Genomic DNA, 180,799 nt, shown 5'->3' with positions numbered 1-180,799 from the left:
CGCACTATACGAATCCAGCCGCACCCGTGCAAGCCTTTTTTAGGATTGGGGCGTTTTAATTTTGGAGGCGATTAATTGGCAATCAATAGCAACAAAAATCACACAACATCAAACAGGTGATATTTCTTTTTTCCCACTTTGACAAGATAAAAGCGACCAAAAAATGCATTAGCTTCCGCAAAACAATTTGCAGCCTGCATATTGTCATTAATAGATTTAGCAGCCCCATTAATGAATACAGCATTTCTTGCCAGGGCATCTTTAATTTGTTTCCCAGACGCAGCCAATTCCGCATCCGCCAATAACTGGGTAAGCGGGGCATCGACGATCTCAGTGCGAACCAGTTTCGATGATGGCAAGCCATCTTGCTGTAATTGCAAAAAGTCAGCCTCACTTAACCCGGACAATTCATCACTAAACAATGCTTGCGTGATTCGCTGGGCAGCCGAAAGCCCGGCATCCCCATGAACAAGTCTGGTAACCTCCTCCGCCAGAATTCGCTGAGCCTCCGGCTTGCCTTGACGTGCAGCATCGCCCGCTTCTATAACAGCAATTTGCGCAACCGTTAAAAAGGTGAAGTAGCGCAGAAACTTGTAAGCATCGGCATCTGCAGTATTGAGCCAAAATTGATAGAAAGCATAGGGAGATGTCTTTGTCGCATCCAGCCAGACGGTTCCGGATTCTGTTTTCCCGAATTTTGTGCCGTCCGATTTGGTGACCAACGGCATCGTCAAACCAAACACCTGGACGCCATACATACGGCGCGACAGGTCAATACCACCTGTGATATTACCCCATTGGTCGCTACCACCAATTTGCAAGGTGCAATTTTTGCGCGCGTAAAGCTCGGAAAAGTCATAGGATTGCAGCAACATGTAAGTGAACTCTGTAAAGGAGATCCCTTCACCTTCACGCTCAATACGCTGCTTTACCGACTCCTTATTGATCATGTTGTTAACGGAGAAGTGCTTACCCACATCGCGCAGGAAACTCAGCACGTCAACCTTCCCCACCCAATCAAGGTTATTCACAACTTCGGCGGATTGGGAACCGCAATCAAAATCGATAAATTGGCTGACTTGCTTCTTTAATTTATCAACCCAATCAGCAACTATGTCAGTTGTATTAAGTTTGCGCTCCTGCGCCTTGAAACTTGGATCCCCAATCAAACCCGTAGCACCACCCACCAAGGCAATGGGCTTATGACCAGCGAGCTGGAAACGCTTGAGCATTAATAAGGGAACCAAACTACCTATATGCAGGCTATCCGCAGTCGGATCAAAGCCACAATAAAGCGTACGACTTCCCGAATTAAGATGCTCTGCAATTGCATCGCCCCCTGTCATTTGGGCAATTAGCCCACGATCTTGCAATTCCTGCAGGAAATTAGTGTCAATAGCTGTCATAACGCACCAACCAAGCGTGAAAAAAAGTGTTTCGATTAGGAACAAAAAGGTCGCAAAGATACCTTATCTTGCTTCAATTACAAGACAAAACCTGGGGCTTGTTTCAGCCAGATGAAATTTTGGGGTGTTAAGGGTGTTTTTTTCTGCTATAAATGCTTTTTGTTGGATCACTTGTCTATAAAAGAATTGCGACTTTTTCTCATGCATCAAATTAAAACCTATTACAAGATTGCTCGATCGACCTTGCTTCAATACGTGCCACGCGGGCATCTCGCGGCGGCAGCGACGCTGTCTATTGGATTAGTAGTAGTGTTAGGAAGTGAACATCAAACCGATTCTGTAATTGCCAGTATTCCCAGCCAGAACATTCCCGGCTTAGAAATTCAGGGTATTGATACACAGGCAACCCCTATCGCAGTTCCCGCAGTAGAAAATATTATCCAGGCAATTGCCGCAACACCAAACCTGGAAAAACCTCGGCAGGCCCCACAAGAACTAACTCCGCAATGGAAAGAGTTCACTGTACAAAATGGCGACAATTTATCGATTTTATTTAAACGTGCCGGCCTGAACGACCGCACTATTTATGAATTATTCAGCGATGCCAAGGATGCCAAAAACCTGCGCAACATCCGCCCCGGTCAAAAGATGGAGTTTTTGGTAGAGAATGGCCAGTTGCAGGGTTTGAATTACATTGTCGACGACCTGAACAGCCTAAAGTTTACCCGTGGAGCAAAAGGCTTCACCAGCAAAGAAACTGCACTTAAACCTGATGTTAAATATGCGTTCCGTCAGGCTTCAATTGATAGCTCACTCTACATGGCAGGAAAGCGTGCAGGAATGCCCAGCACGCTGACGATGGAATTAGCAAACATTTTCGGCTGGGATATCGACTTTGCACTCGACATCCAAAAAGGTGATAGCTTCAAAGTGATGTATGAAGAGCAGCACCTCAATGGGAAGAAAATCGGCACCGGTAAAATCATGGCGGCCGAATTCACCAACGCTGGCAAAATCTTTAAAGCGGTTCGCTATACCGATAAAGATGGCTCCAGCAATTACTACACACCTGATGGTCGCGGCATGCATAAAGCGTTCTTGCGCACCCCTATCGAATTTGCCCGTATCAGCTCACACTTCAGTTTGAACCGTAAACATCCTGTACTCCATATCATTCGCGCGCATAAAGGTACCGATTATGCTGCGGTGCGTGGTACACCAATTCGTGCAACCGGTAATGGCAAAGTTGCTTTTGCCGGGCGCAAAGGTGGTTATGGAAACTGCATTGTAATTCAGCATGGCCAAGGCATTGAAACCCTTTACGGTCATATGAATGGATTTGCCAAAGGTATGAAGGTGGGTTCGCGTATTACGCAGGGTGATGTTATCGGCTACGTTGGTTCGACCGGTTTAGCGTCTGGCCCTCACTTGCATTACGAATTCCATGTTAATGGACAAGTACGCAATCCAGTGACAGTGCCGCTACCAAAATCTATCGGTATCGAGAAAACCGAGCTGGCGCGCTTCAACGAAACTACTCGCCCATTGATTGCACAGTTAGATCAATACAAGTCTTCCAGCCGTCTAGCTGTAGTTAAAAACGGCAGCACCAACAATTAATCAGTTTCTCTCATGCATAAACGCCAGCTCTACATTGGCTTGATGTCTGGCACCAGCGCTGACGCAATCGACGCAGCGCTGATTGATTTGACTTTATCCCCCAGACTTATTGCTCAACATTCACTCCCTCTTCCACTAAAAATCCGCCAACAAATCCACGCCCTATCCCTTCCTGATGATAATGAAATAGACCGGATGGGAGTGTTGGATAATGAGTTAGGGTGTCTGTTTGCACAAGTGAGTTTGGAGTTGATCGACAAGTCCGGATTTGAAGCTTCGCACATCATTGCCATCGGCAGTCATGGGCAAACCATTCGCCATCGCCCGCCAGGATCACCCCAAGGTACTTTTACCCTGCAAATTGGCGACCCCAATCTTATTGCCGAATTGACCGGAATCACTACTGTCGCTGATTTTCGCCGTCGCGATATGGCAGCTGGTGGCCAAGGCGCGCCCCTGGTACCGGCTTTTCATCGCGCCATTTTTTATGTGCAAGATCAAGATAGAGTCGTTGTGAATATTGGTGGTATGGCCAATATTACCTGGCTATCGGGACAAGGAGAGGTACTGGGTTTTGATACTGGTCCCGGCAATGTATTAATGGATGGATGGATAAACACTCACTCCGGGGCCCCCTATGATAAAGATGGCGCATGGGCTGCAGCCGGCACGGTGAATCAGGAGTTGTTAGCGAGCCTGCTGCAAGAGAATTACTTTAGTTTGCCCGCCCCGAAAAGCACGGGAAGAGAGAGCTTTAACCGCATTTGGCTCGATAAAAACATCGCTATGCTCACATCAACCCCCGCCCCTGTCGACGTACAGGCAACCTTGCTCGAGCTGACCGCGATCTCCATTGCAGGCAGTATTTGCAAGCTTGGTGATGCAGCGAAGGAAATCTATGTTTGCGGCGGCGGCGCATACAATCCAGTGCTTATGCAGCGATTACAGCATCTTTTGCGCGAGGATAAAGTAGCAAGTACGGCAGCATTAGGCATAGATCCGCAATGGATAGAAGCCATGGCGTTTGCGTGGTTAGCACAACAAACTATTAACCAGCGGCCTGGAAATGTGCGCGAGGTGACAGGAGCAAATCGGGAAGTTATTCTGGGCGGCGTTTACTACGCCTGACGCTTCCCGCAGAAGAAAAAGATCAGACAGTAAAAGATGATCCACAACCACATGTGCTGGAAGCATTGGGATTTTGGATCACAAACTTGGAACCTTGCAGCCCCTCTTCGTAATTCACCACAGCGCCAACCAGATAGGGATAGCTCATCGCATCCACTACCACTTTGACACCATCGCGCTCAACAATTGAATCGTCATCAGCAGTGGCCTCATCAAAAGTAAAGCCATATTGGAAGCCCGAACAACCGCCGCCGGTTACATAAACCCGCAATTTAAGATCAGGATTATCCTCTTCCTCAATCAGGCTTCTAACCTTGGCGACGGCACTGTCCGTGACAGTAACAACCTGGGGAATGTAGATTTCAGCGGTAGACATAAATACTCCGGATAACAGCAGACCCCGTCGGGGGCGATAGATATTATCCCTTTACCCTAGTAAAACAGTCAACTATTAACCCTTGGCGATCGCAATATCCAACACATTCGCCGATTCTTTCTGTTTGTTGACCATATTGCCGTTCACTTGCGCACCTTTGACCATCTCAATTGAATGGTAGTGAATCGTGCCGGTAACATTGCCTTTGGCAGCCAACTCAAGATGCTTGCTGGAATAGATATTTCCAATCACTTTGCCATTTACCACCACTACAGGCGACCTGACTTCACCCTCTACCACACCAGTCTCGGCGATCACTAACTTCGCGTCTTTTTCATCTTCAGCAATGATATTGCCGGTCACCTTACCCTCCAACTGTAATTCGCCAGTGAAGTGAAGGTCACCGACCACTTTGGTCGCACGGGAAATCAGGGTATGGTTATTGGAAAATGCCATCAGGAACTCCTCAACAAACTGCTATTTAATTATCTGGCCACTCAATTTCTGTTTTTACGGTTACCGGATTGCGACGGGCACTGGACTTCACTTCCAGCTCAATCCTTACTGGGACAAAGCCTTCCGGCAACACAATTTCAGCATCGATATTCTGGAAAAATTTAAAGCTGAGCGGAATATTTTCGGTCAAAGGCTCAATCCCTACCTTGCTTACCGCCAGTTCATGCAGCGATATTTTTGTCTCGCTACCCTCTTTTTGGCCAACAACCAACGCGCGTAACTGGCCGACGAAATCTTCATCGTCCTCCGCCAGTTTCTGCACCGCCAATTTAAATTGTTGTTTGTTATCCGTTAGAGGCGTGACTGAAAAAATACCAAAACTGATCCCCTTGGGATTGCTACTGGTCTTGGAAGTCATAAGGCGATAAACCTCCAGATCGCGCTGCAAGCCTGCCTTTTCGTCGCGCAGCAGCAATTCCCGCTTACGCATTTCCTCACCCGCTTGACGATCTACTTCGGCATTCAACTGATACTTCGCCAATTCGCGCTTCGATTCTTCGACATCCTGCTGCAGCTTGCCAAGTTGCGCGCGCAACGCCTGCGCTTCCGATAGCGATAAACGCTCGCTGCCGGCTTTATGTTGAGCATAGAAATAAGTAGCGACGATTGCGGCAATCACCAGCGCTATCAGCGTGGCAATAACTAGCATGTCCCGCATCGGCCGATGGGGAACTACTTTCATAAGGTAGACGGGAGAACCTTTAACTTTGGCCTTGGCGGAATTCATAGTTATCAATTTTATTATTCACGGGATGGCATTAGACCATCCCGCGTAGTTGAGATCAGGTTGATGGGGCAAAGGAGCAAACATATAAACCGTATTTACGGCATTAAAGCCACAACATCCAACCCGGCTTTTTCATCAAACCCGAACATAATGTTCATGTTTTGGATCGCTTGGCCAGAAGCACCCTTAGTAAGGTTATCGATTACCGACAACACCACCACAGTATCGCGCTGTTGCGGACGCAAAACCGAGATGCGGCAGACGTTTGAACCTTTCACACTTCTCGTTTGTGGCAATTCGCCTGCGGGCAATACATCCACAAAGGGTTCATTGGCATAACGCTGTTCATACAGCGCCTGCAGGTCCGGCACCCTGCTCGCATCCAACAGGGTTGCGTAGAGGGTCGCGTGTATGCCGCGGATAATCGGCAGCAGATGCGGTACAAATGTGAGCGCTACTGGTGCTACGCCAGCAGGTTGAACATCGCGCAAGCCCTGTTCGATTTCCGGCAAATGACGATGGCCAGCAGCGCCGTAAGCTTTAAAACTATCGCTGATTTCCATCAACAGGTTGTCGATTTTAGCTTGGCGCCCAGCACCGCTGGCACCGCTGGCGGCGTTGGCGATAAGACGGGTTGGATCGACCAGATTGTTTTCAATCAACGGCAAGTAACCCAATTGGGTCGCCGTTGGATAACAGCCCGGACACGCCACCAACTTCGCGGTGCGAATTGCCGCGCGGTTAACTTCAGGCAAGCCGTAGACAGCCTGCGCAACCAACCCGGGCGCGCCATGAGTTTGGTTGTACCACTTCTCCCACAGCGGGACATCGCGAATACGGAAGTCAGCGGACAAATCGATAATACGCGCTTTGGTGTTCATCAATGCGCCCATCATATTCTGCGCTACACCGTGCGGCGTAGCGAAAAAGATCACATCACACTGCCCCAGCACCGCCACATCAGGTTCAGTGAAAACCAGATCAATATGGCCGCGCAGGCTCGGATACATATCGGCCACTTTGGTGCCCGCCTCGGCACGCGAGGTAATCACAGTCACTTCTACCTGTGGATGTTTGGCCAATAAGCGGAGTAATTCAACGCCCGTATAACCAGTCCCGCCAACAATGGCTGCTTTAATCACCTCAACCTCCTCGACTCTCGTTCAATGTCATCGCTGATATTTAATGCCGGCAAAAAATAAAGACGGCTATCATAAGAGCCTTATCCATAAATCGAAAGCAAAAGCTGCCCACGGATGAGGAAAACACGTACTGGCACCCACAGTTCTCTCTTCCATTGGACCGGAGAGCACCCGGCAACCGCAGGCAGCCGAGCTTTGGCGAGAATCATTTAAGGATTCCACGCAGCCACTGGGTATAATTAGCATCAATGCACACTACTTTTTGTTCGGCTGGAAAAACCTATGCTCTGGATAAAAGCCTTCCATATTATTTCGGTCATCTCATGGATGGCGGCGCTATTTTATTTGCCGCGCCTGTTCGTGTACCACAGCATGAGCGGAGATGAGATAAGCCGTGAGCGCTTTAAAATTATGGAGCGCAAGCTGCTGCGCGGTATTGCCAATCCGGCGATGGTGGCGACTTTTACATTTGGTATTTGGATGAGTTGGCTCGGTTGGGATTATTACTCCACCCAAACCTGGTACTGGTGCAAGATCGTTTTGGTAGTATTGCTCACCGGTTATCACCACGCGTGTATCGCCTACGTCAAACAATTTCGCGATGACCGCTGCACCAAAAGCCATACATTTTTTCGTGTGTTTAACGAGCTGCCGGTGTTTCTACTTATCGGCATAGTCATTCTTGTCGTGGTAAAGCCCTTTGTAAAATGATGAACAAACTCTACGCGATTACCGATTCACAACTCACACCAGACGATACGCTGTTTACCAGTGTTGCAGCCGCGCTTAAAGGCGGTTGCAAGTTGGTGCAGTATCGGGATAAATCTTCCGACACCGAACGCCGCCAGCATGAGGCAAAAACCCTGCTTGGCCTGTGCAACCAATATCAAGCGCAGCTCATCATTAATGATGACGTTTCGCTCGCGAAAAATGTAGGTGCCCATGGAATTCATCTCGGACAGGACGATGTCAGCCCGGTTGCTGCGCGCATTATTCTTGGCAACAACGCTATCATTGGTGTCACCTGCCATAACTCAATTGAACTCGCACGCAAAGCGATAAAAGACAGTGCCAACTACATTGCCTTCGGCCGTTTTTTTCCATCGAGCACCAAACCTGATGCCCCTCCTGCACCAATCGCCTTAATCAGTGAAGCGCGCGCGCAATTTAGCAACACGCCCATTGCTGTTATCGGCGGAATTACTTTGGATAACGGTAAACAATTATTGGATGCAGGTGCCGATTCACTTGCGGTGTGTCACAGTTTATTTTCTGCAGATGACATTACCGCACAAGCTAGAAAATTTATTGAATTGTAGGTTGGTGTGGACTGCGTAGGGTGAGAAACAAACGCCAACACAGGATCCGAGTGGTTATGTTGGGGGTTCGTTCCTCACCGCCAACCTACGAAATTATTTTTAACAGTCAGGATTAATTATGAGCCGCTCCGAAGAATTATTTTTACAAGCCCAAAAGACCATCCCCGGTGGAGTGAACTCACCCGTACGTGCTTTTAAAGCCGTTGGCGGCACACCGGTATTTTTCGAAAAAGCGCTCGGTGCCTACGTGTGGGATGCCGATGGCAAACGCTATATCGACTACGTACAAAGCTGGGGGCCAATGGTGCTCGGCCATGCGCATCCTGAAGTCATTGATACTGTTATCGAAACTGCAAAATTTGGCTTGAGTTTTGGCGCTCCCACCGAACGTGAAACCACACTCGCCGAGAAACTGTGTAACCTTATTCCCAATATGGATATGGTGCGATTTGTCAGCTCGGGCACTGAAGCAACCATGAGTGCAATTCGTTTAGCGCGCGCCTTCACCAAACGCGACAAAATTATAAAATTCGAAGGCTGCTACCACGGTCACTCGGATTCATTGCTGATCAAAGCCGGCTCAGGTGCGCTTACTCTCGGTGTGCCCAGTTCACCGGGCGTTCCCGCAGTACTCGCTGACCATACACTCACGCTTGATTACAACAACGCCGAACAAGTGCGCGAATGTTTTGCCAAACTTGGCGATCAAATTGCCTGCATTATTGTTGAGCCCGTTGTCGGCAATATGAATTGTGTTCCACCTGTACCAGGATTTTTGGAATGCTTGCGCGAAGTCTGCGATCAATATGGCAGCCTGTTGATATTCGATGAAGTCATGACCGGCTTCCGTGTTTCACACAAAGGTGCGCAAGGTCACTACGGAGTCAATGCCGACATCATTACCCTCGGGAAAGTTATCGGTGGTGGCATGCCAGTAGGCGCTTTCGGTGGTCGTCGCGACATCATGCAAATGATTGCTCCATCAGGCCCGGTTTATCAGGCAGGTACTCTCTCCGGTAATCCGGTGGCTATGGCGGCGGGTTTAAAAACGCTTGAGCTGCTGGAGCAAGATGGTTTTTACGAAAACCTGTGTGCACGCACAAGCGAATTGGTAGAAGGCCTGCAAAAATCAGCAGATGAAGCGGGCATACCCTTTACCACCAATCACATCGGCAGTATGTTCGGTTTCTTTTTTACCAGCGAGAAAAAAATAACCAATTTCAAGCAAGTCATGGCATGCGACATCCCACGCTTCAATAAGTTTTTCCACGGCATGCTGGAGCGTGGGGTTTATCTGGCGCCCGCCTCTTATGAGGCAGGGTTTATGTCGGGTGCGCACACAGAAGAAGATATCAGCAATACATTGAAGATTGCGGCGGAAGTTTTTGCGCTTTTAAAATAATCCACAATTAAAAAACCATAAAAAACCGGAGCAATTTAATATTGTTCCGGCTTTTTTATATATCTCTAAAACATTAGAAATTAATGCGTATAAGCAGGCCCAAAACCAAAACTCCAAATCAATACTGTAATTGCCATTAACGCAACGAACATCACAAGGCCGATAGTCAGGATTGAACTCGCGTATACAAATCCTTCATCTTCAGGAATTTTCATAAAGATAGGAATGCCGGTATAGAGCAAGAATACGGTATAAAACACTGCGCCTATACCCACCAACATCACCAAAACCATATTTGGATAAAGCGCGCAAAGCCCGGCCACAAATAATGGTGTCGCCGTATAGGCAGCAAATACAATGCAACGCCCCAAACCCGGGGTCGAGTCATAAGTGCGCGACATCCAATCGATAAATGCACCAATAATCCCCACTCCAACAAGCAGCGCCAGATACATAAGGACGCTCATTACCATAGCGCTGGATTCAGTCAGCTTTACCACCGCACCATTACCAATGGCCCAGCCAATTTTAGTAGTGCCGATAAACATCGAAACAGGGGGGATGAGGGCGAGGAAAAGCACGTGGGCAAAGTACAGATGGGAAACGCTTTCTTCCGTATCGCGAATTTCCTTCCACTCTTGCTGTGGATGGGTGAACAGGCCGGCAACATGGGAAATCATATTCTGTCTCCAACAATGTTATTAGGTTATTCAATCGTATTTTGTGGTATCTACACTCAATGTACATTCGCATTAAAAAGTTGGCAGGCGACAAACTATTATCGTCTTGATCTAAGTATACAGATCAGCCCAACTACCGTGCTGAATGTGGTTAGATCAAATGAAATTCAAAAAATAATTGACAATAACTACAACCTCTATCTGCTGCGCATAGCAGCCGGAACTTATTAAATTACCAACCCATTAACTGTTGCATATCGGCAAGTAGCTTTTGCGCCTCATAAGGCGGCGCAAAGGTTCCTACATATTCTGCGGCCGGATTTACCAAAAAGATCCGCATGGAATGATTGACCAGATACTGGTCACCTGCATTCGTTGGCATATTAATACCGGCAGGCACGGTCAATAATTTACCCTCGATAATCACCGAGCGATCATATGCCGCACCAAAAAATTGTGCGAATTTTGCCAACTCATCATTATTCCCCCTCACGCCCAGAATCTCCGGATTAAAAAAGCCGACATATTCCGCCAATTTACTGGTGGCATCCCGTTCAGGATCGACACTGACAAAGATAACCTGCAATGGATGCCGGTTTTCATTCAGAACCAATACTTTTGCAAGCTTCTGCAATTCTAACGGGCAAAAGTCCGGACACGAGGTAAAGCCAAAAAAAACCAGGCTCCAATGATCGCGAAATGTATTTACATCCACGGCTTCGCCGCGATGATTTTCCAACTTCAATGCCGGAAGCGATTGCGGTGCAGGTAACAGTTGGACGATAGCCAATTGGGGCGGAGGGGCAAAATATTGTGTTCCCAGTACAACGCCCAAGCCAAGGCAGGCCATAATCGCAACGGTAGAAAATAGGATCAGGATTTTTTTATCGGCCATATCTGATGATCAATTTGTTTAATCGCCAATTTTTAATATTCACTTTTTCAATATCCAACATCTTAATGTTCATCCCTTTTAACAATCACATCTATGTCTTGCTCGGAGCCATCACTAAACGTAAGGGTAATGCGCACCGGTGTATCCAATGCTAATTCATAGCGCGGCTTCATCAACATAATGTGCAAATCACCCGGCTGTAAATGAATGCTGGACTGCGCAGGAATACTAAGCTGATCAAGATGTTCCATCGCCACTTTGTCACCTTGGATTTGAGTATGGTGCAACATCGCAGTAGCGCAGCAGTCCGCACTCACATGGGTGATAACTTGTGCATCCTGCTGCTGATTGGAAAGTTTCATATAGGCTGCACTCATCTGGATTGATGGCGGCGCCAACTTAACCCAAGCATGCTCGACAAGTAATTCAGCTCTGGCATTAAACGCAAGCAACAACACAAAAATTAATACGCAGGATTGCATTGGTAACTTACTGAAAAAATGTATCGAAATTCCACTTAGCATAATGATCCACCAACAAAACCAGAAATAACACCATCAAATGCACAATGGAAAAACGGAAGGTCTCCATCGCAGTATTGGCATCTGCCTTAAATTTCAAACGCCATGCATAATGAATAAATTTGGCGTTAAGGTAGAGACTGGCAAACAGGTACAAAATTCCCGTCATCCCCACTAAATAAGGCAACAGGCACACAACCAATAATAATAATGTATAAAGCAAAATGGCTGTTTTGGTAAATTCGATTCCGTGAGTCACTGGTAACATCGGAATGTTAGCTTTGGCGTAATCCTTACACCGATGAATTGCCAATGCCCAAAAATGGGGTGGAGTCCAGGTAAATACAATCATCATTAACAATAAAGCCTCACCACTCAGGTTCCCGGTAATTGCGGTCCACCCCAATACCGGTGGCAATGCTCCCGCAAGGCCACCGATAACGATGTTTTGCGGCGTAGCACGCTTCAATAACAATGTATAAACCACCGCGTAACCAAACAAACCAAACAAAGTAAGTACTGCAGTCAGTGTATTCACCGCAAATAATAAAAGGGCAAAACCGGAAATCGCCAAAGCACAGGCAAACCCCGCTGCCTGCATTGTTGTCAAGCGACCCTTTGGTAAGGGGCGCATATGGGTCCGCGCCATTTGCGCATCAATTTTTTGATCCAGCACATGATTAAAAGCTGCTGCCGCAGCAGACACAAGTGCTATGCCCAGACTCGCCGATAACATCAGTAAAAAATCAGGTGGTGACGGCGTTGCCAGCATCATTCCTACCCATGCAGTGAGCACCAGCAGTGCAACCACTTTGGGTTTGGTAAGCTGATAATAATCGCGGCAGTAACCGATAACATCCGCACGGGATAAAACAGGGACCAGGGTATTTTTTATTGTTGCCATAACAAACTCCCACTGTGATTATCACCGGGTATTTTTAATGATGTACAACGACAGGATTTTGCGCTCTGATAAGGTGACGATTATCCATGGGAAATGTTCGTCGCAAATATATCTGCCGCATAAAGACCACTACCATCATAAGTAAATTCGCTGCAATCACATTGTGTGCGACCGCATTCAATAACGGTAATTGGGCAACCACATTCACCAACCCCAAGATCAGTTGCAGCAATAATAATCCGGCAATAATTGCAGCGAAGCGACGCATGGATTTTGCGGTAGCGCGACGCCAGGATAAGAACGCAAAACTACCAAGCACCAACAGTGTTACTATCGCACCCATGCGATGTAATACATGGATACTCATGCGTGCCTCATAAGGCAAAACCCCGTATTCATAGGTTTCATGCCCCATAGGTAAACTCAACGCGGATACCACAGAAAAGCGCTCAGTCCATCCGCTTTCACAAAATGGCAATTGATAACAAACAGCCGCGGCATAATTAGTTGAAGTCCATCCCCCCAGCATTATTTGCGCAATTAATACCAGCATCGCCACATAACCGAACGGCAATAAACGAGCAAGCTGAGGTTCAGCTGTTGAAGACTGCGTATGCTTTTCCAGCCGTTGGTTTCGTCTATACCAACTGATATTCACACGTAACAGCGCCAGCAAACTCAGCAATGCAAAACCACCTGACAAATGCGCCAATACCACGAGCGGCAACAAATTCATGGTTACCGTCCACATTCCTAATGCGGCCTGGAAAATAACTAATAACAAAATAGCCGAACTCAATAAACGAAAGCGTTTTAACCACACACTAACCAGGGCAATCATCAATACACATACCCCCAACAATCCTGCGATATAACGATGCAACATTTCATTATGGGCTTTATGCGGCTCTATCTGTGCCTCAGGAAATTTCGCTTGCGCTTCGGCAATATGGCCGTCGTGTAAAGGCGCCGTCAGTCTTCCATAACAACCGGGCCAATCAGGGCAGCCCAAACCGGCATCGGTCAAGCGGGTATATGCACCCAGCGCGATAACCATCAAAGTCAACAGTAAAGTGATATTTACCAAGGCAGCAAAACGATTCATGCACCGCTCCTGTCATAATTAATCAACCGCAATAAATCCGTACGAATATTTTTTGCAAGGTCGCGCATATGATCAGGATTCCCATCAACCGGGTAACGCAACAACACCAAACCGCGTTGGTTCACGATGACAATCTGGTTTTGCAATTCATTGGCAATTTCATTTTCCAGCTGCCAACCAATCGCAGGGAATTTATTTAATTGCTCAGGTTGATGCTGCGCCATAATCAACGGTTTTATTTTTAGTTGTTTCCTTCCCATACCCGCGTAAAGCTGCTGCAAAGTAAATAACGCTTGTTCACATTGTTGCCCGCAATAGGCAGGTTGCACATAGACCAAATACCAATGCACATTATTGTCGACGCTATTCTCTTGTACTCTATTCTCGTTATTCGGTAATAACAGTATTTCATCCTGCAACCACTCACCTTTATTAGTGCTTGCCTGACTAAACCAACCTAACGACAAACTCGCTTGCGCTGCCAACAAGGGCACTGCCGCGCAAATAAAAAACCAGCCAAAGAATTTCCTGCCACTCATGAATGAACTCCCTGTTGATGTTTGCGAGAACTTGCAGCTAATGCAATTACCACAACAGCCACCGCTAATAAAAACCACTGCAATGCATAAGCTTTGTGGCGCTCAGGTGGCAATATGACTGGCCGATAGTGGATCTTGTAGGGAGAATTTTTTTCCTGGTAGGCGAGACCATTCATTAACGGCCGCTGCAAATATTTGGCCAAGGATTCAGTATCAACCTGTTGGATACGCATTGGCCAAACCCCTTTATTTTCAATATTCGTTCCCAGCAATACACCTTTAATCCGCGTGCGGAAAATTCCTTGTACCTGTAACTCTTCCGGCACATTAATTGACGGTAAAACATTCCGTTCCAGCGGCGCCGCGATCCAACCCAAATTTAATAACAATGCCGGAGAATTAACTGATGTTGCGTCCTCTACTGCGATAAGCACATCGTAACCAATGCGGCCATCCACCATTTGGTTATCGACCAGCCACACCATGGGCACCAACCAGCGCGCGTTAAAATCCAGATGCACACTATCCTGCCCAGCTGCATTAATGGATGACAAACCTGTTAGATTTATCGCGCCCTGTTGCTGCCAATTTGCAATTCGCGCCAAAGTATTGGATTTTTCAGCCGCACGTTGCCATTGCCACCATGACAAGCCCAATAGCATCGCCACCACTACCAGATTAACCACTACCCATGGCCAGCAAACTACCCAATAGCGATTGAACGCTATAATAGTCATACACTCACTCCTACAGAGGTGCTTCCATGTTTATCAAAATAATTCTGGTTACACTGTTAGCAGTTGTTGTTTTCAGTTTGTTTCAAGCACTGATTGTGATGCTCAAAAATGATGAGACAGCACCCAAGATGTCAAAATATTTAGGGCGTCGACTCATCTTTTCTGCACTGGTCATTTTATTGTTGTTAATACTATTGTTGACCGGTGTTATCACACCTAACCATCCCCCTTATTAGCCAATCGTTACAGCACATAGACAAATACAAACAGGTTTAACCAGACAACATCTACAAAATGCCAATACCAAGCCGCCGCTTGAAAACCAAAATGGCGCTCGGCGGTAAAGTGGCCTTTTATCAATATGCGTAAAAAAATGACCAATAAAAAAATTGCCCCCAAGGTGACATGCAAACCATGAAAACCGGTCAATAGGAAAAAGGTATTGCCATAGACACCAGAGTCCAATCGCAGGCCTAATTCATGGTAAGAATGCGCATACTCATATCCTTGCAGAAATAAAAATAAGACACCGAGAATAATGGTTAATAGTAGAAAGAAACCTAATTGAGTATACTTTTTTTGTTCTATGCCCATATGGGCAAACTGCAGGGTCACCGAAGATGCTAACAAAATGATCGTGTTATAAAGCGGAATACCGTCCCAGGGCATTGCTTGTGTTTCCAACCCAGCGGGTGTTTTGGTTAGTGGCCAAATTGCTTCAAAATTGGGCCAGAGTATCTCCGCGGTCATCGCATTATTATCGGCACCATCCAGCCAAGGGACAGCGATGATGCGCGCGTAAAACAGTGCGCCGAAAAATGCCATAAAAAACATGACTTCCGAAAAAATAAACCAACTCATGCCCTGCCGGAACGATCGATCCATTTGCGAGCTGTAAAGTCCATCCATCGACTCGTCAATAATGTTGCTGAACCAGCCGAACAACATGTAAAACAACAATGCAAAACCGGCGATGATTAAAAAGATACCAATGCCATGCTGGTCTTTGGCCAGTGCATTGATCCAGAGTGCTGCACCGTAGCCTAATAAAAACAGTGCTATAGCACCGACAATTGGCCAACTGCTCTGATGGGGTACGTAATATTTTTGCTGGGCAATAGCCATAATCATTTCTCCACTCGCACAGATTTAACGCTCTGGACGCAACAACTATCGGCTCGCGGTCTGATGTGTGCTCCTATACAAACGATAGGAGAGCGTGATAGTCGTAAACTGTTTTGGTAAATCAGGATCTATATAAAATTGCACCGGCATGGATTTCCTTTCGCGCGCATCTAACGGTTGCTCTACAAAACAAAAACACTCTATTTTTTTAAAGTAACGCGCTGCCTCACCGGGAGATACCGAAGGCACTGCGCGACCAACCATGGCTTCATCGGTTAAATTCTCTACATCAAAATTCACTACCATCACTGCACCCGGGTGCAAACTGGCTTGCTCCACTTCCGGAGCAAAGCTCCACGGGATTCCACCATCGCGATTGGCAATAAATTCCACACTGATCTCGCGGCTTTCATCAATGCGTTTTGATGCAGGTGCAGCCGTGCTTTCCGTTTTCCCGTTGATTCCGGTGTAGCGGCAAAATACGTCATACAAGGGCACTAACGCAAAACCAAAACCAAACATGGCGATGCATATCAACACTAATTTGCGAATCAGTACTCTGTGTGCTTTCATGCTCGCTCCTCACATCCACAGATTTATTTAACCAGTGGTGGTGTTTGAAAAGTATGGTAAGGCGCAGGTGATGGGATTTCCCATTCCAGCCCATGGGCGCCCTCCCACACTTGCGTCGTTGCTTTTTTTCCTTTGCCGCGCATGCAGCGCACTACGCCCCATACAAATAACAATTGCGACAAACCAAACAAGGCGCCACCAATACTGATAAATGCATTCATATCGGCAAACTGCAATGCGTAGTCAGGAATGCGGCGCGGCATTCCTGCAAGACCCACAAAATGCATGGGGAAAAACAACATGTTGACTGATATCAACGAGCACCAAAAATGCCACTGTCCCAAACGTTCGCTGTACATGACGCCACTCCATTTGGGAATCCAAAAATAAACGCCCGAAATAATGCCAAACAATGCGCCGGTCACCAGCACGTAGTGAAAATGCGCTACCACAAAATAGGTATCCTGATATTGGAAATCGGCAGGAATAATAGCCAACATCAATCCTGAAAGGCCACCGATGGTAAAGAGCACAATAAAAGCCACCGCAAACATCATTGGAGTTTCAAACGTCATGGCTCCGCGCCACATAGTTGCCACCCAATTAAATACTTTCACTCCGGTGGGTACCGCGATCAACATAGTGGAATACATAAAAAATAATTCCGCCGCGACCGGCATACCGGTAGTAAACATATGGTGCGCCCACACAATAAAAGACAGGAATGCAATACTGGCCGTAGCAATAACCATGGATTCATAGCCAAACAATGGTTTGCGTGAGAAGGTCGGAATAATGCTGGAGACAATACCGAAGGCGGGCAAAATCATAATGTAAACTTCCGGGTGCCCGAAGAACCAAAAAATATGCTGGAACATCACCGGATCGCCGCCGCCAGCAGCATTAAAAAAGCTGGTGCCAAAATATTTATCGGTGAGCACCATTGTCACTGTGCCTGCAAGTACCGGCATTACCGCAATCAATAAAAATGCTGTGATCAACCAGGTCCAGACGAATAACGGCATTTTCATCCAGGTCATGCCGGGTGCACGCAAATTAAAAATTGTGACTATGACATTCATCGCACCCATGATGGATGAAATACCCAACAAATGAACTGAGAACACAAAAAACGCAGTACTGTCATTACTGTAGGTCGTAGAAAGCGGAGCATAAAAAGTCCATCCGGCAGCTGGGCCGCCGCCTTCCATAAATAACGTTGATAACAAAATAAAAAACGAAAATGGCAGTATCCAAAAGCTCCAGTTATTCATACGCGGCAACGCCATATCAGGAGCGCCGATCATTAACGGCACCATCCAGTTAGCAAGTCCTACGAACGCTGGCATAATTGCGCCGAATACCATCACCAATCCGTGCACCGTAGTCATCTGGTTAAAGAAATGCGGATCGACAAACTGCAAACCTGGCTGGAATAATTCAGCGCGAATAACCATCGCCAGGCTGCCGCCAATAAACAGCATCAGCAATGAAAATAATAAATAAAGCGTGCCTATATCTTTATGGTTAGTAGTAAATAACCAGCGTGTTATACCGCTGGGCTTGTGGTCGTGCTCGCCTGCATGCGCATGCTCATCACTGACATCAAGGGTATTGGAATTATCTGTGCTCATTATTTACTCCCCTGCACTTATTGCGTCAGCAATATCGGATACTTGCACCAATTCACCGGTATTATTACCCCAGGCATTGCGCTCATAGGTAATTACCGCCGCGAGTTCGCTTGTTGTAAGTTGTTTGCCAAATGCTTGCATTGCTGTGGCGGGTTTACCGAATACCACCATGTGAATATGTGCGGGAATATCTTTAGTAGCGATCAAGCTTCCTTTAAGCGCAGGGATAGCACCAGCCAAACCTTCGCCTGAGACCTGATGGCAAACTGCACAATGGGCTTCGTAGACTTTTTTACCGAGAACCATTAGCTCATCCATATTTTGCGTCGCTAACGCAGCAGCTTTTTCTGCTTCCTTCGCTTGAGCTTGCAATTCAACCTGTTCAGCTACCCAGCGATCAAACTCTTCCAGTGTTTTTACCTCGACCACAATTGGCATAAAGCCATGATCCTTACCGCACAGTTCCGCACACTGCCCGCGATAAATTCCCGGCGTGTCTACTTTGGTCCATGTCTCATTAATAAAGCCGGGGTTCGCATCTTTCTTAATTGCAAATGCAGGTACCCACCAAGAGTGGATGACATCGTCAGCGGTAACCAGGAAACGTATTTTTTTACCGGTAGGAATAACCAGAGGTTTATCGACATCCCGTAAATACAATTCAGTTTTTTCGGAAAGGTTATTAATTTGTTCACGGGGAGTCGCAAGCAAGGAATAAAATTCGATTGGATATTCCAAATATTTGTAATGCCACTTCCATTGCGAACCGGTAACAAGAATGGTGAGGTCTGCTTTGGATGCATCTTCCATCGCAATTAATGTTTTACTGGCAGGAATAGCCATCACTATCAATATAGCTACAGGTATAGCAGTCCAAAGTAATTCAATTTTCAAGCTGCCATGAAATTGTGCCGGCGTTGCGCCTTTGGATTTCCGGTGCCGGACAATCGACCAAAACATCAAGCTAAATACAATCAATGCAATTGCGCAGCAAATATAGAAAATTGCCATGTGCAGGTTATAAACCTGATGGCTGATGTCCGTTGCGCCGCGCGTCATATTGTATTTTTCTTGCTGCGCTTGTGCTGGCCAGCTCATCAGAAGCACCACAATCAGGGCCAGATAATGCACCGCACCTATCATGCTGAGCAAATAGCGTTTCACTGCACGGCTCCTTTTTTATGGTCCGGGCATTGATGGCCTCGGAGTTCTTTTTATACTTCGGTTTCTATACTTCAGCCTTATGCTTTTTTGAAATGCTAAATAGACAGATGAGCGAAACCGCCCCGCAGATTACGCAGGATTTCAATTAGCCCAATAGACTATTCCCAACAACAGCTCACAAAAAAACAACTGGCAACACGATTGGCAATAATGAAATAAATAGCCATATAAATGACCAGTGTTATTTACACATGCTTTTTAGCAATACATAGACGCTGGAAAATCCAGCGAAGGAATCAGGTGAACATATCCAGTCATTCAACCGGAGCACAGGCGCGACCTGACAACAGAAACAGCCAACTGGCTAAACAGCGGAGGGATAAACAGGAAAGTCTCCTCAAAAAGGAAAGCTTTCAATTCCCACGTCTTTAAACCACAAGACACCCAGCCAGAACACAGGACGTACCAGAAAAACCGGACACCTCAATTCCAACAATCGGCGGGAGCATTTTTTACAGCAGATGATTAAGTTAAAAAACTACTGAGAAATAAAAGCTACCCGACGGATTAACTATAAACCCATCGGGTTAAAACGCAAGAAACAACAATGGAACAAACAATGAAACAACAATAGAATAACATTTAAAAAAATATCAGCGCTAATGGAATATTTTAATATAACGAAACGCACTGATGGGGGAATTAAGACTTTCACGGCAGATGTCCTTCAATAAAACGCCAAGCTGAAATAATCTTGGCGTTTTATTGAGGCACTTAACATAAGTGCAAGATATCAGTAGTCACTTTTAGGAGCGATAATACCTAAAAGAGGATAATTCCTGGAAACGTATAGTTTCTAGAAACGTATCGTCCCGCCTAACATTAAACTACTCTCATAATCACCATCAGTATAAGTCAGCTCTGCACTAATATTGTCGGTAAAGAAATTACGTGCGCGGACAAAATAATCCGTGGTGCTATCTTCATTACTGTTGTAAGAGGCATTCACAAAACCGGCACCAATACTTAAATTCCGATCCAGATAATAATCTACCGCCCCAGTAATGGTGTCTTTGGCATAGCTAATATCTGATTTCTCATAACTGGCTTCAATATTCAATGCCTGCTCACCAGACAAGGGGATAACGTATTTACCGTTGATATTCCATTGGTCTGATACATCAACATCTTCGGTAAATTCAGTCCAGACCAGCAACCCAGTAACGGGTGCTATACCGGCTTTTACAAACCAGGTGGAATCCCATTTGGATGAATCACTACCACCTTCGAAGTTACCTTCTGCAGGCCAGGAATATTTGGATTTGAACTCATTAACACCAGCACCCAAATAGAACATGGTATTGGGAATATAAAAATCTACACCGATTGAACGTTGGTAGATATCAAGGCGGTCACCCGCCTCTTTAAATTCAAAGTTACCCAGACCGATATAGAGATTGCTCGCCTTTTCAATAAAGGCAGCTTCGGCCAATGGATGGTTTTTAGTATCCACTGGAGAGAAATAATATTTTCCTTCAAGGCCAACAAAATAACCTTCTTCGGGATCATCGTTAATATCAATATCGGCGTAAGCAGCAGATATCTCACTTTGGTAAGTGGCAGCAAGTGCAAAAGGTGCAGTTAAAAAACCAGCAGTCGTAATAATAGTTGGCAATAATTTGATTTTCATAATCTATCCTCTGATATAAACAACAGCATCAGTAGCGATGCTTGAAGCCATACTAGAGGGGGATAATTGAATTTAACCTGAACGATACAGAGTGTTACAAATTACGCTTATTTATCAGCCAACATGAGCAAATTTACAGCTAAAGGAATTTTTTACGTCAACAATCGCAAAAGAACCAGCGTTCGTCTTCCAAACGCAATGCAGTGAGCGCCCCCCCCCATACACAACCGGTATCCAATGCGTAAACATTTTCAACATTAGTGCGGCCTTCAAGCGCAGCCCAGTGACCAAATAGAATTTTTTGTGCGCAGGTTTTTCGATCGGTAAATGAAAACCAGGGTGCAAAACCACTAGGAGCAGCGTCGGCATTTTCTTTGGTTTGTAACTCCAATTCGCCTTCAGCACTGCAGAAACGCATGCGCGTAAAGTAATTGGTAATAAGTCGCCAGCGATCAACTCCATCAAGGTTATCGTCCCAGCGCCCTGGCAAATTACCGTACATACCGGCAAGGAAACTTTCGATTTTATCTGTTTGCAAAACCGTTTCCACTTCACGCGAATGTATCAGTGCATCCTGCAAATCCCATTGCGGTGGGATACCGGCATGCACCATAGTGAAATTCAAAATGGGATCGTGATGTACCAGTTTTTGATGTCGCAACCAATAGACTAAATCAGCGCAATCGGGTGCGCGCAGTAATTCATCGAGCGTATCGTTTTTACCGCGTTTGCGCAGTCCGTAATACACGGCGATGAAATGCAAATCGTGATTGCCCAATACAATCGTAATTGAGTCGCGCAGGCGATATAAAAAACGCAGGGTTGCCAATGTATCCGGCCCACGATTAATTAAATCGCCCGCGAGCCATAGTTTATCTTTGAGGGGATTAAATTCGATTTCTTTTAACAGGCATTGCAGGGGTTCAAGACAGCCTTGTATATCACCAATTGCGTAGGTTGCCATATTAATACCTGTAAAAACGGTTGGGCTGGATTAATGAATCGCGTGCGGTGGTACTAGCGCAAAAGTGGGGATGGGGGCATCGAAAATAGCGCCATCATCGGCACGCATATGATATGTACCTTCCATAATACCCGTTTCTGTTTCAAGAATAACACCACTAGTGTAAGTGTAACTCTCACCGGGTTTTATATGCGGCTGCTCACCAACCACCCCCATACCTTGTACTTCTTGCAGTTTTTCATTGGCATCGGTGATGCGCCAATGGCGACTGATCAATTGTGCAGGCTCCGCACTTTTATTTGCGATGGTGATGGTATAGCTGTACACGTAGCGATGTTCAAGCGGTACAGATTGCGCCTCGATGTAATGGGTGCGCACCAGAACCTGGATATCAGACATATTAATCTGCCTCTTTCAACGATTGGCCATTCAACGACAGCTCACCGAGCAAATTACTCATTGCTACATATTCGGACAAACTGATTTCTTCGGGACGCAATTGCAAATCCACGGACAAGGTTTCCATTTGCTCAGGGGTCAATAATTGCTTGAGTGAATTGCGCAGGGTTTTGCGGCGCTGCTGGAACGCCACGTTCACTAAAGTCTCCAAGCTTTTAACATTGTTCGCAATATGCGGCAAAGTTTCATAAGGAGTCAAACGCACAATGGCAGAATCAACTTTGGGCGCAGGATCAAATGAGGTCGGTGGTACATCAAACAAATCTTCTACTGCACAATAATATTGCACCATGATGCCCAAGCGACCATAGGCGCTATCACCCGGTTGCGCCGCCATGCGTTTCACCACTTCTTTTTGCAGCATGAAATGCATGTCTTGTACGCGGTTAGCATAAGTCAGCAGATGAAATATTAATGGTGTTGATATGTTGTATGGCAGATTGCCAACAATGCGCAAAGGTTGGTCGTTGTTAATTAACTGCGCAAAATCAAATTTCAGCGCATCGGCCTGGAATAATTGAAAATTGGGATGATGCTCAAATTTTACTTTCAACCAGGGCACCAGGTCGCGATCCAATTCGATCACATTTAAATTATCGCAACTGTCGGCAAGCAATTGGGTAATCGCGCCTTTTCCCGGCCCAATCTCTACGATCAAATCATTTTTTTGTGGATGCACCGAGCGGACTATATCGCGGATAATGCCGTGATCGATCAAAAAGTTTTGCCCAAAACGTTTGCGTGCTTTGTGTTGTGATTCCGGCTGTGAATGAGAACCAAGCATTTTTTTCATGAAACAAATTCCACTTAATAGCGCACGTGTTTTGCTTGCACCATCGCCAGTGCATAGCTTAATGCAGTTCGCAAACTGCCCAAATCGGCTTTGCCGGTTGCCGCCAGATCCAGCGCCGTACCGTGATCAACCGAGGTACGGATAATCGGTAAACCAAGCGTAATATTCACTGCCTGACCAAAACCTTTGTATTTCAACACTGGCAATCCCTGATCGTGATACATCGCAAGCACTGCATCGGCATGATCGAGATATTTTGGCGTGAATAAAGTATCGGCTGGCAAAGGGCCGATTAAATTCATTCCGCGTGCACGCAGTTTCGCAAGTACCGGCTCAATCACGTCAATTTCTTCGCGTCCGAGATGACCGCCCTCACCCGCGTGGGGATTTAATCCACAGACCAAAATGCGCGGTGTCGCAATACCAAATTGCACTTGCATATCGCGATGCAAAATTTCTGTCACTAATGTGAGTTCGTCTTCGGTGATGGCGGCCGCTACATCTTTTAATGGTAGATGAGTAGTGGCAAGCGCAACACGCAGGCCTTCAGTAGCAAGCATCATCACTACTTTTTCAGTATTGGTTTTTTCGGCGAGATATTCAGTGTGGCCGCTAAAGGCAATGCCTGCATCATTGATTATACTTTTTTGTACCGGGCCGGTAACCAGAGCCGCAAATTGTCCATTTACACAGCCAGCGATTGCAGCATCAAGCGTACGCAAAATATAGGGCGCATTCTTAACATTTAATTTTCCCGACTCAGCGACTTCGGCAAGTGCGACCGGCAGCACCGCAAGCTCACCGGCAGCAGTAGGGCGCGGTACGTCCTGCAGATTAATTTCGCGCAGCTTTAGCGGATAGCCAAGTTGCTGCGCGCGCGCTTGCAATAAATCCGGATCGGCAATGGCGACAATTTCATGCTGCTGCGCTTGTTGTGCGAGGATGATAACCAAATCCGGGCCTATACCGGCTGGCTCACCGGGTGTAAGCGCTATTCGATAACAGGAAGTCATAGGAGTCTGAGCCTGAAACAATACACAATAAAAAAGACATAATAAAAATGCAGCTTCAAAATGCACAGCGGCTAAAAACAAATTACGCCGGGTCTTAGCGCAATCCATTTTTAGCCGCCACGGGCAAGAAAACTAACTTAAAGTTTAATTTCGACGTATGCCTCTTCGCGGATTTGCGTCAACCAAAGTTGGAATTCTTCATCAAAGCGACGTGAGCGCAAAACATTCGCGGCTTGGTTGCGCTTCATTTTATCGCTCATATCTTCTTTGCGACGCTCAATCACTTGCAAAATATGCCAGCCAAATTGGCTTTTGAAGGGACGACTAATACTGCCGATGGAGGTATTTTTCATCGCCTCTTCAAACTCGGCAACAAACATCCCGGGCGTTGACCAACCCAAATCGCCACCGCTCAACATAGAGCCGGTATCTTCCGAGTTTTCACGGGCGAGCTTGGCAAAATCTTCCCCCTTCTCGATGCGGGTTTTTAACGCGAGTAATTTTTCACGCGCTTGCGCATCGTCCATAATTTCTGAGGTTTTTACCAGAATATGGCGCGCGTGGGTTTGATCAATCAATTGCTCTCCACCACCGCGCTGCTCAATGTTTTTCAGGATGTGAAAACCGGCACCGCTGCGAAAAGGTTTGGATACTTGTCCAACTACCAGATTGGCCATTTGGTTGCCAAATAATTCCGGCAATTGCGCCAGCTTACGCCAGCCGATATCACCGCCTTGCAATGCAGCCTGATCGTTGGAGTAGCTGATCGCCATTTGCGAAAAGTCGCTGCCGGATTGCAGTTTTTGGTAAATATCGTTGGCTTGTTTTTCCGCTGCAGCAACGGCGTCAGCATCGGCGCTGCTTGATACAGCAATCAATATATGACCGATATGGAAGTCAGGTGAAGTCGCATATTTGCCGTCGCTGGAGGCGAGGAAATTATTGACATCCTGATCAGTCACTTTGATACGGCTGTTCACCACACCTTGCTGCAAATGACTGATAGTTAATTCGTTACGCATTTGTTTGCGCAAACCATCAAGCGTTAGCCCCTGGCGTTTCAAATCCGCGTCCAATTGCGCCAGCGTAATCTGGTTTTTCTGCAAAACACGGCCAATTGCCTGATCAATTTCTGCTTCATCTACTTTGATCTCGTAACGCTCCGCCATCGCCAATTCAATGCGCTCGATAATCAATTGTTCGAGGATTTGTTTGTTGAGTACATCTTCCGGCGGCAGTTGCTGATACTGTCCACTCAAACGATCCAGTACGGACGCCTTGCGATCGTTCAATTCACTTTCTAACACCACATCTTTATCCACAATCGCAACCACGCGATCCAGTGACACCGCATTACCTTGGGCCAAGCTGAGTTGGCTGGCGGTTAATACCAAACCGCTCAATAATAATGTCCAGCCCATGTGCAATGAACATGGCTTGTTTTGGTTCTTACTCATAATTCGATCACTGTTTTATTGTAGAGATTTTTCACGCTCACCGTAGCCATACATAGCCTTGTTGAGCAGGTTACTAATACGTTGACTCAAATTGCCAAAACCGCGTAATTGCACTTCGATAAAAATACCGCGGTCATAATCATCACTGTCGAGATTCGCCAGGAAGTCAGGACTGAAGTCAAAATCCACCCACTGCCGTGCTAGCAGGCGGACGCGGTAGCAGCAATCGGTGTATTCGAGCCCGGCAAAGGTATCGAGTTCCGCATTGTACGTAAAATCGTAGTTGGCACGGGCAATTAATGCCCATTGGTTAGAAACCGGCCAGATAGTAGTCACATCCACTTGATTCAAGGTTTGGCCAATATTCGGATTGGTTTCCAGCGGACTGAGCGATACCGGATCGCGGCTGTAGCGATAACCCACATTTAAAATCCGGTATTGTTCATCCATGTAATGCAGGCTGGTGCTGACGGAGTACACTTTATCCTGCTGATGATCGTAGAGCAGGTCATTACTCATTCGCAAATGATCGCCAATTTGTGCACTTACCTGGGTCGCGATTGCTGAGCTGGAGCGGGTGTTGGCGTAGGCGTCATCATTATTGAGAATGCTGATTTCCCGATCCTCGAAATAATTGATCTGGCCAATGCTCATGCGCAGACGCTCAATCCCGGAGCCAGATTCGACATAGCGACTAGTAAGGCCAAGTGCCAAGTGGTTAGTATCATCAATACGATCACCTCCAGAAAAGCGGGAGTCGCGAAACAGTTGATCGTAAGTGAAGATCAGGTCCGAGGTATCGAAATTGACATAGCTCGCAGCGGAAGTCAGGCCGTAAAGCGCATCCTGGTTTTCGTAATCGCGATAGAGATAAAAAGCCCGCGGCTCCAGGGTTTGGATAAATGCATCGCCAAACCAAGAGGTATCGCGCTCAAAAAACAGCCCCATATCGAGTGAGCCCTGCGGTGCAGAATACTGCTGGCTGTCATCGACATCCGCGCGCATGTTGGTTGCTTCCAATTCATAGCCGAGCGTTTTCAACCCTACCCCCGGCTTGATGTAACCTGCAGTGAACTCTTTGTCCCACGTCAACTTGTAATTGGTGCGTACACGTTCGCCGGTGATCAGGTCGGCCTTGTAAAGTGCATTGGCAGGATCCTCTTCAAAATAACGATTCATGCCGAAATGGGTGTACTCGTTATCCAGTTCAAGCAGCCAATCACTGAAACGATATTGGCCATCTGCATGCAAACGGGGCAATTCGCGATAAGGCAGCTGGGTGCTGGTCAGCAGCCGAAATTCTTCTGCTTTTGCACCAAATTGCCAGTTCTCGCTATGGTAGCCAGCTGCAACACGCTGGCGAATATAGGCCTCCCGGTTCAAGTCGACCGAACTGCTATCTACATCGCGTAGATAGTCGGTATCACTCACATCAGTGTAATCAATCTCGGTCGACCACTGTTGGTTGCGACCACCAATCTGGGCGATATTGTATTGCCAGCGGTCTTTGCCGAGATAACGTTGGTCAATCACACCATCGTCGCGGCCGGTATCGCCACTGCGATCATTATTGAGCACACTGCCGCTCAACTCAGTATCAAAATACCGCGACATATGCCGAAACTCGGTCGCCAATATATAGCCGTGTTCGGACACATAACGAGGAGTGAAAGTCGCATCGTAATTGGGTGCGATATTCCAGTAAAAAGGCACCTCAAATTCGCCGATACCATCGCTGCTATCAAGGCCGACCGATGGAAATAAAAAGCCGGTCAGGCGATCAGGGCCGATGGGAAAACGGAAATAGGGCGCGTAGACAACCGGAATGTCCTTAATATGCAGACGCATATGTTTGGCCGTGCCATAATGCTTGTCGTTGTACAGGGTGATATTGGAGCCTTCAATCGACCAGGTGTTATCACCCGGCTCACAACTGGTAAAGGTTCCCTGATCAAGGCGAATAATGGTATCGCCAAACTTTTCCAGACTTTCAGCACGGCCACGGACACGGGTTTCATAGAGCACAAAACGCGCATTATCCAGACGGGCATTGCCTGTATTGGTATCAACATAGGCTTTATCGGCACGCAACAATAAGCCTGGCTCGCGCACCTGGATATTGCCTTCCAGCTCGGCTTCGCGGGTGGTTTTATCGAAAGTGAAGGTATCTGCACTGAACGAACGACGCCCCTGGGTCAGGCGCACGTCATCGCGCATGATAAATTTGGTCTGTTTTTCCGCCTCGGAATAATCCGCCGTACCAAAAATATTGGCCTTCTCCGGATCCATCTCTGATTCAGCATCATTGCGTGGTGGTGCGATATAAGCACCGCAACAAGCTGTCGGGACGGTCGCTTTTTGCTCTTCAGTCAACTCTTCAAGCGGGATCCAATCCAATTCTCGCAATTGCTCGTTGGGATCTTTTTTAGTCGCGCCTGATGTGTCGTCAGCCCAGGATAACGGGGCAGTCAGCAGCAGCACCCCCGCGCATTGGGCTGCTACACACAAGGCAAGGCGGGAGCGAAGGAATTTACTGCGCAGGTTCTGTTTGGAATGATATTGGTGTGGAGCCATTAACCGCGGTCTCAAATAGGCGCGCCATGCGTATGCCGCCGAAAAAATTGCAGCGATTCTACTGTAAACCGCCTGTACTGGGAATGAATTGGGGGAAATCACCTGCCTGGGTTAGAATTCAGGCATTAAGGCAACCAGGCGCCAAGCCCGGCCGATAACTAACCTGATCCCGGAATCTGCATGACCAATCCCCAATCCCCTCCCGATCCTGGCTCGACCAATGTTGTGGTCGACACCAGAAAGTTAGCACTTGCAAACTGGGTAACCCGGAATACATCTGAACGCGAACATCCTATAGAGTTGCATAGTTTGGGAAGTGATGCGGGTTTTCGCCGCTACTTCCGCTATCAACAACCCTCGCAATGGCTGGCAGTCGATGCACCGCCTGCCACTGAAGATACTCACCAGTTCCTGGCTATCGCCCGCTTTATGGCACATCAGGGTGTGCGCAGTCCGGTGATAGCTGCAGCCGATGTCGACCAGGGTTTTCTGTTAGTGGAAGATTTTGGTGATCGCCTGCTGTTTCGGGAGGCAAACCAGCAAAATGCGGACGACCTCTACCAACAAGCACTGAATAGTCTCCTGCAATTACATCGCAGTCAGGACGATAGCGCACTTATACCGCGTTACGACCGTACCCTGCTGCGCCGCGAACTGGAGATTTTCAGCGAATGGTTTGTCGGTAATTTGCTTGGGCATTCCCTCGGCGATGCTGAGCGGTACATGCTTGATACGCTTTTTATCCAGCTTGAAGACAATGCCCTCACCCAGCCACAGACCTTTGTGCATCGCGACTATCACTCACGCAACCTGTTATTGCTCGCGGATAACGCGCTCGGTGTAATCGACTTCCAGGGCGCGCTCTGGGGCGGTGTTACCTACGATCTGGCTTCACTACTGCGCGATTGTTATCTGCGCTGGCCAGCGGAACAGGTAAAACGCTGGGCACTGGACTATCGCACCAAAGCCATTAGCGCCGGCATTATTCCCGCCGTCAGCGAAATGGAATTTTTGCGCTGGTTTGATTGGCTCGGCCTGCAACGGCATATCAAAGTGCTCGGCATTTTTGCGCGCTTGTGTTTACGCGATAACAAACCCGGCTATCTCAACGACTTGCCGTTAGCAATTCGCTACATACTGGAAGTTGCTGAACAATATCCTGAATTACAAGCCTTCGCCGATTGGTTCAAGCAAACCTTATTGCCACTCGCCCGACAACAATCCTGGTATCAGGATTACCACACGGCGGGCGAGCAATGAAAACAATGATTCTCGCCGCCGGCCTCGGCAACCGCATGCGCCCGCTCACCGATCACACACCCAAACCATTGCTGCGCGCGGGAGGTAAATCGTTAATTGCATATCATCTGGAAAATTTGCAGCGCGCTGGCGTCCGCGAAGTAATTATCAACCTCGCTTATCTCGGTGAAAAAATTCGCGCGCAATTGGGCGATGGAAAACAATTCGGACTGGAGATTACTTATTCCACCGAACCTGAACCACTGGAAACCGGCGGCGCAATTTTGCATGCGCTGGACTTACTCGGCACAGAACCTTTTTTATTAGTTAACGGTGATGTCTGGTGCGATCTGGATTTCGCACAATTTATCCAGCAACCTTTTTTTGAAAAGAAATTTACAGAAAATCAATTCGGACATTTATTGCTGATACCCAATCCCGATTTTCATCCGCTCGGCGATTTTGCCCTGGATAATCACGGCCGTTTAATTAATGATCCTGATAAAACTCACCCACAGCGATTTACCTTCGGCGGAATCAGTTTATTGAACCCGGAATTGATTGCCGGCTATCCTGACAAGCGTCGGAAATTCCCGCTCGTGGAGGTATTGCGCCGCGCGATTAATAACGGGCAGTTAACTGGACAAGTACATCAAGGCCATTGGAGCGATGTGGGCACACCTGCACGCTTGCAGGAGCTGGAAGATTATTTATCCCACTGAAGAATAGAAGTATTAACCCAATACCCAACAAAAAATAGTTAGACATACTAAAGGACACGCCATGTTAAAAACCAATTTCAGCTCACCTAAGCCCATCAGTGCAGTGAAAATTATCCCTGGGTTGATTATCATTTTTATCCTTACCGTGCTCTACGGCAGTTGGTATACCGTTGATCAGGGTGAGCGCGGTGTCCATTAATGCGTCAGTGACCTTAAGTGTTCCTGCCGACAAAGTGGAAGAAGTTTATGAAAACTTTAACAGTGTCGATGCAATGATTGCACGCGTGGTTGATCGTCAAGTTCCCACCCAAGTGGAAAACATCTTCGGCAAATACACAGCGATTTCTGTTGTACAAGAACGGATAAAGTTCGGCCTTGATGTCACCGATGCGATCACCAAATCCATTAATGGACCTGCTGTGATTAACTCGGTGCAAATTGAAAATATTGATTTCAGTGCAGCTTACCAAAAATCCGTAGAGGACCGTATGCGCGCTGGGGTTGAGGTACAGACCCAAAAACAAAACCTTGAAAAAGAACGCGTAACAGCGCAGATCGCGGTAACCCAAGCGCAAGCCGATTCACAACTGGCGCGCGCCAAGGCAGAAGCGGAAAGTATCCGCATTAAAGGCGATGCAGAAGCCTCTGCAATTAAAAGCCGTGCTGAGGCCCTTGCACAAAACCAGAATTTGATTGAACTGACCAAAGCTGAAAAATGGAACGGGCAACTACCGACCACTATGTTGCCAAATGGCACCTTGCCGTTTTTTAACACCGACAAATAACCATTAACGCAAATAAAAAAATTTCAACCACTAACAAATCATCTCATCGCAACCAGCTGCATCACGCCACCTGGATTAACCTGCAATACCAGCTGGATATCGTTATTCGCACTATTCACTACTTTACCATTCAGAAGCAGCTCGGTTTTGATCGGGTAAACACCTTGTGGCAATCCCTCTGGCAGAGTAAATGAAAACGCATTTTGATAGCGTCCACCACGCTTGGTCTTTTCATTGACCGGTTTGGTAAAGTTTTTTAATTCCCTGGTGTTATCTTCATTGTCATAGATGGCAATACGCTCTTCTATCAATGCCGTTTTTTGTTTGGTGCCCGGCACCACCACTATATCCGACTGGATAATCACCTCCTGCCCGGGAGCTACCACATTTCCCGGTAGAGTTTTGGTTTGATACTCAGTTGCAGTAGGTTCAGCCGGTAAATTCCGGTTTTTGATTTTGTACTCTTCAGCCACTTGCTCTTCTTTAGCAATGCGCTCTGAGCGGTGGTTGATAATCATTTTGGTAATCAATGTTACCGCTACAGCCACCGCAGCGACGCGTGCTGCCGCTTTTAAACGCTCGCGATTTTTGCATCCTTGATCATTACTCTTACATTTGTGCGAGCGATCTATATTATCCTTTAGATCTTTAAGACTAAATGCAGCAACCGGATTTACCAACGCACACACAATGATCGCAACTAATAATCTGGATTTCATAAGCCCCCCAAGACGGTTATTGATGTCGCTATTTATTTCACTACTTATTCACTATTTAATAGTAAAGCCCGTTTCTTTCAGTTTGCGCTGGGTTTCCAGCGCGCGATTTTTTAATACAGCTGCCAATTGATAGCCTGCATCCAAATCTAAAACCGATTCGGCTTTAGCAATTGCACAGGAATAATTTTTCTTCTCCATGCAGTTATTGGCATCCACCATCAACTTGTTAATTTTTTCTGTCAGTCCACGTACCTGACCTTGTGCAAGCGTTGCCGCTTGCTTGACTTCAACAGCGGCTGCGTTTGCAGCATCCTGTTCCAGCACCGAATTGGCATTACTCACTGCGCAGGCATAATCCTTATTTAATAGACAGCGTTGCGCGCGCGCGAGTGCAGCTGTAATAATTTGCTGTTTTTGTGCGGTGGATTGCGCTTGCTGCGCACGCGCCACACTCAGGGCTTCGTGAAAACTAACCACATGTGAGTTGTGAACACCAATTGCCTCGGCTTTCTGCAGAAATAAGGCAGCACACTCCAGATCCTGTTGCTGCAAACAATGTTGCGCTTCTGCTATTAGCTCTCGCGCCCGCTCATCATTTACACGCTGCTCTTTTGCTTTCTGGGCAGATTCCAGCAATTGCATAGCAACACTGTTAAGCGGGTCGAGATTGGCGGCAACCAAACTGTGTTCGATAGTGCAATCAAAATCCTGCAATGCAAAACAGGATTGCGCTGCAGTAATTTTTTCTGCAATGGTTTTTTGCAAGTGCTGGGTAGCCTGATATTGGCTATACCCAAACCAAGCGGCGCCAGCTAATGACACTACCGCGAACCCGAGTGCTGCCGTTAATAAAACAGGATTACGCCTGGGAAATAACTCTTCAGCAAATTGCGCAATGCTTTGATAGCGCACAGCTTTCACTGGTGCCAGAGCACGGCTCAATACTTTCCATTCGCGCGAGCCTAAACAATCCAATCGCTTGAGTTGCATTTTTTGCTCAAACGCTTGCAGAGCCGAGCGATTATTATAAGGATGGCGCCCCGCCAGCATTTCATACACTACACAAGCGAGCGCATAGACATCGTCACTGAAAGCGAGCGGCTCATCCTTTACCATTTCAATAGTGGCATAAGCTGGCGTCAGCGCTCCCAACTGCCCCGCATCAAATTTATGCTTTTGTACTTCTTTAGAAGCGGCGCGGGCGATACCAAAATCCAACACTTTGGCATTACCGTCAGTGTTAACAAAAATATTGCCCGGTTTGAAATCGGCATGGATTAAATGGCGCTGGTGTGCGTAGGAGAGTGCTGCACACAGATCTTTAGTAATTTTCCAGACTCGCTCTTTCGCTAAACCTTTTCCGCGTTGCGCTTTTATCAACTGATCCAGCGGTTGCCCTTCGAGCAACTCCATGGTCATAAATAGCGTATCACCATCGCGATCAAAATCGTGCACCGTTACTATGTTGGGATGGGCAAGCGTTTGCGATTTTGCGGTTTCCTGCTGCAGGGTGACAAAAGCATCGGGGTGATCTTTAAAATCCTGGTTAAGGACTTTGGTGGCGATATAGGGATTGGGATCTTCTGCTTCGACTTTGCGCAGATCTTTGGTTTTGTAGACGGTACCCATACCGCCATGCCCCAAAACGTCCTCCAATAAAAAGCGCTTTTTCAGCAGCGTGCCTTTGCCGCTTTGGGATTGCTTGACCAGTTCACGCGCCTGTGCAAAACCGGCAGAGTGGTTGTGGGGAGCACTGTATTGCGTGAATTGGGTGAAGTTGCGCAGGTCGGTAGCGGGCAATTGGCGATCCTGTGCAATCTGTGTTTCGCTGTCCTCAGCCACAATCCTTACCCTGGTTTTATTGGAATCATCGTTGTCGGCCACGCAAAAATCCCCTGAGTTTTTGGCGTATTTATAACCATGAATACTAACACGGCAACAGATTTTGCGGCATGTGACGCGAAGCAGGCACTCCCGATGTCAAGCTAACGGGGTAAATGTAAGCCGGCACTTTCCCAATGTGCCGGGTCCAGTAAAAGATAGCCCTTTCTGCGGTTGACAAACCAATCGAACACGGCATAATGTCGCGTCCTTGAATCCCGACCCCTTTTTTCGACAGTTTTGTCCAGAATTTATCTATAGGAGCACTAAGGTGGCAAATACACCCCAAGCCAAAAAACGCGCGCGTCAAAATGAAAAAGCTCGCAAGCACAACGCAAGCATGCGCTCTATGGGGCGTACTTACCTCAAGAAAGTGCTTGCCGCTATCGCTACTGGCGATAAAGCAGCTGCCCAAACCGCTTATGTTTCAGCTGTTTCAGTGATCGATCGCATCGCTGATAAAGGCCTGATCCACAAGAACAAGGCTGCTCGTCATAAGAGCCGTTTGAACTCCAAGATCAAGGCATTGGCAGCAGCCTGATTACCCACCTGGTTTCAAGCGTGAAAAAAACCGGCTCAAGCCGGTTTTTTTATGTCCGCAATTTGCCCAACCTGTTCCCATAGATACCATAAAGCACAACTTTGGCTCTATACACTGTCACAAAAACAGATTATCTTCGGCAGCAACTTTTGCCCGGAACGCTTTTCCGGCATCACAAAAAGAGAGCTGGGCTTGGGGCGGTATCAACCAAAGAGCAACCCACAACAAGGATGCGGTTGTTTGCAGTTAGCGCCAGTCCCCGAAGCACATACTAATAATGGAGATACTTTATGCTGCCGCGTGATCACTACCTGAAACAAACTTTTCAGGATGCTATTAACTTCCCCGACGGTTTTGAAAAAGGCGGTCTTTCCGATATCCAGGCACGCCTTATTCGCAAACAGGGAGTTCTTGTTAATGCCTTGATGATGGAGGAAGTCTCTGACCCAACGGCTGACGACCAGCATATCCTCAAGGTCATCGCCAACCAAAGCGCCCCCAAGAGCCCGATTGAGCAAGCCTGGGTTAAATATCTTTCCATCGTAAAAGCACGCCAGGCTTCAGCACCGGCAAAAACCAGCAAGGCAAAAGCAACCAAAGCGAAAGCTGCCGAACCGGTTGCCGAAGAGCCCAAAGCCACCGCACCGACAGCAAAGCCGGCAAAGGCCAAAGCCGCGGCCGAACCTGCAGCAAAAACCAAAGCGTCCAAGAAAACCGCAAAAACGGACTGAGGCAGAACATTAAACTGCAGGCAAAAAAAGCGCTTCCAGTCGAAGCGCTTTTTTATTGTCCGATAGTTTTTCTAAAATCTATTACGGTATTACTACGCTCACCGAGTATTCATGCCCCACCTGGATATTCTGAATGCAATTCCCCTCAAGTAATTCACCATCGCAATGAACTTTAATCGCATCGACATCACCGCGCGTGATGTCGACATGGAATACCGCCCCACGGAACTGTCGGGTGGCTTTAGCGGTTTGCCAATCGGATGGTAATTGCGGCGCAATACGCAAACCGTTTTCATCACCCTGCAAACCAAATACACCTTCAACCAAACAACGATACACCCAGGACACAGTGCCAGTATTAAACAACTGTGATGAACGCCCTGCCGTACGCGGATATTGATGGTATGCACCGCGATAATAATTAGGAATGTAGACAGGTAATTGACCGCGCTGCAAATAATCCGCCTCAGTTGGACCGGGAATCATTTGCCGCAATAGTTTATATGCACGATCTTTTTCGGCGATAGTGAACAAACTGTAAATATAAAACACCGCAGCGTGATTATAAACGGAGCCATTTTCTGCCGAACCCGGATGTTTTTGCGTTACGCGACCGACATCATCGCGCATTGCGGTAAACGCAGGCGCCAACATAGCAACGCCGTAAGGTGTTTCCAATTGCGTTTCCACTGCTGCGATCATTTTTTTGCGCTGTTCTTCGTTTGCCGCACCACCAAGGATCGCCCAGCTTTGTGGATTTAAAAAGATACGCCCTTCTTTATCCTTACTGATACCGAAAACCACATCATCATCGGTAATGCCACGACCAAACCATTCGCCATCCCACAAATATTTATTCACTGCTGCATTTACGTCTTTTGCACCCGAGATAAATTCTTGCTGCAAATCAACACGAGACACTTTTGCGCAAACGTCTGCCCATAAATTTAACGCGTAAGCGGTTGCGACCGACAACCAACCGGAGACACCTTTGCCTTTGTATCCGACCATATTCATCGGATCACACCAATCGCCTTGCGCGATAAAACTCAAGCCGCGATAATCCCGTGCTTGCAACAACCAACGCATGGCGTTGCTGATGCGCTCAAATACGCTCAGCGTCCTACCATCATGACCCGCAACCGGTTCATTCAAAATGGCGTAATCGTTGGTTTCATCCAGATAGGTTTTTAAACACACCGGCAACCATACACAGTGATCTGTATGCGGAATCTGGTTGATGTATTTCAGCTCAGCGCCTTCGATCAATAAAATCCCATCGGGCATAGCGCCCGACTCTTCCTGCTGGCTTAGCGCATGCAAAAACGCGGCGCGGGTGACATCGGGTTTGATAAACGTCATCCCCATATTGTCTTGCAGATAATTGCGCGTTTGTGGATCGGTGGTGAGGCGATTTACATTGCCATGGTAAAACACCTGGCGGGGCAACCAGTTGTTTACAAAATTATCCAGCCCGGCATCCGGTGTTTCAATTTTTAAGCAACCACTTCCGCTTGCCACATAAGCAGAATATTCAGCGCGCGACCTGGCAAAACCCTGTTCACTTAAATAGGTATCGCGCATCTTTTTGATTTCCGCATCATCGAATGCGGGACCAAAAATAAAACGATAAACCTGCCCATCGTTTTCCGACAATGTAAGACGATACTGCAAAATAGCAGCGGGAGTTTCGTAACGGGCATCACCACCGGATAAAGTTTCTTCTTGCAAGGCTGATGGATTGTGCAGTCCACCCTCGCCTTCAAAAGTTTCCTGTTTTGCTTCCCAGGCTGTCGGCGCTTGTTCGTGCAAGAAAAATGTTTTGTCTTTAAAGAGTTTATTTTTAAAGTAATCGGCAACTTTTTGATAAGGCGTTACGCAAGTTGCAACCATGCCGCCAAGATCGGTGCGATACTCCGCCGACTGGTTCATCCAGGACATATAACCTACAGGAAAGTAGGGATAAACACTGATGCGGCGCACACGACCGGAGCGATTGGTTACTTTTACATCCCACAACTCAACTATATCTGCCACAGGTAATGACAAGGTAATTGCTATTTCAATACCGAGCGATTGCAGCGTCCAACGCAAATCACTTTTACCAATCGAAAATACATAATTCTCATAATCTGCACGCACAGGCTCATAGGGCGCAGAAAAAATCTCCCCGGTTTCCTCATCCTTCACATAAAAAAATCGGCCGGGATGATGCGCATAGTAAGGTTGCTCTGGCTGCATAAATGTTTTTGCTTCCAGATTGGGGGCATAGGCATATTTAGCTGGTTCAGGCTGCATAAATTGTGCAACCGCATAACCGCGGCAAGTGGATTGGATCATCATGCGCTGGTTCCATAAAAAGCCGGCAGCGCGTGGCATAGCGGTGGGCGTTAGCAGATCGTAACGCTCACCGTTGTGAGAAGGTCTTAACATGGTAATTACCTGAGCATGAACTTTTAAAATGACATAAAACTTATGACTGCGCTTTACGAGCGGCCAAATCAAATTGGATTTGCTTGAGGATTTTGTTATCCAGCGAATAGAAAAACATGACAACCACGGCAATTATGGCAAAGAGTGCAGGAATAAATGACATCAGCATGACAATGCCGGTTTGCGATGACTCGGTTTGCGTTGCATTGGCAACATAACCCAGCGAGGCAAAAATAATACCCATCATCAGCGCCGCCAAAGCGTTACCTAATTTTTGCGAGAAGGTCGCTGCAGCAAACGTCATTGCGGTAGCACGACGACCGGTTTTCCATTCGTTATAATCCGCCGTATCAGCATACATTGAAAATGCCAACGGCGATTTTGGTCCCAACACAAAACCAATTGCGATTTGCAACGCATACATCAATTCAACCTGATCTTTAGGAATAAAATAAAACGCAAAAGATAAAGCGGCAGTGATGCCCATCAAAATCATCATCAGGACTTTTTTATCGATGTAGCGAGTCATTAACGGCGTAAGCGATGCACCAACCGCTGCGGCGGCCATATACGCGGGAACAAAAGTTTTAATAAGGTCAGCATCACCTACATAGTATTTGAAATAATAAGCCGCCGAGCTAGTGCGCAAGGTGATAGTGATCATGATGATTAGCGCGAGGAAAAAGAGCACAACCCAGGGACCATTGCGAGTGAGGTCTTTAATATCCTGAATGACCGAACTCGGTTCCTGCGCGATGGGTTGTACACGTTCTTTAGTATTAAAAAATGTCCAAATGAACAAAATACTGGCCGCGATTCCCCACACCACCATGGTTAATTGCCAGCCCAGCCGCTCATCCCCCTGACCTAAATATTTCACCAGATCCGGCGTTAGATAAGTCACCACCGTGCTGCCGGTAAACGCAAAAATAAAACGCAACCCATTAATCGTCGAGCGCTCCTGGGTATCGCTCGACATTACACCCGACAAGGCGTTGTAGGGAATATTGATGCAGGTGTAACACACCATCATCAATAAATAAGTGCCGTATGCCCACACCAGTTTTCCATCTTCATCCAAATTGGGCGTGGTATAAGTGAGCACTCCCGCACAAGCCAGTGGTAATGCCATCCAAATTAAATACGGACGAAATTTTCCGAAACGGGTGCGAGTCCTATCCGAAAGTGCACCGATCATTGGATCAGTAAATGCATTAATCAGCTTGATGGTAAACATCATGCTGCCTGCAGCAAGTGCAGAAATACCGAATACATCGGTATAAAAAATCATTAGAAAGGTAGCGATGTTTGCCCAATAAAAATTGAATCCAAGATCAGCAATACCGTAACTGATTTTTTCTCGCCAGGTAATGCGCGAACCCAATGTTGATATAGGTCTTTGGTCAATAGTCACAGCGCACCTCAAAAATAATTTTTATTAACACGAAACACCAGACGCGACAGTTAAAGGCGACTGGTTGACGCACGCTTTTTAATTTCGTAACCCATATCCACTTTTTTAGATTCAACAGGCTTGTCATTGAGCACGCGGATAATCATCTCCGATGCTTTCACTCCCATCTCATAGCGACCAACTGACACACTCGTTAGCGATGGATTTGTATAGGCGCCCACTTCGATATCGTTAAAGCCGCAAATTGCCAGATCTTGCGGCACGCGGATATTCATGCGTTGCGCCTCAAACAATGCGCCTAAAGCCAAGTCATCGTTCACGCAGAAAACCGCATCGATAACACCGTTAGTAGAGGCCATCAAACTCTTGAATAGCTCACCACCCACGCCGGTAGACGAAGGCTCAGGCGTAGTGACGATAAAATTTTTATCGAACTTTCCGGCTTGCTCCAATGCAAGTTTGTAACCCTGCATACGCTGCTGCACCCGCGGGTCCATGCGCGCACCGATAAACCCAATGCGTTGATAACCCTGTCCAAGTAAATGCTGCACCACATCGAAACCGGCGCGACCGTGGGCAAAACCCACATTCATATCAATGGGCTCGGCCAACAACTCCATGATTTGCACGATAGGAATTCGCGCTTTTTGCAGGAAATTCTGACAGGCCTTGGTCTGGTCGCCGCCGGTGATGATCAACCCTTCCGGGGATTGGCTCAGCAACGTGCGCACCATTTTTTCCTCTTCCAGCGGCGAGTAGTGGGTATCCACTAAAAGTACTTTATAACCTGCAGCTCCCATCACCTCATATATACCGCGCAGTACTTCGGTAAAAACGATGTTACTCAATGATGGAATGGCAACGCCTATCACTTTGGATTTGGATGATGCGAGGGAACTGGCGTGCTGGTTGGGTATGTATCCAAGCGAATCAATGGCTTTTTGGACCTGGATTCGCAGGGATTCCGATACTTTTTCTGGTTGGTTGATAACCCGCGAGACGGTGATTGCACTAACACCAGAGGCATCGGCTACATCAACGAGGGTAATTTTCTTATCGGAACTTCTTTTTTTTGTTGTTTTCATAGGCAATATCTGCACTTGGCTATTATTTTTTGCTAACATACCACAAGCACAATGATTGCGCTATCATTAGCATGCGCGATGCTTCTGATCATTAGATGTACAAGAGAAAACTTTCAGATGCCCCAACCAACCGCCATCACTAATCCCGATACCAGCACCAATCTTGTTATCCTGATGGGTGTCTCCGGTAGCGGTAAATCCTCACTAGCCAAAGCCCTCGCGGATCATTACGGTTATGAGTATCTGGATGGCGATGATTTTCACAGCCAGGAAGCGCGTAACCGGATGGCTCAAGGCCTGCCGTTAACTGACGACATGCGCTTACCCTGGGTCATCCGCATGCGCGATTATTTTCGCGATGCTGCACGCAAACATCAGCATTCAACGTTGGCCTTCTCCGGGCTAAAACGTGTTCATCGCGACGAGTTACGCAAAGCCGGACTCAAAACTATTTTCCTCTTTTTACACAGCGATAAAAGTACCATCCAAAGCCGCGTCAATATGCGTGCCGGTCATTTTATGGCGCCCAGTCTGGTCGAAAGCCAATTTGCTAGCCTGGAAGATCCAAGCCATGAGACTGATGTTTTTGAGATTGATGTGAATGTATCCCTTGATCAGGTACTGAACCAAGCCATACGGATTATCGACCGTGAGTTACATTGCCAGACAGATGCACTGCTCGCCTGAAACATCGCACTTGGCAATCGCCTCCACACCAGCGAGAATGTGAACTCTTAAGCCAGATATTGATCCAATGATCAACGTCATCCATGGAGAATCACATATGACATCCGCAAAAATCCTGTGTGCTAGCAGCTTGTTGGTCCTTGCCACAATGCTTTCAGCCTGCGCCGCAAAAACCCAATACCGCGGTGCTTGCGCTCAGGAAATCGAAGCCGCCTGGAGTGAATTGTCCATTGCCAAAGCAGAAGGTTTTAGCGGTACTGTCAGCTATACCAAAGCCCTCGGATTAATTACCTCGGCGCGTACAATGCAAGCCGTAGAAAATTTTGACAATTGCTACAACCACGCCAAAGACGCTCGCTTTTATATTCGCGAATCGCGCAAAGGCCAGTAATGCCACTCACTGCAAAAAAATAAAAAGGCTCGTTATTTAGCGAGCCTTTTTTATTTGTGACTGATGAGTTCAATCAGGTTCCGATCACACCACCGTCATTTTTAGTTACCAACACAGTCGTGGAGCGTGGGCGGGTTTTACCATCGCTGGCAGGATAACTGATGCCCGGATGCTGGATGTTCAACCACAATGTTTTGCCATCGGGTGTCCCCGTCAAGCCGGTGATTTCACAACCGCGCGGCCCTACCAAAAATCGCTTTACGTCGCGTGTTACCGGATCAGCACAAAGCAGTTGATTGCAACCCATAAGCTGATACACATCTACATCATCATCAAAATCTGTTTCAATCCACAGACGGCCATCTGCATCAAACCAAAGTCCATCGGGACATGAGAATAAATCGCCGCGAATATTGCCTTTTTGGTTTTCAGGCACAGGTGCTTGCGCATGATTACCGGCGAGTAAAAAAATCTCCCAGCTGAACTCTATCGCAGTCGGATCTGAATTCTTTTCAGTCCAGCGCACAATTTGCCCGTGATGATTTTCCACCCGGGGGTTAGCGCTATTAACCGGTTGATCAGCCTTCACACCGCGTTCAATATTATTGGTGAGCGTGACATAAACATCGCGGGTGTGCGGGTCAACTGCAATCCACTCGGGGCGATCCATGGGTGTAGCGCCGAGAATATCGGCAGCCACGCGCGCGTTGATCACTACATCAGCTTGACTATAAAAACCATTGCGCTCAGTAAGGCCACCCTGCCCCCAGATTAAGGGCAACCATGCACCGCGGCCATCGGCATAAAACGCAGCGACATATAATGTGCCTTCATCCAACAAATCGCGATTTGCCACATTATCGCCGTCTTTATAGCGATTCTTCGGTATAAATTTATAGACATATTCACCACGAGTATCATCGCCAGAATAGATAGCAATTTTGCCATGATCACCCGTTGATACGGTTGCACACTCGCGCGAATAACGCCCCATGGCCGTGCGCTTTTTGGGAACTGATGCAGGATCAAATGGATCGAACTCCACTACCCAACCAAAACGATTAGGCTCATTTACAAAACCACCGTGATACTGTTTTTGCGTTGGTGTTGCATTAAAACGCGGATCAACCGATTCCCAATAATATTTGCTGCTATTTAAGCCATTGGAAATTCCATAGCGGGAATGGGATTTGCGCACCTGCCAATCAGCCGTATCGCGGTTCACAAAATAGTTGTGCCAATTTTCTTCGCACACCAAATAAGTTCCCCAAGGCGTTTTTCCCATCGAGCAATTATTTAATGTTCCCAGTACGCGGGTGCCGGTAGGATCTTGTGCTGTTTTTAAATGCGCAGAGCCCGCCGCCGGACCAGTGATTTCCATCGGCGTGTTTGCCGTTAACCGGCGATTAATTGGCGACTGTTTTACTCGCTGCCATATACCTTGTTGATCGCGTTTTATTTCGATCACACTGACACCGTGCGCCGCTTGCTCTTTTAATACTTCCTGTTCGGGTCGATGAATCATACCCTGTGCATCGCGAGTTTCGGTCGGCCCATTGGTATGCAAATTTGGATTGGTATACTCGTGATTAATCACCAGCAAACCGTGATCGTTGGGCGCATCGGCAAAGGGAAAATACGCCATACCATCGTGATTTTGTCCGGCTTGTAATGTCTGTTCCTGCCAGGTATTAGTTGCATCTGCTTTCCAGGGAGCTACACCGGCAACCACTTCATCGCCCCAGGAAAAAAAGGCGCGGGCGTTGTAACCTTCCGCAATCAGTACACGGTCAAAATCAACTGCGTGTTGTAATGGAACGGAAGAAAAACCAATGACTGGCGATTTTTTCTTTGCCAAAAAACCTGTTACATCTTTCGAAAAATTACTGCAACCAGGCAAGGCGCCGCCAAGAAACCCACCCAATGCCAAACCTAAACCACCTTTTAATAAATTGCGGCGATTTGCAATAACATCCGTTAACCAGGGATTGCCGGTTGGATTTAGCGGGATATCATCTACATCAATTTCATGTTTGCTTGATTTATCAATCAACATTTTTCGACTACTCCAAATCCAGCGCAGTGCGAATTTTTTCCCAGCTGACATATTTAAAATTTTGCGGTGCTTCAGGCATTACTTTGTGGCCATCCTGCACCACCAACATGCCCTCGGTAAAATCGCCACCTAAATTGAAATGGGTAACTTCGAGTCCGTCAGTTTCAGAAACACCATCAATACCCAACTCTGCATCCATATCGACACGGATAATACCGCGGGTTTTATAAGGCGGTAACGCATCAAGAATAACGTAGGTATTGTTGCCCTGGCTTGATACGACAAGATAATTGCGCGTCTTACCTTGATAAATCCCCATGCCCTCAATATCAGCAACCAGCACATCACCGGCTTGCATGACTAATTCAACTTGCGTGCCCGCATTTGGCTCGGCACCAATTGTCCATACCGCTACATCCTCCTCCCCGACAAACAAGCGTTGATTTTTATCATCAGCAACACAACCTTCTGGTTGGCTTTTCACAAAAAAGCGGCGTACTTTTTTTCCTTTCCAATTAATGTTTTTGTTTCCGGAAGTATTAGTAGCCGTTAACTGGATCTGTTGGAATTCACCGCTTTTTGCATTGGGGAGTGCATACAAAATTCCGTTGGGATTTTTTGCATTGGCAGGCGATTGATACAGGCAGAAGCCATAAATTTCTTCGAGATTGGTGGCTACCCTACCAGAGAAGGCAAGCTCTCCCGTGGCAGGGTCGATTGTGTAGATCGCAAGGCTGTTATCATCGCGATTGGTTGCTACAGCGACATCAACCAGTTTTTTACCGAAGGGAACTGCGTAGCGAACATCCACGTTATTAAGCTTGCCTGTATTAAAGTGTTGAACTTCACGGCCTTGCATATCGTAGACAAATAAGCCTTGTTGCTTATTCGTACCTATCACGCGGCTCTTGGCTGAGTCCTTTTTATTGACCCAAATAGCCGGATCATCAGCAGCATCGCCAAAACGCGCCATCACTTGTGTCTGTACCGATGCAGTTACCGGTACTATAGGAAATGCTGTTTTTATAGCGGGCGCAGAATAGTTCCAGTCGAATTGCACATGCTGTTGCAGACGCTTTTCTTCATCATAAATAAAGACTTCTACTTTTTTAGTAGTCGCATTGTAGTGCGCACTCAAAGCTTCAGGCTCACCTAACCCAACCAAAGGAATTGTTTGTTGCAACACAAATTGGTTATTAGTTGTGCTGTAGACCATTAAGCTTTTTTGTTCCGGTTCGACAGCTAATAATCCCTGCGGCACGGTTGCTATTAATTCGGCACCGCCGATCAATTTTCCGAAAGGTGCTGCCATATCGACGGCACGGCGACCTGGTGCTGTTTCCATATCGGCGCCGTAGGCCCATATACCAATAGATTCTTCGGCGATAAACAATAGATTTTGTTGGTCATCCACCGCGCAGGATTTGCTATTCGGTGAAATCGGTAAATTGCGTAAATGGCGGATACGCTGATTGCCATTTGCATCCAGCAGTAACCAATGCTCGGCAGTGCCGCGCTCATCCAATAAGTACACAGAAAGATTATTGGCGATATCGCGGCTTAAACACAGGTTTTCAATTTTAAAGGACGGTATAGGCAAGCGTAATAATTCGCGCACTTTTTTAGTTGACGAATCCAATACCACTAAAGCGGGTTGTTGTTCCGGCAGAAAAACAGTTGCACCCACAGTAAGTGATTTACTCTCACCTTTTTTATTCACGATAACGATGGAACGGGAATCCAGCAGTTCGGCCGGTTGATTTAAGTAAGCCAGGGTTTTGCCGTTGGCATCAAGCCAGCGCACACCGGCAGATTCATCAACTGTGAGATAGGAGGTGGTTTCCCCTTCGCTTAGCGGAGCAATCGCCGCTGCGGAAAAACTTTTACCCATTGTTGTAACAGGATTTTGTGCTGCTTGCACTGCGCATGTTGACAGAACGACCGTGGTGAGCACGGCAAAAATAATCTTGGTTTTATTCATGGATAAAGCCTCTGGTGAGTAAAAACTCCATGGCTATGCATTGACAGCCATGGAGTGATTTCACAAGTTTACAAATGCATGCTTAATTAATGCTTAAAATTAACTTCCCGAAATCAATACGCTTAAAATTGTAGGAAGGTAATACCCAATTTATAAGTAGGGCCATAACTTTCATACTGGGTATTGTATTTTTTATCTTTCACATAAGTGTAATAAACTTCGTCGGTCAGGTTCAGCGCTTCAAAATGCAGCTTGATGGATTTGGTCAAGTAGTAGCGCAAGGAGAAATCCAGTTGCACTTGGTCATCGACATATGCATCGTAATCCGCATCAAGCGGGTCAAGCACTTCCAATATGTATTTGGATTTGTAGTTAGCCGATAAACGCATACTGATAATGTCGGATTCATAACCGATCATAAAGTTTGCCGAGGTATCAGATTGGCTCGGCATAGTGATATCGCGCGCGATAAATTCGCCGTCGCTATAACCACCAATCTCGGCAGTGGAGTCAACAAAAGTAGCGTTACCGCCGATCAATAATCCATCCCAAGGTGCGGGTAAGCTTGAGAATTGTTTCGAGGCTGCCAATTCGATACCAAAAATATCAGCGCTATTACCATTCACATAGGTAACTGCTTTATCAAACTCTTTGTAACCCTCAGTACCGCCCAAATCGGTTTGATAAACAAAATTATCAATCGATTTATAAAAAGCGAATGCAGAAATGACACTCGCTACGCCGGGATAATGCTCAATACCCAAATCGAAATTACTGGATTCCAGTGATTTCAAAGCAGGATTGCCAAACTCGGCTTCAATATCACCATCGTCTTCCTCAATTAAACGGCCGGGCGATAGCTGTGCGAAACCAGGACGCACAACGGAGTTAGTCCAAGCGGCACGCAGCTGGGTTTTATCGTTGATGCTATAACGTGCATGCAATGCCGGTAAAAAATAATCGTTGGAATTTTCAAATGATTGTTGGTTCAGTAAATCCGCATCTGAATCATAGGAATAACCTTGCGCAGTGAAATCTGTATTTTCATAACGCACACCGGTTAACAGACGCAAATCACCGATATCGACTCGCCCCATAATATAGGCTGCACTGGTATCTTCGGTTACTTCGTAATCACCAATACTGCTTTCTATTTCATCCACTTCGATGCCATCAAGCGCAGCTTTAACACGGGCGGCACTGATAGTGGAACCAAATTGACCGAAGTGATAATCCACCTTGCCACCAGAAAATGCAGTGAGCGAGGTTTCGCCGATAAAATCTTCGCTGAGCCAGATATCCACATTATTATCTTTAGTACGCTCAACATATTTCACGCCAAACTTTATTTGTGCTGCGTTACTGCCCAACTCCAAATCGCGGGTGAAGTCCACATTTACACCGGTGCTTTTATCCTTGGTATTGGTGCTGCCCAACTCCACCTCATCCAATTTATAAGAAGCGGACTGATAGAATTCAGCGGGTGCAGTAATACTTATTTTTTGGGTGCCGGTGTAGGCGATATCAAATACCTCGTCGGCAATGACATCGTCGTCGATTTTAAAGATCGCGCCTGCGACATTTTGCGGTTCATCTTCACTGGATTTGCTATAGGCAAGACGGTAATCCAGAGTCCATTTATCCAGACGGGTTTGTCCGCCAAATGAAGTAGACAATATTTTCTGCGTTTCTTTACGATCTTTTAATTCGCGTTGCACTTCTGCAGTGCCGGTTTCACCCTCCGCCAGTGCATCTTCAAATTCAATCACATTCGCCAAACGAATTTCTGAATCGGAATATTCGCTGTAGAGGTTGCGCCAATATAAATCCGTACTGTCTGAAGGCCTGTAATCAAAGTTCAAGGTCAAGCCAGAGCGTTCCCGGATGATGCGATAATCGCGCTGCTCCATTTCTTCCAAACGCGCACCGTCTTCAAAATCCCATGCACCGCCGGTTTCAACATTATCGGAGCCAAATTCGCGCTTGAATGAACTTATACCAAAAGCGACACCCAAGTTGTTTTCATTGCCACCGATGCTGAATTGATTACTGGCAGTCGCCGCGACTTTAGGACTGACTTCTTCAGTATTATCGTCGTAACTTCCTTCAGCAGTTAATTGATAAAATAAACCATCGCGATCAAACGCAGAAAGGCTTTGCACATCAATACTGCCACCTAGAGAGTTAGCGTCCATATCCGGGGTCAAACTTTTGGTCACCACCAATCCCTCCAATAAATCGGAAGGAATTACATCTAACGCAACAGCACGACGATCAGCATCCGGTCCCGGAACACCGACACCATTAATAGTAACGGCGTTAAAATCTGGCCCCATACCGCGCACGCGCACGTAGCGACCTTCGCCCTGATCACGCTCGATTGAAAGCCCCGGCAAACGCTGCAACGATTCAGAAACGTTAGTATCGGGGAATTGACCGATTGCATCAGAGGAAACTGCAGTAATAATATTGTCGGCACTGCGTTGATTGTTCAATGCTTTGTTTATTCCGGCCGCTTGGCCGATGATGATAATGTTTTCCACCGCACCGGATACACCACTCAATTCAAAATTCGATTTGGTGGTTTTATTATCTTGCACAACTATCGAGCGACGAACATCGTCCGCACCGATATAACTGGTTACCAGAGTATAAGTACCCGGTTTTACATTCAGGAAAGTGTAACGGCCATCGCGCTGGCTTACAGTGAGGCGATTTAATTCTTCAATACGGACGTTCACACCTTGCAAGGCAATGCCCTGCTCTGTCGCACTCACTACACCTTCTACCTGGCCATCAGCAAATGCCTGGCTCGCCAGACCGGCGAACGCCAATGCAAACGTTGTTTTTACAAAATGTTTTTTTCGAGCAGACATAATTCGCGCAGGATTTTTCACGGCAGGTCCCCAATAATAAGTGCGTCGGTGTTAGTTTGATAAATGCCATAAGGCTTTAGACGCCGCCACGCTAATAGGGATAAATGACATTTCCGTGACGCAATTATTTCGCCCTGCTCAAGAGGGGTTATTTCCACTGAAATCGATAAAAATTTTGCTCAATTTGAGCTGATATGACTCTTGTTATTTTCTGAAAGCACTCCAAACACTCACAGACATCACTAACTTGCCCATGCTCTTTCTTTCTCTCCTTACTAAATCAGCCACTTATCGCTAATACCTTAAAAATAAAGATAGTGATAGAAAATTTTCGCTTGATCTGATTTGCCTCCTACGAATGCTTCAAAGAATTTTTCACCATCAAATTTGCAGTCACAAAAACGTCACACAAACCTGTTAACAGTGCGCGAACTTACTTTTGAGCGCTCAATAACATGTTGAAACTCCACAAATGGAAAATCGCCCTGCTGGGAATCGCAACCAATATCGCCCTGATTGCCAACCTGGGGGCGGGTGATTTAAAGACTTGGGTGGAAATAAACTGGTTGGATGTTTTCAGTGAAGGCGGATTGACAATGCTGGCGATAGTCTGGTTGCTTCTGATTTTGCATAGCCGCCCCTCTGGCCGTGTAACGCAATTGCTGAGCCTTGGTTTAACTTGTATTGCGCTGGCAGGGTTTCAGGATGTGCTCGATGAATTTATTGCATTACCGGAAACAGTAATGTGGGATCACTGGATAGAGTCCGGTTTTATGCCAATTGGTTTGGGGTTATTGACGATCGGGATTTATCATTGGCACCGGGAGCAATTGATCATCAGCGAGCAATTGCGCAAACGCGAGCGTTTGTTCCGCGAACATCGCGATTTGAATTTCACCACCAATTTAAGTGGTGCAAATTACTTACGCAAACAACTGCACCATGAATTAGCCAGACATCAACGTGAATCGGCACCACTGGCGTTGCTATTAATTGATATCGATAATTTTTCCCACATCAATCGCCGCTACGGTAATAACGAAGGCGACCGATTATTACAATCGCTCGGTGAACTGTTACTGCTCAATATCCGTCGCAACGATTTACTTTGCCACTACGCAGGTGACCGCTTTGCCGTAGTAATGCCCGCAACCGGAAAATTAATGGCAGAAACACTCGCGCAAGAAATTGCCAATGCGGTGCACCATTTTGCATTTAAAACCTTCACCCAAGGCGAAAGTGTTTTCCATACCGTGAGCATCGGTGTTGCTCTGTCGGGTTCGGATAATCTGATAATTGACACCCCGGAAGCATTGATTACACGCGCAAATAAAGCGTTATTACATGCGAAGGCGAAATCCCATTGTGCAATCCATCTCGCCGCCTGATATGAATACGCCATCATCCCTCAACAACTATATACCCGATGCCTATTACGAAATAGACACGCCTTTTATCGCTGCGCACCAGTGGCCGGCGGCATTAATTGATTTGGCGTTGGGGCGCGGGCAGGAAGAACATAAATTGCTGCGCGGAACAGGAATTTTTTATGCCGATATCCTCAGCGGTGATTTAACTATATCGTCACAACAATGTTTCCAATTAATAGAAAATGCGCGCAAGCACCACAACACGGATGAATTAGCCTTTTTGCTCGGGCATCGTTTATTTCCGGGAAATTATGCTGCCGCAGGTAATGCCCTGGTGAATGCAGCTAATTTGCAAGATGCACTGGATTCATTAACAGCTTATAAAATCCTGCTGATACCGTTGCTTAACCCACGCATTATTTATGAGCAGGAACGGCTGGTGATTTATTGGCAAGGGACAGGGGCAAGCGCAGCAACACAATTATTTTTGCTGGAGATGATAGCGACAGCCATGGGGGCATTCACGCGTTGGCTGGGTGGTGAAGCGCTACCCTGGCAATTTTATTTTACTTGCGCCCAACCTGCACACACCGAACAATATGAAGTGCATCTCGATGGCGAAGTACATTTTAATGCACCGGCAAATGCAATGGCGATTGCACGCGAATATCTGCATCGTCCGTGGCGAAATACTTCACCCAGTGCGCGGGTGATTGCCCAGCGAATGGCCGAGCAACAATTAGCGCAGCTGCCATTCCGGCAGGGATTTTTAGCAGAAACCTATACCTATCTGCACAACAATATTCATTGCAACCCCAACCTGGAACAAACTGCTACCGATTTCGGGATGAGCAGTGCCAGCTTTAAACGCAAACTGAAAAAACATCATAGCCACTTTCAAGAGCAATACGATTTAGTGCGCAAGGATCTAGCGATTTATTGGTTGAGTCAGGAAGGTTGGACTAACGAGCAAGTTGCACAGAAACTTCACTTTTACGATGCCGCCAATCTGCGCCGCGCCTTCAAAAAATGGACCGGTGCCCTTCCAAGTAAGATCAACAAACCTTGTTGATCTTTGTTCATTCACTTCAGCTATCGTTTTTATTTTGAAAATATTGATTCGGTGTAACGCCAAAATTGCGCTTGAACATCGCGGAAAATGCACTGGGGCTGGAGTAGCCGAGGAAGTTGGAAATACGGGCGATATTTTCACCGCGACCAAGACGGCAGAGCGCTTCGGCGAGTTGGACTTGTTGCACCCATTGGTGATATTTCAAACCGGTTTCTTTGGGGAATAAACGGATAAGCGTGCGCGCGCTTGCGCCGGCCATAGCAGCGAGATCATCAATCGTGTGACTGACGCCGGGTGAGTTCATCACAAATTGGCAAACGGTTTGTAAGCGTCGATCGTGTGGCCAGGGAATTTCTACCGATTGTGTTGCCGCGCGATCAATCTCGGTCAGGATCAGCGCGACTAAATGTTCGCCGCGCCCTGGAATCGGATACTCCGCCGGTTCTTGCAGCAGACCCAAAATCAATTCACGCAGCAATCCCGAGACGGAAATCGCGCGACACTCTTTGCCCAGCGCGAGCGGGATATCGTCGCTGACGTAGAGTGTGCGCATTTCCAGGTCGCTCATCATAAATGAGTGATGCTCGACATTCGGCGGCACCCAGAGCGCGCGGTGCGACGGGATTGTCCACACACTGTTGGGTGTTATTACCCGCATCACCCCTTCAACAGCGTAGAGCAATTGCGCGCGTCTATGGGTGTGACTGGGAATTTCGTCGCCATTGGCATAATGCCCGCCCCAAGCGACTATGGGGCGCGGCACATATTGCAATTCTTCCGGGCTGCGCTGCTCGGCAATACTCATCACGGCTCCCATTAACATCAATCAGCTATTACTGGCCAATTGGCACTAGCCATGGTCAATTTGTCACTTATTCGACAGTTTATGTCATTTCTGCTTTTTCTGACATTTTATACTGACGGCCCCGGCCATTACTTGCGTGATGGCTGCATATTCCCTTTTAAAGTAGCGTTTATGAGCCAGATAGAAACCCTTACTCCCGCAGGTGCGGTACTTGGCGAGATACCGCCGGTTGCGCCTGCCACCAATACCTTTGATCCTGCCAAAACGATTTTGCCGGTTATCGGGGCGGTCAGTTTTGTCCACCTGATCAACGATTTGATCCAGTCGATTTTGCCGTCGATTTACCCGATGTTGAAAACGGATTATGCACTGAGCTTTACCCAAATCGGCATGATTACCCTCGCGTTCCAGATGACTGCGTCGCTGCTGCAACCAGGCATCGGGCTTTATACCGACAAACATCCCAAGCCCTATTTACTGCCCACCGGCATGCTGTTTACCTTGTCCGGTTTGGTGCTGCTGGCACTGGCGAAAGATTTCACCTGGTTACTGATTGCCTCGGCCATGATTGGTTTGGGTTCGTCGACTTTCCACCCGGAAGCATCGCGGGTTGCGCGTATGGCATCGGGTGGACGCTTTGGTTTTGCACAATCCTTTTTCCAGGTTGGCGGCAACGCCGGTTCTGCATTTGGCCCGCTGTTGGCAGCGGCGATAATTATTCCGCAAGGGCAAGGTGCAATCGGTTGGTTTACGCTATTTGCGATTGTCGGTTTTGCTGTTTTATTCAGTGTAGCGCGCTGGACAATTCGCACGCATGTATCGATTAAAAGTGTGAAAAAACACGCGCACTTTGCACACTTGTCGCGCACGCAAATAATCGGTGCATTAACGGTGTTAGCGCTGCTGGTATTTTCCAAATACATTTACATGGCGGCGTTTACTAACTACTACACCTTTTATTTGATCGAGAAATTTTCCACCTCGGTTGCCGATGCACAATTGTTGTTATTTTTGTTTTTAGCGGCGGTTGCGCTGGGTACATTTGCCGGCGGCCCGATTGGCGATAAGGTTGGCCGCAAAGCGGTGATCTGGATTTCCATTCTCGGCGCCACGCCGTTCACATTGCTTTTCCCTTACTGTAATTTGTTTTGGACAGCGGTGTTATCAGTGGTGATCGGTTTGGTTTTATCATCGGCGTTTTCGGCGATTGTGGTGCTCGCACAGGAATTGGTACCGACTAAAATCGGCATGATTTCCGGGGTATTTTTTGGTTTGATGTTTGGTATCAGCGGAATAGCAGCAGCTGGTTTGGGCGCATTGGCTGACGCAACAACGATCGAACATGTATTTGATTATTGTGCGTATTTACCACTGCTCGGCATAGTGACTGTTTTGTTGCCGCGCATAAAGCGTGATTAATTTTCCCACTCAACTATCATGACACTGCTCGTCGCTAGCATCACACTGCTCGCCATTCGGCGGGCAGTGCTTCTACCAAATAATCCATAAGTGCGCGCACTTTCGGTGTTAATTGATGGCGGTCGCGCACGCAGGCATAAATATCCAGCGGTTCAATCTCTGCGTTAAAACCGGTGCATTCGTCGCAGGTAAATAATTCCTTCAACTCGCCCCGGCGCAAATAATCATTGGCGACAAATGCAGCCAAGCGTGTAATACCACCACCCGCAACGGCGAGGCGTGCGAGCACATCGATATCGTCACTGACAATTGCTGCGCGCACTTCCGCATCAAATCGCAAACCATTTTCGACAAAGCCCCAACGCAAGAATCGCCCGTCTGCTGCGAGGCGAAATACCAGGCAATCGTGCTCGCGTAAATCAGCAGGTATCAATGGCCGACCTGCACGTGCGAGGTAATCCGGCGATGCACAAAAAATTGTCGGCACAGTGGCGATTTTACGCGCAACCATACCCTCGTCCAATTGTTGTTTGATACGGATGCTGACATCCACCGATTCCTGCACGTGATCGACGCGCCGGTCAGTGGAAGTCAGCTCAATATTCAAACGTGGATAACGCTGGTTAAATGCCGGGATCAACGGTGCCAATACATGACGACTGAACGCGGCCGTGGAGGCGATACACAATCGCCCCTGTAATTCCTCCTGCGTAGCAGTCACCGCCGAGCGCGCCAGCTCCAACTCATGGATCAATAGTGCCACCTTGTCGTAATAGATTTTGCCGGCATCGGTCATCGCCAGGCTGCGAGTGGTGCGGGTGAGCAAGCGCACGCCCAAATAGGATTCAAGGCGGGCGATATTCTGGCTGGTTGCTGCCGCGCTGATACCCAAACGACGTGCGGCGGCAGCAATACTTCCACCCTCCACTGCTCTTACAAAACTCTCAATACCACGCAATGTATCCATTGACTTAACTTCCGAATAAGAAAATCAATTGCCAAGTTTTACTTAATACAGCAAATGTCCCTGCGTATCTACTGTGCCCCTCCAGAGATCCGTAGAGTCTCCCCATCAGATCGGATTACCGGCCCGATCATTGGCCCAAACCAAAGAGATATCGAGTATGCAAAAAGTGACCATCCAGACAAGCAACAGAAAACTACACGCAAAATACACCCCATTTGTGTTCGCGTTTTATATGTCGGCGATCATGGCGTTTTTAATGTCGCTGATCATCGTGGCTGCCAATAGCGGCATTACAGACCACTATTTAAACCAGGTGCTACACGCTTATTGCATCGCTATGCCGGCTGCATTTTTCTGTATTTTGATCGTACGCCCGCTGGTGATGCTGTTGGTAAAATACACGGTAAAAAATTAACCCCCAAAGCGTCTCATATCGGCTACTCTCTTGCCCGGTTACCCTTTTGTGCAACAGGAGATATGAAGATGAAAACTGCACTTGTTACCGGCGCGAATCGCGGCATTGGCCTGGCCCTGACGAAAACCTATCTCGCCCAGGGCTGGAGTGTGATCGGACTGTGCCGCACCGCATCGCCCGAATTAACGGAATCAGGCGCCCGGGTAATTGCCGGTGTCGATGTGACCGACGCCAATGCGCTAACCCATTTGGCCAGCACCCTGGGTGGTAAATCCATCGATCTATTGATCAATAATGCCGGCATATTTCAGCACGAAAATTTGGGCAGTATTGATTACCACTCCATCCAGCAACAATTCCTGGTCAACGCCGAAGCGCCGTTGCGGGTGACCGAAGCGCTGCTCGGCAATCTTGCTGCCGGAGCCAAAATTGCGTTTATCACCAGCCGCATGGGGTCTATTGCCGATAATACCTCCGGTAGCTATTACGGTTACCGCATGTCCAAAGCGGCGCTCAATGCTGCCGCTATGTCACTCTCACGGGATTTGAAACCGCGCGGTATTGCGGTGGCGATCCTGCATCCCGGTTATGTACAAACGGCGATGGTCAATTTTGGTGGCGATATTTCCGCCGATGAATCCGCCCAGCGCCTGAGCCAGCGCATCGCCGGATTAACTTTGGAAAACAGTGGCAGCTTCTGGCATTCCAATGGCGATAACCTGCCCTGGTAAAAATCCCGATCAACCCTGTGTTAATCCCGCGTTTTTTGCACAACTTTTGCGCAATAAAGATCCCGCGCGGCTCACTCCAAGAGCCGCGCTTGAGCTACACTGGCTGCCACTATAATCAGCTCTAGTTCGGGACATCCTATGAGAAAAATTCGTTGGGGCGTGCTCAGCACTGCCAAGATCGGTCGTACCAAAGTTATCCCCGCCTTGCAAACCTCTGCACATAATGAAGTAGTCGCCATCTGTTCAAGGGACGTACAAAGCGCACGCACAGTGGCCGATGAGTTGGGTATCGAGCGCGCCTACGGCAGTTACAACGAACTGCTTGCCGATCCGGAAATCGATGCAATCTATAACCCGCTGCCCAACCATTTGCATGTGGAGTGGTCGATCAAAGCCCTTGAAGCAGGCAAGCATGTACTGTGTGAAAAGCCGTTGGGATTAACAACTGAAGATGCACAACGCCTGGTCGATGCGAGTCACGCTCATCCGCAACTGAAAGTGATGGAAGCATTTATGTATCGCTTTCATCCGCAATGGCAATTGGCAAAAAAATTAATAGATGAAGGACGTATAGGTAAATTACACACACTCCACTCGCACTTTTCCTACAACAATCGCGAGCCCGGCAATATTCGCAACAAAATCGACATGGGCGGCGGTGCGCTGCTGGATATCGGTTGTTACTCCGTATCCCTTTCGCGCTGGCTATTTAATGAAGAACCTCTGCAAGTGCTCGGTCATATCACTCCGATGCCTGATGAAGAAGTGGATTGCCTGACTTCTGGCCTGCTGGAGTTTACCGAGGGCACGGCCAGTTTCACCGCCGCCACCAAAATTGAACCGCGCCAGTATGTCGAGGCTATCGGTGACGAAGGCACTCTTTATATTGACCGCCCCTTCTACGACGATAGTGGTGATGCGGTACAGCGCCTTCGCTTAACCCGCAACCGTATACCGGAAGAAATTGAAGTTCCTGCGAAAAACCATTACAGCGAAATGGGTGATGCGTTTGCGCTGAGTATTTTTAATGACCAGCCGGTGCCAACACCCTTGGCAGATGCCATCGCCAATATGCGTGTGATCGATGCAATTTTTGAAAGTGCTGCCGAAGGCCAATGGATTGAACTTTAAGCGTTTCGCTTGAGTGCCCAATCAGAAATTGCATTAAATAGAAATAAATAAAACTACAGCTCAATAGCAATAAGAAAAATCATTAGTAATAAAAGAACTGCTATTTATTTTTTTGGAGAGAGTGCGTGTCAGATTTTTTAACGAAGATGTTTTGCCTGCGTGTGTTGCTGGCAATGAGCCTTATTGCCAGTGGCGGGCAAGTATGGGCGGCAGATACAAAAAAAGCCGAGCGCATCGCCCCTGCGTTAAAAATCCTGGCGCGCAGTATCGACAGCGAAAGCACCAGTGAAGCGCAAGTTTTGTTGCGCAAAACCCAGGTGCATATAGATGAGCAATTGATGAGTCACGCTACATCTTATGTAGCGGTTTACATTAATAGTGATGAAGCAGTGCGCGACTACAGCCAGATCAGCGTGACCTTCAATAGTTTTTATGAAGATATCGCGCTCGAGTTTGCCAATGTGCGTACCCCCGATGGCAAGATGGATAGCATCAAAGCCGATGCCACCCAAATCCAAAGCCCGACCGACGAAAATTTTTATCACGATCGCAAGGAATTATTATTTTCGCTGCCTAATGTGCGCAAAGGTTCGATTATCGAATTCCAATATCGCTACACCGATACCAAAAAAATGGTACCCAACCAATGGTTCGATAGTTTTAGTTTTCACTGGTGGGAAAACCGTGCCGCCGGTCAGGGCACCCGTGCCGATAGCATTATTACCAGTGAATTGCATATCACTGCGCCTAAACGCATCACGCTGGTAAGCAGTGATACTACCAAATTCCAGATCAGCGAAAAGCGCAATCAAAAAGGCGATCAACAACAAATCACCTGGGTGGGACAAAATTTACCCAAAATTGAATTGCAAAATGCCATGCAGCGCGAACACGACTACGCACCTTATTTACGTGTAGCCACTACCGCGCAGTGGAATGACGTTGCACTTTGGGCCAACGAACTCATTACCCCGCATCTGGTGACAGATGCCAAACTCAACCAATTAATTGCGGAGATTAAAAAAACTGCACTCACACCTGATGCAAAAGTAAAAGCGGTATACCGCGCGATTCAGGATCGGGTTCGTTATGTATTTGCCCATGTGGGACGCGGTGGATATGAACCGCACGATGCAGCCGAAGTGCTAAAAAATGGTTACGGCGATTGCAAAGATCAAACAGTGTTAGCAGTGATGATTTTGCGCGAACTGGGTATCGCCGCTGATCCGGCATTGATCGTGACGCGCGGTCGCGGCATTCCGGATATGACCGTGCCGGGCATCAGTTTTGATCACATGATTGTGCACATACCCGCGCAAAATGGTGTGCCGGAAATATGGATGGATACCACCGGCGAAACCAGTTTGTATCCCGGTTTTTCGGTAGGCATCGAAGGACAACCGGCACTGGTGGTGAATGCCAGTACTAAAAATATCAGCATGCTGCCCAAGCTCGCAGCAAGCGAGCATTTTGCTGATCTGGAATTAGTGTTTGATAAATTCGAAGGCCGTAATGCACAAGCGAGTTTCAAACTTCATTTTGGCGGGCTCTACGAACAACGCCTGCGCAGTATGTGGCAATACTCCCACGAGCGCGACAAATATTTTCGCGAACTGATCGGTCAAATTTACAACTCAGCCGATGTTATCGAATTAACCGCCAGCAATGCCGATAATATGTGGCAGCCTTTTACCATTAGCGGGCGGTTTGCGTTTACCAATGTGTGGGGCGGCGGTAAAGAGCCAATCAATTATGCATTCAGCATCACGCAGTTAACTAATTTGTTTGCCGATTTACGCAACCTGCATAAACCGCAAGATCGCAAACAAACTTATGTGAATGATCCGGGTTACACCTTGCGCTCGCGTATTGTTTTTACCAGCCCCGATGATAATCACCAATTGCATTTGAAGACTCAGGGCGAAAAAATCGATAACGCTTACTACTCCCTTATCCAAGCCGGTAAGCAGGAAAAGAATCGCTATGTTGTTACCCAGTCGCTCACGGTAAAAACAGCCAAAGTTCCCACCAAAGACTATGCCGATTTTTATCAGAAAACGAATGAGCTAATCGAATCCAATGATTGGACGCTGAGTTACGAATACAACAAAACAGCAGCGGAATTAATGGCGCTGGAAAAAAATGGCAAATCCGACGCGGCCAGTTTAATTACATTGACGTTGCTGCATATCAAAAATGGCGCTTACGAAAAATCATTGCAAACAGCACAACAAGCCGTAAAAGCTGCACCTAAAAATGCAGAGGCTCATTACGCATTAGGCCTGGCACAAGGCTATAACCAGTTGCTGAATGAATCCGATGCATCCTTTAAAAAAGCTGAAGCCTTAGGCTACAAACTCTGAGGTCGCTATGCATTTGCATCACACTTTACTACAGAGTTTTTCAAAATGTACCCCGCGTTTGATATTGACGGCGGTGCTATCACTATTGCTAGTGGCAACCGCAGGCTGTAGCCAACAGCCGCGCACTAACACTCAGGGCACTCAATCATCAGCAGTTAATAAATCCAATTCAGTTGCTGCAACAGAAATTGCCGAACTGGAAGCGCAAAGCCAGCAAGATCCTAACAATGCCGAGCTATTATATAAATTGAGCCTCGCTTATATTGTCGACGCGGAAAAAACCAAATCGGCCACCAGCCGCGAAGCGGGGATTAAAAACTTACGCAAAGTATTAAAGTTGGTGCCCGGCAATAACGCTACATTAAAGCTGCTTTACAACCTGTATTACGAAGATATTGTTGCAGGCAAAGACAAAGCTTTTACCAAAGCGATTGATATTTTTAATCAATTACCGGCAGCTACCCGACGCGATGTCAATGCTCCCTCGCTGGGGATATTTTTACATCGTTATCTCGCGCAGCAAAAATCGGGCAACAAAAATCTTCCCGAACTCTATCGACCTTTGCTTGATGCCATTAATGAGCAACCTGAAAGCGATAAAGCTTATATCCAACTCGCCAAAATGTATCGCGAAGAAAGTTATTATCCGCTTGCATTGGCGACATTGAAACTCGGCGAAGAGCAAATCACTACCTCAAAAGGTCTGTACGAAGCTATCGCCAATACTTATGAAGCGAGAGCGGAAGCCAGCGGTTGCAGTTATGAAAAATCGTCTTACTTAAAAGATGCGATCCGCTACTACCAGCAAGCCGTACCACTCGCCCCCAAGGACGCCAGTATTCACTTTGCACTTTCGCGTTTGTATCTGGATCAAAACCTGTATCAATTAGCACTGCATGAATCCAGTATCCTGATGGAACTTGAGCCTTCAGCGGAAAATATCGCCTTTAATGCGCAAAATTATTCGGTGCTGGGTGACGAACAAAAAGCCCACCAACTATTGGCGCAGGCAAAAGAAAAAGGCCTCAACAATGGCGATTCTGCTTACCATGAAATTTATATGAACTCGGGTGATTGGATGAAAGCGGCCTTGAGTTTTACTGAATATTTGCAAGCGCAAAAAAATATCAGCGTCTATGACCTGATCAAGGCCGATATTATTAGCCAGCAGGCTGATATAGATTTTTCCAAATTGACGCCACAAAAAAAATTAGTCTTTAACAGCAAGTGGGAAGCAGCAGTCTATGCCTACTGGACTGACAAGATATCACGCACACAACTTGGGCAGGCCGCCAAAAATCGCTGCGAACGCACCGAATACTTTTTTTATTCCGGCTACCGCGATTATCGCTCCGGCAAAACCTCTGCCGCCAAAGCCAATTTTTCTGCCGTTCTCGAACAAAACACCTACCGTTTTATCGAACGGCCCTTAGCGCGTCATTTCTTACATAGCCTTGATCGCCAATGATCACGCTATTTGCATACCGATTTATCAACTTACCATGCAGGTATATCAATGCAAAACCCAAGTAGTAAACCCCGGATAGTTGTTGTTGGCGGTGGTGCAGGAGGACTAGAGCTTGCTACCAAACTGGGCGAAAAACTCGGCCGCAAAAAGCAAGCAGAAATAACCCTGATTGACCGTAACACCACACATTTATGGAAACCGCTGTTACATGAAATCGCGGTAGGCACTATGGATGAAGACGTGGATGCAGTCAGTTATCGCGGCCACGCCAATGCGCACCACTTTTTCTTTCGCGTCGGCAGCATGGTTGATATCGACCGCGACAAACACGAAGTTGTACTTGCGCCCATGCACGACGATGAAGGCATTGAATTTTTACCGTCGACACGCATTCCTTACGACTATCTGGTTATCGCACTTGGCTCCATCTCCAATGATTTCAACACCGAAGGCGTAAAAGATAATTGTCTGTTCCTCGATAGTCCCACGCAAGCGCACAAATTCCACAACAAATTATTAAATAAATTTTTGCGTATCCAACGCTTGCCCGGTGCCGATGACCGCGTGCGCATTGCGATTGTCGGTGCCGGTGCGACCGGCGTGGAACTCTCGGCCGAATTGCATCACGCCGTGCATGAAATCCATAACTACGGTTTCAATGAAGTTTCCAAAGAGCACTTGAGTGTCACCCTGGTCGAAGCTGGCCCGCGTATTTTACCCGCACTGCCGGAGCGAATTTCCGGCGCAGCACACGGTGAGCTGGTAAAAATTGGCGTCGATGTAAAACTCAATACCATGATCACGTCTGCCACCAAAGAAGGCTTGCACACCAAAGACGGTCAATTAATTGAAGCGGATTTAATGGTGTGGGCAGCAGGAATTAAAGTGCCGGAATTTATGGCCAATATCGCCGGGCTGGAAACCAATCGCATCAACCAATTACACGTAAATGAATTTCTGCAAACCACGTGCGACGCCAATATTTTCGCGATCGGCGACTGCGCACAATTTACCAATCCCGACGGCTCACGCGTTCCACCGCGCGCGCAATCCGCGCATCAAATGGCGAGCACTTGCTACACCAATTTAATCGCGCTACTGAACAACAAACCATTACACACCTACAAATACACCGACCACGGCTCGCTGATCTCATTGGCAAGCTATTCAACTGTCGGCAATTTGATGGGCAACCTAAGTAAAGGCAGCATGTTTATCGAGGGCCGCTTGGCACGTATCGTTTACGTATCGCTCTACCGCATGCACCAGTTAGCCATCCACGGATTAATCCGCACCGGCTTGATTATGCTCGGCGGAAAATTAAATAAGTGGTTACGTCCACGTCTGAAGTTGCATTGATTTTAGGAAATTTAGCCCCTGCTCCCAAGCTCCGCTTGGGAGCTTCTGCAAAAAGTTATCCCTCACAAATTCAATATTGCAATTATCCGGCATCGCCGTATAATTCAGGTAATGATATTTATTGAGACATCCCTATTTACCAAGCTCTTGGCTGAACATCTCTCGGATGAGGATTATCGCGGCCTGCAAACCTATTTGCTCCAAAAACCGGATATTGGCGACTTAATCCAAGGCTCCGGTGGTGTTCGCAAAGTTCGCTGGGCGCCAGCAGGTAAAGGGAAAAGCGGTGGAGTTAGAATCATTTATTATTGGAAAAAGTCTGAGCATGAAATTTGGATGTTGACCTTATATAGCAAATCGGAACGCGCAACTATTGCAGGACATATCTTGAAACAAATTGCAGAGGCTATTGATCATGAAAAATCGTGATATTGGTGCAGAAATTTTGGCAGGCATTAAAGAAATTAATGAGTTTAAGAAAGGTAACTTACGACTTAAAGTAACTGAATTATCAGAACCATCAGCACCACAAGTAATACGCACCAAATTAAATTTATCCCAGTCCTCATTTGCTGGACTACTTGGTGTAAGCATCCGCACACTGCAAGATTGGGAACAAGGCAGACGCAGCCCGCAGGGACCCGCAATTGCATTACTTCGTATTGCGGAACAACATCCCGAGGTGTTTGCAAAGTTGCATTGATTTTTTGAATTTTTAGGGCAAAGTCACAACCGGTTAAATCGCCAATATTTCACAAACCCACCCGCATCACATTAACCTGTCTGCCACCTAATTTTGTACGACGCACAATTTCCCAGCCGCGTTTTTGGTAATAGTCAGTGTAATCAGTGGCGGAAAGCCAAAGCTCCTCCAAACCCAAATCCTGCGCGTAATTTTTTGCGGCATCGATGAGTGAATTGCCGATGCCTTGATAGCGAAATTCTTCCAGCACAAATAAATTACTTAGCCATACCGGGCTGGGGCTGGCGACTTTGGGCATGCGTTCGCTGCTGCGATAGGTATAGTTGACGAGGCTGGCGCAGCCGACTAATTGGTTGTCGCGCAAGACGATAAGTGTTTTGGGAATGGCGTTTTCTTGTACGTGCAATACCAACCGCTGTTGGCGCAGCGCGATAGAGGATTTTAAACCTTGACGCTCACATTCCTGATGATGCCATTGCGCAACCTGCGCAAAAAATTCCGGCTTCTTTTCCAATACAAAAATATCAGGGGCAAGCATGAGCGTGGAGCTGGGTAGATTCACAATAATTAAACGCAACAAAGGGGTGAATTAACTATAGCCGCAATTTTATAAGATACAGAATGACGCGCCAGTTAAATAAGTGACATCGGTAAAGACAAAAAACTCCCGACTTGCGGGAGTTTTGACTAAACAATACAGAAAATATTTAGGCTTTTTTTGTTTCGCCAAACCATTTCACATCTTCACCATGCGCTTGTTTATCCGCGTGATAAGACGAACGTACCAGCGGACCACAGGCGGCGTGTTTGAAACCCATTTCTTCTGCGAGTCTGGTGTATTCCGCAAATTCATCGGGATGCACGTAACGCGCAACGGGAATGTGATCTTTGGATGGCTGCAAATATTGGCCGATAGTGAGCATGTCGATATCGTGATCGCGCATGTGCTGCATTACTTCAATAATTTCTTCTTTAGTTTCACCAAGGCCAACCATTAAGCCGGATTTGGTCAACACATCAGGGCGACGCGCTTTGTATTGCTTGAGCAATTCCAGCGACCAATTGTAGTTGGCACCGGGGCGCGCCTGGCGATATAAACGCGAGACGGTTTCCATATTGTGGTTGAACACATCGGGCGCCTCTTTTTCGAGGATATCCAATGCGATATCCATACGGCCGCGGAAATCCGGCACCAACACTTCGACTTGTAATTTCGGGCTCAGCGCGCGCGCTTCGCGGATGCAGTCAGCAAAATGCTGGGCGCCGCCATCGCGCAGGTCATCGCGGTCTACCGAGGTAATTACCACGTATTTCAAGCGCATCTCGGCAATCGCTTCGGCGAGCTTGCGCGGCTCGTGTTCGTCGAGTGGATTGGGCTTGCCGTGGCCAACATCGCAGAAGGGGCAACGACGGGTGCAGATATCGCCCATGATCATAAAGGTGGCAGTGCCGCCGCTGAAACATTCACCCAGGTTCGGACAGTTGGCTTCTTCGCATACCGAGGACAATTTATTTTTGCGCAGAATGGTTTTGATGCGCTCAACTTCCGGCGATGCAGGAATGCGCACGCGAATCCAGTCGGGTTTGCGCGGGATGTCATCGCGGTCGGTGGCGATTACTTTTACCGGAATGCGCTCAACTTTGTCGGCATCGCGCAGTTTCTCGCCCTGCTTGTGGCGCTCGGTGCGTTTGACCGGTTGCAGCTCGGGAATAAAAGTGGAGACGGGTGACATATCAGACATAAAAAACTCTTTGCTTTTTTTGGCCTTACTTGAGGCATAGAGGGAATCGGGCGGGGGATGCTGCGGGAGTGCCGCACTAGCCCTCGCCCGGCTCCCGACCAATATCTATGGCGCGCATTGTACAGGTTTCATAGCCCAATTTCCGCGCGAATTCCGTAACAAGTTGGTCTTGAACCTGTGCTAACGACGGTGATTCGGGAATAAGCTCGCGCATTTGGGTCATAGCAAGGCCTTGGTAGCCACAGGGATTGATGCGCAGGAAGGGCGCCAGATCCATATCCACATTCAGCGCCAGCCCATGAAAGCTGCAGCCGCGCCGCACGCGCAAACCGAGTGAGGCAATCTTGTCACCATTCACGTAAACCCCTGGCGCATCAGGCTTTGCAGCTGAATCTATCCCATAATGGACAAGGGTCGCGACTATGGTTTGCTCAATAGAGGTCACCAGCTCACGCACACCTATTTTCAAGCGGCGCAAGTCGAGCAGCGGGTAGGCCACCAACTGGCCGGGGCCATGATAAGTCACCTGCCCGCCGCGATCACTTTGCACTACCGGAATATCGCCGGGGAACAACACATGCTCCACCTTGCCCGCCTGCCCTTGGGTAAATACGGGCGGATGCTCAACCAGCCACAACTGGTCGAGAGTCTCCGGCGTACGCTGGTTGGTGAACCCGGTCATCGCCTGCCAGCAGCTCTGGTAATCCTGTCGCCCGAGCTTGACGACCTCTAAAATGCGGGGTGACGACAACTTACATCACCATTTTGATATTGCGATTGGTGCGCAGGTCTTCGTGGATCGCGGTCAACTGCTCAACACCGGTCGCGGTAATCCATACAGTCACCGAGTGATAGCGGCCTTTGCTGCTCTCCCGTACCGTGATACGCGCCTGGTCAAAACCCGGCGCATGGCGCTCCATGATCTCCACTACATAGCTGTGCAGCTCAGGCCCTGCCTCGCCCAACACTTTGATCGGGTAGTTTTCACAGGGGAATTCAATTCTTGGGGGTTCTTGCTGGGACATAAAGGTAAACCTGTAAGCGAGGCGCGAATTATAACGCCTAGATGGGGACAAAAGCCCGTATCGCAAGGTATAAAGAGAGCGGTTTTGCTTGTTCAGCGGCCTATTCAGCAGCCTGAGGATCAGCTATTCTCGCCCACTGCATTTGTGTGCAAACAATAATTAAGGCGACACACTGGAACAGCATCAGCCCGTATAGCGTAAGGACAATTGGATTTGTTACTCGATACCCGCCAATCACTTGAAACCCCGGAAGGCGCCCTGCTTCCGCTGACGCCAGCCGGCTTCGGCGTGCGCATACTGGCGCAGCTGCTCGATATCATGATCCGTTTCGGTATCACCGCGGTGATCTTTATCGTACTCTCTCTGCTGGGTGGGATGGGCGTTGGCATAGCGCTGATCCTGACCTTTTTACTCGAATGGTTTTATCCCGTCTTTTTTGAGGTCACCCGTCAAGGCCGCACCCCCGGCAAAAAATGGATGGGCATCCGCGTGGTCAACGATGACGGCACACCCATTACCTTTGGCCCTTCGCTGCTGCGCAACCTGCTGCGGGTAGTGGATTTCCTGCCGCTGCTCTACCTCACCGGGATTATCGCCAGCCTGTGCAACCGCCAGTTCAAACGCCTCGGCGATTTAGCTGCCGGCAGCATGGTGATTTACGAAGCGCCGCACGCACGCGAACCCAATTTTGAAGTGCGCGGCCAATTGCCTGTACCGGCCGATTTCTCCACCGATGAACAACGCGCGCTGCTCGCCTTTGCCGAGCGCAGCAAATATTTATCGGCCGAACGCCAAAGCGAATTGGCGACCATCCTCCAACCGCTGCTCGCCAGCAAAGACCCGGTGATCGCCATCAAACAAATGGCTAATACCATGGTTGGCAAACACTAGGAGCGGCAGCGATGAAACAAGGACAATTCGAGCAACTTTACCAACCGCTCTGGCACGTCATAGAACTGCAGATCATCGAACTGGAAAAGCCCGACGGCAAACTTAAAGGTGATGAATTGGCGAGTTTCGCCAGCCGCTATCGCCGCCTCTGCCACTTCCACGCGCTGGCAAAAGATCGCCACTACTCCAGCCACCTGGTCGATAAACTGGGCGATCTGGTGGTGCGCGGCCATCAACAACTCTATCGCCGCAAGCAGCCGTTTATGCAGCAATTCACCAGTTTTATTGTGGCGGGGTTTCCACGGCTGGTGCGCGAGCAGCAATCCTATATCTGGTGGGCGACGGCACTGCTTTATGTTCCCGGACTGCTGATGTTTTTAGCGATCCTCTGGCAACCGGATCTGGTCTACACCATCAGCCCACCCGAACAAGTCAGCCAATACGAGAGCATGTACGATCCACAAAATCGCACACTCGGCAGCGCGCGTGATTCCGAAACCAATGTGCAAATGTTCGGTTTTTATATCAGCAACAATATCGGCGTTTCCTTTCGTACCTTTGCATCGGGAATTTTATTTGGCGTCGGCTCGATTTTTTTCCTTGTATTTAACGGCTTGCTGATGGGCACCGTTGCCGGTCATTTGACCAACGCTGGATTTACCGAAACATTTTTTACCTTCGTGGTAGGGCACGGCAGTTTTGAATTGACCGCGATTGCTATATCTGGCGCAGCTGGATTAAAACTCGGCTACAGCTTGCTCGCACCGGGAAACCTCACCCGCAAAGAATCGCTCAAGCGCGCCAGCAAAATTGCGGTCCAACTGGTGTACGGTGTAATCATCATGTTGGTGATTGCCGCATTTATTGAAGCCTTCTGGTCATCCAACAATATCCTTATGCCCTGGCAAAAATATTTGGTCGGCGGATTCTTGTGGACAATCGTCATCAGTTATTTGGTCTTCAGCGGACGCGGCCTGCGCGGTGAAACCGCATCAGCAACCACGAGTGAAAAAAGTGGGGGCGCACGCCAATGAATCTGGATCAAGTCACGCTGGAAATTCGCCCGCGCAGTGCATGGGAGGCTGTTGACCTCGGCATATTGATGGCCAAGCGCTGGTGGTTACCGATGATGAAAGTATGGTTGCTCGCCAGCTTTCCTATTTTTGTATTGGCATTCATCATCCCATGGAAATGGTATTGGCTCGGCGGTGCTTTGATATGGTGGCTCAAACCCATTTATGAGCGACCGCTGCTGCATATTCTCAGCCACGCAGTGTTTAATGATTTGCCCGATACGCGCAGCACATTCAAATTACTCCCGTCGCTCGCGCTCAAACAAATTATCGCCAGCTTGACCTGGCGCCGTTTCAGCCCGAGCCGCTCAATGGATTTACCGGTGTTGCAGCTCGAAGGTTTATCCGGCACGCGGCGACAAGAGCGTCTGGGTGTATTGCATCGCGAAGATTCATCGCCCGCTGGCTGGATCAGCTTTATGGGATTGGGAATGGAATTTTTCTTGTGGATTGGCATCCTCAGTTTTATCTGGGCTTTGCTGCCACAGGAATTGAATATCGAATGGGCCGGATTATTTTTCACTCAGGATTCCATCGAGCTACACAACCTGCAACTTTTACTCTGGTATGTTGCGCTCGGCCTCACTGCACCGTTTTATGTCGCTTGCGGTTTTGCACTTTATTTAAATCGCCGCATTAAATTGGAAGCCTGGGATATCGACATTGCCTTCCGCCGTATTGCCAATAAACGTCGCAACAGCAATACCACCCTCGCTTCATGGTTGTTTGCATTTGCGCTCGGCTTTAGCGTTTTTTCTATCGATACACAACGCAATGTCTATGCTGACGATCAATTACCGGAAGTAGAATCCTCTACAGAAATGTCACCCGATACAGAATATAAAGCCGAGCCGGTCATTGATAAACCCGTCGGCACATTTGCCGAGATTGATCGCATCCAGGCACAGGCTTCTATTAAAGAAGTGATGCAGCAAACCGAATTCAGTCGCAAGGAAATTACCCGCACCATCAAATTTGATGAGCCGGATGAAGATGAAGGTTCCACTAAGTTCTGGAAAAAATTCTTCGACTTTTTGCGCAACGTTGAAGGATTTCTTGCCGCGGCCAGTTTATTGGAAATACTTTTATGGTTGGGCGTTGCCGCGCTGATCGTTTTTGTCACCTATCGCTATCGCAACTGGCTGGCTGCACAATTTGTACGCATCAGCCCGACACCGGCATCCAAGGCAAAACCCATTACCCTTTTTGGTATGGACCTTACACGTGAATCACTGCCGGAAGACATCAACGCCAACGCTCTCAGTTTATTGCAAGCGGGCAATACCCGTGCAGCACTCGCCCTGCTCTACCGCGCCAGTCTGTTTCATTTAATTCACAGCGGCGTCGATATTCACGATGGCCACACCGAATTGGAGTGTGTGGAATTAATGCGCGAATATTTTATAAAAAATACTAACGCGCAAACCCGTATCGATTACTTCGCTCGCCTGACTCGTGTGTGGCAACATTTAGCCTACGGTCACCTGATGCCCACCGCCGCAACCGCGCAAGATTTGTGCGCAACCTGGAACCAATGCTGGCTGCAATCCTCCGCTACTCCTGCGCAAGGAACGGCACGATGAGCAGTACAAATAACAACACCCAAAATAGAAACAGCAAGAATTTAAGCGTGCGGCAACGCTGGTTGCTGCTCGGCGCTATCGCGTTGATATTGATTGGTGCGGGCTACCGGTGGTACACAACATTAGTCTGGGAAGAAACAGAAATCGATCTGGGTTATTCCAAAGAAGCCAACCAGAATGATTTCCTCGCGGCAGAAATTTTCCTGCGCAAACACGGCGTGCAAGCCACTACCGTTAAAAACCTGAGCCTGTTGGATAATCATTCCTGGCGCAACATCAAACTCGGCGCGCAGGACACCATCGTGATTATCAACGGTTACAAAACCCTGAGCGAAGAACGCTACAAAACACTTTACGAATGGGTAGAAAATGGCGGAACTTTAATTACCTCGACGCAAAACCCTTTTGTCGGCACTCACACCAGCGAAGAAGATGCACTGCTCAGTGACTTTAATATTGAACTGGCTCCGGAAGAAAGAAACAATGACAATCGCGGTGCACTCGATAAAATTGCCGATAAATTCGAGCGAGCGGTCGAAGGTGATTCAGCGCGAGACAACTCTGATGATGAAGAATTGGAGTATGAAGAAACCGATGAAACGAAAAGCACCGACAATGCAAAAGGAATATCTGCGGAAACATCGGGCAAGGACATTGCTGATAAGGTAGAAAAAACAACAGAAACTGCAAAAATCGACAAAAAGAAGAAAAATAAAAAAACCACAAAAGAAAAGCCAAAAGATTACTATCGCTGCTCGCTGGATGAAACACCAGTCAACATCACCTTTGGTGGCGAAGAAAAGCCGCTTGCATTCGATTTCAGTAATTCGCGTCCGTTTATTTATTACTCTTACGTTGCCCACGCCGAAAAGCAAAGTGGCAATACACCTGAGAGCAAAGAAACAGATGAACAGGTTGAAACCCCGGACATAGAAACTCTGAAAGAAAATGGCTTATTCAGAAGTAATTTGGAAGCAGCAATTGCCGCAGGCGAAGATAGCGAGGAAGAAGATCATCACTACGATGAAAAACATGAGCACCTGCTTTATTTTGATGTAGGTTCCGGCTCTGTCACTATCACCAGCGACAACTATATTTGGGCGAACCAACGCATCGACTGCCACGATCATGCCTATGCATTGTGGCGATTAACGAACCCCAAAGGGCGCGTATGGTTTTTAGTAAATCAGGATGCCCCCTCTCTCGCCACCATCCTGTGGCGCAATGCAAGTTATGGTGTGCTCGCCGCACTGATTGCGCTGGTATTGTGGCTGTGGGCAAAAAGCTTGCGCTTTGGTCCAGTATTGGTTGTTGAGCAAACTGGTCGCCGCAGTTTGGCCGAACACATTTATGCCAGCGCCATGTTGCTGTGGCGCAAGCAGGAGCATCCGCAGTTACTGGAATTATTACGCAAGGAAATCCTGGATAGAATGGATGAACAACATCCAAATCCGAGCCAAGCCACACCAACACAGCGCGTGGAATTTTTACAGGAATTAACCGGTATTAACCATGCTGATATCCAACAAGCTCTCTTCGCTACCAGCTTGCATCACCCGCAGGAATTTGCCGCAGCGATTGCACATTTGCAAACAATCCGTAAACAGCTGCATGGCAGCAATCTGTAGCCGGAAAACTTTCAGGAAAAAACTATGACTGATTCAAACATCAACAACGACAGCATTGAAAATAACAAAGCGGCGGATTCCAGCGAGAGTTTGCAAAATCGACTGCAGCAGGCGAGCACCGCTGCCAATAATTTACTTAACGAAATTAAAAAGGTGTTGATCGGCCAGGACACCGTGATCGAGCAAGTGCTGATTGCCCTGATCGCACGTGGCCATGTCTTGATTGAAGGTGTACCCGGTTTAGGTAAAACCCTATTGGTGCGCAGCCTCGCCAAATGTTTTGGCGGGCAATTTTCGCGCGTGCAATTCACACCGGATTTAATGCCGAGTGATGTGACCGGCCATGCGATGTTTAATATGGCAAAGCAGGAATTTGAAATTCGTCGCGGCCCGGCATTTACCAATTTACTGCTCGCCGACGAAATCAATCGCGCACCCGCCAAAACCCAGGCGGCATTGCTGGAAGTCATGCAGGAAGGACAAATCACCATTGAAGGTGAATCCTTCAAAACCGGCGAGCCGTTCATGGTGTTGGCGACGCAAAATCCGATTGAGCAGGAGGGCACTTATCCACTACCGGAAGCAGAACTTGATCGCTTTATGTTGAAGGTAATTATCGATTACCCAAGCGAGAGCGACGAGCAATTTATGTTGCGCCAGGTGACTTCACAATCGCAAGGCGGTTTTGGTCTGGAGCATATCCGCACATTGTTAAAACCCGCTCACGTATTAAGCCTGCAAAAAATGGCCGAGCAAATAACCGTAGACGAACAAATCCTGCAATACGTGGTGAAACTGGTGCGCGCCACACGCAGTTGGTCTGGCATTTCCCGTGGCGCTGGCCCGCGCGCCTGTATTGCGTTGCTCTCTGCAGCACGCGCTTATGCATTGCTCAACAACAGCGCATTTGTAACGCCTGACGATGTGAAAAAAATGTTTATCCCCGCGCTACGCCACCGGATTTTGTTATCGCCTGAATTGGCGATTGAAGGCATCGCTGCTGAGCGGATTCTGCACAATATTTTATTGCAGGTTGAAGCTCCGAGGCATTGATTCCCTTATTGAAATAATATTATGCGCAGAACATGGATTCCCAGCCTACGATTGATACTTGCCTTTGCGCTCTTGGGTGCGCTGGTTTTTATTAATGCATTTAGCGCCCATTATTTTAACTGGAATTCTGCGGCTTATTTACCGCAGGCGATATTTTTCGGCATTACCCTTATCGCACTGCTCGACTGGTTGCTATCGCGCCGTTTACCGCCAGTAGAAATCACCCGCGAATTGCCCGGTAATCTCGCTGTCGATAAATGGACTGAAGTAAAACTGCGTATCCGCCATCAATTCATTGAAGCTACCGATATCCAGATTTTTGACGGCGTACCTGCGAATGCCAACCACGATAATTTGCCGCTGCAAATCGCGCTGCAACCCAATAGCATCAGCACCAGCCAATACCAATTGCGCCCACTGGTGCGCGGTTCGCTGGAATTAAATAAAACTCACGTGCAATTTAAAAGTCCACTGGGTTTTTGGCACATCCGTTACTGGGTCGGTGAAACCACTAGCGCAAAGGTGTATCCGGATTTTGTTACCATCGCTAACTATGCGATTCTCGCCACTGAAAATCACACCAGCCAAATCGGTATTAAAAAGAAACAACGCCGTGGTGCAGGCATGGAGTTTCACCAGTTGCGCGAATATCGCCAGGGCGACAGCTTGCGTCAATTGGATTGGAAAGCGACATCGCGTCGGCAGAAATTAATCGCACGCGATTATCAAGATGAGCGCGATCAACAAATCGTCCTGATGATTGACAGCGGCCGCCGCATGCGCGCGAAAGACGATGAACTCAGCCATTTCGATCACGCGCTCAACTCGATGCTGCTAGTGAGTTATATCGCATTACGACAAGGCGATAACGTCAGCTTGATGAGTTTTGGCAATCAACACCGCTGGATTCCGCCACAAAAAGGAGTTGAACGAGTAAAAGTATTGCTCAACGGCATTTACGACCTGCACGCAAACCAATCCACCGCCGACTATATTACCGCCGCAGAAAAACTGGCCATTCTCCAGCCAAAACGCTCGCTGGTCATTTTAGTCACTAACTCGCGTGATGAAGACAACAGCGAATTATTGCTTGCCGTAAACCTACTAAAGAAACGCCATTTGGTAATGGTCGCCAACATCCGCGAACAAGTCCTCGACCAACTCTACGAAATCCCCGTCCGCACCTTCGACGACTCCCTAAACTACGCTGGCGTCCGCCGCTTCCTCCACGAACGCCGCGAATCCCACCGCAAACTTACCGCCGCCGGCGTCTACGCAATCGACTGCACCGCCAATGAATTAGCGGTGCGCGTTGCGAATGCGTATTTGGAAATTAAGAGCGCGGGGGTGTTGTAAGAATGGATACAGAACATACATCGAAGCTTGATGTTTTCACATACGAAGGATAAATTTCTTATCTACAAAGAAATAACCTCGGCAATAACAACGATATTATAATCTTTTATCGTAACTTCCCTAATAAACCATAACCCTTACAGGAAAAATACAAATGCGTAATTTTATTGTTGCTACAATTTTAATGCTTAGCCCACAAATTGCTTTTTCCGCGCAATGGCTTGTATTAACCTCATCTAACATTGAAAGCATACAAATTGTCCAGCCAAATAACTCCAATAGCTCCCCCGAAGGATTATATATAGTTTTAAAAGCTGATATTATTGGTGAAGCATCCTCGTATTGCATCAAAAAAAATGCAGTTATTATTAGTGACCCCAAATTAATTGACAGAGCATATTCCGGTCTTTTATTTGCAATAAGCACACAAAAAACCTTTCAGCTGTATGTTGATGGAACCGGGAAATGTTTAGCAAATATCCCACTTGCCACAATGTTTGTTTTAAAACCCTAATCATCGCCTAAAAAGCAACATAAAACGTAATTAACATCAACTCGTATCGTCTAATAAGGCAACCAAGCAGGGTATTTTTGCATCTGCAAAATATTCGCAAAATTACCCTTTAAAACCCATTAGTAAACGCAGTAGCAACCTGGATAAAACCAGGTTAATCAGGCATTTTTTACTTAAAAAAATGAGGCATTTAAAATGAAAAGACTTTTCCTATTTTGTTTTTTTTCGTTAATCTCCATTACCACTAATGCAGCAGGATTTTCAGGGAAAATTCAGTCAATAGCCTCAGGACCCAACTTGGGCAATACAATTCTTGTCAGAGTCGAAAACCATTCGACCACTGCACCTTGGTCAACAGGATGTTCTACTAGTAGCTTTTGGAGTTTTAAATTTGATTCTTCTTCACCTGGAGGAAAAGAAACTTACAGCCTACTGCTAGCGGCATACGCATCACAATCAGTGGTTGTAATTGAGGGAACAGAATCATGTGCGGCAAACTCCGCTACCGATATTCAAAATCTTTCCTATGTCAGATTTTACATCTAATTATTTTAACTCGATTTTTTAAATTTAAAATAAACCGACCAAATAGCATTCCATTTTCTTCAGCAACCATCATTAGGTGAAGACGAGTTTAAAAAAATAAAACCACCCGGCAATACCTGCCGGGTGGTTTCCAGTTACCTAAAAACGATTTTGAATTATCTCAAAAAGCCAGTCACCCCACCCGAACTATTCCCATACCTTCCCCAATTCAATCCAAAGGCTTTGGAAATATCCAGATACAAATTCGATATACCTGCGTTATTTGCATCTATACCTGTGCCTGAGCGGATTGCATTACCTGCGCCGCCTGCAACATAAATGCCGGGATTTTCTTGTTGGTGGTTGCCGCCGCCGACTTCGGACATTACCAGGATTAATGTGTTATCCAGTAGTGTCCCACCGTAGGTTACATCGGGGCGGCCAGCAAGTTCGTCCATCAAATACGCGACCATGATGTTGTACCAGCGGGTTTGTGCATCAAACAATGATGATTCATTGTGTGAGCTGACGTGGCTGCGGGTTTCGTTGTAGGTTAATTTTATGCCCGAACCGTAATCACCCATATAGGGTCGGATATCGGGAGAAATTATCCTTAAAGATTCATCTTGTGCGCCCATAAATTGGAATGTTGCGGTGCGCGTAACATTCGCCTGGAATGCCATGGCGATATTGCGCATTTGCGCTTTGGCGATTGCATCCGCATCATCATCAATTCCGGTCATGCCGATGGTGGGACGAGAAAAACCAGTACCGCCAATATCCAAAGTACCGCTGAGGGTATTTTGATAATAATTCAATGCCTCTTCATGGGTTAACAATTTACCCTGTTGTTTTACATTGAGCGTATTGGCCTGCAATAAATCCAGATTTTCATGCAATGTTTCCAATACTTTTTTGCGGCGCGCGGCGTCGGGATCAGGTGTGCCGCTACTGCTGCCAACCACATCGGCAAGTAGCGCGTCATACACTTGTTGTGGATTGTCGGATACCTGGATTTTATTGCGATTTTTGTCGGTAAAGGGCATATATTCGGTGCCCTTTGCTTTGCTTGACCAAACACCTACGTGCATATTTTTGGTTAAGCGCCCACCAAGCGCTTCACCGATGGCGACATCAAATGTCGTTGCGTATTCCTGCCCGCCGGAAAATACCGCGCGACACGCTTCCGGGTGGCCAGAGCTACCGCCGTGGCCGTTATAGGTCAGGTTTTTTATCGGCACAATTTTTGTGAGGTGCGCGTTTAAATGTTGCAGTGGGCTGGTAGCAAAACTGTTGCTACCCAATGCACCCGCGTTATAGGAATGCCATTTGTCGCGCACGCATCCATTCGGGTAATACACCATGATAAAACGCTTGGCGCCCGCCGTTTGTGCAAACACATTGGCCGACAACATAAATTGGCTGGTGAATGCGGTAGTCAAACCCAACTTGGCAATACTGCGCAGGAAATCGCGACGCTGCATTTTATTTTTTAATACATTCATCTTAATGCCCTCCTCAGTTATTTACGCAAGATGTAGTTTTTGGTTTGGGTAAATTGGATCATCAGATCCAACATACTTGCGTTAGACGATTCTTTAAAGGTTTTACCAAACACTTGCAGCGTGCAACTGTCAGTCACTTCTTCCAGTTGACCGCGTGTGTAGCGATACCACTGTCGCACATAACAGGCTTTGGCATTGGAGCTGCCGGCAATCAAGCCAGCCAATTCGTCCATACCTTGATAGGCAACTACGGGTTCCGATTCTGACAAATAAGTTTCCGCCGAATTTAAACTGCCAATATAACCGAGTGAGTTAATCGCCTTAATTAACCCGTTATCCGTTTTTTCGGTGGTGACATACAAACCGAGTGCGTTGTAATTTTCCAAACCAAAGCCGATGCCGTCGATATATTGATGGCACGCCTCGCAACCTTCCTTCAAGTGCGCATGTTCAAAACGTTCACGCACGGTGAGACTCGGATCCTCCTGCGGCTTTAATTCCGCGCCTACCGGTGGCGGTGGAAAATCCTGGCAGAGCAAATTGCGCCGCACAAACAATCCGCGTTTTACCGGATGGGTTTTTTCCGATGCAGATTGGATCGCGAGAATTCCAGCGTGCCCCAATATGCCACGACGTTCGGCGTTATCTGCGTTGTAATCCACACGCTGTACACCACTGCCGCCCGGCCAAGCCAAACCATAATGGGTAGCGAGCTGTTGCGTCATGTAACTGTAATTTGCATTAAGCAATTCGTTGTAACTACCGCCGCCGAATACAGTGCGTTTTACCAGTTCAATCGTTTCGGATTTCATGTCCACTTTAAGGCTTGCACTTAGCGCCGTTGTTTTAATTTCCTTATCAAGATCCAACCAACCGGTAATAAAACGCTCAAACGCAATTTGTGCTTTCGGATCTTGCAGCATCTGTGCAACCTTGGCAGAAATTTGCGCGGATGTACTTAATTGCCCTGCATCTGCTGCTGCCATTAATGCTGCGTCTGGTGTTGTTGCCCAATAGGTATAGGACAACATAGCGGCGACTTCGTAATCGGTGAGTTCGTAATAAGTACCTTTTAATTCCCCCACTTCCGAGCGATACAACATGGATGGCGACGAGAGAATCGCCGTCAACAATGCAAGATTGCCTTGCGCCGATTGCAGTGCAACTAATTTCGTCACTTCTGTCGTACTAAGCGGACGACGATAAGCGCGCTTGCCAAAGTTCTGCACAAAACAGGTCGCATTACTACAGCCAGGAGTAAGGCTGTAAATATTACTCACCATCGCCGCAGCAGCTTCCGCTGCTAATACATAACCTTTAGCGTAATCGTTGGTGAAGATTGCATTGGCGTTGGTTTTAAATCCATTCACCGGCAAGTCCGCTGGAATACGCCCGCTGGTGACATCGATATTATTTGTCAGCCCCAATAAATCGCGCACTGAATTGTTGTATTCGAGTGTGGATAACAAACGGAAACTGCGATCTTGTGGAATCAAATCGTCAAGGCTGTCTGCGCTGCACACTCCCGCAGGCGTAATAAATGCTTCGGCAAAAATCATCGCGGCAATGCTGGTCGCACAAGTCCCCGTACAACTGCCGACATTACCTTTGGGCATATTGGCGGCGATGTAATTTGCGAGACTGGTTTGGGTGTAGCGTGTTTGCAAATCGAGCAGCGATGGCGTGCCATTGCCATCGCTGCCGTGACAACCGATGCAACCCTGGCTTTGATAATGGCTGCGCGCAACTTGATGTTGATCTGTAATGCTATCGAACACCGCAAGCAGCGTGAGCGAGACTGCACTGCCCACCACCATTTTTGTATTCGCGCTATTCGCATCCAACAAATACGCAGCACCCGTTCCTTCCCAGTGAACGAATTTCATGCCAGGGCCAGCGGCATTGGCTTTGATATCGGCCAGTGTGCCGGGCACAAATAATTTTCCACTCAGATTTGCACTGCTCGCGATAGTCGCAGTGCCATTACCTACCTGAATTTGTGTACCCGCTTCTACAACGGCGAGTGCGGGTTCAGCGGTTAACCATGCCGCGTCATACCAACCCGGATTGGTTTGGCTCACGGTTAAATCTGCGGTTTGGTTAGCCATGTTGTTGCTGAAAATAATATTGGTATTGCCCGATGTATTTGCCCATGCCGCAGGAATAAACACACGCAACCAACCGGCACCGTATTTGGGTGCAGTTTCCGTTACCGCTGGCCCTGGCCAATTGCCGGTGCGCACCGTCAAGGTGCCGCTCTGGTTTGTCCAGATATGTGTATTGACCATCGCCCATGTCGCCGGTTTTTTCACGTAAACGTACTGACCTGCGCCCAAACCCGTCACGGTATAAGTGGTGGAAAACGCACCGTAAGTTGCCGTAATTGTTGCAGTGCCCGCGGTAGCACCAGCGGTAACCAATCCGGCAGCAGAGACATTTGCTACCGATGTATTACTGCTTGTCCAGGTGACTTGCGAAGTCATTCCCAACAACCCATCACCCGTCGTAGCGACAGCCGCTAATTGCTGCGTCTCGCCAGTTTTAATCCGCAGATTCGCAGTGCCGGCAATCGCTAAAGCAGTAACAGGATTTGCTGCGGGAATAATGTCCAGCGTAATGCTATCGCTATAACCATCGCTGCTCGCCGTAATAGTCACAGTGCCAATTGATAATGTAGTGACATTAATCGCTGCACCAGTTTTACCTTGGGTGGAAATCACCGCAGGATTGCTGGATGTCCAAGTCACTGTGCCTGCTGCTGGCAGTCTGGTGCCGTTGCTGTAAACCGCCTCCAAACTTAAACCAACCACTTCATTAACTTCAGGCGATGATTTGGTTGCAGTTACATCAATTCCGGTTTGGCTAACATCAACACCCAATTCGTTAATCCAATTGCGGAACAAGGTTTCTGCTTCGGGATTGGTCGCAACTGAGCCGTAAGGCATGCGCATGCCCGCACCGGTTTGATATTTGTAAACGTTACTGTTCGCAGGAATACCGGGCACGATGCGGTTGTGATCATTCACTAATTTCATCGCTTCCAGTGCTGTACCGAAACGCAAATCCATACCACCCGAAATACCTGAGTGACAGTGCGCGCAATTGGTGTGCAAATAAGATTTTGCGCGCGCAGTCAAATCCACACTCGCGTCAGTGGGTGCAGCAAATTTTTCGTAACTGCTACCGTTACCACTGTTGTAAACATCTATGGCAGCCGTAAATAAACCAATCGCATTAAATACTTCCAATTGGTTTTTAGTTATACCTTGATAATTAAAATTGCCATTTAGTTGGTGTGTGTCCACCGCAAGCGGCGTTAACTTTCCGTCAGTATCTTTATGGCAACCGGCACAGGTGCTGCCCGTTTCAACTTTGCGCACTACGCTCACCAAACCACCATCGGGTTCGACGGAAGATTCAGTCACTAAATCCGCATCGGTACCGGCGGTATTCCAGCGATAATTCGCCGCTTGCCAACCGGTTTCCTGACGGAACAATACTGAAGTGGTAAATGGTTTATTGGCATTCACCGATGTCGCCACCGCAAGATGTTTCACCACCACCGAACCAACTGGTAAATTCCATATTGCTATCGGATCAAAGGTAATTTTGCTCGCGTTAGGAATCGCTACAAAATGCCGCATCTTGCCACTATCAAACCAGCCGGTGGTATTTAATGTGTATTCAATAACGCCGTGCGCAGGAATTACATTGGGCAAATCGGCAAACAAACCGGTTGCCGATAACGTCGGCGGAATTTGTGCGGATGCGACATCATCATCAACCGCTTTGAAAATACTGGATGGCCCACCGAGTTCACGACCGTGACTGGAAATCAGTAAATTCTTTTTAAGGTCTTTACCAATTGATGAAATGTAATGCGGGAAAGCCTCGCTAATTAATTTTTTCGCTTGCCCATCATTAGCGACCGACCAGAGACGCTTGCTGACGTAATCACCAAAAATAAAACTGCCGTTGAGATTAGGCAAATCGCTGCCGCGATAAACGAATCCACCGATAATCGAAACACCCGAGGTGCGGCCATAACCTTCGCGCGGCGGAACAAAATCAGTCAGGCAATTTTTTGCAGCATCGCCGCCAAGCACGCCACGGTTGCGCGTGCCCTCACACACCGGCCAACCGTAATTCTGGCCTTTGGTAATGATGTTAACTTCTTCGTAGGCGAGATCAGTGTCTTGTCCGATCTCAGTTTCCCACAACGTATAAGGAGCATCCGTATCAAACGCCCAGCGCCAGGGATTGCGATGCCCCATGGACCAGATTTCCGGCAAATAACCGGCGCGGCCGACAAACGGATTATCCGCTGGCACGCGATAATATTTTCCATCCACCGCCTGCGCTAATGGTTCGATGCGAATAAATTTTCCACGCAAGGTTGTTGGATCTTGCGCGCTGTTATTGGTGCGCCGATTGTAAGGATCGCTCGGCAATGGATTTTGTGCAAACGCACTGTGACCGTAACCGCCCTCGCCTATACCCACATATAAATATTGTTCGGTGGGATGAAATTGCATCATGCCGCCTTTGTGGTCTTCACCAATTTGCGGAATGCGCAAGACTTCGACTTTGGAACCGGCAGAGGTTGGATTCACAGGATTATCGACTGTCCAGCGCTCGATAATGGCGTCGCCGGTTTTACCGCCGACCATGCTATCGGTGCGCGGATAAAAGTTATCAGTCTCACCAAAAATGTAATATACATAAATAAAACCATTGGTGGCGAAATGTGGATCAAACACCATGCTCAACATACCGCTTTCATTGTTATTGAGTACGGTGGATTTTATATCCAACAGCTTGCGCACTTCTGTTGCAATAACATTTTCTTTATTCGGGAATACGTAAATCGCCCCTTCTTTGTCGACGACATACACCAGATCGTTAATGCCATCGTTAGTAACCATTACCGGCGAAAAGAAAAACTCATTTAAATTCGGGTAGGCATTTACGAAACGATATTTTCCAGTACTTACGGTACCGGTAATGGGAAAACCCAAAGGTGCCGCCAGTTGCGGGCGCTCGGGTAATGCTTGTGTAGCTGTGACAACATTGATCACCATTGTATCGGTTGCTGTGCTGTTATCAGCAGCAGTGAGTGTGAGCGTTACTGTGATGCTGCCCGTTGTCGTCAGCAATGGAGTTACCACTTGTTTGCCAGTCAACACACCTGTCCACGCAGTGCTTGTCCAATTCGCCGTAACATAATTCCCCGTAGATGCGGCAGCTGATAATACCTGACGGGTATTGATGTTAGCTTTACGATCTACTCCGGCGTTGGCAACCAGATCTGTCGGCACACCGCATGCACTTGCCGTTTTCCAACTCGCAGTACCAAAGTCATAACAATTATTGGGCGCAACAAAATTTAAATCTGCCGTTTTAGGATTACTATTGGAATTAAATACTATGCCAGCGGAATTAACCGCACCGATAAATTCATAACTGAAAAAAGTGGGCGCAGCGGCATTTTTTACCATCGCTACACCAGGCCAGGTAGAAGCAGTCAGTGCAGGCAGAACATTAAAATAATGGATATTCACCGATGTCCAGTTGGCGGTATTTTTAAAATAAATTTTTGTTTTTGCGGTAGCAGCTGAACTACTGGAAGAAAAACTGGAAACCGAAGAACTGATCACAATTGATGCCTGACTTGAGGATGTTGCAGCAAGGCCCGATGAAGATGCAGGCGATGAGCCGGATTTACTTGACGCAATTACCGAAGAAGACAACGAAGGAATCAACGATGATGATATCGAAGAAGACGAAGAAACTACTGCAGAAGAAATACTTGCGGCAGATGAACTGGTCAAAACATTAAACCCGCATTGCGACAATGCTTTCCAGGTATTATTTTCATAGCAAGCGGCGCCAGTAAATTTCAGGTTAGCCGTTTGGTTTGCACCATTATTGCTAAAAATAACATCCAGTGAGGTCGGCATCTGCATTCCGGCAGGTATCGACGCGGTGAAATCATAACAATAAAAAGTGCCACGCCTGGTCATACTCTTACCGGGCCAAGCGGGCAAAGGGGTCACTGCGCCAACGGGCAGCGGATTCCAAAAATAAATATAAGGCACTGCAACATTATTGGGATTACTGAAACAAATATTATTTGCAGGAATGGAAATAGGTAGCTTGGTCGCAACAACAGCTTTAGTAGTGTCGTTAAAGGTAATTTTATAGTCGCCATCACCACCGGTAATTAAATAATCCTGCGCTGGATAAGCTTCATTCCAGTTATCGATATAGCGGCTGATTTTAAAGCGCGGGTTAGTGCCAGAAAATGTTTGTTGCGTTTCCCATAAACCACTGCTTGTATTTTTAGTCAGCGGAGTAGCGGCCCAATTGTTCGGAGTACCGCGAAAATAACTGTTGCTCCAGTTTTGGGCTTGTGCCGACTGAGCATAAAAAAATGCGAGCACAATAAAACAACTGGATAGGAAACAACGCTGCCACTGTCTGGTGAAATCGGCAGCAGTGAAACAGGAACCCTTAAAACGGGAGTCAGTGAAACGAGCTGATGGCATATACATAGCGTCTCTCTATGATGGGGTAAGCAGGCAAGGCTTTAAGCACCGCGCGCCTGGAAATATTATTGTTATGTAAATTGATATTATTTAAGGCAGAACGAAGCCAGAGGCGGCGATGCACCTGTTATTTGGCGGTTAGTAAGTTTGCAATCCGGCTTCAAAATAAAAAACAAATTGCATAGCCTTCCGGGTCGCGGAAAATGAGCGACTATTGGCTGTTGATCAAGATCTACTATGTAAGAGTATTTGCAAGGCGTTGGATCAACGCAGGGTGGAATTGCCCGATATCGTCTTTATTATGAAAATAATTGGTTGTTTATCGCTAACAGGATTTTTACAAAATGACTACAACTACAGAATAGTTTTTCAGGAGGTGCCGGGCAAGATGAATACGTATGCAGGACAAAGAGAATATATGCGTAGTAAGCAAAAAATATAAGGCACTAAATGCTTATATGACACGATATAAAAATAAATTACCAAGATGTACCCTATAAAAAAACATAAGGCAGCCTAAGCTGCCTTATGTTTTAGCAAAAGCACGATAACTATTGCGGCGTGTCCGATTCGGTTTCTTCAATTATCTCAGCTTCAGTTTCATCAAGCGGTTGATCAGGCAGTGTATCAACATCTTGCTCAAGCGCTTCTTCGTTAAAGGTATTATCTTCAACTGCGCCGTCTTCAGTGTACTCAGATGGATAAGCATCTGAATTCTGTGAGTCATAGGAGGAATCAAAACCTTGAGCGGCTTCCATATAACTTTGATAGGCTGGAAGCGCAATAGCAGCAAGAATACCCAAAACAACTCCAAATACAGGAATCGCAAACGCGGCGATCCAATGCCAGGTTTTATTAGGTGGCGTCTGCAAACCAAAATCGTTGCGACCTTCAGTGCCTTTGAAAAATACAAGCAACACAATCAAATAGATATTGGCGAGTGGGATAATTGCCAACAGAGACATCCACCCGGTTTTATTCAAGTCGTGCAGTCGCTGGATGATCAAAATAAAACTGAACACAATTATTCCAATATACGCCAGCACACCCAAAATTATGCCAATCGTAGCGGAAACATAGATTGAGAGTAAGCCAATAATGGCAAGCACGACCAGCGCGCCCAAACTAAACAGGGCGGAGTGCGCCCAATAACGCAGACGATTAATGCGTGACGATGGCGAAAAAAATCTGATCTCGCCAACGGCTTGATCATCGGGGGTCAATTGACCTTCGGGGGTTTGGTAGGGATTGGTTTGGCTGGGATTAGTAGACACAAAAGCTCCTTGAATTGTTTTATCTGAGTAGGTCGGTTATTGAACCGCTGCCCGCCCCACCGGATGCATATCGGCAAAACAACGCAGGAAATCAAAGCAACAATAACACCTGCGCAGACGGAATTGCTGAAGCCGGAAGTTCTTGTTGAACTAAAGGGAAAAGGTTCAGAGGTTCCGGATAGTTGCCGGTATGGCAACCATCAGCGGATTGATTCTAGCGATCAGCTAAATAAATTGCGAAAAAATAATTTCAAATTGTCGATCAGGCGGTCAAAAAATCCGGCTTCCTCGACTGGCTGCAAGGCAACAATCGGAGTATTCACCAACAATTGGCCATCCAGCTCTACCGTGAGATTTCCCAATTCCTGGCCAGCGGCAATCGGCGCTTTAATAATTTCATTGATATGCATTTTTGCTTGCAGCGCTTGCTCGCGACCTTTCGGTAACGTCAGGACAATATTGTTGGGAATGCCCAAGGCTACTTCTTGCGTTTTACCGGCCCATACGCGCGATATACTCACTTGCTGCCCTGCCTGATAAAGCGAGGTAGTTTGGAAATAGCGGAAACCATATGCCAATAATTTTTCAGTTTCTGCTGCGCGTGCCTTTTCACTTGCGGTACCCATCACCACTGCAATAAAGCGGGTGTTTTCGCGCTTGGAGGATGCGACCAGGCAATAACCCGCTTCTTCGGTGTGACCGGTTTTTAAACCATCGACAGATTCATCGCGGAACAACAACAAATTGCGGTTAGGTTGGCGAATGTTGTTATAGAAAAAATATTTTTCCGCGTAGATAGGATAATGCGTCGGGTGATCATTTATGATTGCACGTGCCAGCACTGCCAAATCTTTCGCAGTGGTCAAATGCCCCTCTGCTGGCCAACCGGTAGAGTTTTCAAAATGGGTATTGTTCATACCCAACTGCGCCGCCTTTTGATTCATCACATCAACGAATGCATCTTCATTGCCCGACACATATTCAGCGAGCGCTACTGTCGAATCATTGCCCGACTGGATAATGACACCGCGCAGCAAATCGATTACCGAAACCTGGGTGCCCTCTTTCACGTACATACGTGAGCCGCCCATTTTCCAGGCTTTAACGCTGATGTTTACCATAGCGTCTTCGGCGATACGGCCTTTTTCGATTTCATCGACGACCAGATAACTGGACATCATTTTAGTCAGACTCGCTGGTGGCAAGCGCTGCTCTGAATTATTTTCGGCAACAATGCTGCCGGTGGTGGCATCAACCAGAATAAAACCGCTAGCCGCCAATTGCGGCGCCGCTGGAATCACCGTTGGTTTCTGCTCTATCGTTGGGGCAGCGCCCGGTGTCGGCAGGGAATTTGTCGGGATAGGAGCAGCCGGTTGTTGTGCATAAGCCGTAACCGCGCTCGCCAGAATAAGGGTAGTAAAAATATTTTTAATCATGGTTGATTAACACTCTGTAAAACGAAATGAAAAATAAAAGCTGAATGAATTGTAACAGTAAAATAACAGTGCGAATCAAACCTGAATCCCAGGCTTATCGCTCAAGCAATTACTGATACACCACATGCGCTTGAAATACTTTAATTTTGGCTAATTGATCGCGTGCATCCTGCAAACTTTTTGCATCTTTGAACGGACCGACGCGCACGCGATGAACTTGCCTGGGTTGTGTTGCTGAACTGATTGCAACCGGATAGGTCAATTTGGTACCGATACTGGCGGCAAATTGTTGTGCGGAATCTTTGTTGCCAAATGCGCCCACTTGTAAAAAAGTGCCGGCAGGTAACGCAGATTCAATTTGTTTGGGAATGCTGGTATCGACGCGACGCGGGATAGGTGTTGCATCACCCGGTACTGCAATTTCTACTTCAACCCTGCCAGTACCGGTTTTATGGATACCGATACGCTGGGCAGCGGCGTAACTCAAATCAATAATACGCCCCTGATGGAATGGGCCGCGATCATTAATGCGTACCACCACACTCTTGCCGTTATCCAGATTGGTCACGCGCACATAAGAGGGAATTGGCAGGGTTTTGTGCGCACCGGTCATGGCATACATATCGTAGCGTTCGCCATTTGAAGTGTTATAACCGTTGAATTTTTTACCGTACCAAGAGGCATTGCCGCGCTCGCGATAGGCACTTTCATCTTCAATCAGGTGATAGGTTTTACCGAGCACCGTGTAAGGATTTTTATTGCCGGCGCGTGTGCGCGTTTCATAACGCGGTACAGCATCGGGAATATGCGAGAGATCAATATCTTCATCCGGACCAAAATCCTTATCGTGCGCATAGCGACCGTCATTGGGATTGTAGGGGCCTGCTGCAGGTTTGGCCGGTTTTGATTTATTGCCAGAACAGGCGGCGACCAGCATGCATAAGATCAACAACGCGAGGAAGCTGGTTTTTTGCGTTAAGGCTGCACCACCGTATCCGGACAACATTCGCATTATGGTTTTGCTCCTGCCAGTTTTTTATCGGATGCTATCTTGGCTTTTTTAATTTCCAGACTCAAATCGTAAACTGCCATCGCATACATAGGACTGCGGTTATAGCGGGTGATGGTATAAAAATTTTGCAATCCGAACCAATATTCCAAACCATTAACACCCTCGAACTCAAGCGCTATCGCGGGAAAATCGCTGGCAAGCCGGGTACGCGGCGCAATGCCCGCTTTTTTCCAATTGCTGACATTGAGATGCGGTGGCACTACTTTATTGAATTCATCATTAGTCAAAAGCTGGTCGCGTGAGCGCGTCAACTTTGCCGGAACTACAACGGACTTGCCTGATTGCCAACCGTGCTTTTTAAAATAATTGGCAACGCTTCCAATAGCATCAGTCGGGCTTTTCCAGATATCGGTAAAACCATCGCCATTAAAATCGACGGCAAAATTGCGGTAGCTGGATGGCATAAATTGACCGTAACCCATTGCACCCGCGTAAGAGCCTTTGAATTCGAGCGGATCGTGCTTTTGCTCGCGCGTCAGGATGAAATAATTAACCAGCTCGGAACGAAAAAACGGCGCGCGCGGCGGATAATCAAATGCAAGCGTAGTGAGCGCATCGATAACATACCAACTGCCGGTATTTTTACCGTAATTGGTTTCCACACCGATGATCGATACAATAATTTCAGCCGGCACACCGTATTCTTTTTCGGCACGCGCGAGGGCTACGCTATGCTCATGCCAAAAGCTAACACCATTGGTGACGCGCATAGGGACAATAAAAATCGGGCGATATTCTTTCCAGGTTTTGGATTTTTCCGCCGGACGCGCAATTGAATCCAGAATCGGTTGGCGCTTTTGCGCCTTGCTCAGCCAATGGTTAATTTCTTTTGCGGTAAAACCGTGCTGTTGCACCATTTCATCAACAAACGCCGGCGCCAGTGGATGCTTGCTGTAATCTGCACCAGCGCCGAGACTAAGACTTACACCCGCCAATAAACCTAAACAATTTTTGCAAACACGATGACCAAAAGACAACATACAACCTCTTTACGACTGGGGAGTCATGACTCGTTTTTTCTCGGTGGAGATGGCCATTAAAATGCCAAAACCGGCGAAGAGCGCGACAATCGCGGTACCGCCCTGACTGATCAGCGGCAAGGGTACTCCCACCACGGGTAACATGCCCGATACCATACCCATATTTACAAATACATAAACAAAAAATGTGGCGCTGATACTGGCCGCGAGCAAGCGGCCAAAACTGTTTTGCGAATTCATTGCGATCATCAAACCGCGCACGATAACCATCGCGTAAATGGCCAACAACATCATTACACCGAGCAGACCGAATTCTTCAGACATTACCGCGATAATAAAATCCGTGTGCCCTTCCGGCAAAAAATCCAGGCGCGATTGGGTGCCTTCCATCCAACCTTTGCCCGACAAACCGCCCGAGCCGATGGCAGTTTTGGACTGGATAATATTCCAGCCGGTGCCGAGTGGATCTTGCGTTGGATCGAGCATGGTCAACACGCGCTGGCGCTGGTAATCGTGCAACATAAAATGCCAGATAGGCCAAAGGCTTGCCCCGAACAACACCGCAGCAACAGCGATGTAACGCCACAACAAACCGGAAAAAAACAGCACCATGATGCCCGAAGTCGCCACCAGGATGGAGGTACCCAAATCCGGTTGTTCGATAATTAATGCTGTGGGCAAACCGATCAACCCCAGGACAACCATCACCTGCTTAAAGCGCGGTGGTAAGAAGCCTCGCCCCAAGTAGGCGGCAATAGTAATCGGCATCGCCAGTTTCATAATCTCGGAGGGTTGGAAGCGAAAGCTGCCGAGTTGCAGCCAGCGCTGGGCACCCATGGAGATATCGCCAAAAATCGTTACTGCCAGCAGCAGGAAAATACCACCCACGTAAGCGAAGGGCGCCATGCGCCGCATCAAATCCACCGGAATCTGCGCGACTATTGCCATAGTGACGTAGGCGATCATAAAAAACGTGCCCTGCTTTTCCACGCTTGGCAGATTATGGCCGCTGGCGCTGTAGAGTACGGTAAGGCCGATCACCGTTAACAACAGCAGTGGCAACAGCAAGTAAAAATCGATATGCAGCCGCTCGGCGAGGCGCGCGCGGCGGCTAAAAGCACTGGACGCTTCCGGCATGCGTCGTAAGAAATCTTGTCTACTCATTGGTTGGGAACCTGCGGCGCAAAAGAAGTAGTGGCCGGTATTGCGCCACTGGCAGCTTTGGCTTCCCGCGCTGCGTTACGTTCAGTGATATAGGCGTTGGCGCGTTTGATAATAGCGGCGTGGTGGAAGCCAAGCGGCGGTACGAATTCATCTGCCTTGAGGTAGTAACCCAGTAGATGGGCATCCATCATCCAACGCGCAACCGGCGCGGCCTGGCTGGAACCACCTTCGGCATTCTCCAACATCACGGCCACCGCGATCTGCGGATTTTCAAGCGGTGCAAATGCGACAAAAAGCGCGTGGTCGCGGTGCCGCTCTTTGAGTGCGGCAGAATCATATTTGGCATTTTGTGCAATCGCGACTACTTGGGCGGTACCCGATTTACCCGCCATCTGATATTCGGAGCGCTCGGCGGCACGACGCGCAGTTCCGCGCGTACCGTGCATCACTTCCGCCATGCCCTCGAAAATAGCCTTCCAGTATTCGGGTTTGGTTTCAATCGTCTCTTCAATAATAGGCTCGTGTACCTGATCGCCGATTTTCTGGATAAATTGCGGTCGGTAGCGCACACCACGATTGGCGATAGTCGACGCCATAACTGCCAACTGCAACGGAGTCGTCAATACAAACCCTTGGCCAATGGACATATTGACCGTATCACCCGGATACCAGGCCTGACCCTTGGTGGCACGTTTCCATTCACGCGATGGCCAGATGCCTTTGCGCTCACTGGGAATATCAATCCCGGTCAGTTGGCCCAAGCCGAATTGCTTGCCAAATTCGCTCATATTGTCGATGCCCATGCGCACCCCCAAATCCCAAAAATAGGTGTCACAGGATTGCGAAATGGCCGCTTTGAGGTCTACTTGTCCATGACCACCACCGGTGGTCTTTAAAATCCAGTCACGCCAGATGCGCGAGCTGCCGGGAAGGGTGAACACCCCGCGATCTGCAATGGTGCGATGAACATCGGTAAAACCACTGGCTAAACCGGCCAGGCCAATCACCGGTTTTATGGTGGATCCAGGCGGATATTGTGCCTGCAAGAAGCGGTTAAACAGCGGGGTATCTATATCTTCATTCAGCGCTTTGTAATCGGTATAGCTGATGCCGGTCACAAATAAATTGGGGTCAAAGCCCGGATAACTCACTGCGGCGAGCACACCGCCGGTTTTGATATCAATTGCCACTACTGCACCGCGACGGCCGCGCATCACCGCTACTGCCGTTTCCTGCAAGCGCGCATCCAGATGCAGGCGCAGATCATTACCCTGCTTGGGATCGATGCGATCCAATACCCGCATGACCCGACCGCGCGCATTGGTCTCGACGTTTTGGCTTCCCACCGTACCTAGCAAGACGCTCTCATAGCTCGCTTCTATTCCGCTTTTACCGATCGCATGGGTACCGGAATAACGTTGTGTTTGCTCGGGCGTAAATGTATCCACATCTCTTTCACTAATGCGCCCCGTGTAGCCGATCACATGGGCAAAAATATCCGCATGAGGATAATTGCGCACCAACTCCGCATTAACTTCCACGCCTTCGAGTAAATGCTGGTTTACCGCGAGGCGGGCAATTTCATCTTCCGTCAGGCGATAACGCAGGGGAACCGGATCGAGCTTATGGCGGCGCTGCTTTTGCGCCCGGTAAAATTTATCCAAATCAGATGGAGTGATTTCAATCAAGGTCCTGAGCATATCGACCGTAGTATTCAGCTCTTCTGCACTTGAGCTAACTACCGAGAGCGTAAAGCTGGGTTTGTTATCCGCCAGCAGTTCATTATTGCGGTCGAAAATCAAACCGCGCGTGGGCGGAATGGGCTGTACGTGTACACGGTTGCGGTCCGATTGGGTCGCATACTCCTGGTAATTCACTATTTGCAAATCGTAATAGCGGAAGAGCAGCGTGGACACCAACCCGAGCATGAATATCGCCATCACCACCACGCGATTGCGAAATAATTTTGCTTCGCGCTGGTGATCCTTGAACTGTTGGGTTTCTTGCATGCTCGGGCCGGAAATTCTTAGTCAATCAGGGTTGATGTTGTTGTGTGTTTTTATGGTGATAAATTATTTGTGGTAAGGATGGTTTTGCAAAATCGTACAGGCACGATACAACTGTTCAATCACCAAAATCCGCACCAATGGATGCGGTAATGTGAGTGGCGAGAGCGACCATTTTACCGATGCCAGCGCAAGACACGCCGGTGCCAAACCATCGGGACCACCAATCAATAATGAGTAATTCGAACCGCTCATTTTCCAGCCCGCGAGATTTTCGGCGAGCTGCCCTGTGCTCCAGGGTTTGCCTTTGACCTCAAGGGCGATAACTTGTTCGTCTTTACCGCCCTTTTCAATCATCGCGAGCATGGCCTCGCCTTCTTTTTCCATCGCCTTGGCGATATCACTATTTTTGCTGCGCTGGGCGAGCGGCAACTCCACCATTTCCACAATGACATCGCGCGGCATACGCTTGGCATATTCAGCGTAACCCTGCTCAACCCAATCGGGCATTTTGGTGCCCACAGCAATAATGCGAATACGCATAACAATTATTTATCCACGACTGTTGGTTATCCGCGGCTGGCAGGTTTCATCGACCAGAGTTTTTCCAACTCGTAATAATCGCGGGTTTCCTGTTGCATCACGTGTACAACGGTATCGCCGTAGTCGACCAGCACCCAATCACCGGCATCCAGGCCTTCAACACCCAAGGCACGGAAGCCGGCTTTTTTGGTTTCTTCGACCAGGTTTTCAGCGAGTGAGCGCGAATGACGGCTGGAGGTACCGCTGGCGATAATCAGGGTATCCATTACATCGGTTAGCTCATGCACATCGAGCGTCACTATGTTTTTACCTTTGAGGTTTTCAAGGGCGTTAATGATCGCTTGGTTTAAATCAGACATTCAGTTACCTATTAATAAATCAAAAAATTAAACATTATTTATCGCGTTAGCGATACAAACCCTGTGCGCGGATGTAACTCCACACCGCATCAGGCAGTAAAAATTGCGGTGATTCATCCGCGCGGATTTGCGCACGGATTTCGGTGGCAGAAATCGGCAACAGACGCTGCTCCAGTATCACCAGTTTACCGGCGGCTGATGTGTGGATTGCATCCGCATTAGCGCAATGCTGTGCAACCACATCCGCAATCGGCCCAGTCACCGGCTGCTCCCAACCAGGGCGCGCGACTACCACCAAATGCGCAAGCCCGATTAATTCCTGCCAGCGATGCCAGCTATCCAGCCCGGCAAAACTGTCCATTCCCATACACCAACTCACGCTCACATCCGCACCGAGTTCCGCGCGCAACTCGCTCAGGGTGTCATAAGTGTAGGAAAGTTTTTTCCGCTGCAGTTCGCGTGCATCCCAGTGCAACTCGGTGCTATCAGCGAGCGCCAACTGCAACATCGTTAACCGCTGCTGCGCATCCACACTGGGCGACGCGCGATGTGGCGGTATGTAGCAGGGCAAAAGATGCATTTCATCCAATGCCAGTTGCTGTTTTAACTCAAGCGCAAGGCGCAAATGCCCAAAATGAATCGGATCAAAGGTACCGCCGAAAAACCCTATGCATTTGCGCATGAGCAGTAACCCCCACCCTGGCCGGGCGCCCTACTCCCCTGTTGCAATGGGGAGGAGCAAATACTGCTGTCCCATAGGGAGGCAAAGCCAACATACCTCCCCTTCAAGAAGGAGGCGGGGAGGAAGCTAGGCACGAATATGCCCATCGCCAAACACAACCCATTTTTGCGAGGTCAGGCCTTCAAGGCCAACCGGGCCGCGCGCGTGGATTTTGTCGGTGGAGATACCGATCTCGGCACCCAAACCGTATTCAAAGCCATCGGCAAAACGGGTGGAGGCATTGACCATCACCGAAGCGGAATCCACTTCAGTGATAAAACGACGCGCGCGGGTATAGTCTTCGCTTACGATGGCATCGGTGTGCTGCGAACTGTATTGGTTGATATGCGCGATGGCTTCATCCAAACCAGAGACAATTTTGATCGATAAAATCGGCGCGAGATATTCGGTCGCCCAGTCTTCTTCGGTTGCTACATTGGCACTGATCAGGTCGCGGGTTTTTTCATCGCCACGCAGCTCGACACCTTTTTCAGCGTAAGCAGCAGCGAGACGCGGCAGGATTTGCGTAGCCACTTGTTCATGCACCAGCAAGGTTTCCATTGCATTGCACACACCGTAGCGATGGGTTTTGGCGTTCATCGATATGGTGAATGCTTTGTCAAGATCGGCTTTATCGTCGATATACACGTGGCAAATACCATCGAGGTGTTTGATCACCGGTACTTTGGCATCGTTGCTGATGCGCTCGATCAACCCCTTGCCGCCGCGCGGTACGATCACATCTACAAATTGCGGCATGGTAATCAATTCGCCCACGGCAACACGGTCAGTTGTCTCCACCACCTGCACCACTTCAGCAGGCAAACCGGCCGCTTTTAATCCCGCTTGCAAACAGGCAGCGATGGCGCGATTGGAGTGAATCGCTTCACTGCCGCCACGCAAAATCGCCGCGTTGCCGGATTTCAAACACAAGCTCGCCGCATCGATAGTCACATTGGGACGGGATTCATAAATAATACCCACCACCCCCAAAGGCACGCGCATTTTGCCTACCTGGATTCCGCTCGGGCGATAGCTCATACCGGTAATTTCTCCGCAAGGATCTGCCAGCGCTGCAACCTGGCGCAAACCTTCAATCATGCCGTCAATGGTCGATGGCTTTACTGCCAGGCGGTCGAGCATAGCGGCATCAAGGCCATTGGCTTTACCGGCCGCCAAATCTTTTTGGTTCTCGGCCACCAGTGTAATACGCGATTTATCCAACTCGTCGGCAATCGCCGACAATGCCTTGTTTTTCAATGCGGTGGGTGCGGCAGCAATCACCCGGGAAGCCGTGCGCGCTTTGCGGCCAAGCTCGGCCATGTACTCTTTGACATTCAATTCAGACATGAAACAACCTGTTGCAGACAATTCAGAAAAAATGGCCGCGATTATAACCCGAATTGCGCCCATTTTTGGGGCCGCCGGCAGCTTTATTCAACGAATCGGGGGCTTTATTTCGGCGATTTCACTACTTCAATGGTTTGTCTGCTTTGCGCTTTCACTAACTCGCTTTGCTCTTTCGTTAAGTCACATTGCTTTTTTTCATTAAGGTCGCTTTGCGAAGGGACGCATAAGATTGCCTGCGGCAATTTCAGTTTTTGTTCAGATTAAAAGGCTTAGTCTGGATTCACTCCTGAGCATTCCGGAGCCAACGTCAACTACGCGAGAATCTCATCATGAAAAGCCTGTTATTAATCAGCACCCTGGCCAGCAGCCTGTTGCTGGCTAACAACGCCCTGGCTGATCGCGACCATCGCCATAGACACTATGAACAGCGCAGCTATCAGGTGGTCGAGTACACCGAATATGCGCGCGTGGTATCGAGCAGACCGATTTACCGGACGGTCGCGGTAGAGGTTCCGATAAATTCCTGTCGCGTTGAAACCGTGGCTTACAGTGAACGTCAGCGCGGCGGCGATTCATTTAAAGGCACTGTCGTTGGCGGTTTGATTGGCGCTGCTATCGGCCATGAAGTTGGACGCAATGGCCACGCGACTGCAGCAGGTGGTTTAATTGGTGCGGCTATTGGTAATGATGTAGGTGGCAGCAATCGCCGTGTCACCCGCTATGAAGACCGCGAAGTGTGCCACACGCGCTATCGCACCGAATACGAACGCCAGTTGGTGGGTTACGATGTGACCTATCGTTACGACGACCGTATTTACCACACTGAAACCCGCCATCACCCTGGCGACCGCATTGTACACGTGAGAAGTCGCCGTTAATTTCCCGAAACTGTGATTTCCTGAACCTATGCGTAAGGGTCAAATTGACCTTTGCGCAAACACGGGCGATAGTGAAGACCTAGTCTTTACGCGAACGCCTCTTGTTGGAATTTGTCATGCTGTATTCAAAAACCTTCGATACCCGTCCGGGTTTCCCGCACTTGCCAGCACTGGTGTTGGCAATATTGATCTTGCTATCCCCGCCTGGATTTGCCGAACCGGAGTTACTAGGCGGCGATTTGGGTTTGTCCTCCAGCAACTCCGACCGTTCACACGATAAGTCGCTTATCAATCCTGATAACATCAAACCCGCACCAGCCGAGCCCAGGTTTACTCCCGCCGAAGCTGCTGAATTGGTGCGCAATAAAGTCGGCGGACAAGTCATGAGCGTCAATACCCTGCATAATGACGATGGCGTGGTGTACGGCGTAAAAGTCCTTAATGCCGGACGCATGCGGGTAATCAAAGTGGATGGGCAAACCGGTCAACTGCTCAACAATTAAGCCATCGTAAATTCAGTAAACCCAGCAACAGTCAATACCAACTAACCGTAAAACCAGGAAAGCTTTATGCGTATTTTGATCGTTGAAGATGAAAAACCCCTGCGCGAACAAATCCTCAGCCTGATGGCGACCGAGAAGTATGCATGCGATGCCGCCGCCGATGGCCGCGAAGGTTTATTCCTCGGCAGTGAATACGATTACGATCTGGCGATTATCGATTTGGGCTTGCCGCTGCTGGACGGTACCGAGCTAATCCGCGAACTGCGCAGCAAAGAGCGCAACTTCCCCATCCTGATTTTGACCGCACGGGGCAACTGGCAAGACAAAGTGAGTGGTTTGGAAGCGGGCGCGGACGACTATCTCACCAAGCCATTCCACCCGGAAGAATTGCGTGCGCGCATCCATGCCCTGCTCCGCCGCGCCAGCGGCCATGCCTCACCGGTATTGCGTTACGGCCCTATCACCATTGATACCAACGCCAAGCGTGTACATCGCGGTGAAACCGAGGTCGAACTCACCAGTTTTGAGTACAACACCCTCACTTATCTTGCTCTGCATGCGGGCAAAAACATCTCCAAAAGCGAGTTGACCGAACACCTGTATGCCCAGGACTACGACCGCGATAGCAATGTGATCGAAGTATTTGTCGGCCGTTTGCGCAAAAAACTCGATCCGGACGGCAACCTGAATTTAATCAGCACCCAGCGTGGCCTTGGTTACAGGTTCAACCTTGATAAGCAGTAAAACGCTCGGCTTCCGCTTTGCGCGGATGGGCACCCGTTTTTCGTCTATCGCATCGCGCCTGTTGTTAGCGTCAGCATTGTTGTTGCCGTTGTTTTTGGGCTTGACCGGATTTTTCCTCGATCGTGCATTCGTCAATAGTTTACAGGTCGCCGAGCGCTCGCGTTTACGTGGCCATGTCAATCTGTTGATGAGCGTTGCCGAGCCGATCAGTAAAGACTCGCTGATCGTCGGGTTACGCCTGCCGGTCACCCTCAGCGAAGCCGATTTTGAACACCCCAATTCCGGCCTCTACGGCTATGTGTTCGACGATTATAAAAAGGTCGTCTGGCATTCAAACTCTGCTGCATTAAGTGATCCGCCCAATTACAAAAGCATCGCCAAAAGTAATACTCCCGGAAAAATGCTGTTCAGCGAAAAAGAGCTGGCGAATAAAATGCACTTTATCGCGCGCTACACCGTCAATTGGGAGGACGCCAACGGCAATCCAACCCCCTTCCATTTTGTGGTCATCCACAGCACTGATGAATTAGAAGCTGAACTTAAGGCCTATCGCAATCAACTCTGGCGCTGGCTGGGTGCGGCGGGGATATTCCTGTTGATCGCCCAAACATTGATCTTGCGCTGGGGATTGCGCCCGCTGGGTAAACTCGCGCAAGCGCTTAAGGCGATGCAGAGCGGTGACACCAGCAACATCGCCGGTGAGCATCCAAAGGAATTGCAGAAAATCGTCGACAACCTCAATCAGGTATTGGCGCGCGAGCAGGCGTTGCGCCAGCGCTATCGCAACAGCTTGTCCGACCTCGCCCACAGCTTGAAAACGCCGCTCGCAGTATTGCAGAGCAAGTTGGTGGAGAGCGTGGAATCCGATAACGAATTACAGCAGATCGCCAGCGAGCAGGTTGCGCGTATGAACCAGGTGGTGACCTACCAACTGCAGCGCGCTGTGTCCAGCCAGCAAAAAGGTACCTTCCGCCGCACCCGCCTTGAACCCATCGCCCAGCGGTTATTTGCCGCGCTGCAAAAAGTGTATGCGCATAAACAGATGGAACAGGAATTGGATCTCATCCCCAATTCGACCGTCGCAGGTGACGAACAGGATGTCATGGAGTTGCTGGGCAATATGCTGGAAAACGCCTTTAAATACGGCCATAAACATGTACGCATGCGCTCGGCCATCGAAGAAAACCAGCTGCGTATTGATATTGAAGATGACGGCCCCGGCGTTCCGGCAGATCAAACCGAGAGGATTCTGGAACGCGGTCAACGGCTGGATACCACCATTCCCGGCCAAGGTATCGGCCTCGCCGTCGCCGCTGAAATTGTGCGCAGTTATGATGGCAACATCAGTATCCATCGCTCCGAATTGGGTGGTGCGCGTTTTAGTGTCTGCCTTCCGCTCCTCCCCGCCACCGATTAAATCGCGCCGTTTATTAACTATTTTTTATAACCGTTTTGCCGATTTTCGCCTCCTCTTGTAAGCCAAAGCTCACACGCCTGCCGTCTACGCCTCACAACAACTTCCGCAACGCCTCACAACTCACAGCGATTTATGCGACTACTGCTTTATCGACCCAAGCCTGATACTGGCGCCATCAAATCAACTGCTGCGATCAAAAAGCAGCGGGAGCGACAGGAACAACTCGCCAGGGATGGCATCACCAACAATGCTTTAATCCAGTGGAGAAAGATGATGTCATCCAGGACGTGTATTGCCGTAGATTCAACCTGCGATTTGCCCGCAAAATTTATCCAACAACACAACATTGAAGTGCTGCCCATCTATATCAATCACGCGAAAGGGCAGGAAATGGATTATCGCGACCCGCAAACCATGTTGAAGTTTTACAAGAACCATTCACGCGATGTGTATGGGTTGGCGCAATCCGATCCGCTGTCGGTCAACGACATGACTGAAATCCTCAGGGAACGTTTGCTGCCGAAATATGATTTGGTGCAAGTCGTTACCATCAACAGCAAAAAGAGCGATGTGTTCAAACGCGTCTCTGAAGCAGCATTGGTAAACGAACCAAAATTCCGCGAGATGGAACGCAGCGAAGGCCGCGCGCCCTTCCGCATTCGCCTCTATGATTCAATGTCGATGTTTACCGGTCATGCATTGCTGGTGTATGAATTGGTAAAACGCATCCATGTGGATAAATTGCCGCTGAATAAATCCATTCGCGAAATCGACAATATGCGCGACCAGGTTTACGGCTATTTGATTCCGAATGATTTGTCCTACATGCGCGAGCGCCGCCATTTGCGTAAGGGCGATAACAATATTTCCTGGATCAACTTTAAATTAGCCAGCGCCTTGAACCTGCGCCCGATTGTGCAATTGCATCGCGGTGCGACCGATAAAATTGATACGGGCAAAGGCTTTTTAGGGGCGCTGGAAAAATTATTTGTACACGTGAAAAAACAAATCAAGCAGGGTTTGACCAGCGAAGTGATCGCGATGAGTTACGGTGGTTTACTGGAAGAAATCAAAGACGAACCGGTTCTGGTTGAGTTCCGCGAATTCTGCAAACAACACAATGTCAAAACCATGTTGTCGATGATGAGCATGACCGGTGCGATTAATGTGGGGCCAAAATCCTTTGCACTGTCGTTTGCGACCGATAAAGAGTTAGTGTGATTGTGGTGTGTCCATAAAAAACCTGTACCAATCAGGGAAATTGGTACAGGTTCAAACAGAAAACAGGTTTTATCCAAAAGCCGTATTCATGTTGAAAACGGCTTTTTTATTAACCGCCTATTTGTTAACCGCCTATAACGCGGACTTCCCAGATGGAATAACCCCACTGGTTACCCGCACTGCGGGTCTGTCCATAAATACGGACATAGCGGCAGCTATTGTTGGACAGGGCGATGGTATCGGTACGATTACCGAAGGTCCCGCCGGTCCGCGTAGCAATAGTGGTCCAATTGGTGTTGTCGCTGGAACATTGGACTAAATAGTTAGCCGCATTCGCCGCCTCCCAATCAATCGCAATACTGCTCAGTGTGCGCACACTGCCAAGATCCAGTGTCAACCAGCCCGGATCAATACCATGGGCAGATTCCCAACGGGTGCCGGCGTTTTTATCAATCGCATTGGCCGCCGGGGTCAATTGGGTGCTGGCAGTTGCGGCAGCAATATTCAATTGGCTGTGGGCAACACTGGATGAGCTGGAAGCCACATTGGCACCGTAGACTTTCAATTCAAAAATAGAATAGCCCCAGTTGTTGCCCACACTGCGCTGGGTGCAATAAATGCGGACATAGCGATAGTTACCCGCTACAGCCTGGGTATCGGTGCGGTTTCCGAAAGCGCCACCGGTTACGGTTTTCAAGGTAGTCCAATTGGTGTTGTCGTTTGAACCCTGGATGGTGTAATTCGCCGCATTGGCTGCCTCCCAATCAATCACCACTTGCGACAATGCCTTCACCGTGCCCAGATCTACCGTTAACCAGCTTGGGCTCACACCATGGGCTGATTCCCAACGGGTAGCCGCATTGCCATCAACAGCACTGCCTGCCGGTTGTAAATTGCTGCTGGCCGTGACCGGGCGTCCTGTGGATAACAGGGTATTTGCCGCTGTGGAGCTGGACGCAACACTGCTTGCACTTGAGCGCGAACTGCTAACTGCAGAGGAGCTGGCAGGTTGGCAAGCCGGGCTCGGACCGCATTCCCATATGATGTCATCAATCGCCATATCAAACGGGGCTGTCGGCAACTGGCCATCCACGTTCACAAACTGGAACAGGCTGCCCATGGATTGCAGTGCAACCAGTGATCCGCGCAAGTCAGCAACAGGAATAGTGGCCTGTGCCCAGTTGCCATTGCGCACTAAACCATAAGTCGTTTGGTTAGCCGGGAAGGTGATCCAATTGGCATTGGTGTAGGTATCGCTGACGCCAATACGGAAGGCGACATTAGCAGGAATGCGAATGCGGAACTTCACTACGCCATTCACAAATTTGCTCATATCATGCGCCTGGCGCGATGCAATACCGCCACCGAACCATTGGCCCGGTGTTGTGTAACGCAGCCCCAGTACATTACTCCCCTCATAAGGTGGTGTAGTGATTGCCGCCATGGATGCGGTGTTCCAGATCCAGAAATCAGCAGTGGTTCCAATGATTTCCTTATTGCTGGTGGGAGTGTTGTCGGTAAATACCCCGTAGTTACCCGCTTCTGTCCTCACCTGGTTACCCAGCTTCACTTCGCCTTTACCGTCCAGTTGATAGACGCGGATGTAATCCACATACATCTTTCCGGGCAATGGCGCAGTCACTTGTGCATCGGTCGCTGCATCGGTGAAGTTACCGCCCACGGCGAGGTTCAGCAGGAAATAGAAAGGGGCGCGGAACTCCGAAGAGTCATCGGTGATGGGAATGGGGTTGCGGTACATATCGCGCTCTACCCCGTTATCCACTATGGTGAAACGGATTTGCGATTCGGTCCAATACATCCGGTAAAGCACAAAGCGATTGACTAAAGGCGTCTGCGCCAGATAGGCATTGGCAGTCTGCCAGGCAGTAGAGGCGGCACAGGTCGGATTTTCAGGAACACAGGCGGAAGGAGAGTAAAAAATGGCATTGGAACCGACAAAGCTGTTGATGTCAGCGCCGCCATAACCGGCTTCTGCCCGACCCAAAGCACGGTGCCCCATTTCCATGATGTCCAGCTCACCTTTTGATGGCCAACTGGCGAGGCTGGTACCCAACATCCAGGCTGCCGGCCACAAGCCGACGCCGACGCGCGGGGTGCTGATACGGAGTTCGATCATCCCGTATTGGACTTGCACTTTATTGGCGCTATCCAGTTTTCCCGAGGTAAACCCCCTACCGCCAAAGGCTTCGCGCCTTGCTTCTATCGCCAACGCGCGGGTACCCGGTTCAAAAGGGACGTTCTCAACCGTTACGTTGTTCGCGCGATAATATTCCAGCTCCTGGTTGCCCCAACCGCACAAACCAATCGCACAACCATCGCCTTCAATTACATTCCATGCAGCACTGTTGAGGCTGTTAAATTGCTCTTCATACAATAAGTTGCCTATTGTCGGGTTCAGGACATCAGCCACTGCGCCTGTGCCCACAAAGGCTAAACCACAGATAAGGGATGAAAGCCGGGCTTTCATGCCCGGCCGGATAAATTGATTAAGACGCATAAAATCCTCTCATTTCGCTATTGTTATAGTTAAAGGGAAATCACACCAAACGGCCGTGATTAGAATCTTGCCGATGACGATCTACACAACACAGATTGGACCACCACCTTAATAGCAGTGATCCAATCAACAAACGTTACAGGGATTTAAGGAACCTGATTAATGCATCCTTATCCGCCTGGGATCTTGCAACATAGGCTTTGCGCGCATTAGCCGCTTCACCGTCATGCCACAGGATGGCCTCGTTCAGGGTTTTGGCGCGACCATCATGCAGATACGCTTCACGATAACCGCTCACATCCGCCGTCAAACCAATTCCCCACAGCGGAGCAGTACGCCATTCGCTGCCGGATGCGACACCCTCACCCAAATTGTCCGCCAAACCTGGCCCCATATCGTGCAGGAGTAAGTCGGTGTAAGGACGGATAGTTTGGTTGCGAACCTCGGCCAATGGTGAATAGGGGCTGGTTTTTAGCGTCTCTTTATGGCACGCATTACAGCCGGTTTCACCAAAGACCACTTCACCGCGCAGAGCTTGGGCATTTTCCAGATCACGGCGGGCAGGAACCCCCAGGGTAGCCATGTAAGTCACCATGCGGTCGAGGTCAGTGTTGTTTAACTCATTGCCGGTTTGGCAATCCGATTGGTTGGTACCGCAGTCCAGACGCGGGAATATTGACGTGGTAATACCCATTTCAATATTCAATGCCGAGGCGATCTGGTGCTTCAATGAAGGCGATGATGCCTTCCATCCGAAACGCCCCAAACGGGTCTGGCCAGTTACCGGATCAATAACGGTTTGCACGCGGCCACTAATACCGGGGCCATTGTTAGCATTGGCGATAGCAATAATGTCTGCCTCGGGCACGGCATCCAGCAAGCCCATACCGACAAATGCAGGGCTGTTACGTACAGAGAAGAACTCAGGTGCAGTGCCGTTGACGAAGTTATAGCGAGGTTTAGTCAACGGGTTTGGAGTGCCGTCGGCATAGTTAGGTGCCGGCACAAATCCAGCTAGTTGAGCCTGGGCTTCACCAACACCTGAACCACCAGTCGTGCTGAAGGGCTGTAATGAGCTGCCGTAAAGTGCATGAGGTGCGCCAGCAGCGTTACTGCCGATCTTGATTGCCTGGTTATTGATTGTTACACCTACGCCTCTTGGTATGGAGCGACCATTATTGAAATGGCAACCCACACAACTGGCGTTGTAGAAACGCGGACCAACTTTACCAATTTGCTCAGTAAAAATGGCGTTCTCATTGGTTTTTTCAGTGTGCTGCCCGGTGGTGAAATTGGTGTGGACCAAACGACGCCCCAGCATAAACACTTGGGCATTACCGGCCCCGACAATCGAATTACCCCCACCGGTATGGCCGGCCAATTGTTTGAAGTGATCCATTGGCTCATTGGAATACTGGTAAGGCAGGGTTACCCGACCGCCCAACCAAGCCTTTTGGGGCAATGGGAATGAGTCATTAATGGTTGGGCAAGGTACCTCGACGTTATTCGGGGCACATCTCAATACAACACCATTGTTATCGACATCCTGGGTTGGCCTGCCTTCCCAAGGAACGATTCCGTAGGGTTGGTCGCCTTTACCGCCACCGACCATATACAGGATGGTGGTGCCGTAATAGTTGGTGCGGCTGCCCGCAGGTAGTGGATTCTCAAGGAACTGGGATACCTCAATTTCCATGCGGTCACCGATGCGAATCGGACGGCCCATTTTGCCGTTGGAAGTCGCGGCACCACCACCCAGAGAACGGCGGTAATGATTAACTTCACCCGGGACCAAACCTACGTAACCATTGTCGTAATACTCGGCAACGGTATTAACGCCCCTGAACCATACACGTAAATCTTTTGGTCCCAACGGCGTCAAGGTATACATATCGAAATCGACTCTATCACCGCCCTTGGCAACATAATCTTTGATAACGATGGTTGCAGTACGCTGTATCCAATAGTGCGCCAGATAGTGGTCATAGCCAGCACCCTCCTCCAATTCCTTTAACATAGCTTCTTCAGAAAGCCCCGGAGTCGGTTTTTTAAGCTTGGGTTCGCGCGCATGGCGGTCACGGCCGCGATCTGACCAGATAGTTTCTATACGATCGGGATACTCAATAACCAGTTCCGGTTCACGCACCGTGCTCGCGTTATAGAGCGGCGTTATATTGCCTAACGCCACTGAGCTGTTTGCTGCAGAACTGGCCGGCACACTGCTGGATGAAATTGCAGTTGGTCTTGATGAAGCAGGAACACTGCTGGGAGCAACGCTGCTCGGCGAACTGCTCGCCGGAGTACCGTTGGAGCCATAGACTTTCAATTCAAAAATCGAATAGCCCCATTGGTTAGTAACACTGCGCTGGGTGGCGTAAACGCGCAGGTAGCGATAGCTACCGCTAACTGTGAGCGTATCAGTACGCGCACCAAATGGGCCGCCGGTGCGAGTCGCCAAATCCACCCAAGTGGAGTTGTTGTTAGAACCCTGCACTTGATAGCTCGCAGCGTTGGCTGCTTCCCAATCGATCACCACTGAACTCAGGGTTTTAGCCGAGCCGAAATCCAAAGTGATCCAGCTTGGATCTATACCATGGGCAGATTCCCAGCGACTGCCGGCGTTGTTATCAATCGCCAGTGCAGCGGGCTGCAACTGGGTGCTCGCGGTCGCAGTCGCACCCGGGGCGATGTTGGTATTGGCCGCTACGCTTGATGAACTACTCACCGGCACACTGCCATAGACTTTTAACTCCCACAGTGAATAGCCCCAACCATTGCCGGTGCTGCGCTGGGTGCAGTAAATACGCACGTAGCGATAGGTGCCGGTCACAGCAACCGTGTCAGTACGCGTACCGAAAGTGCCGCCAGTACGGGTGGCGATATTATTCCAGGTAGTCCCGTTAGCTGACCCCTGGATCTCATAATTGGCCGCGTTTGCTGCCTCCCAATCGATAACTACAGAGGACAGGTTATAGCTGGCACCAAGATCGACACTCAGCCAACTTGGGCTAACACCATGCGTTGATTCCCAGCGGGTTCCGCCATTGCCATCGACTGCATTCAACGCCGGGGTAAGGGCCGAACTGGCAGTAGCAGTTTTGTTCAACGCGAGGTTTGTTTGAGCAAAGAGATTGTGACTGATAAACAGCGAACAGAGCAGGAATAGCATCCGGCCCAAGGTGATGGTTTGCATAATTGTCTCCACTAGTTTCCCTTCTGGCGCCCCATTCTTGTCTCTACGAGATCTTATTTTTATTGCGAATGAAGTAACCGGGTAAAAGGAATTGGCTGGTTGTAATGACTTATCGTTCGACACCGACTCCACCACCCTTCCCAAGCGGCAATTGCGTGCGAATTGTCGAGCCACATTTTTATTGGAATTATTGTTATGTGTTGATGGACTAACACACTGGTTAGCATCACTGATTTGCCGGATTTTCTCTTCTCACTTTTGAAACCGGAAAAAGATGGGGCATCTCACTTGTAGCAGTAAAAAGTGAGATGGATTTATGCCTAACCGATCACAGCCTCACCGTGCAAGAAAACCATTACATCGACAATCATCAAGGAAATGAAACGAGACACGCCGAGGAGAGAATTACCAAAAAACACCTTCCGGAAAACAAAAAAACAGCCGATAGAGTCGCTCCCATCGGCTGTTTGGTAAAGCAGCTAAAGCGAACGATCAGTCACTATAGCCATTGGGGTTTTGCGACTGCCAGCGCCAGGCATCTTGCATCATACGCGCGAGGTCGTACTTTGCCGTCCAATCCAGCTCGGCTTTGGCTTTAATCGGATCGGCATAACAACTGGCGATATCACCCGCACGGCGCGGCACAATTTTGTAAGGCACCGCACGGCCGCTTGCCGCTTCGAATGCCTTGATCATCTGCAACACCGAGTAACCGCTGCCGGTACCGAGATTGTATGCGCGACAACCGATACCGGATTTATCCAACCCTTTAAGCGCGGCAACATGGCCCTGGGCCAAATCCACCACATGGATGTAATCGCGCACGCCGGTGCCATCGACGGTTGGATAATCATCGCCAAATACACTCAACTCTTTGAGCTTGCCGATCGCCACCTGCGCTATATAAGGCAATAGATTATTGGGGATACCCGCCGGATCTTCGCCGATCAAACCACTTTCGTGCGCACCAACGGGATTAAAGTAGCGCAGTAATGAGAAATTCCACTGACTGCCGGGCGCCTTGGCGATATCAGTCAAAATCTCTTCCACGATCAACTTGCTGCGTCCGTAAGGATTGGTTGCGGAGGTGGCAAAGCTTTCATCGATAGGGACAGAAACCGGGTCACCATAAACAGTGGCCGACGAACTGAAAATCAGCCGCCACACCTTGAACTCCTCCATCACTTCGGTAAGCGACAAGGTGCCCGCAACGTTGTAGCGGTAGTATTTCATCGGAATCTGGTTAGATTCGCCAACCGCCTTCAAGCCCGCAAAATGCATCACTGCCTTAAATTGATGGACCGCAAACACCTTGCGCAGGGCGTCTTTATCATTGATATCCACTTCATAAAGCACCGGCTCAACACCGGTAATCTTAGCTACTCGCTTGAGAGCCTCAGGTTTGCTATTGCAGAGATTGTCGACCACTACCGGTAAATAGCCGCTATTGATCAATTCAACACAGACATGGCTGCCGATAAAACCGGCACCGCCAGTAACAAGGATGGAAGAGCGGGACATGCAAGATTCCTTATAAAGATGTGAGCCATTTTGCGCGCATTGAACCAGAGTTCGGGCGACAGTATAAGGGCTGAAGAAGAATCTTTTATTAAATAATATAATTATTATTTAAATAATACACAGAAAGCAAAAAGGCAAGCCGAAGCTTGCCTTTTTGCTTTATATCCAATTGAACGCGACAGGATTACTCAATTGGCAAAGACAGGGATACAACAAACTTGGCTTCATCGTTATAAGCACCATCTGCATCATCAACAACCTTACCCACCATAAAGCTCAATTTATCATTGTACTTATAGGTTAAATCCAGGTGCGCCAAATCATCTTCATGCAGACCGTATTTGATGCCGAATTTTTCAAAGCTCAGTTCAGCAGTAACATAGTTGTAATCATCATAGCCAACGCCGATCTCTTCTTTGTTTGCCACATTATCGTAATAAGTCACTGTAAAAGGACCAATACCGGCACTCGCATAAACTTCCGCAAAATCACCGGGAGAAACTTCCATATCCGCATAGTTGTAGCTTACATAACCGACCCCTAAGGCCACCGGCCCTACATCAACTGAGTAGCCCACATAAAGATCATATTCAGTACCCCAACCAGCATCTCCAGAAGAAGTCCACGCACCCACGGTAAAACCAGAGGCGCTGTAATTAATGTCTGCCGACAAGGCCGCGCCATCACCCAAGTCCAAACCGCGCCAGTAGTACATATTAGCAACACCAACTGATGCAGACAGCTCAGCATGTGCTGCCGGTACAGAAAAACCGGCCATAGCAGACAGAGCGATAGCACCAGCGACTAATTTTTGTTTCATCTTCATGAGTTCTTCCTCTTAATGGTCTTTACTAGTTAGTTTTTAAGGCAGCTATTGATGACTCACTCTAGCTTGATGGCAATATTGCAGTTACCAAGCCAGTTTTATTTTTGTCTTTTAAATCATTGTGTTATCTATTGAATACAAGATTGCATACCCGAAATAAAACTGGCATAAGCACAAGCATGGTGCATAAAAACCAAGCGCGCCATTTAGGCGCGCACCAAAACAACTCATTTGAAGCGAATAACGTATTCCTTAATTTTTTGCAGCTCCTGTTGTGCACTTGTGCCGTCCTCTGGCACAGGCTGCTCAGCTAATTTACGCAGCAGCCAGGCATCTATTGCAGTTATGACTGCACGTATCGACCAAGGCAAATAAAGCAGAAGTGCAAACAATACTATGGCAACACCAATCAGCGTTTGCGCCGATAAATCCTCATCAGCTAATTGCTTACCAATAATGATTGCAAGCACCGGTGTCATTAAGGTAATTAAGGATACTGACGTTGCTGACAGGCGCTGCAAGATGAAATAAAACAACGCACCGCCTACCAATGATCCCATGATCGCCAAATAAATAATTGATGAGGCTGATTTAACCGAAACCTGTTGCGGCAATGCACCGTCCATTAGCAACCAGCTCAAAACCAATCCCGGTAATGCAAACAGCAACGCACCACTGGCCTGATGAAAAGGATCAAGATTTACCGTTTCCTGCTGGATCAATTTTTTCACCCACACACTACTAAAACTAAACAGTACGCAGGAAAGCAAAATACTGGCGATGCCATACACTGAGTGGGTATTGAATTGGAATTGGTGATAAAAAATAACAACCAGACCGACCAGCGCTAATATCAGCCCCATTACTTTTTTAAACGTGAATGGATTTTGTTTTAGCAACAACAATGTCATCAAACCGGTCACAAAAGGCGACATCGCAAAAATTACCGCCACCAAACCCGACGGAATAAATTGCACACCCCAATACACAACCGGCATGTTGGGAAAAATACTGATGGATGCCGCAAAATAAATGCGCGCATGTTGCCAATAAGTAGAAAGGGATTTTCGCAGTAGCCCATGCATTAGCAGCGCAATAGCTAACGCAATCGTCATACGCGCCACAACGGCAGCCATAAAACTGAGGCTATCGCTACTCCATTGAATAGCGAGCGGGGTCGTAGCCCAAATCAGCACGACGGAAAAATACGCAAATAACACAGCCACGGCATAGCTCCTTATTGCCCAATGAGCAACCTACGAGAGAATGACCGCAGCAAAAATCAGCGAGACTGAAATTAAAAAAACTGAACCCGGAAAACAAAAAGGCCGCAGTTTTTATGCTGCGGCCTTTGTTTATAACGATTATTCAACTAATCAACAAGTTCCGCCAGGCAACGCGCCATGACTGCGCACCAAAAAATTGGTCGCAGTGCGGCGGCGTGCTTAATGGAATTCATTTGATACATAATTAATTGATCTAAGGTTATAAGGAATTTTTTAACTGCAGAGAGGTTAATTTAATTTCTGTTAAGCCACAAGTCATTTTTGCATTTTTTTTATCCAGCCAATTCACCTATACTCAACGGCTGATTGTTAATGATTTTTTGCAATGAAAACATATCTCGTTGGCGGTGCTGTCCGCGATAAATTATTGGGTCGCCCCGTCATCGAACATGATTGGGTGGTAGTGGGCAGTAGCCCTGAACAAATGCAAGCCCGGGGATTTGTCCCTGTTGGCAAAGACTTTCCAGTATTTCTCCACCCGCAAACCAAAGAGGAATATGCCCTCGCCCGTACTGAACGCAAAACCGGAAAAGGTTATGGTGGTTTCAGTTTTTATTGCGGCGAAGAAGTCACCTTGGAAGATGACCTGATCCGCCGCGACCTCACTATCAATGCGCTGGCTGAAGATGAACACGGTGTGATTATCGACCCCTACAACGGTCAACAGGATCTCGCCGATAAGCTGTTGCGGCATGTCTCGCCCGCGTTTGCCGAAGACCCGGTGCGGGTTTTACGCATCGCCCGCTTTGCCGCACGCTATCACGCACTCGGTTTTCGCGTAGCCGATGAAACAGTCGCATTGATGAAAACCATGGTGGCCGCTGGTGAAGTTGATCACCTTGTAGCAGAGCGCGTATGGAAAGAAACCGAGCGCGCACTGGGTGAGCCGAATCCGGAAATATTTATTGAAGTCCTGCGCTCATGCGATGCACTCGCGCGTTTATTTCCAGAGATTGATGCTCTTTTTGGCGTGCCCCAAACCGCGACCCATCATCCGGAAATTGATACCGGCACCCATACATTACTGAGCTTGCAGCAAGCGGTAGCATTATCGCCCAGCACCTGTGTTCGCTTTGCGACGCTGTTACATGATCTGGGCAAAGCCACCACACCGCGCGATGAATGGCCACGCCACATCGCCCATGAAGATCGCAGCTTGCCGCTCGTTAAACAACTGTGCGGCCGTATAGCTGCGCCCAAAGATTATAAAGATCTGGCATTGATGGTCGCACAGTGGCATACCCATTGTCATCGCGCATTGGAATTAAAACCGGCGACAATATTAAAAGTATTGCAATCTAACGATGCATTTCGCCGCCCTGAACGATTCGAACAATTTTTGTTATGTTGCGAAGCGGATGCGCGCGGACGCACGGGTTTTGAAAATCGCGAATATCCACAGGCAGATTTTTTTCGCGCTGCACTTAAAGCAGCCCAGACAGTTGATATAGCCGCAATCCAACAAAGCGGTCATACTGGCCAGGTGTTTGGTGATGAAGTAAATCGCCAGCGGTTGCAAAACCTGCTTAAATTAAAAAGTAACACCCCCACCCCTCCAAACGCGTGATTATAATTTACAAATAACTAACGCAGAGGTAAGCCTATGTCTACACCGACTCTAAACGATTGCCACACGCCTAAAAAAGTTGCGCTGGTTACCGGTGCCGCCAAGCGTATAGGTGCTGAAATTGTTCGGCACTTGCATCAAGCCGGTTTTAATCTGGTTATCCATTATCACTGCTCAGAAAAAGCTGCGCAGGAATTAGTGGAGGAACTGAATGAGGAGCGGGAAAATTCGGCCATCTGCATTCAGGCCGACCTTAACAACATCACCCAAATAAACGATTTAGCAACACAGGCGCTACAGCGTTGGCAGCGAATCGATTTGCTAGTCAATAATGCATCCAGTTTTTACCCGACGCCGATTGGCAGCGCCAGCGGAGAGGATTGGGATAATTTAATTAACTCCAATCTCAAAGCACCTTTTTTTCTTGCGCAAGCACTCGCACACAATTTGAGCGAGCATCATGGTTGCATTATTAATATCGCCGATATTTATGCTGACAAACCACTCAAAAAACACAGCATTTACTCAATAGCAAAAGCGGGCAATGTAATGTTGACCAAAACATTAGCGCAGGAATTGGCGCCCTTGGTGCGTGTAAATGGCATTGCCCCCGGGGCAATCCTCTGGCCGGACGATGCCCATAAAAATCCTGAGGACAAATTATCGGATGACAATAAGGAAAAAATGCTCGCGCGCATTCCGCTACAACAGCGCGGCCAAGCGCAAGATATCGCCAGGACCATTTTATTCCTTGCGCAAAGTGCCCCCTACATTACCGGACAAATATTGACTGTCGATGGCGGTCGTTCGATTACAATTTAATTTTTAGCGATGGTAAAAATGATAAGAACACAACTCTTGACCGCACATGGTGAACGGCTTGAAGGCGGTATCGAGTTAATTGAACGCTGGCGCAGCGACAACAACAGTTACATTTGGATTGATTTACTCAATGAAGATCCACCCGCAGAAAAACAATTTCTGTTATCCATGGGCTGTCACCCGCTGGCGGTAGAAGACGTACAACGTTTTCGCCATCCACCCAAAACGGAAACCTTTGAAAACTACACCTTAATTTTATACCGCGGCATTACCGAATTTAATAAAGACCTCACCATCCAGCAAATGACAATCGCCCTCTTCGCGGGAGATCGTTGCCTGATCAGCTGTCACCCGCGCAATTCACTAGGCATCGCCCACTACTGGGAAAACGCGCATAAAGAAAATTTATTAGCCAGCCCCGGGCTACTCGCTTCACGTATCATGCGTTTTTCGGTTGGCCGTTATCTCGAGGCAATCCTCGCCTTTGAGCCATCGCTCAATGAGCTGGAAGATGCCATGCAGGAACGGCCAAACGATGAGGTGATGCGCGAATTAATCAGCTACCAATCGCGCCTGCGCAAACTCAAACGTATTTTTAGTTACCATGAAAAATTGGTGACCAATTTACTCAAAGATATTCCACAGCGACTAATTGACGAAGATGGCGATATAGAACACGGCCTACAGGATTTATTTGAACGCTGCGAGCGCCTGCATGGCTTATGTACTATGTACTACGATATTTGTGGCGATTTGATCAACGGCTACTTATCGATTAGTTCGCACCAACTAAACAGCACCATGCGCGTGCTCACGGTTATTACCGCGATTTTTGTACCACTAACTTTTATCGCCGGCATCTATGGAATGAACTTTGACAACATGCCGGAGCTACATGCACCTTACGGTTATTTTTATACACTCGGTGCGATGCTGGTGATTGCAACGGGGTTTGGTATTGTTGCGTTTAAGAAGTGGCTTTAAAATAAAGAAAAATTAAGCAGGAGAGATTTTTTTACCGCGCCATTCAAAATCTATCGACCACAAGGATTGTGAATCTTGATCGTAGCTAGCCCATAACTCGCGATAGCTTTTTTGTAATTGCGGATGCAATACCTCTGCAGCAATTTCCGCCAATGGCAACAGCACAAACGCATTTTGGGTAATTTCAGCGCGGGGTAATTCGATCCCGCTTTCATTGCCGACAACATCGCCGTAGGTCAGGATATCGATATCCAGCGTACGCGGACTGAATTTTGGTCCGTTGCGCTTGCGGCCATTATCATCTTCAATACGCTTCAAGGTTTCTGATAATTCTGCAATCGATAATTCCGTGCTAGCGCCGACCACCAAATTAAAAAAATTACTGCCATCAAAACCGACGGATTTACTTTCGTAGACTGACGATATTTGCAAAACACCAAACAATGCAGCCAAGGCATCCAGCGCCGCCGTAATATTTTTATGGCGATCAACATTACTACCCAGGCTTAAATAAATTGCGGTCATTCAGCTAGTGCTCCCGGTTTCTCGCCACGCTCAATCAGCAGACCCACATCGCGCGCGCCGCGCACCGCGCCCGGCTTACTCAAGCGCAAGCGCAACCAGGGCACATTAAATTCGCTCTGTATAATCTGCGCAATTTCCTCGGCCAGGGTTTCCACCAAAAGCGCATTGCGATTTTCAACATAGGCAATCAAACGCTTGGAAACCGCCTTGTAATTCAATGCGTATTGGATATCGTCGGTTTCGGCAGCCTTGCGAATATCGCTTGCCATTTCCAGGTCGATACTCACTGTTTGCCGCACTTCGCGCTCCCAGTCGTAAATACCGATAATCGTATCGATACGCAAATCGCGGATGTAAACAATATCCATAAAAAATTCTTTAAAGTGAGGAGAGTGTATTGAGTGGCCAGCGCGCTTTTACAGTGATAGCGAGACCTTCATGTTGCCCCGCAAGCAAGCGCTGGCAACCGGCATAGGCGATCATTGCGCCGTTGTCGGTACAGAATTCGTGGCGTGCGTAAAATACCTTTGCTCCGATTTTCGCAAGGCTCGCATCCAAATCGGCACGCAGCTTTTTGTTGGCAGAAACACCGCCAGCAATCACCAGCGTTTTCATTCCTGTTTGCTCAAGCGCGCGTTTGCATTTGATAACTAACGTATCAACAACGGCAGCTTGAAATGCGTTGGCGATATCGGCACAGGTTTGATCATCTGGCAAACCATTGGGTTGTTTGTTCGCATTGACGGTAGTGAGCGTCGCTGTTTTCAAACCGCTAAAACTAAAATCCAATCCGGGGCGATCCACCATCGGGCGCGGAAATTTAAATCGCCCCTCAACGCCCTGCTCGGCAAGCTTGGCGATTTGTGGGCCGCCGGGATAATCCAGATCGAGCATTTTGGCCGCTTTATCAAACGCCTCGCCCGCCGCATCATCAATAGATTCGCCCAACAATTCGTACTCACCCAGCGCATCGACTTTTACCAACTGCGTGTGGCCGCCGGAAACCAGCAACGCAACAAACGGATAAGCCGGTGGATTAGCCTCCAACATCGGGGCCAGCAAGTGTCCTTCCATATGATGGACACCAATCGCAGGAACTCCCCAGGAATAGGCCAGTGAGCGGCCAAGCGAAGCACCCACCATCAGGGCGCCAATCAAACCCGGACCGGAGGTGTAGGCGATGCCATCGATATCGGCCGGGGTAGAGCCACTCGCCGCCATGACTTCATTAATAAGCGGAAGCAATTTGCGCACGTGGTCACGCGAGGCCAGCTCCGGTACCACGCCGCCATACTCCGCATGAAGTGCGATCTGGGTATAAAGCGTGTGTGCCAGCAAGCCGCGCTCACTGTCATAAATCGCCACACCTGTTTCATCACAGGATGTCTCCAACCCCAATACACGCATAAACCAACCTCTGGCCACCTGCATCGCAGGAGGTAATGACTAATCCGGACACCCATCATAGGGGACATCCCAGGGGCGCTATGATAAAGGCTGGCATCGCGAAAACCCAGTGCTCTCACGCGCCCAAGGTTGCGGCTGCAATAAGAAGCGTATAGAATCCGCACCCCTCGGATACTTCACTGTGTTTAAGCACTGGCGCTATCCACAAGACATCATTTATTAGCTCTCTTTTTAAAGGTAACAGCATGCCTTCAGTAAAACTTAAAGAAAACGAACCTTTTGACGTAGCCCTGCGTCGTTTCAAGCGCGCTTGTGAAAAGGCCGGCATTTTGGCTGACGTTCGCGCTCGTGAATGCTACGAGAAGCCAACTACCGTTCGTAAGCGTGATGCCGCTGCCGCTGTTAAGCGCCATGCTAAAAAGGTACAACGCGAATCTAAAAAGTTTACCCGTCTGTACTAATTAACCGCGCCGACCTGGTCGGTAATTGTTATTAGTTTTGACCGGTTCCGCTCGTTAAGCTGTTTGCATCTGTCAATTAACGAGTTGTGCGTTCCACTCCTGTGCCCAAATTGTTCACTCAATCTCCGGTGATTCATGAGTCAATCAACGCTAAAAGACCGCATAAATGATGCCTTAAAGACCGCGATGCGCGCTAAAGAAAAAGAGCGCGTCGCGGTTTTGCGTCTTGTGATGTCTGAATTCAAACGCATCGAAGTAGATGAGCGCATCACCGTTGATGACGCCCGCGCTTTAGCTGTGCTCGACAAAATGGTTAAGCAACGTCGCGATTCCGAACAACAATATCGCAACGCCAATCGCCCGGAACTCGCTGAGCAAGAAGCTTACGAAATCACTGAAATTCAAGCCTATCTTCCTGCCCAGCTGACCGCTGCCGAGCTCGATGCCATAGTTGCCAAAGCCTTGGCCGATGCCGCCGTCACTGAAGCGCGCGACATGGGCAAAGCCATGGCGCTGATCAAGCCACAAGTGCAAGGCCGCGCCGATATGGGCGATGTGAGTAAGCTGCTTAAAGCCAAGTTGAGCAATTAGTCGTCAACTGCTAGCTTCTAGCTATCTTTTCCAGGCGACGACTTCATGGCCGGTCTTATCCCCCAAAGCTTTATCGATGACATGCTCGACCGCCTCGATATAGTCGATGTGGTCGATAGTCGCGTCAAACTGCGCAAAACCGGCAAAAACTACAGCGCCTGCTGCCCCTTCCACGACGAAAAGACTCCCTCCTTCACTGTAAGCCCCGAAAAACAGTTTTATTACTGTTTTGGCTGCGGTGCGAGCGGCAATGCGCTCGGCTTTGTGATGGATTACGAACGCCTCAGCTTCCCTGAAGCCGTCGAGTCGCTTGCACGCTTAACCGGTCTGGAAGTTCCCCGCGAAGTACAGACCGAAGCGCAGGAAAAACGTGAGCAGGAAAAGCGCAGCATCTATACCTTGCTGGAAAAAGCCGATGGTTTTTACCAGCAACAGCTACGGCATCACCCAAGCAAGCACCTCGCGGTAAATTATTTAAAAAATCGCGGACTGGATGGCAAAACCGCCAAGCTTTATGGTGTCGGCTTCGCACCACCCGGCTGGGACAATCTGCTTAAAAACCTGGCGCACAATGATGAAGACAAGCACCTGCTGATCGAAGGTGGCATGTTGATCCATCAGGAACAGGAAAAGAAACTTTACGACCGCTTTCGTCATCGCATTATGTTTCCCATTCGCGACACCCGCGGACGGGTAATTGGTTTTGGCGGGCGAGTGCTGGGCGATGACAAACCCAAATACCTCAATTCACCGGAAACCCCGGTATTCCATAAAGGCCAGGAACTCTATGGCCTTTACGAAGCGCGCCTCGCCTACCGCGAATTGCCGCGCCTGCTGGTGGTTGAAGGCTATATGGATGTGGTCAGCCTGGCACAATTTGGTATCGGCTACGGCGTCGCCACCTTAGGAACTGCATGTGGTCCCGATCATCTCGACCGCGCCTTTAAATACACCAACGAAGTGGTGTTCTGCTTCGATGGTGATAAAGCTGGCCGCAGCGCTGCCCATCGCGCACTGGAAGCATCGCTCGATACCATGACCGACGGCCGCACGGTGAAATTCCTGTTCCTGCCCGAAGGGGAAGATCCGGATACGCTGGTGCGCCAGATCGGTCCCGATAAGTTCGAGCGGATGATCGAACTGGCCGTACCCTTTGAGGATTATTTATTTGATGCGGTCGCCGACGGATTAAACATTCGCACCATGGAAGGCCGCGCCACGTTTAGCAAGCGCGCCGCACCGCTATTGGATCGCCTGCCCAAAGGTGTATTCCGCGAGTTGATGTTCGAAAGCCTTGCCACTCGAACCGGGCTGAATCGCACTATCCTGCAAGAGTTGATTCTGGAGCAGCAAAACAAAGGCGAGATGCAGCCACTCTTCGTTGCGCCGCAAACCCCAATCAAAACAGAAGAAACTGTACCCAAGGTTGCGCTACCGAAAAAAACCGAACTGCAATGGGACCACCCTCCGCTAGCAGCCTATGAGGAATACGGTGATTTCCCGCAGGAGCTGCCACCTGCGGACTACCATGAGTTTTACGAAGAGCCACGTACGCACCGCAAAGCCATCAATACTACCTATCAGCCGGAATTACAGGCGCGCGCTGCCAGCAAATACTTGATGCCACCGGTGCGCAAGGCCTTGGCACTCTTGCTGACCTATCCAACACTGGCAAGCCTTGAGCCAAACCATGAAGAATGGCTGATCGATGAAGCAGATAGCGACTGCCTGATGCTGGGGCGCCTGCTGAAAGTGTTACACGAACGTCCACACTACAACCTCTCGCATTTGATTGGTTACTGGAGGGGCATTTACGGCGCGGATAATACCGAGCGACTTGCTGCTGTCGCCGGCCATGATTTGTTACAAGCGGCAAACGCCTTAACCCAAAGCCGACAAGATAAACCTGCAAAAGCAGATTACGACACCCAAGCGGCATTCAACGACGCCATGGAGAAACTGCGTCAACAGCAAAATCAGAAAAAAACGGCAGAATCCTTGGCAAAACTGAAAAATGCCGACTTAACTCAACTCACCAAAGAAGAGCGCGACCAGCTGGTACGCGCTGCGCTATCAACAAAATTGCAGCAATAAGCCCTTGTGCTGATCAAAAACAACCCAATTTAGGCATAACCAGCCGAAGAATAGGGCATCACCAACCATTCGCCTAGAATCCACCCAAGCAAGTGGAGTATAATTTCGGGCTTTGCATTTCACTCATCAGGTTTTAAATAGGGTTTCGAATGTCTGAAGACGTCCAACAGCAACAGTCCCGTATTAAAGAACTGATCGCCCGCGGTAAAGAGCAAGGTTATCTGACCTATGCCGAGGTAAACGATCACCTGCCGGAAGACATTTCTGATCCGGATCAGGTCGAAGACATCATCCAGATGATCAACGACATGGGTATCCGCGTCTACGAAACAGCGCCCGACGCCGACACCCTGTTAATGACCGACGGTGACTCTGCTGCGGATGAAATCGCCGCCGCCGAAGCCGCTGCCGCACTCGTCGCCGTAGAAACAGAAACCGGTCGCACCACCGACCCGGTGCGCATGTACATGCGCGAAATGGGCACAGTTGAGCTGTTGACCCGCGAAGGCGAAATCGTTATTGCCAAGCGCATCGAAGAAGGTGTGCGCGAGCTTATGCATGCCGTTGCCTACTGGCCTGGTGCAGTGCAACAAGTTCTCGACGAGTACGCACTGGTCGCCAAAGAAGAGCGTCGCCTTGCCGACGTCATCATTGGTTGGCTTGACCCGGTAGAAGATATTCCCGCCACCCTCGCTGAAGTTGAGGAAATTCCTGTTGCTGTTGCCGGTGCGAAACCTGCAGCTGATGACGAAGAGGAAGAAGCGGCAACAGAAGATGAAGAAGAAGCCATTTCGGGCGTAGACCCGGAAGAGGCGCGCATTCGTTTTGAAGAGCTGCAAAAACAGCAAGACAAAACCACCAAGACGCTCGCCAAATACGGTTACGGCAGCAAGCAAGCCGAAAAAGAATTGTCTGCGCTTGGCGACTTGTTCAAATTCTTCAAACTGCCGACCCGTCAGTTCGATCCAATTTACACCAAAGCGCGCGTTATGCTCGACACTGTACGCAGACAAGAGCGCCTCATCATGGATCTGTGTACCCGCAGAGCCCAGATGCAACGCAAAACGTTTATTAAAGAATTCCCTGGCAACGAGACCAACGAAGCCTGGTTGCCAGATTATCTTAAAGGCAAGGTTGAACACGCCGATAAACTCGAGCGTGTACTGCCCGATGTACAAGCTGCCCAACAGCAGCTGGCCCAAATCGAAGCAGAAAGCGGCCTGAGCCTCGCCAGCATTAAAGATATCAACCGTCGCATGTCGATCGGTGAAGCACGTGCACGTCGTGCGAAAAAAGAAATGGTTGAGGCGAACTTGCGCCTGGTTATTTCTATCGCGAAAAAATACACCAACCGCGGTTTACAATTCCTCGATCTGATCCAGGAAGGCAACATCGGCTTGATGAAAGCGGTGGATAAATTTGAATACCGTCGCGGTTACAAATTTTCTACCTACGCAACCTGGTGGATTCGTCAGGCGATTACCCGTTCCATTGCTGACCAGGCACGCACCATCCGTATTCCAGTACACATGATTGAGACTATCAACAAACTCAATCGCGTATCGCGCCAGATGCTGCAGGAAATGGGACGCGAGCCAACGCCGGAAGAACTCGGCGAACGCATGGAAATGCCGGAAGATAAAGTACGCAAAGTGTTGAAAATTGCCAAAGAACCTATCTCCATGGAAACGCCAATCGGCGACGATGAAGATTCGCATCTGGGCGATTTTATCGAAGACACCACCATTATTTCCCCGGTAGAGTCAGCGACAATGGAAGGCCTGATGGAAGCGACACGCGAAGTACTTGCCGGCCTCACCGCACGTGAAGCCAAAGTATTGCGTATGCGTTTCGGCATTGATATGCACACTGACCACACGTTGGAAGAAGTGGGCAAACAATTTGACGTAACACGCGAACGTATCCGTCAGATCGAAGCCAAGGCGTTGCGGAAATTACGTCACCCATCACGCTCGGATCATCTGCGCAGTTTCCTTGATGATTAAAAATCCGCTTATTAATTATCCAACTGCCAGATAAAATAAAACCCGCCATGTGCGGGTTTTATTTTTAGGGCAATCAACAGATTACAAGCACCTTGAATAGCTCGCCCAAGGCTATAGCCACATCCTAAACAAGTCTCTATAATGCGCGACTCGCAAGCTGCACCTTGCACATCCTTTTAGGGCCTATAGCTCAGTTGGTTAGAGCATCCGACTCATAATCGGCAGGTCGCTGGTTCAAGTCCAGCTGGGCCCACCATCTTTACTGATCCAAAACACACCAGTGTTCTTGCTGGGGTAATTTGGCAGTAACTGCCACTCTTTGCTAGCAATGCTAGATAAGTTGGCAATCTCTAAAGCTAATTTAGAATCGATTATTCAACGTTTTTCATCCCCCCACCACTATCAACTTACGATCTGAAACTCAAATACATTTCCTATTAATCCCCATATCCGAAGTTATGAAAATAATTGGCTCAAAGGTGAGGTCAAATCACCGTCATTTGCGTCAACTTTAAAGGTAATTAGAGCATTATAATTAACAATCCGTAATGCCCTGTAACTGGCGAGTAGCTGGACTAAGATGTATATTTGAGACTAAGCGGTTACCCGTGAAATGGGCAAGAGCAAAGCCATTCAACACGGCACGCCAAAGGTATGCTCCAGATTTAACTCTGGGAGACATTAGCTAAACAAACCAAATTTACCTCGAAGTGAATTACTTAGACGAAGCCGCTCTCATCTTCAGGGCAGAAAATGTAGGGAGCAGAGTTTAAAAAGACTAAAATGAATTGGAACTGAAAACCGGAATAGAATAAATAATCTAGGATTTGAAATGGAGCTATACACATTTAGCGAAGCATTAAAAAACTGCAAATCGCAACCCAGATTGCTCTTAGGGAACGGATTTAGTCAAGCCTGTCTCCCAAAGATTTTTTCATATAAATCCCTGTTTGAAGCAGCTAGATTCGAAAAGCTATCTCCGCAAGTCAGGAGCGCATTCAATGCTCTTGGAACTGAAGATTTCGAAATCGTAATGGATGGATTAATAAAAGCCTCCAAATTGGTAGGTCTCTACTCCAAACACAATGAATTGGCTGAATGCCTTTTAAACAATGCCAATGAATTGCGCGAGTTATTAGTGGCCACCATTGCTCATAGCCACCCGGCTATGCCATCAGAAATTGAAACAGAAAGATACACAGCCTGTCGTAGATTTCTAAGTGTGTTCGACAAAATTTATAGCCTAAACTACGACCTTCTTCTTTATTGGGTATTAATGAATGATAGGTCAAATCCAACTGAAGAACCACCAACAAGATTTGATGATGGCTTTCGTTCTTCGGGCAATGATAAGGCGGACTATGTAACTTGGGATATTGAAAATGCATACAATCAAAATATTTTCTATCTGCACGGAGCCCTTCATCTATTTGACGCAGGGGCGGAGTTACAAAAGTACACATGGTGCAAGACAGGAACCAGAATAATTGATCAAGTAAGCGAAGCTCTTTCAAAAGAGCTTTATCCTGTATTTGTGGCGGAAGGAACTAGTATTAGCAAGCTAACCCGAATTAAACATAGTGATTATCTATCTAGAGGTTATAGAAGTCTCTGTGGAATTGGGGGAAATCTATTTGTTTATGGTCATTCACTTGGCGACTCTGACAAGCATATATTTAGTGCAATTATCAAAGGGAAAATAACTAATTTATATATAAGCATTTATGGCGATCCCGAATCGAGTGCCAATCAAAATTTAATTGAGACTGCTCAGAGCTTTTCCCAATTAAGAAAAAATAAAAATCCATTAAATGTTTTTTTCTATGATGCGAGCTCCGCAAATGTTTGGGGCGATTATTAAATAATAGAACATTCATAGCGTAAAAAATTAATTTATCAGAATAATTTTTGAATTTTAGTAAATTTAAAAATACAGAAAACCTAGAAATGAGAACATCATGGCAAATAAAAATAACGGAAGTATAATTCATATAAACCCAAAGGAAGTTTATCTGAAACGAAAAATTCGCTCTCATTTATCATTACTGGGATTTACGCGCGATGGTGATGGAGAACTGAAGCCGCCAGGCACCTCCAAGGAAATTATACGCGAACTTCATGCCTCTCAGCGAAAGCAGATTGTTATTCGTAACACTGAATTTTTGATGAAAAACTACTGCAAACTTGAGAAATATTTTGCCAACGGTTCAGAGGTAGATGTTAATAATATAAAGCCTCGCCTGGAACGAATTGATGGAAATACTTGGCAATCTGCGCTATTTAAGCTCGCATCGCTAACTTGGTCAGTACCGGTTTCAAGCGGATTCGGAAGAAGATTAAGATTTCTAGTTTGGGATGACAATAATGGAAAACTAATTGGATTAATCGCGATAGGCGATCCAGTTTTTAATCTTTCTGCTCGAGATAACTTTATTGAATGGGAAGGCAAAGACCGAAGCGAACGATTGGTTAACGTAATGGATGCATACGTGCTGGGCGCCATTCCACCATATAACATGTTACTAGGAGGAAAACTCATAGCATGCCTCGTCCGTAGCGCTGAAATATATAATGAATTTTCCGAAAAATATGGATCTTCTGTAGGAATTATTTCGAATCGACAAAAACAAGCAAAACTACTAGCCGTAACTACATCTTCTTCCATGGGGAAATCTTCCGTATATAACAGATTAAAAATAGAGGGAATAGACTTTTTTGAGAGAATTGGTTTTAGCACGGGATGGGGCCATTTTCATGTTCCAGATGATTTATTCTTAGAATTACGAAACTATCTAAGAATAATTGATCACCGCTATGCCGATCTACACTCTTTTGGTCAAGGTTCCAATTGGAGAATAAGAACCATTAAAGCTGCCCTTCAAGCCCTTGGTTTTAGAGGAACAACTTTAAAACATGGTATCAGACGAGAGGTTTTCATTTCATTATTCGCCGAAAACTCTATCGATTTATTAAGAGGAGGAACTGGATCGCCGGATGTAAGTTCCCTCAAAACGGTTGCGGAAATTAGCTCATTGGCTGCAGATCGCTGGCTAATCGCTCGCGCTCGCAATCAGCCTGATTATAAACAATGGAGCGCAGAGATGATGAAGAATCAAATTGAACTAGGAAAGCCAAGAGAGGAAATAACACACTCTGATATCAGCTGTCTTCTTTAATACTAGAGTCGGGCAAACCCGAAAATGAAATATGCCATAAGACGATATTCGCTTGACACGCCCGTAAGTGCTGAGAAAGCAATTCATGGAATTGCCTATATATGTCCAATTTGCAAAGCTCCAGTCTCACTAAGGGCTGGAAATATTATTGATCCATATTTTGCACACTTACAAGGCATGGGAAGTCCTGATTGCGATAATTATATTTATTCTGAACATCAACAATTTAATTCAGAAAAATATACCGCATATGAATTAACACCAAAATTAGAATTGGAAATTCAAATATCAAGCTTCGGCCCACCACGGGGCTGGAGCATGTATCTCAAATTGCCTGTAAATAAAATTCGTGCAGGAAAAATTTTTGTGTCCATGGAAGGCAGGATGCAAACCATAGACTTACATGGAAATAATGAAATTATAAGAAAAATAATTATTGACCCTCAAACAAAACCATACTTAATAGAATGGTTACCGGATAACGGGCCGCTGGCTCAGTTACTGAGCCCCTATTTTGAGGCTCTCAGTTTAAGCACGGTAAATTCATTCGGCCCATTTGAGAAAATTGGAAATGGCGGTGCTTGCAGATCTGCATATTTGAAAGTGAATTGCACTTATGCATTCATTTGGAGATCAAGCAAAAAAGTGGAATTTCCTAAAAATATTATTATTGAAGAGTTGATTCAAAGAAATGGCTGGGCAGGTGTATTAATAACGCTACCAGGAAAAGTGGACTATAAAACTCAGATATGGCTAGAGGATTTTACAAAACTTTCCTTTAAAAAATTAAATCCTACATTAATCCCTGTTTGGCCTCCACTCATTAAAAGACAGACAGCTCAAAGCGCATCGGTATTAAAAGATGAATGTATTATATTTTGCTTAAGTGGGGCAGAAAGCACTGGCCAATTATATTCCACCCCAGTTTTACTGAATTTTGATGATGAAGACTCAATACAACTTGATATTTCTTCAGATACAAATAGATTTTTAAGCATACCTTCTAAGAACAAAAAGCAATTACACGTTTCATGTTTGAAATCGTCGACTATAGCCAATGTCGAATACGATTTAGAGATCCAAGAATTGGAACTTCCCACTGTAGTATTAGAAGCCCAAAAAAGGGATGGAAGCAAAGTTTGTGCAAACGTTCATTCACTTGATGCTTATGAAATATTTAATAGAGTTAGGGATGATGAACTCACTTTGAATTCCATTATATTTCCTGATGGTTGCATCGGAAAAGTATACATAGGTAAGCATGGGATTTGGCGCGACGAAGAGATTCTTCGTGAATCAGGAGAAGATTCTATGAAGAAGATATTAACTAAGCTTAATCAAGTTTATTTGGATTTTCTTTTAGATTTCGATAGTTTGGGGCGGCTATTAATACCTGCCAGAACACAAAAAAACACACTGGCAACTCTTAACTCTTCCGTAAAGAGAGCCATAACAGCATACCTTTCGATGTTACCCACCCAGCCAAAGTGGCCCCAAGCTATCGCATGCTTAACTGATTCAGAGCTTATTGAAGCATTTACAAAATGCAAACCCATCGCCAAATCCAAACCGCTGTATATGAGCATCGAAAAAGAACTAATTCAATTGACAAATAAAAAAAGGGATGACAATGGGTTTAATTTACTCTAAAGAAGCGAAAATCCGAATCACGGCTTTAGGATCTTCAAATATTCTAATTTTTTTGGAAAAATTCCCACAAAAAATTATATCTAATTTTCTACCTAAAGTAGATGGATTTAAAAGTAAGTCCGCAAGAGAACACAAAGAGAGATTAAAAAAATTAGTTCATATGCTAACGCATTCAAATATTGAAACAAATTACGCCGAACGGGAATGGTCAGCCCTGGGAATGATTTGGTTAATGTGGGTCGGAGTCAATTATAAAAATCTATTTAATGGCGAACCAGAGAAAATAACTTTTGATTCAAAAACTGAAATTGAATTATTGAAAAATTTTATAAATACTTGTGAGCCTGATGGCTGCTCAAACTCAGATGCATTTAAGCTAATGGAATTTAGCGGATTTTCACTTTCTACAGCCGCAATGGATTTAATATCTAGCTTACCTAGTGATGATTTTTTAGAGCAGAGGCGAAATATCCGCCAACTAAAATCAGATATTGCAGATCTACGTAAAATTATATCAAGCAGCAATAATGAAGTCGCTTCAGATGATTTCGTAAGCAAATCAGTTTTTGAGGAAAGCTTAAAATCAATTACAGAAAGCGCCACTATAACGTATAAAAAAATTGAAAATCAAAACGAAGTAATTTTAGAAAAAATAGAAGAAATCAATTTAAAACGTGTAGACGTTGATCTGATATCATCTACAACATCTGAAAACATAGAAAGATTGGATGTGGTAGAAAAATTTTTAGCAGAGTTTGAAGAAAAAATTGTAGCTATCTCTGAAAATGTAGCCCTCATGCAAGAGGCAACCTCGAAAAAACTCGAGATCGAAAAAACCATACATCGAGCAGATTCAAAGCCATTTAAAATTAACAAGAATTTTTATTCTCAAGATACAGCGATTAAAAATTTAGAAAATATTGATGATACGGCCAAGCTATTATCAGAAAACTTTCATCGCATAGGTATAAATAGGTTAGATGCTGAGATTATTTCTGGCATCGTAGCTGCGTCAGTTTTCTCGGGTCAGATTGTTCAATTCTGTGGCTCCTTGGCTGAGATATTGGCGGATGTAACTTCACGTACTCTATTCTCCGGAAATCATCTAGTTTGGCATATTCCCCTCGGATTGTGCGACAGCTCAATTAGCGAAGACCTGCTACACCAAATTCAATACGAAAATGCTGATATCCGTGGCATATACCTAAAGGGAGTCAATAGATCCGCATTCGAGATCTACGGCGACCACATAAGAAACTTGATAGTAAGCAGACAATTGGAAGGTGATGAATCGAATAATAAAGTCCCATTTATTGCAACATGGGTAGACGGCCCCTCTACCCATATCGATTGTCGCCCATTACTAGAACTGGGTCCGATATTGAACACGGATATTATGAGATGGGGAAGGCCAAAATTGAAAAATGTTGCACCAGGAAATTTGTTTTTCCCATTTTCAAAAAAAGCAAATACGTATAGTGCATCAGACCTTTTAGAAGCTGAAACCGCGGTAAGCGCCCTAAGCATGCCTATAACGCAGTTAAGAAAGTGGATTGTGATTCGAGCCCTATTCTGGTTGTTTCAAATTGAAAACAAAGAGCCTGATCAAATAATAGATTCGATTGCTATAGGATGGATATTGCCTTGGGCTGCATCTAGCGATCTGGACGTTAATGAATTTCAAGCATCTCTCAAGAAACATATGCCAGATTCAATCAATAACGAAATTGTTAATAAGCTATTAGCTAACTTGCAGAAGCACTAATATGGAAATATTAAATTGTGAAAAATTGCTTTCATCAATAAGTACGAATTTTAATTTTCACAATGATGTCGACGCAATTACTATTTCCATAATATCTGAATATATTCGTGCAACAATAGCTCTGGAAATAATGAATAGTAAAAAATTTCCAGCTAAAAAAAACTCTGTTCCAACTTATCGTGTAACGCAAGCAGCAAGAGTTCGCATGGGAGAAATATTCAAAGATTCTGTTGTTGAACGGTATGATGCCTTAGACGAACTAAATATTCTTCACGAAATCAGTGATCTAATAAAAATAGAAAACGGCTGGAGTTTGGCCCCTCAGCGATTGATAGAAATTGACCCTTCACATTTTTTAATTGTAGGGGGAGGACCAATACAAATGTTTCCGGAAGACATTCGAGCTTTTATAAGCTTTTATGGCCGAGCTCGAATAATTTCCTGCAACATCAGGACTCAGACCTACATTAACTCTCAACCTAAACAACGCTTTGTAGATTTAGTTAAATTTTGTTATAGCAACTTTAGCTTATGGTCAACTGCGTTTATTAATGCTTCCATACCAAAAATGCTATCTATAGATATTGGAGATAACGTATCTGTGTATGAATCAAACCGATGGGTTAATATAAGTGATTGTCGAGAGGAGTTTTCATATGTTTTATTTAGAATTCAAGTAGGCGATTATAAGAAAAAAACATTTTCCTATGGCCTTGGTATAAGATCTTTTGATAATACTGGAGTGTCGAAAATAGCAATGAGCATAGAAATTGATAAAGATTCTGCTCGAAGATTGCAAGCATCGATTTGCAAGTCCCGACCACAAGTAAAGCTCCGAATCAGCGGAGAACTGATATATGTGAGCATTCCATTTCCGATACCATCCCCCGAATGCAACTTTATGAGCTATGGCTGGACAGATCCATATTTAGCAAGAAGTAAATGGCCGAGAGAATATAGATTCCCATTTAAATTGTTTCCTTTAATTAAATTATTTTTTAATCACATGGGCTTTGAGCTAACAAATCAGACAGGAGTTTAAAACATGAGCGAGCGTTATGAGAATGAGAAATTAGGCGTTCATGATGTATCAAATGGACTGCACTCTGCATTGTTGCAATATATCGAGGCTCAATACCACATCAAAGATGAAGGACTGATTAGTGAGAGAAGAGCATTATTGAAAACCCCCGGAGTTATTGCACAAGAAGCTTTTGTTGAAGCTACACCAATTTATGAACAGGTTGATGGCTACTCAGAGTTGAATATCCCGGGGCCAGTAAAAGAAGCGTTAACATTAATATCTAAACAGGAAAAAAATTCAGGGCTATACCCAAAACCTTATAAACATCAAGCCGAAGCATTGGAGGCATTTTTTGGCGCTGAAAACTTAGACCTTGTTATCGCTACGGGCACCGGTTCAGGAAAAACAGAGAGTTTCTTGATGCCAATAATAGGGAATTTAGCAATGGAGTGTAATAAAGAACAAGGGTCCAGCTCATTGCCTGGTTGCAGGGCCATATTGCTGTATCCAATGAATGCGTTAGTTAGCGATCAAATGGCACGTATTCGCAGGCTGATCGGCAACGAGAATGTAAATAAGATCATTCGAGGTAAGCGAGTTCGACCTTTACGTTTTGGAAGCTATATAGGAAGAACACCTTACCCTGGTCCACGTACAAATGAAAAAGATAAAGAGAATATCGCTTCTCTTTTTGATGATTTTTACTTAAAAATTGAAAGTAGTCCGGCCATTAAATCAAAACTCATAAATATGGGGCGTTGGCCAGCTAAGGACTTGGTTGGTTTTTACAATGAAGGAGTTAAAGAAGAGAAAGTCCAAAAGGATGGAAAAACCCACACTTGGCAGCATTGGAAGAAGCGCTTTCTAACTCAAACTTCCGATGCAGAATTAATGACTAGGCATGAAATGCAAGTAGAGTGCCCAGATTTAATAATCACAAATTATTCGATGCTCGAATATATGCTGCTCCGCCCTATTGAACGGTCATTGTTTGATCAGACGGCAAAATGGTTAGCTGAAGACGAAAATAATAAACTTATCCTAGTTCTTGATGAAGCCCATATGTATAGAGGTGCTGGCGGAGCAGAAGTTGCTTTTTTAATCAGACGACTTATGTCACGCCTAGGGATCTCCAGAGACCGCATGCGTTGCATACTAACGAGTGCAAGCTTGGGGTCTGATGAAAATGCAAAAGCTGATATTCGCCAGTTCGCAAAGGATTTAACTGGGCAAATTGATGATGCCGCTCATGATTTTAAAGTTATCACTGGCACGCCCGAAAAACGTCAGATTGGTCGATCTGCGACAGACGCAGAAACAAATTCGTTAGCCTCATGTGATATTCGGTCGCTAACTAATAGCGTATTAGATCCTCAATCAGCCATACAAACCATCCAGCATCTCGCGAATAATTTAGGATGGACAGTAAAAGACAATGATAAAGCTGATTTGCCAGATTTTCTTTTTTCCGCGCTTAATGAATTCGGTCCTGCCAATTTGTTAATTAACAATGTCATGGGGAAAGCATCTTCCCTAGAGATTTTACAAGGCTTGATTTTTCCTTCAAGTCAAGACAAAACGGCGAAGATGGCTTTAGATGCTCTACTAGTTCTATGTTCAATTGCTAAGCGAAAAAGCGATGGCCGGATACTCATGCCCTCTCGCTTGCACTTATTCTATAGAGGATTACCTGGTTTATACGCTTGTGTAGATCCAACGTGTACCAATCGATTCGAAACAAATAACTTCAATTCTTTATTAGGTAAATACCATACAAAACCATTACTTTCATGCGATTGTCAATCCAATTCGCGGGTTTATGAATTTCTCACACACCGAGATTGCGGCGCTGCATTATTAAAAGGGTGGATTGATGAAAAAGTTGATTTTGTATGGCATGAACCCGATGCAATTTCTATAGAAGACCACAAACGACAACTTTATCCGATTGAAATGCTCGTGGAGAGCCAACCAAATCCAAACGCGCGCGTGAGAGAAGCATGGCTTCACTTAATAACCGGGAATTTATCATTTTCACACCCTAATAATCTCTTAGGTTTTCGATCCGTGTGGATTCCAGACAAGGATCTCTCCACCGAACAGAACTTAACTTTTAACTTTTGTCCAATTTGTTGTAGAAAAACTTCCGCCTCTCCCGAAGAACCATCCAAGATAATGGATCATAAGACAAAAGGCGAAGCGCCGTTTTCGGCATTAGTTCGTACACAATTAAAGTCGCAATCACCTACTAAACCTGCAGATCGGGCCTTCCCGAATGCAGGCAGAAAAGTTTTAGTTTTTTCTGATGGTAGACAAAAGGCTGCTCGACTAGCGCGAGATATGCCAAGAGACATGGAATTAGATGTTTTTAGACAAGCGATAGCATTGGCTGCCGATGACTTATCCAAGCTAAACCTAGAGCCTAAGCCAACGGAGTTGTTATATTTAGCTTTTTTAGAGACGCTAAGGAAAAATAATCTTTCAATGTTTGATGTTGAATCAGAGGCTATAGATAAGCAGATAGAATCGCTTGAAAATGAAAATTCTGATCTAGGATCTTTATTGGATGATCACTATTCTCCTGGCACCGCCCCTTCTAGATATAAGATAGCATTATTAAAATTACTTTGTAGTAGTTACTACTCACTATTTGGAACAACAATTGGCCATGTAGCTCCAACAAAAAATTCTTTAAAGAAGCTCACGAAAAAATTTGAGAACATTTTTAACTCAGACGAATTGTATGCGCTTTCTATAAGCTGGCTCGAAGAGTTATTGAGTGGATATGCTTTCGATCCAGATATCCCCTCTTATCTGAGGGAACGAGCAGCGGGGTTTTGGAGCAAAGGAGGATGGGGCTCTAAAGGAAAGTTTTCAAAAATATTTAAGCAAAGCTTAGAAAGACGATTTTCGGTTGATTCCAAAACAATAGAGACGATTGAACAAGAATTTCAATCTGTTTTCACAACTGACAAAGGCGGTTTCTATGTAAATCCAAACAGTGTAAAATTGAATATCGATTTAAATAAAACTTGGTTTCAGTGTAAAGGGTGCACTTATTTAATTCCCGTTAGTTTCCGAAACGGCTGTATATTCTGTGGGGAAACTCATCTTCGAGAAGTGATGAAAGATGACAAATATCTGTCGGCTAGAAAATCATTCTGGCGCACTCCTATTGAAAACGTATTTCAGGATCAATCATCTATTTACAATCTTAGTGCCGAAGAGCATACAGCGCAATTATCTAATCGAGATAGAAAAAGTGTTCACTCAACCACTGAATTGCATGAGCTTAGATTTCAAGATATTCTTATAAATAAAAAGGATCGACCCGTTGATGTTCTCAGCTGTACGACGACGATGGAAGTAGGAATAGATATTGGCTCCTTAGTGGCAGTTGCACTAAGAAATGTCCCTCCGCAACGTGAAAATTATCAACAAAGAGCTGGTAGAGCAGGCCGAAGAGGAGCCGCGGTTTCGTCGGTTGTTACTTTCTCGCAAAATGGACCTCACGATAGCTTTTATTTTTTAAATCCTAAAAAAATTATTAGCGGAGATCCTCGAAGCCCAGAACTAAAAACAGATAATCCAAAAATTGCAAAACGTCATGTTCACTCGTTCCTGCTACAGACATTTTTTCATCAATTTTCAAGTTTTGGAGCAGACTCATCTAATCTAGGTAAAGCATTTGGTAAAACAAAAGATTTCTTTAGTGAAGTCTCAAGCGAAGTGAATTTCGACTCCTTTTCTGCATGGATAAAAGGCCAGTTAATTTTACCCCCACACAATTTACGCACCGTAATAACAGCATGGATACCTAAGAATTTAAATGTGAGCGGACCCTTGGAAAATTGGGTTATGCTAATTGCAGAAGAGTTTTTGAACAAACTTGCGACTCTTAAAAAAGAGGTACAGGATGAGCTTACTCGAGTTGATGATAGTTTAGAAGATCAAGATGATATTATTTTTGAGCAGGAGGATTTACTAGAATACTTATTCTTTCATTCGCTTCTTCCTTCATATGCATTTCCTACTTCATTATGTAGTTTTTTAGTAGAAAGGCTTCATAAATGGGAAGTTCGCACTGAACAAATGCCACAGCAGTCAACCAATCAAGCATTGAGTGAATATGCTCCCGGACGATTAGTTATTATTAATAAAAAGACTTATCGATCTGGAGGTGTATTTGCAAGTGCTATATATTCGGATTTAAACCGTTCTGAAAAACTATTCTCGGACTCTAAAATTTTGGTAATGTGCACCAGATGCCCCTACGTGCGAGACCCCAGAACAAAAGGCAATCCTCCATCAGATTGTCCTGTATGCAGTGGAGCCCTTCAAAACAAACTAGTAATACAACCTGAAATATTTGGCCCTGAAAAAGCAAAGGATCTACCAGAAGACGACAGAGAACAAGAAATCACCTATGCCACAATGGCTCAATTTCCACAGCCAGTAGATGGTGAAATTTTTAACTTTAATGCTATTAATACCAATTTAAAATTCACATATGCTACTGATAAACGTCTTATTACTCTTAATAAAGGGCTTGCAGATATAAATGAATCCATGGGATTTTATGTCTGTAATAAATGTGGTTGTGCTCACGTAAATGACGGCAACGTCGTTGATGGGAAGCATAAGAGACCTTATTTAACTAAGCATAAGGATGCAGGAGAGCACTGTGATGGAGAATTCAAAAATGTCTTTCTATGGTTTGATTTTTCAACCGATTTGTTGCTGGTTCGTTTTCAAATTTCAAACCCGTTTATTACCGATTTGCAAAGTGGCTCTACCGTCAGGGTTTTAGAGGGAGCCGCTCACTCCATTGCAGAGGCGTTGCGATTAGCCGCGTCACGACACAGACAATTAGATCTAGATCCTACTGAATTTGGCAGTGGTCACAGATTAGTCCCTCCTAACAATATTGATGATTCAATTTCACTGGATATTTATTTATACGACACGCTATCTGGTGGAGCCGGATATTCGGAGTTAGCAGCTAAGTATTTTGAGGAAATAATTAAAGATGCATTAAAAATACTTGAAGAGTGTGACTGTAATACATCATGTACTGAGTGCTTAGATCACTTCTATAATCAACATTTAAAACGTCTACTAGATCGTAAATTGGCAGCTTCTTTTTTACGTTACGCTATTGCCGGTGAAATTCCATCTATTGGCTCAATTGAAGAGCAGAAAGCAATGTTCAAGGCTCTTTTTAGTTACCTAGAGTTGGACAACTTAAAGTGTGAATTTTCAATTGACGATAATCAATTGTCTCTACAGGTAAATAACGGAGCTAAAACGATTTCGATCAAAGGATATTCTGCACTATTAGTTAAACCAACAGAGAAGGGATTTTATTTTTTCAATGAGCTAAGCCTTCGTGGTGATTTACCCGGAGTTCATGCAAGAATCAGAGAAATTTTTTCATGAATTGATATGAAGTAACCCTATATAAAACTTTACATTAAACAGATAATATTTCTCATTGAGAAAATATTTGTATGCATTCACAGGCTCAAACGAGTACTTTATAAAACAATAATGAGCCTGTGAAGAATTACTGTTTATATTAAGAATAGAGAAGAGTAATTAGTCCATATAAATCGCAGCATAGGCAATTTTTACTGCTCGCTGCAACAAAAATTTAGGCAGCCCAGTTTCTTTTCTAACCGTTTTGTAGGCCTGCTTCCTCGACTTAGAAATAGATGAATATTTCTCATCCAGGAAAAACTGCAGCGCGGCACTTTGGGCATAGTAAACCCTCTTTAGCTTTTGCTGATGCTCATGGGCTTGATGCCTGGCGACTAACTCAGCCACCAGCGTAGGGTGACGGTATTCCAGGTAGCCAATAGAAACTCCTGCTGCTGTTGCAACCAGAGGAACAGAGGGCGGCGTTTGCCGCCCTCTAAGGTACCGGCGAATTTTAGATAAGATAGCAATATGATCCTTTTTGGTTTTTTTATTAACCTCCAACAAACCATCAGGTAATTTTCTGATGCACTTTAATTCAAGCATCTCTGTTGAAAACTCGGCTTGCCCACTGAGCAACATATAGATAGGAACTCCTACTCGTTGAGCAACTCTCCTGACCGATAGGAAGCTGAGGCGATGCTCTCCGTCTATAGCTAACAATAATTCATCACGGGATAGGAGATTATAAAAGTCCTCCTCTCGGCCTTTGCTCCAGTAGAAGTTAAATATTTTATCCAGTGATTTTTGAAGCCCATCCATGGGCAGTGGTTGGTAGTTATTGCTGGCCATATCCCTGAAAAACTGAATCACATCAAACCCAATATCTATCCACGATTTGCTGAGTTCTGAATGTAATAATTTTTTGTGCCGTTTAGCCAAAGACCCTCCACATTCCTGGCAACATTCAATTGGATATTTACGAATATAAGTCTTTTGTGAGCACCCACAATTCTGGCACTCGCTCGCCAGTGGTGTCCGATGAATAGGGCAAGCTTTCACAGCTGACGTATGCCAAATCAACTTGAAGTAAGGCTGATGACCTAACGCGATCATCTCTCTGAAGCATTCAGGGCACCAACGGAAGCCCTGAACAATTTCACCTGATGATCGACCGATTGGTCCGTTTAAAAATTGTAACGTGCTCGCTGCTAAAGATTGACCCGTTGCTCGCTCAAATAACGAGACCAGCATATTCGTTGTACCGTACGGGTGAACCAACTCATTGGGGTTTAAGTATTTAGGCTCCTCCCGCTCCAAGTCATCAGAACCCATCACTCTTTCATGTCTGTACAAATATCGAATCAACACACCCACATAAACACCATGATCATAAGCAACACGATGCAAATAGGACGGGAAGGACTCAATCTCTGGAGTGCCGTTTCCCAACAAAGATATCGGTAGCAGGACGGTAGACTCTGAAGGATTATTCACTTCTATTTCCCCCTGCTTCTCTTTTCGGATTACGTTGAAAAGGCTTTTGCTTTTCCTTTTGTGTAAAATCACTGACTGCGCTTTTGGGCTTTTGAATTTCCCAGATAGGTCTGCCCTCGTTGAGAATTTGCTCGCCGTGCTCTATTTCTATCGCTATTTCACGCAGATCCGAATCAGGCAATTTTGTGGCTAGCAACAAATTTTCACTGATATTGTTATCGCGAATTTGTGCGTATGAATAGGCGCGCATTAACCACGCCCGAAGCAACCCAATGCAACCTAAACTTCCACCATAAAGCAGTTTGGCGTGTTTTCTTAACTCGGACTTAATTCCCTGTTTATGAAGCTTGGCCTCGTATGCATCAAGAATACCGACAAACTCTTTAACATCAGCTTCAGTTGAATAATATCTGGGTAAATGCACTTGATGCTTTCGACCCAGCATATGAGGTGAATTTTGAAGGATATTTAAAATAGGATAAGCACCCACAATCACCAGAACGACTTGCGTAGACTTTGCAAAACATTTCCATGAGTCCAGCACAGCATGAGCACCCATAGCACCTTTAGTGGCGTAATTCGCATGCTGCGCCTCATCAATGAACAAATAGAGAACGCCTCTGATAATAAAGGCTCTCTCTAGCGCAATCCTCAAGGAAGACTCAGTTGAGCGATCCATTTTTAATAACTTGTATTCGCTCATCTGCTCTGGTTCGACACTATCAAGCGAATAAAATGGATGCTTCACTGCTGCAAGCATTCTTAAGGTAAAAGACTTGGTAGAAAAGCTGCCATTTGGCCCGGCATTTACTGCATCTACAATTACATAAGGCATCTTTCCTCCTGAAAATGCCGATTTATCAGGAAATAACAGGTCACAAACGTGATCAATTAGCCTGGTCTTTCCACATCGTGAAGGGCCAGCAACAACAACGACTTCTCCAGGAGAGGCTGCAGTTAGAAGCGCAAAAAGGGACGCAACAGCTTCCTGCCAATTGCGGTGGGCGATTCTAAAATCAAAAATATTACTAGACATAAAACCTCCTACCAATTATTAACAGAAAGTGGACTAACGGGGGTATTCATCACCGCAGTAAAAATATCTTGCGAGGCAGAAGGTTGGTCTTCTAGCGATTCGGGTATTTCCATCATTTGAGATTGGAGATTCATTCCCTCTGACACAAAATCCATAGATCTTATTTTTCGAACAAGATCTTCATCAGCAGACCTCGCAATAAGCGATTTACTCTTTTTTGACTCAACTACCTTTAACATTTCTATTCGCTGAGATATTGGGTCTAACGCAGAATAGCGATTGGCATGAGAGCTTAAACAGACCTCCCATGTGTTATTGATGCGGGCATAGATTAAATGGGGGTTTTCGGGATCAGGTCTTACCTCTGTAGACTGCTTCTTCCCACGCAACAAACTAAGTTTTGGCGACCAGTAGAATAATGAACCTACATGAATGCCTCGCTGAAAATCAATTGTGTAATCTGTGGTCTCAACGGCAGTCGCCAACAAAAATTCATCATTAAGCTCAACAGGTATTGCGACAAATGAAAACTCGTTTCCCACCAGGTTAAAGCGATTAAACCCTGATTGTTCAGAAATTCCTCGCGGTTTGTGACTGCGCCAATTACAAAATTCTTCGAATTCTCGATAAAAATCAAAAGGTGTTAGTACTGCGCTTTTTTTAGGATGAACTTTTCCATCCACAGAACGCGCCTCTTTATAATCTGCAAGGTTGCCTCGACGTTGAGATAGCCATTGTTTTTTAAACTCACCGAACAAGCCTTCAATCTCGGAACCGTATTTGGGATATCCCGATGGCCTTAAGGAGTAAATGCAATCCAAGTGAGCCATTAGCGATGCAAAATACACCGACTTAAAATCACTTCCTCTATCGACGATAATCTCCGCGGGCAATTTACCGTGCCGGCGCACACAGTCTCTTATTACCTTGCAGTTGGCTTTACGTGAAGGCGATTGAAAACTTACCGCGAAGCCAAGGACCTCACCGGAAAAAAGATCAATCATAGCGGTAAGCCATGGACGCATAACCCAAACAACACCGTCGTCTGAAAAATAAATGAGATAAATGTCTGCCAGATAATGATCTATTGCAGCCATACGCCACGGCAGATCAGGCTTTAAGTGGCGTTCGGCTGGGTCAGATGGCAAAGCATCTTTATTTGCTGCTCGTTGGCCTCCACGGCCTTTAGCTAAAATGCCAGCGGGTAATTGTTTTACGTAACTTCGGTAGGTTTCCCATACTACAGGGGGAAAATCAGGATGATGAACGATGGCATCCACGCGATATGTAACGTAACAGCGATAAGTAGATTTTCCTTGAGACTTTACATGATTCTCTGCAACATGAGATTCCAAGAAAGTCTTTACTCTCCCATTTATTCGTCCCCGTCTGTTTCCTGATAGGTACCGTCGTGATATTAATGACTGAAATGGGCTAAGACCATTTTTTTGACCTTGCTTGATTAAACTTTTCCAACGAAAGACAGAACGATTTTTTAAACCACTATTTATTTTTTCAATTTTTCCTAACACATCCTGTGCGTACTTTTCGTTTGGCATAGCTGAAAAATTAACTGACGAAACGCTTAGAGGATCAACTAATCTTTTGCTTTCAAAAAGAGATTTCGCTTCATCCAATAATCTTGCATCACGCACTACCAAGCAATTTTTTGGCTCTGTCAACAAGTCATTTCTTATATCAAATTGCAAAACACGGCTATCAATTAAATTAATTAAATCGGTATAAGACGTGAGGTTTAGTCTTTCTTTTAAATCATGTAGCGTCCATGCAAATGATTTATTAAATACTTGCTCTAGCTCTGACAGGTCCACACATGAACCATATCGGCGGCTTCTCATCATCAGATCAAGGTTGTTCACCAAAAACCGCAGCTCATTTGAAAATACAAAAACCTTAAATTGAATTCCGATCTCGTGGAATGCATTCGCAGCCGGAATATAATCAACTGAGCGCTCGCCACGCCTAATCCAATCTTGAGGATAACGCTTAGCAAGAACATCAACGGCATGCTCTGACTTCACCTCAACAATTATCGGACCATCAATGGTGAGGATTAAAAAATCGGGGGTGTACCACCGTCTGATTTTTCGCCCGTTAATATCGGTTCTTAGTATTTGTATCGATGGGGGCTGATCCCATATTTCCAGCACGCGCTCGTCATATTCGGACATTAGCAAAAACGCGCGCTCAGGGCCGCGACTCTCTGACGACAAAGTGAATCCCATCTTTTTAGATGGAACAAACGAAACCACATTAGAGATGGCTTTAACTCCGACCATTCGAGACGCTTCTGAAGAGCGAGTCGCCTGGATATATTCCACCGCAGCTAGCGATAAATTATGCGCGGCAATATATTCGTTAAATTGTTGATTTGTAAGCATAGTAACCCCTTAGCTCTGGAGGCAGCTGCGCGTCTAAACGGCGAGCAGATACCTCGAACCTAAATTCGTGATTGAAAGCGCTTGACAGGGATTTCAGAGAAGGGAATACTTTGGACACCACATCGAAGGTATTTCCTTCCCTAAAAGCCAGCAGCAAGCAATTGTTGTTGGCTTTTTTGTTTTAACTCATGATTTGTCCTCCGCAGTTGGCTTTTTCGCCCAATTGTAAAATGCACGCCATTGCATTTACTTCTTCCTTGCTCAAAGAACCAATTCGACGACTTAATGTAGAGATGAAAGCGTATTCTGCCAGGCTAGTATTATCAGGCAGTCTTATAACTCGCTCGGATTGTTTAACTGCAAGATCCAACTCTTTGGATTCGACTTCACTCAGAGACAGGACCGCTTTTATTTTTTGCAAAATATCGGCAGAGGGCGGGCCTTTTTTGCCACGCTCAATAGATGAAATATAAGAGGGATCAATACCCAGGAGATTAGCGAGCTCTGTTTGCTGCATATCCCGAGCACGTCTGACTGTTTCTAAGTAATGTCCAAAAGGAGTCATAAATTAGTCCGTCAAAGTTTTTTCGAGACTAAAAAATGACAATGAGTTTGTAAATAGAAATTATACTTTTTTATTAATTATTCAATAACTTACGCAGTTTTACTTTCATACTTTTACTTATTTTTTGATGGAAATGTGAAACCCCATAGGAAAAATAGACAATATGTGAAAGTACCCCCTAAAAACACCCAAAATATGAAACCCCACCAAATAATTACCGCTTCTATGTCATATGTTGCAATTGTTAGCGATGAACTAACGAATGGTAAAACGACAAGGACTTAGGTGTATATTCTATAAACACCATCGACATTCATTATACGGAGAGTTAGGATTAGACTTGAAACAAATGCTACGCACGGAGATGACCTTGATGACTTCCTCCAATATAGGGCCTGAACTTAAAGAGTTATTTGATCGTATTTCGTCGCCCCAATCACGTAAAGCTGCTCTAAGCTTGTTTACGGCGACATCCCAAGAGCTTGCCAGTACATATCAAGCTGAAAACAGTGATACGCCTGCGCAGCAAACACTTTTGGATATTCGTCCCCCCTTATCGTCCCATACTGATGAAAACATCTAACACCACTAAACAGTCCTGAACTGGTGTTAATAGGCCGGGTGCAAACATCACAGTCTTAACTGTGTTGTGATTAGAATATCAAATAAACCATTGCTCACATCACCATTCGCAGGCTGTCTATAAATCAAATAACGCGCGCCCATTCCAAACTGACGACACCCTTACATAGTCAGCCAGTACGTATCTCTCCCGCAACAGGTATTCATACCAATTTAAGCTGCGTTAATCCACTACACCACAGATTCTCATAAAAACTCTAATAAAACTTTAAAAATCATGAAGTTATATGCTGCAAAATTATGCTAGCAATTCACTGCCAGACTTTGCTAGCAAGAACACCAGCAATGTTTGATGTACTTGCTCGAAAAAAGCCATTGTTAGCTCTCTTAGCGGTAAAAACCAACAACCTTAAATGTGCTGATAGAAATTATATCGCTGCGAAAGCAATTTATAGCGGGATAAAACTGGTATTGCGAGGTTGTTTTCGCCTTTTAGCAATAGCATGCCGAAGCGCGGTTGGCTATCGGCGAACACTTGCAGCGCGCGGTGTTGTAATCGCGCATTCAAATCAGATAATCCACTGCAACAAATAATGACTTCGAATTCGTTAAACGATGAGTCTGTACTTAGATTGTATTCCGACCAGATAATATTCTTTTTAAATTGCGGATTGAATACAACTACACCAGCAACTTCTTCACAGTAATCGGATAATTTTCCGGTGCCGCCAGCAAGCATGTAATTCTCTTTATATTGTTCGAGAAGTGCTGCTGAAAACTTTTCCTGGCCTGCAGCGGCAAGCAGTGTTGCGTTGGTGCCAGTTGCATATATTGTTGTTTTGTCGTAAAGATTTTCCTCAGTCAACCAAATGACAATGCTGTAAATATCCTCTGCCGCAGTACATTCTGTTATCCAAATTTTGGGCGCAGGACAAGACCGCAACCAGGGAGAAAAGGCCTTTCGCATTTTCAGGAACTGCTCCGGATACTCAAACAGGCTGGCAACACGGCCATCAAGCGCACAAAGTAATGGCTCAATAAAAGTTGCATCGTGCAATATTTTTTCCTGCAATGCAGAAAAGGAATTGAGGGAATGAACACTCAGGAAATTATTGAGCTTTTTTCGCAGGATATCTTTTTGATGTCCGCGAAAATCACTGCCGAAACGCTGGAAAATAGCTTCCAGCAATAACGAAATTTCCAGTTCTTCAATGCTACCAGTAATGCGCATGCGATTAATGTAACCACACACGCATTAGCGACAACAACTGGGCCACATCAACTGGCTTGGTGATGTAATCGGATGCGCCCGCCGCAATACATTTATCCCGATCACCTTTCATGGCTTTCGCCGTGAGCGTAATGATCGGTAGCGCTTTGAATTTTGGAATGCAGCGAATTGCCCGCATAGTGTCGTAGCCATCCATCTCCGGCATCATAATATCCATAAGTACAATTTCGACATCAGGATCTTTTTCCAACACTTCAATTCCATCGCGACCATTTTCTGCAAATAACACTTTCATATTTTGTCGTTCAAGCACTGAACTCAACGCGAAAATATTGCGCAAATCATCATCTACAATCAGCACTTTTCGACCCGCTAATCCACTATCCGCCGCACGCATTGCATCCATCATCCGGCGCTGTGGTTCCGGCATACTTGCGTGGGCGCGATGGAGAAATAAGGAGGTCTCATTGAGCAGGCGCTCAGGTGAATTCGCGTCTTTAATAACGATTGTTTTTCCAAGGCGTTTTAATTTGGTTAACTCTTTGCGATCCAAATCTTTTGCAGTGTAAATCACGATGGGAATATCGTTTAATGCATCATCTTTTCCAATCGTATCAATTACGTCAAAACCGCTGATATCGGGCAAGGTTAAATCCAGCACTATGCAATCGAAACGTGAGCTGGAGAGTGCGTCGAGCGCCTCTCTACCACTGGTGACAGCATGGATATCCACATCGGAAGTACCAATCAGTTCAACAATATTATTGCGCTGAATCTCATCGTCTTCTACCACTAATAATCTTCGTTTATCGCGTTGGGTATAGCGTTGAATTCGCAAAAACTCCTGTTGCAACCGTTCAGTTGAAATGGGTTCAGACAAGTAGGAGACAGCACCAAGCCGCACAACATGCTCGCGATCTTCGTTTTGCAATGCAATACTAATTTCTTCCGAACCTGACATAGCATGCACAGGAATATGCCGTGTAGCAGGATCGCGCTTGAGGCGCTCCAGAATAGTGAAGCCATCCGCGTCACTCAAGCGAAGCTTGAGCAAAATCGCGGTAGGCAAATAGTCGCGAGCCAGCGTTAATAAGGATTCGCCGGAGGATGTCACAATCCCTTTAAAATTTTGCCCTCGCGCTGCGTCCAGCAATAAACTGGCGCGAGCGGAATCGTCCTCGACAATCAACACCGACGGATCGCCTTCTACCATTAGCGCCCGGTCATCGAATTTTGGATTAACTATGGCACATGCAGAGTCTGTAAGGTTTTCCTCACTTGTTTGCCCGACACTATCAATCGATCCAGCTACTGCCTCACTCTTTTCAGATCGTTCAAAACGCACACTTCTGCGCGGAGCTGAAAGTTGTAATGTATTTGATTTGGCAGAGAGATCTTTTGAAAATTCATTGCGTTGATACGGAAGGAAAAGTGTAAAAGTACTGCCCACATCTATTTCACTTTCAACACGAATTTCCCCGCCCAATAACCGCGCCAATTCCCTGCTGATTGATAAGCCCAAGCCGGTGCCGCCGTATCGACGGGCGGTACTGCCATCTGCCTGTTGGAATGCCTCGAAAATTAATTGGAGTTTATCCGCAGCAATACCAACACCCGAATCGGTAACACTGAATGCCAGTACTGCATCGACTTGCGACAGGGTTGGATGATCCGCCGTCCAACCACCATCCATTAAACTGATGTTCAATGTTACGCGGCCGCGCGAGGTAAATTTAAATGCGTTGGACAATAAATTTTTAAGGATTTGTTGTAACCGTGTACTGTCGGTCATTACTGACGGAGGCAATGAATTGTCGAGTTCAATTGAGAAGCCAAGTTGTTTCGCTTCGGCCATATGGCGGAAGGTACGCTCAACGTAATTACGGATTGTTTGGAAGCGGTATTCACTGATATCAAGCGTAACCGTTCCCGACTCAATTTTTGACAGGTCAAGAATATCGTTAATGAGCGTTAATAGATCGCTACCGGAACCGTGAATAGTACGTGCAAACTCTACTTGTTTATCAGAGAGGTTGCCGTTCGGGTTATCACTCAATTGTTGCGCAAGGATTAGCAAACTGTTTAACGGTGTGCGCAATTCATGGGACATATTTGCAAGGAATTCAGATTTATATTTGGAGGAGAGTGCGAGCTGGCTCGCCTTTTCTTCCAACTCCATTTTGGCTTGTTCTACCTCGGTATTTTTTCGCTCTACTTCAAAGTTTTGCTCTGATAACAAGCGTGCTTTTTCAGCGAGTTCCTGATTGGTTTGTTGCAATTCCTGCGCGAGCGATTGGGATTGAGTCAACAAACTTTCAGTCCGGCTGTTTGTTTCAATGGTATTCAATACTACGCCGATGGATTCCATTAATTGATCGAGGAATGACAGATGCGTTTCGGTAAAACGATCAAGCGAGGCGATTTCAATAACGGCTTTTACTTGTTGTTCAAATAAAATCGGCAATACCACAATATTGTTTGGTGTCGCTGATCCCAGTCCCGATGATACCTGAATGTAATCGCCGGGAACGTCGGTTAACAAAATACCTGCTTTCTCTTTTGCACATTGGCCCACTAAACCTTCGCCGGGAAGGAATGACGTTGGCAATTTGCGATTTGAACGATAACCGTAACTTGCAATCATGCGGAGGCGGGAATCTTTAGTGCTGGAGTCCATCATGTAAAACACGCCGTGATGCTCATTCACCAGCGGAGCCAATTCCGACAGAATCAGTGAGGTCACCGTTTCCAAATCGCGCTGGCCTTGCAGCAAGCGCGTGAAGCGCGCGAGGTTGGTTTTGAGCCAGTCTTGCTGCGCATTTTTTTGCGTGGTTTCTTTCAGGTTGCGGATCATTTCGTTGATGTTATCTTTCAGATCCGATACTTCACCAAGCGCTTCAACCTGAATCGAACGGGATAAGTCACCGCGTGTTACCGCCGTCGCCACTTCTGCAATTGCGCGCACCTGCGTTGAAAGGTTCGCCGCTAATTGGTTTACATTTTCGGTGAGATCTTTCCAGGTTCCAGCCGCACCGGGCACGCTCGCCTGTCCTCCCAACTTTCCTTCTACGCCCACCTCGCGTGCCACAGTGGTTGCTTGGTCAGCGAAAACCGCAAGCGTGTCAGTCATTTCGTTAATGGTGTTGGCGAGTGCCGCAATTTCACCTTGCGCTGCTACGGTCAGTTTTTTCTTGAGATCGCCGTTGGCTACTGCCGTTACCACGCCGGCGATACCGCGCACCTGTGCGGTCAAGTTCGCGGCCATGAAGTTCACGTTATCGGTCAAATCTTTCCAGGTACCGGCCGCGCCTTCCACTTGCGCCTGGCCACCGAGCTTACCCTCAGTACCCACTTCCCGCGCAACGCGCGTTACCTCCGATGCAAATGACGAGAGCTGGTCCACCATCACGTTAATGGTATTTTTTAATTCGAGGATTTCGCCTTTTACGTCCACGGTAATTTTTTTGGACAAATCACCGCGCGCAACCGCTGTGGTTACCGCTGCAATATTGCGCACCTGATCGGTCAGATTCGACGCCATAAAATTCACGTTATCGGTAAGGTCTTTCCAGGTTCCCGATGCACCCGGCACGTTTGCCTGTCCACCCAAACGACCTTCGGTACCTACTTCCCTTGCTACCCGCGTTACTTCCGACGCAAATGAACGCAGCTGATCCACCATGGTATTGATGGTGTCTTTTAATTGCAGGATTTCGCCTTTGGCATCGGCTGAAATTTTCTTGGAGAGGTCACCGTTAGCTACTGCTGTGGTTACATCGGCGATGTTACGAACCTGCGACGTCAGATTACCCGCCATTGAGTTCACCGAGTCGGTGAGATCTTTCCAGGTTCCCGCCACACCGGATACGTTTGCCTGGCCGCCGAGTTTTCCTTCCGTTCCCACCTCACGCGCTACACGCGTTACTTCCGACGCAAATGACGAGAGCTGATCCACCATCACGTTGATGGTGTCTTTCAATTCGAGAATTTCGCCTTTGGCATCGGCAGTAATTTTTTTGGACAAATCGCCACGCGCTACCGCTGTGGTTACGTCGGCGATATTGCGCACTTGGCCGGTCAGGTTGGATGCCATGAAATTCACGTTATCGGTAAGATCTTTCCAGGTACCACCGACTCCTTTTACTTGCGCTTGTCCACCGAGTTTACCTTCAGTGCCCACTTCCCGCGCAACGCGCGTTACTTCCGATGCAAATGAATTGAGCTGATCCACCATCACGTTGATGGTGTTTTTCAATTCAAAAATTTCACCCTTCACATCTACCGTAATTGTTTTCGAGAGGTCGCCATTTGCCACCGCCGTGGTTACCTCGGCGATGTTACGCACCTGGTCGGTCAAGTTACCGGCCATCGAATTTACCGAGTCGGTCAAGTCCTTCCAGGTTCCCGCCACACCGGATACGTTTGCCTGTCCGCCGAGCTTTCCTTCGGTCCCCACTTCACGCGCTACCCGCGTTACTTCCGACGCAAACGACGAGAGCTGATCCACCATCACGTTGATGGTGTCTTTCAATTCGAGGATTTCACCTTTTACATCCACGGTGATTTTTTTGGAGAGATCACCACGCGCTACTGCGGTGGTTACCTCGGCAATATTCCGCACTTGCCCTGTTAAGTTGGAGGCCATAAAGTTCACGTTATCGGTGAGGTCTTTCCAGGTTCCACCAACGCCTTTTACTTGCGCCTGGCCGCCGAGCTTACCTTCTGTTCCCACCTCCCGTGCAACGCGCGTTACTTCCGATGCGAATGACGAAAGCTGATCCACCATCACGTTGATGGTGTTTTTCAATTCGAGGATTTCACCTTTGGCGTCGGCAGTAATTTTTTTGGACAAATCGCCACGCGCTACCGCAGTAGTTACGTCGGCGATATTGCGCACCTGTCCAGTCAAGTTACCCGCCATCGAGTTCACCGAATCGGTGAGATCCTTCCAGGTTCCCGCCACACCGGATACATTTGCCTGTCCGCCGAGTTTACCTTCTGTTCCCACTTCACGCGCAACGCGCGTTACTTCCGATGCAAATGAATTGAGCTGATCCACCATCACGTTGATGGTGTTTTTCAATTCAAAAATTTCACCCTTCACATCTACCGTAATTGTTTTCGAGAGGTCGCCATTTGCCACCGCCGTGGTTACCTCGGCGATGTTACGCACCTGGTCGGTCAAGTTACCGGCCATCGAATTTACCGAGTCGGTCAAGTCCTTCCAGGTTCCCGCCACACCGGATACATTTGCCTGTCCGCCGAGCTTTCCTTCGGTCCCCACTTCACGCGCTACCCGCGTTACTTCCGACGCAAACGACGAGAGCTGATCCACCATCACGTTGATGGTGTCTTTCAATTCGAGGATTTCACCTTTTACATCCACGGTGATTTTTTTGGAGAGATCACCACGCGCTACTGCGGTGGTTACCTCGGCAATATTCCGCACTTGCCCTGTTAAGTTGGAGGCCATAAAGTTCACGTTATCGGTGAGGTCTTTCCAGGTTCCACCAACGCCTTTTACTTGCGCCTGGCCGCCGAGCTTACCTTCTGTTCCCACTTCACGCGCAACGCGCGTTACTTCCGATGCAAAGGAGTTGAGCTGATCCACCATCACGTTGATGGTGTTTTTCAATTCGAGGATTTCACCTTTTACATCCACGGTGATTTTTTTGGAGAGATCGCCTGTCGCCACTGCTGTAGTGACGTCGGCAATATTTCGCACTTGCGATGTCAGGTTCCCCGCCATGGAATTTACCGAGTCGGTCAAATCTTTCCAGGTTCCTGCAACACCTTTTACTTGTGCCTGGCCACCGAGCTTGCCTTCTGTTCCCACTTCACGCGCAACGCGCGTTACTTCCGATGCGAATGACGAAAGTTGGTCCACCATCACGTTGATGGTGTCTTTCAATTGCAGAATTTCGCCTTTTACATCCACGGTAATTTTTTTAGAGAGATCACCGTTTGCCACCGCTGTAGTCACGTTGGCGATATTGCGCACCTGATCCGTCAGGTTCGATGCCATAAAATTCACGTTATCGGTAAGGTCCTTCCAGGTGCCTCCTACGCCTGGTACATAAGCTTGCCCGCCCAACTTGCCTTCAGTACCTACTTCCCGCGCAACACGCGTTACCTCCGATGCAAATGAACGCAACTGATCCACCATGGTGTTGATGGTATCTTTCAATTGCAGAATTTCGCCACGCACATCCACGGTGATTTTTTTAGAGAGGTCGCCGTTGGCAACCGCAGTGGTTACATCGGCGATATTACGCACTTGCGATGTCAGGTTACCGGCCATGGAGTTCACCGAGTCGGTCAAGTCCTTCCAGGTACCGGCCACGCCGGGAACGTTTGCTTGCCCGCCGAGCTTGCCTTCGGTACCCACTTCACGCGCAACGCGGGTTACTTCCGATGCGAATGACGATAACTGCTCCACCATGGTATTCGCGGTTGTAGCGGAGCGAAGGAATTGCCCTTTCAGCGCACGACCATCAACATCGAGCGCCATGGTTTGCGATAAATCGCCTTTTGCTACAGCACCAATAACCCGCGCCATTTCTGTAGTGGGCCGCACAAGATCGTCGATCAAGGTATTCATAGAATTAACAATCGTGCTCCATCCACCCGAGGTAGATGCAATAACTGCACGCTGCGAAAGACGTCCTTCACGCCCTACTTCGCGGCTCACTTCTGCAATCCCTTTCGCCAACAGCTCGTTCGATTCCATAATTTCATTGAGCGTGTCGGCAATCTTGCCTGGCATGCCGGTCAAATCACCAGGCATGCGCGCAGAAAAATCACCTTTCTTGAGCGCCATCAGCACGTGCAGCAAGGTTTTAACCTCAAGCTGCTCATCCAACTGCACAGCGAGTTCCATAACTGTCTCCTGGTTTTATAAATAGTATGAAAGGTAAATTGATTGATTTCAGGGAACGTTTGAATCTGTTTTAAATGTGGTTTTGGATTTTCGTCGCCGGTTTTTATCCAGAATGGCAACAATAATAAAGCTGTAGGAAATTACCCGAATGATGTAATAACCCGGCGAAGCCTCATGCAAGTTGGGAAACAATTCCAATGACACACGATTTGCACCTTCAATAAAAAACGACAGGGCAAAAAATAGAAAAAACTTGTCGGAGGTTGCCCGCCAAAAGCGCATAAAAAACAGGCCGATTACAAAGCAACAAGCAGCAATAGCGCCAATTAACATTTCGTTCATGTGTTCTACTCGTCAAATATTAATCCATATAATAAAAAGCAGAGCGCTATCAATGAAACCGACAGGCGAAGCGTCAGCATGTGCTCCTCCGGGAAAATAATTTTATCGGTAATCATCAAGAGGTTATTAACTGTTAACCCAACAAAACACAGCCCGGCCCACAACAGCAGGCGATAACGGCTGTCAAAATAACTCCGCAACAAGAGAATTGCACACACTAAAGATGTCACTGCACAGAGCGCGTATATAAAGGGAGCCATTATTTATCCCTATGCAACTTAAAGGCATCTGCAAACATCTGTACGCGCTGTCCGGATGCCGACTTTGCGTGAACCATATTCGTTACCTGAATTAGATGGCGCGGGTAATACTCTGCAAGTTCATTAATCAATTCCCCCAACTCAGGGGCAACCGGCGAATAGACGAATTCACTTGTCGCATTGGCAGTTGATTTACAAATTCCTGCATCACATAAATCCTTCAGCATTATTGCTGCTTGCGCCGGGCTTACATAAATTCGTTGCGCTACTGCCGGAATAGTCCACACCTGATCAGGCACTTGATGCAACAACAGCATCGTCTCCAGGTAGGGTATGGACACTATCGTACTGATAAATCGGCGCAGCTCATTTGATAATTCGGAAGAATTCATAGCACTACTTAAACGGTAGGTGAATTGACATAGAAACAGACAAATGGGGCACGCGATTGCCTGACTTGCGAGATGATCGAAAAAAATTTAATGGCGCTGCACATCCAGCAAAAGACGTTGGGCCTGAAGCAGCAACATAATAAAATTTTTGTAACACTATCGAAAGCTCCTATTTATGAACATAACCTGTAAAAAATTTTCAAAGCAATTTTTTTAAAATTCAAACCACATTATCAGGTGCGGTGGTCAACGCCGATATCAAAGCTTCAATCGTATCCAATTGCGCAGGCTTGGTAAGGTGATTATCAAAACCGGCAGTTTGCGATTTGAATTTATCTTCTTCAGCGCCCCATCCCGTCAGCGCAACCAATTTCATTTCTTTCAACCCGTCAATTTTCCGTATTGCCAATGCAGTTTCATACCCGTCCATGTCGGGCATACCTATATCGAGAAAGGCGATGTGGGGCTTGCAGCTTTCTGCCACTTTGATCGCTTCAACACCGCCATATGCCACATAGAGTGTATGGCCGCCGAACTGCAACAATGCCGACAAACTTTGTGCTGCATCCACGTTGTCATCAACCACCATAATACGCAGCGGTTGGAAATCCGATTTGTTAACGGAAATTATTTGTTGCTGTTCGTAGCTATTGGCAAATTCACCAATCGGCAGCTTCACCCAAAACTTACTGCCCGCACCTTCGGTGCTGACAACATCAACCGTACCGCCATGCATTTCAACAATCTGGCGCACCAGGGTTAAGCCGATACCAAGCCCGCCCTGCGCATGCCCCATATTCCTTTCCACTTGATTAAACATTTCAAAAATGGATTGCAGTGCTTGCGCAGGAATGCCGATACCATTGTCTTCTACCGACAATATTACTTGTCGCCCTTCGGCTGTCACATCCACCTCAATTCGCCCACCGGAGGGAGTGTATTTAGCGGCGTTATTCAGCAGGTTGGTAATGACCTGCGCAATGCGAATCGCATCGACATGAAGCAACAGTGAATCGTCGGGAATATTAATTACCAATGTATGCTGACCGTTCTCAATGAGTGAGATGCTTGCCTCTACCGCACTGGCAACCAATTCCTTGATAGTGATAGTTTCTTTTTTCAGAACAATTTTTCCACCGTTTATTCTGGATATATCCAGCAAGTCATCCACGAGGTGAACCATATGGGTGACTTGACGCTCCATCATTTCGCGGGTTTTTTCCATTGGAATCATGCTATCGCCCCCCACACGCAATATTTCCAAACCATTGCGAATGGGTGCGAGTGGATTTCTGAGTTCGTGCGCCAGGGTTGCAAGAAATTCCGTCTTGCGTCGATCGGATTCGGCCAGGTTATCCGCAAGCCTGCGCAACTCCTCAGCTGCAAGTTGCTCGATAGTCACATCGCGAAAAATTTTACTAAACCCATGTACCTGGTTAGCGGAATCTTTCAACGGAACCAGCACGCCATCCGCATAAAAACGCCGATCGTCCTTACTCACGTACCAGCGCTTGTTGGAGGCAACACCATTTAATTTTGCCAAACCCAATTCAATTTGCGGATATCCCGCAAAGCGATCCTCGGCGGTATAGATGAGCCCAATCGATTTGCCGATTGCCTCATTAGCAGACCAACCCGTAACAACGGGTGCATCACCCTCCCACTCGGTAATGATCCCGTCGATATCGGTAACGATAAATGCGTAACCTTTGGAGTTCTCTAAAATAAGGCGTATGCGCCCTTCCTTGACGCTGAGTTCAGAGAGATAGCGCGAACGCTCACTGGCTGCCAAGGCTTCGGTGCGCTTGTGCAGCTCAATAAAGAAGGCAACCTTTGATTTCAATACGGTGGAATTGTATGGCTTGGTCAGATAGTCGACGGCACCGAGGGAATAAGCTTCTTCAATCGGAAAATCTTCCGGGCCGGATGCAGTGATAAATATAATGGGAGTGGAAGACCGGGTACGGATGATTTGCGCAACTTCAAGCCCACCAATGGTAGGTAAATAGAAATCCAGCAAAATGACTGCAAAATCGTAGCGCAACGCCTGCCGCAACGCTTCTTCACCCGAGGCGGCAAACACCAAATTCACATCCAACCCTTTAAGAACCGCACCGAGCGTCAGCAGATTGGCTCGCTCATCGTCCACCAGCAGTACATTCACCAATGTTGTTGTTTTCATTTTTATCTCGGACGTCGAAGAAAGGTGCACAACAAAAATCGCCTGTCGCGCCTGTAATCTTTGCAAAAATTGTAAGATTTACCACGCATGCCGGTTGGCTTAAGCCATCATGCCAATGAAATTCGCATGCCTATCTACTGTGTATTTTTTTGAATCCATCCCGAAATGAATTGGTATAAAACCTTTTCCGGTACGTCCTCTTTAAAAATCAACCCTGCTACGCGTGGATTATTTAAGTATTATTTTTTGCCTGGGGTATTCAAACCCGGTACAGACGAGGGCTATCCATATCGACTAACCGCCCTCACTACAACTGTGATTTTGCACGCCAACCACCAAGCAACCCTCAATGCTATTTCCAGACCAAAATTCTCGGTAATTGACGCAAAGCAAAAAATTAATTTTTCAATACCGATCCCTTGGATCCAGGTTCAACTTTAGCAGCTGCCGAGCTTATCGCTGGAGCGGATAAGGCCGGGCAATAGAGACTTGAATCCCTATGGTCACGACAGGCGAGCAAGTTAAGGCGATAAAACCGGCGTAATACTCGATCCAGGCTAGAAACAGAGGGGGAGATTTGAATGGACTGACATTCCTGCTCGCTCGTAAGGAGGTCATTTTTCTGTTCAGCCAAACCTTTTCTTATAATGTTCGCAGCCGCACCGAGCCCGGCCGCCCTTGCGCTTATGGTCGTTTCCTGATGACAGGATCTCATTATCATCGCATGTCGAATGAATGGATTAGGGTAAATATGTCGGCAAGCCAGTGACTCGTTTTTTCAGTGAATAGCTACATTTTTTATAGCAGGTTAACTTCAATGGAGAAGACAAATGACATCAATTAAAGAAAAAGATTACCAGCACAGTAACGCTCGCGGCAATGAACCCGCAAAACGTATGCAAGGTGGCGACTTAACTGACGATATAGATATTAATGATCCTGATACTCGCAAAAAAAATAAATCTAAAGAACAAAATAAGCCTAAATCCTTGCGGCCTTAACTATCACAGATAGTACCCATCGCAACTGCCTTTAACCGAATCAATAATTATTAAACAACTAATGGTTTCAGATAAACATTGTTCGGTCATCCAATAATTACATTGTCAATTGATATTACTCATAAGGAGTTTCAAATGCGCACATTGACTTTTCACGGTATTGGAGAGAGGCATTGAGAAAACTTTATTACCATGCTTCGCACGAACAATTTTCACCCAGGGATCTTCTTGCTTATACAAAAATGGCAGAGCAAGCGGGTTTTGACGGTTGCCATTCGTCCGACCACTTTCATCCCTGGAGTAAAAGACAGGGCCACAGTGGCCATCTATATGCATGGATGGGCGCGGCTCTGGAAGCTACACAATTTCCGATGAGTTTTATAACCACACCCGGGCAGCGATACCATCCCGCTGTAGTGGCACAGGCAATTGCCACCCTGGCACTCATGTATCCTGAGCGCCTGATTGTCGAACTCGGTAGTGGTGAAGCATTGAATGAGCACATCACAGGTACAAAATGGCCAACTAAAGATGAACGCAATGAGCGGCTATTGGAATGTGCCAACGTCATAAGAAGGCTCCTGACGGGTGAACAGGTAACGCATTTTGGAAGGATAAATGTTCAGGATGCAAAGCTGTATTCACTCCCTCAAAATTCGCCACCACTTTTTTGCGCTGCCTTATCTCCCACCACTGCGGGTTGGTGCAGTAGTTGGGCCGATGGCTTGGTGACAATTCATAAACCAAAACAGGAATTGGAAAAAACTATAACTGCATTCCGTAACAATGGTGGTGAGGGGAAGCCAGTACATGTAAAGCTAACCTTTTCCTACGCTCGATATTATGAGTATGCATGCACAGAGGCGTTTGATCAGTGGCGCTCAAACTGCATCGACACGGACAAACTGGCGACCCTTAAAAACACCGGGGAATTCGATGCTGCGGCAGAAAATATCACGTTAGAAAAAGTATTAAGCACTATACCTGTCTCAGACAGCACGGCATTTTTTGTCGACTTGATTAATGAAACCTTTGCGCTTGGGGTAGACACCATTATTTTGCACAATGTAAATAGAAACCAGGCGGAGTTTATCAGTGATTTTTCGTCAGCGGTCTTGCCGGAAACTTGTAAAAAAGTTACAGCAACCACTCAATGGGCAACCAGGACATAAATTTCACCATGGCGCGCTGAAACCAGGTAGTACCCGGATCATGGTGATAAATCACCGGCGGATCGCCCTGCTCTACCCAATACAGATTGTCTTTTTCATCCAGCTTAACTTGATAGGCGGTATGCGGAACACGTTCAATAAACATGTCATCCACTGCTTTTGCCATAGCACTGCTATCAATAACAAAACCCGACTCGGTATTAAGTTCGGCGGAACGCGGATCAAAATTGAAAGAGCCGATATATATTTGCCTGCCATTCACCGAAAACGTTTTGGCGTGAAGGCTGGAGCCGGAACTACCAAAACTTCCCATCCCGGAGCCGCTACTCAAATCATCCGACCGTTCACTGCCTGCGGCAGCCCGACTGCGCATTTCGTAGAGTTCAATACCGGATTTTAACAATGCTTTGCGATACTTGGCATAACCGGAATGTGCTGCGGCCACATCGGTAGCTTCCAGCGCATTAGTCAGAATACGTATCTGTACCCCTTGCCCGGCCATCGCACTGAACACGTCGACACCCGCCTGTGTGGGCACAAAATAAGACGAAACCAAATCCAATTTACGAATGGATTGACCAATCATTGATTCAAGGCTGTAAATCATCAAACCACTTTTATCGACCGGCCCCATTCCTTTCGCCGGGTCATCGCTGACAAGACGGGTATTCACCCAGTCCATCGACAGTTCTTTTGCGAGCATGCGCTGGGCAAATGAAGTTTGCCGCAATGCCATCGCATATTGTGCTGACTCGGGACGCGCAAGGATTTTATCTACCTCACCTTGCAAAGATAAAATGCTGCTCTTTTGGCGAAAAAGTTGGTCTACGGGATAAGATGATTGGCTCGCCCAGTAGCCATCAAAATCTTCGCTAACAGCAGCGGCTGCCGGACCAATCACCATAACATCCAAATCAGCAAACAATACCTCATCGGTTGCGGCAAAATATTCATCACCTACATTGCGGCCGCCCGCAATAGTCACAGATTGGTCGACCGTAAAAGATTTGTTATGCATACGCCGATTAACGCGTGAAAAATCGGTGATAAATCCCAGCATGCGCATTTGACGCAAGGGAAAAGGATTGAATAACCGCACGTCGATATTGGGATGACTATTAAGCATCGCGAGCCAATTATCCATATCGACAATGCCAAGATCATCCAACAGCAATCTGACCCTGACACCGCGCTCAGCGGCCTGATAAAGTTCGTGCAATAGCATTGTGCCGGTGAGGTCTTTGCGCCAAATGTAATATTGCACATCCAGGGTTTTCTCAGCAGCACGCGCCAGAAAAATACGCGCAGCAAAAGCGTCCAATGCATTGTCGAGCGGATAAACACCGGAAAAGCCCGGATGTTCCTGACCGTAAGCCTGTGCGACCTGACCAAAACGCGTCTGCAAAATATCCTCAGGCGGCAAGCTCACTTGCACACTCCGCTCTTTCAGCGGCGCAACCGAACATGCGCCCAGCATAAACATTAATGTAAACAGTAGAGCTTTAGTAAAGCACCTCATAAAACAGGCTCCTACAAAGATATATCCATTTACCGAATTGCCGACCACGCCTCATCTGCCGGGTACGTCCCCTTATAACGATGATATCGGCAGCTGTATGTGCGCAATCCGGCGCATACATTAAAGCTGCTGACGTACGGGTATTCCCGACCGTGAGATTGGGGCGGTGGCTTAGCCGCAATACTCAACGACAGGCCTTATAAAGTGAACATTTTATTTACGCGATATCACTGCCAAATGGAATTTTGTGCAAACAGAACCTTTCGAACTTTCTCACACACTTTCGCTTCGGTGGATTTTCAGTAAACGATATCGACAAAAAAGAATTTGCCGAAAACGGTATTAACTACAAATAATGGAAGATCGCGACATCGCCCTGGCTGACGGCGCGGCAATAAAATTGTGATAACGATTAACTGTATTTACCAAAGCTTGGCCCTCTTTCGGCTAAAAACTTTCAAAACCAAGCTTCTTGTTTGCTCTTATTAAATAACAAAAATATTCCAACAAAATCCAGCTACTCATAGTTATAAACGGTATGGATAGCTGGATATCGCTAGCAATATTTAACTTCCAACTGCAATCGTAAATGGATTTTGATCAGGGAGCATTGAACGATATCGATTATCCACCCCTGATTCAGGAGCAAATGTCGCCATGGCCTGAATCAATGCATCATTTCGATTGAAATAATGCACACTTGCATAGACAGGATCCCTCATAAGCTGGTTAGTTGAGGCTATTGCGACTGCTGATGACGGAACAGGCTGGAATAAAATGCTCTCGTTTATATAAGCATAATTTCCTGTTGCCGTATTAGCCAATTCCACATTCAAGAAGGCACCACCCCCTGCATCCCAATACACAATTTCAATATCCTGCAAACCGGATTGCATAATGGTAAATGCAGAATGCGTTCGCGTAGTCGCCGCTTGGTTAGCATTGTATTCGGCAACAACAGCACCATTAACACGAATGCTGTAACCATCATCAGCGCGAACCCGGAAGTTATAGCTGCCTGCATCCAGTTTAATTTTTCCATCAAATTTCAAAATGGCATCACTGGTATTGGCAGGGTCAACGTTAAGGGACGCAGCATCTGACTTTAGGAAGGTTTGTAGTGTTGTTCCCATACCTAACTCATTAGCACCCAACACTCCGTACTGAAAATCCTTAGCTACAAACGTTGCATTGGGAGTTTTATTGGCAATAAAACCCAATACTTGTGCAACATTCGAGAGATCTACATTTCCATTAGCAGGTTGGTGATAACCATAATAACTACCGCTCAAACCATTTCCCGTGGGTAACGGATCAGCATTGATGACAATTGGAGTTGCAGTTGTCGCTGAAATATTTCCTGCATCGTCAGTAGCAGTGGTGAAAATGGATTGACCATGAATAAGTGTTTGGGTAAACGAAACTGAATAAGCACCCGTCGTTGCATTCGCCTGCACAACACCGAGTGTTTGTCCTGAGGAATTTTTTATCGTTACATTACTACCGGCTTCTGCAACACCGCTAACTATTTTTGCAGTGGTGTCCAAATTAACGGTAGGTGCAGCAGGTGGAGTTTTATCGGGCGCAATAATCGCATTGATTGCAGAAATATTACCTGCCGTATCTGTGGCTGTAACATTAATGGTTTCTTTATTAATTAAAGCCGTCGCCAAGGTTATTGAATAAGCGCCGGTTGTTGCATTAGCCGTAACAGAACCCAGTGTGCTGGTGTTGTTAGCGTTTTTAATTACAACAATACTACCGGCCTCTGCAATACCTGTAATCACCTTGCCTGCAGAGTCAAAAATGGCAGTGGGTTGAATGGGTGGCGTTGTATCGGGTGTTATAGGGCCAGTCGCTGCCAATGCTTCCAACTTAAACCAGTTAATATTAAAACCGCCACTTTCCACAGAGAGCTTAAAGTTATGTATGCCACTGCTTAAAGTGATCTCCTGGGTTACATCCACCCAACTTTGCCACGTCCCGGTTTTAGGAATATCAACCGAGCCCAGCGCATTGTCATTACTCAACTCTCTTAACGTTAAACGTCCGCCACCATTAAGACTTGCAACACGATAGGTAACCTTATAGCGGCCTTCAGTTGGCACATTGAAAGCAACATTGTTGTAGGCCATCCAGTCACCCGTATCAATGTAGCCTGCATTCTGACCGCCGCCGACATCAGTAGTGCTTTCCTTCTGGACACCGCTCATGGATGTATAGTTTTCCGCCTGAATAGTGATTGACTCCTGATTGGGCGTCTCCACACCAGGTGCGACTAATGCAAGCGCAATGGATACATTACCTGCTGAGTCCGTAGCGGTAATATTTACAGTCTCTTGATTAATTAACGCCGTCACCAACGTTATTGAATATGTACCTGTTGTTGCGTTAGCCGTAACAGTACCCAGTGTGCTTGTATTGTTAGCATTTTTAACCACAACAATACTGCCAGCTTCTGCTGTACCAGAAATAATTTTACGAGTCGCATCAATGGTGGCGGTTGGTGCTATTGGTGCAGTCTTATCAGGTGCAATAATGGCTTTAATTGCTGAAACATTTCCTGCCGCATCTGTGGCAGTAATATTAATGGTTTCTTTATTAATTAAAGCCGTCGCCAAGGTTATTGAATAAGCGCCCGTTGTTGCATTGGCCATAACAGTACCCAGTATGCTGATGTTGTTAGCGTTTTTGACTACAACAACACTACCCGGCTCAGCCTCACCTGAAATCACTTTGCCTTCAGGATCAATCGCAGCTGAAGGCAGAGCAGGTGGCGTAGTATCTGGCGTGGCAGAGGCCAACGGCTCGAATCTAAACCAGTTGATATTGAATTTACCACTCTCCACAGCAAGCTTAAAATTATGCACTCCACCGCTTAACGTGATCTCTTGGGTAACATCGATCCAACTACTCCACGCTCCGGTTTTAGGAATGTCAACCGAGCCAAGCACACTATCGTTGCTCAACTCTCTTAATGTTAAACGCGCACCACCATTAAGACTTGAAACACGATAAGTAACTTTATAACGACCTTCTGTGGGTACGTTAAAGGCAACATTGTTGTAAGCCATCCAGTCGCCTGGATCGATGTAACCTACATTCTGGCCGCCACCAACATCAGTGGTGTTTTCCTTCTGGACACCACTCATGGATGTATAGTTTTCTGCCTGAATAACGATTGTCGTCGGATTAGGTACTGCAACATCAGGTGCAACTAATGCAAGCGCACTGGACACATTACCGGCTGCATCTCTCGCTGTAATATTCACAGTCTCTTTATTAATTAAAGCCGCCGCCAAGGTTATTGAATATGCTCCTGTTGTTGCGTTAGCCGTAACAGTTCCTAATGTGCTTGTATTGTTGGCGTTTTTAATTACAACAATACTGCCTGCTTCCGCAATACCCGAAATCACTTTACCTGAGCTATCAAAACTACCTGTAGGAATTACCGGTGGAGTAGTATCGATTGAACCAACCGCTGTCACTGGTTTAACAGGCGAAATGTTTCCAGCCATATCTCTGGCAGTAACATTTACAATCTGGTTAACCGTTAATGCGACTCCCAATGAAATGCTATAAACACCGGTTGTTGCATTTGCGGTGATACTGCCAAGAACCACACCTGAAATATTCTTCACCTCTACTACACTGCCTGCTTCTGCTGTACCAGAAACAACTTTACGAGTCGCATCAATTGCAGCAGTTGGAGCAAGAGGGGCGGTTTTATCAGGAGCATTAATGGTTGTTGCATAAGAAATATTCCCTGCAATATCCTTTAAAAAAACATTAACTACTTCATTGTTTTTTAATGCAGTTACAAGAGAAATATTATATGAGCTGGTATTCTCATCAAGCACCGAGCTACCCAATACCATTGTATTAGTACTGTCCATTACGATTACTTGCGCACGCCCACGCTCACTCCAATCAGCAGAACCCGATATTATCTTACCAGATGCATCAAATTGCGCAGAAGCTGGAAGCGGTCTTGTATAGTCAGGCGAAACGGTAGAACTATACTGTATGTTATTTGAAGCATCGCGTGAAATAATTTGAACCACACTACCGTCGATAATCGCTTCCGGCAATTGGATTGAATAAGATCCATCTAAATTTACAACAGTACTAGCAAGAGCTCGCTCAATTCCGCTAAGAGCAACATAGACTAAAGCGCCAGGTTCGGCAGTTCCGCTGACGATTAACCCCTGCGAATCGAAACTACCCTCCGGTTTTTTTAGGGCCTTTTTGCCAGTCATTTCTATATTCAATGCAGATGAAGTGTTACCTGATGAATCCATCGAGGTTACAAATAAATGACTTCCATTAATCGAAGACGAATCTAATCCAATAAAAAAGGATCCATTGGTAGAACTAGCCACTTTTGTCCCAAGAACATTTCCGTTTTGATCTATAACTTTAACTGTACTAGAAGGCTCTGCAAAACCAGTGATTCCGTAAGGATATGTAGTTTGAATTGTTGCTACCGGAATCAAGGGGGCGATCTTATCTGGAGCCATTACATAACTTGGCGCAGATTCATTACCACTATTATCAAGCAAGGTGACACTGAATATTTCTTGATTTATATAAAACTCATCAAGAGTCACACTGAAACTCAAACCATTTGAGACAGCGGCGCGCCCAATCTCAACATTATCTTTGTTCCGAACTATAACTACGCCCATTTCGCTTGCAATACCGGAAATTATTTTTCCTTGATTATCAATAATTGCTGAGGGTTGTGCAGGACCAGTGATCGCTCCTGCTGTCAACGAAATCACACCAGAGGTATTGTTGTTTAAGTCTGTCAGACGAAGATCCACTATTTGGTTTGCGGACAACGCATTATGCAAGGTAAGCTCAAACGCTCCGTCGATATTTGACGCAGTGGCTGACCCGATCCAAGTCCCCTGTTTGTTACGAACAATGATTGATGCTCCCGGCTCAGTGTAACCCCTTATAATTTTTCCAGTCTTATCAATAGCGGCGTGAATCATCGTAGGAGCGGTTAAATCAGGTGCCTTGAGTAGACTTGAAGCCGTGTTACCCGCATGATCCTGCACCACAATTTTTACTAAATCGCCAGTAACTATTGGTTCGGAAAACAAAACGGTGTAGTTGCCAGTTCCCACATCAACAACTGTTGATCCTAATATGTTATTGGATAAGTCAGTGATTAATATCGTAGCTCCCTTTTCTGCGCTACCTGAAATGCGCCAACCCAAATTATCGAAACTACCAGAGGCCGCTGTGGGATTTATATAATCAGGAGCAATGATTATTGTAGGCGGAGAGTCTAATAAGTAACCAGTATTCGCAATTACGCTAATTGGTTGCCCATCTGCTATCCTCATTGTTGAAACAATAATGTAAGTTCCTGTTAGAACATCTGCGTATGCATGTCCAATATGCCTACCGGGAATAGAAGCGCTAACAGAAGCACCTGGTTCAGCTACACCCGTAATAACGAATCCCGACACATCCAGCTCGGCAGTTGGAGAATCCGGTGCAATAGAGACTTTAGGAGGCGGCATCACCGCCATAGAGAATGAAATATTATTTTCATCACGACCAAGAACACTAATCCGAGAATAATCTTTAATACCAAATCCAAAATTGAACGAGTAATTACCTTCTGAGTCTGCATTTAATTCAGGAAAATAGGTTATTGAATTATCAATGTTCCGATAAGATATCAGTAGTTTTAATCCTGGTTCGGTCTTACCTGTTATAGATTGCCTATCGGTCGACAGCTGTGCTATTGAGCGATTCACATAACTAGTGAGCTCATCACCTTTCAACACATCGCCATTAGAGAATACAATTTCAATGTTCTTGTTATCAACCAAACCAATAATCTGATCTGAAGTTCCCTTTATGTGAATATCGAAACCGTCTTTATTTTGATACGCGTACCCTCCCGTATACACGCCTTGAGATTGCAGCAATATCATATCCCGAGTAATGCCCGCTCCCAATTCAACACGAATATTATTCTTAGGCGGTCCAAAAATATAATCTGTGCCATCACCAAGCGAGTATCGAATAGTAGCTGTACCAAGCCCATGCTCGGCACCTCCTTGATGCAAGAAAATTCGATCAGTCCCTTTTCCACCTTCAAAGATATTATTACCCCAGTAGTCAGTTAGATAATCCTCGCCATCCCCGGCCTGTAGTAAATCATCCCCGGCCTCTCCATAGAGATAATCGTTACCTAACCCACCGATTAGGGTATCGCTACCCCCTCCGGCGTATATGGTATCACTGCCCTCTTTTGCATCTATTCGATCAGCATACTCAAACCCGTAAATTGTGTTGGCGCTACTGGAACCTGTAAGAGAAACCTTTCCAAGCATATCTTCAATAGTCCATCGATCTCCGTTGTGAAAAACGATGTTCTCAATTGCCTGCCAAGAATTTACGCCACGCTCATATTCAGTGCTGAACAGATTAGCAATGGTAATCGGATTGGCATTTTTAATCTTCAAAATTAAATCAGTTTCCGTCCTTTGAACAGTGACATCTGCCGGAAGAATACCGGCGCCAAATTGAATGGAATCATGACCACCATGGTCATAGATAACATCAGTGCCATCAGCAATATCAAAATAATAAACATCATCACCAAGGCTGCCATACAAAGAATCATTGCCTTTACCGCCGATAAGAGTGTCATTGCCAGCACCGGCTTCAATTACATCATTACCTTCACCACCATTTATTACCTCACTATCAACTGTGCCATATAAAGTGTCAGCGCCAGAGGTGTACATCAGGGATTTAGCCGTCATCATTGGAAGATCCCAAATATCTCCGTTAGAAAATTCCAACAACTCCACTAGTGATCCAGGCTCAACTTCCAAGGTATTTTCAGACGTCCATGGCCCCCAGCCAAATGCAATTGCCTTTTCGCCATTTACATAAATTTGAAATTCATAATGACTCTTTTTAATCTGAACCATATCGGGGGTAATTGAAGGACCAAATACGATTTTATCGTTCCCATCACTCTCACGGATCCAATCAAACCCATCTCCAAGATTATATCGATACTCGTCATCTCCCGAATCGCCACTTAACTGATCATAACCTTCATGCCCGACAAGCGTATCATTGCCTAAACCACCTGATAATATATCGTCATTCGAAGTACCCTCACGAAAGACAGGAACTAATTTAGGATCGAAGTTCCAGATATCACCATTGGCGAACTTAAATATTTCAATTTTACTTCCAATATAAAAATCAACTTCAGGTAATGCGCCATTAATGATAGTGATGCTGTCTGTTGAATTGGTAAATGACACTACAAGATTATTTTCCACTGTACTGAGGATAACATTCTCTTTTTGAATACCCTCACCAAATTCAATAACATCACGTCCGACAAATTCTACGATCGTGTCATTTCCATCACCAATATCAAAACGATAGATATCATCTGAATTATTATAATTATCGCCGGTATTATCACCGTACAATAAATCGTTTCCTTTTCCTCCAATTAATATGTCTGCGTCATATCCACCAATAAGGGTATCATCACCTTCCCCTCCATACATAACATCAAAGCCAGAACCGCCATTTAAATAATCATTTCCTTCACCACCATCAATGGTATCGTTTCCTGCTAACGCGAAAATACTATCATTACCTTGCAACCCTTCTATTAATTCACTATTACCAGAGCCATTGATGTAATCACTGAGTGTATAACCTTTGAGGGCATACCCTAATAAATCATCAATCGTCCAACGTGTGCCGTCAAAAAATTCTACCGTTCCGGATGTCACCGCTGGATTTACTATAGTCGCACCAGTCTGTGCACCACTAGTAAATAGGCTGTCGATATAGATAGTTGTATTTTCTGTTGTTAACTCCAGGTTCCAATCATTACTTTGGGAAAAGGTGTAAACCCACAGAACGCCCTGCTCCAAATATCGCTCCTGACGCCCGGGAACCAATCTCACCTTGACATCTTCTGGCTTAATTCCTTCAGCATAAAGGATACGATCCATATCATCGCGAAAGTTTTCAATAAAATTCATAGAAGGCTGATCCGTAATCAGGTAGGTATCATTCCCCCCTTTACCATCCAGAAAATTCAGGCCACCTCCACAGATAAGCGTATCATTTCCCGCACCGCCATACATTTGATCATCACCACCAAGCCCATTCAGCAAGAAATTGCCATTACCAATAGGCGACAAATAATCCCAACCATCGCGCCCGAAAAGAATATTAGGATTGACCTGCGTTTCGATGATTTTTTGTTGGATAATAGTTTTATCCCAAACAATACCGCCAAAAAATTCTACTCGTTCGATAAACTTGGTCTCATCTGGAATGCCATCAATAAGCATCCCATTCACCTTAATCATTTCACCATTATTAAGAATAAAATAAATATTGCCGCTATTTTGATAAACCAGGACATCATCAGGAACAATCCCCTGGCCAAATACCAAGGTATCGTTCCCAGCCGAATCACTAATTTCATCCACACCATCGCCGCGGTTAAATATATAGCGGTCATCGCCAGCTTTTCCGTCAAGTCGATCATAACCACGACCGCCTGCTATCACATCGTTGGATGCAAAACCTTCAATATAGTCATTGCCCGGAGTGGATGCGCTCTGCACAATTTTATTTTTGATTTGGGATATATCCCAGAAGTCATTATTTGAAAAACGCATACCCTCAATAGGTGTCACGCCAGGCTCACCGGCGGAATTGAACATATTATTGATTAAAATTGTACCGCCATCTTTTAATACAATTTTTAATCCATACCATCCTTGTCGATATAATAAAACCTCTGCAGGCAGAATACTTTCACCGAAAGCAATTTCGTCAATACCCGCCGCATCAGTTATTTGATCATTACCATCACCTAAATTGTAAATATAGCGATCGTTTCCAATGCCACCTTGAAGATCATCATCACCAAGCCCACCAATAAGAACATCATGTGCATTCGTACCAATCAACGTATCATTGGAAACTGTACCGTTAATAACGGATGCATCAACCTTGCTCGCCTCCTCTTTTATTTTTGCACTATCCCATTCAGCACCACTCAAAAACTTAATGGATTCAATAGCACCAGCTGAAAAATTTCCCGCAGCATCAAAGACCGATTTCACGATAATAGTAGAATTATCTTTTAAGGTAATGACTAAATTATTTTCAAGATCACGTCTCAATCTAATATCAGCTGCAAGAATATCCGCGCTCAATTCAATCTGGTCGATTCCCCCAGTATCGGTAATGACATCATTTCCATCGCCCGTTGCGTAACGGTAAATGTCATTACCGGCGTAACCAAACAAATGGTCATTGCCTTTAGAGCCTGAAAGTATGTCGTCAGTGTCAAATGCATGAATAGTGTCATCACCCTCCGTTGGTTTAAGCACTTCTTGCATGACGCGGGCAAAATCCCATTCATTACCAGAGTTGAAAATGATAGATTCCACTACACTATTCATTTCAGGTGTGGGAACATATTCTTTGGGAATAACAAGATTGAAATGTTGTGAAGGGCCGCTAAGGATTTCCGGGATAACCGCGCTTGCATTGAGTGATGCATGGCCATAATCAGAACCCGCAATCGATCCCGTATCAATATTATCCAGCGTCAATAATTGCGTATATTGAGCAAAGCCCACTGCTTTGAAATGCGTTTCGAAACTGGAAAGGTTATTCCACACTGCTGCTAAACCGGAATGTGCAGCACTAACTGCCACAAGGGATTGATCCAGCGTTTTGCCGGTTTTTAAGTGGTCGAATACTTCCTTAATACCCAAGCCGCCTTTAGCGCGGATTTCTTTATCAAGCAATTTAACCGCGATGTAACTGACAGAATACCCAGCCGATGTAGAGGGTGAGCCTGCTGTTGTTTTAAACAATAAATTAAAATTGCTCTCCAAGCTGATGATGTTGGTATCGCCCTTGACTCGGTCATCTGCCCCATGAATAAATTCTGCGGTACCTTCAGTAAACCAGCCGGGCAATTGGGAGTTATTCATATTGCGCGCCATGATGGCATGTACCATTTCATGGGCAATGATCCGGTCGTAATATAGAGGACTATTACCATTGGGAATATTGCTGAAATCAATCAGATCAAGAATTAGCTTCAAATTGGTTCCGGTATTGTTTGGACCTGAATAAGTTGCCTCTACGTGAGCGGCTTCTGCACCTTCCACACCATTTTCAAAGCCAAGGGTGATATCGCCGCTACCGGTCAAGCCGTAGTGCTGTTCAATCAGTTTTTCTGCTTGTGACATCCAGCGGCTTTGTAATTGCTCGATCAGTGTCGTAATAACAGGATCAACCACATTCGCGGCTTTTACGCCAAAGGTATTCTGTATAGTGATGGAGCCACCGTCTTTCAGGGTAAGGACTAAATCGTCACCGTTGCGACGCGCAACTATTTCGTTTTCATTTATTCCTGCAAGCAACTCTAACCGATCATTACCATTGATATCCTGAATAACATCTTTCCCGTCACCTAACGCATATTGATAAACATCGTTCGCATTACCACCATTCAGTTGATCATCGCCCTGATTGCCATTAAATATCTGGTTCGCATTGTCACCATGCAACACATCATTATTTTCAGATCCAATAAAAACGTGCGCCTGGTTTTTTGCCAATTCGATTTGGATTCGCGCAAGATCCCATACGGCAGTATTGTTGAAATGAATGTGCTCAATCGACTGTGCGGTTAATTCACCGGCAGCGTTAAAGGCATTAAGCACGGTGATGCTGTCGCTGTTGTTAATGCGGATGATGAGATTGTTGCTGGTGTCTTTACGCAGGCTCACTTGCGCTTCGCTAATACCTTCTGCGAAATGGATATGGTCGCTGCCATTACTATCCTCAATCCGGTCAGCGCCATCACCGATCGCAAAGTGATAGTGATCATCGCCTTTATCACCGCGCAAGGTATCATTGCCTTTGCCGCCGATTAACGTATCGCTACTTTCATAACCGATCAGCAAGTCGTTGTGATTACCACCCGTCAGTGTCATGCCTTGGGCGGATTCTTGTAGCACGCGCGTTAAATCCCAAGCCTCACCATTACTGAATTCAATACGATGGATGGCTTTGTTTGCCACAAGGTCGCCGGTACTCGCATTGAACATGCCGTTAACGACAACGGATTGGTTGTTGGAAATAATTAATAATAAATTGCCATTGGTGCGATGCAAGGCAAGCTGATCGGCGGTGATGCCTTCCGTTAATTTGATGGTGTTATTACCACCCTGTTCGGTAATGCTGTCAAAACCATCGCCTGCGCGAATCACATAAATATCGTCACCCAGGTTTCCAAGGAGGGTGTCATCACTTTGGCCACCAATCAAAATCGAGCCGCCGGCGTGGGCTATGAGGGTATCGTTGAGTAAGCCACCGGCCAGTTGTGTACCAGCAGTTTGTGCAGTGCGGGTTACTTCAGTACTTAACCTTGCCAGCATGACATTGTCGATGGTGGTGGATTTTGCCGAAGTGGGTGAATCCGTAAACTCATCCACACTGTTACCCAGCGCCAGATGATTTACAGCCCCATTCAAACCATCCCGAATAAAAATAGCAGCATTGCCGGTACGCAATATCAGGTTGTCGCCTTGTGCAGTAAGGGCGATCTGATCGAGAGAAGAAACACCGACCAGGGCTAATGTGTTGTTGCCTTCGGTGCCTTCAATGGTGAGCAAAGGAGCAGATGATGACGATGACTGCATACTGGCTTGTGATGCGAGCGACGCATAGCCAAGTGCATTGGGATTCTGGTTGTTGGCGGCAGCCTGTACATCAGCTTCTTCAAAAACAATATCCTCAATAATATAGATATTGTTGCCCGCACCACCGCTGAAATACTGGTCGGTCACTTCACCCACCATAATATCGTCGCCTTCACCGCCGACAAAACCATCCCGGCCTTCACCGCCGATAAGTAAATCATTGCCATCACCACCGACGAGGGTGTCATCACCTTTACCGCCGATAATAATGTCCCGCCCTTCTTCACCATAAAGCACATCATCACCATCGCCGCCGTCAATAATGTCATTGCCTGCTCCGGCAAATACCACGTCATTATCCGCACCGCCCGATAAATAATCGGCGTAGATTCCACCCTCCAGATAATCATCACCCGCATCACCAAATAAATTGGCGCCTTTGATATTGGCAAAATCCTCAAGCGTTTTTCCAGCACCAGGGGAAAACCGGGAAACGGCCATGGAAAGCGGTGACGGATTGTCGGTTGATAAGGGGGTTAATTGTCCATCGTTTGAGTAGTCATAAGTAAGCGTGTAACTGCCGGCAAAACCATAACTCACATCACCGTTGCTGTGGTTGCTGGAAGTACTGCCACTCTTGCCAATAAATTTTACGTTTTCAATCGCTGAATTATATTCGGCGTAGCTGCTGGTAAAATCTTTAAAATAACGGTTGTTTAATGTGTAATTCAGCCCATCTTTTTCAACACCGAAATTCATACGCGAGAGTGCATCAGCATAAATTTCATCGCGGGTGAGTGCGCGATGGCCAATAATACCGCGACTTTCATCGGCCAATACTTCTTTGAGGTTATTGAACTGGAAATACGCCGGGCCGGTAGAGACAAGAATATCGTTACCTTCACCGCCGCGTGCAATGGAACCACCTGCCGAAGCAAAAATAAAATCATTGCCTGCACCGCCATCGATACTGTCTACGCCTGACGCACCCGCACCGGATTGGAATGTGGCAGAGGCATTAGCGCCTAACGTGGTGGTGAATCCGCCGGAAATAATATCGTTGCCATCACCACCGAGCAGTGTGTCGCTGCCATTCAGCATGCCCATGATGATGTCATTACCGGAACCGCCATTGGCATAGAGTGCGGTGAAGGTGCTGAGATCAAGGGTTGGGTTGTTATCGCGTAAATTATCGAGGGTGATGGCGTTATTGCCACCATCACCATTGACGGTAGCGACATTGCCAGCAGAAGGTGCGGAGGTATCTATTGTTAAGGAAATCCCTAAATTGCCTGGATTCCATTTTTTAATAAGGATATTGCCTTGGGCGGCATCAGTGAGAGAGGTGATAAGCAAATCAGTAGAGCTGCCGTTATTGATTTTTATGGCTTCAAATTTATTGCCTGCATCGCGGAAGATAATGTCGGAGCCTTGCACGGAGGTGAAACTGCCAGAGAATCCGGCGATTGAAATGGAGCCGCTGCCATCGGAGTCTTTAATTATATCGGTGCCGAAATTGCCTTCGAAGAAGTAGGTGTCGTTGCCTGCACCGCCGAGCAATACATCATTGCCTTCACCGCCGGTTAACTGGTCATTACCAGTGCCGCCATCAAGTACATCGTTACCGGCACCACCTTCCAGTTTGTCATTACCTGCCCCACCGTAGAGCCTGTCATTATATGCGCCACCAGTTAAATTATTAGCAGTCGCGTCACCAAAGCGAATCAATGCAGTTTCTTGACCCGATGATTGTGATTGGGAAATCAGCGGCGCACCGCCGGTTGTGGAGTCGTAGTAGTGAATATGGGTTGAGGTACTATTGGTTATTGTGTCGATGGCTTGATCAGCAGCATTGCGGGAAATTAATGCCGTTAACATGGCGGTGCGATCTTGATACCAAGCATCCGAAAAATTAGATTTTCCTAGTGATCGATCCTGTGCATTCAATGACTGATCACTTTCCCACAGAGCATACAAATCAGGATTCAGTGTTTTTAATAATTCTTGATCACCGGACAACTTGAAAGGCGTTAAAAAATAGAGCGAAAGGAATTGGCCGTAATCTTTTTTAGCAATTGAGGAATCCGTTGATGGATACACGAGCGCAACCTTTCCAGCCAGATAGCTTAAACCGCCCCCCTGTTCAAGCATTGTTTTTAACGCATCCATGTTGTTATACAAATCATTACGCGCGTCAATATCAGCTTTTGAGCCAACCATTGTTGAATCAATATTATTTCCCAATAGGGTTTTACGAAGTCCATCCAGCAAATATTCGTAAGAATCAATGCCTTTATTTGAAGCAAGCTGTAATAAGGTTTTCAAAAAACCGGATGGATTGTTGGCCTGTGAAGTATCCAGCTTGGCAAATAGGCTGATAAGGTTCAAACCATCCAAACCATTAATCACGCTGTGGTTAATACTCAAACCATCTATTAAGCTAGGGCCAACTTCCTGAGAAATACTAACTATCGTTCCCGGTTGTGTCGGTACAAGATGCACCAAATCACCTTCAGCATTTACTGAGGTGATTTTGGAGCCATCAATAGGAGAAAAACCCAACTCAGTCAAAGCATCTTGTCGAACGCCAGGTGCATTCAGCGTAACTATTGTTCCAATATTCTGTGGAAACATCGAAGCAAATACATATGCCAGATTGCCCCCCAAGCTATGCCCTGTTACATCAACGATTTCATTTTCACCAACAAGGCCAAGCCCGGTATCTGTCAGGAGTTGTGTGGCAAATATGGCAATATCAATGACAACCCCATAATCACCTAATTCGTACATACTCCACAGTGCAGAAATTTCACTCAATGAATATTCAACATCAACACCGGCGGGAGTTATCAAGCGCTTCCAGTAACGGTATAAATCAAAGGCTTGACTGGCGGCATAGCCATTGGGCCCAATATCGGAAATATCAGCATCGGTAAAGTCATTCCATATTTCTTCGCTGCCGCGAATGGCTAAGACTTTTTTTCCTGTGTATTTATCCAAAAAAATTGCGGCTTGAAAACCGGTATTTTCGCTTTCAAATGAGCCATCTAAAAATGAATAGTTACTTATAAAAGTATCAGCCTCTTTTCCTGAAAACCCAGCATCACCAAGCAATAAATCTTTTGACATTCCTGTACTTAAATCACCATAAATAGCTTTAGCTGTACTAATTAAATCTATTAATTTTTCAATGTTACTGATTGTCATTTTTTATTCCTATATTAATTTTTAAATGCTGAGTTCCAATTTTTTACCCATGCAGAAGTGCCTGAAAAAGCTCCAGATTCAACTGTAGGGCAAAACTCTCTTATTGACATATCCAAAGGTGTTCTATCTCTATTAAATTTTTCGTATTTAAACGTAATATATTTAGCAATATTATGATTCGATTGATAATCAAAAACTTTATATCCGAATTTTGTTAATCTAATTTCATTAACTAATTGCTGCTCAATACGAACCAATTTATATTTGGCTTCTTTGCTTTTATCAGACGATGATATACTAAAAGAATTTTCATCCAAATGATCTCCCCCCATATAGATTAGATCATAGCTAATTCCATTTTTTTTATTTACATAACGTACAAACCCAACACCTTTGATCTGCCCAAAAACTTGAGCATCATTTTTATCTTCAGCAATCCACCCCATATTTTTTTCAAGCGGCTCATAAATACTCAACCCACCTTCTTTTGCACAATACTGCTTAAAACGGTAGTAGCCTTTGATATTGTCAAAAAAATACAAACCGCCTAACAAGGAAACTACCCCTAGCGTTACCCAGAATTTATGGTTTCTTTTCATAAAATTTACCGTACCAATTTTTTATTGATGCAAAAAATATTATCGTTTGCGGAATCGATCCCGTTTTGCCATGATGTTTTTTCAATCAGACTCAAGCCCAATTGGCCTTCACCCCAATTGTTTATTGTGATGCTGTTATTTGTATCGGTGAGCAGCGTGACAACAGAAGCGAAAATAAAATCATTGCCTGCACCGCCATCGATACTGTCTACGCCTGACGCACCCGCACCGGATTGGAATGTGGCAGAGGCATTAGCGCCTAACGTGGTGGTGAATCCGCCGGAAATAATATCGTTGCCATCACCACCGAGCAGTGTGTCGCTGCCATTCAGCATGCCCATGATGATGTCATTACCGGAACCGCCATTGGCATAGAGTGCGGTGAAGGTGCTGAGATCAAGGGTTGGATTGTTATCGCGTAAATTATCGAGGGTGATGGCGTTATTGCCACCATCACCATTGACGGTAGCGACATTGCCAGCAGAAGGTGCGGAGGTATCTACTGTTAAGGAAATCCCTAAATTGCCTGGATTCCATTTTTTAATAAGGATATTGCCTTGGGCGGCATCAGTGAGAGAGGTGATAAGCAAATCAGTAGAGCTGCCGTTATTGATTTTTATGGCTTCAAATTTATTGCCTGCATCGCGGAAGATAATGTCGGAGCCTTGCACCGAGGTGAAACTGCCGGAGAATCCCGCTATAGAAATAGTGCCACTGCCGTCGGAGTCTTTGATTATATCGGTGCCGAAGTTGCCTTCGAAGAAGTAGGTGTCGTTGCCTGCACCGCCGAGCAATAAGTCGTTACCTTTTCCTCCCGTTAATTTATCTGCACCGTCCTTGCCCACCAATACATCATTCCCGTCACCGCCTTTTAACTCGTCGTCTTTGGCCGCGCCTATCAGAAAATCATCACCTGCATTTCCTTCAAGAATATTATTAACATCATTATTTGTCGCAATCAAAAGATCGCTTTTATCAATTTGTCCCGGAATACCATCGTGACCTTTAGAGTCGATAATTTTGTACGTTGCTCCACCAGTAAAACCCAATACCACATCACCATCAAAACGATAGTTTGCACCTTCCAGCCCAGTGCCTTCTCCATCAAGGTAGTGATCGATTAAATATGGTGCCAGTGGTTTTAAAATATCTTGAAAATAAAGTTGTTCTTTTAAGTTTAATGGATCATTTGAATTTAACCGATAATCTATAATCGCATCTTCCGCCATACCCCAATAATTATTTTCATAGCCGATCATATATTGAAGTCGAGTTTGATTCCCATCAAAGGAAGAGTTCAAAAATGCAATAAACGATTCTGCCTCTTCTTTGCTGACATTTTCGGGATCAGCAAAAGGACTAAATAATGCAGATTCAAAATAACGGCGTTTGGCAATGCCTGGTCCAGCAGATGCACCACCATTACTGCGATAGCGAATACGGAACCAAGCTTCTGCACGGTTATTATCAATCAATGCTTGTGCAAGTGGTGTGGGGCCATTTGTATCGGGATCTTTAATAAAGGTCGTAGAGCCAAATATTAAGCTAAGCAGAGCTAAACGTTCGCGGGATGCAGGAAAATTGAATACACCAGGAGCATAGTTATCTGTAACCCCCACATCTGCCAGCACTCGTTCTAAACGGTTTTCAAAATCACCTAAATGACCATTTAAGAAATCGCGGGCAGCCTGCTTTGAAGAAAAAGCAAAGGCAACCGGACTAACCAATGCGTCACTTAATGCCGTGTTCAAATTATCAATTAAAGTCTGCTCTTGGGCTGCTACATTCTCCAACAGACCACCACTTTGGTAAGTTTGTGTCGTATACTCCTGAAGAGCTGCTAATAAAGTTGAATAATCATGCCCTTCCTTGTACGTTGTCTGATCACCTGACTTAATATTTAATACATCATGCAAAAAATCTGCTGTTTGTCTACCCTCGCCAGCCGCAAGATTCCAACCAATCCCAATTGTTGGAAGGCCAACACTATCAATATAGACACCAAGGGAAAGCCCCTCGAATAATTCAATAATTAACGCCCTAATTTCCCTATAAGTAGCTTCATTGATAGGGGCTGCTGAAAAATTGGTTGTCATAACAATACATCTCCATTTATTTAATTAATTCATAACCACATACAGATTCTTCTTTTTCCGTAAAATCAAGAACAGCCATTAATCTTTCCCTAGAGGAATCAAACGTAAAATATAGATCTTTATACTTAAAAATATGAGTGGCATTGGTTATGCTCAATATTCCGGGACTACTATACGTTTTTTTATCAGGTCCACTTAAGTCATCATTTAGAACAATAAAATCCCAATATAATCGCTTATCAATACCGCTTAATTTATTAGCTTTAAAAAAAAGTATTGGATACAGCATCTGTTTATTATCCCGGTAAATTACTGCACTCCCCAAGTAATAACTTAACCCTCCTCTTTTTTCCTTGTATTTTTCAAGACCAGATATGCGCGCCTCAGAATCCTTCGGTTTTTCAGACATCAATATTTTTTCAACGATCACCGGCCAAAAACGTTTTTCACCATCCTCAACAAGCTTCCAATCAACGGGGTGAAAGTTTTCCCGACCATTTAAGATATTCAGAAAAATATCCTGGTAAATTTCTTCATAAGGCACTTCATTAATAACATCAAGCATGGTTTGACACACACCATTGTCATATAAGGATTCGAAATCACGATGGGGTTTTAATCGATACTTTGGCGTAACTTTTCCCGGGCCTTTCTCTTTATTCAATATGCTATTTTTTATCCTCCTTAATTCATCTATACGAAACTCATAGGCACTAGCTCGACATACATCACCAATACATGCATTTCGCCGTTGCTTGAGCCAAGCAAGTTGTTCTTTTTTTAAGGCGTCCTTATCAGCTACCATTCCCCTTACTTCGCTGTATAGCGCACCAAGTTGCTCATCTAACAGTGATAACTTAGGGTTTTGGCATATTTTTTTTTCAAGAAATGCACTGGCCTTAGCACAATCAAAACTCGCCGCCTGTAAAGAACCAGATAAAGCCACAACACCAACAATCCCAATCACGTTGGCAATTGCCTTTTTAAATACCGTATTACTCATGCTATTTTTCCTCAAAATACTGGATACCTGTATCTGCCTATTGGGTTTAGAAGGCAGGTTTATGGGATAAGAATGGGAGTAAAGGAATCCATGGGATTGAAATATTGCTTAGGTAGAATTTTGCCAGTACATCCATTTTTACATCCAGTGTGTTTGAGGGATTCTTATGCGGCTATCTTTAAGCTGCACTTTTGTCAAAAAATGATTGAAACGAATGGCAAAAAGCAATTAAAAAAACACCCGCTTAATTGCTTTGTCAGGCTAATTCACAGAGAACACTAGCCCCTTATAGGAACCTTGAAAACTTTCAAAATTAGATATCTCCGTATATTCGAATACCTTCCTTCTAAACTCAGATTTGACCTCGTCAGATTTGTAAGAGTAACCAAATAATTTCCGGCTTACCTTGATATTTGAACCTACACCTACAACTTTAGATGGATGATAACCGCTTAAAATTATTTCTTTTATTTTTACTCCTTTATCAGGTACCACTCTCCAAACAACTGGCTCATACGAAGATAATACCAATATCACCGGTCTTTTTTTTGTATGAACATTAACCTCTATGTGACCATCAGGGTGGTCCCCAAATGAGTGCCGCTTACCCGCTGGATAGCTGCCTTCATAAACTCCAATACCATGTAAAGTGGGACGGGTAGAACAACCTGAAATTAAAAAACAGTGTAATAGCAATAAAAATGTAAATTTTTTCATCAGTTAATTTATCCTTAAAACGCCTAATGCTTGGTATGAGTAATTAATATGAATTAAAAAGGACATAAATTCTTCGCATGAAGATTATGGAGTGGCGAGATCAATTTTTCATACTTAAGTCCATTTGCATATCCTATATTGTTGAGAAAATCAGCCGGAGAAACTGAATCGTCCATTGTCCTGTAAATTTAGGTGGGTATTTACACAGTAGTGATCATACCAATTCGGATTAATTTGCAAACAAATTTTGACATCATAAACACGGTATAAGCATAATTATTTATGTCCCAATCATAGCCTTCATCCACAGCACCTGTTTTGGTAAACATATTTTTCCGAGATCATAGTGTTGCACAATAAACTCCCTTGCCGATTCGCTCAGCCGCTGTTTCTCTGCCACATTCCTTAATAAATAAGAAACTTGGCTTGCAACTTCCATTACATCAAAAAAGTCTGTCAAAATACCAGTCTCATTATGTTTGATAACTTCTTTAACCGGTGCTGTGTTGCTGGCAATAATCGCACAACCTGCACTCATCGCTTCCAGCAAGCTCCAACTCAATACAAAGGGATAAGTCAGGTACACATGCACACTGGATATTTGTAGTAATTGAATAAAATCCAGATACGGGAGTTTTCCAACAAAATGTACGCGACTTAAATCCAGTTGCTCTCGCACTTCGTTTAAAAATAATTGCTTCCAGGTAGTGCCAGCTGGACACTTACTACCATAACTAACATCATCACCACCAACAATAATCACTCTTGCTTTCGGATTTTCTTTGAGGATTTTTGGCAATGCACGCATAAAAATATGGTAGCCGCGCATGGGCTCCAAGTTGCGGTTGACGAAGGTGATAATTTCGTCGTTTTTCGTTAGCTCAATGCCATTCAAACGCATGGTGACGTGCAGATTTGGCTTTACTAAACTGGTATTAATGCCGTCATGAATCACGGAAATTTTATCTTGGAAATGTTTAGGAAAAGTTGAGCGCTGGTAGTATGTCGGCGATAACCCTGTATCGGCTTGTAGTAGATGTAAATCAAAATTGGCATTTTTAAGCCGTAACCGGCAGGCTATGTCCAACTCCGATATTGAAAATTCCGGATCAAAACCTACATCACCTCCCAACACTTGATAATAAAACTCGCAATAAAGCGCGAGTTTTGCATGTGGCCAAACATCTTTTAAAAACAGGCTCTCTCCCCAGCCGGGGTGGGCAATAATTAGATCAGGGGTAAAACCTTCTTTTTTTAATTGCATGGCACCCCAAAAAGCAGCTTCACCACGAATTGTTTTGGTTTCCATATCCGCTAACCACGGATGAATTTCTTTGCTGTTCGAACGCTTGATGCTGTAAGTATGTAGCTTTACACCAGATGGACAGGGGCGATTACTGGATGAGAGTGCACGAATATCATTTTTTGGATCTGCTGCCAACGCAGGCGCAAGATGCACAAATTGTGCAGGAAAGTTTTGGTGAATAAATAATACGTTCATAGCAACAACTGGTTCCTTAGTGCTTACTACAAGAAAAACCGGCTAATCAATTATTAGCAACTAATTAGCGCTCTCTAATACTTTCCTGTTTGTACCTGAGCAGCGGTGACAGAAAATATTCAATCACCCTACGCTGCGTTGTTTTTACTTCTGCCGTCACCGCCATACCCGGAATGAGTTTCACCTCCTTGGCTTCAACACGAATAGTGCTCTTGTGCATTTTCAAATGCATGGTGTACACCAGCCCCAACTTTTCATCGATGATGGCGTCATCTGAAATGTGGGTAACCGTTGCATCGATCAAACCGTACTTGGTAAACGGGAAGGTGTGGATCTTGATTTCAGCGGCCATATCTTTCTGCACAAAGCCGATATCCTGGTTGCCAAGCATCACCTGCACTTCCAAGCCCTCTTCTTCCGGCACAATGATCATAAGCTCTTGTGCTTCGGTAACGATACCGCCGATGGTGTTGATAGCGAGCTGTTGCACATAACCGGATACGGGGGCGTAGAGGATTTGTTTGTCATTCATATCCGTGGCTTTGACCAGCTCTTCACTGATGGTGGCAATCTGGTTGCGACTATCAGCGATTTGGGTGAGGAGTTTGCCAAGGGTATCGGCCTTGAGTGCATTGATTTGTTGTTGCGCTTCATTGATGGCAGCACTTAACTGCTGTTGCATTTGTTGCTGTGCAGCCAAATCTTGTACGCGCTCAATGCGCTGCTGCTCGACCTCCAGGTATTCCGCTTCTGAAGCCATGTTTTTGGCATAGAGGCTTTCCAACGCCTGTGCCCGCTTGGTAATCATCGGCAGGGTTTGCTCAAGTTTTTTTATTGTTTCCTGGTTGGCAATTTTTTCGCTATGCACTTTTTTGAGTCCGCTATGCAGGCTACTTAATTGCGCCTGATATTGCTGCCATTGCTCCCAGGTTTTTTGCTGGTACAACACTATTTCAGTTTCAGTGGGTTTGATGGCGGCATGGACTTTCAACTGTATTTCAGTTGCCATAGTCGGTTGCAGATTTTTTTGTACCTCTGTTTTTGTTTTTAAACCGGAGCTGTTAACCAGAAATGATTGCAATGCTTCTGCACCGGCGAGGTTGAGACTCGCATTGTGCAACTCCTGCTGCATACGCGATTGATCGGCGGCGGTGATGGTGCGATCCAATTCGATTAGCGGATCGCCTTTATTAACGTACTGCCCCTCGCGGATATGAATTGTTTTGACAAACCCCTTGGAGAGCGGCTGGATTTGTTTAACACGGCTACCGGGAATAATTTTACCTTCTGCACTGGAGACCACATCGACTTTGCCGATAATGGCCCAGGCAAGCACCAGAACAAATAAAGCAATCAGTACCCAGGCAAGCCAGCGCACAAGTGGATTGGGCGGGGACTCCTGTAACTCCAATGCAGCGGGCATAAATTCGGCGAGGTTTTGGTGTTTGGAACCATCGCCGAGTTTGGCACGCTCGCGCCAGGCATCGAGCAGTTGCTGGAAAAAATTAGTCATGAAGCACCTCCAACAGCTGGCTTGCAGATGTGTGTGCTGACGTTTTTGATGGCGTGGCGGTTGCCTTAGCCGGTTGTGGGCGGTGTTGTTGGTAACCGTGCAACTGGGCGTAATAGCCCTGTTGTTGCAGCAATTCTTCATGCGGGCCTTGCTCTACAATCTGCCCTTTATTCATCACGATGATGCGATTACAGATCCGCACCGTACTCAAGCGATGAGCAATGATAAATACCGTGCGACCTTTACAGATCTCTGCCATGTTGTCCTGGATAATCCGCTCAGACTCGTAGTCCAGAGCACTGGTGGCTTCATCGAAGATGAGGATGCGTGGATTGGTTAAGAGCGCGCGGGCAATGGCCAACCGCTGGCGCTGGCCACCGGAAAGGTTGCTACCCTGTTCACCTACCATGGTGTCGTAGGCTTCCGGGAGATCAACAATAAACTCGTGGGCACCGGCGAGCTTGGCAACTGCAACAATTTGCTCCATCGGCGCAGCAGGATTGGTGAGGGCAATATTTTCCCGCACCGTTTGGTTGAATAAAAAGTTCTCCTGTAGAACAACACCAATATTGCGGCGCAGCCATGCCGTATCCACCATCGCCAAATCAACACCGTCAACCAGGACACGGCCGGACTCGGGTAAATACAAACGCTGGATTAATTTGGTTAATGTACTTTTGCCGGAACCGGAGCGGCCGACAATTCCAATAATCTCTCCGGGTTTTACTTGCAGGTTAAAACCATCGAGAATTACCGGTCCATCGTGACGATAACGAAAGCGCACATGCTCGAAACTCACATCACCTGCAATGGAAGGCAACGTTGAGCGATTGGGGTTGTAACCAGGTTCGCGTGGAGTATTGAGGATGTCGCCAAGACGCTCAATGGAGATACCCGCTTGCTGGAAGTCCTGCCAGAGTTGCACCAGTTTCAGGATGGGGCCACTCACCCTACCTGCCAACATATTAAAGGCGATCAATTCACCCACAGTCAGTTGACCCGCAATAACCAGATGTGCGCCCCACCAGATAATGCCCAATGTCATTAATTTATTAATCAGGCCCGCGATTTGGTTTGCGACATTACCGAGGTTCTGGCTGCGGAAGGATGCACTCACATAATTGGCTAATTGATCCTCCCATTTACGTTGCATTTGCGGCTCTACCGCCATGGCTTTTACCGTTTGTACACCGGTAACGGATTCGGTGAGAAAGGCAGTATTGGCAGCGCCGTATTTGAATTTCTCATTCAGGCGATGGCGCAAAATCGGAGTAATGAAAACCGATAGGAGTATGTAGCAAGGGATGGTGGCAGCCACTACAAAAAATAAAGTGGAACTGTAGTACCACATCACCAATAAGAAAACGATGGTAAAACCAAGATCCAGAATCAATGTGAGTGCACTACCGGTAATAAAATTGCGAATAGTATCCAGTTCATGTACGCGCGCCACGTTCTGACCGACTTGCCTGGCTTCAAAGTAGCCCATGGGCAATGCCATCAAATGATGGAATAAACGTGAGCCCAATTCCACATCGACACGACTGGTGGTGTGGGACATGGTGTAACTGCGAATACCGCCGAGCAGCGCCTCAAAAATTGCAATCGCAAAAAACGCGAAGGCAATAACATCCAGTGTGCTGAAGCCGCGATGCACCAATACCTTGTCCATCACCACCTGAAATAACAGCGGTGTAATCAAACCAAATAATTGCAAAAAGAATGAAGCGATCAGCACTTCACCAAACAGCTTGCGGTATTTAATAAGTGAGGGGATAAACCAGCTGATATCAAACTTTTGCTGCAAGCTTTCGCGGATGCCGAGACGGCGGCTGAGAAAAATAACTTCACCTGACCAGAGCGAATTGAATTCGTCGGCGGTTAATGTCTTGGGAGTTTGCTCACGTAAATCCTGCACCAGGACTTTTGTAGGAACACCATCTTCCCCCGCGATACGCGCAAGAATGATGTAATCACCCTCTTTGGTTTTAGCGATAGCGGGCAAACTGGAGCCGATTAATTTACCAAGTGGAAAGGTAAACAGTTTGGCTTTAAAGGTAAGTGCCTTCGCCGCACGAAGAATCTCCGTGTTACCAAAAGGCTGACCGGGGATAGCGAATTGGTGGGAAATTTGCGCTGCATCAGCGGGGAGTTGATGAAATCCTGCGAGTGCTACCAAGCACTGTAAACCTGTGTCCATGGTTTTAGTCCATTCGTGCAATAATCAAATTGGCGCCAATACTAATTAGGAAATACCCTTATATCAATCGTATTGAAAACTATTGGCGCATAAAACAACATTCACTCCTATCATTTAAGGCGTAGAACCAAAAACAGAACATAACGATTACCCGCCTATGGCACACATTTTATAACTGCGCACCATCGCGTTTTTTATTTTTCTCACCGAAATTCAAAAAGATGCTACAGCTATAAAAAATATCCCGGGCAGCGAACTAACCGGAGTAAGGAAATACTTGCTCAAATATGTAAGGTTGAAGAATTATTTCTTACTGAAAATTATGGGTCAAACCCATACATCCACTCATTTAAAATACCATCAGAACTCTCCAAACCAATGCAATCCATGATTTTTTCAAACTGATTGCCTAGGTTTTCTGCATCTTCCGTATCAAGTTCATCTCGATTGAAACGATAGATACTTGACCTTAGAAGATCAAGAAGTTGCTCTTCTGAGTAATTATCCTCGATAAGAACTTTGAAGTTTTCAATAACATCCAAAAATTCTTTTTCGAGCCTTTCCTTTAGCTGCTCATCCTGAATGCCACTATAAAGAAAATCATCCGGACCAAAATGTTTCGCTTTTTTAAAGTCATTCAGGTTTTCTATAAGTTCTGGCTTTTTCATTTTTTTACCAACTGACCCAACTTTCATTTGCAATCCCATGATCGCAAGGGATGATCAGGATACCCACCACAGATTACCGTGTCCTGTTTGCAACTCAGGTGCATTGGTAGAGCAGGATTCGAGTTATGCGCGGGTGCTTGGTGTTGACGGCGGAATAATGAGGTCGATCATCGTTACAATATTTAAAGAACAACTCTGGACAGTAATCTGTCCAGAGTTTTCAATCTGACTGCTATTTAAAAGTTAATTGAATCTGTTTTGTCAGAATCAATTAAAATCAATCTTTCACACGAAAAAATTTTAAAGTAAATCAAAGCCATATAAGACATAAACTTTCTTAAAAAATTAACCGTATAAAAAGAAAATCCATCGGAAATTTCAACAGGATCTTTTTCTTCCAAAAGATAAATCGCTTCAACAGTTGAATATGAGGAAAACAATAAATTACCTACGATTCCGATGTTATTTTCAATTAATCTTTCTTTTAATCTTCCCACAACAATTGATCTAACATCATGCAAGCATTTAGCAGTTACAACAAAGGTTGTAAAAAAACCAACAATCTCTTTTTTATCAGAAACTGTTAAAAAATATCCATGTCCTTCCAAAATGACTTTAAATCGTTTCATATTGATTAATTTCAGCACTCACCAGGTTTTATATTAAGGCAAACTTTGTCCGTAGTATTACTCATCCTATAAAATGACATACCTTCGTTATCATTGCTGTCAGATTGCTCCATGGATTTATTTTCATTTCTCTTATTATCTGCATTTTGTATCAATCGAGCTCCAAGATCGTCGTTCATTCTATCTAAAGGTCCGCCCTCTATTAAGTCTGCAGTATATGCAGCCGTATCCAAGAGATCGGCAGCCCCCAATAACGCTGCAGTAACAACACCCCAAAATGTGTGGCCTTTAGAACCATCCGTTTGAAAGTGAGGCTTGCCTATAGAGCCGTCAGGTAAATCGTGTTCACGATGCTTCAGCAAGTTATCTTTACTATGCGCTGCAGTTTCAATCTGCTTAGCTACTTGTCGAGAATCAGCTAAAACATTTCCTCCTGACTGACGAATATTTACGGCTTGCTGCTGAATAATTCTTGCTATTTTTCTTGAAGCTGAAGCACCGAGATTAATCAACCAAGCAACTTTACCTGCCTCTCCGGTAGGATCAACCATATTAACCGGATCATTTCCCCCATACGCGTAAAGATTCAACTGATCCTCATACCCAATCGGATCGGTTGCCAGGAATCGTCCAATCACCGGATCGTAATAGCGGGCCTGCATATATACAAGGCCGGACTTATCTTCGATATGACCGGTAAATCCTTGTTCACTGTTATTACCCGGATCATTCCCCGCTGTACCGAAAGGCAAATAGTTGATGTTTTCACCGAACGGATTGTAGTTGTAGGTTTTTGATACCGCTACGCTACCATTCTGGTCAGCCTCCATAAAGGCCGTACCGAGTGATCATTCAACGGATAAAAAGCAACACTCCCTTGTCACATTGCAGGATCAAGACCGGGCGTATGGTGTGTGACTACCGGCACAAGACGCAGTACCCACCACAAGCAACCGTCCTGATTGCAACTCAAGGGGCGTTGGTTGAGCAAGCAGGGCTTACGATTAATTCAGCCGTAACCTTATGCAAGGGTGTTTGGTGTTGACGGCGGAGTGACAACACAATCCCAAACACTAAAAAAGCAAAACCCCGGGCAGTGAACTGACCGGGGCTTGTAATTACATTTGTTATCTCAATCTTTCAATGTAATTGATGGATCTTCATAGCTCAGAACGTCAATAACATCGTCTGAGGATAGTATTAAAAAATGGTAAATACGATCCTTAGTATAAATATTCAAACTTTCTTCATGAAACCATTCTATAAAACTGGACTCATCAGTTTTCATTACAAATGAAAACTCAGAAAGCTCACTTGTTCTTTTAAGCCTGTAGCTTTCATCTGATACGCGATACATTAAATGACTATCGAATTTAACCTCAACATGAAACTTTGAATTTGGATCAGAGAATAAAAAATCCAACCCATTTTTATTGTCTCTCACCTCATCCAAATACAATTCAATTTTATGTGGTAAATCTAATTTAAATTCATGCGGTATAAATTTTTTCATAATCATTACCGGTATCTGATTTTATCAGTTGGCGGTGGAGGTTTTTCACCTTCAACACGTGGAGGTTTAATTTCAATAGTACCATTAGCTCTTTCACCCTTCTCTTTACCCCCCGTATATTCTCCACCTCCTGGCCTAACTACAATTTCATTTCCATTCGCATCGGTACCCGTTGAAACTCCATTTCCACGATCTGTTAAGCCCCCCTCGCTCAATCCTTCAGCATCACCAACCGCATCTTCAAATGAGCCAGGTTTCACCCAAATATCGGTACCTTTTCTTCCCGTTGTATTCGTCCATGTTGCTCCATCTATTGGGGCAGGTTTTCTGTCGGAGATGTTGATCCATTTCCAGAATCAGTTGCACCATTAGTATCAATCGCATCAGAAGCAACTGCCGCAACAGTAGCCGCACTTCCAACAAATAAATAGCTTTTGTCGCAGCAATAATTTTTGGCGCAAATAATAAAAATGCCCACTTTCCACTTGGATCAATTGCATTCACCGGATCATTTCCCACATATGCATACATATTCATGTCGTCTGCGTAGCCGATTGGATCGGTCTGCAAGAACCTTCCCAGTTTAGGTGAATACATCCTTGCTTTGTAATGAAACAAACCAAGCTCTTGAAGCCACATCTGTCCCGTATAGCCAAAACGTCCGGTATTGGCAGAACCCGGAATACCAAACTGGTCTTAGGTAAGCTTGGTTACCGTACCACCGGAACCATTAGATCTGGCGATAATGCTGCCTTGATGATCTGCAAACAAAAATGTACGGTAATCTGCACCGACAAGATTACTACTATATTCAACCCAGGGTTCATCAACCTGATCTCCGTGTCCATATCGCCGAACCAGTGTATTCGTACCACTATACTCCGCTACAAGTGCATCCCCATCGTAGAGATAACGCCTTACGGCCGAACCGATTGTCGTTTCATACAGTCGACCCAATGGATCGTATTTGAATGAAGCTGCGACGCTGCCACTGACGCTGAGCAGTCTATTTTCGTCATCGTAAGTGTATGTGGTAGTACCGTCATTTGTCAGGTTACCTTTCGCATCATTATATTGGAGGGCAGCACCATTGATGTCAGTGTACTGATTAAGCCCATTGGTAACATACACTCCAACTCGGTTTACATTACCAACATAACTATATGCCGAATTACTCTTTTGCAGAGTGGCAACCTGGCTTGCGGAATTGTAGGTAAACGTATTGGTTAAATCGTTTGTTGTGCCAACGAGATCCTGATTTAGCGAACTTAAACGTGCTGCATCATCATAAGTGTAAACCGTTGAACTTCCATTCCTGATGATCGTATCTCTTCGTCCATTCGCCTTATAGTTCAAAGTCAAAATGGAAGTGCCCGATTCGGTGAAGTTTACAACTCAATTAATCCCCATCAAATTGATAGCCAAAATAAACATTATGATGCGGGGGTGTTTGGTGTTGATGGCGGAGTGACGGACAAACTTAAATGTTCATAAAAAAAACCGGCCAGCATGCTGGCCGGGGCTTCGAGGATCTTTATGTATTAATGTAAAGTCACATGCCTTATTGATGGATAATCGGCTACAAGAACATTGTTTTCTTGTCCTTTTTCAATAAGGGAATAAACATCATCAAAATTAATATCAGCAGGAATATTCATTGCGTAATATCCATACAAAACTCCTCCTTCAACAATACAACCAAGCTGTTTCATTCCATCTAAAATCGTTTTTGTTGCATCGCCGTCATTAATGCACAACCATACTGTGCTATTTTTTGACAGAGAGACAACACTAACAATCTCATAAGTATCACTTGAGCATTGCCGTATCTCAACCAAGTCATCGTACGATAAGTTATCTATAAAAAAGGGGATATTCTTTAAACGAAAGTAATCACCTTCTTTATCAAACCACAATGATTCTGTCGAAACAGGATAATCACCCATCTGATCTTCTGTTAATTGAATCGTGATTTTTACACTGTTGCTCAATTAAATTGCCTCTCATTTACGTTTGTTAGGATCTTCAATAACTGGTGACTTCATATTTTCAGTTGCGGTTTTGTCAACGTGACATGGATTGCATAGCAATTGACCATTCATTTCCGCGTTATTTGTGCCCCCATCTGCCAGACGTTGTTTATGATCAGCTTCACCACGAGCTTCAGAAACACTTTCCCCTGCTGATAACTTTTTACCTTTTTCTACATCTTTTCCGCAATTCTCGCATTTGTTTACACCACCATTTTTTTCAGTATTTTGCTTCCACACTGCATCCCTGAATACTCTTTGTGAAGCAGATGTTCTAGCGATTCTTGTCGTGACTATTCCTTTAGCAACTTTTTCAGTAGAAACATTTAATTTTGATGTATCACCGCTCGCTATAGCCTCGGCAACATCTTTTATCGCTTCCCTAGTAGCTGGGTCACTCAATGCGGCATGAAGTGAAGCCATACCTTGGAGATCATATGTCTGCATCCCCGTCGGATCAATTTTATTAACCGGATCATTACCCACATACGCATAAAGATTCAACTGATCCTCATACCCAATCGGATCGGTTGCCAGGAATCGTCCAATCACCGGATCGT

The 180,799-nt window shown here is 46.4% G+C and carries 140 protein-coding genes, 1 tRNA gene and 2 pseudogenes; 56 read left to right on the top strand and 87 right to left on the bottom strand.

Going from position 1 to position 180,799, the window contains the following annotated elements; translation table 11 throughout:
• Positions 1–98 precede the first annotated feature (98 nt).
• On the bottom strand, positions 99–1,406 hold the full coding sequence (tyrS, locus tag AC1RJL_RS19735) for a tyrosine--tRNA ligase (RefSeq protein WP_492917244.1): 1,308 nt from the start codon (positions 1,404–1,406) through the stop codon (positions 99–101).
• A 201-nt stretch (positions 1,407–1,607) separates the two neighbouring features.
• On the opposite strand from tyrS, the gene AC1RJL_RS19730 reads away from it, so the two are divergent.
• Complete coding sequence (locus AC1RJL_RS19730) at positions 1,608–3,026, top strand: OapA family protein (RefSeq protein ID WP_492917242.1); 1,419 nt, start codon at positions 1,608–1,610, stop codon at positions 3,024–3,026.
• A 12-nt stretch (positions 3,027–3,038) separates the two neighbouring features.
• On the top strand, positions 3,039–4,154 hold the full coding sequence (locus AC1RJL_RS19725; RefSeq protein ID WP_492917240.1) for an anhydro-N-acetylmuramic acid kinase: 1,116 nt from the start codon (positions 3,039–3,041) through the stop codon (positions 4,152–4,154).
• Between the two features lie 22 nt (positions 4,155–4,176).
• On the opposite strand, the gene erpA is transcribed toward AC1RJL_RS19725, so the two are convergent.
• The 4 genes from erpA to argC all read right to left on the bottom strand — a co-directional run bounded on the left by erpA (position 4,177) and on the right by argC (position 6,915).
• Positions 4,177–4,530, bottom strand: coding sequence for an iron-sulfur cluster insertion protein ErpA (gene erpA, locus AC1RJL_RS19720; RefSeq protein WP_492917238.1), 354 nt, complete (start codon positions 4,528–4,530; stop codon positions 4,177–4,179).
• Between the two features lie 75 nt (positions 4,531–4,605).
• Positions 4,606–4,986: a bactofilin family protein gene (locus tag AC1RJL_RS19715; protein WP_492917236.1), complete on the bottom strand. Its 381-nt coding sequence runs from the start codon at positions 4,984–4,986 to the stop codon at positions 4,606–4,608.
• Positions 4,987–5,011: 25 nt separating this feature from the next.
• Complete coding sequence (locus AC1RJL_RS19710) at positions 5,012–5,695, bottom strand: DUF6776 family protein (protein ID WP_492917234.1); 684 nt, start codon at positions 5,693–5,695, stop codon at positions 5,012–5,014.
• A 173-nt stretch (positions 5,696–5,868) separates the two neighbouring features.
• Entirely contained in the window at positions 5,869–6,915 is a 1,047-nt protein-coding gene (argC, locus tag AC1RJL_RS19705) for an N-acetyl-gamma-glutamyl-phosphate reductase (RefSeq protein ID WP_492917232.1), read from the bottom strand.
• Between the two features lie 282 nt (positions 6,916–7,197).
• Here argC and hemJ point away from each other — a divergent pair, with 282 nt between their 5' ends.
• The 3 genes from hemJ (at position 7,198) to hemL (ending at position 9,636) form a co-directional block, all read left to right on the top strand.
• Positions 7,198–7,626, top strand: a complete 429-nt coding sequence (gene hemJ, locus AC1RJL_RS19700) for a protoporphyrinogen oxidase HemJ (protein ID WP_492917230.1) — start codon at positions 7,198–7,200, stop codon at positions 7,624–7,626.
• Positions 7,623–8,234 carry a thiamine phosphate synthase gene (gene thiE / locus AC1RJL_RS19695; protein ID WP_492917228.1) on the top strand — a complete coding sequence of 204 codons (612 nt, stop codon included), beginning with the start codon at positions 7,623–7,625 and terminating at the stop codon, positions 8,232–8,234. The genes hemJ and thiE overlap by 4 nt, the downstream gene beginning before the upstream one ends.
• A gap of 118 nt (positions 8,235–8,352) precedes the next feature.
• Positions 8,353–9,636, top strand: coding sequence for a glutamate-1-semialdehyde 2,1-aminomutase (gene hemL / locus AC1RJL_RS19690; RefSeq protein WP_492917226.1), 1,284 nt, complete (start codon positions 8,353–8,355; stop codon positions 9,634–9,636).
• A gap of 80 nt (positions 9,637–9,716) precedes the next feature.
• Here hemL and AC1RJL_RS19685 read toward each other — a convergent pair whose 3' ends face one another.
• The 7 genes from AC1RJL_RS19685 to AC1RJL_RS19655 all read right to left on the bottom strand — a co-directional run bounded on the left by AC1RJL_RS19685 (position 9,717) and on the right by AC1RJL_RS19655 (position 15,017).
• Positions 9,717–10,316, bottom strand: coding sequence for a Yip1 family protein (locus AC1RJL_RS19685; RefSeq protein WP_492917224.1), 600 nt, complete (start codon positions 10,314–10,316; stop codon positions 9,717–9,719).
• A 232-nt stretch (positions 10,317–10,548) separates the two neighbouring features.
• The gene (locus tag AC1RJL_RS19680) at positions 10,549–11,211 is read right to left on the bottom strand and encodes an SCO family protein (protein WP_492917222.1); all 663 of its coding nucleotides are present in this window, start codon (positions 11,209–11,211) and stop codon (positions 10,549–10,551) included.
• A 62-nt stretch (positions 11,212–11,273) separates the two neighbouring features.
• Positions 11,274–11,693, bottom strand: coding sequence for a copper chaperone PCu(A)C (locus tag AC1RJL_RS19675; protein ID WP_492917220.1), 420 nt, complete (start codon positions 11,691–11,693; stop codon positions 11,274–11,276).
• A gap of 7 nt (positions 11,694–11,700) precedes the next feature.
• Positions 11,701–12,636, bottom strand: a complete 936-nt coding sequence (gene cyoE, locus AC1RJL_RS19670; protein ID WP_492917218.1) for a heme o synthase — start codon at positions 12,634–12,636, stop codon at positions 11,701–11,703.
• Between the two features lie 34 nt (positions 12,637–12,670).
• Entirely contained in the window at positions 12,671–13,741 is a 1,071-nt protein-coding gene (locus AC1RJL_RS19665) for a COX15/CtaA family protein (RefSeq protein ID WP_492917216.1), read from the bottom strand.
• Positions 13,738–14,280, bottom strand: coding sequence for a redox-active disulfide-containing membrane protein (locus tag AC1RJL_RS19660; RefSeq protein WP_492917214.1), 543 nt, complete (start codon positions 14,278–14,280; stop codon positions 13,738–13,740). The genes AC1RJL_RS19665 and AC1RJL_RS19660 overlap by 4 nt, the downstream gene beginning before the upstream one ends.
• On the bottom strand, positions 14,277–15,017 hold the full coding sequence (locus tag AC1RJL_RS19655; RefSeq protein ID WP_492917212.1) for an SURF1 family protein: 741 nt from the start codon (positions 15,015–15,017) through the stop codon (positions 14,277–14,279). The genes AC1RJL_RS19660 and AC1RJL_RS19655 overlap by 4 nt, the downstream gene beginning before the upstream one ends.
• A gap of 26 nt (positions 15,018–15,043) precedes the next feature.
• Between AC1RJL_RS19655 and AC1RJL_RS19650 the strand changes: the two genes are divergently transcribed.
• Positions 15,044–15,253, top strand: coding sequence for a DUF2909 domain-containing protein (locus AC1RJL_RS19650; protein ID WP_492917210.1), 210 nt, complete (start codon positions 15,044–15,046; stop codon positions 15,251–15,253).
• A gap of 7 nt (positions 15,254–15,260) precedes the next feature.
• On the opposite strand, the gene AC1RJL_RS19645 is transcribed toward AC1RJL_RS19650, so the two are convergent.
• The 11 genes from AC1RJL_RS19645 to AC1RJL_RS19595 all read right to left on the bottom strand — a co-directional run bounded on the left by AC1RJL_RS19645 (position 15,261) and on the right by AC1RJL_RS19595 (position 28,463).
• The gene (locus tag AC1RJL_RS19645) at positions 15,261–16,142 is read right to left on the bottom strand and encodes a cytochrome c oxidase subunit 3 (RefSeq protein WP_492917208.1); all 882 of its coding nucleotides are present in this window, start codon (positions 16,140–16,142) and stop codon (positions 15,261–15,263) included.
• 45 nt (positions 16,143–16,187) lie between these two features.
• Positions 16,188–16,715, bottom strand: a complete 528-nt coding sequence (locus AC1RJL_RS19640; RefSeq protein WP_492917206.1) for a cytochrome c oxidase assembly protein — start codon at positions 16,713–16,715, stop codon at positions 16,188–16,190.
• 23 nt (positions 16,716–16,738) lie between these two features.
• On the bottom strand, positions 16,739–18,349 hold the full coding sequence (gene ctaD / locus AC1RJL_RS19635; protein WP_492917204.1) for a cytochrome c oxidase subunit I: 1,611 nt from the start codon (positions 18,347–18,349) through the stop codon (positions 16,739–16,741).
• Positions 18,350–18,352: 3 nt separating this feature from the next.
• The gene (gene coxB, locus AC1RJL_RS19630) at positions 18,353–19,513 is read right to left on the bottom strand and encodes a cytochrome c oxidase subunit II (protein WP_492917202.1); all 1,161 of its coding nucleotides are present in this window, start codon (positions 19,511–19,513) and stop codon (positions 18,353–18,355) included.
• 856 nt (positions 19,514–20,369) lie between these two features.
• A complete protein-coding gene (locus tag AC1RJL_RS19625) occupies positions 20,370–21,203 on the bottom strand; it encodes a putative porin (protein WP_492917200.1) in 834 nt (277 codons plus the stop codon).
• A gap of 157 nt (positions 21,204–21,360) precedes the next feature.
• Positions 21,361–22,167, bottom strand: a complete 807-nt coding sequence (locus AC1RJL_RS19620) for a symmetrical bis(5'-nucleosyl)-tetraphosphatase (protein ID WP_492917198.1) — start codon at positions 22,165–22,167, stop codon at positions 21,361–21,363.
• A 30-nt stretch (positions 22,168–22,197) separates the two neighbouring features.
• A complete protein-coding gene (apaG, locus tag AC1RJL_RS19615) occupies positions 22,198–22,566 on the bottom strand; it encodes a Co2+/Mg2+ efflux protein ApaG (RefSeq protein ID WP_492917196.1) in 369 nt (122 codons plus the stop codon).
• Position 22,567: 1 nt separating this feature from the next.
• The gene (rsmA, locus tag AC1RJL_RS19610; RefSeq protein WP_492917252.1) at positions 22,568–23,410 is read right to left on the bottom strand and encodes a 16S rRNA (adenine(1518)-N(6)/adenine(1519)-N(6))-dimethyltransferase RsmA; all 843 of its coding nucleotides are present in this window, start codon (positions 23,408–23,410) and stop codon (positions 22,568–22,570) included.
• A 23-nt stretch (positions 23,411–23,433) separates the two neighbouring features.
• Positions 23,434–24,432, bottom strand: a complete 999-nt coding sequence (pdxA, locus tag AC1RJL_RS19605) for a 4-hydroxythreonine-4-phosphate dehydrogenase PdxA (protein WP_492917194.1) — start codon at positions 24,430–24,432, stop codon at positions 23,434–23,436.
• A gap of 137 nt (positions 24,433–24,569) precedes the next feature.
• Positions 24,570–25,889 (bottom strand): peptidylprolyl isomerase, encoded by a 1,320-nt coding sequence (locus AC1RJL_RS19600; RefSeq protein WP_492917192.1) that lies wholly within the window; start codon positions 25,887–25,889, stop codon positions 24,570–24,572.
• 15 nt (positions 25,890–25,904) lie between these two features.
• Positions 25,905–28,463, bottom strand: coding sequence for an LPS-assembly protein LptD (locus AC1RJL_RS19595; protein ID WP_492917190.1), 2,559 nt, complete (start codon positions 28,461–28,463; stop codon positions 25,905–25,907).
• A gap of 180 nt (positions 28,464–28,643) precedes the next feature.
• Here AC1RJL_RS19595 and AC1RJL_RS19590 point away from each other — a divergent pair, with 180 nt between their 5' ends.
• The 4 genes from AC1RJL_RS19590 to AC1RJL_RS19575 all read left to right on the top strand — a co-directional run bounded on the left by AC1RJL_RS19590 (position 28,644) and on the right by AC1RJL_RS19575 (position 31,209).
• Positions 28,644–29,723 (top strand): aminoglycoside phosphotransferase family protein, encoded by a 1,080-nt coding sequence (locus tag AC1RJL_RS19590; RefSeq protein ID WP_492917188.1) that lies wholly within the window; start codon positions 28,644–28,646, stop codon positions 29,721–29,723.
• The gene (gene murU, locus AC1RJL_RS19585) at positions 29,720–30,424 is read left to right on the top strand and encodes an N-acetylmuramate alpha-1-phosphate uridylyltransferase MurU (protein ID WP_492917186.1); all 705 of its coding nucleotides are present in this window, start codon (positions 29,720–29,722) and stop codon (positions 30,422–30,424) included. The genes AC1RJL_RS19590 and murU overlap by 4 nt, the downstream gene beginning before the upstream one ends.
• Before the next feature lie 61 nt (positions 30,425–30,485).
• Positions 30,486–30,623, top strand: a complete 138-nt coding sequence (locus AC1RJL_RS19580) for a hypothetical protein (RefSeq protein WP_492917184.1) — start codon at positions 30,486–30,488, stop codon at positions 30,621–30,623.
• Positions 30,613–31,209 carry an SPFH domain-containing protein gene (locus AC1RJL_RS19575; RefSeq protein ID WP_492917182.1) on the top strand — a complete coding sequence of 199 codons (597 nt, stop codon included), beginning with the start codon at positions 30,613–30,615 and terminating at the stop codon, positions 31,207–31,209. The genes AC1RJL_RS19580 and AC1RJL_RS19575 overlap by 11 nt, the downstream gene beginning before the upstream one ends.
• A 38-nt stretch (positions 31,210–31,247) precedes the next feature.
• On the opposite strand, the gene AC1RJL_RS19570 is transcribed toward AC1RJL_RS19575, so the two are convergent.
• Both AC1RJL_RS19570 and AC1RJL_RS19565 read right to left on the bottom strand, forming a co-directional pair.
• A complete protein-coding gene (locus AC1RJL_RS19570; RefSeq protein WP_492917180.1) occupies positions 31,248–31,928 on the bottom strand; it encodes a hypothetical protein in 681 nt (226 codons plus the stop codon).
• 51 nt (positions 31,929–31,979) lie between these two features.
• Complete coding sequence (locus AC1RJL_RS19565; protein ID WP_492917178.1) at positions 31,980–33,812, bottom strand: serine/threonine-protein kinase; 1,833 nt, start codon at positions 33,810–33,812, stop codon at positions 31,980–31,982.
• A 268-nt stretch (positions 33,813–34,080) separates the two neighbouring features.
• Here AC1RJL_RS19565 and rpsT point away from each other — a divergent pair, with 268 nt between their 5' ends.
• Together rpsT and maoP are read left to right on the top strand one after the other, a co-directional pair.
• Positions 34,081–34,350, top strand: coding sequence for a 30S ribosomal protein S20 (rpsT, locus tag AC1RJL_RS19560; protein ID WP_492917176.1), 270 nt, complete (start codon positions 34,081–34,083; stop codon positions 34,348–34,350).
• A 290-nt stretch (positions 34,351–34,640) separates the two neighbouring features.
• Positions 34,641–35,081, top strand: a complete 441-nt coding sequence (gene maoP / locus AC1RJL_RS19555; protein WP_492917174.1) for a DUF413 domain-containing protein — start codon at positions 34,641–34,643, stop codon at positions 35,079–35,081.
• Positions 35,082–35,162: 81 nt separating this feature from the next.
• On the opposite strand, the gene AC1RJL_RS19550 is transcribed toward maoP, so the two are convergent.
• The 3 genes from AC1RJL_RS19550 to gntR are packed head-to-tail and all read right to left on the bottom strand — an operon-like array spanning position 35,163 to position 40,013.
• On the bottom strand, positions 35,163–37,514 hold the full coding sequence (locus tag AC1RJL_RS19550; protein WP_492917172.1) for a GH36-type glycosyl hydrolase domain-containing protein: 2,352 nt from the start codon (positions 37,512–37,514) through the stop codon (positions 35,163–35,165).
• 40 nt (positions 37,515–37,554) lie between these two features.
• Positions 37,555–38,928, bottom strand: coding sequence for an MFS transporter (locus AC1RJL_RS19545; protein ID WP_492917170.1), 1,374 nt, complete (start codon positions 38,926–38,928; stop codon positions 37,555–37,557).
• Positions 38,929–38,978: 50 nt separating this feature from the next.
• Positions 38,979–40,013 carry an HTH-type transcriptional regulator GntR gene (gene gntR / locus AC1RJL_RS19540; protein ID WP_492917168.1) on the bottom strand — a complete coding sequence of 345 codons (1,035 nt, stop codon included), beginning with the start codon at positions 40,011–40,013 and terminating at the stop codon, positions 38,979–38,981.
• Between the two features lie 117 nt (positions 40,014–40,130).
• On the opposite strand from gntR, the gene AC1RJL_RS19535 reads away from it, so the two are divergent.
• Positions 40,131–40,700, top strand: a complete 570-nt coding sequence (locus AC1RJL_RS19535) for a gluconokinase (protein ID WP_492917166.1) — start codon at positions 40,131–40,133, stop codon at positions 40,698–40,700.
• Positions 40,701–40,797: 97 nt separating this feature from the next.
• Complete coding sequence (locus AC1RJL_RS19530) at positions 40,798–41,091, top strand: hypothetical protein (RefSeq protein ID WP_492917164.1); 294 nt, start codon at positions 40,798–40,800, stop codon at positions 41,089–41,091.
• 73 nt (positions 41,092–41,164) lie between these two features.
• Here AC1RJL_RS19530 and AC1RJL_RS19525 read toward each other — a convergent pair whose 3' ends face one another.
• The 3 genes from AC1RJL_RS19525 to AC1RJL_RS19515 all read right to left on the bottom strand — a co-directional run bounded on the left by AC1RJL_RS19525 (position 41,165) and on the right by AC1RJL_RS19515 (position 48,004).
• Positions 41,165–43,147, bottom strand: a complete 1,983-nt coding sequence (locus tag AC1RJL_RS19525; RefSeq protein WP_492917162.1) for a PhoX family protein — start codon at positions 43,145–43,147, stop codon at positions 41,165–41,167.
• A 7-nt stretch (positions 43,148–43,154) separates the two neighbouring features.
• Entirely contained in the window at positions 43,155–45,128 is a 1,974-nt protein-coding gene (locus AC1RJL_RS19520; RefSeq protein WP_492917160.1) for a phytase, read from the bottom strand.
• 122 nt (positions 45,129–45,250) lie between these two features.
• Positions 45,251–48,004: a TonB-dependent receptor gene (locus AC1RJL_RS19515; protein WP_492917158.1), complete on the bottom strand. Its 2,754-nt coding sequence runs from the start codon at positions 48,002–48,004 to the stop codon at positions 45,251–45,253.
• Between the two features lie 455 nt (positions 48,005–48,459).
• Here AC1RJL_RS19515 and AC1RJL_RS19510 point away from each other — a divergent pair, with 455 nt between their 5' ends.
• Positions 48,460–49,392 carry a GGDEF domain-containing protein gene (locus AC1RJL_RS19510; RefSeq protein ID WP_492917156.1) on the top strand — a complete coding sequence of 311 codons (933 nt, stop codon included), beginning with the start codon at positions 48,460–48,462 and terminating at the stop codon, positions 49,390–49,392.
• On the top strand, positions 49,370–50,446 hold the full coding sequence (locus AC1RJL_RS19505) for an AraC family transcriptional regulator (RefSeq protein WP_492917154.1): 1,077 nt from the start codon (positions 49,370–49,372) through the stop codon (positions 50,444–50,446). Before AC1RJL_RS19510 ends, AC1RJL_RS19505 begins: the two co-directional genes overlap by 23 nt.
• Before the next feature lie 16 nt (positions 50,447–50,462).
• On the opposite strand, the gene AC1RJL_RS19500 is transcribed toward AC1RJL_RS19505, so the two are convergent.
• A complete protein-coding gene (locus AC1RJL_RS19500) occupies positions 50,463–51,251 on the bottom strand; it encodes an AraC family transcriptional regulator (protein ID WP_492917152.1) in 789 nt (262 codons plus the stop codon).
• A 171-nt stretch (positions 51,252–51,422) separates the two neighbouring features.
• Between AC1RJL_RS19500 and AC1RJL_RS19495 the strand changes: the two genes are divergently transcribed.
• Complete coding sequence (locus AC1RJL_RS19495; protein WP_492917150.1) at positions 51,423–52,670, top strand: MFS transporter; 1,248 nt, start codon at positions 51,423–51,425, stop codon at positions 52,668–52,670.
• Between the two features lie 40 nt (positions 52,671–52,710).
• Here AC1RJL_RS19495 and AC1RJL_RS19490 read toward each other — a convergent pair whose 3' ends face one another.
• A complete protein-coding gene (locus tag AC1RJL_RS19490) occupies positions 52,711–53,637 on the bottom strand; it encodes a LysR family transcriptional regulator (protein ID WP_492917148.1) in 927 nt (308 codons plus the stop codon).
• Positions 53,638–53,794: 157 nt separating this feature from the next.
• Here AC1RJL_RS19490 and AC1RJL_RS19485 point away from each other — a divergent pair, with 157 nt between their 5' ends.
• The 8 genes from AC1RJL_RS19485 (at position 53,795) to AC1RJL_RS19450 (ending at position 61,807) form a co-directional block, all read left to right on the top strand.
• The gene (locus AC1RJL_RS19485; RefSeq protein WP_492917146.1) at positions 53,795–54,052 is read left to right on the top strand and encodes a DUF2798 domain-containing protein; all 258 of its coding nucleotides are present in this window, start codon (positions 53,795–53,797) and stop codon (positions 54,050–54,052) included.
• 68 nt (positions 54,053–54,120) lie between these two features.
• On the top strand, positions 54,121–54,783 hold the full coding sequence (locus AC1RJL_RS19480) for an SDR family oxidoreductase (protein WP_492917144.1): 663 nt from the start codon (positions 54,121–54,123) through the stop codon (positions 54,781–54,783).
• A gap of 138 nt (positions 54,784–54,921) precedes the next feature.
• Positions 54,922–55,914, top strand: coding sequence for a Gfo/Idh/MocA family protein (locus AC1RJL_RS19475; RefSeq protein ID WP_492917142.1), 993 nt, complete (start codon positions 54,922–54,924; stop codon positions 55,912–55,914).
• Between the two features lie 125 nt (positions 55,915–56,039).
• A complete protein-coding gene (locus AC1RJL_RS19470; protein WP_492917140.1) occupies positions 56,040–58,277 on the top strand; it encodes a DUF3857 domain-containing protein in 2,238 nt (745 codons plus the stop codon).
• A gap of 7 nt (positions 58,278–58,284) precedes the next feature.
• Positions 58,285–59,745, top strand: a complete 1,461-nt coding sequence (locus AC1RJL_RS19465) for a tetratricopeptide repeat protein (RefSeq protein WP_492917138.1) — start codon at positions 58,285–58,287, stop codon at positions 59,743–59,745.
• A 48-nt stretch (positions 59,746–59,793) separates the two neighbouring features.
• Positions 59,794–61,104, top strand: a complete 1,311-nt coding sequence (locus AC1RJL_RS19460) for an NAD(P)/FAD-dependent oxidoreductase (RefSeq protein WP_492917136.1) — start codon at positions 59,794–59,796, stop codon at positions 61,102–61,104.
• Positions 61,105–61,215: 111 nt separating this feature from the next.
• Positions 61,216–61,533 (top strand): type II toxin-antitoxin system RelE/ParE family toxin, encoded by a 318-nt coding sequence (locus AC1RJL_RS19455; RefSeq protein WP_492917134.1) that lies wholly within the window; start codon positions 61,216–61,218, stop codon positions 61,531–61,533.
• Positions 61,520–61,807 (top strand): helix-turn-helix domain-containing protein, encoded by a 288-nt coding sequence (locus AC1RJL_RS19450; protein WP_492917133.1) that lies wholly within the window; start codon positions 61,520–61,522, stop codon positions 61,805–61,807. Before AC1RJL_RS19455 ends, AC1RJL_RS19450 begins: the two co-directional genes overlap by 14 nt.
• A 49-nt stretch (positions 61,808–61,856) precedes the next feature.
• On the opposite strand, the gene AC1RJL_RS19445 is transcribed toward AC1RJL_RS19450, so the two are convergent.
• From AC1RJL_RS19445 to AC1RJL_RS19430, 4 genes are all read right to left on the bottom strand, one after another.
• Positions 61,857–62,345, bottom strand: coding sequence for a GNAT family N-acetyltransferase (locus tag AC1RJL_RS19445; RefSeq protein WP_492917132.1), 489 nt, complete (start codon positions 62,343–62,345; stop codon positions 61,857–61,859).
• 169 nt (positions 62,346–62,514) lie between these two features.
• Entirely contained in the window at positions 62,515–63,549 is a 1,035-nt protein-coding gene (gene lipA, locus AC1RJL_RS19440; protein ID WP_492917131.1) for a lipoyl synthase, read from the bottom strand.
• 76 nt (positions 63,550–63,625) lie between these two features.
• Entirely contained in the window at positions 63,626–64,300 is a 675-nt protein-coding gene (gene lipB / locus AC1RJL_RS19435) for a lipoyl(octanoyl) transferase LipB (RefSeq protein WP_492917130.1), read from the bottom strand.
• Position 64,301: 1 nt separating this feature from the next.
• Positions 64,302–64,574, bottom strand: a complete 273-nt coding sequence (locus tag AC1RJL_RS19430) for a YbeD family protein (protein WP_492917129.1) — start codon at positions 64,572–64,574, stop codon at positions 64,302–64,304.
• Positions 64,575–64,787: 213 nt separating this feature from the next.
• Here AC1RJL_RS19430 and AC1RJL_RS19425 point away from each other — a divergent pair, with 213 nt between their 5' ends.
• The 8 genes from AC1RJL_RS19425 (at position 64,788) to AC1RJL_RS19390 (ending at position 73,218) form a co-directional block, all read left to right on the top strand.
• Positions 64,788–65,465: an RDD family protein gene (locus AC1RJL_RS19425; RefSeq protein WP_492917127.1), complete on the top strand. Its 678-nt coding sequence runs from the start codon at positions 64,788–64,790 to the stop codon at positions 65,463–65,465.
• An 11-nt stretch (positions 65,466–65,476) separates the two neighbouring features.
• Positions 65,477–66,499, top strand: a complete 1,023-nt coding sequence (locus tag AC1RJL_RS19420; protein ID WP_492917125.1) for a stage II sporulation protein M — start codon at positions 65,477–65,479, stop codon at positions 66,497–66,499.
• Positions 66,496–68,121, top strand: a complete 1,626-nt coding sequence (locus AC1RJL_RS19415) for a DUF4129 domain-containing protein (protein WP_492917123.1) — start codon at positions 66,496–66,498, stop codon at positions 68,119–68,121. The genes AC1RJL_RS19420 and AC1RJL_RS19415 overlap by 4 nt, the downstream gene beginning before the upstream one ends.
• A complete protein-coding gene (locus AC1RJL_RS19410) occupies positions 68,118–69,749 on the top strand; it encodes a DUF4350 domain-containing protein (RefSeq protein ID WP_492917121.1) in 1,632 nt (543 codons plus the stop codon). Before AC1RJL_RS19415 ends, AC1RJL_RS19410 begins: the two co-directional genes overlap by 4 nt.
• A 24-nt stretch (positions 69,750–69,773) precedes the next feature.
• On the top strand, positions 69,774–70,802 hold the full coding sequence (locus AC1RJL_RS19405; protein WP_492917119.1) for an AAA family ATPase: 1,029 nt from the start codon (positions 69,774–69,776) through the stop codon (positions 70,800–70,802).
• 21 nt (positions 70,803–70,823) lie between these two features.
• Complete coding sequence (locus AC1RJL_RS19400) at positions 70,824–72,158, top strand: DUF58 domain-containing protein (RefSeq protein WP_492917117.1); 1,335 nt, start codon at positions 70,824–70,826, stop codon at positions 72,156–72,158.
• Positions 72,159–72,312: 154 nt separating this feature from the next.
• Complete coding sequence (locus tag AC1RJL_RS19395) at positions 72,313–72,672, top strand: hypothetical protein (protein WP_492917115.1); 360 nt, start codon at positions 72,313–72,315, stop codon at positions 72,670–72,672.
• Positions 72,673–72,867: 195 nt separating this feature from the next.
• Complete coding sequence (locus AC1RJL_RS19390; RefSeq protein ID WP_492917113.1) at positions 72,868–73,218, top strand: hypothetical protein; 351 nt, start codon at positions 72,868–72,870, stop codon at positions 73,216–73,218.
• A 155-nt stretch (positions 73,219–73,373) separates the two neighbouring features.
• Here AC1RJL_RS19390 and AC1RJL_RS19385 read toward each other — a convergent pair whose 3' ends face one another.
• The 12 genes from AC1RJL_RS19385 to AC1RJL_RS19330 all read right to left on the bottom strand — a co-directional run bounded on the left by AC1RJL_RS19385 (position 73,374) and on the right by AC1RJL_RS19330 (position 92,146).
• Positions 73,374–74,702 (bottom strand): DUF1552 domain-containing protein, encoded by a 1,329-nt coding sequence (locus AC1RJL_RS19385; protein ID WP_492917111.1) that lies wholly within the window; start codon positions 74,700–74,702, stop codon positions 73,374–73,376.
• A 17-nt stretch (positions 74,703–74,719) separates the two neighbouring features.
• A complete protein-coding gene (locus AC1RJL_RS19380) occupies positions 74,720–81,256 on the bottom strand; it encodes a starch-binding protein (protein WP_492917109.1) in 6,537 nt (2,178 codons plus the stop codon).
• Positions 81,257–81,801: 545 nt separating this feature from the next.
• Complete coding sequence (locus AC1RJL_RS19375; protein WP_492917107.1) at positions 81,802–82,524, bottom strand: DUF805 domain-containing protein; 723 nt, start codon at positions 82,522–82,524, stop codon at positions 81,802–81,804.
• A 221-nt stretch (positions 82,525–82,745) separates the two neighbouring features.
• Entirely contained in the window at positions 82,746–83,960 is a 1,215-nt protein-coding gene (locus AC1RJL_RS19370) for a D-alanyl-D-alanine carboxypeptidase family protein (RefSeq protein ID WP_492917105.1), read from the bottom strand.
• 109 nt (positions 83,961–84,069) lie between these two features.
• Positions 84,070–84,972 carry a septal ring lytic transglycosylase RlpA family protein gene (locus AC1RJL_RS19365; protein ID WP_492917103.1) on the bottom strand — a complete coding sequence of 301 codons (903 nt, stop codon included), beginning with the start codon at positions 84,970–84,972 and terminating at the stop codon, positions 84,070–84,072.
• Positions 84,972–86,012 (bottom strand): lytic murein transglycosylase B, encoded by a 1,041-nt coding sequence (gene mltB / locus AC1RJL_RS19360; protein ID WP_492917101.1) that lies wholly within the window; start codon positions 86,010–86,012, stop codon positions 84,972–84,974. Before mltB ends, AC1RJL_RS19365 begins: the two co-directional genes overlap by 1 nt.
• 9 nt (positions 86,013–86,021) lie before the next feature.
• Positions 86,022–87,176, bottom strand: coding sequence for a rod shape-determining protein RodA (gene rodA, locus AC1RJL_RS19355; protein WP_492917099.1), 1,155 nt, complete (start codon positions 87,174–87,176; stop codon positions 86,022–86,024).
• Positions 87,173–89,185: a penicillin-binding protein 2 gene (gene mrdA / locus AC1RJL_RS19350; protein ID WP_492917097.1), complete on the bottom strand. Its 2,013-nt coding sequence runs from the start codon at positions 89,183–89,185 to the stop codon at positions 87,173–87,175. The genes rodA and mrdA overlap by 4 nt, the downstream gene beginning before the upstream one ends.
• A gap of 63 nt (positions 89,186–89,248) precedes the next feature.
• A complete protein-coding gene (rlmH, locus tag AC1RJL_RS19345; protein ID WP_492917095.1) occupies positions 89,249–89,725 on the bottom strand; it encodes a 23S rRNA (pseudouridine(1915)-N(3))-methyltransferase RlmH in 477 nt (158 codons plus the stop codon).
• Positions 89,726–89,751: 26 nt separating this feature from the next.
• Complete coding sequence (gene rsfS, locus AC1RJL_RS19340; protein ID WP_492917093.1) at positions 89,752–90,084, bottom strand: ribosome silencing factor; 333 nt, start codon at positions 90,082–90,084, stop codon at positions 89,752–89,754.
• A 46-nt stretch (positions 90,085–90,130) separates the two neighbouring features.
• Entirely contained in the window at positions 90,131–90,766 is a 636-nt protein-coding gene (gene nadD / locus AC1RJL_RS19335; RefSeq protein WP_492917091.1) for a nicotinate-nucleotide adenylyltransferase, read from the bottom strand.
• A gap of 126 nt (positions 90,767–90,892) precedes the next feature.
• Positions 90,893–92,146, bottom strand: a complete 1,254-nt coding sequence (locus AC1RJL_RS19330) for a glutamate-5-semialdehyde dehydrogenase (protein WP_492917250.1) — start codon at positions 92,144–92,146, stop codon at positions 90,893–90,895.
• A 338-nt stretch (positions 92,147–92,484) separates the two neighbouring features.
• Here AC1RJL_RS19330 and AC1RJL_RS19325 point away from each other — a divergent pair, with 338 nt between their 5' ends.
• From AC1RJL_RS19325 to AC1RJL_RS19305, 5 genes are all read left to right on the top strand, one after another.
• The gene (locus AC1RJL_RS19325; protein WP_492917089.1) at positions 92,485–93,033 is read left to right on the top strand and encodes a glycine zipper 2TM domain-containing protein; all 549 of its coding nucleotides are present in this window, start codon (positions 92,485–92,487) and stop codon (positions 93,031–93,033) included.
• Positions 93,034–93,149: 116 nt separating this feature from the next.
• A complete protein-coding gene (locus AC1RJL_RS19320) occupies positions 93,150–93,536 on the top strand; it encodes a PepSY domain-containing protein (RefSeq protein WP_492917087.1) in 387 nt (128 codons plus the stop codon).
• Positions 93,537–93,602: 66 nt separating this feature from the next.
• Positions 93,603–94,280, top strand: a complete 678-nt coding sequence (locus AC1RJL_RS19315) for a response regulator transcription factor (RefSeq protein ID WP_492917085.1) — start codon at positions 93,603–93,605, stop codon at positions 94,278–94,280.
• Positions 94,267–95,697, top strand: a complete 1,431-nt coding sequence (locus AC1RJL_RS19310; protein ID WP_492917083.1) for an ATP-binding protein — start codon at positions 94,267–94,269, stop codon at positions 95,695–95,697. Before AC1RJL_RS19315 ends, AC1RJL_RS19310 begins: the two co-directional genes overlap by 14 nt.
• Positions 95,698–95,829: 132 nt before the next feature.
• A complete protein-coding gene (locus AC1RJL_RS19305; RefSeq protein ID WP_492917081.1) occupies positions 95,830–96,918 on the top strand; it encodes a DegV family protein in 1,089 nt (362 codons plus the stop codon).
• Positions 96,919–97,042: 124 nt separating this feature from the next.
• Here the strand turns inward: AC1RJL_RS19305 and AC1RJL_RS19300 are convergent, their stop codons facing one another.
• The 5 genes from AC1RJL_RS19300 to AC1RJL_RS19280 all read right to left on the bottom strand — a co-directional run bounded on the left by AC1RJL_RS19300 (position 97,043) and on the right by AC1RJL_RS19280 (position 106,202).
• On the bottom strand, positions 97,043–99,436 hold the full coding sequence (locus AC1RJL_RS19300; protein ID WP_492917079.1) for a discoidin domain-containing protein: 2,394 nt from the start codon (positions 99,434–99,436) through the stop codon (positions 97,043–97,045).
• A gap of 136 nt (positions 99,437–99,572) precedes the next feature.
• On the bottom strand, positions 99,573–102,629 hold the full coding sequence (locus AC1RJL_RS19295) for a di-heme oxidoredictase family protein (protein ID WP_492917077.1): 3,057 nt from the start codon (positions 102,627–102,629) through the stop codon (positions 99,573–99,575).
• A 492-nt stretch (positions 102,630–103,121) separates the two neighbouring features.
• Positions 103,122–104,150, bottom strand: a complete 1,029-nt coding sequence (gene galE / locus AC1RJL_RS19290) for a UDP-glucose 4-epimerase GalE (RefSeq protein WP_492917075.1) — start codon at positions 104,148–104,150, stop codon at positions 103,122–103,124.
• A gap of 184 nt (positions 104,151–104,334) precedes the next feature.
• Entirely contained in the window at positions 104,335–104,976 is a 642-nt protein-coding gene (locus AC1RJL_RS19285) for a TorF family putative porin (RefSeq protein WP_492917073.1), read from the bottom strand.
• 227 nt (positions 104,977–105,203) lie between these two features.
• Positions 105,204–106,202 carry a DMT family transporter gene (locus tag AC1RJL_RS19280; protein ID WP_492917071.1) on the bottom strand — a complete coding sequence of 333 codons (999 nt, stop codon included), beginning with the start codon at positions 106,200–106,202 and terminating at the stop codon, positions 105,204–105,206.
• A gap of 385 nt (positions 106,203–106,587) precedes the next feature.
• Here AC1RJL_RS19280 and AC1RJL_RS19275 point away from each other — a divergent pair, with 385 nt between their 5' ends.
• Genes AC1RJL_RS19275 through AC1RJL_RS19265 form a run of 3 tightly spaced genes read left to right on the top strand, consistent with a single transcriptional unit; the run spans position 106,588 to position 109,635 of the window.
• Positions 106,588–107,829, top strand: coding sequence for a multifunctional CCA addition/repair protein (locus tag AC1RJL_RS19275; protein ID WP_492917069.1), 1,242 nt, complete (start codon positions 106,588–106,590; stop codon positions 107,827–107,829).
• 36 nt (positions 107,830–107,865) lie between these two features.
• Positions 107,866–108,651, top strand: coding sequence for a pteridine reductase (locus AC1RJL_RS19270; protein WP_492917067.1), 786 nt, complete (start codon positions 107,866–107,868; stop codon positions 108,649–108,651).
• 18 nt (positions 108,652–108,669) lie between these two features.
• Positions 108,670–109,635, top strand: a complete 966-nt coding sequence (locus AC1RJL_RS19265) for a magnesium transporter CorA family protein (protein WP_492917065.1) — start codon at positions 108,670–108,672, stop codon at positions 109,633–109,635.
• 12 nt (positions 109,636–109,647) lie between these two features.
• Here the strand turns inward: AC1RJL_RS19265 and folK are convergent, their stop codons facing one another.
• From folK to tsaD, 3 genes are read right to left on the bottom strand one after another with little or no spacing between them, the layout of a single operon-like run.
• Entirely contained in the window at positions 109,648–110,160 is a 513-nt protein-coding gene (gene folK, locus AC1RJL_RS19260) for a 2-amino-4-hydroxy-6-hydroxymethyldihydropteridine diphosphokinase (protein WP_492917063.1), read from the bottom strand.
• Positions 110,157–110,528, bottom strand: coding sequence for a dihydroneopterin aldolase (folB, locus tag AC1RJL_RS19255; RefSeq protein WP_492917061.1), 372 nt, complete (start codon positions 110,526–110,528; stop codon positions 110,157–110,159). Before folB ends, folK begins: the two co-directional genes overlap by 4 nt.
• Positions 110,529–110,538: 10 nt before the next feature.
• Complete coding sequence (tsaD, locus tag AC1RJL_RS19250) at positions 110,539–111,567, bottom strand: tRNA (adenosine(37)-N6)-threonylcarbamoyltransferase complex transferase subunit TsaD (protein WP_492917059.1); 1,029 nt, start codon at positions 111,565–111,567, stop codon at positions 110,539–110,541.
• A gap of 245 nt (positions 111,568–111,812) precedes the next feature.
• On the opposite strand from tsaD, the gene rpsU reads away from it, so the two are divergent.
• The 11 genes from rpsU (at position 111,813) to AC1RJL_RS19195 (ending at position 129,773) form a co-directional block, all read left to right on the top strand.
• Positions 111,813–112,028, top strand: coding sequence for a 30S ribosomal protein S21 (rpsU, locus tag AC1RJL_RS19245; protein WP_084618192.1), 216 nt, complete (start codon positions 111,813–111,815; stop codon positions 112,026–112,028).
• Positions 112,029–112,163: 135 nt separating this feature from the next.
• Positions 112,164–112,619 carry a GatB/YqeY domain-containing protein gene (locus AC1RJL_RS19240; protein WP_492917056.1) on the top strand — a complete coding sequence of 152 codons (456 nt, stop codon included), beginning with the start codon at positions 112,164–112,166 and terminating at the stop codon, positions 112,617–112,619.
• Between the two features lie 45 nt (positions 112,620–112,664).
• The gene (gene dnaG, locus AC1RJL_RS19235) at positions 112,665–114,713 is read left to right on the top strand and encodes a DNA primase (RefSeq protein WP_492917054.1); all 2,049 of its coding nucleotides are present in this window, start codon (positions 112,665–112,667) and stop codon (positions 114,711–114,713) included.
• A 149-nt stretch (positions 114,714–114,862) separates the two neighbouring features.
• On the top strand, positions 114,863–116,719 hold the full coding sequence (gene rpoD / locus AC1RJL_RS19230; protein WP_492917052.1) for an RNA polymerase sigma factor RpoD: 1,857 nt from the start codon (positions 114,863–114,865) through the stop codon (positions 116,717–116,719).
• 179 nt (positions 116,720–116,898) lie between these two features.
• Positions 116,899–116,975: transfer RNA gene (locus AC1RJL_RS19225), tRNA-Ile, on the top strand.
• A gap of 576 nt (positions 116,976–117,551) precedes the next feature.
• Positions 117,552–118,580: a DUF4917 family protein gene (locus AC1RJL_RS19220; protein ID WP_492917050.1), complete on the top strand. Its 1,029-nt coding sequence runs from the start codon at positions 117,552–117,554 to the stop codon at positions 118,578–118,580.
• A gap of 97 nt (positions 118,581–118,677) precedes the next feature.
• Positions 118,678–119,895, top strand: coding sequence for a Druantia anti-phage system protein DruA (locus AC1RJL_RS19215; RefSeq protein ID WP_492917048.1), 1,218 nt, complete (start codon positions 118,678–118,680; stop codon positions 119,893–119,895).
• Between the two features lie 24 nt (positions 119,896–119,919).
• On the top strand, positions 119,920–121,545 hold the full coding sequence (locus tag AC1RJL_RS19210) for a competence protein CoiA family protein (RefSeq protein ID WP_492917046.1): 1,626 nt from the start codon (positions 119,920–119,922) through the stop codon (positions 121,543–121,545).
• Positions 121,526–123,310 carry a hypothetical protein gene (locus AC1RJL_RS19205; RefSeq protein ID WP_492917044.1) on the top strand — a complete coding sequence of 595 codons (1,785 nt, stop codon included), beginning with the start codon at positions 121,526–121,528 and terminating at the stop codon, positions 123,308–123,310. The genes AC1RJL_RS19210 and AC1RJL_RS19205 overlap by 20 nt, the downstream gene beginning before the upstream one ends.
• Position 123,311: 1 nt before the next feature.
• Positions 123,312–124,352, top strand: coding sequence for a hypothetical protein (locus AC1RJL_RS19200; RefSeq protein ID WP_492917042.1), 1,041 nt, complete (start codon positions 123,312–123,314; stop codon positions 124,350–124,352).
• A 3-nt stretch (positions 124,353–124,355) separates the two neighbouring features.
• On the top strand, positions 124,356–129,773 hold the full coding sequence (locus tag AC1RJL_RS19195; RefSeq protein WP_492917040.1) for a DEAD/DEAH box helicase: 5,418 nt from the start codon (positions 124,356–124,358) through the stop codon (positions 129,771–129,773).
• Between the two features lie 159 nt (positions 129,774–129,932).
• On the opposite strand, the gene AC1RJL_RS19190 is transcribed toward AC1RJL_RS19195, so the two are convergent.
• The 4 genes from AC1RJL_RS19190 to AC1RJL_RS19175 all read right to left on the bottom strand — a co-directional run bounded on the left by AC1RJL_RS19190 (position 129,933) and on the right by AC1RJL_RS19175 (position 135,252).
• The gene (locus AC1RJL_RS19190) at positions 129,933–131,249 is read right to left on the bottom strand and encodes a TniQ family protein (protein ID WP_492917038.1); all 1,317 of its coding nucleotides are present in this window, start codon (positions 131,247–131,249) and stop codon (positions 129,933–129,935) included.
• Complete coding sequence (locus AC1RJL_RS19185) at positions 131,242–132,285, bottom strand: ATP-binding protein (RefSeq protein WP_492917036.1); 1,044 nt, start codon at positions 132,283–132,285, stop codon at positions 131,242–131,244. The genes AC1RJL_RS19190 and AC1RJL_RS19185 overlap by 8 nt, the downstream gene beginning before the upstream one ends.
• Positions 132,286–132,293: 8 nt before the next feature.
• Entirely contained in the window at positions 132,294–134,687 is a 2,394-nt protein-coding gene (locus AC1RJL_RS19180) for a TnsB C-terminal domain-containing protein (RefSeq protein ID WP_492917034.1), read from the bottom strand.
• Positions 134,688–134,868: 181 nt separating this feature from the next.
• Positions 134,869–135,252, bottom strand: a complete 384-nt coding sequence (locus AC1RJL_RS19175; RefSeq protein WP_492917032.1) for a helix-turn-helix domain-containing protein — start codon at positions 135,250–135,252, stop codon at positions 134,869–134,871.
• 370 nt (positions 135,253–135,622) lie between these two features.
• Between AC1RJL_RS19175 and AC1RJL_RS19170 the strand changes: the two genes are divergently transcribed.
• Positions 135,623–135,835 (top strand): hypothetical protein, encoded by a 213-nt coding sequence (locus AC1RJL_RS19170; protein WP_492917030.1) that lies wholly within the window; start codon positions 135,623–135,625, stop codon positions 135,833–135,835.
• Between the two features lie 408 nt (positions 135,836–136,243).
• On the opposite strand, the gene AC1RJL_RS19165 is transcribed toward AC1RJL_RS19170, so the two are convergent.
• The 6 genes from AC1RJL_RS19165 to AC1RJL_RS19140 all read right to left on the bottom strand — a co-directional run bounded on the left by AC1RJL_RS19165 (position 136,244) and on the right by AC1RJL_RS19140 (position 147,121).
• Positions 136,244–137,065, bottom strand: coding sequence for a CheR family methyltransferase (locus tag AC1RJL_RS19165; protein WP_492917028.1), 822 nt, complete (start codon positions 137,063–137,065; stop codon positions 136,244–136,246).
• Between the two features lie 4 nt (positions 137,066–137,069).
• Positions 137,070–143,945 carry a HAMP domain-containing protein gene (locus AC1RJL_RS19160; protein WP_492917026.1) on the bottom strand — a complete coding sequence of 2,292 codons (6,876 nt, stop codon included), beginning with the start codon at positions 143,943–143,945 and terminating at the stop codon, positions 137,070–137,072.
• 48 nt (positions 143,946–143,993) lie between these two features.
• Positions 143,994–144,287: a DUF5985 family protein gene (locus tag AC1RJL_RS19155; RefSeq protein WP_492917024.1), complete on the bottom strand. Its 294-nt coding sequence runs from the start codon at positions 144,285–144,287 to the stop codon at positions 143,994–143,996.
• A gap of 5 nt (positions 144,288–144,292) precedes the next feature.
• Positions 144,293–144,547: a DUF5985 family protein gene (locus AC1RJL_RS19150; protein WP_492917022.1), complete on the bottom strand. Its 255-nt coding sequence runs from the start codon at positions 144,545–144,547 to the stop codon at positions 144,293–144,295.
• A complete protein-coding gene (locus AC1RJL_RS19145; RefSeq protein ID WP_492917020.1) occupies positions 144,547–144,939 on the bottom strand; it encodes a hypothetical protein in 393 nt (130 codons plus the stop codon). Before AC1RJL_RS19145 ends, AC1RJL_RS19150 begins: the two co-directional genes overlap by 1 nt.
• A 220-nt stretch (positions 144,940–145,159) precedes the next feature.
• Positions 145,160–147,121, bottom strand: a complete 1,962-nt coding sequence (locus tag AC1RJL_RS19140; RefSeq protein WP_492917018.1) for a hybrid sensor histidine kinase/response regulator — start codon at positions 147,119–147,121, stop codon at positions 145,160–145,162.
• Between the two features lie 830 nt (positions 147,122–147,951).
• Between AC1RJL_RS19140 and AC1RJL_RS19135 the strand changes: the two genes are divergently transcribed.
• The gene (locus AC1RJL_RS19135) at positions 147,952–148,122 is read left to right on the top strand and encodes a hypothetical protein (protein WP_492917016.1); all 171 of its coding nucleotides are present in this window, start codon (positions 147,952–147,954) and stop codon (positions 148,120–148,122) included.
• 173 nt (positions 148,123–148,295) lie between these two features.
• Positions 148,296–149,294, top strand: coding sequence for a TIGR03885 family FMN-dependent LLM class oxidoreductase (locus tag AC1RJL_RS19130; protein ID WP_492917014.1), 999 nt, complete (start codon positions 148,296–148,298; stop codon positions 149,292–149,294).
• Here the strand turns inward: AC1RJL_RS19130 and AC1RJL_RS19125 are convergent.
• The 3 genes and pseudogenes from AC1RJL_RS19125 to AC1RJL_RS19115 form a co-directional block, all read right to left on the bottom strand.
• The gene (locus tag AC1RJL_RS19125; RefSeq protein WP_492917012.1) at positions 149,260–150,813 is read right to left on the bottom strand and encodes a phospholipase D family protein; all 1,554 of its coding nucleotides are present in this window, start codon (positions 150,811–150,813) and stop codon (positions 149,260–149,262) included. The genes AC1RJL_RS19130 and AC1RJL_RS19125 overlap by 35 nt on opposite strands.
• Before the next feature lie 566 nt (positions 150,814–151,379).
• Complete coding sequence (locus AC1RJL_RS19120) at positions 151,380–161,855, bottom strand: flagellinolysin (protein WP_492917248.1); 10,476 nt, start codon at positions 161,853–161,855, stop codon at positions 151,380–151,382.
• Between the two features lie 879 nt (positions 161,856–162,734).
• Positions 162,735–163,766 (bottom strand): annotated as a pseudogene (locus AC1RJL_RS19115) (calcium-binding protein); the annotation flags it as partial.
• Between AC1RJL_RS19115 and AC1RJL_RS19110 the strand changes: the two are divergent.
• Positions 163,765–164,097, top strand: a complete 333-nt coding sequence (locus AC1RJL_RS19110) for a hypothetical protein (RefSeq protein ID WP_492917254.1) — start codon at positions 163,765–163,767, stop codon at positions 164,095–164,097. The pseudogene AC1RJL_RS19115 and the gene AC1RJL_RS19110 sit on opposite strands and share 2 nt — an antisense overlap.
• Before the next feature lie 32 nt (positions 164,098–164,129).
• Here the strand turns inward: AC1RJL_RS19110 and AC1RJL_RS19105 are convergent.
• The 17 genes and pseudogenes from AC1RJL_RS19105 to AC1RJL_RS19025 all read right to left on the bottom strand — a co-directional run.
• Positions 164,130–164,441: pseudogene (locus AC1RJL_RS19105) on the bottom strand (calcium-binding protein); the annotation flags it as partial.
• 1,343 nt (positions 164,442–165,784) lie between these two features.
• Positions 165,785–166,369: a hypothetical protein gene (locus AC1RJL_RS19100; protein ID WP_492917010.1), complete on the bottom strand. Its 585-nt coding sequence runs from the start codon at positions 166,367–166,369 to the stop codon at positions 165,785–165,787.
• Between the two features lie 5 nt (positions 166,370–166,374).
• The gene (locus AC1RJL_RS19095; protein ID WP_492917008.1) at positions 166,375–168,465 is read right to left on the bottom strand and encodes a hypothetical protein; all 2,091 of its coding nucleotides are present in this window, start codon (positions 168,463–168,465) and stop codon (positions 166,375–166,377) included.
• Positions 168,466–168,481: 16 nt separating this feature from the next.
• Positions 168,482–169,468: a lysozyme inhibitor LprI family protein gene (locus AC1RJL_RS19090; RefSeq protein ID WP_492917006.1), complete on the bottom strand. Its 987-nt coding sequence runs from the start codon at positions 169,466–169,468 to the stop codon at positions 168,482–168,484.
• 261 nt (positions 169,469–169,729) lie between these two features.
• A complete protein-coding gene (locus AC1RJL_RS19085) occupies positions 169,730–170,185 on the bottom strand; it encodes a hypothetical protein (protein WP_492917004.1) in 456 nt (151 codons plus the stop codon).
• Positions 170,186–170,465: 280 nt separating this feature from the next.
• Positions 170,466–171,686 (bottom strand): glycosyltransferase family 4 protein, encoded by a 1,221-nt coding sequence (locus AC1RJL_RS19080; protein WP_492917002.1) that lies wholly within the window; start codon positions 171,684–171,686, stop codon positions 170,466–170,468.
• Positions 171,687–171,750: 64 nt separating this feature from the next.
• Positions 171,751–173,199: an HlyD family type I secretion periplasmic adaptor subunit gene (locus AC1RJL_RS19075; RefSeq protein ID WP_492917000.1), complete on the bottom strand. Its 1,449-nt coding sequence runs from the start codon at positions 173,197–173,199 to the stop codon at positions 171,751–171,753.
• On the bottom strand, positions 173,192–175,399 hold the full coding sequence (locus tag AC1RJL_RS19070) for a type I secretion system permease/ATPase (protein ID WP_492916998.1): 2,208 nt from the start codon (positions 175,397–175,399) through the stop codon (positions 173,192–173,194). The genes AC1RJL_RS19075 and AC1RJL_RS19070 overlap by 8 nt, the downstream gene beginning before the upstream one ends.
• 320 nt (positions 175,400–175,719) lie before the next feature.
• Complete coding sequence (locus AC1RJL_RS19065) at positions 175,720–176,094, bottom strand: DUF4844 domain-containing protein (protein WP_492916996.1); 375 nt, start codon at positions 176,092–176,094, stop codon at positions 175,720–175,722.
• 209 nt (positions 176,095–176,303) lie between these two features.
• Positions 176,304–176,696, bottom strand: a complete 393-nt coding sequence (locus AC1RJL_RS19060) for a hypothetical protein (protein ID WP_492916994.1) — start codon at positions 176,694–176,696, stop codon at positions 176,304–176,306.
• Positions 176,697–176,707: 11 nt separating this feature from the next.
• Positions 176,708–177,526 (bottom strand): RHS repeat-associated core domain-containing protein, encoded by an 819-nt coding sequence (locus AC1RJL_RS19055; RefSeq protein WP_492916992.1) that lies wholly within the window; start codon positions 177,524–177,526, stop codon positions 176,708–176,710.
• Between the two features lie 302 nt (positions 177,527–177,828).
• On the bottom strand, positions 177,829–178,209 hold the full coding sequence (locus AC1RJL_RS19050; RefSeq protein ID WP_492916990.1) for a hypothetical protein: 381 nt from the start codon (positions 178,207–178,209) through the stop codon (positions 177,829–177,831).
• A 5-nt stretch (positions 178,210–178,214) separates the two neighbouring features.
• Positions 178,215–178,469, bottom strand: a complete 255-nt coding sequence (locus AC1RJL_RS19045) for a hypothetical protein (protein WP_492916988.1) — start codon at positions 178,467–178,469, stop codon at positions 178,215–178,217.
• Positions 178,450–178,893, bottom strand: coding sequence for an RHS repeat-associated core domain-containing protein (locus AC1RJL_RS19040; RefSeq protein ID WP_492917246.1), 444 nt, complete (start codon positions 178,891–178,893; stop codon positions 178,450–178,452). Before AC1RJL_RS19040 ends, AC1RJL_RS19045 begins: the two co-directional genes overlap by 20 nt.
• 12 nt (positions 178,894–178,905) lie before the next feature.
• A complete protein-coding gene (locus AC1RJL_RS19035) occupies positions 178,906–179,340 on the bottom strand; it encodes a hypothetical protein (protein WP_492916986.1) in 435 nt (144 codons plus the stop codon).
• A 410-nt stretch (positions 179,341–179,750) separates the two neighbouring features.
• Positions 179,751–180,200, bottom strand: coding sequence for a DUF4265 domain-containing protein (locus AC1RJL_RS19030; RefSeq protein ID WP_492916984.1), 450 nt, complete (start codon positions 180,198–180,200; stop codon positions 179,751–179,753).
• Between the two features lie 12 nt (positions 180,201–180,212).
• Positions 180,213–180,799, bottom strand: a 587-nt coding sequence (locus tag AC1RJL_RS19025) for an RHS repeat-associated core domain-containing protein (RefSeq protein ID WP_492916982.1), incomplete at its 5' end; no start/stop codon positions are given.

It is taken from the genome of Cellvibrio sp. GW822-FHT04B05, from assembly GCF_058800985.1.
The sequence above is the reverse complement of the archived record's forward strand: the minus strand, read 5'-3'. Positions and strand labels throughout refer to the sequence as shown.

Bases quoted from the DNA above. Each gene is read 5' to 3' on its own strand.
- lipA (WP_492917131.1), bottom strand. From the start codon at position 63,549: ATGTCTGATATGTCACCCGTCTCCACTTTTATTCCCGAGCTGCAACCG.
- AC1RJL_RS19065 (WP_492916996.1), bottom strand. From the start codon at position 176,094: ATGAAAGTTGGGTCAGTTGGTAAAAAAATGAAAAAGCCAGAACTTATA.
- ctaD (WP_492917204.1), bottom strand. From the start codon at position 18,349: ATGAGCACAGATAATTCCAATACCCTTGATGTCAGTGATGAGCATGCG.
- AC1RJL_RS19650 (WP_492917210.1), top strand. From the start codon at position 15,044: ATGTTTATCAAAATAATTCTGGTTACACTGTTAGCAGTTGTTGTTTTC.
- AC1RJL_RS19155 (WP_492917024.1), bottom strand. From the start codon at position 144,287: ATGAACGAAATGTTAATTGGCGCTATTGCTGCTTGTTGCTTTGTAATC.
- AC1RJL_RS19515 (WP_492917158.1), bottom strand. From the start codon at position 48,004: ATGTCTGCTCGAAAAAAACATTTTGTAAAAACAACGTTTGCATTGGCG.
- cyoE (WP_492917218.1), bottom strand. From the start codon at position 12,636: ATGGCAACAATAAAAAATACCCTGGTCCCTGTTTTATCCCGTGCGGAT.
- AC1RJL_RS19550 (WP_492917172.1), bottom strand. From the start codon at position 37,514: ATGTTAAGACCTTCTCACAACGGTGAGCGTTACGATCTGCTAACGCCC.
- apaG (WP_492917196.1), bottom strand. From the start codon at position 22,566: ATGTCTGATATCCAGGTTCTGGTGCGCACCCATTACATCGAGGCGCAA.
- AC1RJL_RS19240 (WP_492917056.1), top strand. From the start codon at position 112,164: ATGAGTCAATCAACGCTAAAAGACCGCATAAATGATGCCTTAAAGACC.
- mrdA (WP_492917097.1), bottom strand. From the start codon at position 89,185: ATGCAAGAAACCCAACAGTTCAAGGATCACCAGCGCGAAGCAAAATTA.
- AC1RJL_RS19640 (WP_492917206.1), bottom strand. From the start codon at position 16,715: ATGAAAGCACACAGAGTACTGATTCGCAAATTAGTGTTGATATGCATC.
- AC1RJL_RS19085 (WP_492917004.1), bottom strand. From the start codon at position 170,185: ATGAAAAAATTTACATTTTTATTGCTATTACACTGTTTTTTAATTTCA.
- AC1RJL_RS19400 (WP_492917117.1), top strand. From the start codon at position 70,824: ATGCGCAGAACATGGATTCCCAGCCTACGATTGATACTTGCCTTTGCG.
- gntR (WP_492917168.1), bottom strand. From the start codon at position 40,013: ATGAAAACAACAAAAAAAAGAAGTTCCGATAAGAAAATTACCCTCGTT.
- AC1RJL_RS19100 (WP_492917010.1), bottom strand. From the start codon at position 166,369: ATGAAAAGAAACCATAAATTCTGGGTAACGCTAGGGGTAGTTTCCTTG.
- AC1RJL_RS19445 (WP_492917132.1), bottom strand. From the start codon at position 62,345: ATGCTTGCCCCTGATATTTTTGTATTGGAAAAGAAGCCGGAATTTTTT.
- AC1RJL_RS19730 (WP_492917242.1), top strand. From the start codon at position 1,608: ATGCATCAAATTAAAACCTATTACAAGATTGCTCGATCGACCTTGCTT.
- mltB (WP_492917101.1), bottom strand. From the start codon at position 86,012: ATGTTGTCTTTTGGTCATCGTGTTTGCAAAAATTGTTTAGGTTTATTG.
- AC1RJL_RS19595 (WP_492917190.1), bottom strand. From the start codon at position 28,463: ATGGCTCCACACCAATATCATTCCAAACAGAACCTGCGCAGTAAATTC.
- AC1RJL_RS19060 (WP_492916994.1), bottom strand. From the start codon at position 176,696: ATGAAACGATTTAAAGTCATTTTGGAAGGACATGGATATTTTTTAACA.
- AC1RJL_RS19140 (WP_492917018.1), bottom strand. From the start codon at position 147,121: ATGAAAACAACAACATTGGTGAATGTACTGCTGGTGGACGATGAGCGA.
- AC1RJL_RS19485 (WP_492917146.1), top strand. From the start codon at position 53,795: ATGCAAAAAGTGACCATCCAGACAAGCAACAGAAAACTACACGCAAAA.
- AC1RJL_RS19525 (WP_492917162.1), bottom strand. From the start codon at position 43,147: ATGTTGATTGATAAATCAAGCAAACATGAAATTGATGTAGATGATATC.
- AC1RJL_RS19645 (WP_492917208.1), bottom strand. From the start codon at position 16,142: ATGGCTATTGCCCAGCAAAAATATTACGTACCCCATCAGAGCAGTTGG.
- AC1RJL_RS19200 (WP_492917042.1), top strand. From the start codon at position 123,312: ATGGAAATATTAAATTGTGAAAAATTGCTTTCATCAATAAGTACGAAT.
- AC1RJL_RS19125 (WP_492917012.1), bottom strand. From the start codon at position 150,813: ATGAGGTGCTTTACTAAAGCTCTACTGTTTACATTAATGTTTATGCTG.
- AC1RJL_RS19480 (WP_492917144.1), top strand. From the start codon at position 54,121: ATGAAAACTGCACTTGTTACCGGCGCGAATCGCGGCATTGGCCTGGCC.
- tyrS (WP_492917244.1), bottom strand. From the start codon at position 1,406: ATGACAGCTATTGACACTAATTTCCTGCAGGAATTGCAAGATCGTGGG.
- AC1RJL_RS19185 (WP_492917036.1), bottom strand. From the start codon at position 132,285: ATGTCTAGTAATATTTTTGATTTTAGAATCGCCCACCGCAATTGGCAG.
- galE (WP_492917075.1), bottom strand. From the start codon at position 104,150: ATGTCCCGCTCTTCCATCCTTGTTACTGGCGGTGCCGGTTTTATCGGC.
- AC1RJL_RS19570 (WP_492917180.1), bottom strand. From the start codon at position 31,928: ATGAAATCCAGATTATTAGTTGCGATCATTGTGTGTGCGTTGGTAAAT.
- AC1RJL_RS19180 (WP_492917034.1), bottom strand. From the start codon at position 134,687: ATGCTTACAAATCAACAATTTAACGAATATATTGCCGCGCATAATTTA.
- AC1RJL_RS19220 (WP_492917050.1), top strand. From the start codon at position 117,552: ATGGAGCTATACACATTTAGCGAAGCATTAAAAAACTGCAAATCGCAA.
- AC1RJL_RS19620 (WP_492917198.1), bottom strand. From the start codon at position 22,167: ATGGCAACCTACGCAATTGGTGATATACAAGGCTGTCTTGAACCCCTG.
- AC1RJL_RS19430 (WP_492917129.1), bottom strand. From the start codon at position 64,574: ATGTCCCAGCAAGAACCCCCAAGAATTGAATTCCCCTGTGAAAACTAC.
- AC1RJL_RS19535 (WP_492917166.1), top strand. From the start codon at position 40,131: ATGCCCCAACCAACCGCCATCACTAATCCCGATACCAGCACCAATCTT.
- AC1RJL_RS19275 (WP_492917069.1), top strand. From the start codon at position 106,588: ATGAAAACATATCTCGTTGGCGGTGCTGTCCGCGATAAATTATTGGGT.
- AC1RJL_RS19165 (WP_492917028.1), bottom strand. From the start codon at position 137,065: ATGCGCATTACTGGTAGCATTGAAGAACTGGAAATTTCGTTATTGCTG.
- rlmH (WP_492917095.1), bottom strand. From the start codon at position 89,725: ATGCGTATTCGCATTATTGCTGTGGGCACCAAAATGCCCGATTGGGTT.
- AC1RJL_RS19495 (WP_492917150.1), top strand. From the start codon at position 51,423: ATGAGCCAGATAGAAACCCTTACTCCCGCAGGTGCGGTACTTGGCGAG.
- tsaD (WP_492917059.1), bottom strand. From the start codon at position 111,567: ATGCGTGTATTGGGGTTGGAGACATCCTGTGATGAAACAGGTGTGGCG.
- AC1RJL_RS19215 (WP_492917048.1), top strand. From the start codon at position 118,678: ATGGCAAATAAAAATAACGGAAGTATAATTCATATAAACCCAAAGGAA.
- AC1RJL_RS19520 (WP_492917160.1), bottom strand. From the start codon at position 45,128: ATGAATAAAACCAAGATTATTTTTGCCGTGCTCACCACGGTCGTTCTG.
- AC1RJL_RS19500 (WP_492917152.1), bottom strand. From the start codon at position 51,251: ATGAGTATTGCCGAGCAGCGCAGCCCGGAAGAATTGCAATATGTGCCG.
- AC1RJL_RS19405 (WP_492917119.1), top strand. From the start codon at position 69,774: ATGACTGATTCAAACATCAACAACGACAGCATTGAAAATAACAAAGCG.
- AC1RJL_RS19285 (WP_492917073.1), bottom strand. From the start codon at position 104,976: ATGAAGATGAAACAAAAATTAGTCGCTGGTGCTATCGCTCTGTCTGCT.
- AC1RJL_RS19460 (WP_492917136.1), top strand. From the start codon at position 59,794: ATGCAAAACCCAAGTAGTAAACCCCGGATAGTTGTTGTTGGCGGTGGT.
- AC1RJL_RS19175 (WP_492917032.1), bottom strand. From the start codon at position 135,252: ATGACTCCTTTTGGACATTACTTAGAAACAGTCAGACGTGCTCGGGAT.
- AC1RJL_RS19660 (WP_492917214.1), bottom strand. From the start codon at position 14,280: ATGAGTGGCAGGAAATTCTTTGGCTGGTTTTTTATTTGCGCGGCAGTG.
- AC1RJL_RS19590 (WP_492917188.1), top strand. From the start codon at position 28,644: ATGACCAATCCCCAATCCCCTCCCGATCCTGGCTCGACCAATGTTGTG.
- hemJ (WP_492917230.1), top strand. From the start codon at position 7,198: ATGCTCTGGATAAAAGCCTTCCATATTATTTCGGTCATCTCATGGATG.
- hemL (WP_492917226.1), top strand. From the start codon at position 8,353: ATGAGCCGCTCCGAAGAATTATTTTTACAAGCCCAAAAGACCATCCCC.
- AC1RJL_RS19095 (WP_492917008.1), bottom strand. From the start codon at position 168,465: ATGACAACCAATTTTTCAGCAGCCCCTATCAATGAAGCTACTTATAGG.
- AC1RJL_RS19210 (WP_492917046.1), top strand. From the start codon at position 119,920: ATGAAATATGCCATAAGACGATATTCGCTTGACACGCCCGTAAGTGCT.
- AC1RJL_RS19715 (WP_492917236.1), bottom strand. From the start codon at position 4,986: ATGGCATTTTCCAATAACCATACCCTGATTTCCCGTGCGACCAAAGTG.
- rodA (WP_492917099.1), bottom strand. From the start codon at position 87,176: ATGAGTAGACAAGATTTCTTACGACGCATGCCGGAAGCGTCCAGTGCT.
- maoP (WP_492917174.1), top strand. From the start codon at position 34,641: ATGCTGCCGCGTGATCACTACCTGAAACAAACTTTTCAGGATGCTATT.
- dnaG (WP_492917054.1), top strand. From the start codon at position 112,665: ATGGCCGGTCTTATCCCCCAAAGCTTTATCGATGACATGCTCGACCGC.
- AC1RJL_RS19385 (WP_492917111.1), bottom strand. From the start codon at position 74,702: ATGAATGTATTAAAAAATAAAATGCAGCGTCGCGATTTCCTGCGCAGT.
- AC1RJL_RS19475 (WP_492917142.1), top strand. From the start codon at position 54,922: ATGAGAAAAATTCGTTGGGGCGTGCTCAGCACTGCCAAGATCGGTCGT.
- AC1RJL_RS19265 (WP_492917065.1), top strand. From the start codon at position 108,670: ATGATAAGAACACAACTCTTGACCGCACATGGTGAACGGCTTGAAGGC.
- AC1RJL_RS19380 (WP_492917109.1), bottom strand. From the start codon at position 81,256: ATGTATATGCCATCAGCTCGTTTCACTGACTCCCGTTTTAAGGGTTCC.
- AC1RJL_RS19530 (WP_492917164.1), top strand. From the start codon at position 40,798: ATGACATCCGCAAAAATCCTGTGTGCTAGCAGCTTGTTGGTCCTTGCC.
- folB (WP_492917061.1), bottom strand. From the start codon at position 110,528: ATGGATATTGTTTACATCCGCGATTTGCGTATCGATACGATTATCGGT.
- folK (WP_492917063.1), bottom strand. From the start codon at position 110,160: ATGACCGCAATTTATTTAAGCCTGGGTAGTAATGTTGATCGCCATAAA.
- AC1RJL_RS19625 (WP_492917200.1), bottom strand. From the start codon at position 21,203: ATGAAAATCAAATTATTGCCAACTATTATTACGACTGCTGGTTTTTTA.
- AC1RJL_RS19270 (WP_492917067.1), top strand. From the start codon at position 107,866: ATGTCTACACCGACTCTAAACGATTGCCACACGCCTAAAAAAGTTGCG.
- AC1RJL_RS19315 (WP_492917085.1), top strand. From the start codon at position 93,603: ATGCGTATTTTGATCGTTGAAGATGAAAAACCCCTGCGCGAACAAATC.
- AC1RJL_RS19055 (WP_492916992.1), bottom strand. From the start codon at position 177,526: ATGGAGGCTGACCAGAATGGTAGCGTAGCGGTATCAAAAACCTACAAC.
- AC1RJL_RS19600 (WP_492917192.1), bottom strand. From the start codon at position 25,889: ATGAGTAAGAACCAAAACAAGCCATGTTCATTGCACATGGGCTGGACA.
- rpoD (WP_492917052.1), top strand. From the start codon at position 114,863: ATGTCTGAAGACGTCCAACAGCAACAGTCCCGTATTAAAGAACTGATC.
- AC1RJL_RS19490 (WP_492917148.1), bottom strand. From the start codon at position 53,637: ATGGATACATTGCGTGGTATTGAGAGTTTTGTAAGAGCAGTGGAGGGT.
- nadD (WP_492917091.1), bottom strand. From the start codon at position 90,766: ATGCGCAAATGCATAGGGTTTTTCGGCGGTACCTTTGATCCGATTCAT.
- rsmA (WP_492917252.1), bottom strand. From the start codon at position 23,410: ATGCTTGGTTCTCATTCACAGCCGGAATCACAACACAAAGCACGCAAA.
- AC1RJL_RS19710 (WP_492917234.1), bottom strand. From the start codon at position 5,695: ATGCTAGTTATTGCCACGCTGATAGCGCTGGTGATTGCCGCAATCGTC.
- AC1RJL_RS19150 (WP_492917022.1), bottom strand. From the start codon at position 144,547: ATGGCTCCCTTTATATACGCGCTCTGTGCAGTGACATCTTTAGTGTGT.
- AC1RJL_RS19195 (WP_492917040.1), top strand. From the start codon at position 124,356: ATGAGCGAGCGTTATGAGAATGAGAAATTAGGCGTTCATGATGTATCA.
- AC1RJL_RS19205 (WP_492917044.1), top strand. From the start codon at position 121,526: ATGGGTTTAATTTACTCTAAAGAAGCGAAAATCCGAATCACGGCTTTA.
- AC1RJL_RS19665 (WP_492917216.1), bottom strand. From the start codon at position 13,741: ATGAATCGTTTTGCTGCCTTGGTAAATATCACTTTACTGTTGACTTTG.
- rsfS (WP_492917093.1), bottom strand. From the start codon at position 90,084: ATGTCTGATTTAAACCAAGCGATCATTAACGCCCTTGAAAACCTCAAA.
- AC1RJL_RS19420 (WP_492917125.1), top strand. From the start codon at position 65,477: ATGAAACAAGGACAATTCGAGCAACTTTACCAACCGCTCTGGCACGTC.
- AC1RJL_RS19320 (WP_492917087.1), top strand. From the start codon at position 93,150: ATGCTGTATTCAAAAACCTTCGATACCCGTCCGGGTTTCCCGCACTTG.
- murU (WP_492917186.1), top strand. From the start codon at position 29,720: ATGAAAACAATGATTCTCGCCGCCGGCCTCGGCAACCGCATGCGCCCG.
- pdxA (WP_492917194.1), bottom strand. From the start codon at position 24,432: ATGACTTCCTGTTATCGAATAGCGCTTACACCCGGTGAGCCAGCCGGT.
- AC1RJL_RS19305 (WP_492917081.1), top strand. From the start codon at position 95,830: ATGCGACTACTGCTTTATCGACCCAAGCCTGATACTGGCGCCATCAAA.
- AC1RJL_RS19450 (WP_492917133.1), top strand. From the start codon at position 61,520: ATGAAAAATCGTGATATTGGTGCAGAAATTTTGGCAGGCATTAAAGAA.
- AC1RJL_RS19685 (WP_492917224.1), bottom strand. From the start codon at position 10,316: ATGATTTCCCATGTTGCCGGCCTGTTCACCCATCCACAGCAAGAGTGG.
- AC1RJL_RS19075 (WP_492917000.1), bottom strand. From the start codon at position 173,199: ATGACTAATTTTTTCCAGCAACTGCTCGATGCCTGGCGCGAGCGTGCC.
- AC1RJL_RS19675 (WP_492917220.1), bottom strand. From the start codon at position 11,693: ATGCAATCCTGCGTATTAATTTTTGTGTTGTTGCTTGCGTTTAATGCC.
- AC1RJL_RS19135 (WP_492917016.1), top strand. From the start codon at position 147,952: ATGACATCAATTAAAGAAAAAGATTACCAGCACAGTAACGCTCGCGGC.
- AC1RJL_RS19390 (WP_492917113.1), top strand. From the start codon at position 72,868: ATGAAAAGACTTTTCCTATTTTGTTTTTTTTCGTTAATCTCCATTACC.
- AC1RJL_RS19580 (WP_492917184.1), top strand. From the start codon at position 30,486: ATGTTAAAAACCAATTTCAGCTCACCTAAGCCCATCAGTGCAGTGAAA.
- erpA (WP_492917238.1), bottom strand. From the start codon at position 4,530: ATGTCTACCGCTGAAATCTACATTCCCCAGGTTGTTACTGTCACGGAC.
- AC1RJL_RS19120 (WP_492917248.1), bottom strand. From the start codon at position 161,855: ATGACACTGACGGGTGGTAATCACAACGACTTGCTGATCGGTTATGAA.
- AC1RJL_RS19725 (WP_492917240.1), top strand. From the start codon at position 3,039: ATGCATAAACGCCAGCTCTACATTGGCTTGATGTCTGGCACCAGCGCT.
- AC1RJL_RS19050 (WP_492916990.1), bottom strand. From the start codon at position 178,209: ATGAAAAAATTTATACCGCATGAATTTAAATTAGATTTACCACATAAA.
- AC1RJL_RS19655 (WP_492917212.1), bottom strand. From the start codon at position 15,017: ATGACTATTATAGCGTTCAATCGCTATTGGGTAGTTTGCTGGCCATGG.
- AC1RJL_RS19370 (WP_492917105.1), bottom strand. From the start codon at position 83,960: ATGATTAAAAATATTTTTACTACCCTTATTCTGGCGAGCGCGGTTACG.
- AC1RJL_RS19160 (WP_492917026.1), bottom strand. From the start codon at position 143,945: ATGGAACTCGCTGTGCAGTTGGATGAGCAGCTTGAGGTTAAAACCTTG.
- AC1RJL_RS19110 (WP_492917254.1), top strand. From the start codon at position 163,765: ATGGCGTTATTGCCACCATCACCATTGACGGTAGCGACATTGCCAGCA.
- AC1RJL_RS19365 (WP_492917103.1), bottom strand. From the start codon at position 84,972: ATGCGAATGTTGTCCGGATACGGTGGTGCAGCCTTAACGCAAAAAACC.
- AC1RJL_RS19465 (WP_492917138.1), top strand. From the start codon at position 58,285: ATGCATTTGCATCACACTTTACTACAGAGTTTTTCAAAATGTACCCCG.
- AC1RJL_RS19395 (WP_492917115.1), top strand. From the start codon at position 72,313: ATGCGTAATTTTATTGTTGCTACAATTTTAATGCTTAGCCCACAAATT.
- AC1RJL_RS19455 (WP_492917134.1), top strand. From the start codon at position 61,216: ATGATATTTATTGAGACATCCCTATTTACCAAGCTCTTGGCTGAACAT.
- AC1RJL_RS19145 (WP_492917020.1), bottom strand. From the start codon at position 144,939: ATGAATTCTTCCGAATTATCAAATGAGCTGCGCCGATTTATCAGTACG.
- AC1RJL_RS19080 (WP_492917002.1), bottom strand. From the start codon at position 171,686: ATGAACGTATTATTTATTCACCAAAACTTTCCTGCACAATTTGTGCAT.
- AC1RJL_RS19680 (WP_492917222.1), bottom strand. From the start codon at position 11,211: ATGGCCGATAAAAAAATCCTGATCCTATTTTCTACCGTTGCGATTATG.
- AC1RJL_RS19510 (WP_492917156.1), top strand. From the start codon at position 48,460: ATGTTGAAACTCCACAAATGGAAAATCGCCCTGCTGGGAATCGCAACC.
- AC1RJL_RS19410 (WP_492917121.1), top strand. From the start codon at position 68,118: ATGAGCAGTACAAATAACAACACCCAAAATAGAAACAGCAAGAATTTA.
- AC1RJL_RS19090 (WP_492917006.1), bottom strand. From the start codon at position 169,468: ATGAGTAATACGGTATTTAAAAAGGCAATTGCCAACGTGATTGGGATT.
- AC1RJL_RS19415 (WP_492917123.1), top strand. From the start codon at position 66,496: ATGAATCTGGATCAAGTCACGCTGGAAATTCGCCCGCGCAGTGCATGG.
- AC1RJL_RS19325 (WP_492917089.1), top strand. From the start codon at position 92,485: ATGAAAAGCCTGTTATTAATCAGCACCCTGGCCAGCAGCCTGTTGCTG.
- AC1RJL_RS19300 (WP_492917079.1), bottom strand. From the start codon at position 99,436: ATGCGTCTTAATCAATTTATCCGGCCGGGCATGAAAGCCCGGCTTTCA.
- thiE (WP_492917228.1), top strand. From the start codon at position 7,623: ATGATGAACAAACTCTACGCGATTACCGATTCACAACTCACACCAGAC.
- AC1RJL_RS19070 (WP_492916998.1), bottom strand. From the start codon at position 175,399: ATGGACACAGGTTTACAGTGCTTGGTAGCACTCGCAGGATTTCATCAA.
- AC1RJL_RS19295 (WP_492917077.1), bottom strand. From the start codon at position 102,629: ATGCAAACCATCACCTTGGGCCGGATGCTATTCCTGCTCTGTTCGCTG.
- rpsU (WP_084618192.1), top strand. From the start codon at position 111,813: ATGCCTTCAGTAAAACTTAAAGAAAACGAACCTTTTGACGTAGCCCTG.